General features: G+C 45.1%; 235 protein-coding genes and 2 riboswitches (1 of these 237 running past the window's edge). Of the genes, 60 read left to right on the top strand and 175 right to left on the bottom strand.

Annotation, left to right across the window (positions count from 1 at the left end; translation table 11 throughout):
* Both AC0VXY_RS06195 and AC0VXY_RS06190 read right to left on the bottom strand, forming a co-directional pair.
* A protein-coding gene (locus tag AC0VXY_RS06195) for a hypothetical protein (RefSeq protein ID WP_435992347.1) crosses the window boundary here: on the bottom strand, window positions 1-121 show its beginning. Its footprint begins 308 nt before the window's first position; the window shows 121 of its 429 coding nt (coding positions 1-121); its start codon is at window positions 119-121; the stop codon falls past the left edge of the window.
* Between the two features lie 431 nt (window positions 122-552).
* Entirely contained in the window at window positions 553-2,604 is a 2,052-nt protein-coding gene (locus tag AC0VXY_RS06190; protein WP_475527317.1) for a catalase, read from the bottom strand.
* A gap of 213 nt (window positions 2,605-2,817) precedes the next feature.
* Here AC0VXY_RS06190 and AC0VXY_RS06185 point away from each other — a divergent pair, with 213 nt between their 5' ends.
* The 4 genes from AC0VXY_RS06185 (at window position 2,818) to AC0VXY_RS06170 (ending at window position 7,040) form a co-directional block, all read left to right on the top strand.
* Window positions 2,818-3,453, top strand: coding sequence for a DUF4004 family protein (locus AC0VXY_RS06185; RefSeq protein ID WP_475527316.1), 636 nt, complete (start codon window positions 2,818-2,820; stop codon window positions 3,451-3,453).
* 26 nt (window positions 3,454-3,479) lie between these two features.
* On the top strand, window positions 3,480-4,271 hold the full coding sequence (locus tag AC0VXY_RS06180) for a polymer-forming cytoskeletal protein (protein ID WP_435992353.1): 792 nt from the start codon (window positions 3,480-3,482) through the stop codon (window positions 4,269-4,271).
* Between the two features lie 167 nt (window positions 4,272-4,438).
* Window positions 4,439-5,734 (top strand): alkaline phosphatase family protein, encoded by a 1,296-nt coding sequence (locus AC0VXY_RS06175; protein WP_475527315.1) that lies wholly within the window; start codon window positions 4,439-4,441, stop codon window positions 5,732-5,734.
* A 31-nt stretch (window positions 5,735-5,765) separates the two neighbouring features.
* Entirely contained in the window at window positions 5,766-7,040 is a 1,275-nt protein-coding gene (locus tag AC0VXY_RS06170; RefSeq protein WP_475527314.1) for an MFS transporter, read from the top strand.
* Window positions 7,041-7,090: 50 nt separating this feature from the next.
* Here the strand turns inward: AC0VXY_RS06170 and AC0VXY_RS06165 are convergent, their stop codons facing one another.
* The 5 genes from AC0VXY_RS06165 to AC0VXY_RS06145 form a co-directional block, all read right to left on the bottom strand.
* Window positions 7,091-7,726 carry an FMN-dependent NADH-azoreductase gene (locus AC0VXY_RS06165; protein ID WP_475527313.1) on the bottom strand — a complete coding sequence of 212 codons (636 nt, stop codon included), beginning with the start codon at window positions 7,724-7,726 and terminating at the stop codon, window positions 7,091-7,093.
* A gap of 119 nt (window positions 7,727-7,845) precedes the next feature.
* Window positions 7,846-7,989 carry a hypothetical protein gene (locus AC0VXY_RS06160; RefSeq protein WP_179886594.1) on the bottom strand — a complete coding sequence of 48 codons (144 nt, stop codon included), beginning with the start codon at window positions 7,987-7,989 and terminating at the stop codon, window positions 7,846-7,848.
* Window positions 7,990-8,095: 106 nt separating this feature from the next.
* Complete coding sequence (locus AC0VXY_RS06155) at window positions 8,096-8,632, bottom strand: DUF3189 family protein (RefSeq protein ID WP_475527312.1); 537 nt, start codon at window positions 8,630-8,632, stop codon at window positions 8,096-8,098.
* Between the two features lie 126 nt (window positions 8,633-8,758).
* Complete coding sequence (locus tag AC0VXY_RS06150; RefSeq protein ID WP_475527311.1) at window positions 8,759-9,280, bottom strand: ferritin; 522 nt, start codon at window positions 9,278-9,280, stop codon at window positions 8,759-8,761.
* Window positions 9,281-9,362: 82 nt separating this feature from the next.
* A complete protein-coding gene (locus AC0VXY_RS06145) occupies window positions 9,363-10,301 on the bottom strand; it encodes a DMT family transporter (protein WP_475527310.1) in 939 nt (312 codons plus the stop codon).
* A gap of 187 nt (window positions 10,302-10,488) precedes the next feature.
* Between AC0VXY_RS06145 and AC0VXY_RS06140 the strand changes: the two genes are divergently transcribed.
* A complete protein-coding gene (locus tag AC0VXY_RS06140) occupies window positions 10,489-10,827 on the top strand; it encodes an ASCH domain-containing protein (RefSeq protein ID WP_435992367.1) in 339 nt (112 codons plus the stop codon).
* 19 nt (window positions 10,828-10,846) lie between these two features.
* Window positions 10,847-11,284: a hypothetical protein gene (locus AC0VXY_RS06135; RefSeq protein WP_475527826.1), complete on the top strand. Its 438-nt coding sequence runs from the start codon at window positions 10,847-10,849 to the stop codon at window positions 11,282-11,284.
* 74 nt (window positions 11,285-11,358) lie between these two features.
* On the opposite strand, the gene AC0VXY_RS06130 is transcribed toward AC0VXY_RS06135, so the two are convergent.
* Window positions 11,359-11,766, bottom strand: a complete 408-nt coding sequence (locus AC0VXY_RS06130; protein ID WP_475527309.1) for a potassium channel family protein — start codon at window positions 11,764-11,766, stop codon at window positions 11,359-11,361.
* A gap of 361 nt (window positions 11,767-12,127) precedes the next feature.
* Here AC0VXY_RS06130 and AC0VXY_RS06125 point away from each other — a divergent pair, with 361 nt between their 5' ends.
* Window positions 12,128-12,856: a TerC family protein gene (locus AC0VXY_RS06125; protein WP_435992372.1), complete on the top strand. Its 729-nt coding sequence runs from the start codon at window positions 12,128-12,130 to the stop codon at window positions 12,854-12,856.
* A 116-nt stretch (window positions 12,857-12,972) separates the two neighbouring features.
* Here the strand turns inward: AC0VXY_RS06125 and AC0VXY_RS06120 are convergent, their stop codons facing one another.
* Window positions 12,973-14,019 carry an NAD(P)/FAD-dependent oxidoreductase gene (locus AC0VXY_RS06120; RefSeq protein WP_475527308.1) on the bottom strand — a complete coding sequence of 349 codons (1,047 nt, stop codon included), beginning with the start codon at window positions 14,017-14,019 and terminating at the stop codon, window positions 12,973-12,975.
* Between the two features lie 177 nt (window positions 14,020-14,196).
* On the opposite strand from AC0VXY_RS06120, the gene AC0VXY_RS06115 reads away from it, so the two are divergent.
* The 4 genes from AC0VXY_RS06115 (at window position 14,197) to AC0VXY_RS06100 (ending at window position 18,001) form a co-directional block, all read left to right on the top strand.
* Window positions 14,197-15,042, top strand: coding sequence for an ABC transporter ATP-binding protein (locus AC0VXY_RS06115; RefSeq protein WP_475527307.1), 846 nt, complete (start codon window positions 14,197-14,199; stop codon window positions 15,040-15,042).
* A complete protein-coding gene (locus tag AC0VXY_RS06110; protein WP_475527306.1) occupies window positions 14,993-15,919 on the top strand; it encodes an iron-hydroxamate ABC transporter substrate-binding protein in 927 nt (308 codons plus the stop codon). Before AC0VXY_RS06115 ends, AC0VXY_RS06110 begins: the two co-directional genes overlap by 50 nt.
* A gap of 67 nt (window positions 15,920-15,986) precedes the next feature.
* Window positions 15,987-16,997, top strand: a complete 1,011-nt coding sequence (locus AC0VXY_RS06105; RefSeq protein ID WP_475527305.1) for a FecCD family ABC transporter permease — start codon at window positions 15,987-15,989, stop codon at window positions 16,995-16,997.
* The gene (locus AC0VXY_RS06100; RefSeq protein WP_475527304.1) at window positions 16,994-18,001 is read left to right on the top strand and encodes a FecCD family ABC transporter permease; all 1,008 of its coding nucleotides are present in this window, start codon (window positions 16,994-16,996) and stop codon (window positions 17,999-18,001) included. Before AC0VXY_RS06105 ends, AC0VXY_RS06100 begins: the two co-directional genes overlap by 4 nt.
* Window positions 18,002-18,195: 194 nt before the next feature.
* Here the strand turns inward: AC0VXY_RS06100 and AC0VXY_RS06095 are convergent, their stop codons facing one another.
* From AC0VXY_RS06095 to AC0VXY_RS06010, 18 genes are all read right to left on the bottom strand, one after another.
* Window positions 18,196-19,176 (bottom strand): bile acid:sodium symporter family protein, encoded by a 981-nt coding sequence (locus AC0VXY_RS06095; RefSeq protein WP_475527303.1) that lies wholly within the window; start codon window positions 19,174-19,176, stop codon window positions 18,196-18,198.
* Complete coding sequence (locus tag AC0VXY_RS06090; RefSeq protein WP_475527302.1) at window positions 19,173-20,570, bottom strand: FAD-binding oxidoreductase; 1,398 nt, start codon at window positions 20,568-20,570, stop codon at window positions 19,173-19,175. The genes AC0VXY_RS06095 and AC0VXY_RS06090 overlap by 4 nt, the downstream gene beginning before the upstream one ends.
* A 204-nt stretch (window positions 20,571-20,774) precedes the next feature.
* Window positions 20,775-21,869 carry a threonine aldolase family protein gene (locus AC0VXY_RS06085; protein ID WP_475527301.1) on the bottom strand — a complete coding sequence of 365 codons (1,095 nt, stop codon included), beginning with the start codon at window positions 21,867-21,869 and terminating at the stop codon, window positions 20,775-20,777.
* Window positions 21,870-21,884: 15 nt separating this feature from the next.
* On the bottom strand, window positions 21,885-22,847 hold the full coding sequence (locus AC0VXY_RS06080) for an alpha/beta hydrolase (protein WP_475527300.1): 963 nt from the start codon (window positions 22,845-22,847) through the stop codon (window positions 21,885-21,887).
* Window positions 22,848-22,996: 149 nt separating this feature from the next.
* On the bottom strand, window positions 22,997-24,385 hold the full coding sequence (locus AC0VXY_RS06075) for a bifunctional metallophosphatase/5'-nucleotidase (protein ID WP_435992392.1): 1,389 nt from the start codon (window positions 24,383-24,385) through the stop codon (window positions 22,997-22,999).
* Window positions 24,386-24,512: 127 nt separating this feature from the next.
* On the bottom strand, window positions 24,513-25,133 hold the full coding sequence (locus tag AC0VXY_RS06070) for a class F sortase (protein WP_475527299.1): 621 nt from the start codon (window positions 25,131-25,133) through the stop codon (window positions 24,513-24,515).
* Window positions 25,133-25,924, bottom strand: coding sequence for a DUF4397 domain-containing protein (locus AC0VXY_RS06065; RefSeq protein ID WP_475527298.1), 792 nt, complete (start codon window positions 25,922-25,924; stop codon window positions 25,133-25,135). Before AC0VXY_RS06065 ends, AC0VXY_RS06070 begins: the two co-directional genes overlap by 1 nt.
* Before the next feature lie 135 nt (window positions 25,925-26,059).
* The gene (locus tag AC0VXY_RS06060) at window positions 26,060-26,530 is read right to left on the bottom strand and encodes a DinB family protein (protein WP_475527297.1); all 471 of its coding nucleotides are present in this window, start codon (window positions 26,528-26,530) and stop codon (window positions 26,060-26,062) included.
* Window positions 26,531-26,767: 237 nt separating this feature from the next.
* Window positions 26,768-28,282, bottom strand: a complete 1,515-nt coding sequence (locus AC0VXY_RS06055) for a flotillin family protein (RefSeq protein WP_475527296.1) — start codon at window positions 28,280-28,282, stop codon at window positions 26,768-26,770.
* 302 nt (window positions 28,283-28,584) lie between these two features.
* Complete coding sequence (locus tag AC0VXY_RS06050; protein WP_475527295.1) at window positions 28,585-29,946, bottom strand: SLC13 family permease; 1,362 nt, start codon at window positions 29,944-29,946, stop codon at window positions 28,585-28,587.
* 75 nt (window positions 29,947-30,021) lie between these two features.
* Window positions 30,022-30,156, bottom strand: a complete 135-nt coding sequence (locus tag AC0VXY_RS06045; protein ID WP_475527294.1) for a hypothetical protein — start codon at window positions 30,154-30,156, stop codon at window positions 30,022-30,024.
* Between the two features lie 18 nt (window positions 30,157-30,174).
* Window positions 30,175-31,689, bottom strand: coding sequence for a tripartite tricarboxylate transporter permease (locus AC0VXY_RS06040; protein ID WP_475527293.1), 1,515 nt, complete (start codon window positions 31,687-31,689; stop codon window positions 30,175-30,177).
* Between the two features lie 12 nt (window positions 31,690-31,701).
* Entirely contained in the window at window positions 31,702-32,148 is a 447-nt protein-coding gene (locus AC0VXY_RS06035; protein WP_475527292.1) for a tripartite tricarboxylate transporter TctB family protein, read from the bottom strand.
* Between the two features lie 69 nt (window positions 32,149-32,217).
* Window positions 32,218-33,195 carry a tripartite tricarboxylate transporter substrate binding protein gene (locus AC0VXY_RS06030; protein WP_475527825.1) on the bottom strand — a complete coding sequence of 326 codons (978 nt, stop codon included), beginning with the start codon at window positions 33,193-33,195 and terminating at the stop codon, window positions 32,218-32,220.
* A gap of 255 nt (window positions 33,196-33,450) precedes the next feature.
* The gene (locus AC0VXY_RS06025; protein ID WP_475527291.1) at window positions 33,451-34,146 is read right to left on the bottom strand and encodes a response regulator; all 696 of its coding nucleotides are present in this window, start codon (window positions 34,144-34,146) and stop codon (window positions 33,451-33,453) included.
* 2 nt (window positions 34,147-34,148) lie between these two features.
* Window positions 34,149-35,753 (bottom strand): sensor histidine kinase, encoded by a 1,605-nt coding sequence (locus tag AC0VXY_RS06020; protein ID WP_475527290.1) that lies wholly within the window; start codon window positions 35,751-35,753, stop codon window positions 34,149-34,151.
* A gap of 198 nt (window positions 35,754-35,951) precedes the next feature.
* The gene (locus tag AC0VXY_RS06015; RefSeq protein ID WP_475527289.1) at window positions 35,952-36,956 is read right to left on the bottom strand and encodes a hypothetical protein; all 1,005 of its coding nucleotides are present in this window, start codon (window positions 36,954-36,956) and stop codon (window positions 35,952-35,954) included.
* On the bottom strand, window positions 36,949-37,833 hold the full coding sequence (locus AC0VXY_RS06010) for an ABC transporter permease subunit (protein WP_475527288.1): 885 nt from the start codon (window positions 37,831-37,833) through the stop codon (window positions 36,949-36,951). The genes AC0VXY_RS06015 and AC0VXY_RS06010 overlap by 8 nt, the downstream gene beginning before the upstream one ends.
* 121 nt (window positions 37,834-37,954) lie before the next feature.
* Between AC0VXY_RS06010 and AC0VXY_RS06005 the strand changes: the two genes are divergently transcribed.
* Both AC0VXY_RS06005 and AC0VXY_RS06000 read left to right on the top strand, forming a co-directional pair.
* The gene (locus AC0VXY_RS06005; RefSeq protein ID WP_475527287.1) at window positions 37,955-38,617 is read left to right on the top strand and encodes a VC0807 family protein; all 663 of its coding nucleotides are present in this window, start codon (window positions 37,955-37,957) and stop codon (window positions 38,615-38,617) included.
* Between the two features lie 202 nt (window positions 38,618-38,819).
* Window positions 38,820-39,005, top strand: a complete 186-nt coding sequence (locus AC0VXY_RS06000) for a hypothetical protein (protein WP_219167074.1) — start codon at window positions 38,820-38,822, stop codon at window positions 39,003-39,005.
* 16 nt (window positions 39,006-39,021) lie between these two features.
* Here the strand turns inward: AC0VXY_RS06000 and AC0VXY_RS05995 are convergent, their stop codons facing one another.
* The 10 genes from AC0VXY_RS05995 to mnmH all read right to left on the bottom strand — a co-directional run bounded on the left by AC0VXY_RS05995 (window position 39,022) and on the right by mnmH (window position 54,922).
* A complete protein-coding gene (locus tag AC0VXY_RS05995) occupies window positions 39,022-39,786 on the bottom strand; it encodes an arylamine N-acetyltransferase family protein (RefSeq protein WP_475527824.1) in 765 nt (254 codons plus the stop codon).
* A 171-nt stretch (window positions 39,787-39,957) separates the two neighbouring features.
* Window positions 39,958-40,911 carry a PDR/VanB family oxidoreductase gene (locus AC0VXY_RS05990; RefSeq protein ID WP_475527286.1) on the bottom strand — a complete coding sequence of 318 codons (954 nt, stop codon included), beginning with the start codon at window positions 40,909-40,911 and terminating at the stop codon, window positions 39,958-39,960.
* 6 nt (window positions 40,912-40,917) lie between these two features.
* Window positions 40,918-41,397 carry a hypothetical protein gene (locus tag AC0VXY_RS05985; protein WP_475527285.1) on the bottom strand — a complete coding sequence of 160 codons (480 nt, stop codon included), beginning with the start codon at window positions 41,395-41,397 and terminating at the stop codon, window positions 40,918-40,920.
* A complete protein-coding gene (locus AC0VXY_RS05980) occupies window positions 41,394-42,332 on the bottom strand; it encodes a heme-dependent oxidative N-demethylase family protein (protein WP_475527284.1) in 939 nt (312 codons plus the stop codon). Before AC0VXY_RS05980 ends, AC0VXY_RS05985 begins: the two co-directional genes overlap by 4 nt.
* A 73-nt stretch (window positions 42,333-42,405) precedes the next feature.
* Window positions 42,406-44,277, bottom strand: coding sequence for a squalene--hopene cyclase (shc, locus tag AC0VXY_RS05975; RefSeq protein WP_475527283.1), 1,872 nt, complete (start codon window positions 44,275-44,277; stop codon window positions 42,406-42,408).
* Between the two features lie 108 nt (window positions 44,278-44,385).
* Window positions 44,386-45,102: a DUF2161 domain-containing phosphodiesterase gene (locus AC0VXY_RS05970; RefSeq protein ID WP_475527282.1), complete on the bottom strand. Its 717-nt coding sequence runs from the start codon at window positions 45,100-45,102 to the stop codon at window positions 44,386-44,388.
* Between the two features lie 91 nt (window positions 45,103-45,193).
* On the bottom strand, window positions 45,194-46,642 hold the full coding sequence (gene nagE / locus AC0VXY_RS05965) for an N-acetylglucosamine-specific PTS transporter subunit IIBC (RefSeq protein WP_475527281.1): 1,449 nt from the start codon (window positions 46,640-46,642) through the stop codon (window positions 45,194-45,196).
* A 597-nt stretch (window positions 46,643-47,239) separates the two neighbouring features.
* On the bottom strand, window positions 47,240-48,727 hold the full coding sequence (locus AC0VXY_RS05960; RefSeq protein ID WP_475527823.1) for a glutamate synthase subunit beta: 1,488 nt from the start codon (window positions 48,725-48,727) through the stop codon (window positions 47,240-47,242).
* Window positions 48,728-48,744: 17 nt separating this feature from the next.
* Window positions 48,745-53,343, bottom strand: coding sequence for a glutamate synthase large subunit (gene gltB, locus AC0VXY_RS05955; protein ID WP_475527280.1), 4,599 nt, complete (start codon window positions 53,341-53,343; stop codon window positions 48,745-48,747).
* Window positions 53,344-53,875: 532 nt separating this feature from the next.
* Complete coding sequence (gene mnmH / locus AC0VXY_RS05950; RefSeq protein WP_475527279.1) at window positions 53,876-54,922, bottom strand: tRNA 2-selenouridine(34) synthase MnmH; 1,047 nt, start codon at window positions 54,920-54,922, stop codon at window positions 53,876-53,878.
* Between the two features lie 279 nt (window positions 54,923-55,201).
* Between mnmH and AC0VXY_RS05945 the strand changes: the two genes are divergently transcribed.
* A complete protein-coding gene (locus AC0VXY_RS05945; protein ID WP_475527278.1) occupies window positions 55,202-56,752 on the top strand; it encodes a glycoside hydrolase family 10-like protein in 1,551 nt (516 codons plus the stop codon).
* A 43-nt stretch (window positions 56,753-56,795) separates the two neighbouring features.
* On the opposite strand, the gene AC0VXY_RS05940 is transcribed toward AC0VXY_RS05945, so the two are convergent.
* The 7 genes from AC0VXY_RS05940 to AC0VXY_RS05910 all read right to left on the bottom strand — a co-directional run bounded on the left by AC0VXY_RS05940 (window position 56,796) and on the right by AC0VXY_RS05910 (window position 62,970).
* A complete protein-coding gene (locus tag AC0VXY_RS05940) occupies window positions 56,796-57,347 on the bottom strand; it encodes a cysteine dioxygenase (protein ID WP_435992428.1) in 552 nt (183 codons plus the stop codon).
* Window positions 57,310-58,278, bottom strand: coding sequence for a DMT family transporter (locus AC0VXY_RS05935; RefSeq protein WP_475527277.1), 969 nt, complete (start codon window positions 58,276-58,278; stop codon window positions 57,310-57,312). Before AC0VXY_RS05935 ends, AC0VXY_RS05940 begins: the two co-directional genes overlap by 38 nt.
* Before the next feature lie 340 nt (window positions 58,279-58,618).
* Window positions 58,619-59,950, bottom strand: coding sequence for a 6-phospho-beta-glucosidase (locus AC0VXY_RS05930; protein WP_475527276.1), 1,332 nt, complete (start codon window positions 59,948-59,950; stop codon window positions 58,619-58,621).
* A gap of 15 nt (window positions 59,951-59,965) precedes the next feature.
* Window positions 59,966-60,256 (bottom strand): hypothetical protein, encoded by a 291-nt coding sequence (locus AC0VXY_RS05925; protein ID WP_435992434.1) that lies wholly within the window; start codon window positions 60,254-60,256, stop codon window positions 59,966-59,968.
* 231 nt (window positions 60,257-60,487) lie between these two features.
* Window positions 60,488-61,768: a PTS sugar transporter subunit IIC gene (locus AC0VXY_RS05920; protein WP_475527275.1), complete on the bottom strand. Its 1,281-nt coding sequence runs from the start codon at window positions 61,766-61,768 to the stop codon at window positions 60,488-60,490.
* A 27-nt stretch (window positions 61,769-61,795) separates the two neighbouring features.
* The gene (locus AC0VXY_RS05915; protein WP_060673327.1) at window positions 61,796-62,101 is read right to left on the bottom strand and encodes a PTS sugar transporter subunit IIB; all 306 of its coding nucleotides are present in this window, start codon (window positions 62,099-62,101) and stop codon (window positions 61,796-61,798) included.
* A gap of 2 nt (window positions 62,102-62,103) precedes the next feature.
* Window positions 62,104-62,970, bottom strand: a complete 867-nt coding sequence (locus tag AC0VXY_RS05910) for a MurR/RpiR family transcriptional regulator (protein WP_475527274.1) — start codon at window positions 62,968-62,970, stop codon at window positions 62,104-62,106.
* 160 nt (window positions 62,971-63,130) lie between these two features.
* Here AC0VXY_RS05910 and AC0VXY_RS05905 point away from each other — a divergent pair, with 160 nt between their 5' ends.
* The 6 genes from AC0VXY_RS05905 (at window position 63,131) to AC0VXY_RS05880 (ending at window position 69,482) form a co-directional block, all read left to right on the top strand.
* On the top strand, window positions 63,131-63,469 hold the full coding sequence (locus tag AC0VXY_RS05905; RefSeq protein ID WP_475527273.1) for a PTS lactose/cellobiose transporter subunit IIA: 339 nt from the start codon (window positions 63,131-63,133) through the stop codon (window positions 63,467-63,469).
* A gap of 12 nt (window positions 63,470-63,481) precedes the next feature.
* Window positions 63,482-64,579 carry a DUF871 domain-containing protein gene (locus tag AC0VXY_RS05900; protein ID WP_475527272.1) on the top strand — a complete coding sequence of 366 codons (1,098 nt, stop codon included), beginning with the start codon at window positions 63,482-63,484 and terminating at the stop codon, window positions 64,577-64,579.
* A gap of 3 nt (window positions 64,580-64,582) precedes the next feature.
* Window positions 64,583-65,497: a BadF/BadG/BcrA/BcrD ATPase family protein gene (locus tag AC0VXY_RS05895; RefSeq protein WP_475527271.1), complete on the top strand. Its 915-nt coding sequence runs from the start codon at window positions 64,583-64,585 to the stop codon at window positions 65,495-65,497.
* The gene (gene anmK / locus AC0VXY_RS05890; protein ID WP_475527270.1) at window positions 65,490-66,656 is read left to right on the top strand and encodes an anhydro-N-acetylmuramic acid kinase AnmK; all 1,167 of its coding nucleotides are present in this window, start codon (window positions 65,490-65,492) and stop codon (window positions 66,654-66,656) included. Before AC0VXY_RS05895 ends, anmK begins: the two co-directional genes overlap by 8 nt.
* A gap of 97 nt (window positions 66,657-66,753) precedes the next feature.
* Window positions 66,754-68,166: a glycolate oxidase subunit GlcD gene (glcD, locus tag AC0VXY_RS05885; RefSeq protein ID WP_475527269.1), complete on the top strand. Its 1,413-nt coding sequence runs from the start codon at window positions 66,754-66,756 to the stop codon at window positions 68,164-68,166.
* The gene (locus AC0VXY_RS05880; protein WP_475527268.1) at window positions 68,163-69,482 is read left to right on the top strand and encodes a (Fe-S)-binding protein; all 1,320 of its coding nucleotides are present in this window, start codon (window positions 68,163-68,165) and stop codon (window positions 69,480-69,482) included. The genes glcD and AC0VXY_RS05880 overlap by 4 nt, the downstream gene beginning before the upstream one ends.
* Window positions 69,483-69,684: 202 nt before the next feature.
* Here the strand turns inward: AC0VXY_RS05880 and AC0VXY_RS05875 are convergent, their stop codons facing one another.
* From AC0VXY_RS05875 to AC0VXY_RS05850, 6 genes are all read right to left on the bottom strand, one after another.
* Window positions 69,685-70,602 carry a ketopantoate reductase family protein gene (locus AC0VXY_RS05875; protein ID WP_475527267.1) on the bottom strand — a complete coding sequence of 306 codons (918 nt, stop codon included), beginning with the start codon at window positions 70,600-70,602 and terminating at the stop codon, window positions 69,685-69,687.
* Window positions 70,603-70,677: 75 nt separating this feature from the next.
* A complete protein-coding gene (locus AC0VXY_RS05870) occupies window positions 70,678-71,286 on the bottom strand; it encodes an SAM-dependent methyltransferase (RefSeq protein ID WP_475527266.1) in 609 nt (202 codons plus the stop codon).
* Window positions 71,287-71,402: 116 nt separating this feature from the next.
* Complete coding sequence (locus AC0VXY_RS05865; protein WP_475527822.1) at window positions 71,403-72,794, bottom strand: nucleoside recognition domain-containing protein; 1,392 nt, start codon at window positions 72,792-72,794, stop codon at window positions 71,403-71,405.
* A complete protein-coding gene (locus AC0VXY_RS05860) occupies window positions 72,781-73,506 on the bottom strand; it encodes a FeoB small GTPase domain-containing protein (protein WP_475527265.1) in 726 nt (241 codons plus the stop codon). The genes AC0VXY_RS05865 and AC0VXY_RS05860 overlap by 14 nt, the downstream gene beginning before the upstream one ends.
* Before the next feature lie 2 nt (window positions 73,507-73,508).
* Window positions 73,509-73,760: a FeoA family protein gene (locus AC0VXY_RS05855; RefSeq protein WP_435992457.1), complete on the bottom strand. Its 252-nt coding sequence runs from the start codon at window positions 73,758-73,760 to the stop codon at window positions 73,509-73,511.
* Window positions 73,761-73,982: 222 nt separating this feature from the next.
* Window positions 73,983-74,528 (bottom strand): GNAT family N-acetyltransferase, encoded by a 546-nt coding sequence (locus AC0VXY_RS05850; RefSeq protein WP_475527264.1) that lies wholly within the window; start codon window positions 74,526-74,528, stop codon window positions 73,983-73,985.
* A gap of 202 nt (window positions 74,529-74,730) precedes the next feature.
* On the opposite strand from AC0VXY_RS05850, the gene AC0VXY_RS05845 reads away from it, so the two are divergent.
* A complete protein-coding gene (locus tag AC0VXY_RS05845; RefSeq protein ID WP_475527263.1) occupies window positions 74,731-75,405 on the top strand; it encodes an NAD(P)H-dependent oxidoreductase in 675 nt (224 codons plus the stop codon).
* Between the two features lie 49 nt (window positions 75,406-75,454).
* Here the strand turns inward: AC0VXY_RS05845 and AC0VXY_RS05840 are convergent, their stop codons facing one another.
* The 8 genes from AC0VXY_RS05840 to AC0VXY_RS05805 form a co-directional block, all read right to left on the bottom strand.
* Window positions 75,455-76,702, bottom strand: coding sequence for an ATP-binding protein (locus AC0VXY_RS05840; protein WP_475527262.1), 1,248 nt, complete (start codon window positions 76,700-76,702; stop codon window positions 75,455-75,457).
* 37 nt (window positions 76,703-76,739) lie between these two features.
* Window positions 76,740-77,309, bottom strand: a complete 570-nt coding sequence (locus AC0VXY_RS05835) for a helix-turn-helix domain-containing protein (protein WP_435992465.1) — start codon at window positions 77,307-77,309, stop codon at window positions 76,740-76,742.
* 214 nt (window positions 77,310-77,523) lie between these two features.
* Window positions 77,524-78,582, bottom strand: a complete 1,059-nt coding sequence (locus tag AC0VXY_RS05830) for a C45 family autoproteolytic acyltransferase/hydolase (protein ID WP_475527261.1) — start codon at window positions 78,580-78,582, stop codon at window positions 77,524-77,526.
* A 78-nt stretch (window positions 78,583-78,660) separates the two neighbouring features.
* Window positions 78,661-78,810, bottom strand: a complete 150-nt coding sequence (locus AC0VXY_RS05825; protein WP_475527260.1) for a hypothetical protein — start codon at window positions 78,808-78,810, stop codon at window positions 78,661-78,663.
* A complete protein-coding gene (gene clpP, locus AC0VXY_RS05820; protein WP_034762392.1) occupies window positions 78,785-79,369 on the bottom strand; it encodes an ATP-dependent Clp endopeptidase proteolytic subunit ClpP in 585 nt (194 codons plus the stop codon). The genes AC0VXY_RS05825 and clpP overlap by 26 nt, the downstream gene beginning before the upstream one ends.
* A 21-nt stretch (window positions 79,370-79,390) precedes the next feature.
* On the bottom strand, window positions 79,391-80,065 hold the full coding sequence (locus tag AC0VXY_RS05815) for a sigma factor-like helix-turn-helix DNA-binding protein (protein WP_475527259.1): 675 nt from the start codon (window positions 80,063-80,065) through the stop codon (window positions 79,391-79,393).
* Between the two features lie 202 nt (window positions 80,066-80,267).
* A complete protein-coding gene (locus AC0VXY_RS05810) occupies window positions 80,268-80,564 on the bottom strand; it encodes a hypothetical protein (protein WP_475527258.1) in 297 nt (98 codons plus the stop codon).
* A gap of 48 nt (window positions 80,565-80,612) precedes the next feature.
* Complete coding sequence (locus tag AC0VXY_RS05805) at window positions 80,613-81,479, bottom strand: DMT family transporter (protein ID WP_475527257.1); 867 nt, start codon at window positions 81,477-81,479, stop codon at window positions 80,613-80,615.
* 222 nt (window positions 81,480-81,701) lie between these two features.
* On the opposite strand from AC0VXY_RS05805, the gene AC0VXY_RS05800 reads away from it, so the two are divergent.
* Together AC0VXY_RS05800 and AC0VXY_RS05795 are read left to right on the top strand one after the other, a co-directional pair.
* Window positions 81,702-82,550 (top strand): hypothetical protein, encoded by an 849-nt coding sequence (locus tag AC0VXY_RS05800; protein ID WP_475527256.1) that lies wholly within the window; start codon window positions 81,702-81,704, stop codon window positions 82,548-82,550.
* Window positions 82,538-83,338, top strand: coding sequence for a hypothetical protein (locus tag AC0VXY_RS05795; RefSeq protein WP_475527255.1), 801 nt, complete (start codon window positions 82,538-82,540; stop codon window positions 83,336-83,338). The genes AC0VXY_RS05800 and AC0VXY_RS05795 overlap by 13 nt, the downstream gene beginning before the upstream one ends.
* Window positions 83,339-83,392: 54 nt before the next feature.
* Here the strand turns inward: AC0VXY_RS05795 and AC0VXY_RS05790 are convergent, their stop codons facing one another.
* Window positions 83,393-84,250: an AraC family transcriptional regulator gene (locus AC0VXY_RS05790; protein WP_475527254.1), complete on the bottom strand. Its 858-nt coding sequence runs from the start codon at window positions 84,248-84,250 to the stop codon at window positions 83,393-83,395.
* Window positions 84,251-84,498: 248 nt separating this feature from the next.
* Here AC0VXY_RS05790 and AC0VXY_RS05785 point away from each other — a divergent pair, with 248 nt between their 5' ends.
* Together AC0VXY_RS05785 and AC0VXY_RS05780 are read left to right on the top strand one after the other, a co-directional pair.
* Window positions 84,499-84,933 carry an SRPBCC family protein gene (locus AC0VXY_RS05785; protein WP_475527253.1) on the top strand — a complete coding sequence of 145 codons (435 nt, stop codon included), beginning with the start codon at window positions 84,499-84,501 and terminating at the stop codon, window positions 84,931-84,933.
* Window positions 84,934-85,257, top strand: coding sequence for an ArsR/SmtB family transcription factor (locus AC0VXY_RS05780; RefSeq protein ID WP_475527252.1), 324 nt, complete (start codon window positions 84,934-84,936; stop codon window positions 85,255-85,257).
* 120 nt (window positions 85,258-85,377) lie between these two features.
* On the opposite strand, the gene AC0VXY_RS05775 is transcribed toward AC0VXY_RS05780, so the two are convergent.
* Entirely contained in the window at window positions 85,378-86,313 is a 936-nt protein-coding gene (locus tag AC0VXY_RS05775; protein ID WP_475527251.1) for an NADP-dependent oxidoreductase, read from the bottom strand.
* Between the two features lie 190 nt (window positions 86,314-86,503).
* Between AC0VXY_RS05775 and AC0VXY_RS05770 the strand changes: the two genes are divergently transcribed.
* Window positions 86,504-87,922, top strand: a complete 1,419-nt coding sequence (locus tag AC0VXY_RS05770; protein ID WP_475527250.1) for an NAD-dependent succinate-semialdehyde dehydrogenase — start codon at window positions 86,504-86,506, stop codon at window positions 87,920-87,922.
* A 45-nt stretch (window positions 87,923-87,967) separates the two neighbouring features.
* Here AC0VXY_RS05770 and AC0VXY_RS05765 read toward each other — a convergent pair whose 3' ends face one another.
* Window positions 87,968-88,141, bottom strand: a complete 174-nt coding sequence (locus AC0VXY_RS05765) for a hypothetical protein (protein WP_435992490.1) — start codon at window positions 88,139-88,141, stop codon at window positions 87,968-87,970.
* 328 nt (window positions 88,142-88,469) lie between these two features.
* Here AC0VXY_RS05765 and brnQ point away from each other — a divergent pair, with 328 nt between their 5' ends.
* Window positions 88,470-89,768, top strand: coding sequence for a branched-chain amino acid transport system II carrier protein (gene brnQ, locus AC0VXY_RS05760; RefSeq protein WP_475527249.1), 1,299 nt, complete (start codon window positions 88,470-88,472; stop codon window positions 89,766-89,768).
* Between the two features lie 65 nt (window positions 89,769-89,833).
* Here brnQ and AC0VXY_RS05755 read toward each other — a convergent pair whose 3' ends face one another.
* Window positions 89,834-90,292, bottom strand: a complete 459-nt coding sequence (locus AC0VXY_RS05755; protein ID WP_475527248.1) for a GNAT family N-acetyltransferase — start codon at window positions 90,290-90,292, stop codon at window positions 89,834-89,836.
* A 123-nt stretch (window positions 90,293-90,415) separates the two neighbouring features.
* The gene (locus AC0VXY_RS05750) at window positions 90,416-90,910 is read right to left on the bottom strand and encodes a lactoylglutathione lyase family protein (protein ID WP_034762355.1); all 495 of its coding nucleotides are present in this window, start codon (window positions 90,908-90,910) and stop codon (window positions 90,416-90,418) included.
* Between the two features lie 132 nt (window positions 90,911-91,042).
* Between AC0VXY_RS05750 and AC0VXY_RS05745 the strand changes: the two genes are divergently transcribed.
* Entirely contained in the window at window positions 91,043-91,375 is a 333-nt protein-coding gene (locus AC0VXY_RS05745) for a winged helix-turn-helix transcriptional regulator (protein ID WP_475527247.1), read from the top strand.
* Window positions 91,376-91,471: 96 nt separating this feature from the next.
* Here the strand turns inward: AC0VXY_RS05745 and AC0VXY_RS05740 are convergent, their stop codons facing one another.
* From AC0VXY_RS05740 to AC0VXY_RS05730, 3 genes are all read right to left on the bottom strand, one after another.
* Window positions 91,472-92,089 (bottom strand): LysE family translocator, encoded by a 618-nt coding sequence (locus AC0VXY_RS05740; protein WP_475527246.1) that lies wholly within the window; start codon window positions 92,087-92,089, stop codon window positions 91,472-91,474.
* Between the two features lie 187 nt (window positions 92,090-92,276).
* On the bottom strand, window positions 92,277-96,770 hold the full coding sequence (locus AC0VXY_RS05735) for an FtsX-like permease family protein (RefSeq protein ID WP_475527245.1): 4,494 nt from the start codon (window positions 96,768-96,770) through the stop codon (window positions 92,277-92,279).
* 50 nt (window positions 96,771-96,820) lie between these two features.
* Window positions 96,821-97,513: an ABC transporter ATP-binding protein gene (locus AC0VXY_RS05730; protein ID WP_475527244.1), complete on the bottom strand. Its 693-nt coding sequence runs from the start codon at window positions 97,511-97,513 to the stop codon at window positions 96,821-96,823.
* A gap of 199 nt (window positions 97,514-97,712) precedes the next feature.
* Here AC0VXY_RS05730 and AC0VXY_RS05725 point away from each other — a divergent pair, with 199 nt between their 5' ends.
* Window positions 97,713-98,069 carry a DUF488 domain-containing protein gene (locus AC0VXY_RS05725; RefSeq protein WP_475527243.1) on the top strand — a complete coding sequence of 119 codons (357 nt, stop codon included), beginning with the start codon at window positions 97,713-97,715 and terminating at the stop codon, window positions 98,067-98,069.
* A gap of 50 nt (window positions 98,070-98,119) precedes the next feature.
* Here AC0VXY_RS05725 and AC0VXY_RS05720 read toward each other — a convergent pair whose 3' ends face one another.
* The 4 genes from AC0VXY_RS05720 to AC0VXY_RS05705 form a co-directional block, all read right to left on the bottom strand.
* Window positions 98,120-98,839, bottom strand: coding sequence for a sulfite exporter TauE/SafE family protein (locus AC0VXY_RS05720; protein ID WP_475527242.1), 720 nt, complete (start codon window positions 98,837-98,839; stop codon window positions 98,120-98,122).
* Window positions 98,836-99,873: a TDT family transporter gene (locus AC0VXY_RS05715; protein WP_475527241.1), complete on the bottom strand. Its 1,038-nt coding sequence runs from the start codon at window positions 99,871-99,873 to the stop codon at window positions 98,836-98,838. The genes AC0VXY_RS05720 and AC0VXY_RS05715 overlap by 4 nt, the downstream gene beginning before the upstream one ends.
* Window positions 99,874-100,080: 207 nt before the next feature.
* Entirely contained in the window at window positions 100,081-102,258 is a 2,178-nt protein-coding gene (locus AC0VXY_RS05710) for a sensor domain-containing protein (RefSeq protein WP_475527240.1), read from the bottom strand.
* Window positions 102,259-102,440: 182 nt separating this feature from the next.
* Window positions 102,441-104,099, bottom strand: a complete 1,659-nt coding sequence (locus AC0VXY_RS05705) for a transglutaminase domain-containing protein (protein WP_475527239.1) — start codon at window positions 104,097-104,099, stop codon at window positions 102,441-102,443.
* A 310-nt stretch (window positions 104,100-104,409) separates the two neighbouring features.
* Here AC0VXY_RS05705 and AC0VXY_RS05700 point away from each other — a divergent pair, with 310 nt between their 5' ends.
* The 3 genes from AC0VXY_RS05700 to AC0VXY_RS05690 all read left to right on the top strand — a co-directional run bounded on the left by AC0VXY_RS05700 (window position 104,410) and on the right by AC0VXY_RS05690 (window position 107,593).
* The gene (locus AC0VXY_RS05700) at window positions 104,410-104,793 is read left to right on the top strand and encodes a GntR family transcriptional regulator (RefSeq protein ID WP_475527238.1); all 384 of its coding nucleotides are present in this window, start codon (window positions 104,410-104,412) and stop codon (window positions 104,791-104,793) included.
* Between the two features lie 3 nt (window positions 104,794-104,796).
* Window positions 104,797-105,900: a DUF1648 domain-containing protein gene (locus AC0VXY_RS05695; RefSeq protein WP_475527237.1), complete on the top strand. Its 1,104-nt coding sequence runs from the start codon at window positions 104,797-104,799 to the stop codon at window positions 105,898-105,900.
* 274 nt (window positions 105,901-106,174) lie between these two features.
* Entirely contained in the window at window positions 106,175-107,593 is a 1,419-nt protein-coding gene (locus AC0VXY_RS05690; RefSeq protein WP_475527236.1) for an alanine/glycine:cation symporter family protein, read from the top strand.
* A 44-nt stretch (window positions 107,594-107,637) separates the two neighbouring features.
* Here the strand turns inward: AC0VXY_RS05690 and AC0VXY_RS05685 are convergent, their stop codons facing one another.
* From AC0VXY_RS05685 to AC0VXY_RS05660, 6 genes are all read right to left on the bottom strand, one after another.
* On the bottom strand, window positions 107,638-108,705 hold the full coding sequence (locus tag AC0VXY_RS05685) for a PLL family lectin (RefSeq protein WP_475527235.1): 1,068 nt from the start codon (window positions 108,703-108,705) through the stop codon (window positions 107,638-107,640).
* 152 nt (window positions 108,706-108,857) lie between these two features.
* Window positions 108,858-109,697 (bottom strand): cytochrome c oxidase assembly protein, encoded by an 840-nt coding sequence (locus tag AC0VXY_RS05680; protein WP_475527234.1) that lies wholly within the window; start codon window positions 109,695-109,697, stop codon window positions 108,858-108,860.
* Window positions 109,672-110,148, bottom strand: coding sequence for a DUF2243 domain-containing protein (locus tag AC0VXY_RS05675; protein ID WP_435992520.1), 477 nt, complete (start codon window positions 110,146-110,148; stop codon window positions 109,672-109,674). The genes AC0VXY_RS05680 and AC0VXY_RS05675 overlap by 26 nt, the downstream gene beginning before the upstream one ends.
* Window positions 110,149-110,356: 208 nt before the next feature.
* Complete coding sequence (gene hflX, locus AC0VXY_RS05670; protein ID WP_475527233.1) at window positions 110,357-111,622, bottom strand: GTPase HflX; 1,266 nt, start codon at window positions 111,620-111,622, stop codon at window positions 110,357-110,359.
* Between the two features lie 586 nt (window positions 111,623-112,208).
* Window positions 112,209-113,129 carry a methyl-accepting chemotaxis protein gene (locus tag AC0VXY_RS05665; RefSeq protein ID WP_475527232.1) on the bottom strand — a complete coding sequence of 307 codons (921 nt, stop codon included), beginning with the start codon at window positions 113,127-113,129 and terminating at the stop codon, window positions 112,209-112,211.
* A gap of 346 nt (window positions 113,130-113,475) precedes the next feature.
* Complete coding sequence (locus tag AC0VXY_RS05660) at window positions 113,476-114,300, bottom strand: SDR family oxidoreductase (RefSeq protein WP_475527231.1); 825 nt, start codon at window positions 114,298-114,300, stop codon at window positions 113,476-113,478.
* Window positions 114,301-114,826: 526 nt separating this feature from the next.
* Between AC0VXY_RS05660 and AC0VXY_RS05655 the strand changes: the two genes are divergently transcribed.
* Window positions 114,827-115,402 carry a TetR/AcrR family transcriptional regulator gene (locus AC0VXY_RS05655; RefSeq protein ID WP_475527230.1) on the top strand — a complete coding sequence of 192 codons (576 nt, stop codon included), beginning with the start codon at window positions 114,827-114,829 and terminating at the stop codon, window positions 115,400-115,402.
* Window positions 115,403-115,483: 81 nt separating this feature from the next.
* Complete coding sequence (locus tag AC0VXY_RS05650) at window positions 115,484-118,651, top strand: bifunctional cytochrome P450/NADPH--P450 reductase (RefSeq protein WP_475527229.1); 3,168 nt, start codon at window positions 115,484-115,486, stop codon at window positions 118,649-118,651.
* Between the two features lie 230 nt (window positions 118,652-118,881).
* On the opposite strand, the gene AC0VXY_RS05645 is transcribed toward AC0VXY_RS05650, so the two are convergent.
* From AC0VXY_RS05645 to AC0VXY_RS05635, 3 genes are all read right to left on the bottom strand, one after another.
* Window positions 118,882-119,748: an AraC family transcriptional regulator gene (locus AC0VXY_RS05645; protein WP_435992537.1), complete on the bottom strand. Its 867-nt coding sequence runs from the start codon at window positions 119,746-119,748 to the stop codon at window positions 118,882-118,884.
* A 116-nt stretch (window positions 119,749-119,864) separates the two neighbouring features.
* Complete coding sequence (locus AC0VXY_RS05640; RefSeq protein WP_435992539.1) at window positions 119,865-121,310, bottom strand: DEAD/DEAH box helicase; 1,446 nt, start codon at window positions 121,308-121,310, stop codon at window positions 119,865-119,867.
* 644 nt (window positions 121,311-121,954) lie between these two features.
* Window positions 121,955-122,155: a cold-shock protein gene (locus AC0VXY_RS05635; protein ID WP_060671790.1), complete on the bottom strand. Its 201-nt coding sequence runs from the start codon at window positions 122,153-122,155 to the stop codon at window positions 121,955-121,957.
* Window positions 122,156-122,400: 245 nt separating this feature from the next.
* Here AC0VXY_RS05635 and AC0VXY_RS05630 point away from each other — a divergent pair, with 245 nt between their 5' ends.
* Window positions 122,401-122,613, top strand: a complete 213-nt coding sequence (locus AC0VXY_RS05630; protein ID WP_435992543.1) for a hypothetical protein — start codon at window positions 122,401-122,403, stop codon at window positions 122,611-122,613.
* 80 nt (window positions 122,614-122,693) lie between these two features.
* Here the strand turns inward: AC0VXY_RS05630 and AC0VXY_RS05625 are convergent, their stop codons facing one another.
* The 3 genes from AC0VXY_RS05625 to AC0VXY_RS05615 form a co-directional block, all read right to left on the bottom strand.
* Entirely contained in the window at window positions 122,694-122,894 is a 201-nt protein-coding gene (locus tag AC0VXY_RS05625) for a cold-shock protein (RefSeq protein ID WP_034762311.1), read from the bottom strand.
* A 336-nt stretch (window positions 122,895-123,230) separates the two neighbouring features.
* Window positions 123,231-123,377, bottom strand: a complete 147-nt coding sequence (locus tag AC0VXY_RS05620; RefSeq protein WP_082386265.1) for a DUF3934 family protein — start codon at window positions 123,375-123,377, stop codon at window positions 123,231-123,233.
* An 85-nt stretch (window positions 123,378-123,462) separates the two neighbouring features.
* Complete coding sequence (locus tag AC0VXY_RS05615; RefSeq protein WP_475527228.1) at window positions 123,463-124,236, bottom strand: MerR family transcriptional regulator; 774 nt, start codon at window positions 124,234-124,236, stop codon at window positions 123,463-123,465.
* Between the two features lie 155 nt (window positions 124,237-124,391).
* Here AC0VXY_RS05615 and rluF point away from each other — a divergent pair, with 155 nt between their 5' ends.
* The 3 genes from rluF (at window position 124,392) to AC0VXY_RS05600 (ending at window position 126,900) form a co-directional block, all read left to right on the top strand.
* A complete protein-coding gene (gene rluF / locus AC0VXY_RS05610) occupies window positions 124,392-125,099 on the top strand; it encodes a 23S rRNA pseudouridine(2604) synthase RluF (protein WP_060671787.1) in 708 nt (235 codons plus the stop codon).
* Window positions 125,100-125,269: 170 nt separating this feature from the next.
* Window positions 125,270-125,887 carry a DUF47 domain-containing protein gene (locus AC0VXY_RS05605; protein WP_258264417.1) on the top strand — a complete coding sequence of 206 codons (618 nt, stop codon included), beginning with the start codon at window positions 125,270-125,272 and terminating at the stop codon, window positions 125,885-125,887.
* Between the two features lie 14 nt (window positions 125,888-125,901).
* Window positions 125,902-126,900, top strand: a complete 999-nt coding sequence (locus tag AC0VXY_RS05600; RefSeq protein WP_475527227.1) for an inorganic phosphate transporter — start codon at window positions 125,902-125,904, stop codon at window positions 126,898-126,900.
* A gap of 229 nt (window positions 126,901-127,129) precedes the next feature.
* Here AC0VXY_RS05600 and AC0VXY_RS05595 read toward each other — a convergent pair whose 3' ends face one another.
* From AC0VXY_RS05595 to AC0VXY_RS05575, 5 genes are all read right to left on the bottom strand, one after another.
* Window positions 127,130-127,603, bottom strand: coding sequence for a response regulator (locus AC0VXY_RS05595; RefSeq protein ID WP_475527226.1), 474 nt, complete (start codon window positions 127,601-127,603; stop codon window positions 127,130-127,132).
* Window positions 127,604-127,678: 75 nt separating this feature from the next.
* Window positions 127,679-128,716 (bottom strand): Delta(5) desaturase DesA, encoded by a 1,038-nt coding sequence (gene desA / locus AC0VXY_RS05590; RefSeq protein WP_475527224.1) that lies wholly within the window; start codon window positions 128,714-128,716, stop codon window positions 127,679-127,681.
* 270 nt (window positions 128,717-128,986) lie between these two features.
* Entirely contained in the window at window positions 128,987-129,853 is an 867-nt protein-coding gene (locus tag AC0VXY_RS05585) for a TRM11 family SAM-dependent methyltransferase (RefSeq protein WP_475527223.1), read from the bottom strand.
* 159 nt (window positions 129,854-130,012) lie between these two features.
* On the bottom strand, window positions 130,013-130,798 hold the full coding sequence (locus AC0VXY_RS05580; protein WP_435992559.1) for an SDR family oxidoreductase: 786 nt from the start codon (window positions 130,796-130,798) through the stop codon (window positions 130,013-130,015).
* A gap of 110 nt (window positions 130,799-130,908) precedes the next feature.
* Window positions 130,909-131,772, bottom strand: coding sequence for a 5'-methylthioadenosine/S-adenosylhomocysteine nucleosidase (locus tag AC0VXY_RS05575; protein ID WP_475527222.1), 864 nt, complete (start codon window positions 131,770-131,772; stop codon window positions 130,909-130,911).
* A gap of 135 nt (window positions 131,773-131,907) precedes the next feature.
* A riboswitch (purine riboswitch) is annotated at window positions 131,908-132,011 on the bottom strand.
* 176 nt (window positions 132,012-132,187) lie between these two features.
* On the opposite strand from AC0VXY_RS05575, the gene AC0VXY_RS05570 reads away from it, so the two are divergent.
* Window positions 132,188-133,087 carry a Gfo/Idh/MocA family protein gene (locus tag AC0VXY_RS05570; protein WP_475527221.1) on the top strand — a complete coding sequence of 300 codons (900 nt, stop codon included), beginning with the start codon at window positions 132,188-132,190 and terminating at the stop codon, window positions 133,085-133,087.
* 121 nt (window positions 133,088-133,208) lie between these two features.
* Window positions 133,209-134,036: an endonuclease VIII gene (gene nei / locus AC0VXY_RS05565; RefSeq protein WP_475527821.1), complete on the top strand. Its 828-nt coding sequence runs from the start codon at window positions 133,209-133,211 to the stop codon at window positions 134,034-134,036.
* Between the two features lie 66 nt (window positions 134,037-134,102).
* On the opposite strand, the gene AC0VXY_RS05560 is transcribed toward nei, so the two are convergent.
* From AC0VXY_RS05560 to AC0VXY_RS05545, 4 genes are all read right to left on the bottom strand, one after another.
* On the bottom strand, window positions 134,103-134,675 hold the full coding sequence (locus AC0VXY_RS05560) for a cysteine hydrolase family protein (protein ID WP_475527220.1): 573 nt from the start codon (window positions 134,673-134,675) through the stop codon (window positions 134,103-134,105).
* 182 nt (window positions 134,676-134,857) lie between these two features.
* On the bottom strand, window positions 134,858-135,892 hold the full coding sequence (locus AC0VXY_RS05555; RefSeq protein WP_475527219.1) for a zinc-binding dehydrogenase: 1,035 nt from the start codon (window positions 135,890-135,892) through the stop codon (window positions 134,858-134,860).
* A 73-nt stretch (window positions 135,893-135,965) separates the two neighbouring features.
* Window positions 135,966-137,414 carry a protein adenylyltransferase SelO gene (locus AC0VXY_RS05550; RefSeq protein ID WP_475527218.1) on the bottom strand — a complete coding sequence of 483 codons (1,449 nt, stop codon included), beginning with the start codon at window positions 137,412-137,414 and terminating at the stop codon, window positions 135,966-135,968.
* A gap of 106 nt (window positions 137,415-137,520) precedes the next feature.
* Entirely contained in the window at window positions 137,521-138,915 is a 1,395-nt protein-coding gene (locus tag AC0VXY_RS05545) for an amino acid permease (RefSeq protein ID WP_475527217.1), read from the bottom strand.
* A gap of 208 nt (window positions 138,916-139,123) precedes the next feature.
* Here AC0VXY_RS05545 and AC0VXY_RS05540 point away from each other — a divergent pair, with 208 nt between their 5' ends.
* Genes AC0VXY_RS05540 through AC0VXY_RS05530 form a run of 3 tightly spaced genes read left to right on the top strand, consistent with a single transcriptional unit; the run spans window position 139,124 to window position 141,593 of the window.
* Window positions 139,124-139,981, top strand: coding sequence for an ABC transporter permease subunit (locus AC0VXY_RS05540; protein WP_475527216.1), 858 nt, complete (start codon window positions 139,124-139,126; stop codon window positions 139,979-139,981).
* A complete protein-coding gene (locus AC0VXY_RS05535) occupies window positions 139,978-141,003 on the top strand; it encodes an ABC transporter permease subunit (protein WP_435992590.1) in 1,026 nt (341 codons plus the stop codon). Before AC0VXY_RS05540 ends, AC0VXY_RS05535 begins: the two co-directional genes overlap by 4 nt.
* On the top strand, window positions 141,000-141,593 hold the full coding sequence (locus AC0VXY_RS05530) for a hypothetical protein (protein ID WP_475527215.1): 594 nt from the start codon (window positions 141,000-141,002) through the stop codon (window positions 141,591-141,593). The genes AC0VXY_RS05535 and AC0VXY_RS05530 overlap by 4 nt, the downstream gene beginning before the upstream one ends.
* Window positions 141,594-141,733: 140 nt before the next feature.
* Here the strand turns inward: AC0VXY_RS05530 and rlmD are convergent, their stop codons facing one another.
* The 3 genes from rlmD to htpX form a co-directional block, all read right to left on the bottom strand.
* A complete protein-coding gene (rlmD, locus tag AC0VXY_RS05525; RefSeq protein ID WP_475527820.1) occupies window positions 141,734-143,098 on the bottom strand; it encodes a 23S rRNA (uracil(1939)-C(5))-methyltransferase RlmD in 1,365 nt (454 codons plus the stop codon).
* A 160-nt stretch (window positions 143,099-143,258) separates the two neighbouring features.
* The gene (locus AC0VXY_RS05520; RefSeq protein ID WP_475527214.1) at window positions 143,259-144,425 is read right to left on the bottom strand and encodes an N-acetylmuramoyl-L-alanine amidase family protein; all 1,167 of its coding nucleotides are present in this window, start codon (window positions 144,423-144,425) and stop codon (window positions 143,259-143,261) included.
* A 171-nt stretch (window positions 144,426-144,596) separates the two neighbouring features.
* Window positions 144,597-145,478 carry a protease HtpX gene (htpX, locus tag AC0VXY_RS05515; protein WP_435992596.1) on the bottom strand — a complete coding sequence of 294 codons (882 nt, stop codon included), beginning with the start codon at window positions 145,476-145,478 and terminating at the stop codon, window positions 144,597-144,599.
* Window positions 145,479-145,635: 157 nt separating this feature from the next.
* Between htpX and AC0VXY_RS05510 the strand changes: the two genes are divergently transcribed.
* On the top strand, window positions 145,636-146,343 hold the full coding sequence (locus AC0VXY_RS05510) for a DUF1836 domain-containing protein (RefSeq protein ID WP_475527213.1): 708 nt from the start codon (window positions 145,636-145,638) through the stop codon (window positions 146,341-146,343).
* Between the two features lie 227 nt (window positions 146,344-146,570).
* On the opposite strand, the gene AC0VXY_RS05505 is transcribed toward AC0VXY_RS05510, so the two are convergent.
* The 10 genes from AC0VXY_RS05505 to AC0VXY_RS05460 all read right to left on the bottom strand — a co-directional run bounded on the left by AC0VXY_RS05505 (window position 146,571) and on the right by AC0VXY_RS05460 (window position 160,124).
* Entirely contained in the window at window positions 146,571-147,599 is a 1,029-nt protein-coding gene (locus AC0VXY_RS05505; protein WP_475527212.1) for an ABC transporter permease subunit, read from the bottom strand.
* Window positions 147,596-148,465, bottom strand: coding sequence for an ABC transporter permease subunit (locus AC0VXY_RS05500; RefSeq protein ID WP_475527211.1), 870 nt, complete (start codon window positions 148,463-148,465; stop codon window positions 147,596-147,598). The genes AC0VXY_RS05505 and AC0VXY_RS05500 overlap by 4 nt, the downstream gene beginning before the upstream one ends.
* 110 nt (window positions 148,466-148,575) lie before the next feature.
* Window positions 148,576-149,862, bottom strand: a complete 1,287-nt coding sequence (lysA, locus tag AC0VXY_RS05495; RefSeq protein WP_475527210.1) for a diaminopimelate decarboxylase — start codon at window positions 149,860-149,862, stop codon at window positions 148,576-148,578.
* 114 nt (window positions 149,863-149,976) lie between these two features.
* A riboswitch (Lysine riboswitch) is annotated at window positions 149,977-150,153 on the bottom strand.
* Between the two features lie 118 nt (window positions 150,154-150,271).
* Complete coding sequence (locus tag AC0VXY_RS05490) at window positions 150,272-150,919, bottom strand: 2OG-Fe(II) oxygenase (RefSeq protein WP_258262828.1); 648 nt, start codon at window positions 150,917-150,919, stop codon at window positions 150,272-150,274.
* Window positions 150,920-151,508: 589 nt separating this feature from the next.
* Window positions 151,509-152,648 (bottom strand): mannitol-1-phosphate 5-dehydrogenase, encoded by a 1,140-nt coding sequence (locus tag AC0VXY_RS05485; protein ID WP_475527819.1) that lies wholly within the window; start codon window positions 152,646-152,648, stop codon window positions 151,509-151,511.
* A 5-nt stretch (window positions 152,649-152,653) separates the two neighbouring features.
* Window positions 152,654-154,723, bottom strand: coding sequence for a BglG family transcription antiterminator (locus AC0VXY_RS05480; RefSeq protein ID WP_475527209.1), 2,070 nt, complete (start codon window positions 154,721-154,723; stop codon window positions 152,654-152,656).
* An 86-nt stretch (window positions 154,724-154,809) separates the two neighbouring features.
* Entirely contained in the window at window positions 154,810-156,717 is a 1,908-nt protein-coding gene (locus tag AC0VXY_RS05475; protein WP_475527818.1) for a PTS mannitol transporter subunit IICBA, read from the bottom strand.
* 196 nt (window positions 156,718-156,913) lie between these two features.
* Window positions 156,914-158,953: a DUF4179 domain-containing protein gene (locus tag AC0VXY_RS05470; RefSeq protein ID WP_475527208.1), complete on the bottom strand. Its 2,040-nt coding sequence runs from the start codon at window positions 158,951-158,953 to the stop codon at window positions 156,914-156,916.
* Between the two features lie 159 nt (window positions 158,954-159,112).
* Window positions 159,113-159,445: a hypothetical protein gene (locus AC0VXY_RS05465; RefSeq protein ID WP_435992614.1), complete on the bottom strand. Its 333-nt coding sequence runs from the start codon at window positions 159,443-159,445 to the stop codon at window positions 159,113-159,115.
* A gap of 130 nt (window positions 159,446-159,575) precedes the next feature.
* Window positions 159,576-160,124, bottom strand: a complete 549-nt coding sequence (locus AC0VXY_RS05460; protein ID WP_475527207.1) for a hypothetical protein — start codon at window positions 160,122-160,124, stop codon at window positions 159,576-159,578.
* 404 nt (window positions 160,125-160,528) lie between these two features.
* Here AC0VXY_RS05460 and asnB point away from each other — a divergent pair, with 404 nt between their 5' ends.
* The 4 genes from asnB (at window position 160,529) to AC0VXY_RS05440 (ending at window position 165,493) form a co-directional block, all read left to right on the top strand.
* Window positions 160,529-162,352 (top strand): asparagine synthase (glutamine-hydrolyzing), encoded by a 1,824-nt coding sequence (gene asnB, locus AC0VXY_RS05455; protein WP_475527817.1) that lies wholly within the window; start codon window positions 160,529-160,531, stop codon window positions 162,350-162,352.
* A gap of 355 nt (window positions 162,353-162,707) precedes the next feature.
* Window positions 162,708-164,408, top strand: a complete 1,701-nt coding sequence (locus AC0VXY_RS05450; protein WP_475527206.1) for a S9 family peptidase — start codon at window positions 162,708-162,710, stop codon at window positions 164,406-164,408.
* 14 nt (window positions 164,409-164,422) lie between these two features.
* On the top strand, window positions 164,423-164,755 hold the full coding sequence (locus AC0VXY_RS05445) for an SdpI family protein (RefSeq protein WP_475527205.1): 333 nt from the start codon (window positions 164,423-164,425) through the stop codon (window positions 164,753-164,755).
* 534 nt (window positions 164,756-165,289) lie between these two features.
* A complete protein-coding gene (locus tag AC0VXY_RS05440) occupies window positions 165,290-165,493 on the top strand; it encodes an IDEAL domain-containing protein (protein WP_475527204.1) in 204 nt (67 codons plus the stop codon).
* 117 nt (window positions 165,494-165,610) lie between these two features.
* On the opposite strand, the gene AC0VXY_RS05435 is transcribed toward AC0VXY_RS05440, so the two are convergent.
* The 28 genes from AC0VXY_RS05435 to AC0VXY_RS05300 form a co-directional block, all read right to left on the bottom strand.
* Complete coding sequence (locus AC0VXY_RS05435) at window positions 165,611-167,380, bottom strand: ABC transporter ATP-binding protein (protein WP_475527203.1); 1,770 nt, start codon at window positions 167,378-167,380, stop codon at window positions 165,611-165,613.
* On the bottom strand, window positions 167,377-169,116 hold the full coding sequence (locus tag AC0VXY_RS05430) for an ABC transporter ATP-binding protein (RefSeq protein WP_475527202.1): 1,740 nt from the start codon (window positions 169,114-169,116) through the stop codon (window positions 167,377-167,379). Before AC0VXY_RS05430 ends, AC0VXY_RS05435 begins: the two co-directional genes overlap by 4 nt.
* A gap of 190 nt (window positions 169,117-169,306) precedes the next feature.
* Entirely contained in the window at window positions 169,307-170,320 is a 1,014-nt protein-coding gene (locus tag AC0VXY_RS05425; protein ID WP_475527201.1) for a C45 family autoproteolytic acyltransferase/hydolase, read from the bottom strand.
* A gap of 293 nt (window positions 170,321-170,613) precedes the next feature.
* On the bottom strand, window positions 170,614-170,946 hold the full coding sequence (locus AC0VXY_RS05420) for an IDEAL domain-containing protein (RefSeq protein ID WP_475527200.1): 333 nt from the start codon (window positions 170,944-170,946) through the stop codon (window positions 170,614-170,616).
* Window positions 170,947-171,005: 59 nt separating this feature from the next.
* The gene (locus AC0VXY_RS05415) at window positions 171,006-171,422 is read right to left on the bottom strand and encodes an RrF2 family transcriptional regulator (protein WP_435992631.1); all 417 of its coding nucleotides are present in this window, start codon (window positions 171,420-171,422) and stop codon (window positions 171,006-171,008) included.
* A 74-nt stretch (window positions 171,423-171,496) separates the two neighbouring features.
* Complete coding sequence (gene spxA / locus AC0VXY_RS05410; RefSeq protein WP_435992633.1) at window positions 171,497-171,892, bottom strand: transcriptional regulator SpxA; 396 nt, start codon at window positions 171,890-171,892, stop codon at window positions 171,497-171,499.
* Between the two features lie 165 nt (window positions 171,893-172,057).
* Complete coding sequence (locus tag AC0VXY_RS05405; protein ID WP_435992635.1) at window positions 172,058-172,837, bottom strand: ABC transporter permease; 780 nt, start codon at window positions 172,835-172,837, stop codon at window positions 172,058-172,060.
* A complete protein-coding gene (locus tag AC0VXY_RS05400; protein WP_435992637.1) occupies window positions 172,827-173,795 on the bottom strand; it encodes an ATP-binding cassette domain-containing protein in 969 nt (322 codons plus the stop codon). Before AC0VXY_RS05400 ends, AC0VXY_RS05405 begins: the two co-directional genes overlap by 11 nt.
* Window positions 173,796-173,902: 107 nt before the next feature.
* Complete coding sequence (locus tag AC0VXY_RS05395) at window positions 173,903-174,757, bottom strand: alpha/beta fold hydrolase (RefSeq protein WP_475527816.1); 855 nt, start codon at window positions 174,755-174,757, stop codon at window positions 173,903-173,905.
* A complete protein-coding gene (locus AC0VXY_RS05390) occupies window positions 174,757-175,041 on the bottom strand; it encodes a DUF3784 domain-containing protein (RefSeq protein ID WP_435992639.1) in 285 nt (94 codons plus the stop codon). Before AC0VXY_RS05390 ends, AC0VXY_RS05395 begins: the two co-directional genes overlap by 1 nt.
* A 115-nt stretch (window positions 175,042-175,156) precedes the next feature.
* Window positions 175,157-175,351 carry a hypothetical protein gene (locus tag AC0VXY_RS05385; protein ID WP_475527199.1) on the bottom strand — a complete coding sequence of 65 codons (195 nt, stop codon included), beginning with the start codon at window positions 175,349-175,351 and terminating at the stop codon, window positions 175,157-175,159.
* Window positions 175,352-175,406: 55 nt separating this feature from the next.
* Complete coding sequence (locus AC0VXY_RS05380) at window positions 175,407-176,222, bottom strand: DUF817 domain-containing protein (RefSeq protein ID WP_475527815.1); 816 nt, start codon at window positions 176,220-176,222, stop codon at window positions 175,407-175,409.
* Between the two features lie 2 nt (window positions 176,223-176,224).
* Complete coding sequence (locus AC0VXY_RS05375; protein ID WP_034762209.1) at window positions 176,225-176,446, bottom strand: helix-turn-helix domain-containing protein; 222 nt, start codon at window positions 176,444-176,446, stop codon at window positions 176,225-176,227.
* A gap of 9 nt (window positions 176,447-176,455) precedes the next feature.
* Complete coding sequence (locus AC0VXY_RS05370) at window positions 176,456-176,929, bottom strand: DUF2975 domain-containing protein (protein WP_475527198.1); 474 nt, start codon at window positions 176,927-176,929, stop codon at window positions 176,456-176,458.
* A 231-nt stretch (window positions 176,930-177,160) separates the two neighbouring features.
* Window positions 177,161-178,354, bottom strand: a complete 1,194-nt coding sequence (locus AC0VXY_RS05365) for an MFS transporter (RefSeq protein WP_475527197.1) — start codon at window positions 178,352-178,354, stop codon at window positions 177,161-177,163.
* Window positions 178,355-178,366: 12 nt separating this feature from the next.
* Window positions 178,367-178,786: a MarR family winged helix-turn-helix transcriptional regulator gene (locus AC0VXY_RS05360; protein ID WP_475527196.1), complete on the bottom strand. Its 420-nt coding sequence runs from the start codon at window positions 178,784-178,786 to the stop codon at window positions 178,367-178,369.
* A gap of 301 nt (window positions 178,787-179,087) precedes the next feature.
* Complete coding sequence (locus AC0VXY_RS05355) at window positions 179,088-179,918, bottom strand: glycerophosphodiester phosphodiesterase (protein ID WP_475527195.1); 831 nt, start codon at window positions 179,916-179,918, stop codon at window positions 179,088-179,090.
* Window positions 179,919-180,098: 180 nt separating this feature from the next.
* The gene (locus AC0VXY_RS05350; protein ID WP_475527814.1) at window positions 180,099-181,385 is read right to left on the bottom strand and encodes a histidine--tRNA ligase; all 1,287 of its coding nucleotides are present in this window, start codon (window positions 181,383-181,385) and stop codon (window positions 180,099-180,101) included.
* A gap of 236 nt (window positions 181,386-181,621) precedes the next feature.
* Window positions 181,622-182,182: a class I SAM-dependent methyltransferase gene (locus AC0VXY_RS05345; RefSeq protein WP_475527194.1), complete on the bottom strand. Its 561-nt coding sequence runs from the start codon at window positions 182,180-182,182 to the stop codon at window positions 181,622-181,624.
* A 61-nt stretch (window positions 182,183-182,243) separates the two neighbouring features.
* Window positions 182,244-182,840 (bottom strand): GNAT family N-acetyltransferase, encoded by a 597-nt coding sequence (locus AC0VXY_RS05340; protein WP_475527193.1) that lies wholly within the window; start codon window positions 182,838-182,840, stop codon window positions 182,244-182,246.
* A gap of 39 nt (window positions 182,841-182,879) precedes the next feature.
* The gene (locus AC0VXY_RS05335) at window positions 182,880-183,446 is read right to left on the bottom strand and encodes an AAA family ATPase (protein ID WP_475527192.1); all 567 of its coding nucleotides are present in this window, start codon (window positions 183,444-183,446) and stop codon (window positions 182,880-182,882) included.
* A gap of 123 nt (window positions 183,447-183,569) precedes the next feature.
* Window positions 183,570-184,001: a cytidine deaminase gene (locus AC0VXY_RS05330; RefSeq protein WP_475527191.1), complete on the bottom strand. Its 432-nt coding sequence runs from the start codon at window positions 183,999-184,001 to the stop codon at window positions 183,570-183,572.
* 16 nt (window positions 184,002-184,017) lie between these two features.
* Window positions 184,018-184,509, bottom strand: a complete 492-nt coding sequence (locus tag AC0VXY_RS05325) for a kinase (RefSeq protein ID WP_475527190.1) — start codon at window positions 184,507-184,509, stop codon at window positions 184,018-184,020.
* Window positions 184,510-184,525: 16 nt separating this feature from the next.
* Entirely contained in the window at window positions 184,526-185,593 is a 1,068-nt protein-coding gene (locus tag AC0VXY_RS05320) for a DmpA family aminopeptidase (protein WP_475527189.1), read from the bottom strand.
* Between the two features lie 316 nt (window positions 185,594-185,909).
* Complete coding sequence (locus AC0VXY_RS05315; RefSeq protein ID WP_475527188.1) at window positions 185,910-187,124, bottom strand: ATP-binding protein; 1,215 nt, start codon at window positions 187,122-187,124, stop codon at window positions 185,910-185,912.
* A 130-nt stretch (window positions 187,125-187,254) separates the two neighbouring features.
* Window positions 187,255-187,872: a kinase gene (locus AC0VXY_RS05310; RefSeq protein ID WP_475527187.1), complete on the bottom strand. Its 618-nt coding sequence runs from the start codon at window positions 187,870-187,872 to the stop codon at window positions 187,255-187,257.
* 231 nt (window positions 187,873-188,103) lie between these two features.
* A complete protein-coding gene (locus AC0VXY_RS05305; protein WP_475527813.1) occupies window positions 188,104-190,068 on the bottom strand; it encodes a PhoX family protein in 1,965 nt (654 codons plus the stop codon).
* Window positions 190,069-190,215: 147 nt separating this feature from the next.
* Window positions 190,216-190,884 (bottom strand): RNA polymerase sigma factor, encoded by a 669-nt coding sequence (locus AC0VXY_RS05300; protein ID WP_475527186.1) that lies wholly within the window; start codon window positions 190,882-190,884, stop codon window positions 190,216-190,218.
* An 83-nt stretch (window positions 190,885-190,967) separates the two neighbouring features.
* On the opposite strand from AC0VXY_RS05300, the gene AC0VXY_RS05295 reads away from it, so the two are divergent.
* Entirely contained in the window at window positions 190,968-191,387 is a 420-nt protein-coding gene (locus AC0VXY_RS05295; protein ID WP_475527185.1) for a VOC family protein, read from the top strand.
* A gap of 33 nt (window positions 191,388-191,420) precedes the next feature.
* Here AC0VXY_RS05295 and AC0VXY_RS05290 read toward each other — a convergent pair whose 3' ends face one another.
* The 8 genes from AC0VXY_RS05290 to AC0VXY_RS05255 form a co-directional block, all read right to left on the bottom strand.
* Complete coding sequence (locus AC0VXY_RS05290) at window positions 191,421-192,113, bottom strand: hypothetical protein (RefSeq protein ID WP_475527184.1); 693 nt, start codon at window positions 192,111-192,113, stop codon at window positions 191,421-191,423.
* 156 nt (window positions 192,114-192,269) lie between these two features.
* The gene (locus AC0VXY_RS05285; RefSeq protein ID WP_475527812.1) at window positions 192,270-192,497 is read right to left on the bottom strand and encodes a DUF3953 domain-containing protein; all 228 of its coding nucleotides are present in this window, start codon (window positions 192,495-192,497) and stop codon (window positions 192,270-192,272) included.
* A 121-nt stretch (window positions 192,498-192,618) separates the two neighbouring features.
* The gene (locus AC0VXY_RS05280; protein ID WP_475527183.1) at window positions 192,619-192,843 is read right to left on the bottom strand and encodes a hypothetical protein; all 225 of its coding nucleotides are present in this window, start codon (window positions 192,841-192,843) and stop codon (window positions 192,619-192,621) included.
* Window positions 192,840-193,082, bottom strand: a complete 243-nt coding sequence (locus tag AC0VXY_RS05275) for a hypothetical protein (RefSeq protein ID WP_475527182.1) — start codon at window positions 193,080-193,082, stop codon at window positions 192,840-192,842. The genes AC0VXY_RS05280 and AC0VXY_RS05275 overlap by 4 nt, the downstream gene beginning before the upstream one ends.
* A gap of 16 nt (window positions 193,083-193,098) precedes the next feature.
* Window positions 193,099-193,299 (bottom strand): hypothetical protein, encoded by a 201-nt coding sequence (locus tag AC0VXY_RS05270; protein WP_475527181.1) that lies wholly within the window; start codon window positions 193,297-193,299, stop codon window positions 193,099-193,101.
* A gap of 118 nt (window positions 193,300-193,417) precedes the next feature.
* Window positions 193,418-193,603 carry a hypothetical protein gene (locus AC0VXY_RS05265; RefSeq protein ID WP_475527180.1) on the bottom strand — a complete coding sequence of 62 codons (186 nt, stop codon included), beginning with the start codon at window positions 193,601-193,603 and terminating at the stop codon, window positions 193,418-193,420.
* Window positions 193,604-193,692: 89 nt separating this feature from the next.
* A complete protein-coding gene (locus tag AC0VXY_RS05260) occupies window positions 193,693-193,878 on the bottom strand; it encodes an SE1832 family protein (RefSeq protein ID WP_475527179.1) in 186 nt (61 codons plus the stop codon).
* 20 nt (window positions 193,879-193,898) lie between these two features.
* On the bottom strand, window positions 193,899-194,495 hold the full coding sequence (locus tag AC0VXY_RS05255) for a TetR/AcrR family transcriptional regulator (protein WP_475527178.1): 597 nt from the start codon (window positions 194,493-194,495) through the stop codon (window positions 193,899-193,901).
* A gap of 254 nt (window positions 194,496-194,749) precedes the next feature.
* Between AC0VXY_RS05255 and AC0VXY_RS05250 the strand changes: the two genes are divergently transcribed.
* Complete coding sequence (locus AC0VXY_RS05250; protein ID WP_475527811.1) at window positions 194,750-196,168, top strand: DHA2 family efflux MFS transporter permease subunit; 1,419 nt, start codon at window positions 194,750-194,752, stop codon at window positions 196,166-196,168.
* Between the two features lie 45 nt (window positions 196,169-196,213).
* Here the strand turns inward: AC0VXY_RS05250 and AC0VXY_RS05245 are convergent, their stop codons facing one another.
* Window positions 196,214-196,576 carry a DUF4181 domain-containing protein gene (locus AC0VXY_RS05245; RefSeq protein ID WP_475527177.1) on the bottom strand — a complete coding sequence of 121 codons (363 nt, stop codon included), beginning with the start codon at window positions 196,574-196,576 and terminating at the stop codon, window positions 196,214-196,216.
* A 198-nt stretch (window positions 196,577-196,774) separates the two neighbouring features.
* The gene (locus AC0VXY_RS05240; protein ID WP_475527176.1) at window positions 196,775-197,068 is read right to left on the bottom strand and encodes a hypothetical protein; all 294 of its coding nucleotides are present in this window, start codon (window positions 197,066-197,068) and stop codon (window positions 196,775-196,777) included.
* A 191-nt stretch (window positions 197,069-197,259) separates the two neighbouring features.
* On the opposite strand from AC0VXY_RS05240, the gene AC0VXY_RS05235 reads away from it, so the two are divergent.
* Window positions 197,260-198,612, top strand: a complete 1,353-nt coding sequence (locus tag AC0VXY_RS05235) for a polysaccharide deacetylase family protein (RefSeq protein ID WP_475527175.1) — start codon at window positions 197,260-197,262, stop codon at window positions 198,610-198,612.
* 27 nt (window positions 198,613-198,639) lie between these two features.
* Here AC0VXY_RS05235 and AC0VXY_RS05230 read toward each other — a convergent pair whose 3' ends face one another.
* The 6 genes from AC0VXY_RS05230 to AC0VXY_RS05205 form a co-directional block, all read right to left on the bottom strand.
* On the bottom strand, window positions 198,640-199,233 hold the full coding sequence (locus AC0VXY_RS05230) for a YdeI/OmpD-associated family protein (RefSeq protein WP_475527174.1): 594 nt from the start codon (window positions 199,231-199,233) through the stop codon (window positions 198,640-198,642).
* Window positions 199,234-199,251: 18 nt separating this feature from the next.
* The gene (locus tag AC0VXY_RS05225) at window positions 199,252-199,623 is read right to left on the bottom strand and encodes an iron chaperone (RefSeq protein WP_475527810.1); all 372 of its coding nucleotides are present in this window, start codon (window positions 199,621-199,623) and stop codon (window positions 199,252-199,254) included.
* Window positions 199,624-199,646: 23 nt separating this feature from the next.
* Window positions 199,647-200,189 (bottom strand): GNAT family N-acetyltransferase, encoded by a 543-nt coding sequence (locus tag AC0VXY_RS05220; RefSeq protein WP_475527173.1) that lies wholly within the window; start codon window positions 200,187-200,189, stop codon window positions 199,647-199,649.
* A 103-nt stretch (window positions 200,190-200,292) separates the two neighbouring features.
* The gene (locus AC0VXY_RS05215; RefSeq protein ID WP_475527172.1) at window positions 200,293-201,567 is read right to left on the bottom strand and encodes a neutral/alkaline non-lysosomal ceramidase N-terminal domain-containing protein; all 1,275 of its coding nucleotides are present in this window, start codon (window positions 201,565-201,567) and stop codon (window positions 200,293-200,295) included.
* Window positions 201,568-201,744: 177 nt separating this feature from the next.
* Window positions 201,745-203,223, bottom strand: coding sequence for a SulP family inorganic anion transporter (locus AC0VXY_RS05210; RefSeq protein WP_475527171.1), 1,479 nt, complete (start codon window positions 203,221-203,223; stop codon window positions 201,745-201,747).
* Between the two features lie 259 nt (window positions 203,224-203,482).
* Entirely contained in the window at window positions 203,483-203,629 is a 147-nt protein-coding gene (locus tag AC0VXY_RS05205) for a hypothetical protein (protein ID WP_435992716.1), read from the bottom strand.
* Window positions 203,630-203,972: 343 nt separating this feature from the next.
* On the opposite strand from AC0VXY_RS05205, the gene AC0VXY_RS05200 reads away from it, so the two are divergent.
* From AC0VXY_RS05200 to AC0VXY_RS05190, 3 genes are all read left to right on the top strand, one after another.
* Window positions 203,973-204,296, top strand: a complete 324-nt coding sequence (locus AC0VXY_RS05200; RefSeq protein WP_435992718.1) for an ArsR/SmtB family transcription factor — start codon at window positions 203,973-203,975, stop codon at window positions 204,294-204,296.
* Window positions 204,297-204,365: 69 nt separating this feature from the next.
* The gene (locus AC0VXY_RS05195) at window positions 204,366-204,521 is read left to right on the top strand and encodes a hypothetical protein (RefSeq protein ID WP_435992720.1); all 156 of its coding nucleotides are present in this window, start codon (window positions 204,366-204,368) and stop codon (window positions 204,519-204,521) included.
* Window positions 204,522-204,542: 21 nt separating this feature from the next.
* Window positions 204,543-205,409, top strand: a complete 867-nt coding sequence (locus AC0VXY_RS05190; RefSeq protein ID WP_475527170.1) for a permease — start codon at window positions 204,543-204,545, stop codon at window positions 205,407-205,409.
* Window positions 205,410-205,525: 116 nt separating this feature from the next.
* On the opposite strand, the gene arsC is transcribed toward AC0VXY_RS05190, so the two are convergent.
* From arsC to AC0VXY_RS05110, 16 genes are all read right to left on the bottom strand, one after another.
* A complete protein-coding gene (gene arsC, locus AC0VXY_RS05185; protein WP_475527169.1) occupies window positions 205,526-205,945 on the bottom strand; it encodes an arsenate reductase (thioredoxin) in 420 nt (139 codons plus the stop codon).
* 24 nt (window positions 205,946-205,969) lie between these two features.
* Window positions 205,970-207,259, bottom strand: a complete 1,290-nt coding sequence (locus tag AC0VXY_RS05180) for an arsenic transporter (RefSeq protein ID WP_475527168.1) — start codon at window positions 207,257-207,259, stop codon at window positions 205,970-205,972.
* 19 nt (window positions 207,260-207,278) lie between these two features.
* Window positions 207,279-207,614: an ArsR/SmtB family transcription factor gene (locus tag AC0VXY_RS05175; RefSeq protein WP_435992728.1), complete on the bottom strand. Its 336-nt coding sequence runs from the start codon at window positions 207,612-207,614 to the stop codon at window positions 207,279-207,281.
* A gap of 240 nt (window positions 207,615-207,854) precedes the next feature.
* Window positions 207,855-208,328, bottom strand: a complete 474-nt coding sequence (locus tag AC0VXY_RS05170; protein WP_475527167.1) for a DinB family protein — start codon at window positions 208,326-208,328, stop codon at window positions 207,855-207,857.
* Between the two features lie 65 nt (window positions 208,329-208,393).
* Window positions 208,394-208,858 (bottom strand): NUDIX hydrolase, encoded by a 465-nt coding sequence (locus AC0VXY_RS05165; protein WP_475527166.1) that lies wholly within the window; start codon window positions 208,856-208,858, stop codon window positions 208,394-208,396.
* A complete protein-coding gene (locus AC0VXY_RS05160) occupies window positions 208,855-209,442 on the bottom strand; it encodes a histidine phosphatase family protein (protein ID WP_475527165.1) in 588 nt (195 codons plus the stop codon). Before AC0VXY_RS05160 ends, AC0VXY_RS05165 begins: the two co-directional genes overlap by 4 nt.
* Window positions 209,443-209,698: 256 nt before the next feature.
* Complete coding sequence (locus AC0VXY_RS05155) at window positions 209,699-210,127, bottom strand: YhfM domain-containing protein (RefSeq protein ID WP_475527164.1); 429 nt, start codon at window positions 210,125-210,127, stop codon at window positions 209,699-209,701.
* The gene (locus AC0VXY_RS05150) at window positions 210,121-210,357 is read right to left on the bottom strand and encodes a hypothetical protein (protein WP_475527163.1); all 237 of its coding nucleotides are present in this window, start codon (window positions 210,355-210,357) and stop codon (window positions 210,121-210,123) included. Before AC0VXY_RS05150 ends, AC0VXY_RS05155 begins: the two co-directional genes overlap by 7 nt.
* A gap of 20 nt (window positions 210,358-210,377) precedes the next feature.
* Complete coding sequence (locus AC0VXY_RS05145; RefSeq protein ID WP_475527162.1) at window positions 210,378-210,857, bottom strand: GyrI-like domain-containing protein; 480 nt, start codon at window positions 210,855-210,857, stop codon at window positions 210,378-210,380.
* Between the two features lie 3 nt (window positions 210,858-210,860).
* The gene (locus tag AC0VXY_RS05140) at window positions 210,861-211,652 is read right to left on the bottom strand and encodes a phosphotransferase (RefSeq protein WP_475527161.1); all 792 of its coding nucleotides are present in this window, start codon (window positions 211,650-211,652) and stop codon (window positions 210,861-210,863) included.
* Window positions 211,653-211,767: 115 nt separating this feature from the next.
* Entirely contained in the window at window positions 211,768-213,498 is a 1,731-nt protein-coding gene (locus tag AC0VXY_RS05135; RefSeq protein ID WP_435992744.1) for an ATP-binding protein, read from the bottom strand.
* Window positions 213,499-214,015: 517 nt separating this feature from the next.
* On the bottom strand, window positions 214,016-214,303 hold the full coding sequence (locus AC0VXY_RS05130) for a YesK family protein (RefSeq protein WP_435992746.1): 288 nt from the start codon (window positions 214,301-214,303) through the stop codon (window positions 214,016-214,018).
* A 14-nt stretch (window positions 214,304-214,317) separates the two neighbouring features.
* Complete coding sequence (locus AC0VXY_RS05125; protein WP_435992748.1) at window positions 214,318-214,482, bottom strand: hypothetical protein; 165 nt, start codon at window positions 214,480-214,482, stop codon at window positions 214,318-214,320.
* On the bottom strand, window positions 214,483-214,743 hold the full coding sequence (locus tag AC0VXY_RS05120; RefSeq protein ID WP_475527160.1) for a SunI/YnzG family protein: 261 nt from the start codon (window positions 214,741-214,743) through the stop codon (window positions 214,483-214,485).
* A 64-nt stretch (window positions 214,744-214,807) separates the two neighbouring features.
* The gene (locus AC0VXY_RS05115; RefSeq protein ID WP_475527159.1) at window positions 214,808-215,227 is read right to left on the bottom strand and encodes an HIT family protein; all 420 of its coding nucleotides are present in this window, start codon (window positions 215,225-215,227) and stop codon (window positions 214,808-214,810) included.
* A 28-nt stretch (window positions 215,228-215,255) separates the two neighbouring features.
* Window positions 215,256-215,585 carry an HIT domain-containing protein gene (locus AC0VXY_RS05110; RefSeq protein ID WP_475527158.1) on the bottom strand — a complete coding sequence of 110 codons (330 nt, stop codon included), beginning with the start codon at window positions 215,583-215,585 and terminating at the stop codon, window positions 215,256-215,258.
* Window positions 215,586-215,829: 244 nt separating this feature from the next.
* Here AC0VXY_RS05110 and AC0VXY_RS05105 point away from each other — a divergent pair, with 244 nt between their 5' ends.
* From AC0VXY_RS05105 to AC0VXY_RS05095, 3 genes are read left to right on the top strand one after another with little or no spacing between them, the layout of a single operon-like run.
* Window positions 215,830-217,929: a BglG family transcription antiterminator gene (locus tag AC0VXY_RS05105; protein WP_475527157.1), complete on the top strand. Its 2,100-nt coding sequence runs from the start codon at window positions 215,830-215,832 to the stop codon at window positions 217,927-217,929.
* 19 nt (window positions 217,930-217,948) lie between these two features.
* Window positions 217,949-218,215, top strand: coding sequence for a PTS sugar transporter subunit IIB (locus AC0VXY_RS05100; RefSeq protein ID WP_060671682.1), 267 nt, complete (start codon window positions 217,949-217,951; stop codon window positions 218,213-218,215).
* Window positions 218,216-218,244: 29 nt separating this feature from the next.
* Complete coding sequence (locus tag AC0VXY_RS05095) at window positions 218,245-219,612, top strand: PTS ascorbate transporter subunit IIC (protein WP_475527156.1); 1,368 nt, start codon at window positions 218,245-218,247, stop codon at window positions 219,610-219,612.
* Between the two features lie 113 nt (window positions 219,613-219,725).
* Here AC0VXY_RS05095 and AC0VXY_RS05090 read toward each other — a convergent pair whose 3' ends face one another.
* Window positions 219,726-220,724 carry an ABC transporter permease gene (locus AC0VXY_RS05090; RefSeq protein WP_475527155.1) on the bottom strand — a complete coding sequence of 333 codons (999 nt, stop codon included), beginning with the start codon at window positions 220,722-220,724 and terminating at the stop codon, window positions 219,726-219,728.
* The gene (locus AC0VXY_RS05085) at window positions 220,717-221,643 is read right to left on the bottom strand and encodes an ABC transporter ATP-binding protein (protein ID WP_475527154.1); all 927 of its coding nucleotides are present in this window, start codon (window positions 221,641-221,643) and stop codon (window positions 220,717-220,719) included. Before AC0VXY_RS05085 ends, AC0VXY_RS05090 begins: the two co-directional genes overlap by 8 nt.
* A gap of 106 nt (window positions 221,644-221,749) precedes the next feature.
* Between AC0VXY_RS05085 and AC0VXY_RS05080 the strand changes: the two genes are divergently transcribed.
* Complete coding sequence (locus tag AC0VXY_RS05080) at window positions 221,750-222,520, top strand: SGNH/GDSL hydrolase family protein (protein WP_475527153.1); 771 nt, start codon at window positions 221,750-221,752, stop codon at window positions 222,518-222,520.
* Between the two features lie 113 nt (window positions 222,521-222,633).
* On the opposite strand, the gene AC0VXY_RS05075 is transcribed toward AC0VXY_RS05080, so the two are convergent.
* The 7 genes from AC0VXY_RS05075 to AC0VXY_RS05045 form a co-directional block, all read right to left on the bottom strand.
* The gene (locus AC0VXY_RS05075) at window positions 222,634-223,374 is read right to left on the bottom strand and encodes a phosphotransferase family protein (RefSeq protein ID WP_475527152.1); all 741 of its coding nucleotides are present in this window, start codon (window positions 223,372-223,374) and stop codon (window positions 222,634-222,636) included.
* 91 nt (window positions 223,375-223,465) lie between these two features.
* Window positions 223,466-223,717: a hypothetical protein gene (locus AC0VXY_RS05070; protein ID WP_475527151.1), complete on the bottom strand. Its 252-nt coding sequence runs from the start codon at window positions 223,715-223,717 to the stop codon at window positions 223,466-223,468.
* Window positions 223,718-223,825: 108 nt separating this feature from the next.
* Window positions 223,826-224,080: a hypothetical protein gene (locus AC0VXY_RS05065; protein WP_475527150.1), complete on the bottom strand. Its 255-nt coding sequence runs from the start codon at window positions 224,078-224,080 to the stop codon at window positions 223,826-223,828.
* A 16-nt stretch (window positions 224,081-224,096) separates the two neighbouring features.
* Window positions 224,097-224,888 (bottom strand): AAC(3) family N-acetyltransferase, encoded by a 792-nt coding sequence (locus tag AC0VXY_RS05060; protein WP_475527149.1) that lies wholly within the window; start codon window positions 224,886-224,888, stop codon window positions 224,097-224,099.
* Window positions 224,885-225,070, bottom strand: a complete 186-nt coding sequence (locus tag AC0VXY_RS05055) for a hypothetical protein (protein WP_475527148.1) — start codon at window positions 225,068-225,070, stop codon at window positions 224,885-224,887. The genes AC0VXY_RS05060 and AC0VXY_RS05055 overlap by 4 nt, the downstream gene beginning before the upstream one ends.
* A 90-nt stretch (window positions 225,071-225,160) precedes the next feature.
* A complete protein-coding gene (locus AC0VXY_RS05050; protein ID WP_475527146.1) occupies window positions 225,161-225,595 on the bottom strand; it encodes a GyrI-like domain-containing protein in 435 nt (144 codons plus the stop codon).
* A 108-nt stretch (window positions 225,596-225,703) separates the two neighbouring features.
* The gene (locus AC0VXY_RS05045; RefSeq protein ID WP_475527145.1) at window positions 225,704-226,906 is read right to left on the bottom strand and encodes an MFS transporter; all 1,203 of its coding nucleotides are present in this window, start codon (window positions 226,904-226,906) and stop codon (window positions 225,704-225,706) included.
* 583 nt (window positions 226,907-227,489) lie between these two features.
* On the opposite strand from AC0VXY_RS05045, the gene AC0VXY_RS05040 reads away from it, so the two are divergent.
* Window positions 227,490-227,630, top strand: a complete 141-nt coding sequence (locus tag AC0VXY_RS05040) for a hypothetical protein (protein ID WP_435992792.1) — start codon at window positions 227,490-227,492, stop codon at window positions 227,628-227,630.
* 109 nt (window positions 227,631-227,739) lie between these two features.
* Entirely contained in the window at window positions 227,740-228,189 is a 450-nt protein-coding gene (locus AC0VXY_RS05035; RefSeq protein WP_475527144.1) for a hypothetical protein, read from the top strand.
* Between the two features lie 65 nt (window positions 228,190-228,254).
* Here the strand turns inward: AC0VXY_RS05035 and AC0VXY_RS05030 are convergent, their stop codons facing one another.
* Window positions 228,255-228,467 carry a hypothetical protein gene (locus tag AC0VXY_RS05030; protein ID WP_475527143.1) on the bottom strand — a complete coding sequence of 71 codons (213 nt, stop codon included), beginning with the start codon at window positions 228,465-228,467 and terminating at the stop codon, window positions 228,255-228,257.
* Window positions 228,468-228,712: 245 nt separating this feature from the next.
* Window positions 228,713-230,566: a transthyretin-like family protein gene (locus tag AC0VXY_RS05025; protein ID WP_475527142.1), complete on the bottom strand. Its 1,854-nt coding sequence runs from the start codon at window positions 230,564-230,566 to the stop codon at window positions 228,713-228,715.
* Window positions 230,567-230,686: the final 120 nt, after the last annotated feature.

Genomic DNA, 230,686 nt, shown 5'->3' with positions numbered 1-230,686 from the left:
CATTCAGTAATGAACTTAACTTATCTTTTGCCGTTTCCAGATCCAGTTTACTTGCATCTTCTTTTGTGTATTGGTTGATTAAATCCATAAGTCCTTCTAGTGGATTATTTTTTTCACTCATCTATTTCCCCTCCATCTTTTTGCAAATTTCAATGTAATGGCATTCCTTGAAGACCCGTCTCCAAGGAATGATCAATCTTTAAATCTTAGCTAATTGCACTAACGGCAAGTAGAACCAAAATGGCGATTCCAACAATCAATGCTGCTAGAGGGTTAATTGCAAGTAGTACTAGAAAAGCTACAATTAACAGAACTAATAGCAAGCTGTAAAAATCAAATTCGTCATGAGAATGACCGGCACCCATCCATAATCACCTCACTTATTCAGTACTTGTAAATCACCTTACATGACTATCTTATGTATGTATTGCTAGTTTCGAATGATATAAACGTCTATTTGCTAGTAAAAAGGGCTATTTAATCCATAAAAAAAATGCTAGACCTGGAAGCAGGTCTAGCATTTCCCCGTTAATATTTCTACTATTTTTGCCTTTATACTAATTCACGATCCCAATGGCGATGTTCTGCGATGGCTGCGGTGAACTCCTTGGCAAATGACTTCATGTCTTCCCCGGTTACAACCCCTGAACCCTTCACACCTGCTTCTTCCAGCCAGTGTAAACCTTCATGGGTGGCACCGATCGGTTTAAAGTGAGAATACGCTTCTTTTACAAAGTAGGTGGTATCTTGAGAGAATTTCTTATCTACGTTTTCTCCACCTACCACGTATAGGCTGTCGAATAAGACAGATTCTCCCGTTAAGAATGTATGGTCCACTTCAAGCTCTGTACCGTCATCACCTTTGCGCGTCCCCAGCTTGTCACTTATGATTTCAGGCTGAATTCCTTCTTCTTCAAGAGCAGAGAGAACACGGCTCACTTCTTCTCCTTTGAAGCCATTTCCAACGATGACACCCACTTTACGGGTAGCCGGCTTCTTTTTCGTATTTTCCTGACTTAATGCCGGGGATGATTTCGTTACCTTCGATCCTTCTCCTTCAGGTACTTCTATATTGATCGCTTCTGCAAAACCTTTTGCCAGGTCCATACTGACGTTTGCAAACATATCGACGATCTGCTTCTGAACCGATTTGCTTTTCACTTTCCCCAGTTCAAAACTGAAGGCTTGAATGATATGCTCCTTCTCAGGTTTACTCATGCTGTTCCAGAATAGTGTCGCCTGTGAGAAGTGATCCTTGAAGCTTTCACTTCTTGTACGTACTTTCCTGCCTTCCATCTTTTCCTGATAGTGTGTGTACCCGCCTTCTTCCTTCGAAGCAGGAGCTGGTGTATTATGGGCCAGTGAATTGTTATGATAGCTCACCTGCCCTTTATTAATTGTATGGCGGCCATATCCATCACGTTGGTTATTGTGGAAAGGGCACACAGGTCTATTAATCGGAAGCTCGTGGAAGTTCGGTCCTCCAAGACGAATCAATTGTGTATCTGTATAAGAGAATAAGCGTCCCTGCAACAACGGATCATTGGAGAAATCGATTCCAGGCACCACAGATCCAGGATGGAATGCCGCCTGCTCCGTTTCGGCAAACACATTGTCCACATTGCGGTTCAAGGTCATTTTCCCGACGACCTTCACAGGGATTTCCTCTTCCGGCCATAACTTCGTAGGATCAAGGACATCAAAGTCAAAGTTAAACTCATCTTCTTCTTTTATGAGCTGAACACCCAGCTCATACTCCGGATAGTCCCCTCCCTCGATGGATTCGTATAGATCACGGCGGTGGAAATCAGGGTCTTTCCCGTTAATCTTCTGTGCTTCATCCCAAACCAGTGAGTGTGTTCCGAGTACCGGTTTCCAGTGAAATTTCACAAAATGAGCTTTGCTTTCTTCGTTCACAAGGCGGAATGTATGGACACCGAAGCCTTCCATCATACGGAAGCTGCGGGGAATCGCCCGATCGGACATGGCCCACATCACCATATGAGCGGATTCCTGATTGTTCGCGATAAAGTCCCAGAATGTGTCGTGGGCAGAAGCAGCCTGAGGCATTTCATTATGTGGTTCAGGTTTAAGGGCATGAACTAGATCCGGGAATTTGATTGCATCCTGAATGAAGAATACGGGAATATTGTTCCCTACCAAATCATAATTCCCTTCTTCTGTATAAAATTTAGTGGCAAATCCCCGTGCATCGCGCACAGCCTCCGCAGAGCCCCTGGATCCCGCCACTGTGGAAAAGCGTACGAATACAGGTGTCTTCGTCGACGTGTCCTGAAGAAATTTAGCCCTTGTATATTCTTTCATAGAGTCATAGAGTTCGAACTCTCCATGTGCCGCAAATCCGCGTGCATGGACAATCCGTTCAGGGATGCGTTCATGGTCGAAGTGGGTCATCTTCTCACGGAAGTGGAAATCCTCCATTAAAGTAGGTCCACGCTCTCCGGCTTTCAGTGAAAACTCATCCTCTGATACCTTCAGCCCTTGATTAGTTGTAAGATGCTTTCCTTCGTCATCCACTCTATACTGTTCAAGCTGTTCATCTTTACTTTCACCATTCACCTTCGTACGACGATCGTCTCCCATTCTTTCATCCCTCTCATGTTTATTAATGTTTACTATGTAAAACATTCTGGTAATCTAGTACCCTTGATGAGTTGTTCTAAACATTTATTGGAAAGTTCGCGATCCATGATTTTTAAAATTTTTCCATTTCTCTCTTTACTGCGTAACATTGTTCTGTTAAACTAAATCTACAGTAACGTAACAATGTTTTGTTGCGAAAAGAGGTGAACCCTCATGGAAACAGATCTTATTTCTAAAAAGGAAGTACTGGAACTGACCGGAATATCCTACGGACAGCTTTACCGTTGGAAACGAAAGAATATCATCCCTGAAGGCTGGTTCATCAAGAAATCCAGCTACACCGGTCAGGAAACGTTCTTTCCAAGGGAAAAGATGCTTGCACGGATCGATACAATCAAAGAAATGAAAGATGATTACTCCCTGGATGAGCTCTCGGATTTCTTTTCACCCAATCCCACAAGGATCGAAGTCAGTGAAAAAGAGCTATCGTCCCACAACATCCTTTCAGATCACACCATGGCTTTTTGTACATCGCTATTACCAGTAAAGAACGCTTACGAATTCAAGGATATCTTAAATATGATGATTATCGAAAAGTGCCACAGGTTAGAAATCCCTAAAGAAGCTCAGCAAACCCTTTATCTTTTTCTTCATGAAAAGTTTACACCACTGAAAGAATCTTCCCTTGAACTGATCGGTATCCAAAAAGGTGAGGCGCATATGTGGATGCTCCTGCCCCTCCCTTCAGATTTCCTGGTCGACCATACGACTCAAGTCGTGGCGAGATTCGATTTACAACAAATGACGGAAGAATTGAAAATCACGTTAACGAATACGAAGGGGATCTGACGTCCCTTTAATTGGAGGAGAAATGCATGAATACAGTGGAAAAGAAAAAGCTTCATGACTTGAAGATCAGCGGGTCCGGAACATCCGGCGGCGGCCAATTTGATGAAGTAAAGATCAGTGGAAGCGGAAAAATCGCAGGTGATATTGACTGCCATGAAATGAGAATATCGGGTTCAGGCACCGTTGCAGGTGATGTAAGAGCAGGCTTGATCAAAACAAGCGGCTCTTCCTCCATCGAAGGAGATACGAAAGCCGAAACGATTACAACAAGCGGGAGTTCCAAATATGAAGGGTCCGTTATGGCATCCGAAATGACGATAAGTGGATCCAGTAAGGTGAACCGGGATCTTATCGTCGAAAAATTCAAGGTGAGCGGATCATGCAAGGTAGGCGGAAAAATCCAGGGCGGATTGATCAGAGCGAGCGGATCTTTAACGGTTGGAGAGGATTGTGAAGTCGAAACCTTCTCATCTTCAGGATCTGTGCACATCGATGGATTGCTGAACGCCGACAACGTCCAGATTGAAATCAACCATGAATCTTCCATTAAAGAAATTGGAGGCGAAAAAATTTCAGTGACTCACCACCATTCAAGCAAACTAATCAAACAGGTAGTCAACTTCTTTCTGCAAAAGGAAGATTACTTATCTTCTGAACTAATCGAAGGTGACGAAGTCTATCTTGAAAATACGAAGGCGAAACTCGTTCGCGGAAAACACGTCGTGATCAGGGAGAATTGTGAAATCGATGCGGTTGAATACTCCGGCACCCTCGATGTACACAAGGACAGCTCCATCAGAAACAAAGTGAAAATCTGATATAGCAGTGACAGGGAACGGCGCGGCCCTCCCTGTTTTTCCGATTATCCCCACACTGTTTACATCCCCTTAATCCCCACATAATTGAAATTTCATATTTTTATTCTGAATGTTCTGCTATATTAATAGGTATATAGTACAATCCTGCGAGGATATTGGAGGGCTTTATGGAACGTTTGACGGATCATCTCATCATCATCTCTTTCGATTGTTTATCTGCCTTGGACTTTCCCATCCTAAAAGAACTTCCCCACTTCAAGGAGCTGCTTGCACATGGATCTTACTGCAAAGGGGTTGAAACCATCTATCCTTCTGTCACGTATCCCTGTCACGCAACGATTGTAACCGGAAAGTACCCTAATCGTCATGGTGTGGTGAATAACACACTCCTCCAGCCTGGGAGGGAGTCACCGGACTGGCATTGGCACCGGAATTCCATCAAGAGCACTACCCTCTATGATGAGGCCAGGAAGGCGGGGATGACCACGGCGGCCCTCCTTTGGCCGGTGACAGCTAAAGCGGATATAGATTACAATATGCCGGAAATCTTCGCCAATCGACCTTGGCATAATCAAATCCTCGTTTCACTTTTGAATGGCAGTCCCCTCTTCCAACTGCAGATGAATCGTCTTTTTGGCCATATGCGCAAGGGTCTGAATCAACCTGAGCTGGATGATTTCGTCCTTGAATCGACGATTGAAACAATCAAAAGGAAACCAGACTTATTGCTTGTGCACTTTACGGACCTTGATACCAATCGGCATTACCACGGTTTTTCTTCTGAAGAAGCGCATGCTGCCCTCCGCCGCCATGATGACAGATTAGGAAGAATCATAGGAGCATTAAGGGAAAACGGAATGTATGATAAGTCGACGATTGTGGCCATAGGTGATCATAGTGCCCTCGATGAATCGAAGGCCGTCCAACTCAACATCCTTCTTAAGGAAAATGGATTCATCACTGTAAACCGCCGCGGGAAGGTGACTGACTGGAAAGCCTATTGCAAAGGGTGTGATGGTTCTGCCTATGTATACACAAAGGATCCCGTTTCGACTCAAGAAGTGAAGTCGCTTTTGGAACGGTTACAACCAGACCCTTCAAAAGGAATCGAATCCGTACTCACAGGAGAAGAAGCTGCCGGGAAAGGGGCCGATGAACACTGTGCGTTTATGCTCGAGGCCCGACTCGGCTATTATTTCAAAGATGCACTGGATGGATCCTTTATTCATACGATCACTCCGGAAGATGTGAAGGATAAGCGTTATACGTACGGCTCCCACGGCTATTCTCCGGAAAAGGAGAACTACTCCACGATCTTCATGGCGGCGGGAAAAGGAATTCGTCCTCACCTCGAGATTCCTTCCATGGGTCTCATTGATGAAGGACCGACATTTGCTAGATTGCTCGGACTCACCTTAGAAGATATTGACGGAAAAACGATTGAAGAAGTATTGGATATCTAAAGAAGATTCTGTTTCCTTAGGGGGAAAAACCATGAAACGTTTTTCAAAAGAAGAAAGTAGCTGGATTTTTTATGATTGGGCCAATTCAGCGTATTCCATCATCATATCTACCGCCGTCTTTCCGCTCTTCTATAAAGCGGCCGCTACAAATGCAGGTGTCAGTGCCGCTAATTCAACGGCCTATTTAGGATACACCATTGCCATTGCGACCTTCATCCTGGCCATGATCGGCCCCATACTTGGTACCATCGCCGATTATGAGGGATATAAGAAGAAGTTCTTTACCTTCTTTTTTGCACTGGGTGTGACATTCACCCTCCTCCTCGCTTTCGTCCCAAGTGATCAATGGCTGCTCCTTTTAGTCTTTTATACAGTTGCAGCAGTCGGCTCAGCCGGTTCGAACGTCTTCTATGATGCCTTTCTGACCGATGTTACGACGGAAGAACGAATGAACCGTGTATCGTCCCGGGGATTCGGATTAGGGTATATCGGAAGCACAATCCCGTTCATCTTAAGCATCGCCATTATCATCTTATCCCAGAATGGGACCCTTCCCATCTCCGTCACCGTCGCCAGTAAGATTGCCTTTGTGATTACCGCTTTATGGTGGGGTCTCTTCTCTATACCGCTATTAAAGAATGTACATCAGCGCTACTTCATCCAACGGGAAAAAAGCCCGGTCGCGAACAGCTTCAAACGTCTTGGCAAAACGATGAAAGAAGTCAGGAAATACCGTGCCCTATTTCTATTCCTGCTTGCTTACTTCTTTTATATTGACGGGGTCGGCACCATCATTACGATGTCCACGGCGTACGGATCGGATCTTGGGATCACCTCCACCAACCTTTTGATCATTCTATTTGTGACCCAGGTGGTGGCTGGACCTTTTGCGATCCTATACGGAAGACTCGCCGAACGATTTACGGGGAAAAAGATGCTGTATGTGGGAATCTCCGTGTATATCATCGTTTGTATATACGCCTATTTCTTAGAAACAACCATGGACTTCTGGATCCTCGCCATGCTCGTCGCTTCCTCCCAAGGAGGCATCCAGGCACTGAGCAGGGCTTATTTTGCAAAGCTGATACCGAAGAAAAATGCCAACGAATTCTTTGGATTTTACAATATTTTCGGTAAGTTTGCATCGATTCTCGGTCCCTTATTAGTTGCAGTCACCGCGCAAATGACCGGTGCGTCCAGCAGTGGTGTCTTCAGTCTGGTCATCCTCTTTATCATCGGGATCGTGATACTTGCTTTCGTACCAGAACCGACAGAGGCCGACGTAGAGAAGTCAGCCATCTTATAAAGAAGAAAGAGCCTGAACGCTTAGGTTCAGGCTCTTTCTTAAGCATTTCATTAGAAACTATGTGCTGCATCTTTCGCACGGCCAATCGCATCTTCCTTGATCTCCTGTGCTTTATCCGGCATCGCCGCATGTCCCTCTATAAATACACCCTCAAAGGAAGGTACACCGAAAAATTGCATGATAAGACTTAAATAACGATGCCCCATTTCCATGCCTGCTGCCGGTCCTTCAGAGTAAATACCGCCCCGGGCCTGGATATGTATCGCTTTCTTGTCGGTCAATAATCCAACCGGCCCCTGTTCCGTATACTTGAATGATTTCCCTGCCACTGCCACGGAATCGATATATGCTTTCATCACCGGTGGAAATGAAAAATTCCAGAAAGGAGTAACAAATACGTATTTATCAGCCCCGATAAACTGATCGGATAGTTCATTCAAGCGGTTTACCTTCTTCTGCTCTTCCATGGAAAGCTCCTCAAACCCTTTACCTGATTGGAGCTTTCCCCATCCGCTGAAAACATCCGCATCGATATGAGGAATATGCTCCCGGTATAAATCGAGGTGAATCACCTCATCATCCCCGTTCACTTCCTTATACGTATCCATAAAAGCTTTCGCGACCGCCATGCTATACGATTGGGTATCGTCATGGGGATGCGCGGTGATATATAATACTTTTGCCATACATCATCCATCCTTTCTTCTATTAACTCACAATCGTATTTTGTGAAGATATGGATGGAATTATCCTTTTTTAAACGGTGTAAAAAAGAAATGCTGCCCTTTAGGACAGCACTCGATGCTTACTCTTCTTCACCTGGTACTTCAAACGGGTTTCCACCGATATTTTTTCTCATTTCGTCTGTTAGTTCAAATGGAGTGTTTTCTTGTGTTTCCCCTGCTGCGAAATGGTGACTGCCATCAAAGTGAAATGGTTTACCTTCCAATGCGGACACCTCCGTTTTACTGTAGTATGACCATTATGTACAGGTCCATTCTGTTCTCCAAGAAACAAACCTTTTACCCAGTAGTATTTACTTATTATAATATGCTTTACTTCCAGAATATATCCTTTTTCCCCATTTTATATTGATATTTTTTATTTTCTAATACAACGACCTGTTCAGGGGATGTTGTTGCCACACGCTTTGTTTCCTCCACGAGATGTTGAATGAGGCCATGACATTGCTTCGCCCCTTTCACAAGGAGGGGCACGCCGATCCAATCGATCCCCAGTTCCCTCGAGAAGAACCCTCCCGCTGTCATCGTTGGCGGGACGGTTGGCGAAGTATTGGAAATGATGATCTTTTCCTTTTGTCCATATCGATTCAGCAAAATGCCACTTAAATCTGTTAAGGCAGGTACCACATACTTGGAATTCCTTCGTGCAATCGTATAAACTGGGTTATCTTTTTCGTCCATTCCATGATAAAAAATATGTCCCGTGTCTTTTTTCGTAAGCTGGTTAAAATAAGGAACCGAAAGGATCTCCTTCTTCATTAACTCCCCCGGTTTCAATAATTGCAAGTGATAAGCTGCAGCCAAGGACGTGGTATGAGTACCACCGAAATCGTTGTAAATATAAATCATCTGATCACCTAAAAGAGATTCGTTTTCTTCAGTATGAACGGTTGGGGCGGAGAGTATCCCTTTTCATTTTAATTCAATAAAAAAAACCTGCTCCCAAGAATGGGAAGGCAGGAATTCACTGTTGAATCAACCACCCGCAGGAGCGGGACCGGCTGCAGGTGCTGCTGTACGCTGACCAAGTTCCTGGTCCAGTACCAATAGAGCGGCGGGATTATTTCCGGCGAGTTTTAACCGATCAACAATCGTTAGCGCCTGAGCTTCTTCATCAATCTGTTCTCTCAGAAATTCCTGAATGATGACAGCAGTCTGTTGATCAATTTGTGCGGCATAATTGTATGCTTGTTGATAGGAGTTTGTAACGAATTGCTCATGCTCCAGCACTTTTTGAAACGTTTGAAGAGGGGTGCCATACTCTTTGGGTTGGGCAGGAAGCTGCTGAATATCCACCATTCCCCCCCTGTCTGTCACATAGTCGATAAGCTTCAACATATGTGTTCGCTCCTCATCCGACTGTAGTCTCAGCCAACTTGCCATCCCTGTATAATTCTGATTCGCCATATAGGCAGACATCGCAAGATAAAGGGTAGTCGACACATGCTCGATTCCGATTAAATTATTCACCAGCTTTTGAATTTGCTCATTAAGCATTCCGTTCCTCCTCAAAATGTATTGACCATTTTATTTTATTGAAGGAACCTTAAAATTATGATGGATAAAAAAACAGAACCATCTATACTTGATGTTTCCGTTTTCCATCCAGGAAACGTTTTTGTTTTCTTTTCACCACAAATTCTTCCAGGGTTCCTGAACCACATACGACTCCAAGGACGATGAACACCAGTCCGACCAGGTGAAAGATTGTCACGGTTTCACCAAGAAAAATCGCCGCTCCCAGAAGTGAGAAAAAGGTATTAAGGTTCAGGAAAATCGATGTTTCTGCAGCCCCTATTTTTCCAATCGAATGATTGTAGATCATATGTCCAACTGCTGTCGCCAATATGGCCGAGGCAAAAAACAACACCCAGATTGAGACCGGCGCATCACCTAATTGTTTCAGCCCTCCCGGCTCGGTAATCAGGCTGATGACAAACAGGACGACAGAACCGAACACAAGCATGTATCCCGTCAATAAACGGGGATCCAACGTCTTCGCGGCATGGCTTATGATGATGAAGCTCAATGCCTGAGAAAAAATGGAGATAAAAATGAACAAATCTCCCATCTTCAGTCCACCGATTCCTTCCCCTCCCGACAATACAATGATCGTCACACCGACACTGCCTGAAAGAAACCCGATGATTTTAATCACGGTCGGCCGGTTCCTGAGGATGATCGTCGCCATTAGAGCCGTTAATAATGGCCCTGTTCCAAGGATCAGTCCACCGTTTGTAGACGACGTTCCCGTTAACCCGACGGATAAGAAATAATGGTGACTGACTACATTTACCAGACCACCGGTAATGATGAACAGGAATTCCTTTGCTGTCGGCTTCCTGATTTTTCCCATAAGACCGAGGAGAATAAATACTGTGACACCTGCTGTAAAAATGCGAAGCGATGTGATCGTGACAGGTGTAAATTCGCTTACAAGCGTTTTTAACGCCGGTACATTAAAGCCCCATATGAGCATGATGAACACAAGGATGATATACGTTTGCCATTTTTTCAATGCTTCGGAGCCTTCTTTCTACGTCGGATATTTCATCCAATCATAGCACCTGAAAGCAATTCCGACTAGAGATAGAAATTCTTTTTAGGAAACGAAAAGAACGGTTTAGAAAGCGCCAAAGATAGACCCAGATATTCTCCCCGACCCAAGACTATGCTATAGTATAGGTCGAAAGGGGTTTTTAAATATGACAAATCAGGAAATGCCACCAAAAACATGTACCATCGAGCGTTTAGTCACAAATGCGGAAGACGTTGAAAAAGTGCTTCAAGGAACGAAAACGGCAACCCGCCGAAATGGAAGATACGCAGATGTCGGGGAAATCATGGAGCTTCAAGGAAAGAAATACATAGTGAACAGCGTCTATTCCCAGTCATTAGGCGAACTGACAGACGATCACGCAAAGCAAGAAGGATATCAATCAGTGGAGGATTATAAAAATGCCATCCTCTCCTTTCATCCAGGAATGCCGTGGCACCCCGGCATGAAAGTATGGGTCCACGAATTTAGTTTAGTGACAGAATAGAGCACTTCACATGGAGCAACTGCTATATAAAACATTGATCTATCTTCATGTCATAAGTGTCGTGGCTTCCATCGGGCCATTTTTCTTACTTCTCGTGACGATGAAAAAATTACGGACCGCGTCTCCGGCCATCCTGCCTTCGTACCTGGATACATTCCGCTACACCGTGCAGCTTTCCAAGCATTCAGGACACTTCCTTGTGGGAACGGGGATTCTCCTCGTTCTTCTTGGACCATGGACATGGACGACACCGTGGATCATCATGACCCTCGTCATCATGTTCTGCTCTCTCTTCTTTTTGGCACGGGCATTTTCGCCGACTCTGCGGAAATTCGGAGAGGTAGATGCGGATAGGGAAAAGCTTGTTGGAAAGTTACATCGGACCGTTTGGACTTATCTCATTCTCCTGTTGGCTATGCTGTGGTTTATGGTGGTGAAACCGGGGATGTGGATGTAAAGTACGTGTACCAGGTACAATCGGGATTGATTGTACCTGGTACACGCTTTTTTATATGATTCGGGTTCTCGGGCTTACTCATTCCCTTTATTACCCTTCGAATCCAATACCTTCATAAAGTAGGCCGTCGGAAGTAACAGTCCGATCGCCGCTTCAAGCAGCGCGAAGAATCTGAGATGCCCCGTCGGGATATAATCCCCGTAACCGACAGACAGGATCGTCACCCCGCTATAGTAGAGGTAGTTAAGGAATGTGTGCTCCACCGGCTTCCCACTCGGCGAGCTTACCCTGAGCATCGGATTGCCAAATGACAGGGCATAATAGACTACAGCAAATGCCATCATGATACTGAAAAGTACAAAGAACAGCTTTAAAAAAAGCGCTGTGCTGAAATAGCTGTACTTAAAATGCTTATCCTTAAAGAAATAAATTAAGTTGACCAAAATAAATAGAATGGCTCCTAAGGTAACGATTGTTGCCAAAACGTGTGAATCCTCCTCTAGTAAATGTGGTATGTTTCATTTACCACGTTCGGTTTGTTTAAAACTCATGACTTCAAATTCTTATCCGTATCCTTACCCTTATCCCTATCCACAACCTTACCCCCAATCATAATGAAACCGAAAATCCCCGATTCCATTCAGGAGTCGGGGATTCCTTGGTGATAGCACATTAGCTGAATATGCATTAATGTCACATTCTCTCTATTAACCATGAAATTCCTCCCATGGAATAGAGTTAACGGCCAACGTGAATGCTGGAAGTTTTTCTATTAAAAAAATGTGGTATAATAGATTAGTTAGCAAATTATTCATAGATTCGTATACACAAGGAGGAAGCAATATGGATTTCTTATTTCCACTTGGACTTGCCATCTCTACCGGTGCAATCATTGCCCTTTTAAAAATCATAGCCATCGATATCATTTTATCTGGAGATAATGCGATTGTCATTGCAATGGCAACGAGGAGATTACCCAAAGACCTTCAGAACAAAGCCATTTTCTGGGGCACGGCGGGTGCCGTCATCCTGCGTATTTTCTTTGCTGCCATCATCGTCTATTTACTTCAGATTCCTTATGTGCATCTCATAGGAGGAGTCCTGTTACTATGGATTGCCTACCAGGTGCTCGTTGAAGATGAAGAGGAAGCCAATATCAAATCACACACCGGACTTAGACAGGCCATTATGACCATCATTATCGCAGATGCTGCCATGAGTCTTGATAATGTCGTTGCTGTTGCAGGTGCCGCTCATGGACATATCGGTATGATCGCCCTCGGCGTCTTCATTTCGATCCCGATCATGATATTCGGCTCGAAAGCCATTGTGAAAATCCTTGAAAGATTCCGCTGGATCGCTTACCTTGGGGCTGGGATCCTTGCCTACACAGCAGGGGAAATGATCGTGTCGGATGAGAAGTTCCTGGATCTGATCAACCTTCATCACGGAACCATTACCACCATCATCACAATCGGCTTAATGATTCTGGTCCTGCTCTTAGGCTACCTTGCCAACAAGCGTACCAAATCAAACAGCCAAAGAAAAAACGTCGAACAATACCACGCATAACAAAGAAAGATGCTTACCTCGGTAAGCATCTTTCTTTGTGAGGGACGGACCTCACTTTCAAGCACTGAAACCTTGTTAAATAAGGAATAACCCCTGTGAAAAGAAGGTCCGTCCCTCTATTTCATCATCTGCTTCACCAGCTCTTTATTCCTTTTTTTGAATACTTCGTTATGGGATGATACCATGGCGAATTCATTTGCGTCGGGTTGAATGAATTGCTTGGCTTTGTTGACCGCGTTTGCTGCATCTTGAAATGCACCTGCTATCAGGTTCACTTTTCCTTCATGTTTCAGGATATCTCCTGCTGCATATAGCCCTTCTAGTGATGATTCGCTCGTAGTCGTGCCTGCAATATAATATTGATCGATCATCTCGATTTCGAGTGAACTATTCTTAAGTAAGGATGTATCGATTTCATATCCATGATTGATGATTACTTCATCGATCGACAGATAGGATACTTCATTTGTTTGGTGATTGATTAACTGTACCCTTTCAATTGAATCATGGTCGGATCCCGCAATTAGCTTAGAAATGGACGTGTTCAACAGGCAAGTGGCTGTACTGTTCATGAGCTGTGCACATTGTGCTTCGTGTCCTTTGAGGGCATCCTTGCGATAGGCAATGTAGACCTTCTCAGCCACCGGCTCCAGTTCATTGGCCCAGTCAATTGCGGAATTCCCTCCACCTGAAATGATGACGGTCTTTCCTTTGAATCGTTTCAAGGATTTCACAGTGTAGTTTAAATTGGAAACTTCAAAACGTTCTGCCCCTTCGATGTCAAGCTTTTGCGGATTGATGATCCCACTTCCCACAGCGACGATGACCGTTTTTGAGTAATGTTTTTCACCGGAAGAGCCTTCCAGAATAAAGATTCCCTCTTCGTTACGTGTAATCGTTTCAACTTTTTCATTCAGAACGACAGTCGGATCGAATGTCAATCCCTGTTGAACAAGTTGCTCGATCAGTTTTGCTCCCGGAACTGGTATAAGCCCTCCTACATCCCAGATCATCTTCTCAGGATATACATGTATCTTTCCGCCTAAACTTGGCTGAAATTCAATGATCTTTGTTTTCATTTCTCTAAGACCGCTATAAAAGGCTGAGTAAAGGCCAGCCGGCCCTCCCCCGATGACCGTCACATCGAATAGTTCTTTCTCCATTTCCGCTCACTCCTTGAGTAACCAAACTATAATTGATTATCATTCTCAATTACATCCTATCTCTTTTTCATTCACTTGACAACCAAATTTTCTGTTGACATTGGGAAAAAAGGATTATAGTATTGAAATTGCCCGAGAATGAGAATCATTATCAATTTTATAAATGGAGGTCATAAAATGGTACGCCTCTGCACAGACGAATTAAACATTGGTTACGGGGACCGCCTGATTGTGAAAAATCTCAGCGTCGACATCCCGGATAAAAAGATCACCACCATCATCGGATCCAATGGTTGTGGTAAGTCCACCTTGTTGAAAGCGATTACCCGTATCATCCCCCACCACTCCGGCAATGTCCTGTTGGATGGTGAAAACATTTCAAAAGGAAATACAAAAGAATTGGCAAAAAAAATGGCGATTCTCCCTCAAACACCTGAAAGTGCAAGTGGATTGACGGTTGGTGAATTGGTGTCATACGGACGTTTCCCCCACCAAAAGGGAATGGGACGGCTGACGAAAAAAGATTTTGATGTGATCAATTGGGCCCTTGAAGTGACTGGGACTCTTGAATTTAAGTACAGAGAAGTCGATGCCTTATCAGGCGGTCAGCGACAACGTGTGTGGATCGCCATGTCTCTTGCACAGGAAACGGACATCATTTTCCTCGATGAACCTACTACATATTTAGACATGGCCCACCAGCTCGAAGTACTTGAGCTATTACAAAAGCTCAACCTGGAACAGGAACGCACCATCGTAATGGTCCTGCATGATTTAAACCAGGCAGCCAGGTTTGCCGATTATATCGTAGCTTTAAAAGAAGGTGAAATCGTCAAATCCGGAAGTTGCGAAGAAGTAATCACCCATGACGTATTGAAGAAGGTATTCTACATTGATGCCGAAATTGGAAGAGATCCCCGAACAAATAAGCCAATGTGTGTCACATACAATTTACTCAAAGGAGAAGATCAACATGAAAAAATGGCTCATTCCGTTTACTCTGCTGTTGGTGTTACTGGTTAGTGCCTGCAGCAATGGTTCAACAGAAGAAGAAGGCTCAGAATCAAAGGAAAAGGATGGTAAATCAGATACCATCACCTATCAATCAGAAAATGGTCCCGTTGAAGTACCTGCCGACCCAGAGCGCGTTGTGGTTCTATCTTCATTTGCCGGAAACGTAATGGCCCTCGATGTAAACCTGGTCGGTGTGGACTCATGGTCCAAACTGAATCCACGATGGGATAAAGAGCTTAAAGGCGTAGAAGAAGTAACAGATGAAAGTCTTGAAAAGATCATCGAACTGAATCCGGATTTGATCATTGGCTTATCCAATATCAAGAATGTGGATAAATTAAATGAAATCGCTCCTACGGTTACATACACATATGGAAAAGTTGACTACTTAACACAACATATCGAAATTGGAAAACTGTTAAACAAGGAAGAAGAAGCTCAGAAATGGGTAGACGATTTCAAGAAGCGTGCCAAAGCTGCCGGTGATGATATCAAAGCAAAAATCGGTGAAGATACGACTGTTTCAGTCATTGAAAGTTTCAATAAGCAATTATACGTATACGGGAACAACTGGGGACGCGGTACAGAAATCCTTTATCAGGAAATGGATTTAAAAATGCCTGAAAAAGTAAAAAAAGAAGCACTGGAACCAGGATATTTCGCTCTTTCCACTGAAGTGATGCCCGAATTTGCCGGGGACTATCTGATCTTGAGCAAAGATCCTAAAGCAGATAACTCCTTTATGGAAACCGAAACATACAAGAACATCCCGGCAGTGAAGAAGAATCAGGTATTTGAAGTGAATATGATGGAATTTTACTTTAATGATCCTCTCACATTGGATTACCAATTGGACTTCTTCAAAGATAAATTTCTAGGAAATTAATTCTTAAAGGGGGATTCTTATGATAAGAATTCCCCTTTTCTATACTCTAAAAAAGAAAAGATGATGGATGATGATAAATCAAGATCAACGAATTCCATTTATATTCAAATTGATCGGTGCAGCCCTCCTTTTTATAGCCGCCTTTCTCATATCTGTTATATATGGAGCCGCAGAGACAACGGTGAGGGACGTCTTTCATGCCCTGACCTTTTCCGCTGAAGGCGACAAAATAAACATTCTTCAAGAGATCCGATTCCCCCGGGAAGTTGCCGCCATTGTGGTCGGGGCGGCCCTGGCTGTATCAGGTGCCATCATGCAAGGCATGACCCGGAATCCCCTGGCCGATCCGGGTTTGCTTGGACTGACAGCCGGAGCGAATGCTTCACTGGCAGTCGCCCTCGCATTCATCCCCTCCATCAGTTATTTCGGGATCATGATTGCCTGCTTCATAGGTTCAGCCGCAGGGGCCATTATGGTGTTCGGGATCAGCTCCTTAAAAAGGGGCGGTTTCTCCCCCTTTAGAATCGTACTGGCAGGAGCAGCCGTATCTGCCTTTTTATTTGCCATTGCAGAGGGGATTGGCCTCTTTTTCAAGCTGTCAAAAGATGTCTCCATGTGGACAGCAGGTGGGTTGATTGGCACTACCTGGACTCTGTTGCAGGTAATCGTTCCGTTTATTGTGATTGGGATTCTGGTAGCTTTATTTTTCTCCAGACAACTGACGATCTTGAGTTTGAATGAAGAAGTAGCGGTAGGCTTGGGTCAGCGCACCGCGTTTGTAAAAAGTATCCTGTTCATCGTGATCATCCTGCTCGCAGGTGCCGCCGTTGCACTTGTTGGGAATATGGTGTTCATAGGGTTGATGATTCCCCATATGGTCCGGGCGGTTGTCGGGACAGATTACCGTTTCATCATTCCGATCTCGTCCCTGTTTGGGGCTTCATTCATGCTTCTCGCTGACACACTTGGACGCACGATCAATGCTCCATACGAAACGCCCGTGGCAGCGATCGTCGCGATGATGGGACTTCCTTTCTTCCTATTCATCGTGCATAAAGGAGGGAAAGGCTTCTCATGATACATCCTGATTTGATTAAAAAACAACGATGGCTACTTATAGCTTTCTTCATACTTATTGTCACAACAGCCTTTATCAGCTTCGGCCTGGGCTATTCTTCTGTATCGTATAATAGGCTCCTCCCCACTTTATTAGGTGATGGGTCATTCAAAGAAGAATTCATCCTTTTCTCCATACGTTTACCGAGGATCATCATCACGATTCTCGCAGGGATGGCCCTCGCCTTATCCGGTTCCATTCTGCAGGGGATGACCCGTAATGACCTGGCTGACCCAGGGATCATAGGGATCAATTCGGGGGCAGGTGTTGCGATTGCCATCTTCTTTTTATTCTTCCCCATCGATGCGGGGTCATTTGCTTACCTGCTTCCGGTGGTGGCTTTCGGGGGAGCACTCCTTACAGCCTGCTTGATTTACTTATTATCATATAGTAAGAGAAACGGGATACAGCCCGTCCGGCTCGTCCTAGTGGGAGTTGGATTCTCCATGGCCTTGTCGGGGCTCATGATCATTCTGATTTCGAGTGCTGAACGGGCAAAAGTAGATTTCATTGCCAAATGGCTGGCGGGGAATATATGGGGTGCCGACTGGCCGTTCATATGGGCAATACTCCCTTGGCTGGTGATCCTCATTCCATATGCACTGTATAAATCCCAGATGCTGAACCTGCTTGGTTTAAGCGAACCAGTTTCGGTAGGGGTCGGCGTCTCGATCAACCGTGAACGGTTTATGATGCTGATCGTAGCAGTCGCCCTGGCAGCCTCCGCCGTTTCCGTCACAGGAGGGATCGCCTTTATCGGTCTGATGGCCCCTCATATGGCAAAAGCGATGGTCGGGCCGCGCAATCAACTGTTCATCCCCATCGCCATATTACTCGGAGGCTGGCTCCTGCTCCTTGCAGACACCATCGGCCGGAACATCCTCCAACCCGACGGAATCCCCGCGGGCATCATGATCGCCCTCATCGGCGCACCTTACTTTATGTACCTGCTACTAAGGAAGTAGATTTGAGGGACGGACCTCACTTTTCAAGGTGAAATGTGATAAGGACGGGCTTTGTGCATTAAAAAGGCAGGTCCGTCCCTCTATAAAAAGGCAGATCCCCACTTTCATGTGGGGATCTGCCTTTTTGATTATAAGATATGAGTGAGGGAAGACGCATTTCATCTTTTCAGCATCTCCGAACCTTTCTATTTACTCTACCTCACCGTAGGAGTGACGGATCTTCTACTATATTCCCCCTCCACCTCGACCTCCACAGGCTTCTTACTCCAAAACGTTGCAAGGATCGGTCCTGAAATATTATGCCATACAGCCGCAATGACACTCGGCAGGGCAGCGAGGGGACCAAAGTGGGCAGTGGCAAGGGCCACACCGAGTCCGGAGTTCTGCATTCCCACTTCAATAGAGATCGCACGTCTCGTCCCCTCATCCAGCTTCATCAGGACACCGGTCCCGTATCCCAAGCCCAATCCAAATAGATTATGAAGGATCACAGCCGTGAAAATAATGGCCCCGGAAGAGGCGATATTTTCAACATTTGCAGAGACGACGGCTGAAACGATGATGATGATCGCGAGAACTGAAATAAGCGGGATGACGTTCAGGCTCTTTTCCACGATACCCGGGAATAGCTTTCGTATCACTAACCCAAAAGTGATCGGCAGGATGATTACCTGCACGATTGAAAGAAACATGGCGACGGGATCGACGGGTAGCCACTGACCAGCAAGACCTAGAAGGATCAGGGGCGTTGCAATGGGCGCTAAAAGCGTCGACAGTGAGGTCATGGCGACTGATAACGCCAGATTTCCTTTAGCCAGATAGACCATGACGTTGGATGCCGTCCCACCGGGAACTGAGCCTAATAATACCAAACCGGCAGCCAGTTCAGCCGGCAGGCCAAGTATGTAAGCAATCAAAAAAGCACCCAGCGGCATAATGAGAAATTGTGCCAGGACCCCTGTGATGACAGGAAGAGGTTTTTTTAGTACCAGTTGAAAATCAACAGGCTTCAAAGTGAGCCCCATGCCAAACATCACGACACCCAATAGAATCGTAATATACGCTCCTAAAGGTAGAAATGGCGCAGGAATAAAATAAGCGACAGCCGCTACCAGGATGACCCATACCGCAAAGTACTTCCCTGCCAGATTACTGATGGTTTCAAGTAGTCTCATTTTGAGTCCTCCTTCTTTTTATGTACCAGTTTGTGAGGGTTGAAGATTCCATCGGGATCAAGTGCCAGTTTGATTTTCTCCATGACCTTCAGAGCTCCCCCGTGTTCCCGTTCTTGATATTTCATCTTCCCTACACCTACTCCATGTTCCCCTGTACATGTTCCATTCCGTTCAAGGGCGTATTCCACAATCAGTTCGTTATAGATGCCGGCCCGCTTCACCTCGTCCGGGTCATTCAAATCAATCATGAGTGAGGTATGGTAATTTCCATCTCCCACATGTCCGAGAATTCCACCGATGAGCTCTAGTTCTTCAAGTTTTCCCCTGGCGTGCTGAACGGCTCCCGATAATTCAGAAATAGGCAAACAGACATCCGTCACCATGAGTTTCCTTCCCGGATGCCCATGTACATAAGCATAGGCAAGATTATGCCTCGCTTCCCACAATTTATTCCGTGCTGCCGTATCTTCTTCAAAGACAATATCTTCACACCGATGGTCTGCAACGATTTCTTTCATGAATTCAACGTCTTGGTTCAGACCCGCTTCATTTCCATGAAACTCAAGAAACAGAGTCGGTTTTTCCTTATAGTCCGTATCACTGAACCGGTTCACTTGAATCATGGACGGCTCATCCACAAGCTCACACCTGGCAATCGGGATTCCCGCCTGAAGGATCGAAACAACGGCTTCCACCGCATCATCAACATGTTTAAAAGAAGCACGTGCTGATACGATGTGTTCAGGGATGCCGTATACGCGGAGTGTCAATTCCGTGATACACCCCAGCGTCCCCTCAGACCCTACAAATAAGCTATTCAAGTGATATCCGGAGGAGGATTTCTGAGCCATATTCCCCGTGTGGATCACTTCCCCATCAGGGAGTACCACTTCAAGATCACGTACCTGATCACGCATGACACCATATTTAACAGACGTCGTCCCACTGGCATTCGTAGCCGCCATTCCTCCGAGAGTCGCATCCGCTCCGGGGTCCACTGAGAAGAAGAGGCCATATTTCTTTAATTCTTTATTCAGCTGGGTGCGCGTCACACCGGGTTGAACCTTGACGAGGAAATCCTTCTCCCTTACTTCAAGAATCCCATTCATCTCGGAAAAATCGATCGTGATCCCTTTATCATACGGGATGACGTGCCCTTCAAGACTGGTTCCAAGTCCAAATGGAATGATTGGTATATGGTGAGCAGATGCCAGTTTCACGACAGCACTCACCTCCTCACTGCTACGGGGAAACACCACCACATCCGGCGGGCTTGGGGAATGATAGGACTCATCTTTTCCATGCTGATTCAAAACCGTTTCATTCATCGTCACCTGCCCACTGCCAACAACCTCCCTTAACTCATCAACCAAACGACTATCCTTCACACTCATCTGCCCTCTCCCCTTCCATAAAAAAGTATAATGTAACGAATTATACCTAATAATCAGAATATTTCAATAGTCAATTAGGATTCCTTTTGAGGGACGGACCTCCAAAAGGGGCGCTTTTTCAGACAAATCCTTATCACCACGCGATTTCGGTGAGGTCCGTCCCTCAAAAAAAGTGGCATCGGAATAGTTCCGATACCACTTTTTCTATTTATTTTCTTGTTTTAGTTTTTCATTTAAGAGGGCGAACATTTTTTCCAATTTATCTTTTGGTAGGGTTTTGTATTGATCTCCAATACTCGCTTCGAATGCGCACTCATTTTCACTTACTTCTTTCACGTAACCGGTTAAGCCGATCCCCGTTTCTTCATACACTTCAATCAGAATGGCTTCGATTTGCTGTTGAGGATAGTGGAAGAAGACGTGAAACATATTCGAAACAGGCGTTTCAGGGAGGGTCCTGATTCCCTCGCAACTATTGAAATAAGCAGCCAGCTCCTTCGCGCCTTCATAATACTGATTCATCTTATCGATACGTTGATCGAAATAGTAGTCGGCACTGAGAATGTATGGATAAAGACTGATCAGATCACCGCCATGGCGCCTTTTCCACACTTTGGATTCGTCAGTGAATGCCTCGTCGCCTGCAAGGATCGCACCTGCAATTCCTCCGAACCCCTTATAAAACGAAATATAGACACTATCAAACAACTCACAGATTTCTGCAGCAGTCTTCCCGTAATAAGGGAGCACTTCATATAGTCGCGCCCCGTCCAGATGGACCTTGATCCCCTTATCCCGGCAATATTGAGAAATCGCTTCAAGAGTTTCATATTCAGGCAGCTGCCCCCCTATTTCCCGTTGAGGAAGCTCCAATAATAAGCATGCTATCTCCTCTTCTATACCGACAACGTCCTCGAGACCAATAACCCGGTCCTTATCCGCCAATAAAATGGGCTTGATCCCGTGTAATTTCTTCAAGCCATCCTCTTCATGTATTTCCAGATGGCATAAAGGGTGGTACGCCACTCTATGCACCTCTTTTTGATCACACCAAATACGAAGGGCAATCTGCTGGGCCATTGTCCCACTCGGAAAGAACACGGCCTGTTCTTTTCCAAGACTATCCGCCATCTTCTTTTGGAAGTCTTCTATTATTTTTCCAGACCCATAAATATCACTATCTAAATCACCATCGAACCCCTCAAGTGCCTCCTTCAGGACATGAAAATCCCTCTTCCCATGACCCTGTAAAGGATGTAGAGCATTTTTATACGCTTCAAATAACATTTTTTCCCCCATCACGATTCACCCCTTCTATGATTTCATCGCTTCGGCAATGAACCCCTTGATCCGTTTCTTATATTCTTCTTCTTCGACTGTGAACCCTTCTGTATGTCCCGCCCCCGGTACGATCCATATTTCTTTCAGACCGTGCGCCGCCTCATACAAGCGTTGGGCCATCTCCGTCGGAACCAACTCATCCTTATCGCCATGAATGATGAATAGGGGCAGATGGTTCTTCTTCACCTGCTCCAATGCGGATGCTTCCTTGAATGAATAACCTGCTCTTACCTTTGTCACCACACCCGTGATATCCATAATCGGAAATGCAGGTAAATGATAAAGATATTTCAACTGATGGGCAAGCTCCTCGTCCACTGAAGTATATCCACTGTCTGCAATGATTCCCTTCACCTCTTCCGGAAGGTCTTCACCACTCGTCATCAACACGGTGGCGGCCCCCATTGAAAAGCCATGGAGAAAGATGGTGTTCTGTCCTTTTTCGTTGATCAAAAGATCGATCCACTTTTTCATATCCAGCCGATCGTCCCATCCATATCCGATATAGTCCCCTTCACTCTTACCATGTCCCCGTGCATCGGGCTTCAGGATATTGTATCCCTCTTCATAATAGAATCTGGTGATCTCCGGCATCTGCTCGCTGTTTCCCTTATATCCATGAGTAAGGATCACCGTCTTCCCATTTGGGGATTCGTTCTCGAGGTATTTGGCTCTAAGTGTCAACCCATCTTCCGATTCAATCTCCACCGTTTGAAAATCCCGCTTACTTGTCCAGTTTCTTAATTCTTCCAACCTCTCTTGTTCTTCCTCCAGGGCACTGACTGCTTCAACCGCTTCCTCCGTCCCGCCGTATAACTCCACTGCTTCATTGCTGCGATTGATGGCTACATCATAAAAGTAGTTGCCGGCGACAGTCAGACCAATGAGTAGAAACAACAACAAACTGCTGACAATCCACACGATTTTCTTTTTCATGGCACGTTCTCCTTCATACAAGTAGTTATCTCTATTTTACTGGAAGGCTGCCTAAGTTTCACAGAAAAAAGACCTGCTCACATGTTCAGTCCATACCTCATTCGTTTCAATAAATAACGCCCAGGTTCACTGAGCGTCTCCGTGGAAGTCTAAGCCATGACATTACTGCTTTCCCGCCACCTGTTCATCTGCGCTTTTTCAATGAACCCGGCGCGTTCACCGTACATCCTGATCACATCACGGATCTCCTCAGGTAGGTACTTTTCATTTCGGCCATGACCGAGGGATTCATAGCCGGATCCCCGCAGTAGATAATCTGATGAGGCAACAGAATACCATTTCTCATCCTCTAATGGCGTTCCGCCGATAAGGATTTCAGAGATTCGCTGCCCTTCATGAATAATTTCTGCACCAGACACATGAAGCCTGCCAACAAATTTCCCCCTGAAGCCCGGACCTCTTCCATCAGCCAAGCATACCTGGGCATCCAGGGATTCCTCGATCGCCTTCCGGATATGCTTTCCCTGGATTTCGAATGACGTCGGATTCAATGGAGATGGACAGATTTCGATGAGCTTCTTATGACTGATATTCTGAAAAGCCCCGGCGTTCACGATACCACTATTGATCAATCCGAAATCGCATTTCAGCATATCCTGCAGCCCGTCGGCAATCAAATTCGTCATCGGATTCTCTTCCATGACATCATGCCAAAGGGGGCGGTGGAGTGTGTAAAGCGGTTTGCTTAACACTTCAATCGCGATTGCCTTATTTTTCTTCAGAATATCTGTCACCTCACGATCCACTGAAGAGGACTTAGTCGAAATCGTTTCACCACGTATCAGTTCAACTCCCTCATTTGTTACATCCACTTCGACAAGACCCACGTACTCCCCATAGCAGCCTGCACTGTTCAAGATGGTACCATTCACACTCTTTGCCCGTTCATATAGCTGATGATCATGGGCTGAAAGAATGATATCCACCTCCTCCAGCTCATTCGCAAGTTCCTCGTCGGCTACTGTACCCACATGATTCAGAAGAATACAGACGTCATATGTTCCACGGTGGCGAACGAGTTCCTTCTTGATTGCATTCTTATAATCCATAATATGTACCCCTAGACCGTCATTGAAACCCTGAAGGTCAGGGGAGGCACCCGTAATAAAAATTCTCACCCCGTTCTTTTCCAGAATGACGCTTGATTTCACTCCGCTGATGGACGCCTTGTCTTTTCTGTACAGATTATTGCTGATAAAAGGGATGGGACTATTCCCGGCCATATGTTCAAGGGTATCGAAGCCGTTGAACATTTCATTGTTACCGATGGTCAATGCATCATAGCCGACACTATTAAGCAGTTCAATCGCAGCCATCCCCTTTGTTCCCTGAAGCTCGATGCTCTTGAAATCGGCAAAATCTCCTCCGTCCAGCACAATCGTATTCTCATCTCTACACTCTTTGATCAGTGTAGCCGCTCTCCCAAATGCATCAAAATGACTGTGTACATCATTTGTATGTAATATCTTCAGTTTCATCTTAACCTCCACAAATGTTTGTCAGAAAACTCTCTCTATTAATAGTATAGGAAATCCGGAGGGTGTAAAGGCTTTTTATGGAAAAAAAGAGAGCTTATCTTCCATGAGATGGAGGTAAGCTCTACACTTAAGATTCGTTTATTTGATCATCAACCAGCTCTGTATAGACAACTAGGCGTTCTACGTAGTTATGAATGTCATGATCAAAATAACCTGTGCATGTGATCAGATTCAGCATCCTTTTCTCAGTCGGGCCAAAAATTTTTCGAAGCGGTGCATCATCTTTATCATAGGCGACCTTTTCCCTGACCACGAATGTAAGGGTTTTTCCAGATTCCCCTTCCAGATGGATCTCATCACCAGGCTCAAGCGTCTTCAGTTCAAAAAAAACAGCCGGCTTTTTCTCATCATCTACATGCCCTGCAAGAACGGCATTCCCCTTTTCGCCAGGTTGAAAGCCCGGCTCAAACCATGCTACATCCTTCCCGTTCTTCGGAAGCTCCATATCCCCGTTATTATCAAGCCCGAACTCCTTGATCGGCGCCTCAAGTTCAAGCTTAGGGATCGACAGGACAGATGGTTTGATCTTGTTCTCTTCTTCTACGGATTCTACAATAGGAGTTTTGGCTTTAACAGGTTGTTCAACGGTGGATGATTGAACGCCATTCTCCGGAACGGTTTGAGGCTCTTCGGCAGCACATGCCGCCAGAAGAGCCATAAGAGGAAAAATCAGTAATCGTTTTTTCATTATTTTTGCAGTTGTCTGCGTGTGACAAATAGTAGAGCCGCTCCACCTAATACCACTGATGCAAGTACAATTGGAAGATTCGAAGATTGTTCAGTCGCCGCTCCGCCCATTCCTGTTTCAGGCATGCTTCCAGGCATCATTGTATAATCCTTCAATACAAGCACTTCTAATTGATCAGCCGTGTTAATGGCAAATACGCTGTACACCGTGTTTTCTTCAAGCATCGTACCGGACAGATCCAGCACTTGATCTCCTTCAGGTGTTCTGATCTCTAAATCATATGTTCCCGGATCCAATTCCTTGTAATCTGTGATGGCTTTGAATTCCGCACCACTGAATAATGCATCTCCTCCTAGAGGACCAACATCAACGGTTGGTGCATCCGGAGAAAGGTGTCCAACGCGCACCTTGGTCATCCCTTCTGTCACATCCATCGAGTCTTGTACCACGACTAGCTCCAGGTTTTCCAAAGTGTTGGCTGCCGCTACAGTGTAAGCCATCCCTGCTTCAACTGTTAGATCTTGAGAAATGACCGGATCTTCGCTTCCCATAGTCCCGGCAGCATAAATTTCCACTTTATGGTCTCCGGCAGGAAGATTCATGTAATCTGTCGCTGCTTTAAATTCTGCACCTTCCACCACGGCATTTCCGTCAACATATACATCGACAGCCGGGGCATCCGGTGACGCATGTACGATACGAACCATCGCGTCATTTTCTGCTGCAAATGCACCTCCTGCCAGTGATAGGAAAAGCATAGCAGTTACAAAAATCGCAAAAATCTTTTTCATTTCATCCACTCCTTTTGTTTTGTACAAGTTTTGTAGTTTACTTGTACATTAAATGTATAATTAGATAAAAAAGATTTCAACTTTGAACTGCGCTACTCAGCACATTCACTTTTCCACTTACAAATAAGTGACTCCTCATTCAAACATCGGTATCTGTGGATCCTTACCATAACAATGGACAAGCATAGAATGAAGCTGTCCTCGGTGGTGATAAAGATGAGCTGCAACCTCCACCAGCCACTCGAATCTCGTATACGTCACTCCCCAATAGGACGAGGTCTCTTCCAACAGCATTTCTTCCGTCCGCTCCGCCACCCGCTCTTTCAAATAGTGAAAATTGTGCTGTAGTTCCTTTCTCATTTCAGCGAGGGTATGCATAGATTTACTCCCATAAAAAGAATCCATTTCTTCTTGGCTGGCTCCCCCGGCGATAAGATCATCCGCCCTGCATATGAGAGAAATATGCGAAAGCAGCTCTCCTATGGAATGCTTGGAAGGAGTGGGTCTTTTTATTAGGTCTTCCTCTTTTAGGCTGTCCATGATTTTAATGATGGACTCAACGGCTACTTCGATTTGGTGCAGGGTACTTCGGCAATATATATTCATATTCATTCTCCTCATGACCTTTTACCCTTTATTATACAAGGCGGTATCAATTGACACATTCCATTCGATGGATAAGAATTTTGCCTGTAAATTTCAGCAGATATTTTGACTGTTTAATTTGATTGATCGTTTGACAGTTGAATTCCCCGCTGTTTTCAGCAGCTGAAATCCACTTCCAACATTAAAAGGTGCCAGGCACAGAATCTTCATTCCGTGCCTGGCACCTTTTCTAATTGCTTATTTACTTCTCTGCCCCGCTTCTTCAAACTCTTTTACTTCCACTTCGTTTGAAGCTGCGGCTTCCTTGTCTCCAGACTCTGAAATAGCAGGCTGGTAATGTGTCGGTTGCGTCCTGTTCGCATACGACTTCAGTAATTCACCCACATCGATTCCTGTCATTTCACGTAATGGCTCCTGCATGTCGAGCATCGTTCTGGTGATGCTTTTACCAAAGGAAGGAACCCCTTGGCCATTACCGGAATCGATGATCTTAACCGAATCAATATTGTTAAGAGGCTGAGCGATTTTCTCTGCGAACACCGGCAGCATTTCGATGAGTTTCTCGGTGATGATGACGTCTCCGTGTTTCTCCATGGCTTCTGCAAGGAGTTTACGGGATTCAGCTTCGGCTTTACCGCGTTCACGGATGACATCTGCTTCAGCAGACCCTTCTTCCCTGCGGATCTTCGCTTTTGCTTCCCCGTCGATTTCAGATTTTCGGGCTTCCGCTTCCGCTTTACGGGTCGTTTCGTAATAATCTGCATCGGCTTTCGTTTTACGGACTTTGGATTCTTCCGCTTCGAGTTTAACCGCACGTTCCCGCTCAAGGAATTGAAGGGTCAGCTCTTCTTCTTTTACTTCCTTGGCAAGTTTCGCTTTTTCAAGCTCATAGGACTGTTCGGACTTCGCTCTTGCGCGTTCGGTTTCTTCTTTGAAGGCAGCATCTTTGATGTCTTTTTCCTTTTTCGATTCTGCAATAGTAATTTGGCGTTTATATTCCTCTTCTTTCGCTTCCTGGTCGGTTTGGGCACGGTGAATACGTGTTTCACGTTCTGTGTTCGCCTCAGCGATTTCAGCTTGTTTCCGCACCTCTGCGATACGCGGGCGACCAAGATTTTCTAAGTATCCATTTTGTTCATCAGCATCCCGGATATCCGTCAATCCGAGTGACGTGATTTTAAAGCCCATCAGATCAAGCTGTTTCTGGGCGATTTCCGACACGTCGGCATTGAATTTTTCCCGGTTGCTGTTTATGTCTTCAACGGTCATTTTTGAAAGAATCGCGCGGAGGTTACTACCCAGCACCTCGATGATTTCATCTTCAATTTCTTTTTGATCCTTCCCGAGGAACTGCTCGGCATAGTTGGCGATTCCATTCAAGGTATCGGCAACCTTCACCATGGCCACTGCATCGGCCACGATCGGAACTCCTCCGTTTGTGTACACGCGTGGAGTGGAAAGCTTCAATTGGAACGAGGTAAGGTTTACGGGAGTGGACGTTTGGAAACGTCTTAATCTGTATCCTCCACCACGGATGATTTTCATGGAACGGCCTTCCTGATCGGAGAAAATATTCGATTCCTTCTCCGGATCCCCCAGTTTCGGTCCGGTAATAATCAGTGCCTGGTTGGATTTCGCAGTACGATATCGGAACCTCATCCAGAAGTAATATGCGATCCCCACAATTGCTGCTATAACAAGAACAGGAATCAGGAAAACGAAAAATCCAATTACACTCAATGATCCTAGCATTCTGACAACCCCTTTCAACATTTTGTTTAAACCAGGATGCTGCCTGATTTAATTTTAAATAAAAGTGCTAGCTGCACTACTATATACGAGTCTCAAGTCAAAAAAGTTTCAATAAATTAGGGAATTCTCCTAATTTTATAGGTTGTTTACCTGCCATCTTCCCTCCTTATCATTTTTTTGAGGGTAAGAATGCTCGTACGGGAGATAGAACTCAGCTGTTCTGAGGAAGGAACATCGGAAGAACCGGGCATTGATAAAATAAGTTTTTGGGTATGAACAGCACGCTGTTCATACTCTTTTTCTTACCAATAAAAGAAAACCGAGCAGATGATGACGGCGATCCATGCTGCGGATGACCAAAATCCCGCCCGCATTAAATCCTTGTCGGTAAAGTAACCGTACGAGTAGCTGATCAGGTGAACCGGGGACTGGGTGACGAGAAAAAAGCCCGGGACACATGCCAGAAACACCGGCATGGCAATTTGCATTGGTAATACACCCGGAATGGTATGTCCGATCGTAATGCTGAGGGGGAGCATGATGGTCAAAAACCCCAGGATATTGACGAATACGATCCGAATGATACTGGTACATAAAATGAGGAATAGGATGATCACCCAGGGTTGACGGCCTGTAAGCAAAGCGTTCAACCCTTCAGCCATCCATTCAATCGTGCCTGTTTTGACCAACATCCCAGATACCATCAGAGTTGAGGCAAAAAAGAGCATCAGATCCCAATCGATCGATTTTCTCGCCTCCTCCCATCTCCATACTCCTGCGACAGGGATGACGGTCATACATGCGCCCAGAAGGCCGATCTGAGGAATGGAATATCCATGCAGAGGCTGTGCAATCCACATGATCAATGTTCCCATGATGATACTCATGATTTTTTTTTCGTTCATGCTCACCGGGCCAAGCTCACTGATTCTTTCTTCAATCAATGCTAATAACAGCTTTCGGTCAATCTTCTCAGGGGGAAAGATCATTAAGAATATTCCCCACAGTATGACGATAAAAAGCAGCACCGGTATTCCAAATATCAGGAACCATCTTATATAATTCAAATCACTCGAAACGTCGCTCAGGATCCCGAAAGCGTAAATTGTGGAACTGGCCCCAGTCGCAACAAACGCCCCTGAAATGGCAGCCAGATAGGCAACACCGATAAAGAGCGACTTCCCCAAATAATGGACATCCGCTATTTTACGCAAACTTTTCATCAGGCTGTCGAGTACCGATGATAGCAGGCTGCCTTTCCCTACATTTGACGGTATCAGGACAGACAGGACGATCATGAGCAGAAATGAGATGAAGATCAACGCTTTGCCCGACCCCCCAGACATCTTCAACATATAGAGGGATACCCTGCTTGCAAGGCCGGTTTTGATGAATGCAGTCGAGATAATAAATGTGGAGAACAAGAGCCATACAATACCCGAACTAAAATAGCTCAATGACTGTTCATAACTGAAAAAATGAAACGATATCATCAGTATGAGCAGCAGAGAACTGAACGCAAGGGGAAACACTTTACCGATCCACAGGATTTGGATGATGAGAAGTGCAGCGATCGCCTTCCATGTTTCATCCCACTCAAAAAAAGAGAGAAAAAACAATGCATATAATAGCATCGCGATAACCAGTAATAGTTGTTTTGTCATGACGATTACTCCCATCTTTAATCAAAGGAAAAAGCCACCAGCATCGAGGTGACTTTTCCTTTTCATCAATAACTGTCAGTGAATGATCGTTTGATCCTGCTTATTGCCAAGGGCATACCGGGCAGCTGAAGAGCCGGCTGAAATTGCCACACACAATGCTGCGTTCCCGGCTCCTACGACAACCACGTCATACGTGTTGCTTTTTGACATCGATTTCCCTCCTCTTTCTTACATGTCTTTTGAGATGGGGTCGACAGGATTCTTCTCTTTCTTTTTAAATGCTTTGATCAGCATTGGATAAAACAGTGATAACAGCGTCAATATAGCCAGTGCGATGGCAATCGGTGTATCAAAGAAGATGCCAAGGCTGCCATTTGACGAAAGAACGGCCATCCTGAAGTTCTGCTCCATATCTGCTCCGACGATCAATGCCAGAACAAGCGGGGCAATCGGAAAATCCATTACTTTCAGTAATAAACCGAATACTCCGAAAATTAACAGCAGGAAGAAATCCACTGCGCTGTAACTGAGCGTGTAGGTTCCGATAAATGCTAGAATTACAATGACCGGATACAACACTTTTGCAGGCGTATCCAAAATTTTCACTAACAGACCGACAAGTAAGATATTGATAATAACAAGGGCTATATTCCCGATAAACATACTATTGATCAGTGTCCATACCGTATTGGGATCATTCTCAAACAAAAGCGGTCCAGGTTTCATCCCAAGCATTACAAGTGCTCCAAGCATGACAGCAGTTGTCCCTGAACCAGGGATACCCATCGTCAACAGCGGGATCATGGCCCCGACAGAGGCTGCATTATTAGCAGATTCAGGTGCTGCAAGCCCTTCTACTGCACCCTTCCCGAATTCTTCAGGATTTCTGGAAATTTGCTTCTCTGTCGAATAGCTGATCATGGATGCGATCGATCCCCCTGCTCCCGGAAGGACACCAACCACAAATCCAAGCGGTCCGCTTCTTAGAATTGGCCATAATGAGCGTTTCCACTGCTTTTTCGTAAACCAGATCTTCCCGACTTTCTTTTTTTCTTTTTTCTCCTGATCGATCGTCAAGTAATTGTATAGAACTTCCCCGACTGCATATACACCGATGATCACGATTAGAAAATCAATTCCTTCACTTAAATGTGAGCTTCCAAAGGTGAAACGATAGACTCCACTCTGAGTGTCAATGCCCACCGTACTGAGCATCAGCCCAAGGAACATCGCGATGAAGCCCTTCACCATTTTCCCTACCGATAAAGCAACAATGGCCGAAAGAGTCAGGAGCATTAATAAAAAGTATTCAGCAGGACCGAATTTCAAGGCAAAGCTTGCAAGCGGCTCGGCAAGGAAGATAAATCCGATGACGGCCATCATTCCTCCGATGAAAGAGGCGACTGCCGATATGGCCATGGCCTGTCCTGCCTGACCTTTCTGAGCCATCGGATAGCCGTCGAATGTGGCAGCAATGGCTGAACCGTCACCCGGCGTATTTAATAGAATTGAACTCCTCGACCCACCGTACATCGCCCCGTAATAGATGGCTGCCATCAAAATGATGGCACTGACAGGCTCCATGCCAAATGTAATCGGGATCAAGACGGCCACGGCTGTTGCCGGTCCCAGCCCGGGGAGCATGCCGACAATCGTCCCAAGAAATCCTCCTAAGACAACCCACATTATATTGATTGGTTCCAATGCAGTCGTTAACCCCTGCATAAAGTTGCTAAAATCCATTTAGTGCACCTCCTATGGAAGACTGACTCCTAATAAAATGCTGAATGCATACCATGATAAAAAAGAAAAACTGATCGCCACCAACACGTTAACGACAATTTTTTTTCCGTTGACCGTAAATAATAAAGCGCCCAAAAATAAAATAGTAGAAAATAAGAATCCGATCCGTTCAAATATGAACGCATAAACAGTTCCGTATAAAACAGTCAGGACAATCAATTTCGGTGTTCTTCCTTTAAGCAGGAGCTTTATTTCTTCATTATGGATATGCAGGCTCTTCCACTCCTGAAATAAGTAAGCCGCACTGAATACCAGCATGAATACACTTAATCCGATAGGAAAATAGAGCGGACCGTTTGGGTTCCCGAGATTTGCCTTGGGCAAATTGAAGGATGCTATTAAAAAAAAGAAGCTTAAAAGAATTAAAAATATCGGCATCCCAAGTTTGATTGCTCTCATGCACTTCAACCTCCTTTACGAGAGTAGACCGGCGGGAGACCTTCATTCGTGTCCCACCCGCCACTTACATTATTTTTTCAACCCGGAGTTTTCCACTAGATCGGAATATAGTTTTTCCTGCTCCTTCATGAATTCCTTTGTTTCCTTGCTGTCCTTATAAAAATCATCCCAGTCATTGTTTTCAAGCAACTTCTTCCACTCATCCGTTTTGACCATTTTGCTGATTTTTTCATCCCAATAGGCGATTTCATCTTCCGTCATATCTCCAGGCCCCATGATGCCTCTCCAGTGAGGGAACACTATGTCCAACCCTTCTTCCGTCCAAGTTGGAACGTCCTCCAGACCTTCAAGCCTTTTTTCAGAAGATACCGCAAGGATTTTAAGCTTCCCTGCCAAGTGCTGCTCTTTCACTTCTGAAATAGAAGTCGTAATTGCATCAACATGTCCCCCGAGCAGCGCTGTCACGACGTCGCCGCCGCCTTCATAGACTAGAAAGTCGAGATTAGTAGGATCGATCCCCTTCTCACTTGCGGCCTGTACAATCGACAGGTGGTCATCGTTTCCGAGTCCAGGACCGACCCCTATTTTAATTGATTTAGGGTCTTTCTTCATTTGTTCCAGCAGTTCATTTACCGTTTCATACTTTGAATTCACAGGGACTGTAAGAGCTTGCCATTCTGTTGCCAGTGTCGCAATGGGCGTGAATTGTTCATGTGATAGATCGCTTTGTCCCAATAATTTATTTGTCAGTACCAGACTTGAATTGATTGCAAGATGATGGGCATCCTTTTTCTCAAGATATTTCCAACCCGCTTCTCCGCCTCCGCCCGGTTTGTTGATGACATTGATGTTTTTATCCACAATGTCGTTGTCACGCAAAACCTTCTGGACAGAACGGGCTGTTAAATCCCAGCCTCCCCCTGGAGAAGCAGGTGCGATGATTTCAATATTCTTTGACGGAAATTCCTTGTCTCCCGAAGCAGAGCTTGAACAAGCTGTCATCAATGCCATTACACAAATAATCAGTACGAAGCCAAACCTTTTCATTTTTTTCTGCACCCCTTTTATGTTGTTTGTATTCACCTTGTTCATCCCCAGTCAAAATGGTGAAATACGTTATGATCATCGTAATCGGCAAACACCTTTATGTAAACGTTTCCAAAATATTATGTTTTAAAAAACTTATGGGGATTTTGTTCATTTTGTTCACCGTTTCTTGCAATCTGCAAATAAAGAAGTCTGCCACAACGGTTAAAGAAATCACTTTAACCGTTGTGACAGACAATGTCTTTCAAGCAAACTTTATTTCACTGCCCTTTCGCTTCCGATTCGGTATCTCCTTTCCGGACGTCCGACTATCCCATAGACATGCTCGACTGTGGCATCTTTTATCCCAACCAGATATTCGAGATACCTCCTGGCGGTAGTCCGGGACGCCCCCATTTTTTCGCCGACTCTTTCCGAAGTAATCCCTTCTTTTTCCTCTTGCAAGATCGCTGTCACTTTGTGAAGAGTCAAATAATCGATGCCCGGCGGTAGATCGTATCTTTTATCGGCAGCTTTCTTTTTTTCCTTCCCAAAGAATTGATCCAGCATCTGTTGATTGACCTCTTCGGCAGAATCAAGCGCCGCTTTTTTCTGAAGATAAGAAGTGATTGCTTCTTGGAATTTCTCCAATGTAACCGGTTTGATCAAGTACTGTTCAACACCATAACGAAGTGCCTTTTCTAAAAAGGCTTTATCTTTTGCGGCTGTGATCATAATGATATCTACGCAGGGATATTCGGATCGGATATTATGCAATAATTCAGTACCAAGCTGATCAGGCATATATACATCAAGTAAAAGCAGGTCAACATGATGTTTATCAAGAGTAGTCAATGTATCCTTCGCATTCATCGCTTTGCCGACTAATGTCAGCTGCTCATTTTTAGCCAAAAATTCTTCATGTATCTGTGCAATGCGAAAATCATCTTCGGCAATGACAACTTTAAACATACCTATTCTCCTTTTGTGTGTGGTTTCGGGAGGATGACAGTGAAAACCGTCCCTTTATCCTTTTTGGAATCCCATTCAATCGTACCCCCAAGCAGGGCTAGTTCTTCCTCGACGTTGGCAAGCCCATAACCCCGGTGGTCGCCTTTTGATGAGACTCCTTTCAGCAAGATACGTCCCTCTTCTTCTTCAGATATCCCTTTTCCGTTATCTGCGATTTCAAAGATGATATCGTTGCCAATGTCGGTAACGAAAAAAGAAACGACCTTGATCTTTTGGTTTTTGTCCATTACCGCTTCGAATGCATTATCAATCAAGTTACCCAATATGACGATAAGTGGTGAAAAACCGATGAATCCAGGAAGCGGGGAAAGTGAACTTTCTCCGTCGATTTGGAAATCTATTTTCTTTTCTGATGCTTTTGCAATCTTCCCTAATAGAATGGCTTGAACTTTCTCGTCCAGGATACTTTGAAAAAATATGGTCGAATGATACTCCTGCAGATCCGATTCCTCCGTGAGGAATGCGATGGCTTCTTTATATTTATGCAGCTGAATCAAACCGAGAAGTACATGCAGTTTGTTTTTGAATTCGTGCGTCTGTGCCCGTAAGTCCTGCGAGTATTGCTGAACTTCCGAAAGGGCATCCACCATTTGTTTAATTTCTGTCCGGTCCCTGAAGCTGAACACAGTTCCTGCCTTCTGATTATTTTCGATTATAGGCTGGGCATTTACGATCATCGTCTTTTCTTTATATTGAAGTTCGATGTTGGAAATATGTAAAGAAGAAGCCAGCATTTCGGACATCGTTTGAGAAGAAATGACATCGGTCACGAATTTGCCCTCGACCTTTTCATCAATGTCCAGTAACTCACGGGCAGATTGATTCATCATCGTAATCACACCTTGTGTGTCGATGGCTAAAATCCCTTCCTTTACAGATTGCAGAACCGCATTTCTTTCCCTGAAGAGCGCACTGATCTGATACGGTTCCAGACCGAGTGTATCCCTTCTGATACTCCTGGCCAAAAACAGACTGCCGAACACCCCGAGGATCAGGACTCCCCCGGAAAGAGCAAGCATTGTGCGGATTTCGTAGGCAATCTTACTCCGAATGGTTTTCATATCAAACTCCACCGTTACGGTGCCTTCTACTTTTTTGTAGTTGTCATACCGGATCATGACCGGGACAATCCCCTTTAACACTTCTTCGTCGCCACCCCCGGTATGAATCAGATTATTACTTCCGAATACCAATGCACGATAACGTTCTTTAGGATCCCCATCCCCGATCGCTTGTCCGACAAAACTGAATATTTGTCCGTCCCTGTTTTCAATCAGAACAGCAGAAGCATCCACCTGGTCACGGATCTGTTCCGTGACCGCACTTAAATCTTCTACAGGCTCCTCATTTTTAAAAGAATCTTGAATCACCGGCATATAAGAAAGTGTCTTGGCAGTCTGCATCGCAAGATCTTCTGCCTGCTCAACGTCTTCCTCTGATTCCCGGTAAGCAAACATCCATGTAAGCGATCCGATCACGATCAACAGAAGCGAAATGACCAAGCCCAATATTTTGACCTGAAGCGGCACCTTAAGAAGTCTATTCATCCAATTACCCCTGATTATACTGAATTTTCTATTATATTAATATATCATACTCAATACAGGATAAGGAACCTAAAAAAGAACAGCACCCCTTCTCAATCTGAAGAAGAAAAGAGGCTGTATTTTGTAAAAAAAAGAGCACTCAGAAATCATGGATGATTTGTGAGTGCTTTCTATATCACCTTGATTCTCCTCCATCTCCTATTGTTTCAACGTAAATAGGTCTGATGAGACGGAGACTTTCTCCTCGAAAGCTTGTTCTTTCAACTTAATCTTACCCTTGGCACCTTCCCCTTCAATCAACGATCTCCGAAGAGTGGCACTGATCGAGTTCACACATAGGATCAAGATGGCGAATAACGTCAAAGGAACGACTACAAGCATGGGACGCAGGAATATCTGCTGGATATTGATGGCGATCGTCGCAGCCCATTCGTTCGTTTCAGAGAAATAAACCGGAATGGTTTCCATGATGCCGAAGTTTGCGATTTTCAATCCTCCGAGGCACATATGGAGGATACCGAGCTGGATGAGCAGGGCAAGCGTCTGGGAAACCTGTTCTGAAAACAATACGATCGAGTGCCTTCTGAACTGGGGCAGCAGATGCTGTTTGAACAGGTGGAACCTCCCTGCACCAATCGAGCGTGACACCTGGATGAATTCATTTCCCATAAAAAGCTTCATCTCTTCTCCCAAATAGATTCCGAGAGACGGGACTGTCACAGCCGCAATCGCAATCACTTGAATGAAGAAGTACCGGTTGGAAGGGAGGATCTCTGAATGAAAGGCCCCTTCGAGTGGAACCAGAAGCGCAAATACGATGATGACAAGGGGAATATATTGAAACGACTCCCCCAGCCCTTTAATGAATCTCCCCACAAATGCGGGGAGGAATGTGTATAGTACAGCAAAGAAAAAGCCCAGTACCATTCGCAATAACGCAATGGCCAGCGCAGCAAAGATGGTATATTTCGCTCCGACTAGTAATAGCAGCAGAAAGTTTCTCCCGAGTTTATCACTCCCAAGGGGAGGCATTTCCCCAGGGGTGAACGGCGGGGCCGCTATCACTCTACCATTTTCGTCCGAGAGATAGTCCACCACCTCATCATAACCAGGGTTCATCACTGGAACCAGGAAACTGACGGCAATGAAACCGACCAGTATCAGGATCGGCAGTGCCAATCGTTTAGCCATCCAGCTATTCATGCTGTTCCCCACCTTTCAACCATTTTGATAGAATCGTAGACCCTATTGTGAACACGATGAAGAACGGAACAAAAACGAGAAGCATCCCAAGGAAGAATGCAGCAGGTGAACTGGTCGCCGTACGCAGCAACGTCTGCATGAATCCATTGATGTTAAAGAGAAGTTCAATAATCAATAGGTTTGAAAGCATCAATAAAAAAATCGGCTTCAAATGAAAGAAGAAGTGAACCCATACATTCCTGAAAAGATGATGCCAAACCGTATAAGCCCTTCTGAATCCTTTTGAATAAGAAAATTCGACATACGGTTTAGTTTCTTCTTCCTTGAGTTGAAACAAAAACTGTTTCAGCAAAAACACAACTGGCAGAACCGATAAACAAAGAATCGGCAAAAAGTAAATGCGATCTTCACCGAGGGCATAAATATCGAACGCGAGCAAATTCGTCTTTTTAAATAACCAGATGATGGAAAGCTGAAATAGAACGACTATGAATACATCCGGCAGGGCATCCAGGACATTGACGATTTTAATAGAGAAACGATATGCTTTCCGTGGCAATAACATAAAGGTATAACTTATGAGTACAGCCAGGCAAATCGCTAAGGAGAAAGAACTGAAAAGAATGAGAAAAGAGTAAAAATACGTTTGCGAAAAAACTTCCGTGATACTGTATTGCTTATTCCCATCGCCCCAATAAATATAAATCGACGATGGATGCATGATGTCAATCCAGGTCTGTTGCAGTCTGTCCCCATATGCTGCCAAGTTAATCAAGAGCTCTGTATCATATGCAAGCAGCGAACCGATCCCGCTAAGTAAATACAACCCTAACACGACTACCACAAAATGAAAGGGAATCTCAAACACCCTTTTCATAATATCCCTCCACAAAATTACCAAATTGATACATTTTTTCTATATTTATGTTACAATACTGTAATGTAATTGTAAACACTATTCTGAAAACATGTGGATATAAAAAGGAAGAGTGATAGAAGTGAAGAAAAATATTGTACTATTGGATCTGATGATTTATGTCGCACTCCCTCTTTTTGTGTGGAATATCATGAGGGATTACACCGGAGATTATTACGCCATGCTCCTTTCTTCTGTTCCAGGAATCATTTATTCCATCTATCGATTCATCGAAATGAAGAAAGTGAATACATTCGGCTTGTTCATTTTGGTTACGTTGATAATTGGTACCTTGATTGACGTACTGGCGGGTTCCTCACTTCAGCTTCTGTGGAATAACATCTATTACGGTGCTGCACTCAGCTTCTTTTTCTTTCTGACGATTAGCATCGGGAAACCACTCCCCCTTTATTTTGGGCTGGATTTCGCGGAGCTTCAAGGATATGACCGTACCTTCAGTAAGCGGCTTTTTTATAAAAAGCCTTTATATAGGATCTTTCAGTGGATCACCTTATGCTTTGCCATGAGGAGCGGGCTCCTTGCCATTGTGAAAGCATGGCTCATTCTGGAATATGGGGTGGAGGCATTTGATAAAGGCATCATCCTCCGCCAGGCGTTCAGCTGGATTATAACCGGGATCACCGTTGCCGGATTCTTCTATATCGGAAAGATCATCAATGGATCCCCTCAGTTGATTAAAGAAGTACAGGATGAACTTGAAGAAGAAAAGACGGATGCCGTATAGCGTTCTGGATGTTCCTGCCTTCAAACTTCCGTCTTATAATTGAAGAGACTGGAACATTAGGCTATAGAGGTACGGATCACGTTAATTAAACAAGAGGAATGAGCCCAGACTCATCCCTCTTTCCTTTCATCTCTCCCTAACAATTTTTGGGTTCAACTTCTCATTTCTCCTACATATAATAGCCCGAGAGGAGGAATATCAGATGGATCGTTTTATTCTTTTGTTAGTAGCAGGGATTCTTTCCGGTTTCGCATTGTTGAAAGTTCCTTTAGCAGGTACGTTCTTAGCAAGTGTATCCCCCGTAACGGACATTATCGGCATTCTAGCTATACTCATATTCTCACTTTTCCTAATCTATAAAGGTATCATGGCGATACTCGGGAAGTGAATGGAGAGACCCGGATCTATTTCGGGTCTTTTTTATCTGCTTGAGAAAACCAAAGATTCAAAAGTTCCTGGTACTCCTCTGAATTTATTTCACTTTTCTTTACGTTCCCTTTCTCCCATTGAGTAAAGGAAGTATCTGTCAGGGTCACACTTCCGTCATCCGTTCGCTTTGTCAGTAACAGATGTTTATTAAAGGGTGAATCCGGATGTTCTTCCACTGTGACACGGACGTCGTCAAGGAAACGAACATCCTTAATTGTTCGTTTGGAATCAAATGCATACCCTGTTCTCCAATCGGTGTCTTTATGCTTCAATTTCATTTCTAATCTATAATCCCCATAAGCTGTTTTACCTGCCCGTATTCTAAATTCCCCATTAGCGGAAGAGACCGTTTCCCCCGATAATGGTACGGGTTTCATCGGGATATTCCCTCCGAAGCCCCCATCCAGAATATAGTATTGTTTTTCGTGACACACCTTAACGGCAACATGTGTCCTTCCAATGCGCCCGAACGTTCCTAAAGCATGATCATAGACCGCTCCCTGTATTAAGGAAGCTTCGAATCCGTTTTCTATCAGGAATAAATAAAGGAGTGAATTTAGTTCATAACAAAGACCTCCCTCATTCATGAGGAGCATTTTATTCAACAGATTATCTTTGGTCAGTTTACGGGACCTTTCTTCTACAATGCATACATTTTCAAATGGTATATGATTCGCCATTTTTTCTAATATGATATCCAGATCCTGAAAGGTTACGGGATCTGCACTTGAATACTGAATCCTTTTGCGGAATAGCTTGTCTAGATTGTTGATGGAGGGTACATCCTTTCTTGGAGTTTAGTCTTTAAAGTTTACCTGCTTCTCATTGTCGTATTCAAGGTAAGACTTTATCGCCTGAAATTCTTCTTGGGATTCAGGGAATAAAACGTCTTTATTCCGGTCAAAAAAACACTAAAGTTGAATCCGCAATTTCTCCGATCTTGCCCTGGAAACACACGTTAATATCGAATGGTGTTCCCTCCTCTCACTTTCACTCAAGAAAGAATCAGCGTGATCGACTTCACCCTCCAATACCTTCAACTCACAGGTTCCGCATCGACCGACCCGGCAGGAATATGGCGCATGGACCCCTGCCTTGAGAAGGGCTTCTAATAAAGTCCTGTCCTTTGGCACTTTAATGGTGAGGCCGTTTTCTACTTCCACCAAAAAATCCTGACGTTTCATTGTCTGCCGTGGAGCAAAACGTTCAAAGTGAATGCTTGATCGGGGATATCCTATTGTCAGGGCACTTGCAGTAAATTCATCGATAAAAGAAGTTGGACCGCAGAAATATACATGAGTTCCGATACTGTGCTCCCAGAGGCTTTGATCACTCAATCTCCTTTCGCTTGAAAAATAAAAACGACTCTCACCAGGATACACTTTCTTTATATATGTAAAAAACGGGCAGGCTTCCTCTGACTTTGCAGCATAATGGAGTTCAAAGGAGCGATCCTCTTCTTTCAGTTCTGCCATCATGGAAAGGAAAGGAGTGATGCCAATTCCCGCTGCATAAAAAACATGATGCTTCGCTCTAAAGCTCAATGGAAAATGATTCTGTGGATGGCGGATGCGTAGCGTGTCTCCTACTTTCATTTTCTCATGCCAATATCGGGATCCTCCATTGGACTGTTCATTTAAACGAATGGCTATGTGATAGGCATCCCTTTGTCCTCGTGGGTTCGTAAGGGAATAGGACCGGGCGATTGTCTCACTCCCCGACTCGATATACGTGGTGATGTGGGAACCCCCGCTAAAAGGAGGGAGAAGTTCATTACCGGCTGGAGTTAGTGAAAAACGTTTGACATAAGGCGTTTCCTGATGGATCGATTGGACAGTGACGTTTATGGTTTTAGCATGATTCACTACTGATCACTCCCGGTTTCTGTCGGGTGCTGCATACCCGAGATAGGCTTCATGTAATGGGGAATAATGAACGGAAACGGATAGCTTCATGTGACAATGAGGACAGGTCTTAATTTGATTGCTTGGCTCGCCGCTCAGTTCCATTTTCTGATGGCACTTTGAACAGAATACATGGTAGACCCTTACTCCGTGACCGACGTATTGTGCCTCTGCTTCGGAGAAACCATGACTCTCTGCCAATTTTTCAAAATATGAGAGCTTGTTCCATTTCATTGCTATGTATAGATAACTCCCCATTTTCTGACCTTCCAGCCAATGAGAAATATCCGTTGCTTTCTTTTCATCCCACAACACCGATTCATTGGGGTAATCATCCTTTTTTACTTTTTGGATGACAGAGGACAGTCGCTTCATTCCTTCTTCATCCCCCAGGAATAAATACTTTCGTTTACCAGGTACGTACAAAGGTTGCAAGAGTGACTTCACATTTCCACCTTCTTTTCCTTCAAGTACCCGATGACCTCTTTTTTAAATAAGCTAAGCCCTTTATAATCGGCAATATGGTCGGGAAGCTCATGGAGAATATGATAAAACTCATTCGTCCATTCAGGATTCTTCGCAAATTCTTCAAGTGGAAGTAGATGGGTATGGATTGTAAAGAGCAGCCCATTCGAACCTGGCAAACGGAATAGCTTCTGCACCTCTACACGAAAATGAACGTATTCCCCGACATTTTCCTTTGAAACGTTTCTTCTTCCTTTTCCCCACTCATCAAAGGTTTCCAAGGAAGTATCCAGACGATCTCCCGCCATTAACGACCAGTTCCGTCTAACCCAGGGATCTCCCGCTTCCATCCTCATCAAGAACGTCAGGATCCGCTGATCCAATCCCTCTTCCTTAAACCCTGGAATCGGCCCATGTATCTCCTCAAAGCTCATTCCGATATTAAATGCAAGGGACCAGTTGGCCGGGAAACATAACTGTCCGGCATCCATATATAAATCCCCATCCCGCTGTATCATGAATATCAGATCCTCCTGTACATGACGACCGATGAAATCAAGGGGTTCCAAGGATAAAGTGGTTTCATCCCCAAATGTAAACGTTGTGTGCTCCTTTAAGATGTGATTGTGAAACGTCCATTCCCCTTTATTTCTTTCCAGGGAAAACCGCTGGGGATAATAGGTTGTGAGATGTTGAATGATCATCTCTACTATTTCCCATTGAGCCTTCATGGTATGTGACAGGGACTGAAAACACCTCTCCGGATGTTGGGTAAGCAGTTTTCGTTTCAGCTTGATCTCCTCTGAATACGAAGCGGTAACCTCTACACAACTTGGCTCTTCCAATGGAACCGAATTATTAGAATAACGATACACATCCCCCTTAAAAGGATACGGAAAAGAATCCACCTTCATCATACAATCACCTTTTTTAGAAAATTCTTACTTTTATCTTATCGTATAGAGGGACGGACCTCAAGAGGTCCGTCCCTCACCCGAATTTCTCTTTGTACCGGCTGAGTGTGATCAGGGGCCATATCCATTGGTAACTATGGTAGTGTATATAGAAGTTTCCTGGAAGACCGACTCCTGTTGGGTATGTTTTGGATGCCTCGTTTTCTGCACCGTTCTTTAATTCGAGAAGCGCCGTGATACCCAGATCGATAGAAGGTGTCGGCTTGTCTTCGATACAGATGAGCGCCTCCAGTGCCCATGCCGTTTGTGAAGAGGTACTGAAGGGAAGGGGTACGAATGTCTTTTCCTGATTGCTGTAGCAGGACTCCCCCCAGCCCCCGTCTTTTTTTTGAATGCTTTCAAGCCATGTTTTTGCTTTTTGTATATGTTTATCAGACGAAGATACCCCCACGGCTTTCATTCCCGTGATGGCCGCCCATGTTCCATAGATGTAGCAGACACCCCAGCGACCGTACCAGGAACCATCATCTTGTTGCATGAGTTTCAGCCACTCAACACCCTTTTTTACCTGTGGATGTTCCTTGGTCAACCCTGCCCGGCTGCCCAAAAATTCAAGCGCTCTCCCCGTTAAATCTGGAGTGGAAGGATCGATGGCTGCTGCCTCAGATCCGTCGATTGGAAAAGAATTAAGGATAGGTTTCGTCTTGTTTTTCTCAAAAGACGGCCAGCCTCCGTCCCGGTTTTGCATACCGAGCACCCATTCAATCCCACGATCCCATGACTGCCTGATAGGGGGCTTCCCTGCAGCTGAATACGTAATGGCCCTGAGAGCAGCCGTTGTATCGTCCACATCAGGGTGAATGCTGTTACTCTCTGAAAATCCCCACCCACCTGGCTTCACTCCCGTCTCTATTGCCCAGTCCCCATATTTGAAGTGCTGCTTCTTCAGAAGATAATCCACTGATTTTTGTATGACATCTTCATTTGCATCCAACCCCGCTTCCTGAAGGGCATGACTGATCAAAGCTGTGTCCCATACAGTAGAAGGAGAGTTTTGAATATGGATGCCTTTCTTCGTTTCGCATGCCATTTCCTTTAACCCCTGTAATGCCTTTACTATGATCGGGTCATTTTTCTTATAACCCAGTGCCAACATGGCATAAATCATATAAAACGTTGTGCTGAAATAACTGAGATAGGTCCCGTCACGCTCCACCCGCTGCAGCATGTACTCCAGGGCAAACTGACTTGCCTGCTGATGAAGTTGGGAGGGGAGGCCTGCTAGTGCCTGTATGCCTTCACTAATTTTTGAAAATAATCTCCATTCTCTTTCGCTGTAACTCTCTTCATTTACAGCAAGGGACAAATCCTGTATTTGGGGTATACTGTTTGATTTGATCGTGAATCGCGAATCTTTCAGTAACATCATCGGCGCCAGGTGGCCCCTAGCATAACTGCTCACGTTCCAAAAATTCAGGGGAAATGTCTTCGGAAGCAACAGGAATTCAATGGGGACCGGCAGGAGATGCTTCCAATCATATTGACCATGCACGGCCAGCATGAATTTCGTCATGGAATGGGCCTTGTGAAACCCGCCATTTTTCTCAATGAACCGTTTGATCTTTAGGAGTCTCTTATCCTCTTCCCCTACCATTCCACTGAACCTCAGGGCAAAATATGCTTCAATGGTTGAAGACAGATTCCCTTCTCGCTCATCCTCAAAGAGCTTCCACGTCCCCTCCCTTGACTGGCATTTCCAGAGCCGGTCCACCAGCTGTCCAATTAGTTCATTCTCATCCTCCGCAAGCGTTCGTAGAAGGATGATCATATACGCATCGGTCATCACGCCATTTTCAAAACAAAAGGACCATCGTCCATTTCCCCTTTGCATCTTCTGTAGATCACTTATCATATTCCGGATCGTACTCTCTATCTTCTTTTTCATCATTCGTCCTCCCGGATACCTCACTCTTTTGTTATGTATATGTGAAGGAGGCGGGTACTAGTAGTAGGAAGCAAAGAAGAGCCTGCCACCGGTTCCCCGTGAGGCAGGCTCTTACTGATTTTCTTCTATTTTCCGTGAATAATAGCTTACAAGTTCGGGATATTCCTGAAGCCCTTTTCTGCCGTGGTCCGTAAGTTGATACACACCACGTTTCACCCTCTCGAACCAACGGTAATAATTCTTCTGGAGGATGGACGGCGTTTTGTCCCCCGTCCCTAGCTTGGCCAGGTTCCTAGGGGACATAGGACCGTATGCTTCCAGGCAGCAGGCGATGTGAATGCAACTCTCTTTATAAGCCGTCATTATTTTCGTTTTATTGCTGCCCCCTACATTGTAATCTGCACTGCGGCCTTCGATTTCTTTCACCAGGGATGCTCGCTTCTTTTTACTATTTCTCATAACCTTTTTTCGGTCAAAAGGTTCCGGGTGAATGACAAAATCAAGCTTGGGCGTTTTTGTCGTAAAGGAAACCGTGATCAGACCAAGCTCCAGACGCCTGACCAAATGACGTACATCGTTCCACCGCTTCGACCGAGGGCGCTTCGGTTTCGGAATTGCAATGTACACAAGATCCGTCAGTCGCTGACGCTTCGTTGCCTGGATCAAGAGCTCGACATTCAAGGAAAGCTTCAGCTCCACGATCACAAGCTCTCCTTCTTTCATCGCCGTCAGGTCACAGTCATTCACTTCACCGTTCACCTGATATCCCTGTTTATGAAAATGTTTCTGGATCGGCTGATATAAATCCGATTCTTTCAGTTTCGTCATGGGTAAAAAAACCTTTCGGGAAAAAATTCTATAAGATAAAGTATAGACTATTGGAGAGATATTTGCAGTTAGGGAAGAAAAGAGATTGTGGCTATCCCCTGATCCTCTCAATCTCATCCGCCACAAACTGGACCGACGTCCCCACAATCACTTGAATACTATTATCCCCAACCACATGTATACCTGGAACCCCAGTCGCTTTAATCCGGTCCTGATCCACAGCACCCATGTCCTTCACTTCCACTCTCAATCGGGTAATACAGTTATCCACGGATAATACATTATCATCCCCGCCGAGTCCGGAGTAGATTTCCTCCGCCATCACAGCAAACTTTTCGTCTTGGGTGAGCACTGCTGCATTTTCCCCCACTGCTTCTTCGCTGTCTTCTTCCCGACCAGGTGTCATAAGATTGAATTTCGCAATCATAAAACGGAATAAGAAATAATAAAGGAAAGCAAATACCACACCTTGAATCAGTAGCATATACGGCAGATTGGCCAATGGAAGCCTTGAGCTCAGAACAAAATCAACGAAGCCTGCACTGAATCCGAAGCCTGCCGTCCAGTGAAAGAAAGATGCGATCGCAAGGGATACCCCTGTCAGCACTGCATGTGCTACATAAAGGGCAGGTGCCACGAACATAAAGGCAAATTCAAGAGGCTCTGTCACTCCGGTGAAAAAGGAGGCGAAACCTGCTGCAAGCATCAGTGACGCAACCTGTTTTTTCTTACCTGGTTTCGCTGCATGATAAATGGCGAGACCGGCTGCCGGAAGACCGAACATCATCACCGGAAAGAATCCCGCCTGATACATCCCCGTCACACCTTTTTCCCCAGTGCCTGACCAGAAGTTCCCGATATCATTGATTCCAGCAACATCGAACCAGAACACGGAATTCAGCGCATGATGCAACCCTGTGGGAATCAATAAGCGATTAAAGAATCCATATAAACCTGCACCTGTAAATCCCAGCCCGCTGATTTCCTTACCGAATGACACAAGAGCTGTGTAAATGACCGGCCAGACAAACAGCATCACCCCTGAAACAACCAGCATAGCAATGGCCGACATGATCGGTACCAATCGTTTTCCGCTGAAAAATGCAAGAGCGTCCGGCAGTCTCACATGACTGAAGCGATTGTACATACTTGCCGCAACTATACCCGACAGAATCCCGACAAATTGATTTCCAATCTTATCGAAAGCCGGATTCACTGCCCCTTTTTCAATCCCCTGTAACAACGCAACGGAATCCGTCGACAGTAATGTGGTAATGACGAGATAAGCGACCAATCCGCTCAGTGCCGCCGATCCATCCTTCGCTTTTGCCATCCCGAGTGCGACCCCAACAGCAAACAGAATCGCCATATTATCAATGATTGATGCCCCCGCCTTGATCAGGAAAGCGGCAATCGGACTATCCGCCCCCCATCCGGACGGGTCGATCCAATACCCGATCCCCATCAAAATCGCCGCAGCCGGCAATACGGCAACAGGAAGCATCAACGAACGACCAATGCGTTGCAGATATTTCATCATTTTGTTATCCCCCTATCAGTCTGTTTTTAAAGATTCCTTGTCTCTTTAATGAGGACAAAGCCCTTCTATAAAAAATATTCCGGCATCCAGTTATTTAGAAGTGGATGCCGGTGTGTATTCAGGTAGATTGATAGGATTATTTTAAATGATTGTAGATGAGGGACGGACCTTGAAGGGGGATTATGTAGTATTGCGATTGGTGATTTCCATAAAACAGAAAAATACGCAATTACTACTTAAAACGACGCAATTAAGACAGAAATGACGCAATCACCTGCTGAAATGACGCAATTATCTCTATGACCTCTTTTGAAAGCTTCTCCAGGACCGTCTAAATCAGAAATTATAGACCTTTTTATAAATTTCAATGCACGTTTAAACCAATATAATTGATACTTCAACATATTCCCGTAGAAAATAGCTACCTCCTTCTCTTTTAAACGAATTTCAGAACCACATCCTCGCAAATATTAGATCATCCCACTATAATTTACTTCTATCATTAAAAAGGCATCCAATGCCCGACAGAGGTCCGTCCCTCAAACAACAAAAACCCCCATCAGGCATCCAGCCCGACGGAGGTCCGTCCCTCTAAAATTAAGGTAATTCAGTTGTGCCCATGAGGTAGCGGTCGCATTCGCGGGCTGCTTCTCGGCCTTCGTTGATGGCCCAGACGATGAGGCTCTGTCCACGACGCATGTCTCCTGCAGCGAAGACTCCATCGACATTGGTCATGTAGTTTCCGTACTCCGCTTTCACCGTGGAGTTACTGTTTGTTTCGACTTCAAGCTCGTTTATGAGGTCTTGCTCCGGTCCGCTGAAGCCAATGGCAAGAAGGACAAGATCTGCCGGCCATACTTTTTCCGTTCCCGGAATTTCATCACGAACCTTGTTTCCTTCTTCATCATAGCGGAGTTTTACGTTAACAGTATGAACTTCCTTGATATGGCCATGTTCATCACCGACAAACTTCTTCGTCATGACAGCGTACGCACGGGGATCATCTCCAAGTACTTCGGCCGCTTCTTTTTGACCGTACTCCACCCGGTGGATGACCGGGTATTGGGGCCAAGGATTGCCCACTTCATCACGCATCGCACCTTTTTTATCATAGATATCAAATTGAGTCAGGCTTTTGCAATTATGTCTAACGGAAGTGGCCAGGCAGTCTGTACCCGTGTCACCTCCACCGATGACGATAACGTTTTTTCCTTCGGCAGAAATATAGTTACCATCTTCCAATTTCGAATCCAATAAGCTTTTCGTATTCGAATGAAGGAAGTCCATTGCATAATGAACGCCTTTCAAATCACGTCCATCCACTTGGATGTCACGGTGAACGGCTGCTCCACCGCATAGGATGACGGCGTCAAAGTTTTTTCGAAGATTTTCGACCGTGTAGTCTTTCCCGACCTCCGTGTTCGTGACAAATTCAATGCCTTCTTCCTCTAAAATATCGACACGGCGCTTCACGACCGAGTGTGGAAGTTTCATTTCAGGAATCCCATACGTCAAGAGTCCGCCTACCCGATCATTTTTTTCAAAAACAGTGACAAGGTGGCCGGCTTTATTCAGCTGTGCGGCTGATGCCAATCCTGCAGGGCCTGACCCGACGACGGCCACGCGTTTACCGGTGCGGAACTCAGGCTGCTCAGGGATGACCCAGCCTTCTTCAAAGCCTTTTTCGATGATCGATCGTTCCACTGTCCTGATCGCCACAGGAGGCTCATTGATCCCGAGCACACATGCCCCTTCACATGGTGCAGGACAGGCGAAGCCGGTGAATTCAGGAAAGTTATTCATCTGATGCTCCCGTTTCAAGGCTTCCTTCCACTGTCCCTGATACACAAGGTCATTCCACTCCGGTATCAGGTGATACACGGGACAGCCAGATGTCGACCCGTTGATCTCCATTCCGGACTGACAAGTGGGAACGCCGCAGTCCATGCAGCGTGCCCCTTGTTTCTTGATTTCTTCTTCCGTAAGAGGAGTGGTGTAATCGTTCCAATCTTTCGTTCTTTCAGCTGGATGCCTCTCAGCCGTTGTCTGTCTGGTATATTCCATGAATCCGGTTGGTTTTCCCATCATATCCCCCTCCCTCTTTATTTCGCGGGTTCCAATACTTTTTTCTCTTCTTTCGTACCTTCTTCAAATGCGGTCATTTCCGCATCAAATTTCTCTAATCCACTATTTTCAAGCTCACTGATCCGTTCTCTCATCTTGAGATAGGATTTAGGAATCACGCGCACAAATTTGGACACGTAAGAATCCCAGTTCGCCAATATTTTCTTTCCATTATTGCTGCTTGTATACTGAACGTATCGCTCGATCATATCGTAGACGTCCTGCATCTCTTCCGGATCAAATAATGGTTGAACGAGGACAAGTTCCTGATTACATCTTGAACGGAAGGTTTCATCTTCGTCCAGGACATAAGCGACTCCACCCGACATGCCGGCGGCGAAATTCCGTCCCGTCAAACCAAGGACGACGACCTTTCCTCCCGTCATGTATTCACAACCGTGATCCCCGACGCTCTCAACGACTACCTGGGCTCCACTGTTACGGACACAGAAACGCTCTCCTGCCACGCCGTAAATATACGCTTCTCCACCAGACGCCCCGTAGAAAGAAACGTTTCCGATGATCGTGTTCCGCTCAGGGATGAATGTAGCGGTCGGATCCGGATGGACGATGATTTTCCCACCTGATAATCCTTTTCCGACAAAATCGTTGGAATCCCCGACAAGTCTCAATGTCAATCCTTTAGGAATATAAGCTCCGAAGCTTTGACCTGCAGAACCCTTGAATGTCAGACGGATCGTATCCTCCGGTAAACCTTCCGCACCGTACCGCTTGGTGATTTCACTGCCGAGCATCGTCCCGGTCACACGGTGAATATTCCGGATCGCCGTCGTCCATTCAACCGGCTCCCCTGTTTCAATCGTATTGCGGCAGCGTGGAATCAGCTCTTGGAAGTCCAATGTTTTCTCAAGCTCATGATCCTGCTTACGCGTCGCATATCTGCCGACTTTCTCAGGTACATCCGGTTGATAGAGAAGGGCTGACAAGTCGATCCCTTTACCTTTCCAATGATCGATTGCTTCGTTCGCTTCGAGGATATCGGTTCGTCCAATCATTTCATTGATCGTTCTGAAGCCAAGTTGAGCCATGAGCTCCCTTGTTTCCTGAGCAACGAAACGCATGAAGTTCGCCACATGTTCCGGGTCCCCGGTGTATTTTTTTCGAAGCTCAGGATCTTGTGTCGCAATTCCGACAGGGCATGTATTCATATGACAGACACGCATCATGACACAGCCAAGGACCACAAGTGGCGCAGTTGAAAATCCGTATTCTTCTGCTCCAAGAAGGGATGCGACGACCACATCACGGCCTGTCATCATCTTGCCGTCCGTCTCAACGACAATCCTGTCACGGAGTCGATTTAACAGTAAGGTCTGATGGGCTTCGGCAAGACCGATTTCCCATGGCAGTCCCGTATGTTTCAGACTGGTTCTTGGTGCCGCACCGGTCCCGCCGTCATATCCACTGATCAACACAACGTCGGCTCTGCCTTTTGCCACACCCGCTGCAATCGTTCCAACACCTACGGCGGATACCAGCTTGACGCTGATCCGGGCCTGCGGGTTCGCATTTTTCAAGTTATAAATAAGCTCGGCAAGATCTTCAATCGAGTAGATATCATGATGAGGTGGAGGCGATATCAACTCTACCCCCGGTGTCGATCCCCTTACTTCAGCAACCCAAGGATAGACCTTTTTACCGGGGAGATGTCCTCCTTCACCAGGTTTGGCCCCTTGAGCGACCTTGATTTGAATCTCATCGGCATTCACAAGGTAGTGACTCGTCACGCCGAAGCGGCCTGATGCTACTTGTTTGATCGAACTGCGCCTTGAATCCCCATTCTCATCTGGAATGAAACGGCTAGGGTGTTCCCCACCTTCTCCTGAATTGCTCCGTCCGCCGATTTTATTCATGGCGATCGCCAATGCTTCATGAGCTTCCTGACTGATGGAACCGAATGACATGGCACCGGTCTTGAAGCGCCGGCAGATTTCTTCGACTGATTCCACCTCTTCAATCGGCACCGGCTTCGTTTCTTTAAACGAAAGTAGGCCGCGAAGGGATTGGAGATTCTGTTTTTCATCTGTCAGCATATTTGAATATTTCTTGAACAGCTCATAATTATTCGTGCGGCATGCATGCTGGAGAGTGTGGATCGTACTTGGATTGTAGGCATGATCTTCTCCATTTTTACGATATTGGAATTCGTCACCGGATTCCAAGGTCCTCTGGTTATCTTTCCGGTCATTGAATGCTTTTCGGTGTCGTAAGAGAACTTCTTTTTCAATGATATCCATTCCGATTCCGCCGAGTCTTGAGGCGGTACGGGTGAAATATTTATCGATGACATCCTTATGAATGCCGACTGCTTCAAAGATTTGGGCACCACGATAACTTTGAATCGTTGAAATCCCCATTTTCGATAGGACTTTGATGACCCCATCTGTTCCCGATCTCACAAAACGCTGCACCGCTTTTTCATAAGTCGTATCTTGAAGCTCGCCTTTTTCAATTAAATCACGCAGCGTTTCATAGGCCAGATACGGATTGATGGCTTCTGCACCATATCCAAGCAGGGTTGCAAAGTGATGCACCTCCCGCGGTTCCCCTGATTCCAGGAGGATACTGACGGTTGTACGCGTCCCCTGACGGATTAAATGATGATGCAGCCCGGAAACGGCAAGGAGTGACGGAATGGCCGCCTTTTCCTTCACCACCCCACGGTCGGATAGAATGAGGAGTGTCGCACCGTCTGCAACGGCCTGGTCAGCTTTTTCGTAAATATCATCCAGGGTCCGTTCAAGCTGGTCTTCTTCTTCGGACACATCAAATAAAATCGATAATGTGACTGCCTTAAAGCCTTTTTCTTTCTGATGACGAAGCTTTTCAAGCTCTTCCCCTGTAATGATCGGTGTCTTCAAATGGATATGCCTGCAGCTTTCAGGACCAGGGTTCACCAGGTTTCCTTCCGCTCCGATTGTTGTACCGACAGATGTGATGATCTGTTCCCGGATCGCATCGATCGGTGGGTTTGTCACTTGGGCAAATAATTGTTTGAAATAGTTATATAGAAGCTGAGGCTTCTTCGATAAAACGGCAAGCGGTGAATCATATCCCATGGAACCGACCGGATCTTTACCATCGGTTACCATCGGCTTGATGATTTTATTCAATTCCTCCGTCGTGTAACCGAATGCCTGCTGCTGAAGGAGCACCTCATCTGAATCCAATCGTGCCACTTGCTGGGGCGCTTCTGGAAGATCGTCAAGTTCAAACTTATTATTATCGAGCCAGTGTCTGTACGGATGCTCGGACGCGACACGGAGCTTGATCTCTTCATCCGGGATGATCCGCCCTTTTTCCAGATCGACGAGAAGCATCTTTCCAGGCTGGAGGCGATCTTTGTACACAATGTCATCGGCAAAAATATCAAGGGCCCCCACTTCGGATCCAAGAACGATCATGCCGCCTTTTGTCACATAGTAACGGGCAGGTCGCAGTCCGTTTCGGTCGAGGCACGCTCCGATTTGCTTTCCATCGGTGAACACCAGGGCTGCAGGTCCATCCCACGGCTCCATCAGACAACTGTGATATTCATAAAAATCCTTCTTCTTAGGATGAATCGTATTGTCGTTTTCCCATGGCTCAGGCACCATCATCATAGCCGTATGGGCAAGAGATCTACCTGATAGATGAAGGAATTCAAAGCAGTTATCGAACATGGAAGAGTCACTGCCTGTCTCATCGATGACAGGTAGGATTTTTTTCAGATCCTCTTCTTTAAAAGCACTTGATTGGCACAGTTTCTCACGTGCGCGCATCCAGTTCACGTTTCCTCGCAATGTATTGAATTCTCCATTATGAATCGTATATCGATTTGGGTGAGATCGTTGCCAGCTCGGGAAAGTGTTTGTACTAAAGCGGGAATGTACAAGAGCTAAAGCTGACCGGAACTCAGGATGGTTGAGGTCAATATAAAAGGAATCGAGCTGTTCCGGGATGAGCATCCCTTTGTACACGATGGTCGTGGAAGACAAACTGCAAAGGTATACATCCTCAAGCCCCTCAATAGTTGCAACTTCTTGTTCAATCCTTTTCCTGATCACATACAGCTTCCGCTCGAAATCCATCGGGGACTCTATGTCTTCCGATACGCCAATGAAGACTTGGCGGATGAATGGTTTAGACTTCGATGCTACTTTCCCTACAAAGGAATCATTGAGTGGAACAGGTCTCCAACCAAGTGTCTTCTGGCCCTCTTCATCAATGATGCGTTCGAATATATCTTTACTCTTCATGCGTTTCTCATAATTTTCAGGGAGGAACACCATCCCGATTCCATATTCTCCTTTACGGGGAAGGATGATGTCTTCTTTCTCACACTGTTTCTTGAAGAAATGATGGGGGATTTGAGTGAGGATACCTGCGCCGTCACCAGTACTCGTATCGGCAGATTGTCCTCCGCGATGTTCTAGATTACATAAAATATTAATGGCATTCTGAACGATGTTATGACTTTTCGTCCCATCGATATTTGCAATCATACCAATTCCACATGCTTCATGTTCTTGCGCAGGATCATACATGCCTTGCGCTACAGGAAGATTCGTTTTCATCCAATGTCCTCCTCTACTAAACTTGTATATTTTTTGAATAATTAACCGGTTAATTAAATTTTCTTAATTTTCGTTAGTATATCATGAAATTTAGAAAAAACGAAAAATTAAGTTAATGGAAAACGTGTATATTTTCCAAAAATATATGTAATGAACAGGAAGAACGTTGATTTATCCATAATACTTTTAACTTAATATTCAGAATCTTTAAAAGCTTGATACAACCATAAAGAAATCGCTTACAATAATTCGTGTCCCTAAGCATATTTCAGCAAATTCCCACATGAATTTTCATGCAAAAACATCACTAAAAAATTTTTTTATCAACAAAATTTTTTCAACCTATCGGGTCTTTGCGAGGAGGGACGGACCTCTATGTATTCAAACGGAACAGCCTTTTCTTTCATTTGCTTAAATCCTTCTTCTTTTCCCTCATGGTGACCTTTTCAAACCAAAAGAAAGAGGGACGGACCTTCGAAAATTCGAAGGTCCGTCCCTCTTTCTTCTTAAATAAAACTCATGGGCAAAGGGCTCAGTGATTGGAAACCAAGGGGCTTTTCTCAGGAAGGAGCTTCTTGATTTCTTGGTATGCTTCTTCGATTGAATTCACCTTAACCGTGGTCTTTCGATCCTCGGGATATTGATTCCACATATGCAAGTACCTCGGGTCATAATAGTATTCGATGAGCAGTTCCAATATCCGCTCATAATTTCTCTCTTGCAGCTCAAGCTCAGCCTCGATTTCATTTGCAATCGGACTGTGAATCCGCCTCTTGATGGACCTGAACCCTTTCACAAACTCTTCATGGTGTTCGTGGAGGCGGTACTCTTCTAGGATATGTTTGACCCTCTCTTTCATAGGCATTTGGATGAAAATATGAAATGCCTCTTCCTTCTCCTGAATAAGAAAATCAGGCAGGAGAACCTTTCCAATCCGCTTACTTTCTGCTTCAAATAAAAGAAAAGGAGAGTCCTGCTTCTCCATCAGTTCCCGAAGGAGGAGCGAATCGAAAGTTTTCTGGTTGTTGGCCGTGAGTCCGATCTCTCCAAAGGTGGACCCTCTATGGTTGGCGAGGCCTTCAATATCAAGAACCGGATATCCTTCTTCTTGAAGCTTCTTCAAAATCGCGGTTTTCCCGGTGCCTGTCCCACCATTCAGTACAAAAGAAGCAGGCTTCATTTCAATATTCTCAAGCCCCTTCAGCACCCAGTGGCGATATGCCCTGACGCCACCCAGGATACGGGAGGTCCTGATCCCCATCAGGTCAAGGAAAGTAGCGGCCGCTTTGCTTCGCATACCTCCCCGCCAGCAAAATACGACGATTTCCCCCTCAAGTTTCTTGAACTCATTAATGAATCGGGGAAGCTTACCTGAAAAAATCTCCAGACCCCGGTCCGTTGCCACTTCCTTACTCACTTGCTTATATAATGTCCCTACTTCTGCTCTTTCTTCGTCATCAAATACCGGAATATTCAGGCTGCCCGGAATCGTCATTTCCCTGTATTCAGAAGGAGACCTTACGTCCACGAATGTATACTTATCTAAATCGCATTGATCGATCGGTAGATCTTTGAACATGTCATCCTCTCCCTTTTTACATTTCACTTCTATTTTACACCACTTCCGTATTCATTCTTTCCCTTTTTATTCTTTTTAGAACGATTCACCTGGTTCTTTCCTCCCGTTAACCGGCTGAATATTCAGTTTTTTTCACCTCATTGGTACTATATACCAGAGTAATAGAACCCCTTATAATGAAAATAGAAATAATATTTCATGTTTTTATTAAATTTCATGAAGTATTATTTTAATAAAATGAAAGCGGTTTCTTACCAACCGTAAGAGAGGAGTAGAGAAATGAAAGCAGTAAAGTACATGATTATGGCCGTGATGTTGTTCTCACTGGCACTTCCCTTTTCTACCGGGAAAGCGAAGGCATCCGGCACGTCTGAACCGAAGCATGAGATGCGGGCTGCGTGGATTGCGACAGTGACGAATATCGACATGGAGCCTGGAATGGACAAGCAGGAATTTACGGATTGGGTGGTGAACACCCTGGACGAATTGAAAGAATTGAACTTCAATACGGTGATTTATCAAGTCAAGCCGACTGCCGATGCCTTGTATCCTTCTGAACTCGCTCCATGGTCCCAGTATATTACGGGTGATGAGCAGGGAACCGATCCAGGCTATGACCCACTTGCCATCATGTTAGATGAATCACATAAACGAGGAATCGAAGTACACGCATGGGTGAACCCTTACCGGATCACGATGCCGAATCAAACGATCGAGTCTCTCGCAGATGATAACGTTGCCAAGCTTCACCCCGAGTGGGTACTGAAATATGGAAAACAATACTATCTCAATCCCGGAATTCCCGAAGTACAAGATTACTTGATTGATACAGTTAAAGAACTAGTAAGCAACTACGACATAGAAGCCGTTCATATGGATGATTATTTCTATCCATATAAAATTGCAGGAGAAAGCTTCCCAGATCAAGATACATACGAGAAATATGGCAGCACATTTGCCAATATCGATGATTGGAGACGGAACAACGTCGATGAACTGGTCGCTGATATCAACACTGAAATCAAAGGAATCAAAGACTATGTCCAATTTGGGATTTCCCCATTTGGCGTGTGGAGAAATATCGCCGATGATCCGACTGGAAGCGAAACAGAGGCGGGACAAACGAATTTCGATGACCTGTATGCCGACACCCGCCAATGGATCAAGGATGGAAGCATCGACTACATCACCCCGCAAATCTATTGGTCCAGGAAACTCGCCGTCGCCAACTACTCCGTCCTACTCGATTGGTGGAGCCGGGAAGTGAATGAGTATTCCTATGAACATCCGGTCAATCTGTACATCGGAATGGCCGATTATAAGGTCGGGGACAACTTTGACCAGGAATGGTTCAATCCTTATGAACTGCCGGGGCAAATCATGGACAACCGGGCTAACGGAACGGCCCTCGGCCAAATGCATTTCTCCTTAAGACAAATTTTCGAAAATCCACTTGGGTACGCTGACATCTTACGTAATGAAGTATATACGGAGAAGGCTTTGACGCCTGCCACACCTTGGAACAATGATGACCTTCCGAAGAAACCGAACAACGTGAAGGCTGATAAGCAGAAAGACAGTATCACGTTGACCATCGATGATAAGAAGCATTCCGATGCGAGAAAATATGTCATCTATCGCTTTGACGGCGTGAAAGAAGGAGACTACACGAACTCTGCAAATATTGTGGATGTCGTGTACTCTCAAGAAGGCGTTACGACGTATAAAGACACTTCTGCTGCAGAAGGTGGAATGTACACTTATGGTGTTACCTCCGTATCTCCGACAGGTGTGGAAAGTAAAGACGCGAAAACAGTGAGAGTACGATAATCATAGAAAGAAGCGTTTCCCCGTAATGGAGAAACGCTTCTTCTTATTTTATCTGTATTTCCCTTACCTTTTCCCTCATATGATCCGGCCACCATGCCCCGCATTCATCGGATACCACACAGGCCGCACACTTCTCCAAATCGTACACCATCATCCCTTGAATGGGCGGTGAATAGAGGTGGAGAGTCACAAGATTCCCTGCACTCCCCTTTTTCATTTTATGAACCCCTTTCTTCGGTGCAAAAAAGAAGGAGCCTTCCCTATATTCCCGGTCAAATAACTCCTGAGGAAGCTGGTTATCCTTCACTTCAAAGATCGTGTTGACGGAAGTCCCATTCATCACCTGGATCCATCCCTTCGAATCCCCGTGATCGTGTGGGGCACATTCCATGTCGGACCAATTCATGACGAGGAGCTCCACTGCTTCATTTTGATAAAGGAGCTTTCGATAATAAGGTTTTCCTTCCGGAGACTCCAGATACGGCTGTAAATCCTCAAAACGTATATTCAGAGACTGCAAGACTTCCTTCAGTTCTTTCGTTGAAGGATGAGACAATTCATCCAATCGCTTCTTTATCCGTTCCTTTATGGACACTTCGGATCCCCCCTGATGTTATCGTTTCCTCCATAGAAACCGATGAAGGACAGAAACCATCTGGCCATTGACAATGACAACTCCTGACTCCACCCAGGATGCTTATGAGAAAAATTTTCTCATGCAGAAGAAGAAGCGCCGCAACGAGGGTCGTGACAGGCTCCAAATAGAGAAACATCGATACCTTGGACGCATCCAATACTTCCAATGCCTTCGCCCAGTACCAATACGCGATCCCCGAAACGAATACACCGAGGAACATCAAGTGTGCCCACTCTACATTTGATAGTTGGGAAATGCCTTCCCAGCCGCGGTTGCGAATGAGAAACGGGATGGTCAAACTGAATCCCAGCAGGCTCATATAAAAGGTAATCACGAGGGATGGGAGCTCAATGCGTAGTTTTTTCAGAAGCACAGAGTATACCGCCCAGTTCAATGTACTGAGAATCATCAGGAGATACCCGATATTGGCAGCAAATCCGATCGACTGTCCGCTCCCCGCAGTCGTTACCATCAGCACACCCGTAATCGCAATGATCATCCCCAGCGCTTTAGGGAGAGTCATTTTTTCATGTAGGAACATCACAGAGAGGATGACGGTGAACACCGGAGAAAATGAAATCATCCATCCTGCCGTCGATGCATCAATGTTCAGGAGGGCCGTCGCCTGGATGACTTGGTGAATGAAGACCCCGAGGACCCCAAGGATGATCAAGTGAGGGATATACTTCAGAGGGATGGTGAGTTTGTATCCTTTTAGTAATAGAAGCATGAGCAGAAACAGAGCTCCGATTCCAAAGCGGAGGACGAGGAGCGTATAGGGATCAAGGGTACCCAGCACCGCTTTCGTCGATACGAAGGATATGCCCCAGAAGCTGATTGACATTGTGGCATATAGGGACGCGGCTGCCTTTGTTTTCACTGAGATCATGGACGGTGCATCCTTTCTGGACATGGTTTCTTTTTATCAAGGTATGCTCGTCCCGGGGAAAGATGCGCAGGGGATTGGTGTTGTTTTGAAAATAAGTTGGTTGGTTTTGAAAATATATTCTGGTTCTTGAAAATAAGTTGGTCTGTTTTGAAAATAAGTATGCCAGTTTTGAAAATATAACGGGAGTCGTTCCATCACGGGCCATATAGAGTTGATAATAAAAGCGGAGAAGTCGATAATATTTCTGGAAAGTCGATAATAAGTCCACCAATACCCTTTCCTTCCCTATTCTCTCCACCAAAAAAACGTCCCAAAGCATAATTCGGGACGCTTCCTATCTTTAATTATGAGTCACCCTCTCACCAAACTGAGGCAAATACTCTTTATGAACCTCAAGCATTTCATCCAGCAGCTGCTTCGCTTTCACATCACTCGTCACTAGCGGATTGATAGTCATGGCAAGCAAGGCTTTTTCATAGGAACCGGTTACGGATGCTTCTGCCGCCACCCGCTCAAAGGATTTGATCTGTTGCACAAGTCCACTGACCGACACAGGTAGTTCCCCGACGGCAATCGGCTTCGGTCCTGCTTTCGTCACTACACAGTTCACTTCCACGGCAGACTCCCTTGGCAAATCATTGATTGCCCCGTCATTGCGTACATTCAAAGTCTGGATATCCCCGCGATTGTTATAGATGGAAGATATAAGATTGCATGCAGCATCACTGTAATAAGCCCCTCCCCGCTCTTCAAGCTGAGGAGGCTTAACCGCTAAACTTTCATCCTTATACAAATGAAACAGCTCATTCTCCAACTTCTGGACGACCTCCGCACGAGTTGTACCCGTCTGGAATTCCTCAAGCTGCTTTTCTAAAATATCACCCGTTTTGTAGTAATAACGGTGATATGGACAAGGGATGACTCCCAGACTACTGATGAATTCCGGTTCCCAAGGTAGGGGTGCGATATTCCGCATACTCATCTGCCTCTCGGGATCGCTCATGATGTCGAGTACTTCCCCCAATACAGATTCCCCGTCCACCAGCACGTCCAACCCATAGACCATATGATTGAGTCCGGCAAAATCGATATGCAGGCGTTCCACCTCGACACCGAGGAGCCCTGCCAACGTAATCCTCGTATTGATGGGAAGATTGCAAACGCCCACGACCTTCGGATGAGACCCATAGTGAAGCATTGCTTCTGTCACCATGCCAGCAGGGTTCGTGAAATTGATCAGCCAGGCATCGGGGCACAGTTCCTGCATTTCCTCCGAGATTTCCAAAAGGACAGGGATCGTCCTCATTCCCTTAAAAAGTCCACCCGCCCCATTCGTCTCCTGACCAATCATCCCATATTTGATCGGGAGACGCTCGTCCTGAATCCGGGCTTTCAGATGTCCGATCCGCATTTGGGTCGTGACAAAGTCAGCTCCACTCAACGCCTCTCTCCTGTCCAGTGTAAGATGGACTTCCATCGGGACTCCCGCTTTTTCCACCATTCTCTTCGCTAAGTTCCCGACAATATTCAATTTCTCTTTTCCCTCTTCAATATCCACAAGCCACAGCTCATTCACCGGCAGCTCATCATAACGCTTGATCAATCCTTCAACAAACTCGGGAGTATAGCTCGAGCCCCCGCCGATGGTGACGATCTTGATTCCTTTTTTCATTGCAAAAGCCTCCAGTTACCTGGCCACAAAAGCCAGAATGAAACTTATGACGAAACTGACCACAACGGCTAATACGATCCGCTTCTTTTTAACAGAAGCGTCTTCGACCGGTCCTTCAATTTTCAATAAAATGTATGAAAGCCCGATGGAAGCTGAAATACCCGTAGCCAAAAACATACTCCATTCTTTAGCCAGTCCCGTGCTCATCAATGGTTTAGAAAGAAGTAAAAGTCCAATAGATACAGAGATTAATAATACAAACACACTCTTAAAACCGATTCTCTTTGGCACAACGGTTTCTGTCATTTCCATCACTCCTGACCTAGTAAAGAAGTGGGAATCCTGGGACTCCCACTTCTTTTTTATATAATACTCTTATGCTTGGCGCCTCAGGGCGAGCCCCTTCCGCTTTTCTCTGTCCAGCTCCAGGGGCTTGAGGCTCGAGGTCATAAGCCAATTCATCCAAAAAGGCAAAGGACGCCTTTCCGGATGACTTGTCTTATGCTTGTCGCCTCAGGGCGAGCCCCTTCCGCTTTTCTATGCCGCTTGTTGGTCGCTTTCTTCCATCTTCATCATTTTCCTGTCGTACATTTTCAAGAATGGGAAATAGATAGCAAATGAGATTCCGACATTGATCAGAACCATGACAATCGCTCTCCAGTCACCACCCGTTGCAAGGTACGCTCCGATTGGTGCAGGCAGTGTCCATGGTGGCATGATGTACGTCGGTGATACCAACCCGACAGTGGTTGCCACATATGAAAGAGTGGCTGTAATCAAAGGTACGGTGATGAATGGTATGATCAAAATCGGGTTCAATACGATTGGAGCACCGAATATGACAGGCTCATTGATATTGAAAAGACCCGGTACAAGACATGTTTTCCCTAATGCTTTTAAATATTTTGAACGGGAGAAGAAGACCATCGCAAGAACCAATCCAAGCGTGGCTCCTGATCCACCGATCCAGATGAACCATTGGTAGAACGTTTCCGGAGCGATATGCGGGATCGCTTGCCCGCTTGCAACCGCATCAGCGTTGTTCACAAGGAATACTTCCCACAGTGGACGGGCCACGGTTCCAACGACGGATACGCCGTGTATCCCGAATGACCAGAAGAAATCGATCAGGAATACCGGAACCAATACACCGAATATGCTGTCACCGGCTGTAACCAGTGGAGCAACGGCGACACCGACCAACTTATGCAGGTCTACCCCTGCTAAGACCGTCACGGATGAAATCAATAAAATTACGATTGCTACAGGTATAAGTGCTTCAAAGCTTCGTGAAACGGATGCCGGTACTTGCTCAGGCATTTTGATCGTGATGTTCTTCGTTTTACAGAATCGCAGGATTTCAACCGCCAGAATCGAAACGACCATGGAAACGAATAATCCCTGCCCACCCAGGTTGGTCATTGGAAGGACCCAGCCTTCTCCGTCCATTACTTTCGGTGTGATGGTCAATAGAAGTGCTGCCACTGAGATCTGTGCCCCGGATAAAGGATCCAGTTTATAGCTTTTCGAGAGATTGTATCCGATCCCGAATGCGACATAGAGCGACATGATGAACATCGTCAGACGGTACGGAATCAGAATCTCGACAATATTGTCAGCGGCCCACTGTTTGATGTCACCGAATATCCATGCGTCAGGCAGTGGCGGAAACGCTAAGATCAGAAAGAATGAACCGACGATAATAAATGGCAGTGCTGAAATAACCCCATCCCGGATTGCTTGCAAATGCCTTTGTTCAGAGAGTCTGGCCATTGGACCCGACAAATTATTCTCCAGAAAGTTCACAAACGTTTGCATGTTACTACCCCCTTGTTTCCTATTAAATTAGTTTGTTAATTCTTTTACTGTTTTCAGTAAAGTCGGCCCACCCAGTGGCGTGTAAGCCTGTGGCGGAATCGGCCCGCATGGAACATTGGCCTCATCGGCGGCTTTCTTCACTTGATCAAAACGGTGTCTGATCTGAGGTGCTACCATACATACATCCCATCCCTTAGAGATTTCCTCGGATACTTCCCCTGTTCCGATTGCATGGACTTCCATTTCAATGCCCTCTTTTGTTCCTTCTTTTTTCAGGGCATTGACGACGATTGCACTGGACATCCCACCAGAGCATACGAATAATACTTTCATCCCTATTCCTCCTCCTCTTTCATTCGCTGGACCACTTCATGTGTATGAATAATTTGCTCGTAAACGCCATGTCCCTTTTTCATGCATAATGCCACGAATAAAGCGTCGATCACGACGAGTTGAGCAATTCTTGCCGTCATGGTACCGATTCGGATATTATGTTCCTCCTCGGAAATCGTCAGTACGATATCGGCGAGCTTTCTTGCCGGTGATTTACCGTGCTGTGTCAGGAGTACAATGGTGGCTCCCTTTTCTTCTGCGACATGCATCAGCTTCAGGATTTCCTTCGTCTGACCGGATGTTGAGACGACGAAGAGTACGTCTCTTTCCGTTAAGTTCGCAGCCATCATCATCTGCACATGGATATCACTTGCCTGAAACGCCAGGTAGTTCAACCTCAAGAGCTTTTGCGTGAAATCTTCCGCTACCACTGCGGAACCGCCCACTCCATACAGATAGACTCTTTCGGCTTCATGAAATGCATTAACTGCCCTACCGAGTTCATTAATGGAAAAAAGCTTTTCCGTATTCTTGATGGCTTGATAGGTATTGACCAATACTTTATTGAAGACGGTTTCAAGATTATCTTCAAAGGAGAGAAGTGTATTGATATCATGACTCTTCGTTTCTTCGATGTTTGTACTTTTCGCGAGCTCGATCTTCAGGCCGCTGAAACTGTTGATCCCGATCCGTTTGCAGAACCGGATGATGGCGGCTTCACTGCTGCCGCATGATTGTGATAGTTGCTTTGTGGTCATCTCCATCACTTTCTCCGGAAATTCGAGCACATATTGAGCAACCGCTATTTCAGACGGTGTAAAGCTCTCCATCTGACTTTTGATGTGTTTTAAAACCTGGAATTCTGTCATGGTCACCTCCAAAAAAATGATTGTCTTGAAAAGGCTTTCAGTTTAATATGATTATATGCGATAATGAAATTAAATTTCAATATTATTTTAAAATATTTAAACTTTTATTTTACAAAATTGGTAGAAAAGAGTTCTAAAAAGGTCCAGGGAGGAATACACGATGGCAGAGATCCGCAACGTGGAAATGGAGATATTTGAGATCATATCAAACGGAGGGAATGCGAAGAGTACGGCTTATGAAGCCCTCGCTAAAGCACATGAGGGGAAATTCGATGAGGCGGAAGTGATGATAAAGACTGCCCATGACGAACTGAATAAAGCCCACAAGACCCAAACAAGCCTGATTCAGGCCGAAATCAACGGGGAAGAATTTGAAAAATCCCTTCTTATGATCCATGCACAGGATCACTTGATGACGTCGATCAGTGAAATCTCATTAATTGAACAAATGATACCTATGTTAAAGAGAATCCATGCACTCGAAAGCCAATCTAATTAAGGAGGGAACCCGATGAGTAAAAGACTGGGCGTTTCAATCTATCCGAATCATTCTACAACTGAAAAAGATAAAGACTATTTGACCCTTGCCGCTTCTTACGGATTCCAGCGTGTGTTTACCTGTTTATTATCCGTTGAAGGGGACAAGGAAGGCATCATTGCGAACTTCAAAGAAACGATCAAGTTTGCCCGTGAGAAGAATATGGAAGTCATAGCCGACATCAGCCCACGTATTTTTAAAGAGCTGGATATTTCTTACGATGACCTATCCTTTTTTGCCGACCTGGGTGCTCACGGTATTCGCCTTGACCTCGGATATACCGGTCATGAGGAATCGATGATGTCGTATAACCCTTATGATTTGAAAATCGAATTGAACATGAGCAATGCCACGAAATACATCGATAACATCATGACGTATCAGCCCAATAAGGATCAATTATTAGGGTGCCATAACTTCTATCCGCACCGCTACTCCGGTTTATCTTATCCTTTCTTTATCGAATGCAGCCAGAAATTCAAAGACTTCGGCATGAGAACGGCAGCCTTTGTATCTTCCGCGGATGCCACATTCGGTCCATGGCCGGTCACAGAAGGATTGCCTACCCTGGAAATGCACCGTTCCCTTCCTATTGATGTGCAGGCGAAGCATCTTTTTGCGACTGGACTGATTGACGACGTCATCATCAGCAATGCTTATGCATCAAAACGTGAGTTGCAGCTGCTCAGTGAATTGAATACATCGAAGCTCACTTTCACCGTCGAAACCCATGAACCGACAACCGATCTAGAGAAAACGATCATCTTTGAAGAACCACACTTTTACCGCGGGGATGTATCGGATTATATGATCCGTTCCACTCAAAGCCGCGTCAAATATAGAGGAAGAAAATTTGCGCCACATCACACCGTCGATATTAAGCGTGGAGACATTATCATTGAAAACGACCTGTATGCCCAATATGCGGGAGAACTTCAGATTGCCCTACAGGATATGGAGAACTCCGGAAAGACGAACGTGGTTGGCAGGATCCGTGAAGAAGAAGTCTTCCTTCTTGATTACTTGAAACCCTGGGGCAAATTTGCCTTTCAGCCAAGTAAGAAGGGTTAAGAGATGACTAGAGTAATAGGGATCGATGCAGGTGGAACGAAAATTCAGGGACTCGTCATGGATATGGAGAAGAATATCCTTTTCCAAAGTTTATCCGGACACGGGAACCCGTCAGTGTCGTATGAGGAAGCATTGCAGAACCTCTCCTCCGTCGTTCAACAATGCCTGGACCATACTGCTTCAGATGATGCCACCCACGTTGTAATCGGGATGGCAGGTGGAGGGTCGGGGAACCTTTCCCACCGAATTCAATCAGAATTGAGCAGGATGACTTCCCTTCCCATCATTCTTATAAACGATGCGACACTCGCCTATTTCAGTTTGATCGGTAACCGGAATGGCGTGATGACAATTGCGGGGACGGGATCGATTTGTTACGGAAGGAACGGAACAAGGGAAGAAACGACCGGGGGCTGGGGGCATCTTCTTGGAGATGAAGGCAGTGCGTATCACCTTGCCATCGAAGCGTGTAAAAAGATCGCCGGGGAAATCGATTTCGGCATCCCGCTCTCTCCCCTCTTCTTGAGCCTGATGAAGGAAATCGGCACCTCTGATGCCAAAGGGTTGAAGGGATTTATCTATTCTTCTTCAAAAGGGGAAATCGCCCGGCTTGCGAAAGTGATCCACAAGGAAGCAGAGGCCGGGGATGAAACGGCCCTTACCTTATTGAAAACCGCCGGCACACAGCTTGCCGCACAGGCAATCGCATTGATCGAAGCGTTACAGATTGAAACAAAGCCTGTCATAGCTTTGAAAGGTAGTGTCCTCGAACACAATCCTGTGGTTCAATCCACGTTTAAAGAAACGATTTCATCAGTGTTTATGGATCCGATTTTTGTCGTTGATTCTACGTCCCCCGCTACAGGCGCAGTGGACATAGTTGAAGCCATACGGAAAGGAAGGTTGTCATATGAGTAAACGATTAGCAGTCGGACTGATGTCCGGCACGTCCGTTGACGGGGTGGACGCCGCCCTTGTTTCTATTGAAGGATCCGGGACGAATACAGTTGTGGAGCTTGTGCACTATTCGTCGGCCCCCTTCCCTCCCCCTGTGAAAAAGAAAATCTTTGATGTCATGAGTCCTGATGATTCCTCCACTCCCCTTTTATCCAGCCTGCATTTTGAGCTTGGTAACGTATACGCCGATGCCGTAGAGAAAGTATGTACGGAGGCGGGCATCTCTGTTGATGAGCTTAGCTTTATCGGATCCCATGGACAAACGGTCTATCATCAGCCCTTTCAAACGGAAGATTCGGTTGCTTCCACTCTTCAAATCGGAGAACCGAGCGTGATTGCCTACCTTACCCGCACACAGGTGGTATCCAATTTCCGTTCCATGGATATGGCTGCAGGGGGAGAAGGTGCCCCGCTTGTCCCTTATACAGAGTTCCTTCTCTACCGAAAAAAGGATGGGGGGAGGCTCCTCCAGAACATCGGGGGAATCGGGAATGTAACCGTCTTGCCGAGAAACTGCTCCCTTGAAGAAGTGTTTGCTTTTGACACTGGTCCCGGGAATATGGTGATCGATGGACTATGCGAGAAGTTATTCGGCTTGGCTTTTGACGAGGATGGATCGATTGCCTCCAGGGGAACGGTTCACCATGAAGCAGCACGGAAATGGGTGGAGTGGGAAACGGATTTCTTTCAGAAAGCGCCTCCTAAGTCCACCGGCCGGGAACTGTTTGGCGAGGTGTTCGTGAACCGGATCCTGGCTGAATATAGTAATCTTGCGAAAGAAGATTTGATTGCGACGGCCACCTACTTTACCGCCCTATCCATTTCGGATGCCTATAAGACATTCATCTTCCCTCAGCATCCGATCAACGAGGTCATCATCGGCGGCGGGGGAAGCTATAACAAAACGCTTCTCCAAATGATGAGAGAACTTCTCCCTGAAGTGACAATCCTCATTCAGGAAGATATCGGATACTCATCCGATGCCAAGGAAGCGATTGCCTTTGCCCTATTAGCCAACGAAACCCTGCACGGCAATCCAGGCAATGTCCCAGGGGCAACCGGAGCGAAAAAACCCGTCATCCTCGGGTCGATCACCCCAAGCCCCATCATTACCAAATAATCTATCATGAGGGACGGACCTTGACCCCAGTCGGGTACCGTCTCTCTACTCATTTTATGAACCGTTTTGAAAACTCGCAAAAAAGGTGGAAACCAGTATGATTACTCCTGATATCAAGAATCAGTTCGTCAGCATCGTCGGTGAAGATCATTATCGTGATACCCCTGCTGAAAAACTTGTCTATTCCTATGATGCAACACCTAACTACCAATCCATGCCCGATGCCGTCATCGTTCCCCGGTCAACGGGGGAAGTAGCGGCAATCGTGAAGATCTGCAATGAGCACGGCATCCCCATTGTCCCGCGGGGATCCGGAACGAATCTATGTGCCGGGACGTGCCCAACCGAAGGCGGTCTTGTTCTCCTTTTCACCCATATGAACAACATCCTCGAATTGGATGAAGAAAATTTAACCATCACCGTCCAGCCCGGGGTTGTAACACTTGATTTAATTCACGCCGTTGAAGCCAAGGGACTCTTCTATCCTCCAGACCCCAGTTCCATGAAAATCTCCACCATCGGAGGGAATATCAATGAAAACTCCGGTGGTTTGAGAGGGTTGAAGTATGGAGTCACCCGGGATTATGTACTTGCCCTTGAAGCGGTCCTTCCGAATGGTGATATCATCCGGACCGGCGGGAAACTCGCAAAAGATGTAGCCGGGTATGACTTGACCCGCCTGTTTGTCGGGTCGGAAGGAACGCTTTGTGTAATCACGGAAGCGACATTGAAGCTCGTCCCCATGCCGGAGACGAAACAGACGATGCTATCCCTTTATCAGGACATAGAAGCAGCTGCAAAAAGTGTGTCGAGCATCATCTCGAATCGGATCATCCCGACGACCCTGGAATTTCTGGATCAGCCTACATTGGAAGTGGTGGAGGATTTCGCCAAAATCGGACTGCCTACGGATGTGAAAGCAGTCCTGCTGATTGAACAGGATGGTCCTCCCGAAGTGGTCGCACGTGATATGAAGCGTATCAAAGAAGTGTGTGTTGAAAACGATGCCGTATCCGTTCAACTCGCTAAAACCGAAATCGAAGCAGATGCCCTTCGAACTGCCCGGCGTTCTGCCCTCTCGGCTCTTGCCCGACTTAAACCGACGACAATCTTGGAGGATGCCACGGTACCCCGCTCCGAAATTGCCAAGATGGTGAAAGCGATCAATGATATAGCCGAGCGCTACGAGTTGAAGATTTGCACCTTTGGCCATGCAGGGGATGGAAACCTTCATCCGACCGTTGCCACAGACGCCAGGGACCATGATGAAATGAAGCGGGTCGAAGCGGCCTTTGAAGAGATCTTCGCCCACGCCATCGAATTGGGCGGGACTATCACCGGAGAACACGGCGTTGGGATGATGAAGGCCCCTTATCTGGAATGGAAACTTGGACCTGAAGGAATCGGCGCCATGAAGATGATCAAGCAATCCTTCGACCCCAATAACATCATGAATCCGAATAAAGTATTTGCGAAAGAATCAAGAAAACGTGTGGTGATTTCAAGATGACGACCGTCCAGGAAAAACAAAAGATTCAACAGGCGTTCAAAGACCGAATGGATGAAGATGAATTATTGAATTGTATGAGATGCGGATTCTGTCTTCCCTCCTGTCCCACTTATATCGAATCCGGATTCAAGGAATCACACTCCCCACGGGGTCGCATCGCCCTTATGAAGGCCGTCGTCGATGGTGTGATCGAGCCGGATGAAGAAGTCGAGCGCACACTGGACCTTTGTCTCGGATGCAGGGCCTGTGAACCGGTCTGCCCATCCGGTGTGAACTATGGTCACTTATTAGAAGAGGCACGGGATATCATCAATCAAAATAAAAAGCATTCCCTCCCTGTCCGGGTTGTCAGGAAGACCGTATTCGAAGGTTTATTCCCACATCCGGACAGAATGAGGATGGTCACGAACCTTCTCGGAATCTATCAGCGTTCCGGTTTACAAAAGGCCGTCCACACGACAGGCGTCATGAAGCTATTCCCGGAAAGCATGGCAACGATGGAACGCGTCCTCCCTCAAGTCCCAAAGCTGAAAGCGATGAAGGAACGCCCGACTTCCCTTTCTTCGATTGGTGAGGTTCGGAAAAAAGTTGCATTCTTTTCCGGTTGTTTGATGGATACGATGTTTCTGGAAACAAATAATGCCACAACGAAACTCCTTCAACTGGCAGGCTGTGACATCGTGATTCCGAAGATGCAAACCTGCTGTGGGGCCTTGCATGGACACAGCGGTGAAAAGGATACTGCCAAGGGATTGGCTAAACGGAATATTGAGGCATTTGAAGCTTCCGGGGTCGATTACATCATCACGAATGCCGGTGGCTGCGGAGCTTTTCTTGTGGATTACGATCACTTACTGAAAGATGATCCCGAGTGGAAAGAGCGCGCAGTCCAATTTAAAAACAAGATTAAGGACATTTCCTCGCTTCTGGTAGAATTGGAGTTTCATAAAAAGGCATTGAATGTGGCACCACAACGAATCACCTATCAAGATTCCTGTCACTTACGAAACGTACAGAGAACATTCATGGAACCAAGGGTACTTCTCCAATCCGTGGAAGGTGCCGATTACGTTGAGATGAAACAAGCTGACCACTGCTGCGGATCTGCAGGAATTTACAACATCGTCGAATCCGACATGTCCATGAAAATCCTCGATCACAAAATGGAAAAAGTCGAAGACACCCGGGCCACCACCATTATCACATCCAACCCGGGATGCCTCCTCCAAATGAAACTCGGCATCGAACGGGAAGGCCAATCAGACAAAATGCGAGCCATCCACATCGTCGACTTCCTTTTAGAAGCAGTCGACTGAGAGGGACGGACCTCCAACCATCCTTTTGCTTCCGCAAAAGAGATGATGGGAGGCCCGTCCCTCGATTTTTATCTTTTGATTCAACTGCTGACTTATCACGAATTTTCTGCAGCTGAATACTTCCACTTATTCACCTGCTGAACATAAACATAAACAAAAAAAACACCAGACACCCCCAAAAGGCATCCGATGTCTCCCATACTCATTGGCTCGCAATCTCATAAATCTTCAAATTCCCATAAATCAACCGTAAATCAGGGACCTCTACGTCCTTACTCTCGGCAGCTTCCAGTAAGTAACCGTATAAATGATCGGCCTCCACTGATAGACTTTTCTCCATATCACGCTGCAGGGAAGACTTCATGCTGTAGCCCATGCCGCTGATTTTATCGTAAAGAGCGTCTTCAATATTTTCTGCAAGAGGGGCCTTCAACTTTCTCATGACCATCGCTGCCTGAGAAAGGACCGCCTTGATCCGCCCCTCTCCTTCACCGGTGTCCCTGATCGGACCGATCGGTGCACGATATAGGGAAGTGACGCCTGACAGGGTAGTGATGAAGAGATATTTATGCCACATTTCCTGCTCGATGGTAGCGGATAAACGGAAGCTCGCTTTCGTTCCCGAGAAAGCTTCTTCCAGTCTGGTGATCCGGTCCGTCTGATCTCCATTCCTCTCTCCAAACACCAGATCATGGATAGGGCTTGTCTGAATGACTTTACCTGAACCATCAAGTGTAGACTCGACAAAGCATAAGCCGCCTATCACCTTTTCTTCCCCAAAGGCTTGGATCAGGTCATCGACGTGGGACATGCCGTTTAACAATGGAAGAATCATTGTGTTCTCCCCTACAAACGGGTTTAGACTATCGATGGCCCCTTCTAGGTGATACGCTTTGGTGGATAATATGACAACATCAAAAGGCTCTGCTTTTTCTTCAGCCTTAAGCGTCTTTGGCTGACAGTGATAATCGCCATGAACGCTTTCGATGTGAAGTCCATGTTCTTTCAGCTGATGTTCCCTTTTATCCCGCACGAGAAACGTGACGTCCTCACCTTTCTCTGCCAATCTGCCTCCAAAGTATCCTCCGACGGCCCCTGCTCCTACAACCAATATTCTCATTCCATCCGCCTCCTTTTTCTGTTAGATCTTCTATTTCATTCTCCAATATGAACGCGGATAAATCAAAAGTTCTGATCAGTACATCAACCCATAAACCAGAAACCGCTCATATTCGTTCTTCGCGAACTCCCCTGTTAACGAAACTTCTTTTCGCAGCTGAAATAATGAATGATCCTCCAAGAAATGAACATAATCATCCGAGCTGTAGTACAGAAGGATCTCGATATCACGGGGAAAGGATTCCACTGATAAGAGAATATGATTGATGACTTTTATAAAAATTTGGACCGAAAAGGGATTGAAAAAGTAAAAGCGATTGTCTGCCGGGTTAATCTCATAGTCCTCTGCCAGGCAATGGCAAAAGGATAGCGTACCGTTCCTGAATTTTGCTTTCTCACGATAGTCCGAAAGATTCTTCATGCAATCTCCGTAAAACTCGTCGTTCATTTCCACACCGATGACAGTCGATTGAAAAAGATGATGAATGAAGAAGTTCAAACGCCCTTTCCCACATCCGAAATCCACGACCCGATCACTGCTTCTCAGTTCATAACTCTGAAATAATTCTTGTAATGCCGCGTATGGAGTCGGTTCATAGCGATGATAGTGAAAGGATCTGTGAAAGCCTATTTGACGATCGCCCGTTTTGATATTCAGTAATGTATCATAATCATGTTCGTTCATCTTGATCTCCTTATTGAACCTGCCGTAAGCACTCTTCAATCGTAACACTTTTGGGCGGACCTTTCAGAAATAAAAAAAAGCAAACCCCTCATCAATGGGATTTGCTTTCATATTTCTTATACCCAGCCCAATGCCCTGACAATCGTTGCCACCAGGAATGTGACCCCGATTGCAATCGCTGTCGGAATTGCAAAGGACAGGAACGTCCATTTCTTGCTTTTCGTTTCCTTATAGATATTCACAAGGGTCGTGCCGCAAGGGAAATGGAGCAGGGAAAAGAGCATCATATTCAGTGCCGTTAACCACGTCCATCCATGACTGACGAAGACTGCTTTTAACTCGGTCAGATCATCAAGTTCAAGCATCGCCCCTTGAGAAAGATAGGCCATGATCAGGATCGGCACAACTATTTCGTTGGCCGGCAGTCCGATGATGAAGGCTGCCAGGATGAACCCATCCATTCCAAGTGCCTGCCCGAACGGATCAAGGAACTGTACAAAATGCATGAGGATGCTCGTGTCACCGATATGGATATTCGCGATGATCCACGTGATGATCGAAGCAGGTGCGGCCACGATCACGGCCCTTTTTAACACATACCAGGATTTATCTTTACTCGAGCGCAAGACGGTACTCCAGATTTTCGGACGACGATATGGAGGTAACTCGAGTGTGTAATGCGTCGGAACTCCTTTAAGTGCCGTTTTGGACAGTATCCAGGATACCGAAATCGTGACGACAATTCCGATCAACACCATGATCATGACCATTCCGGCGGTCACAAGGGAAGCTATCCCACCGGCATACCCCGCTGCCATGAATAGGGAGGCAAGCAGGATCAACGTCGGCCAGCGACCATTACAAGGGACAAAGTTATTGGTCAGGATGGCCAGCATCCGTTCTCTCGGTGATTCGATGATCCTGGTCGACATGATGGCTGCAGCATTACATCCAAAGCCCATCGCCATCGTCAAGGATTGCTTTCCGTGCCCTCCTGCTTTCTTAAACAGGCGATCCATATTGAAGGCGACACGGGGTAAATACCCGTAATTCTCAAGAAGAGCAAAAGCCGGGAAGAAAATCGCCATCGGAGGAAGCATGACGCTGATCACCCATCCTGTACCCCTGAAGAAACCGAGAACGAGCACACCGTGAAGCCATGCTGGTGCATTCATGGCGTTAAACAGCAGGGTCAACTTCCCTTCCATCCAGGCAAACCCTTCCGCCAGCATGCTGGATGGGATATTCGCCCCTGCAATCGTCAGATAAAACACCGCTCCAAGCATGGCAAGCATGATAGGGAAACCCCAAATAGGTGAAGTCAGCACTTTATCCAGCTTTTCGGAATGGATCCGTTCTTTGTTTTTGTACTTTACGACTTCCTTGCAAATCCCTCTGCTCGTTGAATAAATGTTTTCTACAATTTCATCCCGCAGGTTGTCACTCGACATCCCTTTCGCATGATTGAATAAATACGCAAGACTCTGATCTCCATTATGTGGTTGCATTGACTGAGACATTGGAAAATCCTCCTTTCTTTCGTTCCCTCCGGAAGTAATCATTCAACGAGTTGAGTATGCTTTCGTCTTCATCCAATAATCGCAGGGAAATCCATCGAATCGGAAACTCATCCCCGATCATTTGCCGTACTTTTGGAGAAAGCTCTTCAATTTTCGCTTCGATATCCACAGAATAGATCATGCGGTATGGAGTGGTCGGTACATTTCCTTGAGCCATTTCATGTACGGTATCCAGTAACTCCTTGATGCCCGTATTATTTCTTGCCGATATTTTCACAACCGGTACGCCCAGTTTTTTGCTTAATGCTTCACTGTTTACTTCGATTCCTTTTTTCTTCGCTTCATCCATCAAATTGAGGGCTACGATCACTCGATCCGTCATTTCCATCACTTGAAGAGCGAGGTTCATATTTCTCTCGAGTGAGGTTGCATCCAGTACTACAAGTGTCACATCCGGTTTATCAAAGATAATATAGTCCCTCGCAACCTCTTCATCCGTTGAATTGGAATAAAGAGAGTATGTCCCGGGCAGATCGACAATGGTGAAATCCGTTCCATTATGCTTAAACTCACCTTCTGCATGAATCACAGTTTTACCCGGCCAGTTTCCTGTGTGTTGTCTTAAACCTGTCAACAGATTGAATAACGTGCTTTTCCCTGTATTCGGATTTCCTGCAAGGGCAATTCTGTATGAACCCATCCTTACGCACCTCCTATTTTCTCAACATGAATCCTTGAACTTTCTTCTTTACGGAGGGCAATCGTCGTATCACTCACCCGAAAGGCCATTGGATCCCCCAGTGGACTTTTTTGAACGACCGTGATCTCGGATCCCTTCACAAATCCTAAATCCAATAATCTTCTTCTCATCGTACCTTCTAATGATAATGATGTTATAAGAACGCGATCTCCCGGCTTACATTCTGAGAGAAGTAACGTTTTGACTTCGGACATGTTTGATTCCTCCGGTAAATTATATTGTCTTTGCGTTAAAAAGTTTCCCTAGTGCAAATTATATGTTCATCTTATTCCCTTCACCCCCGAAATGTCAAACAAAGTTTTATATTTTTATAGAATTTTCCGATTAGATCTCCACAAGTCTTATCCTTTTACAAGAAAAAGAGGCATCTGGCAACCAGATACCTCTTTCTTAATAAATCATATGGAACTCTTCTTCTAACCAAGATATCCTAATAGATCAAGCTCACCCTCTTCCCATTCTTTCTCACCCACCGCTTTCACCATCAGCTCATTGATTACTTCATACCCAATGCCAGCCGTTTTTTGTGTTTCGTCATCTACCTTTAACCATTTGCATCGGTTGTGAACTTTCTTGTAACCATTTCTTTCATATACTTTTGGATGATCCGCAAATAATATGATAAAGTCGATGTCCCGTTTGCCGCAGAATCCATCTGCTTCCTTCAGTAGTTGTGAAGCGATGCCCCGGGAACGGTTGGCTGCAGACACACAAACATCGATGAGACTCAGCACATTGATTCGGCGTCCATTCAGATTCATCACCCGATAATCACATGCAATATGTCCAACCAAACGATCCTCTATGTATGCCAAAAATCTTAAGTGAGGCTTCTGTTTGAAATAGATCCTGTCCAGAGGATAATCCTCTCCGAAGCACTCACATAATAACGGCTGCAAGTGACTTTGAACCCTTCCGTTTATATCGAGTTCCGAAACCTTTCTTATTTCAACATAATTCATAATCTCTTCCCTCCCCATGTATTTTCAACACGCCTATCCCTTTACAGGCTCTCTTATCTTCTTTTCCTTATTTACGGATACGATCAACCATTTGTTTAACCTTACCGAAAAAAAAGTTTCAGCAAACACATCACATGATTAACCTTCGGGACTTGTGGTAAGTTAAACATGTTGGAATTAATGGATAAGGAGTGAATGTTCGATGTCTACAAAAGACCAAATCAAGCAAGACATACTAGATGCTTACCATTTCAGACATGCAACCAAGGAATTTGATCCGAATAAAAAGGTGTCTGATGACGATTTCAGATTCATTATGGAAACGGGTCGACTGTCACCAAGCTCATTTGGATTCGAGCCATGGAGATTTGTGGTCATCCAAAATCCTGAACTGAGAGAAAAGATCAAGAACACCGCGTGGGGAGCGTACGGAAAACTGCCGGAAGCCAGTCATTTCGTCGTGATCCTTGCAAGGACAAAGAAAGATACCAAGTACGATTCAGACTATTTACAGGATCATTTTAAAAATAAAAAGAACATGCCTGAGGATCATTTGGCAAAGTATTTAGAACGAATCGAACAATTCCAGAAGGTTGATTTCGATTTACTTGAAGGCGAGCGTCCTCTATACGACTGGGCCGGAAAGCAGACTTACTTAGCCCTTGGTAATATGATGACCGCTGCTGCCCAGATCGGCGTAGACTCCTGCCCGATTGAAGGCTTTGACATTAAAAAAATGAATAAGCTGCTGGATGAAGAAGGCTTACTTGAAGACGGAAGTTTCAGCATTTCGGTCATGGTTGCATTCGGTTACCGTGTCAACGAACCTGCACCTAAATCACGCCGTCCTTATGAAGATATCGTGAAGTTTGTGTGATGATGTGAAAAGGAATCCCGCTTTCGCCGGGATTCCTTTTTTAATCTATTCACCCTGTATCTGCCTTCAGAGACTTGTCCAATTCTATAAAAACAGTGGTACCTCTATTTAACTCACTTTCCACTTGGATATTGCCCTTCATCGAATGCACAATAATAGTGGCTGCCATCATACCCAGGCCCGTTCCCTCATCCTTTGTCGTAAAAAAGGGTTCTCCAAACCGTTGAATTTGTTCCTTCGTCATCCCCTTCCCAGAATCAGAAATGGAAATCATAAGGTTTTCTTTTTCAACCATGGTGATGGACACCTCCCCACCAAGAGGCATGGACTCTATGGCATTTAATAGTATATTTCCAATACATTTCCGAAAGCTATTACGTTGACCATCCACATACACCTCATCTATAAGCTCATGGTGGAATGAAACCTGTCCAGCCTCAGAGTTTAAAGTTTCGATTAGTTCTAGGATGGACTGCTTTACATCAATTCTTTCTATTTTATCCGCAGCTGAGTTTGTGAACGTCAAATACTCCTCTATGACATGAGTGGCTTCATCAATGCCTTTTAAAGACAGTTCAATAAATTCCCTCTGTGTTTTTTCGTTTCTTTCTTCTTGTACAAGCTGCAGGAATCCTTTGGAGGATGTTAGAGGATTTCGTATCTCATGAGATATACTGGCAGCCAATTGACTTACCACTCTCAGCTTCTCATGTTGGGAGAATGTTTTTCTCAGCATCATTACTTTTCGTATCATTTCCGATATCATCACAGAAATCATGGTGGCAGCTAAAGGAATAATCACAAGATAAAGATACTCATCCACTGAAATCTCAGCTTGATGGATATATCCAAATAAGAGATTAAAGATTGTCATACTAAAACAAATGGCAACCGTAAAGACCATTTTCACTTTTTTCTTAGCCCGCAGAAAACCTTTTGAAAAGGCTGACAAAATGATAAAGGTGATAAAATAGTTGAGGATCACTAAATGAATCAGACTGCTCCCGATGATCAAGTAACGTAACGCGATAATGATGATCATCAAAACAAATGATACGGCCGGTCCAAAATATAAGCTGGCCAGAAAAAAAGGTATCCTTCTTAAATCGACATAAACTCCATTTGTCAGCTTATGACTGAACATCACACATAACAGGATCGTAGCCGTTGAAAGTATGATAACGATTCCTTTTGATGGTTGCTTCTTTGTCACGTCGTAATAAAGGGCGAATAGCAAGAGTGCCACTACAATAAATAAAAAATTCAATAATAAGTTCGTTAAAACAGAATCATGCATGTGTACACCCCTCTCTCACTTCAATCGGACAATCTTATCAGGAGGGAATTTCATAATCCTTGGCCTGTTCCTCTTCTTTAATCAGCTGAGTGGAGGCAGAGCTTCCTCCAATCAGTTTACCTTTATGATTAAATAAGGGGTGGCAGGTAACATCATATTCATATGTTTGATCGGATAACGGAAAAGAGATTTTCCTTCTAATGGATGTACGAACACTAATGACCTCTTGCTTTAATTTCATTAATTCCCTGGTACCATCATTATCTTCTAATTCCACGTCCCGCTTACCAATTACTGAAACAGGATCGAAGTCCGTATGAGGGTTGAAAATCCATGTATATCTTAACTCTAAATCAAAATGGGCAATCACCATTGGGGAATCTTGCAGGGCGAAATAAAAGGGACTTTCCTCCAACTCGAAGACGGAAACATGAAAATTCAACAGCTCTGCCAAATTCTCTGCCAGCCTCCTGCTTGGTACTCTGACGCCACTTTCAATTTTCGAATAGTAGGACCTGTCGATATGAATTAAATAGGCAATTTCTTCTTGGCTATACCCCTTCATCTTTCTTAATCGTTCTAGCCAATTTCTCTTTTGATGACTCATTCGCATCCCTCCTACAAAACCTTTCTAGTTCTATTATACTGATTCAATATCCAAAAACTATGTGACTATTTTGTCACTATTGCAAAATAACGTAAAACCGACTAAAAGCCCTACATTTAAGGAAAAAACAGAAAAATTCTGCTAGTAAAATGGAATTTATGTCACCATCCATTCATAAAAAAAGAACTCCAGGAGTAATCCTGAAGTCCCGCATTTAGTTCCTGAACCAATCCGCCCCCTCATCCATATGAACAAACGGAATGTCAGTATCCACTTTACCCATCACTTTTTCCTGTTCAACATCCTTACCCTTTAGCCATTCGGCAAAATCAAAGATAACAGGCTCCCTATCCCCTCCAAGGGCAAACCATGCTTTCATTTCTTTCGGAAAATAAGCCGATGTATGGATCGTGCCGGCCCAGCTACCATAAAGATCTGAGAATACCCCTTTATCACTGTCATTCATTAATCGGAAGGCATTATGAGCGTCTTGGTCACCCGCTTCCCTCATGACGCTCAATCTTCGCTTGGAATCGACCAGGTGATTTCTGTTCTCATGGGTCATGATTTCAAAATGATTGGTACATGCATTCGCTTGGCGAGTCTCAACCCCACGCGGTGAGGTTTCCACTATAAACGTTTCCCCGCTCCTGTCATACACGACATAGCTGAATGAGTGCCGATGAGGGATCTGCTTCAACATGTCAACGGCTTCGGTAACATCTTTACACGATTCGAGGATCAATCGTCCAATCATGCAGCAGATGAAACCATCACCGGGATTTTTCCGGTGCATGAAGTTGTATCCCATTGCCAAGCCCTTTTCGTTCATGCCATCCATCCTGCCCGTCACGCGCTGACTGGGACCGATGATCGCGTATCCTTTATCCGTAGGCTGATAAAACGTATACCTTCCCTCATACGTTTTCGGATGATAATCATAATTCCTGATTAGATAATCTTCACCCGTTACGATTGAGCAGCCGGACTTCACATAATCCACCCGGTAGCCGCCAAACTCCTTCAACACCCGCTCCATCGGCCACTGGAGTGCTTCCTGTAATCCAAGAAGCTCATCCCAGATCCCTGGGGCAAATCGATTGATCGCATTCTTTGTTTCTTCAACACTGATAGAAAACCGGGGTTTTCGTACCTTCCATTGATTCTCCCGATTTTTAACCGTTATGGAACCTTTTATCCGTTCCCCTTGCATAAACCCGAAGTCATAATGGGACCCTCGAAATTGAATCACATCGCTATGTATTGTTTTCATGTTAAAACCTCGTTTTCATCATAATCTATTCTACAAGGATAATAGAATGGATGAGAAAAAGAAAGAAATCGCTATCTCCTATACATGCTTATCAACGAGTGATTGTACCAGGTACAGAATCACCACTCTGTACCTGGTACATTCCAGTTCGTTCAGCTGCTGAATAAAAAAAGAACGGCCATCAAGACCGTTCCCCCATCCATCATTTCTTCTTCTCGATAATCTCATCAATGATCCCATATTCCTTCGCCTCATAAGCACTCATGAAATAGTCACGGTCCGTATCAAATGCAACTTTTTCAACCGATTGACCCGTCTTCTCCGCAATGATTTCATTGATATGTTCCCTTAATTTCAGGATGCGCTTTGCCGAGATTTCAAGATCTGTCGCCTGACCACGCGCTCCCCCTAAAGGCTGGTGGATCATGATTTCACTGTTCGGAAGGGCAAATCGTTTTCCTTTTGTGCCTGCCAAGAGCAACATCGCGCCGAATGATGCCGCCATGCCCGTGCAGATCGTCCGCACATCGGGACTGATATACTCCATCGTATCAAAGATCGCGAATCCCGCCGAAGTCGAGCCCCCCGGACTGTTGATATACAAGGAAATGTCTTTATCGGGATCATCTGCTGCAAGGAATAATAATTGAGCAACGATGCTATTGGCCATATGATCATTCACTTCGTCACTCACCATGATGATCCGGTCCTTTAATAACCGTGAATAAATATCGTAGGAACGTTCCCCTTTACTTGATTGTTCAATCACATAAGGTATTGCATTCATATCTTCTTCCTCCCTCATTCGTTATGCAGCCATCGAGAGGACGTTCGAAGGCGAAGGAGATGCCGGTGCAATCATGTGGACTGTTGTACCATTGGCAAGCAGCGTCGGGATGTAGGCAATCAGAAGACTGGGATCCTGTGCTTTCAGGCTCCGATATAAAATGGCGTTCAACTCTTTTTGAAGAGTATCGTCTCCATATGGTTCACTTTCGCCCCATTCATCATCGCCGAAGATCTTTTTCAGCTTGGATCTGGAACGGTTCAGCAATGCCTTCACAGCGGTTTCTGTCAATTTTAATAAAACGGCCACTTCAGAAATCTTGTACTGAAAGGCTTCCTTTAAGACAAAGGAAACCAGTTGCTTAGGCGTCAACCTGCTGGAAAGCACGCCGACCATCTCAGGACTGATCCATTCTTTTGGATGGATTTCCACACCAGACTCCGGAACAGATCCGATTGTTTCCCTGCTCTCTTTCCGTCCCTTATCGATCCACAGATGATAGGCCATTTTCTTCAGTAAAGCTGGACTCCAATCCTGACGATCAGGGTAGCGGCTGAGGGCTTTATAAACCGATTCCTGGGCAAGATCCTCCCCGTCCCATTTGTCCTTCGTCAGAAAATAGCAATACCGGAACAGTTTTGGGACCATTTCTTCGATCCCTTCTTCGTCCAGGTTGAATACCGATCTCATTTGCATTGTCTTCACTCCTTTGCATCCTCTCATGCTTATAACGGATAAGGTTGTGAAAAAGATATGGGTAAAAGGATGATTTTATTATTATTATATCCAACAGGTGGGAGTTGGGTAATAAATTGGTTTCATCTCATGATGAGTCGATGATCGGGGGAATGTGAATGGTTTATCGCATGGGGTTGGAAAGGATCGTACCTGATAAGAATCAGGCACGATTTTTATGTTGCTCTAATAATCGCTTTAACTTCTCAGGATCATCCACTCTCAAAGCCACTTTAGATATCTCTTCTCTTCTACCCATGAAGAGTGTTGCTTCGACGGGCTCCTTCAAGATCAGGATCACTTGAGGATGAATCTCTTCAAAGTCTTTCTGCATAAAGACCATGGTGCATTTACTTGGTTTCTTCTCACCCCATTCCATCTCCTCGATGTTTGATAGGGGCAGAATCAGTCGCTGCCTTAATCCCTGCACGACACGGTTGGAAAATGGTAAATGTTTCATTTTTTTAACCGTAAAAAACCTATCCACCATGTGATGGATAGGCTTCATTCATGCTGCTTGTTTTTTACCCGCTTCATTATTTTTCAGGAACATATACAATGATGCCCCGAAGATTACAATGTATCCGATAATACTGAAGACATCCGGCACCTGCCCGAACAGGAAGATGCTGATAAGTGCGGAATACACGACAGTGGAATAGAAAAAGATCGATATCTCCCTCGCCGGCGCAAACTTGTACGCGATCGTGATCCCGAACTGACCGACTGTCGCAAAGACACCTGCGGATAACAGGTATATCCACTGTTTCGCACTCATCGGTTCATAAAATCCGATGACGAACGGAAGCAGCACGACCGTCGTGAAAAAGGAAAAGTAAAAGACGACTGTATAAAACTTCTCCCTGCTCCCGAGCACCCGGAGGACCGTGTAGGCACCTGCTGCAAAAATAGCGGAACACACCCCTGCAACGTATGGGATGACATCAAATGAGAACGCCGGTTTGATGATGAACAGCGTCCCGATGAACGCAATGATGATCGCCACCACCTGAAAGACGCGGGTCCGCTCTTTCAACAATAGCGCCGAAAAGATGATGGTCAGAAACGGACTAAGTTTGTTCAGCATATCGGCATCGGACAGCACAAGATGATCGATGGCATAAAAAAAGAGCACGATCCCGACAGCCCCTAAACCGGAACGCAGTAGAAGTAGTTTTTGATTTTCTTTTTTTCCGAATAGGCGTTCCTTGTGGTATCGGACAAAACCGAATGCAATGAACGCAGAGACGATATTCCGGAAGAAGGTTTTCTGGATCGTAGGCACATCCCCCGATAACTTGACAAATGCCGCCATCAAGGAGAAACCAAACGCTGATAATAATAATAGTAATATGCCTTTATTTCGATTTGACATTATATCCTCCAATGATAAACAATTTAGCAGCTAAATTAGTGTATCAAAAAAAAGAGGCAAAGAAAAAAATCCGAACCGTTACCTATTTTTTCCTGAAAAAGGAATGTCTTTTGAACTAGACGGGTATAGGAACAAATAGTATTCACACTCTCTGTATAGGAAAATCTTCCTCACTTATACGGTTATTGAAACATACAGGGTCTTCATCCGTAGATACATACCATGAAAAAATCAGAGGTGACCAGTTTGACGTTAATCGACGTACTACAAGAAAGAATTTCTATATATGAAGTGGAAGATCATCAGGATGTTTCAGAGAACATTGTCCATCATTTAGATGATCGCATCATACAGCTTCTCAAGAAGGACAACGAGTCCAATGCCCGGATTATCATTCACACTTCCAGGGAAATGACCGTTACGACGGACAAGGAGGAATTCGAGGCATTTGAAAAAAGAGAACAGCAATATAAGAGATTGGATACCATCTGTTCGGTCTTCTTCAGGAAAAAGACGAAAGACAAAGACCTACAGGCATTCCTTGATTTTCTTGAACTCTTTGCCGTCCCCAGCCGTTCACAGAACGACTTGCTTTCCTGCTATAATGTTTTGAACGAACTGAAAACGTATGACGAGGAAACGACCCAATACAATAAAGTCCTTTACAGGAACTTTATGACTGCGGATGTGGATAAAGCAACTATTCGTGGAGTCATGAAGCAACTGCATGAATGTTTCACGGTATTCCGTCAACTGTCCAAAATGCCTTCAGCCCAGATCAAAAAACTGATCTCGCCTGCAAAAGTCATCTATTTCGCTGTCCTTACCTGGAAGATGACGAAATGGAAGGTGTATAACTTTTGGCACGACCATTATTTTTACCTGTTCAGCAAATGGGAATCCAATCCTGACAGATTTGAAGAAATGTATGAAACCTTGTGTCCGACTTCCGGGGTGACATATACAGGTGATGAAAGTGCTCGCCTACAGAGTAAAACAATCTCGATTACAAATAGAGACCTTTATATTGAAAATGCAGAAGAAAGGAATGAAGCACCATGGCATTCCTGATCATCCCTCTTGCCACCATACCGTTTCTCATTTATATGTTTGCCTTGATGGACCATCACCGGCATTACAGGGTCCTCCTGAGATACGCTTTAATCAGTGCAGGGATTTGGGCTGTAATCTTTTCTGTCACCCTCATCGTAAACCTCCATTACTTGGAGGAATATGGTTTCCCACTCCTTCCAACCGGATCAGAAATCAAGATCATGTTGATGGTTTGCGGATTATTATTGGGAATGATCATGTTGATCGTCATCCTGATGGGAATCTTTTCACGAACGCCATTTATGCAATCAATCATGCAAAGTTCTCCCATTTTCATTGTCATAAGCCTATTATGCCTGACCATGATGATGATTTTCATTTTCGTCCTGCCCGTCGCAGAGAAATCCACCTACGCTGCGGCCATGAAGCGAGCAGATAAATCTTTAAGCGATATGGATACACAAACCGATCAGCCGATTGGGATGACGCTTTCGATGTCACAGCAGATATGCTACTCAAACTCCTCATCCTGCAGGGGATCGGATTATTCCAACCTCGTATTCATGAGGAACTTTGAGGATCGTGACCTGCTGGTCCAAGTTCAGATTGCGTTTTATGATTCTTCGGGGAATGTTATGGACACCATTGAAACGGATACTATGTCCATTGGTGCGAATGAAACGATCCCCTTCCTCCCGAAAAGTGAAACCACTAGGGACACTAGCCTGTGGAATCGGTTTACCATTGATACAGATGAACGTACAGCAAACATTCAATATCGCTACCGGTATAAAGAGGCCAATTAAAAGAAGAAGCACCTGCTCAAAATTCAGGTGCTTCTTCTTTTTTAAAACATGACCTTATTTCTTCATAACGGGAACCCAGACCTCGCACCTGTAATCCTCGTCATTCGGATTCCCCGGCGGATATAGTTCAAATTCAGGCGCATCTCCATGCTCATACCCTGTAGACGGGAACCATTCAGAGAAAATCCTTTTCCACACACTTTGAATCGCGTCAGGCATCGGACCGACCGATTCAAATACTGCCCATGTGGAAGCAGGTATCTCCTTTACCTCCAGCGGGGGATGAGTGTCAGACTTCTTTTCTGATCCGATAAAATAGGTGAACTCTTCATTCGGATAATCAAACTCCATGCAGATTCCGAGCATTTCATCATTACCCGCAGCCTCGCAAATCTCACTGTCCAAGCCGGAAGTATTCACCTCATCCCAAAATGTCGGAATCTCCTTCAAGTTTTGGCCATTATTGGTTGAGACTCTTTTCCCTTTTCCAATCACCCGAAAGGCTTCTTTTTCAACGATTTTATAATTCATTTCAACTTCCCCTTTTAATTGGATTTGGAAGGAGATACGCGGGAATGCTTTCAAAGGAGTTCCCGATTCTCTCACCTGGGATGGTGAAACACCGTGAGCTTTTCGAAACGCCTTCGAGAAGGATTCGGGTGTTTCGTAACCATACCTGAAAGCGACATCAATGACCTTCACATTCGGATGATTCAGTTCCTGAGCCGCAAGAGTCAGCCTTCTTCTCCGGATGTACTCAGCTACAGTGCAGCCTGTGACTAAAGAAAACAGCCGTTGAAAGTGAAACTTCGAGTTCAGCGAGAGCCTGGCAAGCTCCTCCATCTTGATCTCCCCTTCAAGATTTTCCTCTATATACTGAATGCAGTCATTCATCCTATGAAGCATTTCCATGGTTTATCTTCTCCTGTCTCAACTAATGTACCATGCAGATTGTATATACTCCGGTCATTCTGTGCGATGTGGTGACCGGTGTTTCTTTATAAATTGTACAAAGTATGCAGATACTAGTATTCACCAAGACACTACTTCTACACTCTTTCAACTATCTCCTCTTTTCATTGACGCGAAACCATATGGTGTTATATTATTAAAATGAAACCAATTGGTGTTATTTTAATCACAGAAAGCAGGCGAGAAATATGAAATCAAGTCAAAACAATCAGCTTCAAGATATTAACCAAACTGTCCTCTTCAATACCCCCATCCAGAAGGTTTGGGACACCGTTTCCACTTCAGAAGGAATATCTTCATGGTTCATGCCCAATGATTTTCAACCGGAAGTCGGGTGCGAATTTCATATTCAGTCCCCTTTCGGTCCGTCTCCATGTAAGGTATTGGAAGTTGAGGAGCCTCATAAGCTGTCCTTCTCCTGGGATACGGATGGCTGGGTCGTCACTTTCCTTTTAAAAGAGGTTGGGACACAAACCGAATTCACGTTGATTCATGGTGGCTGGAAGCATGATGATGCCGTAGTTTCAAAACCGAACGAAAAAAGCTCTGTTATCCGGGAACGAATGGCGAACGGTTGGGTCGGCATTGTGGACCAGCGCCTTCGGAAGGTTGTGGAGGAATAATTGTCCGCCGTTAAACATGACGTATTTCAGGCGATTGCAGACCCGACCCGCCGGGAAGTGCTTCGCCTTCTTTCGGAAAAAGAGATGCCTATTTCCGCTCTGACTTCCCATTTTCCGATGAGCCGGACCGCCATTGCAAAGCATCTTGCCATCCTGACAGAAGCCGAGTTGGTTTCAGGTGAAAAAATCGGCAGGGAAAAGATCTATCGCCTTCAGCCTGAGCCCCTCGCAGAACTAAAGGACTGGTTAGAATATTATGAACAGTTCTGGAGCAATAAACTGACCAAGCTGAAATATGTTCTGGAAGAGAATAATGAAGATTGAATTATGGGAGGGACCGTCAAGTGTCCTTTACATTATTCGAATGACGTTCTTCACAGATGGCTATATCGGTGATAAAAAAGAGGGACGGACCTTTTTTCCAAAGGTCCGTCCCTCTTATCATTATTTCACTTTGATCACGATTTTCCCTTTTGCGTGGTGCGTTTCGCTGAGTGCGTGAGCATCTTTTACTCCTTGTTCACTCAATTCGAATGTTTCTCCGATCACTGGCTTTAATTGACCGGATTCGTACAGGTCGGCAAGCTTTGAGAGTTGCTCGCCTTTGGGATCAAGCCAAAGGAATTCGGCTTTCACTCCGTACTTAGCTGCTTCCTCCTCTTTCGGGGGCTCTGCAATCGATACGAGCTTCCCATTTTCCTTGAGGACTTTATAGCTGTTCGACTGAACCTCTCCGCCCATGGTATCCACCACCAGGTCAAAGCCCTGTAACACGTCACTGAAGTCTTCTTCTTTATAATTGATGAATTGATCAGCTCCCAATGATTGGACGAACTCCTCATTCTTTCCGCTTGCGGTTGTGGCGACATGTGCTCCGAAGCTTTTGGCTATCTGAATCGCGAAATTCCCTACCCCGCCGGATCCTGCGTGGATCAGTACCTTATCGCCTTCTTTGATTTCACCAAAGTCGACTAAGCACTGCCAGGCTGTCAATCCTGCCAGCGGAATCGCAGCCGCTTCTTCAAAGCTCATGTTTTCAGGCATTTTAGCGAGCAACTCTTTATCCACTGCCACATACTCAGCGTAGGTACCTTCCCTTGTCGTAGCCGGCCTGGCAAATACACGGTCACCCACTTCGAACCCTTTTACATTTTTACCTTTTTCAGCGATCACTCCCGCTGCATCCCATCCAAGGATGATTGGGAATTCAAAGTCCAGCATCTCTTTTAAATAGCCTGCCCTCACCTTCCAATCAATCGGGTTGATGGATGTAGCATGATTTTCGAGCAAGATTTGATTGTCCCCGATCACCGGCTGATCGATTTCTTTTTCTTGTAAAACGTCTTTGTCTCCATACTGGTTGATGATGATGGCTTTCATATTGTTTCGCCCTCCTTGTATTTATTCATACGGTTTATCTTCCCTCTTACTTAGGGTATTTAAACAATGGAGAGCCCATCGTCATTTATTAAAATGTATTACTGGATTCTTCCCTCACACTATTGTAAATTTAAGACAACCTACATAGTCATAAGCATATGGGAATCTATCTTACTAAAGGAGGAACACTATGCAACACTATAATCTCATCATCAATGGAGAACAAACCGGATCAGATCTTGAAAAGAAAGAGGTAACCAATCCTGCTACATCAGAAGTGATCTCAACCATTCCAAATGGAGGCAAGAAAGAGGCGTCAAAGGCGGTGGATGCCGCTCATGAGGCATTCAAGGAATGGTCCCAATTCTCGGCATACGAACGAAGTGAACTCATCCGAAATTGGTATGATCTTGTTAATGAAAACAAAGAGGATCTTGCACGCACGATGACCATCGAGCAAGGAAAACCGTTAAAAGAGGCACTCGGCGAAATTCAATATGCCAACGGATTCATCTCTTGGTATGCAGAAGAAGGAAAGCGTGTTTACGGGGAACAGATCCCTGCCACTCAGCGGAACAAGCGATTATTCGTCCATAAGCAGCCGGTCGGGGTTGTAGCAGTCATTACTCCGTGGAACTTCCCTGCGGCAATGATCACACGAAAGGTTGCACCGGCACTTGCCACCGGCTGTACGGTCGTGATCAAACCGGCAAATCAAACCCCTTTGACTGCGTTAAAGATGGCTGCTCTTGCTGATGAAGCCGGCATCCCGAAAGGCGTCATTAACGTCGTGACAGGTGATTCGAAATCCATCGGGGAAGCGTGGATGGAAGATACACGCGTCCGGAAACTGACCTTCACCGGTTCAACGGAAGTCGGAAAGGTCCTGATGAAGGGATCAGCGGACACTGTTAAGAAAATATCCCTGGAACTTGGAGGCCACGCCCCTGTTATTGTAATGGATGACTCTGATTTGGAAAAAGCCGTTGACGGTGTCATCGCCTCTAAATTCAGGAATGCCGGCCAAACCTGCGTCTGTTCCAATCGGATCTATGTCCATGAATCTATCGCAGATACTTTTTCTGAAAAACTCGTTGAAAAAGTGAAGGGGCTGAAAGTCGGAAACGGGCTCGAAGAAGGCGTCGATATCGGTCCACTAATCGATGAGGATGCCATCGAGAAAGTCCGCAAGCATGTGGAAGATGCCGTAGACAAAGGAGCTTCCGTTGCCTACGGAGGAAAAAGAATAGAAGGGCTATATTTTGAACCTACCGTCTTGACGAACGTCAACGATGACATGCTGTGCATGAATGACGAAACATTCGGACCGGTCGCGCCGATCACCACCTTCAAAACCGAAGAGGAAGCCATCGAACGGGCCAATGACTCCATTTACGGCCTCGCTGCCTATGTATTCACCGAGAATATCACCAAGGGGATCCGGATCAGTGAGCAACTTGAATACGGAATCGTCGGACTGAACGATGGGATGCCATCGACTCCACAAGCTCCATTCGGAGGATTCAAGCAAAGCGGCCTCGGCCGCGAAGGCGGTCATCAGGGCATAGAAGAATTTTTGGAAGTCAAGTATATTTCCCTAGGATTGTAAGCACAATGCACAGACAAAGGCACGCATCCCCACGCGTGCCTTTGTCTATTTTTTTCGAAAATGCACCCTGATTTCCCGGTACAGATACAATGCCCCGGTCATTAGGAATAAGAAAATAATAAAATTCATATTTTCCGGTCCAATAAACCCTTCAAACCCTTGCAAAAATAAGAATAGCATCCCGAAAGAAAGATAGATTGCCGCAGCAACATGCTTCATGGAACCAACTCCCCCACTTTTTCTATATACATATTCCAGACCCATTCTTTCCATTACCTGAAGACAGAGAAGAAATTAACATTATAGTAGGAAAATTCATTGACGACCCAAATAGCCTGTGCTAGATTGTGAGTATTAATGAAATTTTAAAAAAGAAGAAAAGTATGAATATAGCAAATCTGTTTTTCCTTACGAAAGTTTGGAACATAGGGAATATGGTTAGTTATGCGAGTTCAGACTCGTCCCTGATCAGGGGCGGGTTTTTTCATGTGTTATGTAAAATGTGACTGAAGGCCTATCAGTCGGTCATTCATTTGGAGGCGTGTGTATGAGAAAAAGAGATGTCCTGATTTCGGGATTCATGCTTTTTTCGTTATTTTTTGGTGCTGGGAATTTAATATTTCCGCCCTATCTCGGGATGGAATCCGGAACCCACTTTCTAGCAGCGATTGCCGGATTTATTTTAACGGCAGTGTTCCTGCCTTTTTTAACGATCATTTCCGTATCCCTTTCAAAAAATGGATTATTATCGATTGGTGAACGAGTCCACCCCTTGTTCGGGATTGTTTTTGCCGTTGTGATTTATTTGTCCATCGGTGCTCTTTACGGAATCCCGAGGGCTTCCAATGTGGCGTACGAATTGGGATTTCTGCAAATGGTCAGTGTGGAAGGGCCGCTTCCATTATTATTATTCTCGATCGCTTTCTTTGGGTTGACCTACTTGCTCAGCATCAATCCTAAAAAAGTGATTGATCTCGTCGGACAATTTTTAACACCCATATTACTTATAGTATTAGCGGTACTATGCGTACGGGCTTTTTTCACCTTTGATTATATTGACGTGAAAGCGACAGAAAAGTTCCAGTCAGCACCGTTCCTGAAAGGCTTCCTTGAAGGGTATTTCACGATGGACGCCGTGGCTGCCCTGGCTTTCGGCATTGTCATCATCAATGGCCTAAAGGATAAAGGAGCTTCCGGAAATAAAGAGCTGATCCGTGGAACCATCAGTGCCGGAATGATTGCCGCCTTCGGATTGGTGATGGTATACCTTTCCCTCGGGTGGATCGGACGGGTGGTTCCCCATGAAGCACCGATCAGCAATGGTGCTGAAATACTCGTATTAGCATCCCAGCAACTATTTGGCTACAGTGGCAATCTCCTTTTTGGTTTGATTGTGATGATTGCTTGTTTGACGACATGCATCGGACTGATCAATGCGTGCGGCCGCTTTTTCCATGAGATTTATCCAAGATACTCATATAAAGCATATGTACTGATTTTTATCCTGATCGGGATGGCCGTGACCAACCTGGGGCTGAATATGATATTAAAGGTCGCCACCCCCCTGCTTGTTCTCATTTATCCCGTGGCGATTGTGCTCGTAGCCCTTTCCCTCTTTCAGCACTTCTTCGGGGAAAGCAGAAGGATGTATGTGTATGGTGTCAGCATAGCAGCGGTCTTTTCCTTATACGAAATGCTCGCAAGCCTCAACCTGAAAATGGAAGGAATACAGGGAGCCATCAGCCATCTTCCCTTAAGTGCAAATGGACTTGCCTGGACCACCCCCGCCCTAGTGGCCGCCATCATCGGATACGGTCTGGACCTCTTTCAGAAGAAAATCATTTGAGGGACGGACCTCTCAAAAAAAAAGCAGCAAGAGGATGTGACCCATCACATTCCCCTTGCTGCTTTTTATATACTGGTCTGTTTTTGATAAACTTTCATAGAACCTCCACTGAGACCAATGGCTTCGGTTGCATGAGTCCACCCGTATTTTTCATAATATCCTTCCAGGTCAGTCGTCAGGTAAAGCCAGTTGTACCCTTTTTTATGAGCCTCCTTGAGAGCATGGTCGAGGAGGATCGAACCAAGTCCGTCCCCTCTCTGGTCAGGGTGAACATACAGGCAGGCAAACCACGGATACAGGTCCTGACGGCTGTTGAGATCGTTTCTTAATAATGCGTACGTGCCGATGATTTCACCCCCTTGCACAGCGATATAAAAACGGGGAAGGTCCGCTTCAGTATGACAGGAATGAAACATGCAATCGTGGTAGAACCTGTAATTATCCTCATTTCCCCATTGTCCCCAGAACACCTTCACTGCTTGTTCAAACATGTTTGAATCCTTTTGTAATTCTATTATTTTCATTGCGGTTTTCCTCTCTCACTTATGGAATGTATCACTCATACATTCTTCATCCGTGACAGAAAACCTCTTTCAAAAAAGAAAAAAGGCACGCCCAAACATAGAACATGCCTTTTTTTTCATCAATTAGTAAGCCCCATCGGAGTAAGTTAATTCATAGCTGTGGGAATAAATCTCGAAAATATTTCCGAATGGATCCTCCACATACACCATGCGGTACGGTTTTTCACCGGGATAATACTCACGGACCGGCATACGCTGCTTTCCTCCGTGCTGCTTGATCTTTTCGACCATGCCTTCTACATCGGGGTCCTGGATACAGAAATGGAATAATCCAGTCTTCCAATACTCGAAGTTATTCTCCGGTTTTTCATTATGAGGGAATTCAAATAGCTCGATCCCGATTTTATCACCTGTTGCCATGTGGGCGATTCTGAACTTCTCCCAGTCGTTTCCGAACACGTCGCGGCACATCTGACCGATCGCCGTGTCGTCATTTTCGACATCGGAAGGTTCCATGATGACGTACCAGCCGAATACCTCCTGGTAAAATTTTATCGCTTCTTCAAGGCTTGGGACGGATAGTCCTATATGAGAAAATGATCTTGGATATGGTAACATTGAATGGTTCCTCCTTTGTTTTGATTAGTTTCATCTAACACGACTTCATTATACGAAGAGAAGCGTATCTATGTAAGAATGCACTTTTTTGTGAGAAACTAACCTTTAGGTAAGAAAGGACTGGTTAAAGATATGGATATCCCCATCGATCAAGACGGAAAACTGAAGTGTTCAATTGAGTACACATTGAGGAAAATCGGAGGTAAATGGAAGACCGTCATCCTCTGGCACCTCGGGACGGAGGGCACTCACCGGTACAATGAACTCCGCCGTCTTCTTCCAGGTGTCGCCCACAAAGTACTGAGCCAGCAGCTGAAAGAACTCGAAGAAGAAGGATTCATCAACCGCACCCAATACGACACCATCCCCCCTAAAGTCGAATACTCCATGACCGACCTCGGCATGACCCTCATGCCCATCCTCCACCACATGCACCAGTGGGGAAATGAGCATGGGGATTTCTAAGAAGAGAGAGGGAGGGACGGACCTCCAAGCGGGTACCTTATGTAAAGTAGAAATCCCATTTGGAGGTCCGTCCCTCAATTAAACCCGTGCCGCAGATTATATCAGGTCAATCAAAAAGAGTACACTGAATATTGTTAGGACGATGCCCGCTGCTCGATTAATTATTTTTAGTGAGTCTGGTCCGAGCCTGCTGCTTATCCAGCCACCCACGAAGGCAAGTATCCCCCACCATAGAGCAGAACCGGAAAATACTCCCGATATCACTGTCAAAGAGGTCAGGAAATCCTCAGGACCTGCCACCCGAAACACCCCGAAGATCGCGATAAAGGCAAGAATGGTCATCGGATTCGTGAGCGTTAATAAGAAAATGGACAAAAATCCTTTCACCGACGAAGGAGTATCCAGCCCCCCTGCGTATAATGCAGCCGGTTGTGAGGTGAAAGTCTTCCAACCCAACAGCAAAAGGAATACCCCTCCCCATACTTGAATCCAGAACTGATGAGCCATAAGGAAGCCGGAAACGACCGTGAGCCCCATAACGGCAATCAACCCATATAAGGCATCTGCCGTGGCAGCTCCCAACCCTGATAAGAAACCTGCCCGTCTCCCATATGCCAGTGTCCTTTGTATGCATAGGATCCCGACAGGTCCAACAGGTGCAGCAATGGCCACTCCTATAATAACGCTCTTTAAAAACAGTAATGCAGCAGTCATTGTTCCCTCTCCTTATTCTGAAGAAAACATATCTGATTGTAACAACAAGAAGAACCTTCATTAGGAAGATCCATCATCAGTGTCGTCTTTGTCCAGATGAAATGATTATCACAAGGAGGGACGGACCTCCAACAAATCCCTCAATGAATTCCAAGAGAACCGTTTGGAGGTCCGTCCCTCTCACTTTCTATTCAAGCCATCCTGTCAGGAATTCTTTTTGGCTGCCTTCATAGTATTCTTCGAAGAACTGTGCAAAGGTGTTCGAATCTACATGTTTGAATTGATACTCTTTGTAATAAGCCGACAGGAAGTTCAAAGCTTCCGTTCGTCCCCCATTATTCTCGAAGAAATCATTCAACAGGTTCGGCCCTTTTCCGTACACAGTTGAAACATAATTCTGCTGAAATTCATTGAGGGGTGTATTCAAGAACTTTTCCGGCTTCACCGTGTTCAACACTTGATTCGAAAAGGCAAAGGCTTTTCCCTCGTCCTTATATGCATATGCGAGATAGTAGGAGGATAGTAACTCTGCGAGACTTTCATCAAGCCATGCATCCCGATAAGGATTGTTCGCCACTCCCTGGTAGAACCATTGATGGGCGATTTCATGGACCAGTGGATGTTCATAGCCATCGGGATCACCCGATATTTCCACGATATTGGAGTATTCCATGTCCCCATTATTTGCAATGAGATCCAGTTCACCGGTCGGATTCTCACCGATGTTATCATGGTAAAAAAGAAATGAATCTGCTGCTTTTTTGAGCAGATCAACCATAATGGATTCCTGTTCCTTTTTCATAAAAGCACGGATGGCCACGTTTCGATACATCCCAACTTTCACTTTTTCTGTTTTTTGTTCCCATTCATCCGGGTTCAGGAATGCGAGATAGAAATCCCGGATGCTGCCTCCTTCGATTTCCCCTTTATTCACCGGTTCTTCCGATCCATCTTCCCCAGAGCTTGCCACCAAATATTCCTCTGGAGTTTCAAATGACACATGATAATTTCCATAGGTTGTATCATATGATTCGCCTTTGGGATCGAAAGGTTCAATATCCCAACCATCTTGATACGTCGCAAGCATCGGATACCACTGTGCCAGAAAGAAGTCTTCCCCTTTCTGCGATAACCGCAATCCATCTTCCGGAAGTTTCAAGCGGTAGTCTATACTGATCGATTTCGTTTCACCAGGCTGGAGCTTTTCATCAAGATCGACAAGGAGCTGATTCCCATTTAAGGAGTACTGGAGATCCTCACCGGTACTATTGATCGAGTGAATACTCGTTTCCGCATGATCTTTAAGGAAATCCGGTTTATTTTTTTCCGTAAATGCATTCGGAATAAAATAAAATCCAATATCCTCAAATGCTTCTTCCGAATGATTGGTCACTCTGATGTCAGTCTCCACACTCCATTTTTTCTCCTTATCCATTTTTATCTTCATCGTATAATCCCCTGTTGCACCAGGGGAAACACCGGTTTCCTTCAATGAAAATGGCTCTCTGCTTTTTCTCAGGTCTTCTCTCGTAAGTTCCGCCACTACATCTTTGGGATGATCAGGAATCCTTCCGCTTATCAGAAAGCGCTGATACTTCTCGGGCACTTCAAACGTCAATAAAGCCGTCACTCTACCTGGGAACTTCAATCTCCCCCCACGATAATTGAGTGCATCCACAATGTCCGTTTTCAATGGATAATACTTCTTCTCCTTTTCATCCAATAGGAAATAGGCACCTGGTTTGAATGAGAGGCTGGTTGTATTGGGATCACTATATTTAACGTCCCAGCTGACAGGAATCGTGATGAGCTGATGACTTTTTTTTGCCTTTAATTCGGGTGGTGTTTTACTCGGTGACTCAATAAGGATCGTTTGCTGATCAAGCTCCAGTTTTTCACCCAGCTCTGCCTGTTTTCCTGCAAGTTCTTTTGCTTTTAAAAATGCGAGGGGAGCATCCTTTTGTAGTTTAGCCTCCTCTTTCTTTTTCGGAGCAAAGACCGCTGTTGTTTTTCCTTTCGTTCCTTGTTCTTTCACGGGAGATACCACTTTGGCGGTTTCAACTTTCTGCACTTCGGGAACCCCCTTCCCCACTAAAGTCATTACACCGAGGAGGAGGATGACAGCAGCCCCTGAGAGAATGTATTTGAATTGCTTTTCCACTTTCTTATCATTGCTGTATCCTCCATTCAGCCCTTGATAAGGAGGAGTATTGGCTGCCTTCCCAGCAGGCAGGACGGCTGCGATGATTCCGGTGATGACCGGGATTGATAGGGCGGCCCCATAAATCCACCAAAGGGTGAAAGGGAAGCTTCCGTAAATCTTCCAGACTAACGTAAAGGCAAAAATCAGGCCAACGAAACCGGCAAGTACTCCTGAAAACATCCCTTCCAGAATGACAAGCATCCGGACGGTCCCATTTTTCCAGCCAAGGGCTTTAAACACCGATATTTCGGGCTGTCTCTCAGCTACATTCTGCCAGATGATTTCAGCCGTAGTCAGGATGGCGATCGAGAGGGCGATCCCCATCGCCACATAATGCATGGTACTTACTTCCATGGCCACGTACTCCCCTAACCAGGTCGTATACATGACTCCTTTCAATCGAAAGGTGATGAATAAGTAAAAGACAAGAAGACCCGTCGGCAGACCCATGGACACGACGGATAGAACGGTCCGTTTCCACCTGGACACCATTGAATTGATGGCCATTCCGACCACTGATTCAGACCTTGCCACCCGTTTGTGTTTAAGGGAGATTTCCCCTGATCGCATCGCTTCATATGGTCTGATTTTTTTCACAAGATAGGCGGGAATGACTGCACCCGCGATATAAATGGTCAGTCCGATCAATCCGATGAGGGCGACTCGAATATAGGATGTTTCCAGTTCACCTGCCACTGTAAACCATGCCAGGATGAGCCAGCTGATAAAAGATACGACGATACCCAGCAATAACGCTTCAAGGAGCAGGAGCTTGGAAAGCTGATTCGGACGCCATCCCAGGGAAAGTAAAACGGCAAACTCCTTCTTCCGTGCATACATCATGATGAGATTCGATGAAAACACATACACGATCGCCACCAGGATGACGCTCCCCACCACTCCTGACACCCCAAGCTTTGCTTCTTTAAAAATCGTGATGGAAGAACCGATCTTAATCCACGGCTGTTCGATCCAGCCAAAGCCCTTTTCCCCCTGTATGCCAGGGATATGAGTCAAAGCAGGCTGCGGGGAGGAACCTAACGTGACATCCACGATCAAACCCGTATTTTCTTCGATTTCTTTTGCCACTTTTTGAAGGGCGGCTTCACTTTCTTCATTGAAGCTGTCAACCCCCTTCACGTTGACACGTATGGCTGAGATGGGTTTATCCCCCAGGACATGAGCTGCCGCATCCAGTGTCGTCAACATCAAAGGAGGCTTGGTCAGGAAACCATAAGGATTGTTTGCAGGCTTCATCGTGACAGGAGGATTGATGGGATCCCCTTTCTCATCTAATACCCAGCTGGCTTTCGAAGGAAAGTACGTTTCGACGGGAAGCTCCGTCAAGGGATCTTTCGAAATGGTCAGCTTCTGGGCATCAAAGATTCCGATGTAATCGAGCCGAAGCCGCGGCCAGCTTGAGCTATCCTCTCCGAACGTCTCAACCGGCCTGTACGCCTGATCGACAGCCAGGAGAGAATCCTTCGGTAAGCTGTATGGTTCCACTTCGTAACTGAAAGCCCACCTTTCCTGAAACGGGCTCGACACCGGTTTGTATTCGACCGGAGACGGCTTGAGGGCCATCCAGCTCATACCTCCCAAACCTGATTCGAAACTTGGGTTCATGACGGTATTGACAATTTTTTCGTGCGCTTCCTCTGTCGTAAAACTCCTTTCTTCCACGACACTCCCTGCTTGCTCCTCTAAATATTTCTCCCCGCCATTTTTCTTCACTTTTTCCATCGTTGCATCCTGATTGTCGGGATCAAATGGCATATCGAGCTTTTCCACTGTATAGTGTATTTCCCCATCAACGAATTCACGGTTGCTTAGAATGACCGGTATCGACGTATCAGTCAAACTATCTCCCAGAGGTATATCCATGACCTCGTCATTCTCTGAAAAATATCGGCTCCCTTTTCCAGCCACCATAGCATTGTCCAGTCCGACAAGCTTCGCTTCCTGTTCGGGATCTATCCCTGCAACGAGGACCTGTGTACCGTAGGATAATTCACCTAATGACTCACCAACCCCATATGCCGGGTCCATCGAATACTGTCCGCCCCCGACTGTAAAATAATAATTCCCATCGTTGACTTCCGCTTTCGCCCCGGTCTGAACCGTTTCTTTTTGATTCAACCTGTAAATACCCGGCTCTGTTATATTTAACTGTCCCATCTGGACGTCATTGAATACATAGCCCACCATAGAGATGGGTGCCGCGATCTTGACATCGTCCATTCCTTTGATCATTTCATATTGTTCCAGCGTGATGCCTCCGTCGAGTCCACTCAGATAGTTCGGTTCCAATAGATTCATCTCTTCCGTGACACTTCTTGAATCAGGCGGCCTTACAACCATGTGATAGGAAGATTTCCATCTTTTTTGCAGTTCATTCACAATTGTTCCATTGTTGGTTTGCGTCATCCCGACGAGATAACTCAGTCCGACACTTAAAAGGAGGACTCCGATGATCAAGAGGATGAACCGTTGCTTGTTCCGTCACCACGTATTCCATATAAATCGGATCATATGGGTTCCACCACCCGATCAGACACGATCCTGCCATCCTTCATTTCTATGATTCGATCCGCTTTCAGAGCAAGTTCGGAGTCATGAGTGACAAAGATGACCCCACAGCCTTTTTCCTTATTGAGTGACTTAATGATTTGAAAGATAAGGTCCCCCGTTTCCGTATCCAGGTTGCCTGTCGGTTCATCGGCCAGCAACCACTTAGGCTCGTGTACCAATGCACGTGCAATCGCGACCCTCTGCTGCTGCCCGCCTGACAATTGAGAAGGAAGGGAACCTAACTTATCCCCAAGACCTATCGATTCCAACAATTCTTTCGCCCGCTGTTTTTTATCATATGGAACTTTCCTTGAGAAAAGAGGTGCCATCACATTCTCCAATGCCGTCATCGTAGGGATCAAATGAAATTGTTGAAAGATAAAACCGATGTTCTCAAACCTGAAATCCGCCATCTCCCTCTGACTGAATTCAGTTACATCCTTTGACTCGAATAAGATACTTCCACCTGTCGGACGGTCCAACGTCCCGATCACACTCAATAGCGTTGACTTTCCCGAGCCGGATGAGCCTACCACAGAGACAAATTCCCCTTGTGGAAATTCAACCGTTACATTCAATAAAGCATGCGTCTCTACACCTTCACCTTTATATATCTTAGATACCCCATCAACCTTGACCCCATTAACCATCCAAAAGCCCCCTTGTTTTTTGAATTTTTAACAATTATAACAGAAATACTACAAACTCATGACAAATATTTAAAAACCCATTAGGGACGGACATTGTTGTTGGGACGATGGGTTTTTAGGAGGATAAGTATTCTCGGATTTCTAAACGTTGCTTCTTACTCCATTCCCATTTATCCTGATAATAGAAGGAGTGTTTACGATGTCTATCATTTTGAAACGAATCTATGAGGAACCTCCCCGATTAGGAGGTCACCGAATCTTGATTGACCGTGTCTGGCCCCGTGGAATATCGAAAGAAGATGCAAGCCTTGAAGAGTGGATGAAAGAAATTACACCCAGTCCCTCTTTACGGAAGTGGTTTAACCATGATCCCGACAAGTTCGAGAAATTCAAACAAGCCTATAAGGAAGAACTCCATCAAGAAGAAGAAAAACAAAAAAAATTGCGGGAACTGAAGGAAATGGCAGAAAACGAACGCGTAGTCCTTCTCTACGGAGCAAAAGATGAGAAACACAACCATGCCGTCGTGCTAAAAGAAGTTCTCGAGGATATGTAAGAGGGACGGACCTCTGCATCAGCAAAATTCGCTGATTGAAGGTCCGTCCCTCAAAAAATGCTTTCTATCAAAAGATAGATGCCGGTAAATAAGAGGAGTACGTAAGTAACGATTTGAAAGAGCTTTTGATTGATTTTGCTGAATAATGCTTGTCCTGCGATTAAGCCAATCGCTACTACTGGTAATGCTTGCAGGCTTGATTTCCAAACGGTCAGAGTGGTTCCGGCAACTTCCACCTGGATCCATAGACTGACGAGATAGATGAACAAATAAAAGGCAAGGGTGGTGCCCCGAAGTGTCTCTTTCTTTGTTCCGGTGCCTGAAAAATACAGAAGCAGGGGCGGCCCTGGCATACCGATACTCGTGGTCAGCACACCTGACAATCCTCCTGCCAGAAAGTCCCGTGTAGTCGACTGCCTAATGCGGAATTTCATGATAAGTAAAATCGTGAGCAAGATGATGACCAGGCTGATCACTACTTTTAGGAGACTCATATCAATAAGAGTAAAAACCAATATTCCAAGGAATAAGCCGGGCATGCTCCCCACCACAAACCTTTTTACAAGTGAAAAGTCTATATCCCGCCTGATTTTCACAATCAGTGCCAGTGAGATCACCAGGGATAAGATCAAATTAATCTGAATCGCTTCTTTAGGTGGATATAAGAGCAATAGAAAAGGTGTAGCCATGATGGAAAATCCGAACCCGGTACTGGTTTGCAGGATAGATGCACATAAAATGATCGCCAGAAACAAGATAAATGTACTCACGACACACGCTCCTTACTCACACTTTCATGCAAATATCGATTTGACCTCACCCATAAACCAATCTCGACTATGAGAAATAGACACACAATCCACGCCCAAACATGTAAGAACTCCTCATGAAACGGATAGAAGCTATTCAAATAATAAGGATTAGCATGCATGGTCATCGTAAAAGCATAGAACATTCCAAAGGTGAAATTCCGCGACCACTGACTAATATGATAGGTGAAAATCCCCTTTTTCCACCCCAGTTTCTGAATCCGCTTGACCGCTCTCACCATTTCCAACCATTCCACTCCAATCAGAAGGACAAATACAAGCAGCCAGAAAAACATTATCATTCTTCCGGACAACATCCCAGAAGACACGATGGCAAGGCCCGTAATGGATAAAGCACCGTGAATGATACAGTTTGTACTCGGCCAATCATCAATGAGTGTCCAGCGGTTTCCTCTGACATAACGAACGATCATCAGTGTAAACCCAATCAAATAAAAAATGGTTCCCAGTGATATCGCCCCAATCAGCAATCCCTCTGGAAGAGAAGGATAAACCTTCACCCAAAAAACCACAACTGACTGGGTGGCAACGGTAGACAATAACACAACACCATGAGTGGAGTATGCGGTCGGCCGTTTCACCATCTCTTTAAACTGGTAGACGCAGCTTGCCATAAAACCGAGCCACATCATGGTATTAAATAGCATGACAACCTGAACCGCCACGCTCATATCAGGAAAATATTTGACGACCACATTACTCAATACCGAAATACCTGCAATCCATGATCCAATGATGAATGAAGGTACAGGTTTCGATAGTAAAAGAATTCTATCTGATTTATTTAACAACTGCTTAATAAGAGATTTATATATAATGGCAGTCAGCACAATTAAGGAAACACTTAGTATTTTTACGGGGATGTGATTCACCCATGTAAACGCATCAATGGCAGCATAAAGAAAGATTCCAAGAGCCATAATGATGGCACCTGATGCTGGATGGATGCTGTTTTTATTTTCTTCAGTCCTCATCTTTCTACTTTAGAGACCTCCTTTCTGCTTGTTGTAACGCGGAGCCAAATGAAGCTCCCGGCACTCTTCTTCTTATTCACAATCCTTCCTCCTAAACTCAAAATATCAACTATATAAGTTTAACATTTCTCAATCGAAAAGAGGGACGGACCTTCAATTAGCAATAAAACCCATGGGTTCATTGCTTATTGGAGGTCCGTCCCTCACTTAAGTCATATTAACGTGGGTCGTTCTCGCGCCGATTAAAGATAATCGCAACTCAGAAGCAGGCAATGGCCTGCTGAAATGATACCCTTGTCCAACCTGACATCCATTCCGTTTCAGGAACTGCATTTGATTTTCCGTTTCGATGCCTTCTGCAATGGTTGTAAAATTCATATTTTGACTCATATCAATGATGGCTTTGACAATGGAAACCTGATTGGAATCTTCCATAATATCATCCACGAATGATTTATCGATTTTAATACTATCAATCGGTAAGTGTCTTAAATTACTCAATGATGAGTAACCCGTTCCAAAGTCATCCATGGAGATCATGACGCCAACCTTTTTCAACTGATTGAGGACATTCGTTGATATTTCAAAGTCCTGCATAATGCTCTCTGTTATTTCCAGCTCAAGTCGGTTCGGTTCAAACTCGTATTCTGATAAAATTTCTTTTACCATTTCAACAAACCCGCCATCCTTAATCTGTCTGACGGATATATTGACAGCAACAGGAATGCTGCCCATTCCGGTCTCTTCCCACTCTTTACTTTGTTTACAAGCCTCTCTCAAAACCCACTCCCCGATGGGAATGATCAACCCGGTCTCTTCTGCCAGTGGAATAAATTCAGCCGGGGAAACCATCCCCAGTGTAGGATGCTCCCAGCGTATCAACGCTTCTACCCCAATTATATTACGGGTATCGAGGTCCACTTTCGGCTGATAATGGAGGCATAATTGGTCGAATTCCAATACCTTTCGCAACCCATTTTCAATCTCCATATTCCTTGACGAAGCCTTTTCGAGTTCCGGATAATAGAATTGATAGTTGTTCTTCCCTTGCTCCTTAGCTAAATACATAGCTGTGTCAGCATGTTTAATTAAACTCTCCTGCTCTTTCCCATCCTTTGGATACATACTGATACCGATACTCGGGGTCACAAAGAATTCCTGTTCTTGGATGAATATCGGACTAATGAAACTTTGTAAAATTTCTTTCGTCGTTGCTGCAACCTCTTCTTCACTCATGTTGGAGAGAATGATAATAAATTCATCTCCCCCTTGTCTAAAAACAATCCCTTGATCGTTTACCACCTTTGTCAATCGAAAGGCGACCTTCCCTAATATAGCATCTCCAGTCGAATGCCCTTTTGTATCATTAATGACTTTAAATCGGTCCAGATCCAAAAATAATATCGCCATCGATTGATCCGGATTGTCACGTAAAGACCCGCTTAAATGTTGTTTGAATTTATTTCGATTTGGAAGTCCGGTCAGTGAGTCATAATAGGCCATGGCATGAATCGTTTTCTCAGCTTTCTTTCGATTCGTGATATCCCTGCCAACCAATTGTATGGCCATCCTTCCACCATATAAAATGGGCATAGCGGAAATCTCCAACTCTATCTCATCACCGTTAAGGCGGTAAACGGTCAGTTCAAAACGTTCACCTGAAGTAGAGCCATGGGTTTCTTCCCTTATCCTCCTGATATTTTCAGCATTTGTAAATTGGGAGACATTCTTGTTTATGATGTCTGCCGGGCTATCTGCGCCTATCAGCCTGCTTCCCGCTTCATTGATATAATCAAAGGTTTGGTCACTGATCACTGCAATGATATCCGGTGACAAGTCTACTAAACTGCGATATTGATCTTCACTTTCCTTTCGGTTGGTGATATCAAACAACACACTCGTAAAAGAAGTCATTTCCCCGTGTTGATCCAATGTCGGAATGCCCCTGTCCTGTATCCAGCGAACCTGGTCATCAGGCCTTACGATCCGGTAAATACTTACACATGCCTGACCGGAACCAAGATTCTTCGCCCTCTCTTCCAATACCGGCATATCTTCAGGATAAATAACTTTTTTCCACAGCAGTGTATCCTGATAGAAATCATTCAATGGATACCCATACAGCTTTTCAATGCCCGGAGTGATCAATAGAACATCTGATTTCAAATCATGAGACCAGATGGCTACATCCAGCGTCTCGAAAATACTGTTTAAATTCTTATTGCTGTTGGATAGTTCCCTGGAAGCATTCCAATTCCCCCTAAAGAGGATAAACAATAGAGCAAGCATACAGAACACTAAACCTGTGTGAAGAAATAGCGACCCTTCACCATTAGGTTGATCGATTGCCTTCCATGAAAAATCGAGGATTTCTAAGAAGATCATGGTGATAAAAAGTATGAGGACTGTTTTTTTATTTTGTGTAAAAAACATCATTACGCTCCTGAATATAGAATTTCTACTTATTCAAGTGTACTATTTATGACTTTCATTCACAATACAGCTAAAAATTTCCTGTATCACCTTTTCAAAAAACCAACTCCTGCTAGTAAGAGTTGGTTCTTCATTCAATACGACACACCCGTCCGTGTATGCGTCTTCTTAAATTCATTCATATCCGGATCGAAATAATCTTCATTGAATGCAGGGACGAACTTACCGTCCTTCAAGTAACCGGATCCCCATGTCGGATCCAGAGTCACCCATTCCCCATCAAGATTCGCTTCCACCCACGCATGCCTTCCCGGGAAAATACCGCCTGCCCTGCCTTCCACGAATCTCGCCTCAATATCGCTGGCACGAAGCATGGCAATCGCCAGATACGCATAATCCTGGCACACGCCGGTTTTGGATTCCAATGTTTTCAATGCACTGTCATCCCAGTTAAAATCATCGTTTTCATACTTTTTAACATCATAAGAGACATTCTTTGCGACATAATCATAGATGGCTTTTGCCTTGTCCCTGTCACTTGATTTTCCTGAAGTGACGGTTTCTGCCTGCTTCTTAATTTCAGGGGAGTCCGACTGAACACCGCGTGAAGGCAGGAGATCCCGCTTGTCTTCCCCTGTGGATTCGACTTCGAACTTCGCAAAGCCGAAAAACCTGAAGTAATCACTGTTCTCTTCCTTGATTTCAGGTACACTGAGGGTCACTTCATACGTTCCCGGCCCAAAGCGCAGGTAAAACGAATCATCAAAGTTGAAATCTTCAACCGGGATGACATCCAACGCTTCGTCCTCCCCTTTTTTCGTGGTGATATAAATATGCGTCGTTTCCGGTCCGAATTCTGCTTCCGGATCGATGCTTCCTTTAATCCTGTATTGGCCCTCCGACTCCTCTCCCCCAAATTGAGGAGATTCAAGGATCACTCCCCGCTCACGATACGTATCCGCATACTCAATCGGGCTCATCACCCGGTCGGACTCGTTATCTATAAGAAGAGTGGTCGCCGTCTGGTAGTAATTTTCACGGTCTCCATCCGGAACCAGCACTTCAAGCTCGTGAACCCCTTTTCCGTAAAACAAGGGAACATCATAGTTAAATTCCCCATCCTTCACGGGGATGACTTGCTTCCAGTGATCTGAATCCTTCTTTAGTCTGAGCATGATCGTGTCTTCATCCGAGAGACTCGCAGCCCCCCCTTTTAAAGAAAAGACTTCGTTGCCTTTGACATAGCTGGATTTCGTTTTTAATGACAGTTCGGCATCCTGGCCAAACGGTGTCAGGGTCACATCCCTATTGATCTCAGGATTTACATTATGGACGGTAAAAGACGCCGTATCATAGTAGTAATTTTCACGGTCCTTGCTTGGGAGTTGCACGGAGACGCTATACTCCCCTTCCCCGTTAAAAAAATGGATATCCTGTTTGAACTTGCCGTCTTCGATCGGTGTGTAATATTCGAGTTGCCTTCCTCCAGGTCCTTCTTCATTCGCCCTGACCTTTATCCAGGCAAAGTCCGATTTCAGATCTTGATACTTTTCAATTTCCCCCTTCACGCTTACCTTTCCATTTGCAGCGAATTCTTTATATGCCGGCTCTTCGATTGTGACGCCGATTTCCTCGCTGTAGGATGTAAGTTTCAGAGGCTCTTCTTCCCCGATTTCTTCATTCATTTTCTTTACTTCTTTTTCATACGGATCTTCTTCTCTTTTATCGGCTTTCGTTTCCCCACCGCTGGCATTCGAGTCACTGCATGCCGTCACAAACAAAAAACTACTCAATAAACACAGAACTATAATCAAAAACGAACGTTTCTCCCCCATGTCTTCCTCCTCAAAACTTCTTTTCTACCTACACATACGAACCAGACAGATATTAGTTTCTGATTCTATTTTACTATTAATAGAGGGACGGACCTCTTATTTGATGACAACTGTTAAATTCGAGACTGATTTGAGGTCCGTCCCTCTTAATCATAACCACTAAACAACCAATATTCTAACTTTTTCTGGAAGTTTTTTTATTTTTGTTCTACACACACTAGAACAATTCTGTTATACTCAACATATAACAAAACTAGGAGGTGACACTTTGTTTATCCAAATTGAACCTCAATCGAATACTCCGATTTATGCTCAGGTAACAAACGGGATCATGGAAGGGATTGTCAGGAGCGAATTGCTTCCAGGGGATATTCTTCCTTCTGTACGGGGTCTTGCCGGTGACCTTGGTGTGAACATGCATACCGTGAATAAAAGCTATCATGAATTGGAAAGCAAAGGAGTGATCCGGATTGTTCCGAAATCGGGTGCCGTCATCTGTTCACCTTCCGAGGGAACGATTCCCCAGCAAAGGTTGAATCAGATTTCAGAAGGATTACGGCCGATTTTAGTCGAATCACTGGTCGCCGGCATGAGCGAAAAAGAGATTGCCGAATTAGTCGCGTCCATCATTTCAAACGTTAAGGGGGATTAAAAAATGGAAATGACACTTATTTTCGTCACGGTAGGATTTCTGGCAGCACTTCAAATGGCGGTTCCTTTCATTGTGAAACGAACGGTGGTATTCGGTGTAACCATTCCTGTTGAGGAGGTAAAGAATGCCCAACTTCGTCATTATAAAAAACTTTATGCCATCCTGACATTGTTCGTCTCAATCATCGTGTTGGTCACCTATTTCATTTGGGCAACCATGAACACTCTCACCGAAAATCACCTCATATTTGCGGGATTGTTTATGCCCTTCGTCATCTTATTCATTTCAATGGCTCTCTATTTTTATTTTCATATGAAAGTGACGCAAATGAAAAAGCAAGAGCAGTGGTTCAAGGACCGAAAACAGGTTCGCATTTCTGAGTTGAACCTCAGGACGAAAGATGAAATGCTCCCATGGATCGTATATGTCGTCCCCATGGTCATCACAGTCGGGTTAGTGGTGTTTACTTTATTAAATTACGCCAGCCTTCCTGAACAGATTCCTACCCACTGGGGACCGGATGGTAAGCCTGATGCTTTCACCAGTAAAACATATCTTTCTGCTTTAACCCTTCCTCTCGTGCTACTGGTGATGAATGCCATGTTCCTCGGGATCAATGAACTCACAAGAAATTCCGGCATCAAGCTGAGCGCAGGGAATGTCAAGTCTTCCCGCGTCCGTCAGCTGCGCCTTCGAAAGTACACGAGCTGGCTATTGTTCTTCATCTCCATCCTGGTTTCCATGCTGTTTACGTTCCTGCAGTTCACCACTCTGTACGAAAACAGCGTCAGTGACCTGCTCATCATCACGATGCCCCTTGCTTTCTCTGCACTTGTCCTGATAGGGTCAGTCGCACTCGCCATTAAAGTGGGGAAAAAGGACTCAGACCTGGATGTTGAAATCATCGATGAAAGCTCTGGAGATGTGATCAACGCTGACGACGATCAATACTGGAAAGGTGGCCTCTTCTACTTCAATCCCGAAGACCCTTCCATCTTCGTCGAAAAACGTTTCGGAGTAGGCTGGACCCTGAACTTCGCCAGACCACTGGGATACATCGTCCTCATCGGACCACTCCTGGTCATACTAATCGTCACACTATTATGATATAGAGGGACGGACCTCAAAAATCAAGCAAAGACGTGAGGCAAACGTCCTGCTGATTTGAGCCCCGTCCCTTTCGTTATACTATTTCCACGTTTTGTCTTCCTCCTGAACTCTTCCATTATTCACCTGAAACCGAGGTCCGTCCCTACTGAAAAAGGCTCAATCTCTGGAAATTCGGCTTTTATTATGGACAGATTGTTTGGAATACTATATAAATAATAGATGGAAACTCACAAAGAAAACGTTTACAACATGAGATGACAAGGAGGATTCTATGTTAGATGTGCTAGACAAGATTAATTCATTCTTATGGGGGACACCAAGTTTAGTACTATTATTCGGTACGGGTCTATTCTTAACATTTATGCTGAAAGGACTTCAGTTCCGTAAACTGATGTATGCTTTTAAACTTGCTTTCACGAAAGAGAAGCCTTCCGCATCCTCTGATCAATCAGAGGGGGATATCAGTAACTTCAAAACGCTGATGACGGCTTTATCTGCAACGATTGGAAATGGGAATATTGCCGGAGTGGCAACGGCTCTGACCATCGGGGGACCCGGGGCGATCTTCTGGATGTGGATCGTCGGTCTGCTTGGGATGGCCACGAAATACGCAGAAGCCCTGCTTGCCATGAAATACCGTGTAAAGAATAAAAACGGGGAATACTCCGGTGGTCCTATGTATTATGTAGAAAAGGGGCTCGGAAGTAAGTGGAAGTGGCTGGCCGTGGCATTCGCATTGTTCGGTGCATTCGCCGCTCTCGGCATCGGGAACAGCGTGCAGTCCAATACGATTGCCGACGTCATGGACACCAGCTTTCACATTAACAATCTGACAACGGGTATCATTCTCGCCGTCCTGACAGGATTGATTATCTTCGGAGGGATTCAGCGGATCAGTACCGTCGCTTCCTTCTTTGTCCCGGTCATGGCGTTCCTGTACATCGGTGGTTCACTTCTGATTATCGTCTTAAATTACGATATGATCATTCCAGCGTTTAAAATGATTTTCTTCTACGCATTCAATCCTGTGGCAGCTGCAGGTGGGTTTACAGGGATCATTATTTCAGAAGCGATCAGAAGCGGGGTATCAAGAGGAATCTTCTCAAACGAAGCAGGTCTTGGTACAGCAGCCCTGATTGCCGGTAATGCGAAAACCGACCACCCGGTCAAACAGGCACTTGTCGCCATGACAGGAACATTCATCGTCACGATCATCGTGTGTACGATGACCGGTCTCGTTCTTTTAATCACAGGTTTCTGGGATCCGACAGGTGGAGCGATATCCGGTGTCGAGCATGCTCCGAGCCTTGATGGCGGGGCATTGACGAGCGCCGCGTTTGGACATGCTCTCGGTGTAGTCGGAGAATATATCGTATCCTTCTCAGTCATCTTCTTCGGATTCTCGACGATCGTCGGATGGTACATGTACGGAGAGAAATGCTTCGAATATTTGACAAACTATCGATTTGCCAACTGCTACAGGCTTATTTATATTATTGCGACTGGACTTGGGGCAGTGGCGAATCTAAACCTGGTATGGGCCTTTGCAGACATGTCCAATGCCTTGATGATGATTCCGAACCTGATTGCATTACTATTACTCTATAAAGTCATCGTTTCGGAGACAAATCATTATTTCAACGAATACATGCCGATGATGGAAGCTCGTAGGAAAAGAAAAGCAAGTTAAAGAAAACCGGTGTGACCCCTGTCACACCGGTTTTTTGAATTTGATCAGGCATACCACTTATGCCACATATGGTCATTTCTTCCTCTGGTAAAGGCATCCACCCGGTTCGGTCCCCAGGAAACGACTCCCGGTGATGAACGCACGCCTCCCCGTGGTGCACCAAGATCCTCCCAGTTGCTCCAAAGGGAACCGTTCCACCATTTGTGCCACATATTGTTGTTGTCTCCACGGACGAAGGTGTCGATTCGATTGGTTGCCCATGAAGAAGCTGCCGGAGCCCCTTCAAAACCACGAGGCGGCGATCCGAGATCTTCCCAATTACTCCACCTTGAACCGTTCCACCACTTATGCCACATCCGGTCATTGTTTCCACGTACAAAGCAATCGATCCGATTTGGTCCCCATGATACGGCACCAGGTGAGTCCCTCAAGCCGCCTCTTGGAGCGCCAAGATTCTCCCACTGACTCCAGTTACTGCCGTCCCACCATTTATGCCAAAGATTATTGTCGTATCCCTGGACGAACACATCCAGTCGATTGGCGGACCAGGATGATACCGCCGGATCTCCCTTGAAGCCCCGGGGCGGTCCACCAAGGTCTTCCCATTCACTCCATCTTCTGCCGTCCCACCATTTATGAAAGAGAGTATCCCGATTCCCCCTTACAAAGGTGTCAATCCTGTTTCTGCCCCAGGATACGGCAGCCGGCGAACTCTTTAATCCCCGCCTTGGAGCTCCGAGGTCCTCCCAATTACTCCAGCGGGAACCGTCCCACCACTTATGATACATTCTATCGTTTTCACTTCTGACAAACGTATCCAGCCGGTTTGCCTGCCAGGATGCAACGGCAGGTGAACCCTTCATTCCCCGTGGCGGTGCACCAAGATCCTCCCATTCCCTCCAGTTGGCCCGGGAGTCGAATGGATCCGTATAAACAGACTCTGGGGCATATCCCTGAAAAGAATAGTTCTGCGGATAGTAATCCTGGTGTGGAACGTATTGCTGATAAGTATGAGGTAAATACATATCTTCATAATCATTTCTTACTTCTGCTCCAAATGGGCAGCACTCATACGCTGTTGGATAAACCGGATGGCGTCGTTGAAAAAACATACTGCATCCCTCCTCAAGCCTACTGTATGCAGAAGCCCAGATGGGTGAGCATGTACAATGATTGACGATTTTTTTGTAAAGGTTAAAAGTATACTTTTCAATAAAGAAAAAAAGCACCCTAAACCTAGGTGCTTTTACCCTTATGAACGGAATTAGCCTTTAAACGGCTGTGGCACCTCGAAATTTTTATTGTCTTTGCTCTTAGGGCGAACCGCCTTATACCACTGATAACAAAAGATTACGATCAGAATCAAATCAATCATATCACCGCCATAATACATAAGCATCCCTCCACTCTGTGCCTGCTCGCGGGGTATTCCAATCGGAGGGTGAGCATAAATGTATTTAGACAAAATGCCATGGCCGCTCAAGGCAAGAATCAATACAATCCCTCTGTAAATATATCCTGTTCTATGCGGGGCCGGATCAATATAGATCATGGAAATTGTAAAGAGATATCCAGCCAGGAAGACGTGGATGTGTATGAATAAATATAGGAGTATATCGTGATGCATGGCCTCGTACAAACGGGTGGTATAAAGAACCCACAGACCTCCAATATTGAGGATGGCAGCGACAATGGGGTCACTTACCAATCCCATAATGCGGCTTTTAAGTATGTAGGACAGTCTCCTGGCAAGGGTGACTGGCAACGTCCGCAGTGTAAGTGTGACCGGAGCAGCGAGTACCAAGAGAAGAGGGGCCAGCATTCCTAAAAGCAGATGACCAAGCATATGAAAAGAAAACTCCATATGCGCCCGCTGAGCCACCGGTCCTGATACAGCAACCAAAGCACAGCCGACACCGATGATCCATAAGATGGTACGGGAAACCGGCCATTGTTTATGCTTACGATTGGAAACTACCACAGCAAGGAGGTACAGTGCTAATACAACTATAAAAGGCACGGCTAGAAGAATATGAGAATTCGAGCCCACGCCTTGAGATACGTTTAAGATAGAATGATCAGTTTGCATTTGCGGTATTCTCATATTTTTTATATCTCGTATTTACAACCATTACGACCCCGACAAGAATCATAGCAGCCGCACTTGCATTCCAGACTACATCATACATTAGGAGATTCTCCACATAACGGATCTGATGAAGGCCCATCAGCTTATGCTGCACTGTCCCGTCATACAATTGAAACCCTCCTGCTCCAAGCAGAATGCCTCCCCACCATCTTTTCTTCCACAGCCCTTTTTTACGGCGTAAGTCAGCAAACATAAACAAACCTCCGATAGTAGCAAACCAGCTAAATGCATGAAAAAAACCATCAGATACGAGCCCGATCGATGTGGTGGACTTGTCATAAAAATGATGCCAATGAAGCAACTGATGAAATACAGCTTCATCGATAAATGCCACGATCCCCATGCCAAATAAGATACCGGACCATAGATTCCGAGTTGAAGACGTCTTTGTGTAGTTTGCTATCATCGTTACAGCATCCTCCTTTGTAAATTATTAGCCACTCTACCCTTTCCTGTATGTAGGTAAACTTTTCATATACGGGTGCAAAGTGTCCAGTTGATGTATTAAAATGCCGGTCTGAACCTATTCTTGATAGGTTTACCGTGAAGTACCCGGCAATAGTAAAAGTAAAAAACAGGACCTTTCGATTAGAAAAAGGCCCTGTCTTTCAATGTTAATCCTGAATGATATACTGTTGATACTTCTCAAAGTCACTTACCTTGCACTCAAGTGTCAATTTCGTCCCTGATTCTTCATATTCTGTTTCCACTACATTTGCTTGTTCATTGAAATAAGATATCAAATGACCTTGATCAAATGGTATAAGCATCTGACACTTTTTATAGTCTTTAAAAATATAGCTTTTCACAACTTGGAGCAATTCGTCCACCCCGATTCTCTTCTTGGCCGATAAATAAATTCGATCCTTTTCGATTCTGGGAACTTCTCCTTCCACTAACTCTGCTTTATTAAAGGCATAGATGACCGGAATATCTCCTACTCCAATGCCTTCAAGCGTTTTGTCAGTCACGTTCATCAATTTCTCATGATGTGGATCAGAATAGTCTACCACATGTATGATGAGATCCGCTTCCAGCACTTCTTCAAGAGTGGAGCGGAACGCCTTGACCAGTTGATGGGGCAGTTTGTTCACGAACCCGACCGTATCTGTCAGGAGAAATTCTTTTTTGTCCGGCAGGGTGATGTTTCTTACGGATGTCTCCAAGGTCGCAAATAACATATCCTTCTCAAAGACCTGCTTGTTCTCGTTCGGATGGAAGGTTTCCACAAATGCATTCATGGTCGTCGATTTACCCGCATTCGTGTATCCGACAAGAGAGACGACGGGGATTTCTCTCTTTTTCCGCTGCTTTCGCTGTGTGGTTCGCAGATCGACTAATGAATCCAGTTCTTTATTCAAGGCTGTAATTTTTTCTTCAATACGACGGCGGTCAAGCTCAAGCTTCGTTTCACCGGCTCCTCGGTTGGCCAGTCCCGACCCGCCACCTTGACGACCCAGTGATTCCCGGCGTCCAACCAGGCGGGGCAGCATGTATTGCAGCTGTGCCACCTCAACTTGCAGCTGTGCTTCACGGGTTTTCGCCCGCTCTGCAAAAATATCAAGAATCAGCATCGTTCTGTCCATCACCCGGACATCAAGCTTTTCCTCGAGGACCCGGATCTGAGAAGGTGCAAGTTCATCATTTGTAATCAAGACATCCGCTTCCCATTCTTCAATAAGCGGCAACAGTTCGTCAATCTTCCCTTTTCCAATATAATGCACGTGATTCGGCCGAGGCAGGTTTTGAGTGAGTTCGCCCACGACATCGATTTGCCTGGCATCTGCCAACCCTTTCAGCTCTAAGATAGAATACTCAAAGTCATTGTTCTTATCCTTCGTATTAACGCCTATGGCGATGGCTTTTAATCTTTCTTCCATTACATAGTCACTCCTGTTTGTTTATTTTGGTCATGATGGTGCAGAAAAAAGCACAGGCCTCCGCCTGTGCTTTTTGTAAATGGATTTGAATCTACCAATGGCATAAGAAGAAGACCGCATTTTCCCCTGGCGTGTTTTTTATTAAAAACACACAATAGCGCCTCTCGGTAAGTATTCAATTCTATTTTTAAGAGAGTGTTATACGCACTCCCTTCCTTCATTTCACGTCGAATGAAGAATTCCTTTAAAAATAGTCAGACCAATCCCATTTACCCTGCACACAGGCAGAGCCTTTGAACTTATTCAATTAAGCGTTCAAATTGCGGATGCGTAGTCTGATCAAAATCAAAAGGAAAACCTCCATTTCTCATAAGTTACACCCATTCTACCACACCCTGTGAAGGATGGGAAGATATGGTTTGAGGGACGGACCTCCAATTCTATTGATCAAGAGGTCCTGCAAAGGTTATTTCGAGGTCCGTCCCTCACCACATTACCTCATTAAAGAAAAGAACCTCCCATTCTTCACCTTTTCCGATTGATTCACAAACGGATCGGGGAAAAATTGGAGGTCCGTCCCTCAAGCTTACAGGAGATCTTTGAAGTCTCGTGCTTGGAGATCGAGTCTTCGGGCTGCACTGCCGATTTCTTTGAATGCAAGGACGGCCTGTTGGTTGCGGTCCTGGTTATTTGAAATGCCTGATTGTGACCGGACCGTTCCTTCATTGATTTTTTTGATCTCTCCTGTGATTCCTTCCACATGGGAGTTCACTTCCTGAATTGAATCCTGGACCCTTGTGGCAAGCTTTCTGACTTCTCCGGCTACGACATTGAATCCTCTCCCATGTTCTCCGGCCCGTGCCGCTTCAATGGCAGCATTCAGCGCAAGAAGATTGGTTTGAGTCGCAATGTCCCTAATCGTTTTGACAATATTACCGATTGAATTTGCCTGCAGAGTAAGAGACTTTAGCGTTTCCATATTTTCATTCGAGTCCTGCACCAGCTTCCCGGTGGCCATAGCCGCTTCTTCACTTCTTGTAATACCCTGCTCCGCTTTTACGCTTAACTCTTCAGACATCTTCTGTAATTCAGAAGCGACCTTTTCAATTGTGGTTTCCCGTTCCGTAATATCCGTCGCGATCTTCACAACACCTTCTAGCTTTCCTTCTTCGTTATAAACTGGTGTATATGTAGCCTCCAGCCAAAGGAGTTTCCCAGTCTTCGTGACCCGCTGAATTTTCTCCTGAAAGCTTCTCCCACTCCTTAAGTCCCGCCACAATTTCTTATACTCCAGACTTTCGGCAAACTCCGTTGTACAAAATGCCTGATGGTGCAACCCAATCATTTCTTCTGCATCATATTCCATCGTATTTGCGAAATTCCCGTTCACCCATAGCACATTTCCGTTAACATCGAATTCAATCATGGCAAGCGATTCTTCGATGGCTGCAAGTAAAGCAGACTCCCCAAACACTTGAGTACTATTTCTTGATCTTGCTTTCAGCACTTCGCAACACTTCCTCTTTTTTCAAAAAAATTTGTAGAGACAAAACAAATATGTACCAAAGAGATAGTAGTCGTTTTTATGAAGGCTCTCAGTTTGGCGTGTGCTGGCCGGTTGCGCCACTCGCTCCTATTCACAAACAGCGCCCATTTCATCAGTGAATGATCCTTGCTTCCAACTCATATATTCGTAAGACTATCCTACTAGTTAGACCTATATTTAACAACTATTACCCTCTGAATTTAATAAATTTTCTTCCATTTATATATTTAAACGAAAAAAGACCCCCATCCCACCTGCAACCCTGTGATGTAAAGGCTGCCGTAAGATTGGAGGTCCGTCCCTCATATTATTCAGTTCCCTTTTTCCACTCTTCTTCCTCGATCAGCATTTTACCCGGCCATGTGTAAGCCATGATGCCTCCGTCTGCTGTGATGTCTTCACCTGTCACGTAAGAGCTGTCATCCGATGCCAGGAACAGGGCAACCGTCGCCATTTCTTCAGGTCTTCCCAAACGGCCCAACGGTGTGATCCACTTATTAGCCTCCCTGAATTTCTCGCCCATCTTATCCTGTTTGCTCCCGACAAGATCGTCAATCAGAGGCGTCTCGATTGTTCCTGGTGAAAGGGAATTCACGCGGATGCCATGTCTCGCATAATCAATTGCCATAGCCTTTGTAAAGTTGATAATGCCACCCTTTGCCGCATTGTAGCCGGACCGGTCCAAATCTGCCGCTTGCCCGGACATGGATGCTGTATTTATAATGGATCCACCATTTTCAAGCATAAGGGGAATGAAATATTTGCTGCATAAAAAGGTCCCTCGCAAATCCACTGCGATGATTCGATCAAATAATTCCACAGGATATTCATGCACTTTTCCACCTTGTTCATCTACCCCAGCGTTGTTAAAGAGGACATCGATCACACCAAATTTCTCTCTTACCTTTTCAGCAATCGACGCGACGCTTTCCTCACTGGAAACATCGAGTTGAAATGCCATTGCATTTCCGCCCTCGCTTTTGATCTCATCCACAGTTTTATTCATTTCCTCTTCCTTCACATCTCCACACACCACAGTCGCTCCTTCATGCGCAAACACTTTGGCAGTCGCTGCCCCGATTCCTGTTGCAGCTCCTGTAATCACCGCAACCTTACCATCCAATCTTCCCATAAGAGAAACCCTCCTTGAAATATCTAATGGAGAGTATTTTCCCTTTATGTGAAATAGTAAACATAGAGAGGGACGGACCTCCACGTAGCCTGTTTCATCCACGGATGAAAGGCATTTGGAGGTCCGTCCCTTTTAAAAGAAGCTAGATTAGCATCCCAAAGTACTGCAAACAGCGTTTTTCAACACAGATACCAGGTTGGTGTTTGGAGCCAAAATCGATACCAACAACCAAGCGACCAACAATAAAACGGCAATTAGAAAGGTAACAAGTCCTAACGACATATAGAATCCCTCCTTTCTATTCATAAATCTAGTAAGTGAGCTCTCTTACAAAGTTATCCTATGAAAAAATGATAGAGTTGGACCGGCAAATATAATAGAAAAGAAAAAAAGGGCCTTTCCCCGTCTTAACAAAACCTTCACAAACAATGGGTATTTCGTGTGATTGAGATAACCATTACATGGGTATACACTATACTGGAATGAACATTCATTCCGCATTACCGTTATGAAAGGCTGAGTTGGTATGTCAATGGCATTAAATAAGCGGGACAGCATTGTAGCGAGTTCACTGGCTCTATTTGCAGAACGGGGTTATGACGCTACAACAATTCCCATGATTGCCTCGTCTGCAGGCGTGGGAGCAGGAACGATCTATCGCTATTTTGAAAATAAAGAAGTCCTTGGAAATACGATTTTTCAAGAATATGTGAAGATTTTTACTGAAACAGTGGAATATGCTTTCCCTTATGAGCAGTCGATACGGAATCAATTTCATCATATTTTCCAATCAATGATTCAGTTTACAAAAGAACAGAGCCAGGCGCTCTACTTCATCAGAACACATAGCAGCGCCCATTTCCTGAATGAAGAAAGTCACGCATGCTTCGAGGAATTGTTGAATCTATTTAAATGCTTCTTCGATTCTGGTAAAGAGAAGAAGGTCATCAAGAGTCTGCCTTCGACGGCTTTGATCGCCATCCTTTATGGTGCCTTTCTCGAGCTTCAGCGACTTGTACGGATCGGGGAATTAGAGCCTGATACCTCCATGCTTACAGATGTAGAGGAAAGTATGTGGGATGCTGTTCGATTACATGTGTGAGAAACGATTCGTTTCTCATGCCCCAACCGGAATGAACGTTCATTCCGTAATAACCAATCCATTATACGAGGTGAAGGAACCATGACACAACAATCTCAATATCCACAACCGAAAACATATGGACCACTCGGGAGTTTGCCCGTTATTGATAAAGAAAAACCACTACAATCATTTATGAAGCTTGCCAGAGAACTGGGACCAATCTATCAGTTCCAGTTTCCAGGCAGAATGAGCACCTTTGTGTCCAGCGCTTCCCTTGCAAAAGAAATATGCGATGAAACCCGTTTTGATAAGAAAGTCGGACCTGCCCTGCAAAAAGTGAGAGCATTCGGTGGTGACGGCCTTTTTACCAGTGAAACGACAGAGATGAACTGGAAGAAGGCTCATAACATCCTACTGCCAAGTTTCAGCCAGCAGGCCATGAAAGGATACCACTCAAAGATGGTGGATCTCGCCACCCAGCTCATTCAAAAATGGGCACGCTTGAATCCTGCAGATGAAATCGATGTCCCTGAGGATATGACCCGTCTGACCCTGGATACCATCGGACTCTGTGGTTTCAATTACCGTTTTAACAGCTTCTACCGGGAAACCTCCCACCCCTTTGTCGACAGTATGGTCCGGGCTCTGGATGAAGCGATGAACCAATCACAGCGCCTCGGTCTTCAAGATAAACTGATGATCAAATCGAAAAAACAATTCAGGGAAGATATCGAGTACATGTTCTCCCTTGTCGACGAATTGATTGCCGACCGCAAGGCGAATGGGGATCTGGGGGAAGATGACCTCCTCTCGTATATGGTGAAAGGAACAGATCCTGAAACAGGAGAGGCACTCAGTGACGAAAACATCCGCTTTCAAATCATTACCTTCTTGATTGCAGGTCACGAAACGACGAGTGGACTCCTCTCCTTCGCCCTTTACTACCTGATGAATCATCCCGAAAAACTGAAAAAGGCTCAGGAGGAAGTCGACCGCGTCGTTGGCGATAACATTCCGGAATATAAACAAGTGAAACAGTTGAAGTATGTCCGCATGGTCCTGAATGAAACGCTGAGACTGTGGCCGACCGCCCCTGCATTTTCTGTTTATGCGAAAAACGACACCACTCTTGATGGCAAATATGATGTCAAAAAAGATGATGTGTTCACACTCGTCATTCCTGAATTACACCGGGATTCATCCGTCTGGGGGGATGACGTGGAAGCATTCATACCTGAACGTTTTGAGGACCCGTCTTCCATTCCCTATCACGCGTACAAACCGTTTGGAAATGGACAGCGTGCCTGCATTGGTCAGCAGTTTGCCCTTCATGAAGCGACACTGGTGCTCGGCATGGTCCTGCAGCACTTTGACCTGATCGATCATCAAAACTATCAACTGGATGTCAAAGAGACGCTGACTCTGAAGCCCGATGGATTAACGATGCGGGTCACACCCCGTAAGCCTGCCATGGCATTCTCTGTCGCTTCCTCCGAAGAAACAAAACCGGAAAAAGCGGCCGCACCTGTCCCGGCAGAATCATCTCACGGCACGCCTTTACTCGTCCTTTATGGTTCAAATATGGGAACGGCGGAAGGAATTGCCCGGGATCTAGGGGAAACAGGTCGTCAACAAGGATTCCGGACAGAGGTAGCTCCATTAGATGAGTACAGTGATGGACTCCCAACAGAAGGAGCGGTCATCGTGGTCTCTGCTTCCTACAACGGAAACCCACCTGACAATGCTGGTCAATTCATTTCCATGCTGAAAGAAAGTGAGTCTGATGACTTTGAAGGTGTCCATTACGCAGTGTTCGGATGTGGTGACCATAACTGGGCTACTACGTATCAGAGGATCCCTAACTTCATAGATGACCAGTTGTTTGAAAAAGGCGGGCACCGCATCGCAGAAATCGGGCACGGTGATGCAAGCGGTGACTTTGAAGGGGATTATGAAAAATGGGCGGAGACTCTTTGGCCGAATCTGGCTGATGACTTAAACATCGAACTCCATCAGAATGATCAATCAAACAGCTCGATTACAATGAACTACGTCAGTGATGTGAGTGATACACCGCTTGCTCACACTCACCATGCCTTTACAGCGATGGTGAATGAGAATACAGAGTTACAACACGCAGAAAGTGGCAGGAACACGAGACATATCGCCCTCTCTCTTCCAGAAGGTGTTACCTATAAGGAAGGCGATCATATCGGGGTCCTTCCGCAAAATCCATCGTCTCTTGTCGAGCGAGTGCTCAGTCGATTCAACCTGAACGGACAGGACTTCGTGACATTAACGGGCGATTCCGGTAAAGCGGCACACCTCCCTACAGAAAAGCCTGTAAAACTTTATGAACTACTGGCCAATTATGTAGAGTTCCAAGAACCCGCTACACGTTCTCAAATCAGGACTCTTGCAGCTCACACCGTCTGCCCTCCTCACGTCGTTGAGCTCGATGAACTCCTGAAAGATGAAACGTATAAAGAGGCAGTATTAAGTAAACGAATAACGATGCTCGATCTTGTGGAAAAGTACATGGCATGTGAAATACCGTTTGAAAGCTTCCTTGCACTTCTCCCTTCATTAAAGGCACGCTATTATTCAATCTCAAGCTCACCTTTATATAAAAACGGAGAAGCAACCATCACCGTCAGCGTCGTCCGTGGAGATGCCTGGAGCGGACATGGTGAATACAAAGGAATCGCATCCAACTACCTGGCAGAGCGATCCCTTGGAGACAAAATCGCCTGCTTTATCTCTACACCACAATCGAACTTCCAGCTGCCTGAAGACACGGAAACTCCGATTGTCATGATTGGACCGGGAACGGGAATCGCACCATTCAGAGGATTCATCCAGGCACGTAGCATTCTGAAGGAGCAAGGAAAATTACTCGGCGAAGCACATCTCTACTTTGGTTGCCGAAATCCTGAGCACGATTACCTGTACCAGGATGAATTGGAGAAAGCAGCACAAGAAGGAATCGTCACACTTCACACGGCATTCTCAAGATGCCCGGGTCAAGAAAAAGCATATGTCCAGCATCGACTGGCAGAAAATGCAGAAGAAATCCTGCCGCTAATAAAAAATGGCGGACGCCTATACATTTGTGGTGACGGCAGTAAAATGGCTCCGGATGTCGAACAGACATTAGGAGAAAGCTACATGCGTTTCTATCAAACATCGAAAGAAGAAGCCGACCGCTGGATAAGATCATTGGAAGAGGATGGTCGATACGCGAAGGATGTTTGGGCAGGGGCATGAGGTAAGAGAAGCGAATCCTTATAGGGTTCGCTTTTTTTAGTGATCATAATGGATTCGGACGTGTGAAACGTACTATGTGAGTGTTTCGCCGTTAAAATTGAAATTTCGCCGATAAAACGGTTCTACTTCCAACTGGCCCCCCCCCCCTCACTCGTTCATCGTATTTCTCCCAAATATAAATCCCGACCAATAAAAAAACAGCGAATCCAAATGAATTCGCTGCCTCTTCCTCACTTTTTCCTGACTGGTATCCATATTTCACTTCTAAATGCATCAGACTTAACGTCTTTATTTTCATTCCACAATATCTCCGGTCCCTTAGCTTGTTCGTAGCTTGAAGTTGGAAACCACTCAGAATAGATTCTCCCCCATACCTGCTGTAAAGTGTCCGGAAATGGGCCGACCGCTTCAAATACTGCCCAAGTTAGATTGGGGACATCAAGTTTCGATAAGTCGTGGGGACATTCCTCTGTTGTGGCTGCGCCAATATAATGATCAAGCTCCCCTTTCTCTTCCATTCTGCCCTCGGAAAAGTTGATGGATGCACTAATCAATCCTTGTGGTTCCACATTTGATAGGCTCTTTAACCTCTTGATCATTTTCTCATCCAGGCTCTGCCACATTTCTGCAATGTCAGGGTTCACACCATTAAACATGATCGGCACCCGCTTCATGATTCCTACAATGGAAAACGGTTCTTTCTCTGTGATTCGATAATTCATTTCATTGCCTCCTTTGATGGATAACTGAAAGGTCATAGGTGGAAATGATTTGAGTGAATGGCCTTTCGCTTGTGACGGAGTAATCCCATGCATTTTTTGAAAGACTCTCGTAAAGGAATCGGGTGATGAGTAGCCATATTTTAAGGCTATATCAATAACCCTTACATCTCCGTTCTGCAGTTCAAGTGCCGCCATCGTCAAACGTCGGCGCCGGATGTATTCAGACAGTGAAATTCCTGCAAGGAACGAAAACATCCGTTTAAAGTGATATTCCGAGCAATAGGCACGCTTTGCCGCTTTTTCATAATTTATTTCTTCCGTCAGGTTTTCTTCAATATATCGTAAAGCGTCATTCATCGTCTTCAATGTATCCATTCCATGACCTCCTTCTTCATAAGAATAGCAAGAATAAAAGGAATCAACCCGACATATCGTGCCCCATGTTGCAGGATGTAAAAAAAAGACCTCCTCACTGGAGAAGGCCACTACATTTATTTCCTTGCTTCATGTACCTTAAGCATCTTCCCTTTTACCGTCGTTTTCTTCATGGCTTGCAAAACCAAGGGCCCTTTTCCATTGAGAATCTCCACATACGACAGATTTTCCTGGATTGTGATGATTCCAATGTCTTCAGCCGTCACTCCATTGATTTTCGCAATCGTTCCGACAAAATCGACTGCCCTGATTTTCTTTTTCTTCCCGCCATTGAAATAGAGCTTCATGATGTCTCTGTTCAGCTGCTGACTTTTGTCCATTTTAAAATCGGGTTCCTCATCCAGCTTCCGTTCAAAATCTTGTTTTGCCATATCCACGGCTTCCCGTGTAGGTGCTGTATACTTAGGGATCACAAATCCGATATACTCCTCAATCTCACTTAGGAATTTCTCTTCATATGGCGTGCAGAACGTAATCGCTTTACCTGTCTGACCTGCTCTCCCCGTTCTCCCGGTACGGTGTACATAACTTTCTTTCTCCATGGGAATATCATAATTAATCACGTGGGTGATGTTCTCGATATCGATCCCCCGTGCAGCCACATCCGTTGCCACAAGGTACCGGAAATCCCCCCGCTTGAAATCGTCCATCACTTCAAATCTGGCTTCCTGAATCATGCCGCCATGGATCTTATCCACAGGGTAACCTGAACGGTCCAGCTCTTCACATAACGTATCCACATTTTCCTTCGTTCGGCAAAAGATGATGCAGCTATCGGGATTTTCTACGGTCGTCACGTTTTTCAGAATGGAGATCTTTTCCTCTTCTCTCACTTCAAGAAGAGAATGCTCGATTTTATCCGTCGTGATTCCCGTTGCCTTGATTTCAATATGAACAGGTTGCTTCATATATTTATGACAGAGTGATTCTACATCCTCTGGTAATGTCGCAGAGAATGTCAGCGTCACACGATGAGATGGGAGTTCCTGAATAATCGCTTCGACTTGATCGATAAAGCCCATGTTAAGCATTTCATCAGCTTCATCAATAACAAGGTACGCTAATCTATCCAGTGGAAAGGTCCCTTTTTCAATATGATCGAGGACACGGCCGGGTGTACCGACGACGATATGATTTTTCTGCTTCAACTCGAGCTTCTGGCGATGAAAAGGGGATTTCCCGTATACTGCTGCCGCTTTGATCCGCTTATATCTCCCAATATTGGTGATATCTTCTTGGACTTGAACCGCAAGCTCTCGTGTCGGGGTCAAAATCAACGCCTGGGGTTTATTTTCTTCCCACTCTACCATCTCGCATAGGGGAATTCCAAAAGAAGCCGTCTTTCCGCTCCCCGTTTGAGAACGGACAACAAGATCTTTTTTCTCTAAAGCAAGTGGGAGTACTTTGGATTGTACTTCTGTAGGAGCTTCATATCCTAAACCGGACAATGCCCTTACAATCTCTCCACTGAGCTTATAATCCTTAAAATGTTTAATTGACATATCATAACCTCATTTATTTTCACTTATTTTCATAGAAAAGCACAAATTCTATTCGCAAAAGCACGCCCTAATAAATTCTTTTCAAATTTATTTAGGTAATCCCCCAATAGTGTGTTATGCTTTACCTAACCATTTTTAACTTGTAACATGTTGTCTCCGGGACCGACGAACGCTGTCGGTCCCTTTTTATATCTAAAGCGCAGGCGGCTCGTTTAGAGGCGACAAGCATAAGACGAACCGGCTGGAAAGGCGTTCTTTGCCTTTTTGGCCGGTTTGACTTATGACCTCGAGCCTCTAGCCGCCGGAGCTGGAAGATATCTAAAGCGCAGGCGGCTTGCCCAGAGGCGACAAGCATAAGATGAATGGGCCGAGAAGGCGCTCTTTGCCTTCTTGGACCATTTAGCTTATGACCTCGAGCCTCTAGCCGCCGGAGCTAGCAGTCTCTAAAGCGCAGGCGGCTCGCCCAGAGGCGACAAGCATAAGATGAATGGGCCGAGAAGGCGCTCTTTGCCTTCTTGGACCATTTAGCTTATGACCTCGAGCCTCTAGCCGCCGGAGCTAGAAGATACCCTAAAGCGCAGGCGGCTCGTTCAGCCCCGACAAAAAAAAGGACTCTCCTGAGAGAGTCCCTTCATCAAAAGCTATTACGCTTTGTTTACGTTAGTCGCTTGAAGTCCACGTTGACCTTGCTCAGTGTCAAATGTAACTTTTTGACCTTCGTCTAAAGATTTGAATCCTTCGCCTTGAATAGCTGAGAAATGTACGAATACGTCTTCTCCGCCTTCGATTTCGATGAAACCGAATCCTTTTTCTGCGTTAAACCATTTTACTGTACCTTCTTGCATGTGTGTATCCTCCTGTGTGGATGTTGCATCCACGATTTATTACTATAGTTGCTCAATTAGATGTTAAAGGTGAAAAGTTTATAACTTATTCTTTCCTTACATACCGAACAAAAATAATTCTTTCTTAGAATAACAGATAATCTCATAAAAAGCAAATCGATTTGAATTTTCTTTTCAAACTTTCTCTTCATAAAGGAGAATGCTGTTCCTTTGTCGAAAGTAAGAGGTATAAAGGGGATGACCCAATGAATAAAAACACACTATTCAAAAACCTTAGTCAAGCAAGTCGCGGAAATTTCTTTACTATCGAACTCCCTGTCTCTTCCAAAGAAGAAGCAGCAGCTCTTGAAAAGGCAGCAACTGAATTAGAAAGGGAAGGCAAAATCAAGATCAGGGAATGTACATTGAAGGAAACTTCCTTCTACATCCAGGGAATCATGAAATACGCTTTAACGTAAAGACGTGGTGCCTAATAACAGGCACCTGTTTTTCAAACGAAAAAAGGACCCTCAGAGAGGGTCCTTTTTTCTTAAAGCAATTAGATTTTGTTAACGTTAGTCGCTTGAAGTCCGCGTTGACCTTGCTCAGTTTCAAATGAAACTTTTTGACCTTCGTCTAAAGATTTAAATCCTTCGCCTTGGATAGCTGAGAAATGTACGAATACATCTTCTCCACCTTCGATTTCGATGAAACCGAAACCTTTTTCTGCGTTAAACCATTTTACTGTACCTTCTTGCATATGTGTATCCTCCTGTGTGGACTTAATATCCACGGTTTATTACTATTATTGCTCAATTAGATATCAAAGGCGAAAAGTTTAAATACTTTCATTCCTTACAGACCGAACAAAAATAATTCTTTCTTAGAATAACAGGAAATCGTAAAAAAAGCAAATTCTTTTTTATTTCTTTTTAAAAATAGGCTTTAAAGATCGTTGTTCTCCCCAACCAATGCATTCATGTAGGTTTCTGACATTATACAATAGAAAGAACATACCATTTCTCTTCTTTTACTCCAGCAAGATGAAAAAAAGCAGAAAAAAAGCCCACTCCCAAAAGGAAATGGACGTGTATTCTTAATCTTCCTGCTTGTTTCCGTGTTTAACACCTTTACTCGTATAAGGCTTGTTGCTCTTTTTCTTATTGGCGCCTGCCTGCCACCGGTTCCAGCCTTTCTTGCCGGTGCCCTGGCCTGTTCCGCTCTTTTTCTTAGGTTTACTCATTTTTTCACTCCGTTATGATCAGGTTCATTCTTTCAAGTTCATCTCCATATCATAACACGGATTAGTGTAGCAGGGTACTTCTTGTTTATTCCACTTCTTTTTTCTGTCCAGTATAAATGTGGATCGCATCCCTCAGGAATTCAGCCACTCCCTCTTGTTCTGCATCATAATAGCCCTTGAATCGCTCATCATCCACGTACATCTGAGAGAGTCCTGCATGAGCTTCCTTGCTGTAGTGACCCCAATAGAAGGAGATCCACTGTCTGTGAAGATCAGCCGCTTTCTGTGCCATATCACTTCCAGGATCACCCTGTTGAAATGCTTCCCTCAGCCTTTTTTTGATTTCCTGCTCTAATCCTGTGACCTTTTTATACTCTTCCTGTGACATGTTCATGACTTTCGCGTTGGATTCGTCCACTCTCTTGTCACCATATTTCTCCCGCACTTCTTTCCCATACTTTTTCTCATTCTCTTCCACCATGCTTTCTTTGAATCCTTCAAATTTTTCTTTATCCGCCATGGTAATTCTCCCTTCCTTTACACAGAGTGTTTTATCCACATTCGCAATCAGTTGATCAAGCTGAGCGCGTCTGTTCAGTAACATTTCCCGGTGTTTCCGTAGTGCAAGTGTTGCGTCAAAGGCAGGATCATCCAGAATATCCTTGATTTCATCCAGTCCAACACCTAATTCTTTGTAAAAGAGGATCTGCTGCAGGCGGTCGACTTCTTCCTGTCCGTAAATCCTGTATCCTGATGAATTGGTCCTGGCCGGCTTCAGAAGCTCAATTTCATCATAATATCGGATAGTCCTAGTGCTCACCCCAGCGATCTCTCCCAATTTTTTAACGGTATATTCCATGATGTCACCTCCTGACAATTCTTACTTTACAGGTTGACGCAGCGTTAATGTAAAGGGTTTTTCCTCAAAAAACCCCGAATGTGGATTTCCTTGAAAATAAAGTGCCAGTCCGATATTCTTAGTATAGTCATTATGAGTATAAGGTTGTGTTGAATATGCGAATTAATAAATATATCAGTGAAGCCGGAAAGGCGTCGAGACGCGGTGCCGATAAGCTGATCACAGAAGGCAGGGTCACGATCAACGGACGGGTCGCGAAGATCGGTGACCAAGTGAACCCCGGTGACGATGTGTTGGTGAGCGGAGCACCTGTAAGAGTCGCCAGGAATAATGTGTACATCGCTCTGAATAAACCTGTCGGAATAACGAGTACGACAGAAAAAGGGGTCAAGGGGAATATCGTGGATCTCGTTAATCATCCCTTAAGAATATTCAATATCGGACGCCTGGACAAGGACTCCGATGGACTGATTCTCCTGACGAACGACGGGGATATCGTCAATGAAATCCTCCGTGCGGAGAATCAGCATGAGAAGGAATACATTGTCACGGTTGACCGGCCGATTTCAGAAGACTTTCTCAAGCAGATGTCAGAGGGTGTCAAGATTCTTGGAACGAAAACACTGCCTTGTAAAGTAGAGCAGATTTCGAAGTATGTATTTCAAATCACGCTCACCCAAGGATTGAACCGACAGATCCGCCGCATGTGTGAAGCTCTTGGATACGAGGTATACAGACTGCAGCGTACACGCATCATGAATATTCAATTAGGAAATCTTCCAGTGGGACAATGGCGCGATCTTTCCAAAAAAGAAAAGACGCGATTGTTTCAGGATTTAGATTACGAACCAAAGGAATGGTAATAATAGACGGGTCCGGTGCCTTGACTGCCTAACAGTCGGGGCACCGGCCTTTTTTTATCCTGTCACGCTTTTAAGAAACAAACGGATTTGCTCTTCTTATTTTCAATAATATACGCTATTATTAAATAGTTTAGAAATTCTAACTAGATTTTGTGGAGGTTTGAGAACACATGGTTTTCAAGAAAAAGGATAAATTCGCCATTCTTCTTAGTCAAATAGCTGGTAATTTGAAAGTGAGTGCGCATTATTTTGCTGATTATAAACTGAATAATGTGAGTGATTTAAAAGAATTTTCAGGTACGATGAAGGATTATGAAACAAAAGGGGATTCTTTTGTGCATGAAGTCATTTTGGACTTGAATAAAGTCTTCATCACACCGATTGAGCGGGAAGATATCCTGGCGCTGGCTATGAGTATGGATGATGTACTGGATGGGCTCGAGCATACATCCGCTATGTTTGAAATGTATTCGATCACCCAGGCAGACGAATATATGCTGAAGTTTGTAGAAGCGATCCGCCAATGTTCTGATGAGATTGAATCGGCTGTCGAACTTCTCTCTACAAAAAAATGGCTCCAGATCAGAGAGCATGCCATCAAGATCAAAGATTTAGAATCAAAATGTGATGGCATCCTTCGTCAATCCATCAAGCATCTCTTCCATACGGAAAAGGATCCGATTCGTATCATTCAATACAAGGAGATCTATGAAGAGCTTGAGGAAATCGCGGACTATTGTCAGAACGTGGCCAACACGTTTGAAACCATTATTATGAAGAATGCATAAGGAGTCTTACAGGAATGGATACAATTTTAATTTTAACCATACTTATCGTTGTTGGGGCCCTTGCATTTGATTTCATTAACGGGTTCCATGATACAGCCAATGCCATCGCGACAGCTGTATCGACAAAGGCACTAAAGCCAAGGCATGCCATCATCCTGGCAGCCGTCATGAATTTTGCGGGCGCTCTCGCTTTCACAGGAGTCGCCAAAACGATCACCAAGGACATCGTCGACCCCTTTTCCCTGGAAAACGGGACCATCGTCATCCTGGCAGCGCTTCTTGCAGCGATCACATGGAATTTAGTGACGTGGTATTACGGGATACCGAGCAGTTCCTCCCATGCATTGATCGGGGCGATCGCAGGGGCGGCCATCGCGGCGGCAGGTGTCTCGGCACTCAATTATAACGGGTTCATTAAAATCATCCAGGCGTTGATTTTTTCACCCCTTTTGGCTTTTGTGATTGGATTCATCATCTATAGCATATTCAAGGTCGTGTTCAAGAATCGGAATTTGGCGAAAACGAACCGGAATTTCCGGTCGATCCAGATTGCGACAGCGGCACTTCAATCCTTTACCCATGGAACAAATGATGCGCAAAAAGCGATGGGGATCATCACCATGGCCCTGATCGTGAACAATTATCAAACCTCCGCTGATATACAGACGTGGGTTCAGGTTTCCTGTGCAACAGCCATGGGGCTCGGAACCTCGATCGGTGGATGGAAAATCATCAAAACCGTTGGGGGAAAGATCATGAAGATCCGACCGGTAAATGGAGTGGCAGCAGACTTGACAGGAGCAGCCGTCATTTTTGGTGCAACGGTGATTCATTTACCTGTCAGTACGACCCACGTCATCTCCTCTTCGATCCTTGGGGTGGGTTCTGCTCACAGATTGAGGGGTGTGAAATGGGGAACAGCTAAAAGGATGTTGATCACATGGGTCATCACATTGCCCATTTCGGCAAGTCTTGCCGCCATCTTCTTTTATATCTTGAATGTATTTTTCTAATAAAAAGGAAGTCAGAAGGGAGAATCCTCCCCTTTGACTTCCTTTTATTGTTGAGCTTTTAGATGCCTACGCTCGAACCCCAGGTAACGCTTGCCTTGGAAGGTCAATTCCTCCTCGTCCCCTTCGACAAAGCATCCCATAATCTGTATCGTGATGGATTCTAATGATGACAAATAAAAAAAGCCCAGCCCCACCTGTGATTCTGTGAGGGGCTGACGACAAAACGAATTCACCCTGTTGGATGCTTCATCTTATCCATGATCATCGTAAAATAATTCTTCTTCACCGGTCCCGGTGCATGGGGGATTTCGTATAATACTGGTTCTTTTTTCTCCATGAGTTTTGAAGAATATACTTGCGTTCCTTCCATCATACGGCGAATGGAAGAGGTCAATTCTTCACTCGGACTATCCTTCAATAAGTAACCGTCTGCACCGGTGTCCTGTACCCTTTCCAGATATCCCTCTTTAGGGAATGTTGCAAGAACCAGCAGTCGACATTCCAACACTTCCAGAGGTCCGTCCCTCAGTAAATGTTCGATGTCAAGGATAAGGAGGTCTGGTTGCATGTAGTGGATGAGTTCCAGTGCATGATCTCTGTCTCTCGCCTTTCCGACTATTTCCATATCGTCTTCAAGGTTCAGTAGTGAACCGATTGTTCCTAACACCCATTCTTCATCCTCTGCTATCACAATGCGAATCATATGCGTCCTCTCCTTTTTACACCGTATCAAGTAAAGACTCTCCTTATATGAATATCATAAGGAGAGTCGGCATGTTTATAATTCAGGTTTGGCTTCTCTAGAAATGTGCGCGTTCGATTTCGCTTTCGCTGAGGATTTGATGCCTCTAAAGCTTACAAACGTCTTATTTTCTTCATCCCATAGCTTGAAGCGAAGCGATTTCAAGCTCGTTAAGAGTGAGATCGTCGGTACATTCTGTAATGGCTCCGTATTTTGATGTGCTTGCTCCAGCTTATAATTCGGTACCCTTGGGCTCAGGTGGTGGACATGATGATAGCCGATATTTCCAGTCAGGAACTGCATGACTTTCGGAAGCTTATAGAATGAGCTTCCCTCCACGGCTGCCAGCACATACTGCCACTCTTTGTCTTCTTCAAAATAGGAATCTTCAAACGTATGCTGTACATAGAACAACCAGATGCCGATCGAGCCTGAAACCATGAAGATCGACCCTTGCACAAGAAGGAATTCCTGCCATCCAAGCGTGACAGAAAGCAATGCAATGAGAGCCACGATGATGACATTCACTAAATACGTGTTCTGACGCTCTTTCTTACGTGCATTTTTACGGTTGAATCGATTTTTTAAAAGAAATACAAAAATCGGTCCCAGAACGAACATGACGAGCGGATTACGGTAAAAACGATAAGCTAAACGTGTTTTCAAAGGTGCCGCTACATATTCGTCGATGGTAAGGGTCCAGATATCACCAGTTCCCCGTTTATCCAAGTTGCCGCTTGTCGCATGGTGGACGGCATGTTCATGACCCCACTGATCGAACGGGAACAGTGTCAGTACACCCATGGCCGTTCCGACTGCCCGGTTGGCTTTACGGCTTTTAAAGAAAGAAAAATGGGTGCAATCATGAAAGATAATGAAGATCCTCGTCAAGAATCCTGCGGCAATCACGATTGGAATAAGGGCGAGCCAGTATGATACCGACAGACTTTGATACGCAAGGAACCATAATAGAAAGAATGGTCCAAGCGTGTTGATCATCTGCCAGACACTTTCCTTCGTTGTAGACTTTTCATAAGGAGCAACTTCTTTTTTCAACGTTTTTATATTTGTCATGTCATTATTCCCTTCGTTTAAGGCGTTGAATTCATTATAGGATAAGGGGGATCATCGTGTTAGTAGTAGGTGTCATATGCTGGGCATGACAAATGTCATAAGGGAGAAAATGTCATGCGTTTACATTGTCCGGAACCCTTGATAATCCTGAATTTTCCTCACTCAGCCAACCATTCAATTATCTTTATTATTATTGGGAAAAAGAAATATATTCTTGATTTGGTGAAAAAATATCATAAAAAAGAGCGTGGAAACAATCTCCCACACTCATTACGCACATACTAGTATCTGTCTGACAAATCTTCCTTTACTTACTTTACACCGGTCGATAATATCGAAGCCCGCTTTTTTAACGGTTCTATCCACATCTTCCAATGTCACGATTACGACCCTTTCAGCGAATCGTCTCGCACTCTTTAGCATTTCCAGTTGTTCATCATCCGTTATGACGGAGCAAAGATTATAAGGAAGGTCAATGACCGCGACATCGTATCTGCCGGTTACATTATTGATGTCCCTTAACGACACTTCCCCTTCCAATCCAAAATGAGCGATATTCTCCCTTACTCCGTCCAGGATCAACGGATTGCGGTCACTGCCTACAATATCGATACCCATGGACAGGGCTTCTACCAGAACCGTCCCGATTCCACAGCAGGGATCGATCATCTTGATCCCTTCCGTTTCGGGAGCCGCAATATTCACGACGGCTCTTGCCACACGGGTACTCAGTGCAGTGGAATAGCTGTGAGGCTTTTTCACGTGGTGAAGCCAAACAGCTTCATTTTTCTTATATGTCCCAAACACCCAGCGGTCACCTGTATTAATGACCCCATACCAAATATAGGGATCGACAAGTTCCGCTTCGCCTCTCAGATGCAGGCCGATTTCCTTCTCTATCCTCCGCCGTTTCTTAAAGCCGACTCTGTCACCATCAGGGTTTTGTATAAACACGACCTTGAATCCATCAACTGCATCTAATCCCTCTATAGTATGAAGTAATTCTTCCAATTCCGTGCCTTCGCATATGATCTCCAGTCTCTCCCGGATGAAAGGGCTTCTGCTTGGATCGACCTTCACCGTACTTTCGAGAATACCAGATTCAGAAGCCTCTCCGAACAGGATGCGCCTTTCCAACGCACATAGGGACTCTTCGTTCGGCTCCCGAGAAAACGTATATAAATAGTTTTTCGTTTCTATTGTAATCAACTCCGTGTGATGTTTTGCATTTCACCATTGTATCACAAAAAAGGGAGGGGCCCCTTTACAGGGTCTCCTCCCTCCTTATTGACGGAATCAGATTTCCATTTCCCAACGCTCTTCTTGTGTCTGTTTCAACTGTTTCTCCGTTTCTTCCGGATAAACCGTACGGAATTTGTGATTTTCAGCAGGGATGATTTCAATCATCTTTTGAATCATGTCTTCAGGATCGAACTGATCTTCCAGTCCTTTCTGTTGTTCCAGAATATCTTCTTTGCGGGTGAAGTTCTTCTCGTCGTCGAACCACTTCCAAATCTCTTCCCCGCTCCGCTTATTGAATCCGGTTTCGAAGGCACCTGGATTGATGGTGGCGACTTTCACTCCAAACTCTTCAAGTTCGGACTTCAAGGTTTGGGCAATCCCTTCAATTGCGTGTTTGGTTGCCGTATAAGGACCGACATAAGGTGTTGCTGAAATTCCGGCCATGGAACTCATAAACACGATTTTTCCGCTGCCTTTCTTCACAAGCTTTTGAGCGGCCAACTGAACCGTTTCCAGGGTGGCGAACACATTCACTTCAAAGAGGGCACGAAAACGATCCATCGGCACTTCACCGAGTGGCCCCCCCTCATTGATAGCCGCATTGGCCACAAAAATATCAAAATCATACTTCGAGATTTGTTCGCGATCCCTTGCATTCGTTATATCAAGCTTGAATACCTCCATATTCAATCCTTGCTCATCCGCTGCTCTCATCAGGTCGGTTTTTTGCGAGGTAAGCTCGGTCGTCGCAATGACTCGATGCCCCTTCTTTGCAAGACCAAGAGACGCGCCCTTGGCGAGACCGCTTCCCGCGCCAGTAATGAAAATTGTTTTACCCATTCTGTATCCTCCTCGGCAATCTAATATAATATGTTCTTCCCTTTAACAGAATCAGTAAAACTTTTTCAAATTAAAAGGGACCGACTACGGATCGGTCCCTATATGATGAATTACTCCATCTCTTTAATATACTCTTTCACTACTTCATACACATATTCCTGGTTCGCAGCTGCTGTGTCGGGATTGTACGCTCCGCCGTTCGTTTTGTTATTTGACAAAACACGGATTCCAAGAAAAGGTACATCGTATGCCCCTGCGATTTGTGCCGCCGCTGCCCCTTCCATTTCCTCTACGGATGTACCGTATTTCTCATGGAACCATTGGATACGGTCCACTTCGTTATTCCACACGTCAGCAGAACCGATTGTCCCTTCAACGACCTTGCCCTTTTTATATGTGTCCTTTACGGCGTTAGCAGCCGCAAGCAGTGCCTCGTCCCCATCGTAATATCGGATTTTTTCTGCATTCGGGTCTTCCCCGGCGCTTCCTTCAGACGCCATCAGGTCCATCGGCTTCCATGCTGTAGGTTCGATTCCTTCTTCATCAGCCATGCTCCCTGTTTTTAATGAACCCAGATTGACAGTTCTTTCACCGAGAACGATATCAAACACGTGCAATGCCGGATCATGACCACCTGATGTCCCTTGGTTGATGATGGCAACAGGATCATACTTTTCAATGGCCACAGCCGTAGCCGCTGCCGTATTTTCCATTCCTTTACCCGTCTTGGCAACGATGACCGGGTAGCCATCCACCATTCCTTTATAAAAGACAAATGATCCGGATTTTTCTTCTTTCACATTTTTCAGTTTCCCTGCAAACTTTTCAGCTTCAATGGGCATCGGCCCCTGAATCAGGATCGGCTGCTCTTCTTTTTTTCCTTTCGCTTCCGTTTGGTTGGATGAACTGCAGCCTGTAAAAACAGATAATGCAAGTACAGATACTGCTGCGAGTGATGCGATTTTCTTTTTCATGTGAATCTCTCCCTTTTCTTGATGATTCGATCCCGCTGATTTTGGTCAAAAGAAAAAGACCTGTCATGGTAGAGTGCATCTACGTTCCAGATCTCAGAAGTCAAAGTAAAAGCAAAAACGGCAAAAAAACCGTAAAAACCGAATACTTCAACCCGTAGTCCGGTTCTTGTAATGGGAACCGGGTAGAAACGCTCAGACCATATTACTGAGGATATACGAGTAACGATATATAATGGTGGTACGGTGTTACTATAACAAACCCTTTACTTATTATCAATGAAAATACGAATTTTATTATAATTAATTTTATTATTGTTCGTGTTTAAGGGGTATCTCTTTTTTCAATTTGAAAGCGTTACATTTGAAATCTTATTGTAGAATACTATAATAAAAGAAAAATGATGAGGTGAAGACGATGAAAATCGGTCTTATCGGATTAGGGGATATTGCGAAGAAAGCCTATCTTCCTGTCCTATCTGAAAAAGAAGGCATTGAACTGGTCCTTTGCACCAGAAATGCCGAGACGCTGCATACGCTTGGAGACAAATATCGAGTGGAGGAGAGGGTTCAGACGGTAGAAGAATTGATAGCTGCAGACATTGATGCAGCCTTCGTCAGTACGGCCACTGAAGCCCATTACGAAATATCAGAAAAACTCTTGGAGAACGGCATTCATGTATACATAGACAAACCGATTTCTTTGAGCTTCGGAGAAACCGAGCGAATCGTGCAACTTGCGAAAGACAGCGGAAAAATCGCCATGGTCGGATTCAACCGGCGTTTCATTCCCATGGTAAAGGAACTGAAAGATCACGGGAAACCGAGCTTCCTCCTGATGCAAAAAAACCGATTCGCCGCTCCGGATGAACCAAGGAGATTCGTTGTGGAAGATTTCATCCATGTCGTTGATACCCTTCGTTTCCTGATGGATTCAGACGTGCTGGATGTGAAGGTTCAATCCTTTAAAAGAGGAAACCTCCTACATCACCTTGTCATACAGCTCATCAGTGAGAATTGTACCGCCGTAGGTATCATGAATCGGGACGGCGGCGTAACAGAAGAAATCATCGAATACTCTGCCGGACATCATAAATACGTCGTCGACAGCCTTGTTGAAACGACTCATTATCACAAAAAAGAAAAGAGCGTCTCCTCCTTTGGCGATTGGGAACCGACACTGTATAAACGGGGATTCTATGATTTGGTGGATCACTTTATCGACTGTGTGGAAAAAGGGCAACACCCGGACCCTTCCATCGAGGATTCTTTGATCACCCATGAGATTTGTGAAAGAATTGTGGGATTGATCGATTAGCTTTAAAAAGAAGAGGGACGGACCTTGCAAGGTCCGTCCCTCTTCTTTTCCCTTCTAACCCACCCAAATGTTACAACTTGCTGAAAAGGGGAACAACTATAGTAAAAAAGGAGAAACCATCATGCCGGAAGGTCCCGAAATCAGAAGAGCTGCCGATAAAGTGGAGCTCGCCCTTAAAGATAAAACGGTAGAGGATGTTTATTTTGCCTTTCCCCATTTGGAAGACTATGAAGACCTCTTGAAAGGGGCGATCGTCTCAAGGGTGGATACAAAGGGTAAAGCCATGCTCATACGTTTTGATAATGGTTACACGATATACTCCCATAATCAACTCTATGGAAAATGGTATATCCGGAACCTGTACAATTATCCAAAGACCAAACGACAGCTCCGCCTCGCCATCCATAACGAGGAGAAATCGGCCCTCCTCTACAGTGCATCGGATATTGAAGTGCTCCGTGATGAAGAAGTCTCCGGCCATCCATTCATCGCAAAGGTAGGACCGGACCTTTTAAGTGAAGAAGTAACAACCGATGAACTTGTAGAGAGAATGAAGGACAAACGATTCCGAAACCGCAAATGGTCGATTCTATTATTGAATCAGGGCTTTGTGGCAGGAATCGGGAATTATTTAAGATCAGAGATCATGTTTGTCGCCGGCATTCATCCTTCTCTTCGCCCGGCTGATTGTACGGAAGACCAATTAAATAAAGCTGCACACGCCATCATTGATTTGGTGAAGCAATCGTACGAGACAGGCGGTATCACGAATGATCCCGAACTTGCCAAAAAGCTTAAATCAGAAGGAGTGAAGCGTTCAAGTTATCGACACTTGGTGTTTAATCGAGAAGGAGCATCCTGCTTTGTTTGTGGAAACGAAATTGAGAAAATCGTGGCGGCTTCGAGAAGATTGTATTACTGTAGGGATTGTCAGGAGATAACGAATTAATTAATAATAAAGCATAAAAAAGCCCATTTTATCAGCTCAATCACTGATAAAATGGGCTTAAAGCTCTTACATTCCATATTCCTTCCGATACTCATCATGCTTCGGCTGGAACAGTTCCTCATTGGATGATCTCACATCCGAAAAATGATCCACATTGTAATGTCCCCTCAAAGCAGCATTATGATGGGCAATGATTTGCTCCGCCTTCAAGGCTTGAGAGTCCTTGGTGGAGTGCCCGTCAGCCACCAGGGTGACATCGAATCCGCTCACCGTCGCATAGCGGACAGCCGTGTCGATGCAGTGCTCGGTCTGACAACCCGCAATCACGAGATGCCCTACTTCTTTTTCTTTTAAAAATGAGAGTAACGGCGTCCTGTAAAACGAGTTGGTAGCGAGCTTATCAAATACCTCTGCATGATCCGGAATCTCAAGGTCCCGATGTACCTGGAACCCTTCGCCGTTACCACCTGCGACGTCTTTGTCCCTTATGAAGACAATATGTGCGTCCGCTTCCTTTGCCTTGGCGACCACTGTGTTGATGGTTTCGATCAGTTTTTCTTTTTGAAAGACCGCCTGTTCCTTTTCGTTTCCTTCCACTAATTCCTGTTGTACATCAATGACAAGTAATGCCTGCTTCACATATAAAACCCCTTTTCGATTTTAATCCTCTTTTAAATGGATGTCGTTCGGTAATCTTTTTCATTATGAACCGCCCCCTTTAAAGTCTATATGTGTATAGTTCGGCGTATCACCCGCCCAATCCTTTTACACAGCAAAAAAGCCCGGAATCACATATGACTCCGAGCTTTATCGCATGTATGTCATGCAAGCAGGACGATCTTGCCAAGCTTTCCTGAATGTTTAAAATAGGTTTGTGCTTCACCCGCTTGTTCCAGTGGGAACGTCCGGTCAATGACCGGCTTGATTTTCCCTTCAGAGATTGCATCAAGCATACGTTTGAACTCTACTCTGGTTCCCAACACCGACCCATAAAACGTGATATGTTTTAAATAAAGGGTCCTGAAGTCGAGTTGTGTTTTCTGACCACCGGCGGATCCGGATATGCAGAACTTGCCGCCTTTTTTCAAGACTTCAAGGGATGTTTCGAACAGTGCATCCCCTACTACATCCAACACTGAATCGACCGGGCCACCATTTACCTCAACGATTTCCTCGGCAAGGTTTGCCGACCTATAGGACAAGACGTGAGTAGCCCCGAGTTCTTTCATCTTCTCTTTTAAAGCCAAATCACCCACTATGGCAATGACCTTTGATCCGAAAACCTTGGAAGCAATTTGAACATTCAATGATCCCACACCGCCATTGGCACCAGTGACGACAATCGTTTCCGAAGGCTTAGCCTGGATCTGTTCCACCATATGCCATGCCGTCAAACCGCTGACGGAAAATACGGCACTTTCTTCATACGTGGTCATAGGCATGTCATAACAGAGTTCTGCTGGCCACACGACGTATTCTGCATATCCGCCGTCATATTCGGAACCGATGAATGACATATCGTCTGATATATGTTCGCTTCCTTCCGTACCACTTGATGTGAATGGAAAAAGGACAACTGGTTTCCCCAACAGGGCTTCAGAAACATCGGCCCCCACTTCTACTATTTCACCGGTGATATCGGAACCGGGAATCCGTGGGAACTGGACGCCTTCAGGACGCCAGCCTGATTTTTCTTCCGTTCCATAGGCGCCTTCTCTCATCCAGATTTCAGTATTGTTGATGGCACACGCCTTTACTTTGACTAGGATTTCACCCTTTTGAGGGGTGGGGACCGGAATCTCAGCAACTTCGAGCTTGTCGACATCTCCATATCCTGTAACTTGAACGGCCTTCATGAGCGTTCCACCTTTCCATTATTCTGGTTATAGTGTTGCCGAAAACCAAAACTCTAACCTCAACCCACTATCTTTAAGTTCCACAATAGGTACGGTACGGACGTTTCGTCGGACTTGGAAGCGTACAATACTCTTCCTGACCGGGAGAGTAAGCGTACGGATCTTCCAGAGCCGAAAGCAAGTCGTTCATCACACTGAAATCATTTTCTTCCACTGCCGCCTGAAGTGCTTCTTCCACCCTATGGTTACGCGGGATGACCGATGGATTGCTCGTGCGCATCAGAAGCTTGGACGCTTCCATCGTCTCCTCCTGTCTGCTCAGCCTTTCTTTCCAACGTTCCTTCCAAGACGTAAATTCAGGTGTGTTGAATACATCTGACTCTTCACGACCCAGTGTCAGGCTCCGGAACGTATTCGTAAAGTCTGACTGATGCTTATGCATGAGATCCAGCAGTTCTTCTGCAAGTGCACGATCCCCTTCTTCTTCATTGAATATCCCAAGCTTGGCCCTCATGCCGTCAAGCCAGTGTCCTTCATACAACTTCGGAAATTTGAGAACCGCCTCCTGGGCAAGCTTGAGGGATTCTTCCTGTTCAGGATGGAGGATCGGGAGCAAGCTTTCGGCAAAGCGGGCGAGGTTCCATCCTGCAATCGGCGGCTGATTTCCGTATGCATACCTTCCTTGCGCATCAATGGAACTGAAGACCGTATTCGGGTCATACGTATCCATAAAGGCACAAGGTCCGTAATCAATCGTTTCCCCGCTGATCGTCATATTGTCCGTGTTCATGACACCGTGGATGAAGCCCACCATCTGCCACTTGGCTATCAGGGCTGCCTGTCGTTTGATGACTTCCTTCAGTAGGAAAAGGTAGCGGTTTGGAACATCCATGCCATCTGGATAGTGGCGCTCCAGTGCATAATCTGCAAGGGCCCGGAGATCATCTACCTCCCCGAATCTTGAAGCAAACTGGAACGTCCCGACGCGGAGATGACTGGCGGCCACCCTGGTCAAGATCGCACCCCGTTGTTCCATTTCCCGGTAAATCGGCTCACCCGTTGTCCCCACTGCCAAGCTCCTGGTAGTCGGAATCCCAAGTCCGTGCATGGCTTCACTGATGATGTGCTCCCGGAGCATGGGACCGAGTCCTGCGCGCCCGTCCCCTCCACGGGAATAAGGGGTTCTTCCTCCCCCTTTAAGCTGAATATCGAATCGTTTTCCCTCGGGCGTGATCTGCTCGCCAATCAGCACAGCCCGTCCGTCACCCAGCATATTGAAATGTCCGAACTGATGGCCGGCATAGGCTTGGGCAAGGGGCTCGGCTCCTTCAGGGATTTCATTGCCCGACAAGACACCCGCTTCCAGTTTTTCGGCATCAAGCCCCAGGGACTCAGCAACCTGCTCATTGAGAACCATCAGCTTTGGTTCACGCACCGGTTCCGGATCCTGGCTGGTGAAAAAGGTTCCCGGAAGACTTCTATAACTGGTTTCGAGATTCCAACCTGCATTCTTTTCCATCATCGTCCTCTCCTCCTTTTTAATAAATAAACAAAAAACCATAGATGTGTTCTATGATTTTTTGGTGAAGCTCCCTTTTATCTCCTCTTTATTATACCGTTCTTTTCCTCTAGTGTCCTTTATGGCCCCTCTGTAAAATACCCCAATAAGAAAGATAGATCACTAGGATCAACCCTAATGAGATGAACAAGCCAATCCGTTGATTCCCGTGGACCATCGCACCTGAAATTGCCAGGAGTATCAGCGCGATCCCAAGGTAGGAGGTAAAGGGATATCCAAACATCTTAAACTTTCCATTCGCTGCATCGTAGGAAGGATGGAGTTTAATATGGGATACAAGGATGATGCCCCAGTTCAGGATCAACATGACTCCGGCTGCAGTGGTGATATATTCATACACTTCATTAGGAAGAAGAAAGGAAAACAGAATCGATATCCCGAGCCCGACCGCTGTGATCATCAAGGATTTCACTGCCACACCCTGATCATTTTTTTCAGCGAATCCTCTGGGTGCATCTCCATCGACAGCCAGGGAAATCATCACATTCGTAATGGAGAATAAGGCCCCGACCATCGTCGAGAAGGCCGCACTGATAATAATGATGTTGAAAATCGAATCAATGAACGGGATATGATAAGCGGAGAGTGCCGTTACAAATGGACTTTCCGTTTCGTTGATCTTCCTCCAGGACACCATACTCATGACAAAGAACAAGGAAAGAACATACACCATCACCAGGGAAAACAGCGTGCCCTTCCCCGCTTTCGGGACATCTTTCTTGTCACGCAGTTCATTCGAGGCGATACCGAGAACGGCAATGCCACCGAATGAAAAAAACACAAAGATCAAAGCCGCCCATGTACCCTTTATACCCATTGGCATAAAAGGGGAAATACCGGCATTTTTAGCAGATTGAAGCTCGGATGGCTTGATGATATGAAATAATAGCAGGGCCCCGAAAATGATGAATATAAGCAAGGTCGACAATTTGATCACGGCAAATATCGATTCGATCTTCCCGAAATTACTCGCCCCCAGTAGATTGATGCCAAAACCCAGGACCGCATAAAGAATGGAGAAAATCCATAACGGGACGTGGGGAAACCAAAACTGGGTGAACGTCGATAACGCCACGATTTCACTGGACATAATCAGGATGCCCGATAGCCAGTACATCCACCCTGAGACAAACCCGAATGAATGTCCGAATGCCTTCTTCGCGTAAATTCGGAACGTACCCTTTTGTGGATCATTCGTGATCATTTCCGCCAGGGCACTGAATACGAAATACGCCGTCACTCCAGCGATGATGTAATCGATGAGAATGGACGGGCCGGCCGTCTTGATGGATAACCCCGTTCCGAGAAAGAATCCTGCTCCGATGACGGATCCGATCCCAATCAGGGAAAGCTGCCACCAGCTGAGCTTGGTTCCTTCCCTTTTCTCCTGCTTCTTCTGTTGGTGGTGGGCTACCGTCTGGGTCAATAAATGCTCGTCTTTCATTCAACCATCCTTTCGTATGTATGTATATCTATAGGTTTTTCATCAGATGGGATTACTATACAAGCGGCTAACACCCGTTGGATTAACATAATTGTAAAAATTTAAATTATTTTGAAATTATTGTCACAAACCGTTATAATTGGCCTAAAAGATCATGGGGGTGTTTCTACTGAAAAGATTCCATGTCGTCGGTCTACCCATTCAGTTCTTGCTTACATGTATCGGTCTATTCCTTTTCAGCGGTGCAGGTTCCTTGCTTGCATACGATACTGAATTAGTCATCATGCTGGGGAAATATCTTCAAACCCTTCAGGAGATTGGACGTGAAATGCTCCATCCCACTTCTCTCATTTTCAGAGTCGGGGATCCGATGGACTATAAAAGCTATCCGCTTTACCCGCTATTCTTTCAATTGTTCGGTTACTCATTCTCACTATTAGTCATGGCTTTTTTCCTTGCTGCCATCACGTCTTCCCTTGTGAGCTATTTGTTTATGTTTCTGCCAAAGAAGGTGTATCGTATCTGCTTCCGTTTACTCGACTCACTGGACTCCCTTCCCGACGTCATGATCATCGTGATCATCCAGCTGTTTATCGTCTGGTTTTTCAAGAAAACGGATATTTTGCTTTTTGACATCTATACCTTAGGCGATGAAAAGATTTATCTGCTTCCGATTATTTGTCTTGCCATCATGCCGATTGCGTTTTTAACAAAGCATTTCTTATTCCAGCTTCGGGAAGAAGAAGAGAAACCTTACGTAGAGTACTCATATTCTAAGGGGTTCTCAAAAGCGTATACGATATGGGTTCATTTATTTCGAAATGTGTGGCTTCACTTTTATTTTCATATTAAGCCGATTTTTCTTTTGATGCTTTCAAATCTGTTGATCATCGAAATCCTTTTTAATATTAACGGATTTATGAATGTACTTCTCGATGTTTCAAGGAATACGCCAAGTGCGTTTTTCGTCGGTATGCTGATGATTTACATACCGTTTTTTCTTATTTTCACTATGGGAGCCGTTTTTCTAAAGAAATGGTTATCGGGAGAGGAGGTCAGTTCATGAGAGTGTTAAAATCACCACGATTCTGGCTGCCGTTAGGCTTTCTTCTGATTCTGATTTCAGCAAGTTTCATCGTGCCAACCGTCTATCCGGAGCTATTGGAACCCGGCCCCCCTTATTTGAAGGATGAAGCAGGGAAGATCATTGCAGATCCACCATATACGATGAAGGAAATGAAGCCGCTGGGAAGTGATAAACTCGGCCGGAATCTATTTTATTTGCTATTGTCCGGTGCAAAGTATACCTTGCTGTCGGCCATGATCATCGCCCTTCTCCGCATGGCCGGTGGGTTTGCGTTCGGTCTTGTATATGCTTTCCTTCCTGATTGGGCCAGGCAGATGCTTAAGGGAATCGGGGATACATTCAACTTCATCCCGCTTGCGATCATTGCTTTCGTTCTCCTCACTCCCCTGCAGCTTGCCTTTGAAGCAGAGGCAATGTTTTCGTTTAGGTTTCTGGTCATTGAAGTTTTCGTGATCGCCATCATCGTGATCCCTTCTCTCGGCTTGTATATTGGGGAAGAAATGAAGGAGTACTTGAAGAATGATTTCGTTAGTGTATCGAGACAAATCGGGGCATCGAAATTCCATATCATCAAGCGGCACCTGCGCCCACAGTTCAGCCGTCATGCCCTTGTCATGTTTTCAGAGCAAATATCACAGACCTTATACCTTCTCATTCAACTTGGGGTTCTGCATATCTGTTTGGGAGGGCTGAAGATAGCGGAGTTCGGGATCATGGAGCACATACCTGAATACTTCTCTTATACAAATGAATGGGCAGCGACGATGAGCATCAATATCCAAATGGTTTTTCTTCATACGTGGTTGGTGCTGACTCCACTAGTATTTTTTGCGACAGCCATCTTTTGCATCAATGAAGTGACCAGATTCTTAAAAGAGGTTCTGCTTGAAGATAACCTCCCCATCGGAGAAGCAAAGCCCCATTCAATACAGACGCCGCCTTCGTCCATGTTTGATGACCCATTCACGTTTACAAACCGCTCAAGGGAGGAATTCCATTGAGAAATCAACTACTATTGATCCTATTTGCCATTCTAACCGTACTGACCGGATGCAGGGTTGAAATGGCAACGGAACTTCCTCATAAACCAGAAGCGCCGTCCGGGGTGAGGATTGAAATGAGCGGCACCGTCTCCCTTCAAGGAAAAGAACTAATCGTTGAAGGCAAATCCAATCTTCCAGAGGACAGCATCATATTTGCTGGCCTCAAAGATTATGGAGAAATGGAATCCTACGCCAGGGTCATCAACTGGCAGGGGGAAGAAACGGATGAATATGTGACGGAAAGTACCGGGGTAGTGGACGATAAAGGGAACTTCCAAATCAAAGTGGACCGGGTCAATCCGCAATCCCGCTACAAGCTGGAGGTCCTCTTTAACCCCGCCATCCAAAAATCCAGGATTCAGGAAATCTACGGCTTCTGGGGAGAGAACATCGCCCGGAACATCGGTTACCTCGATTTCGAGTATAATGGCAACACACTATCCGGGATGATCAAAGTCGCCCCAATCGTCAGTATCACAGACCCAAAAGGGGACGGTGCCAAATGGAACCTCACCAACATCCCGAACAAATCCAGGGCACTAAAGTGAGGAATGAGGGACGGACCTCTTACTGACTGACATTCTTGGTTGAAGCCTCAATGGGAGATCAGTCCCTCTTAGCATTGAAAAATCCCTGACGCTGAGTTTGGCGTCAGGGATTTCTCCGAAGGGAACCGGTTTGGTTCTTTTTATGAATTCAATGTCAGTGTCGCAACACATTCCACATGCACCGTATGAGGGAACAGGTCCACAGGTTGAACGGCATCAAGGGTGTAGCCGAATGGCTCAAGCTCCTTGATATCCGTCGCGAACGTATCCGGGTTGCATGAAACGTACACGATCCGCTCCGGCTTCGCGCGACCGATTCGTCTCATCACTTTCCCGCCGGCTCCGGAACGCGGCGGATCAAGCATCAACAGCTGTGGATGACCGAACGTTTCGAGCATCTGGTCGATTCCTTTCCGTGCATCCTTTGCGAGGAATGTGGTGTTCGAGATCCCATTATCATCTGCATTCCGTTTCGCCGATTCGATGGAGCTTTCCACGATCTCGATCCCGGCAAGCTCCCCTACTTTGCTTGCAAATGGAAGGGAGAACGTTCCTACTCCGCAGAAAAGATCGATCATCTTCTCCTTTTTCTTCGGCTGGCTCATTTCAACCGCCAGGTCCACAAGCTTCTGGGCCTGTGTCGGATTCGTTTGGAAGAACGTATCGAACCATAGACGGAAACGATACCCGTCCATTTCGTCATAGATGAAATCCCGTCCGTCCAACAGATGGATCTCCTCCGCCTGCGTACGATCTGCCCATGCCGTGTTTTCTAGCCATAATAAGCTTTTCACATGAGGGAATTTCTCGCCGACACGTTTCTTTAAATCGGCAACGGCTTCTGAATAGGCTTCAGGTGCCTCGGTTGCGAACAGGGCAAGCATCAATTCACCTGTCGCAAACGATTGGCGGACCATTAAATGACGTAATAACCCTTCATGCTTGTCCTTGTCGTAACCTTGCAAGGCATGATCTTTTACCCAATCAGAAACTTCCATCGTCGCTTCTACCATCTCCTCACTCGCGATTAGGCAAGTTTCAAGAGAAATGATCTTCCGGAAATTCCCCTGCTCATGTAAACCAAGTGCCCCTTCAGGTGAAAAAGTAAATTCCATCTTATTGCGGTAGCGCCACGGGTTGTCCATCCCTATGGTCTCACGGACGAGAGCGGGGTCGTAGCCCTGTCCTATTAAAGCTTCCTTTACATGATCCGTCTTGTGCTTCAGCTGACCTTCATAGTCCCAATGCTGCCACACACAACCTCCGCAGCGTTCAAAATGAGGACAAGGCGGGGCGATACGTTCCGGGTTCGTCTCCAGAATTTCATCCGCCATTGCCTTACGTCTTCTACGGTCCGGCTGATCGACCGTCACCTTCACCTTTTCCCCGATCAGGGTCTGAGGGATCGTAAGTCGCAGCTTCTTCGGATTCCCAAGCTCATTCTCACGCCAGATCACAGCCTGTCCGGACCCTTTTTGATCTAACTCTTCTATAGTGGCAACCATCGTTTCTGGTTTGATATTCGACAATTTCTACGTCCTCCTTCAACTTGCTCTCTAACTCTATACTTTATTAAAAATGGAGGCGGAATGCAACAAGGATATAGGGGCAAATAGCACAAAAAAGAAGCCTTAAGTGTAAGGCCCCTTCTTTGATGTGAACAGACTAATAGGCTTTGTAACGTCCGAATTCACCGGTAATATAAGCTCTTCTTCCGTTGTAGACGACTTCCCAATAGCCTGAGCTGCTGTTTTTCCCCCTGACGGATCCCGTAACGGGAAGGGTACGGCCTTTTCTGATGGTACCCAGATCTTTTGAGGTCAAGCGATCCGGACGATCTTGTATGATGGCGGCATTCGCGACGCCAATAATGGTGATTTCCCCAATGGCAATCGGTGCTCCTGGTACAGGTGGCGGTGAGGCTGGTCCCCCCTGCTGTCCACTTCCTTCCACCTTCACATATTTCGGTGATGCCGTCACATAAAACACATAGCCCCTGGAGTTCATGACTTCATACATATCGGCACCTTCCACCTTCAGCTTCCGGACAATCGTCGGAAATCCATACCCGTACTTCAATATTCCAGCACGGTAGGTATCATCGAAGGTCGGCCGGCTGTAGAAGTCAAGACCTTCTGCTCCTTTATAAATACTCTCAACGCGCATGCCGACAAAATTCCCACTGCTTGTCCCACCGGAAGCGGGAGGTGACCCAACGTTCCCACCATTACCTGCAGCCACATAAGACACCCCGAAGAAATCACACACTCCCAGTGCCTGCTCCCTTGCCGTCTCACGCTGAAAATCCTCGTTGATCATGAGCAACGCTTCCCTCTCATTATCCATGAAGCCATTCTCTACAAGCACCGCCGGACCATTGAAATCCCTTGTCATATGAAGATTTTGCTCAATAATCCCCCGGTACACCTGCTTCGTCCCCTGTTTCAAGTACTTCGCAATATTCACAGCAAGTTTTCTATCCTTTGCATCGTTATAATATACATGAAGCGAATGCCCTTCTGCATCCTTCCCCGGGCCATCAAACTTCCCATCAAAGGCATTATAGTGGTTGGAAACCAGTGCATCTGACCCCATGGAATTAGCGGCATCGGTTCTCGCCTGAAGCGGAGTATCTGCATCCGTCGGAGCTGTTAACAGCGTCCGGAATCCGCATCTCTCCAATTCCAATTTTAAAAATAAGGTCACTTTCTCATTGAACTCGTTTTCCCGGATCTGCCTTCCGATAGACGGAATATAAGGCGTCCGTTTACCAGCTGTCCCGAGACCGTGACCATCATCCAATGCTATTAAATAATCACTAGCTTTTGCCATATTTTGTATCCTCCTTTACTAGTAAAATATTCACAGCTTGTACAAATGGTCACGGCGAGGGGAAAAAGTATAAAAGAATATAAATGCATCCGTTCATGACTTTGTCATGAGATAACATAAAAAAGGTGCCCGACTCCCATTATCGGAGTCAGACACCTTTTTACTCTTCTATTATTTCGCCTGCAAGCGACTGATCCGCTCATCCAAATCCGGGTGAGTCGAGAACATCGCTGATTTACGTCGTCCATTGATTTTCAACGTAGAAATCGCAGTGTCGTCTTCCCCCTTCATCCGGCTTGAGTAAGCTTTCAGCATCTGCAGGGCATGGACCATTTTATCCTTACCGGCAAGATCCGCTCCGCCTCTATCTGCATGATACTCACGATGACGTGAATAAGCGAAGACAACGAGACTTCCCAGGATCGAGAAGACGATCTGGAAGACAATTACGGCAATGAAATGAACAATCGGTGCCATTTCTTCCCTTGCAAATCGGGACGCAATCCATGCGGCGATCCGCGCCAGGAAGACAACGAATGTATTGACCACACCTTGGAGCAGGGTCATCGTTACCATATCACCGTTCGCAACGTGGGCCACTTCATGGGCAATGACGCCTTCCACCGCATCATCATCCATTTCACGAAGCAATCCAGTCGAAACGGCAACAAGTGAGCGTTTCTTCGAAGGACCTGTGGCAAATGCATTCACTTCAGGAGAGTGATAGATTCCCACTTCCGGCATATGCGTGAGTCCTGCCGCTCTTGATAGACGGTGGACTTTCTCGATCACGGCACGTTCCTCAGAAGATAAAGCGCCATCCGGATTCAACACCTGGACACCCATCATCCTCTTCGCCATCCAGCGTGACATCGCCAAAGAGATGAAAGCTCCGGAAAAACCGATGATCGCACTGAATACAAGCAATGCACCTAAATCTAATCCGCCTGAAGCAGTGATATAATTCCCCGCTCCTGTGACGGAAAAAATGATACTAATCGTCAGTAGTACTAAAACGTTCGTTAACAGGAAGTAAAATATACGTTTCCCCATCTTGATTCTCACTCCTATTTCAAGTTCAAAAGAACCTGTATCTGATTCTATTATAAATCTTTCATGTGTAAAATACAAGCAAAAGGTGAAATTGACGAGTCACCACCTAACCAGTAGTATAGAAGAAGATATTTGCAAAAGAGACGGGGGAATCACGATGGAAACGTTTAAACTGACACGCAAAAATATGGCCGACCTGCTGCTGTCTCTGAACGGCACTGCGAGCAGGATTCCACTTGAGGTGATTGGGGGAGTTTGGTCGGATCTGGTCCAGGAAAGCGAGCGTCCACCCATCATTCAAAAAATCCTTAAACCCACCAAAGGTGAAATCGGTTTTTCCCTCAATGAAATCGTGTCCCTTGGAAATTTGATCGAATTCACCAATTTCCCCCAAAGCACCGTCCAGAACTGGGTGAAGCGGGATGTAAAAGGGTTGATTGGTTCCCCACAACTTGGTAAAAAATACACTACGGAACAGGCTGCCATGCTGTTCATCGTCGAAGATCTCAAAGCGACATTGGATTTTGAATCCATCCGTAAGATCCTGACCCTTGTATTCAATAATATCGAAGACCGCACCGATGACATCATTAACCCTACGGATCTTTATCTTGCCTATGCATCTGTCTTCGATCAGATCCACCACCAATCCCTCCCGTCCATCAAAACGGCGGATGGCTCAGTCAACGAACATATTGACGGGTTCATAAAGGAAGAGTGCCGAACGATGCTAGGGACGCTTGACGGGATTGCAGAAGAAAACCTCACCAAAGTCCTTAATGTCATGATTGTATCCGTCTTGACGGTCCAGGCCGGATTTTATCAGGCTGCCACGAAGAAATATGTAATGGATGCCTTATCTTAACGGAAAATGCGAGGAAGGCACAGAGGGACGGACCTTCATTTTTGCAAATGAAGGCCCGTCCCCCTTGGGTTTCTCATGAAAATCATAGGTCCGTCCCTCTCTAAAAGTGATAACCCAAATAGTTTGATTGAAATTGAAGAAGATGCCTTGATTAAGGCATCTTCTTCCCTACAATCTGTCTCAATTCATAAGCCTTAATAATTTCACGGAGCAATAGATATAGCCTCTCACTTCGCCTCTTTCACAAGTTGGAACATTTCTTTGTCTTTTAGGCATCGGGTTTGGGTTTCCTCAGCCGAACCTTTATCTGTTGAAGATTCCACCAGGGTTTCCACCACTTGTGTCGCCCCGATCAGCATCAGCTTTGCCGACAGGATCGTCAAGGTAAAGAAAACGACGGGGATGAAAGAAATCCACGGATAGGTCGTCCACAGGAATTGCCACCAGCCGCCGAGGAGACCTGACCATTCATGAGAAATGGAAGCCAGGAACGGATTGTCAAAAAGGTCTACCTTAAGTGACGATCCCCCGATATAAATGTTCAAAACCCCAAGATGTGCAATCAACAGCATGATGATCATAAATTCCCGGATCGACACGAGAAGAATCTGCGGAAGAATAAAGGGGCGAATATGATTTCTGATGTAATGACGCTTCGTTGCCCCCAGCACTTTCGCACTATCTATAAACTCTTGACTCATGATCCGGTCATATTCATTCGTAAATAGCAGTGTCAGACTCGGAAGTGAAATCACGATAAGAATGATCAGGTAAAAAATCGTTTTATCCGTAAAATCATAAGGGAATCCCTCAGGATGATGTAACGGCCCATCCAGCAACATCCAATTCAATAATAAAAAAGATAATAACGTCGGCGGAAAATAGTTTGCGGCATCCACAATGTTATCAATGATTCTCCTGATTGGTTTCAAGTAGAAATGTAGCACCAACCCCATCAAAACGGAAGGCAATACCCTGCATAGCGTGATCAAGAGCGCTGCCCCTATTGTATATTTCGCCCCAACAATGATAAGAGAGAAGATATTCCGGTTAAAATTGTCGGTGCCAAGTGGTGGAGACTCTATCGGGGAGTATGGAGGGCTGAGAAAATCCCCCTCTTCATTTTTCACAAGATCCAGCTTCGGCACCTCATCCCCCCAGCCAACATAGTAAACAAGACTTGCGGCAAACATACCGAACAGAAAAACAAACCCCATTATAAATGACCGATTCTTCATCAGTTTTTTCAACATCATATCACCACCTTCTGCCCGGTTTTCCGATCAACGATGAGCCTGATGAGGATGAGCAGGACAAAAACAGGCAGATAAAACATGATCAGACTGAAACAGATCACATCCATTTGAGAGAATGACAGGATGAAGTGTGTGATGCCATAAATATTAAATAATCTTTCAAACACGATTAAGGAAGATAAGAGAAAAAGAATGATAGATTTGGAATGATTCAATAAGCTGAACGCGATATTCCGCAGGACATGGATGAAGAAAATCGAGTGCTTGGACATCCCCCTGCTTCTGATCAGATCAACATACGTCTTCCCGTATTCATCATTGACCAGTAGATAGATGATCCGGAACAGCATAATTGTCGGCAAGATGGACAGGGTCACAACCGGAACGAGATACACCTTTTCCTGAGAGCCGACAATAGGGAACAGCAGCACACCCGTCTCTTTCAAAATGAGGATGACGCTGTATTGAATGACAATCAAGATGAAGATATCAGGTGTGGACTCGAGAAGATTTGTCACTCTAAGGATGAACTTTGACCAACGGGAGGGCAGCAAATGTGTGAAGTACGCAAGGAAGATGCCCATAAGGACGGATAAAAGAAAGGCAGACAAAAAGATTGAAACAGAATAGAAATACGGCTCCCAGAATGCCGGGAACATCGGATACGAGTTGTTCGATTCATTCGTGATGGTCATCGACTCAGAATGGACGAGGGATGTTAAAATCTCCACGATGTTGAGCATATATTGTTTCAGGCTGAGGTCCACGCCTTCATTGAACAAACCGATGAGTCCTGTCAGGAGGACGATCCCGAACAGAACGAAGACAAATTTCATCACCATGGAACCGATCGATTTGAGATTCATAGATTGATCCTCCGAATTAATTGGATAAAGTTTCCTTTATATTACCATAGCCACCCAAAAAATCCCATAAAAAAAGGTGGAAACCCTTTTGGACTCCACCTCTCTCTTCCCTACCGATCTTTCCTTACAAGATCCGCATACGTCTCCCGTTCGATCACGACCCGGGATACCCCGTTATCCACAAACACAACAGCAGGTCTCGGTATCCGGTTATAGTTACTCGCCATAGAATACCCGTATGCCCCCGTACTGAAGACAGCCAGGATATCACCGTAATTCGTCGGCGGCAGCATCAGGTCCCAGATGAGCATGTCACCAGATTCGCAACATTTCCCCGCAATGCTCACACGTTCCGTACATTCCTCATTTGGACGGTTGGCAAGTACTGCATGATACTTCGCCTGATACAGAGCCGGTCTTATATTATCCGTCATCCCTCCGTCAATCGCCACATACGTACGCACTTCCGGGATGATTTTCTTCGAACCCACTTTGTATAACGTCGTACCCGCTTCTGCCACCATGCTTCGACCAGGCTCCACCCATACTTCCGGGAGTGGGTATTCATTTTTGGCAAAATAGTTCTTCACACTATCCGTTATTCCTTTGACATAGGTCGGAATCGGCAAAGGCTGGTCTTCTTCCGTGTACCGGACACCAAAACCTCCACCGATATTCAACACCGGCATCGTGACGTCCAAATCAATCCGTATCCGCTGCATGAAATCAGACAGTACCAGGATCGCCTGATCGAAGCCTTCCTGTTCAAAGATCTGGGATCCGATATGGGAATGGAGACCGAGCAATGAGAAGTATGGCTTTCTAATCGCAAGCTGAATCGCCGTGGCCGCCTGTCCGTTTGAAATGCTGAATCCGAATTTCGAATCTTCCTGGCCCGTCGTGATGTATTCATGGGTATGGGCTTCCACGCCCGGTGTGACCCTGATGAGGATCTGCACCTCCTGCTCCCGCTCTTTTGCCAGGTCATGCAGCAGTTCAAGTTCAAGGAAACTATCGACGACAAAGCAGCCGATTTCAGCTTCAAGAGCCATTAAAAGCTCCTCTTCGGACTTGTTGTTCCCGTGAAAATGAATGCGTGCCGCCGGGAATCCAGCTTCAAGTGCCGTATACAATTCCCCGCCAGAGACGACATCCAACGATAGGTTTTCCTGTTCCGCCAAGCGCACCATTTCTTTACAAAGAAATGCCTTACTCGCATATGCCACCTGATATTTCAGACCACTTTCATTGAATGCATCCCGGAACAATTTCGCATTCCCACGGATCTTCCCTTCATCATAAACCATCAGGGGAGTGCCATATCTTTCCACCAATTCACCTGTACCCATCCCACCGATCATTAAATCTCCTTGAACATTCACATCCACTGTACTCATATCCTAAACTCCTTTAGACTCTCTAAAAAAACACAAAAAAACCGTATGAAGCAGATGCTCATACGGTTTTTCATCAAAGTTTACGGAAACAAGATGAAGACTATGTATTAACATCTCTTCAATAGTGCTCCACAACTTTTGCATTGTGACAGTCCAGCATTTCTTCAATGCTGGCCCAACAAAAAATAGAATTGGCTATTTTCTGCTTCGGCGATCTGCCTTTCCCAACTTATCCCGGAATCCATTATTCTCAAAGAAGGTACTCATCATTCTCGCGCCTCTATTATCAGAGAGTGACTGTATATTTTTATTGGAATAACTATATCATTCTCTTGAAATGGATGTCAATTGGTTTTTGATTGTTCTAAAAAGGAGGAGCATCCCACCCTTGGGTTACTCCTCCTTTCCATTACTTAAAAGCTTGCCTTCTCATCCACTGGGTCGCAGCCCATTTGTCCCCGATGACAACCGGTGCACCGCCATGGAGCGTCAAGTCATTCAATTCTTGATTATCATAAAAATATTCGAAGTAAACCGCCATTCCCTTTTGAGGAGAAACTGAGAGATTCAGCTTCGGGAAGTAGGTTTCCCCGCCTTCCTCTACGTCGTTTAAATACATGACAAGGGTACTGATCCTCGGGTTCTTCACCGGCCTTGCCGATGCCGAAAAGAAATCGAAGTGGGCCTTGTATTCCTGACCCGGTTTATAGTTCAGGATTTGAAGACCCTCCCCGTGCTCAACGGGTATATTCATAATCTGAGAGACTCGCTTTTCAACTCGTGTCACGACGTCATGACTTTCTTCTAAAAATACAGAACTGCTTGTTCTCAGTCCATCGACTGTCCTTGTATTCCCGATTTTTGAGCGTTCGACACGGTCTTTTGACAATTGGATGAGTTCATCACATTCTTCATGACTCAGTACATTGCCAAGCACGACGATCAGTGGCTCCTCCATTTTCGCGATGATCTGGATATCCCGGTCTTCCGTCTTGATCTTATTCCCGGTGTGGTGAAAAATCGTTTGTTCCTTTACAGCTATTTCAGTCGTATTCATTGCCAACTTTCATCAACCTCTTATCGTATTTTTAACATTCTGAATTCTTACATTATTGGAAGTATTCTTTAAATCTTCCTGACTCGAAAAAATGATAGCAATAATAGGCATAACTGTATATTTTATTCGGTTGTTTCCTCCTGGATGTCAAAGTATGAGAGTATATTTTACTATATTTTACACCCGGGATGAGGGGAATTCTATCTTTATTTTTTCTTTTTCCCCTGAAAAATAATGAGGGTGACTCAGGTGTAGGATTGGCGTGGGTTGGAGGGTGTCACAGAAAGGAGACGTATGGAAACCTTTATAATAAAACGAGTAGTGGTTGATTTCCACTCCAGGTGCTCGCTTTCCGCGGGGCGTGAGTTGAGCCTCCTCGGGCGCTGCCCTGCGGGGTCTCAACTTTCCCGCGTTTCCCGCAGGGAGTCGAGCACCTTCCGCTCCAATCAACTTTAAGGTTTAGTTTTTTACTATCATTGTCGTAAACGTCTTCCTCATCATTTTTTATTCACCAAATACATGGTCTGAAAAAATAACCTTCTAAAAAGAGCAAAAAAGACTGCCGGATCCCATCCGACAGTCTACAAATTTATTTCTTCAATGCTTCATACTGAACCAATACTTCCTTCACGATTTCACTATCCGCATCCAGTCCGCTCACTTCTTTCAAGACATGAGCAGGGCCATGCTCGTTGATCATGCTCTGGATTTCCTTGGCTTGTTCGTCTTCAGGATTGTCGAACAGTAACGCTGCTGCAATCGCTTTGGCGAGATACGAATAAGACAATCCCGCTTTTTGGGCTTCGGTGGTCGGACGGATCAAGCGGTCATCGGGACCAAGCTTCCTGATCGGCGCGCGTCCCACACGGGTGACGTCATCATTCAGGTAGGCATTTTTGAAGCGTTCGATGTTTTTATCAATATAAGCAAGGTGGTCGTTTTCATCGAGACCATATTGCTTCACAAGATAGGCGCCTGTTTCTTTCAACGTCTCCTTCACTTGTGCAGCGATTTCGTCATCGGCTAATGTCTGATCAATGGTAGATTTCCCTTTCAGATATCCAAGGTAAGCAATGACAGCATGTCCCGTGTTCACCGTAAACAGCTTCCGCTCGATGAATGGTGCAAGATCTTCGACAATCGTCATTCCTTCAACAGGCGGGATTTCTTCCGTCGTTTCAACCACCCACTCATAGTATGGTTCAACGAGGACGTCCAAAGAACCTTGATCCTGCATCGGTACAATGCGGTCCACCGCTGAATTGAAGAAGTAGACTTTGCCTTCAAGCTTTGCGACCGTTTCATCATCAAGATTTTCTAAAATATGCTTTTTCAAAATATCCGTTGCACCGATCTGGTTTTCACATGCGATCACGTATAACGGTTCTTCTGAAGAAGCCACTCGCTTAGCAATCCCTTTTGCGATCAGTGGAGCGATCCGTGGCAGGATGTTCGGTCCGATTGCGGTCGTCAAGTAAGTGGAGAGGCCAATCGTGTCGATCACATCCTCTTCCTGATGAAGATTGTTCAGGCCGGACACATTCTCGATCGTTTCCGTTTCCATCGACTCGGTTGCGAGTTTCACCTCATAGCGTCCTTCTTCATTCAGTTTATTGATTACTTGCTCCGCAATATCGACAAAGGTCACATGGTAACCTGATTGGGAAAACAATGCTCCGATAAACCCTCTGCCTATGTTTCCTGCTCCAAAATGTACGGCTTGTTTCAACATCATCATTCCTTTATCAAATTAGTTTGTAAGTAGTCCAGAAAGATTTCTTCCAGTTTCTTCAGGATGATCGCTTCATTCGTGGACGAATAAATCATCATCGATCTATGATCTTCGATTAAGCTTGTAGAGATCAGGCTGAGGATTTCCTGTTCCCGCCTGCTCAATACTTCCGGGGCAAGCATCAGGAGGAGGCTCTTCATCTCCATCTCCGCACCATCCATCCCCTTGATCTTGCAAGGTTCATCCAGATGGGCCACCTGGAAGATCAGTTTATTTACGTTGTCATCCCGGCAATGGAAAAGCCCCATATTCGTGTTCGGGATGCCCAGTCCGCCTTTCTTCTCCCTTTCCATCAGTTGGTCCAGGACCGCTCGAGGCTGTTGAAGAAGTCCGTCCCGGTTCACCTGGTCGACCATTTCACTAAGGATCCTCACATGATTTCCCGTCGACTGCTTTCGGTACACGCGAAAATTGGTAAGAATGGCTTCCATGCTGGAATGGACGTCTTTAATCTCCTGAAGGAGCATTCTCACTTCGGCTTTCCCATCAGACTTCGGTGATGGTTTCAAATATTTTTTCCTCGTCAGCTTCTCGACATTATTCTGCAGATAGCTTTGGATGAATCCGATGTCCTTCTCACTCAATAAGGGACTCACCAGAATGTACTCCACTTCAGTAAAGGGAAGCCTGACTGTAGAAATGACAATGTCGTACTCCTCAAGATTCGCTGTCTGGAAATCTTTTATCGAAAGAATTTCAACTTTGTTGATCATGCTCAGTTCCCGCTGGATGCGGCTGGCGAGCATCTTGGACGTCCCGATTCCTGTCGGACATACGACTACGGCTTGAATATTGACCTTTTCTTCATTCATCAGCATGGCGGAACCGAAATGAAGGACGATGAACGCCACCTCATCATCAGGAAACGAGATATCCTTAAACTCCATTTCCAGACTCTTTTTCACCGCTAAAAATAAGACCGGATACTTCTTCCTGATTTCATCCGTCAGGGGATTGAAAAGGTCAAGCTCCTGCTGCAACCGGAAGATGGACGGTCCCATATGGGCAAGGAGTCCTTGAAACAGGGAGAAATCATCGGACAGATCCACGTGGAGGTCTTCAGACACATCCTTGATGACATTTTTGATGAGATGTCCAAGGAGGATGCTGTCATAGTAAACGACTTCTGGATCCTGCACCTTTGATCCTTTCAAAATGACCGTCAAGAATTGGACGTCCAGATGGTTGATTGAAACGGAAAGCCGCTGTTTCAGTTCACCGCATATCATGTCCATCAACTGAAACTCACCCGATGCCTCTTCTTCAGATGGTTCCCTTTGCTGTAATCCGAAGTCTTCTTCGGTTCGCTGGACTGTCAGGCAGATATGCACGACAAGACCGATGTAATCGCTGTCCGTTAACGTGATCTGTTCGTCTGCTAAATGATGATTCACTACTTTATCGACGGCAAGTAAATAGTCCGGTTTGAAATAGCCGAGAACAGGTTCATCAAGGTGAAGACCCTGTTGCATCCCATAAAGAGCCTCGATAATGTCTTCATAAAAATGGACGAGGAAAAAACTTGCCAGGGCATGACGCTTGTCGGCTTCTTCTGCCACAAGCTCCACCCCAACCCCTCGTTTCCTCGTCAGGGTGATCCCATATTTTTGTAGCCAATCGGCAAGCTCATCCAGATAAGAGGACAAGGTCGTCACGCTGATTCCGAGCTGACGTGCCAGGACCTGTTTTTTAAAAGAAGGGCCTTCGTGCAGAAGGATGATCAGGAGATTAAGCTTTCGTTCCTCAGGGGTTTCGTCGGTCGGATGCACATCCGCAAGATTTTGTATTAAACGATAGATATGCTCATTCTTCCCATCGATGAACAGACCTTCATTAGCCGTCCTCTTTAATTCCAAATGAAACTGTTTTAAAATGCTTTCGATTGATTTCAAATTTCGCTGTACGGTTCTCCCGCTCACATTCAAAAACGCAGAAAGAGAGTAAACGGTATGTTTCCCCGATGTTTTTACAATCAATTCTATAATGGATTTTTCCCTTGATGTAATAAACATCCTTCCCCCTCTTTCCCTATCATGAGCTTTTTTCCAAAAGAAATGAGAACAGAAAGGCAGGGATCCCGCCTTTCTGAATGATTACTCTAGTTGCTGTTGATGATATCTTTCAGTTCTTTGGCTGACTTCGCCTGAACCATCTGGTCGACGTTTTCCTGCTCTGAGCAGACAACGGCGATGCCAGACAGGATTTCAAGATGTGTACCGTCTTTACCGGCGATACCGAAGATCATCTTCGCCTTCTCTCCGTTGAAGTCGACGCCGTCCGGAACTTGAACGACGGTGAATCCTGATTTGATGACGGCTTTCTTCGCGTCTTCCGTACCATGTGGAATCGATACATTATTACCCATATACGTAGATGTGATTCCTTCTCTATCAATCATAGCATCTACATAGCTTTCTTCCACATATCCTGCTTTAACAAGAGCTTCTCCAGCGAAACGGATCGCTTCTTCTTTTGTGGAAAATGACTGATTCATGAAGATGTTCTCTTCAAGCAGTAGATCATCATCGTGATCTGCATTCGGTTCGGCGTTCACCGCTTCTTCCTCTGCCTCTTCAACAACCTCTGCCTGTTCATTCGTGATCCCGTCCTGAAGACTCGCGATCAGCTTGTCATACTCAGGGCTGGATAAGAAGTTATCCACTGAGATATGATACGCATTCGGAAGTTTATTTTTCGCACGAGGCGTCAATTCTTCCTGTGTGATGACCACTTGTGCATCTGATGGAAGATTACTGATGGATGTGTTCGTGACGCTGACATCCAGATTTGCTGCCTTCACTTTCTTACGAAGGAGGGAAGCACCCATGGCACTTGATCCCATCCCTGCATCGCAGGCAAAGACGATTTTGTTCACTTCTTCAGGCATAGTCCCATTGCTCACATGTCCGGCAACGGAACTCTTCTTGCCTTTCATTTCCTGCATTTTCTTTGTAGCGCCTTCAATATCCTCGTCTGTCGCTTTGCTTGATTTCAAGACGATGGCAGACACGATGAAGGACACAACTGTTGCAACAAGGACCGCTGCAAAGTTAGCCAGATACGCCATTCCTTCAGGAGGTGTAACCGCGGTAATCGCGATGATACTACCAGGTGACGCTGGTGATACCAGTCCCCCACCTAATAAAACAAGAGTAAATACTCCGCTCATTCCACCAAGGATGACGGATATGAACAGCATCGGCTTCATTAATACGTATGGGAAGTAGATTTCATGAATCCCACCAAAGAAGTGAATGATTCCTGCTCCTGGCGCCGATTGCTTCGCTGTTCCTTTTCCAAAGAACATAAAGGCTAAAAGAACACCAAGACCTGGTCCCGGGTTTGCTTCCAATAGGAATAGAATCGATTTTCCACCCTGTTGAACCTGCTCCAAACCAATTGGTGACAGGACACCGTGGTTAATGGCATTATTTAAAAATAAAATCTTCGCCGGTTCGATCAGGATACTTGTTAACGGAAGCAGTCCAGCTGCTACGAGCCAATCCACACCTTCAACAAGTAGACTTGTGAAGGCATCTACGGCAGGTCCGACACCTAAGAATGCCAGAATCGCCAGGATTCCTCCCAGGATACCCGCTGAGAAGTTATTCACGAGCATTTCAAACCCTGCTCTGATCTTTCCTTCGATCAATCCGTCAAACTTCTTGATTACATATGCTCCCAAAGGACCCATAACCATGGCACCTAAGAACATCGGTGTATCCGGTGCACCGACAATGACACCCATTGTCGCGATCGCACCCACGACACCACCACGCTGGTCGTGTACGAGCTTACCTCCTGTATACCCGATCAATAACGGCAACAGATACGTAACCATCGGCCCGACCAGTTTGGCAAGGCTTTCATTTGGAAAGAACCCAGTTGGTATGAACAACGCTGTAATTAAACCCCAAGCGATAAAGGCGCCTATATTCGGCAGAACCATAGAACTGAGGAAGTTACCAAACTTTTGTACCGCAACTTTCATATTGGATTGCGCCACTTCTCTCATCCTTTCATGTATAGATAATGATTTCTTATTTTAATGATAGGCCTTACAGCATGGAGGTTTCAAGAATGATGAAAACTAACTTTGTCACCCTGGTGACGACAAACCTATTGTTTCTCTGATTGGGGAAGATATTCCCTTGGAGGACCAAGAAAAAAGGGAACAGCATTGTACTGTTCCCTTCACCCGGTTAATCCAGCTTCACCTTCACCCAATCGTCCAGGTATTGGGTGGTGCTGTAGCCGTCGATCACAAGCTCGGTCGGTATGACGTCATCATTTGTGCCATCGTTGTAAAAATCAATGGTTTGTTTCGTTTCAAAGTAACGTGGCTCCTCTAATTTCTCGTACTCATATGACCCCGGCTCGAACATCTTGCCATCTTTGTCCATCAATATGCCATCACCGCCACTTACACCGATTGAGTAGTAATCTTCCTCTTCTTCAGCAGTCCGATAATAGATATAGTTCACATTTTCATATTCACGGTCTTTCGGCAAATCGTGTGTGAGGGTCACTTGTGTCGGGCTACCGATTTTGATGTCGTCGATGGTGATCGTGTTTCCGAGATACTCAGTAGTATCTGGCAACTCTTTATTTACATCGAGTTCAATGACTTTTTGATCCTTTACAAATAGATGAGCCGATCCAAATCGGATGGTCACTATCTTAGGATCATCAAAATAGAGTGTGTCAAAGGCTGTTTTAAAGGAATTCCATCCCTCATTGTCTGAATATCCGCCGTACATCATGCCTCCGAATTGATCCGCCTTCCATTTTTTATCTTTCGATTCAATCGACTCAAAGGTCATCATGTCGATCCGCCCTTCCTTTTCTTGCTCCTGAAAGCTATATTCAAGAACCGTTGCGGTCGGGGCAATCATCATTTGATCCAATCGGACGGGAATGCCTGCCACTTCCATTTTCTTATCCAGCTTATGGACACGGGATGGCTTCTTTTCGAATGGAATCTCAAAACTCCAGCCCCCTTCGGCAAATCTCATTTCCCCGCCGCCGATTAATTCACCGGTTGAAGGGTCTTCGTTTAATTGCATGAGTCGTACAATCTGTAATTTTATCGTCCCCTCGTCCACTGAGACCGGCTGGAGACTGATGGTTCCTCTATAGACATTTTTCTTATCATTATGCAGGTTTTCTTGATCCCGGGGAGGAGAGTAGAAACTGGATTGCTCGTCCCTCTTCATGACATCGTATTCGTTCTCGATGATGACTCCTTCATAAGGGTTCATCAGATAACGATTTTCTCCCTTGAGATCTTCTACTTCATAAAAGACGAGCGTCTGCACGTCATCCGCGACAACACTCTTAATCGTGACCTTCACTCCGTCACTCTCTGCTTCAAGGTTCAGACGTTCACCGAGATTATGCTGAAGAATCGCTCGCAGTTGTTCATCTTCTTCCGTGTAAGAATAGTAGAGGCTTGCAAACCCACCTGTGACAAATCCTGCAACGATCAGGAGTACAAACACTCCCGCGAAGGAAAGCAGAATCGATTTCCGTTTCTTTCTCCGCTTCTGTCTCTCTGCTTCCCTTTGATCCAGCCTTTTTCTGACTTTCTCCATGACATCTGGCGGGAGATGAGTCTCTTCTGCCAATTTGGCAAGTGCGAGGGTCACTTCCTGAAACGAAGCGAGGTCTTCCTGACAATCCGTGCAATGATATATATGTATTTCAAAATCCACCTTTTCCGGTCGATCCATGGTTCTTCCCAAGTAAGCCAGATAATGCTTCTGATATTCATGGCAGCCTTCAAGCTCAGGGGCGTTCCCCATCGTTTCCCGAAGCTTCCGTATGCCTCTGAATAAGCGGGATTGCATTTCATCAATCGGAATATCAAGTATCCGGGCGGCCACATCCTGGTCGCACCCTTTCATATAGACTAATGCCACCGCTTCTTTTTCAGCTGATTCCAGGTGATGAAATGGGTGAAAGGGGTCATCATCTGAACCCAAAGAATGTACGGATTCCTCTTGACACTCCTCCAGAAAAATCCTTGTACCCGAATGAGCATTCTTCCTTTTACGTGCCTCATCCTCCAGGCGGATAATCGAGCGAAAAAAAAGATCCTCCATTTCTTGATGACGCTTGGAGTAAACCCGGCCCAGTGCATAGAACGAATGCTTCTCCTCTTCGAACCGGGCAATGATCGATTCCAATTCCCTTTCATATGTCCTGCTGACCGGTACGGTACCGGTTTCCAATTTCGCCATAGCTGTCTTCCCTCCTTCCATTTTCCTACTAGTAATTATTTCAAAATTCCCAATACTTCACAATCCTTTTCTTGAAAATTGATTGAGTCATCTGATATTTTACATCGATTATACCAAAAGAAGGTCCGGATCACGTTGGATCCAGACCTTCTTCTTATATTATAATCGATCGATTTCACCCAACTGGGATTGCATATCCAACTTCACCATCTCTTGTGCTTTAGAAAAGGTAAACACTTCATTCGATACCCAGTGATTATACAATTTAGCCAGAGCGTTCCGGTGATAGACGGTGCCTTTCACCTCTGTAAAGAAATAGATGATCAACAGGTTGGTCACGTCGGCTGGAAGGTTCTTCTTACGATCTATCCCCTTCAACGAAAGGATATCTAATCCTCTTAATGGACTGCCGATCACGGTTTCTGCCATGTGAAAATGATCAGCTGTCTGACATAGTGCCACAAGATCCGGACTCAATTCTTCAAATTTCAAGTGAATTCCCCTTTTATATATTACATAGATAGTGAACGAAAGATCGTTACACTTTTAGGTCCTCTTAGATTGTAAGATTAACTACTATGTAGTATAACAAAAAAATGGTACAGGCAGACACTCCAATATGTTAATTTTTACTCAACCAAAACTCCATGACCTTTTCATTTGTGGAAGGATAGATCAACCTATTCACCTGGAGCTCCGTCAGATAGCACTCGGTGACCCAATCAGGCAGGTTTATACTCTTCTCCTTCCAAAGACGGGTTCGCTCCAATGCATCCTCCACACTCATCTTCACCCATGTGTCGGTAGTCATATTCTCTCTCTCGCCGGATTCCTCTTCCGCCAACGGATGAAGGGAACGATTGTAGTATGGGATGCCCTCACCGACGTGGCTTATGTTCCTCACCCATATGGTGCTTTCCTTGGGAAGAAAACCTATCGTCCTCATACCTGACGCTTGCATGGGATTCTCCTCCAAATAGCAGAAACAACCGTACCAGTCACGGTCTACCTCTTTCGGGAAGATTATTTCTGTCGTGTAAATGGATTGGCCGGTATGAAACAAATTATGGACTACTCGGTTGATAAAAACCGGATCCTTTTCCTTATGTTTGGTAGGTGATCCACATGTGAAACCATTGTGATGGAAACGGATCATCTTGACGAATTGCATGGCGCCCCTCCTTCTACGGTGAATTTTATTCAAGGGCATACCTCACCAAATTCACTCTATAATAGAGGTAATTCCCTTTATAGATTGACTTCAAACAAAGGATGATGGAATTATAAAAAAAGAGCGTTCATGTAAACGCACCTTCTAGAGTCGACGTACCTTGTTTCAGAACACATTGCCTTTTATAAGGCAAAGGACATGAATTTTTAGGAATCAACTGACAGGAACCGATGACCTTTTACATTTTTTCTCAGAAGTCAGCCGCAATCCTTTGACGTCCGCTGAAGAAGAGATTTACCATTTAACCTGACCCCGTAAAAGGGATCGATATAGCCAATAGATAATATCCATTTCATGGTGAGCACTCACCATGAATGAACTCTAAGAAAGAAGGCGTATGGAATATGTGTGGAATTGCAGGCTGGATTGATTGGTCAAGAGACCTTACCAATGAGGGACGGACACTGAAAAACATGACCGATGCCATTGAGCACCGGGGACCGGATGCAGAAGGAAGCTGGCTGCAAGGTCATGCCGCCCTCGGGCACCGCAGATTAATCGTCATCGACCCGGATGGCGGTAAACAGCCGATGCTCTATCAAAACGGTAAGAACACGATTGCTTTAACGTACAATGGAGAGCTTTATAATTATCTGGAGCTGCGTAATGAGCTTACGGAGAAGAATCATCAATTTACAACGAACTCCGATACAGAAGTGCTACTGCATGCTTACCTTGAATGGGGCGAAGATTGCGTCCATCATTTTAACGGCATCTTCGCTTTTGGAATCTGGGATGAGGAGCAAGAAAGGCTCATGCTCGGTCGTGACCATTTGGGGGTGAAACCCTTATTTTATACGTTAAAAGAAGACAGAATACTGTTCGGCTCGGAAATCAAAGCTTTACTTGCCCACCCGGACGTTCAGGCAGAAATTGATACAGAAGGCTTATCTGAAGTATTTGGACTTGGTCCGATGAAGACACCTGGAAAAGCCATTTTCAAAAATATACAAGAAGTCCGGGCTGGCCATTATTTGACTATCACCAAAAATGATCGAAACACCGTACAATACTGGAAGCTTGAAAGCAAAGAACATACCGATGATATAGAGACAACGGTCCGTACGATACGGGAACTGCTCGAGGATACAGTCAAACGGCAGTTAATCGCAGATAAACCACTCGTGTCCATGCTCTCAGGCGGCCTGGACTCAAGTGGACTGACGGCCATCGCCGGGAAAGAATTTAAAAAGGACAACAAGTCACTTCCGACGTATTCCATTGACTTCGTGAACAATGAAGAAAGCTTCAAGGAAGACTTCCTGAGACGCGACCTTGATGAACCATGGGTGAAGAGGGTCTCAGAGCATGTCGGGACGGATCATACTTCGATTGTATTTGATGCGGAGAAACTAGTAGATAACCTCCTCGCCCCTATGCGTGCAAGGGACATGCCGGGAGTCGGCGAAATCGAGACCTCCCTTTACCTTTTATTTAAGGAAATGAAAAAAGATGCCACCGTCGCATTGTCTGGGGAATCCGCCGATGAAGTGTTCTCCGGGTATCCGTGGTTCCATCAAGAGGAGTTCCTCGATGCCGATGTGTTCCCGTGGCTCCTGAATATCGGAGGGATCGCCGGTGTCCTGAAGAAAGACCTGCAAGATAAGCTGAACATCAAGAAATATCAAAAGCAGCGCTATCAGGAAGCACTTGCAGAGCTACCGTTATTAGAAGGGGAAAGCGATGTTGAAGCGAAGCAAAGAAGGATGTCATATATGTTCATCACCCGCTTCCTTCCCTTTATGCTCGACCGGAAAGACCGGGCAAGCATGATGACGGGCTTTGAAGTCCGGGTACCCTTCTGTGACTACCGCCTTGTGGAATACCTGTGGAATATCCCGTTCGAGATGAAGAATATCGATGACATCGAAAAGGGTATCTTACGCCGTGCGTTTGAAGGATATCTACCCGATGATGTGCGGAATAGAAGGAAGAGCGCCTACCCTAGTACGAAGGATGATGCGTATCTTGCAGGAGTCCAGAAGTGGATGACTTCCATATTGGATGATCCTTCTTCCCCGATTCTTGAGTTGATCGACGTAGAGGCTGTCAGAAAGATTGGTGCAGGAGAAAGCAGCCTTCCTGATTCCAGTGTAAAAGGTTTATTGGATTATTTAATCCAAGTGAATGGATGGTTGAAAGAGTACAATATTAAAGTGGCCATATAATCTGAAGGAGCCGTGGGGACAGGCCCCCCTGGCTCCTTTTCCTGTTCATGGGGGATGGTGCTGCGTCGAATTGTATAAGTATTTATCAATTTCCGGGGAAATAGTTGTAGAAGTATGTAAGATTATTGCCTATCGGATGTCTAACCAGGCTAATGGTAGCAGGATTGATTCATTTCCTGAAGTTTATCCTCATTTATTTTATCTTGCCTATCCCCCTAGCAAATGGAATAATATACCTATAAATGAGTGTAATTCCAAGGAGGAATGACCTATCCGCACTGCAACTGAAGTCGAACATTATTTCCACACTACTGAAATCAGCACCTTCACCATTAATGAAAATGAAAACAAACTCGTGTTCAGCACGAACCTTAACGGGACCTTTAATCTATGGGCCATGGATCTACCTCATCTGTTTCCTTATCGGTTAACGACCATTAACCAGAATAGCAGCCTCATCCATATTCATCAAAATCAAATCGTTGCAACCTTCGAGAAGGATGGCGATGAAAATCAGCAATTGCATCACATGCCCTTATCAGGGGGTACCCCTATCCCCTTCCATGAAGAGGAATCCGGTTCCACTTGCTATCACGCCTGCTTTACAGATCAGGAAATGTACTACTCTACCAACCACGAAAACCCATTGTTGAACATTTATAAAACCGATTTACAAACGGGCCATACCACTCTTATCCAACAAGGTGATCATGGTCCGATCGTTGTGGCAGCCGCCTCTTCCGACGGGTCTTATGTCTATACAGAAACGTACTCCAACACCCATTCCACTGCCTTTTACCAGACTGGTGATACGAAAGTGCCCCTGGTACCGGATGTTAACACCGCTCATACGATCAAGGATATTTACTTGACCAGGGAGTTTATTTATTTCACAACGAACTATGGAAAAGAATTTTCATATCTTGCTTCTTTTAACCTTTTAACCTATGAATTCCACCCTCTGTTTGCATTAGATAAAGAAGAAATCACTTCGATCCAGTTCCACCCACAATCGAATACGATCTTCATGACGGCGGAAAAAGGTGTAAGGGATCATCTATATGTCTATGAAATGTCGACGGGTGAGGGAGAGAGAATCGATATCCCCTGCGATGTCGTCAAAAAAATAAAAGTCACCAAGAATGGAAGCCTCTTTGTGCTTGGAATTTCTGCTGACAAAACGGATACCATTTTCAAAAGGGAAACGAACGGCTGCTGGACACTGGTGACGAATACCAAAGTACTTGGAATGCCTGATGGAAACATGATTAAACCGGACGTCGTCCACTACGAAAGCTATGATGGCCTGGAAATTGAAGCCCTGCTGTACAGACCAAAGAAAACAAATGGAGTCACCATCCTCTGGCCGCATGGGGGACCCCAGAAAGCAGAGCGTATGATCTACAGACCTCTGATTCAGTATCTCGTCCAAAGCGGCTATACCCTCTTCGCCCCCAACTTCCGAGGCAGTAAATGCTACGGGGCAACATTCGAGAAGATGGTGGAACAGAACTGGGGGGACGGACCTCGCCACGACTGTGTGGCTGGATTGGATTGGCTTATACAGGAAGGGATTGCAGAAAAGGGCAAAATCGTGTCGATGGGCGGAAGCTATGGCGGCTATATGAGTCTGCTTCTCGCTGGACGACATCCTGAGTATTTCTGTGGGATTGTCGATATATTTGGCATATCGAATCTATTAACCTTCCTGAAAAATGTTCCGGCAAGTTGGAGAACCCTTATGGATCAAATGGTGGGAAATCCCGAAACAGACTATGAAAAGCTTGTAAGAGACTCACCTATTACCTATATCGACCATATGAATTCTCCGATGTTCATCATACACGGGGAGAACGATCCGAGGGTGAAGACTGAGGAGTCGGAGCGGATTGTAGATGAATTAAAACACAAAGGGGTCTCTGTTGAGTATCTCTTGTTTCATGACGAAGGTCATGGTTTTTCTAAAAAGAAGAATGAAATGCGGGCTAACAAAGAAATTCGCAGATTTCTGGATGGACTGGTGGAAGCAGATCATGAATGCCGTCTCCAAAGATAGAGAGGCTTTTTAAAATGAATAATATTGGCGTTTCTCTCACACATATAAGTGCTTCCCTCATTTTCATCGGTATCAGCATTCCGTTACTTTTAGGGAAAATCAAGATGAATACGTATTATGGGATCAGGATTTCAAAATCATTCGAATCTGATGAAGCCTGGTTTAAGATCAATCGATATGGGGCCTTGCAGATAATTCTATGGTCTGTCCCTTTATTCCTGGCTGGAATGGTCTTTTTGTTTTTGCCTCCCTTTACGGAGACAGCTGAGGTTGTTCTGGTTTTTTTACCGTGTGTGTGGCTCGTTCCACCTGTTGTACGAACTTTCTTTTATGCTAAAGAACTGTAATCATTGCATGTCTCAAAGGAAATCCGGCCTCATAAATGCCAAATCTCCTTTTATTGAAGACATTTTTTGATTTCCCTCTTGCTCTGAAACCCGTTTCATACTTTATATTGAAATAGAAGGTGAGAAATCACATTCAAATGATTGGCGTAACGCATGTAATGCGGCGTGACAATCTCCTCCTGAAGTGTTCATATTATATGGACACTTTTTTTCATGTCCACTTATGTGTAATTCTTGCTGATATGAATTAAGGATGACGATTTGGATGAACTATTCATCCCGGAGCTGGAGGATGAAATGTGATAGCCATTAAAAAATATCAGACACTACTATTATTAGCCTTCCTGGCGATCTGGGATAACGAAACCCCCGATTCTGAAAAGAGTCGGGGGTTCTCAGTTTACCTTAATAATGCTCCTATATGCAGAATACACCCTGAACCAAGGTCGAGGGCAAGAATATTTTTTTAATAAAATGTTTGAATATTCTATAAATGGTTAGTATAATAGAAAAAAGGTCAAGGAGCTGATTTTCATGAAGAAGTATTTGCTGAACTCACCACAGTCTGATGTAAATCATATGGATTCCCTATTTGCAGAAATGATATTGGACGAGGCACTGCTGACATTTCGGAAAAAGCAAATCGCACAAGATATTGACCAGGCATTATATAACCGGAATAAAAAAGAATTCCTGCGGTTGACGGAGGAATTGAAGGAAATCCAGAGTGTGGAATAATTAAATATGACAATAAATAAAAAGAGGACCATTCCCTACTGATTTGTAGGTGGAAATGGATCCTCTTTTATGGTTTAAGAATCGTTTTCTTTTATACTAAATCCAACCTACATGACCTCACGACACATAATCAATCGTCGCCCCGCCAATTTCCACTTCCCTGCCAAAGAGTCTCGAATAGACACCGGATTGATTCTGAAGAAGTTCAGCGTGTTTTCCTTGCTCTGCAATCCGTCCATCCTCCAGGACGACGATTTGATCCGCAGACAGGACCGTCGATAGCCGGTGGGATACGATGATGATCGTTTGATTCTTCCCGGCTCTCAGTACGGCTTCGTTGATCTTCGTTTCCGTTATCGGATCAAGTGCGGAGCTTGCTTCATCCAGGATCAAGATAGGCGCGTCCTTCAATAATGCCCTGGCAAGTGACAGACGCTGTTTCTGTCCACCCGATAAGAGGCTTCCCCTTTCACCGATCGATGTATGAAGCCCTTCCGGCAGCGTCTCGATCAGATCACCGAGCCCGCTGTCTTCGAGTGCTTTCAAAAGTTCCCTGTCCGTCGCATCCCGCTTTCCGATCCGCAGATTATCAGCCAATGTTCCACTCCTCAGCATGACATCCTGGGTGACAATGGCCATCTGCGACCGCAGCCACGCTGTATCCCACTCCCTAATATCCCTGCCATCCACTTCAATCAGGCCGACTCCCGTATCATAGAGCTTGAATAAGAGATCGACAATCGTGGATTTGCCTGATCCGCTCGGGCCGACCAGTGCCCATTTTTCCCCGGCACCAATGGAAAAAGAAACACCCTTTAATACATTTTCATCTTTACCAGGATAAGAAAATGCGACGTCCTGAAGACGGATGCTGCCGATAGCCCGTTCACCGGCGATGCCTTCTGACACCTCAGCTTCCGACACTTCCTCGGCAAGCAAAATTTCTGAACGATCCAACGCAGGACCTGTTCTTCTGACAGAAAGCCAGTTTCTGAGAAGCCTTTGCATCTCATTTGCCGCAATGGTCACGAGTCCACCGGCTGTCAGCATCTGGCCACTTGTCAGTCCTTGATTCCAGATTAAGAGCGTACTGATCAAATAAACCAGTCCCAGGGCAAATCCGTTATAACTCGCAATGACGACAACGGATTGCATCCTCGCTTTCAGTTCTTTCACCGAGTGCTGCACGAAGCTGTCACGGATGGAGATCACGCTGTCCACTTCACTCTCCGACACGCCCATGACCCGGGAGAGATGGATGCCCGTCACTGACTCTCTCAATCTTTCAAGATATCTCGACGCTTCTTTCCTGGCATCCGCTGACGCCATTCGGGTTCTTGCTCCTACGACATTAGAAGTCCAGTAGAAAATCACGCCAAGGACGACGCTTGTAATCATCAGGTAAGGATGAATCCATAGGAGCACCAGGCTGTAAATAAAGACCCCCTGCACGCTTGCCATGAAAGTGGAGCCTTCCCACGCCAGAAAATTGTGAAGTGTGTCCGGATCATCCGATACCCTTGCAAGCATCTCCCCTGTGGAATTATGATGGTAAAACGAATACGGGACAATCTGCAGATGGCGGAACAGACGAAGCTTCTGCCAATTCGTCACGGTCTTTGCGGTCTGATGACAGAAATACTCGTCGATGACCATCATGACCAGATCCAGTACTGCAGATAAAATCAGTAGCCACATCAATCCCCATAGCCAGTTATAGTGTTCGTTGGGAATGATCGTATCCACGAGCCAGCTTAAGGCAAGAGTCGGGATCAATGCCGAGAATACCTGGCTGATGGCGATGACGATGGAGTCCGCGATGACCCATTTTTTATACGGTCGGAGAAAGCTCAGTACTCTTCTGCCGTCGCGATTCTTGGCGCTCATCCGATCATCTCCCTTTCAAGTTCGCTGTATTGAGCCTTGTATAATTCATAATACTTCCCTTGCATTAAAAGCAGTTCTTCATGAGTGCCTTTTTCCGCCACGACTCCTCCATCGAGAAGAATGATGACATCGGCATTCCTTACGGTGACAAGACGGTGGGCGATGGTGATCGTTGTCCGTCCCGGAATCAGTTTTTCCAAGGAAGCCTGCACCCGCTCTTCCGTTTCACCGTCAAGGGAAGAAGTCGCTTCATCGAAGATCAGAACAGGCGGCTGTCTAAGGATGGCACGAGCCATGGCCACCCTTTGCCTCTGTCCGCCTGAAAGTTTCAATCCCCTCTCCCCGACGATCGTTTCATATCCTTCCTCCAGTGAAAGGATCAACTCCTTCAACCCTGCCGCTTCTACAGCCTGATCGAGTTCTTCTGTCGTCGCATCGGGTTTTCCGTACAACAGATTTTGCCGGAGTGTACTATTTAAGAGGAAAGTTTCCTGGGATACGACCCCTACCTGCTTGCGGAAGCTGTTCCGGTTATAGTCGAATAGATTCTTGTCATCGATCATCACCGAGCCCTGCTGTGGTTCATACAATCCAAGTAACAGCTGGACAAGCGTACTCTTCCCTCCGCCACTCGTTCCGACGATCCCGATATGGTTCCCCTGTTCGAGAGACAAAGAAACGCCTTTTAAGACCTGCTTATCCGTCCCGGGATACGAAAACCATAGATTCTGTAAGTCTATTTTTCCTTTTACAAGACCAAAAGCAGGAAGCTTCTCTTCATGTTCTTCCGGCAGATCGAAATATTCGTAAATCCGCTGCAGGGCCGGAATCGCCTGCTGAATGGTCAAGGCATGTTCTGCCATGGATCTCACGGGTAAAAACATGATGGGAATGAAGCTCAGGCAGGCAACGAGCGTACCGATCGTGATCGTTCCGTCCCAGATCGCCCAGCCTCCGATCAGCATGACCACACCAGGTGCTGCGATATTAAAGAGATTCCCGAGGCGCCAATTCACCTTTCCGATCAGTGCTGCCCGGATCGAGAATTGTTTCCAATCACTCAGCTTCTTCTCCTGCGTGCCAACTTCCATATCCTGCGTCTGATAAGTCCTCACCAGTCGGACACTTTCAATGCTTTCCTGCAGGTGCTGATACATATCCGCACTCATCTCCCGCTGGACCGCGCTCATCTTCCGCATTTTTTTCCCCAATGTAAAGGAAGGAATGATATAAATGGCAAAAACCGCGAACATGACGATCGCCGCAGGCCAGAATAAAACAAACACCGTTGAAAAGGCAGCGACCGCTCCCACCACCTGCTGCAGAATGCGGGGTACGACCGTATTATTAAGGTTCTGAATCGATTCCACATCGTGTGTTAGACGGAAGAGCATATCCCCCCTCGGCGTCTTCGAGAAAAACGACATCGGGGTCCGGTGCAACTTCCTGAACGCCCGGATCTGCATATCTGTGATCACATCAAGCCCGATCTTGACCTGCACATATTCCTGCATTGTTTCAAACAGGGACTTTCCGAGATAAGCTCCGAGAATCCCGCCTACTACCCAGACAAGAAAGTTCAGATCCCCTCCGACAATGACGTCATCTACCAACCTCTTCACGAGAATCGACGGAACGATGGTAAAGAGACCTCCGATGACGGAAAAAACGAGTGCCACTAAAAGCTTCCTCCAATAAGGCTTAAAATGATTTAAAGTTATTTTTAATAAGTTCATGTTGAACCCCCTCACAAAATTCTATTTTATACCAACGGATGAAAATATTCACTATAATTTGAATACTGTATAAATTAAGTATATTCATCCTTTCATTTTTCATCTTCGGTCGTTGGGGCATATGGGTTCTACGACTTTTGGATGAAGAAAAAGCTGATCCCGTCTTGGCGTGGGATCAGCTTTTCTATGTTCACTCTATGTAGCCACTCAGGTTCTTTCTGAGAATGTCGCCTCCTGTTACCCAATTCTGAAAGTTCACGTCCAGGACCTCTTTGCTCCCGGCAATGGTTGTAAGGATTCTTGAATCATGATAGGAATACGAAAAGGTGTGAAGGGTGCCGAATAAATTCTCGTAATCCGTGAAGAAAACCGGTGAATCGATGTCTTTAAAATGGTGAAACAGTTGTTGATGGGAAAGCTGTTTTTCGTTTAAACTGAGTAGATGTTTATTTCGTTCGAGGGAGCCTTCAATGGATGGGCGGTTTTTCCTTTTCATTTGTTCATACTGAAAATGATTCACACATGATAGAAAAGATTCTCCATACCTGACCGTCACCTTCTCAGGGCTCGCTTCCACTTCTGCCATCTTTCCATTTCGGTCTCCGAGGGAAAAGTTATAACAGGCGGAGTGCGGGATTTCCTTTAGTAAGGTAACTGCTTCTTCAAGGGAAGAACACGTATCCAGAACCATCCGTATGCCAGCCCACGGAGAGACCCCTTTTCTGTAGCCGTCATGACTGACAAAGTGCAAGCCTGCAACCAGGCCATGTTCGTTCACGCCGTCATGCCTCCCCAGGAGCTGAAGATTATACCCTGCGGACGCAAAGGCCTGTTCCGGTTTCACCAGGCTAAAAACCCCATCATATAAATCCGGGGAAAAATCATAATTCCTCACATAATAATCCTTAGTAAGAAGGCTGGAACATCCCATTGCTTCAGTCTTTGGGACGTCATAGCCACTAAACAAAGCCGCTGCTTTATGAGAAGAAATACCAAATCCTTCTGCAAGGCCTTCCAGCTCATCCAGAAGGTGTGGAGCGAACGAGGAATAAATCGATTTCATTTCAGGAAGATCAATCTCTTGTTTGGTGATCGAACCCAGCATATGTAAGATTGACGTTGCTCTCATCTCTTCACCCGTATCTACCCCGATATGATATGAGCTGCCCCTCAATTGAAAGATTTGTACTGTGAAATCCGACATGTAAAATCCCTCCTTGCTTCCATCTTATTCTTCCTGATTGCTACTCACCTGTCTTTTTATGCTTATTTTGGACTGATGGAGTAACTCGCATTTACGGGGAAGACGGGATTCATGCGGATTTTTAGTCCTTTCATGCGAGATTTCATTTAATCATGCCGGATTTCTTAGAAATCAAGCGGTATATGAAACAATCGAGCGGGATTTCAGATAATCATGCCAGCTTGTCGAATTTTCTTTCTCTCTCACAAATAAAAAGCTGAAGAGCCAACCCCTTCAGCTTTTCTTCACTCTATTCACTTCACACCCTCAACCAGTTCCCACATGGAGTTCAACTTAGCTGTCAGCTCAAGGAACCACTCTTCGTCTCCCGTTTCGAGGGCCAGGTCGATCAGATACTGGATCTGTTCTTTATTTTTGACATGTGTATCGGGAATTTTGTTTATTTGTCTGTTTAGCAGGGGAAGTATCTTCCCTTCGATCGTTTTATTATCGCTGGTCACGATTTTCGCTTTGACAGCTTCTCCTTTGGTGTCCAGGTTCTCAATATAGCCGATGACCAGTTCTCCGGTAAGTAATTTCCCTTTGACCCAATCTCCAATTTTTAAAAGTGTTTGCTCGTTTGACATTCCTTTTCACCTTCCAAACTGTAATGTTATTTGTTACAATTAGTCAAAAAGAAAGCCTTTTATGCTTTCTCCTGATGAATCATCTCGACGATGTCTTTAATCGTATAATCCTTTAAGTAATCTCCCAGTTTTTCTTCTGCACCGAGGAAAATCTGGAACAGGACACTTTTCATATTGGCGCCCACTAGACACTTATCATTGGTAGCAGTGCATTTTGGCTGCAGGGCGCCTTCTGATGTGATTTTATAAATATCCCACAAGTTAATATCGCTGAGGTCCATGGCAAAGATGAATCCGCCGCCTGTCCCTTCTTTCGACGCAATGAATCCCTGCTTTTTCAGAAGACTGAGGACTTTGCGGATCCGGACCGGATGGACCCCTGCACTTTCTGAAATCGCATCGCTTGTCGACATGCGGTCCGTCTGCAGTGCCAAGTACGTTAAACTGTGGATGGCTAAGGTAAAGTCACTATTCATGGCCTGCCTCCTTCACGGATGTTACTGTAATGTTAACTTTTACAGTTTACACTGTCAAGAATCCGGTTTTACGGTTAATTGGCCAGCTTTTGCAACTCATTGTATTCGAAGTTACGCACTTTCCTTGGGAGAAAGCTACGGATTTCTTCATCGTTATATCCGATCTGCAATCTTTTCTCATCCAGCATGATCGGTCGTTTCAGTATAAGGGGGTTTTCCCTGATTAGTTTATATAAATCCTGGAGTGGTAATGAATCAATGTCTACTTTCAACTCCTGGTACGCCTTTGATTGTTTAGAGATGATATCCTCTGTGCCATTTTCCGTCAGGCGGAGGATCGACTTGATTTCATCAGGCGTCAATGGTTCTGTCAGCATATTGCGTTCCACATAGGGTATTGAATGTTCATCTAGCCACGCTCTCGCTTTGCGGCAGGACGTACAGCTCGGTGTCAGAAATAAATTGACCATGTGTTTACACACTCCTTTTTAAATGTAATAAAAAAAGTAACAGTTATGATGAAAATAAATGCACTCCTGATTCCGGGTACACTGTAATAATAATATTTACAGTTAGAATTGTCAACCGCTTTTTTAAAATAGAATCCTCCCCCATCCAGAGAAGGATTCTGCTTTTTATTTCCGTGATACCGCACCTTTCGCAGACACGGCGGCGAATGTAATCGTGATGGCACAAACGATCACAATGGCGATCACACCCTGCATCAGATCCCAAAACACCCAGCCGTCGATGAGAGCGGTCCGCATGCTTTCAAACACATAGGTCGTCGGGTTGATCGTGGCCGCAATCTTTAACCACTGAGCCTCGATCAATTCAAGTGGAACAAAGGTCGTGCTTAAGAAAATGAGCGGGAAAAAGATAAATGTCCCCGCCTGGGCGGCCTGGGCATTTCTCGTCCGCAGGGCAATCCCGACGGAATACCCGGCAAAAGCAAGTCCCCAGCCAATCGCGATCAGCAGGACAAACAAAACCCCGGCAAATCCTGTTTTGACGTTCAGACCGAGTAAAAAGGCCATTCCTATGATAAGGAGCGTCTGAACAAGCAGCTGCAGCATTCCGGCAATGATCGGACCGAGGACGATGGCAAGTCGCGATGCCGGTGTTAAAAGCAGTCTTGAGAAAAAGCCGGTTTCAATATCCTTTACGATGCTCTGCCCCGCTCCCCCAGCTCCACCGATGGCAGCAGATACAATCGAAACGGGAAGGATGAAGGCAAGGTAATCGGCACCTTCAAAGGTCGGCAACTGGGATATACCGCTCAGTCCTCCCTCGTACACCAGAAGGAAGAAAGCTGAAATAATCAGATTAGGAATGAATGAAAACGGGTTACGGATGGTGGTTTTGATGTTCCGGATCGTCATGAGCCACGTGTCCTTGAACACATTATTCCCCATGGCTCTTCACCCCTTCCTTCGTCTCGCTCGTCAATTTAAGGAAGATATCGTCCAGTGTAGGAGAAGACAATTGAATATCGATGATTCCGATATCCTCTGTGTCAAGGATACGGACGACCTCAAGAAGCTGCTTCGTTCCCTCTTCTACATAAACGAGGATCTTTTCTTGTTGGGCGAGGACATCGACCCCTTCCATTTGGGTGCGAATCAGGTTCACACTATGTTCGATCACATCCCGGTCTTTCAAGGTGAGGGTAATGAGATCCTGCCCGATCTCTGCCTTCAAGTCCTTCGGTGATCCCATGGCGACGATTTCGCCTTTATTGATGATGCCGATCCGGTCTGCGAGGGAGTCGGCTTCTTCCAGATACTGCGTTGTGAGAAAGATCGTCGTTCCCTTCTCCTTGTTCAGACGGCGCAGCTCTTTCCAGATCGCTGCACGGCTCGACGGATCCAGTCCTGTCGTCGGTTCGTCCAGAAAAAGGATATTCGGTTCGTTGACCAGGGTGAGGGCAAGGTCCAGTCTCCTTCTCATCCCCCCGGAATAACCACCGATCCTTCGCTCAGATGCTTCTGATAAATCCACAATTTCCAGAAGCTCCTGTGCCCTTCGTTTCCCTTCTTCCTTCCCGAAGCCGAAAATAAAAGCCTGAAGCTCCACCATCTCACGGCCGGTCAGATCCGGGTCGACCCCCGTCTCCTGAAGGGCCACGCCGATATGCCGGCGGACGTGTTCCGCCTCCCCGATGACATCATATCCGGCCACTTCCACTTTTCCAGAAGAAGCATTGATCAATGTCGTCAAAATCTGCACCGTCGTCGATTTCCCGGCCCCATTGGGACCTAAAAAAGCGAAAAACTCCCCCTCCTCGACTCGGAAAGATATACCTTTCACTGCCTGCACGTTTCCTTTTTTAAATGTTTTGGTTAGATTCTCCACTACAATCCTGCCATTCATGAGCTTCCCTCCGTTCTACCTATTTCTATTCGAGGAGGGGATTGGTTTATCCTTTATTAGGTGTGTGCCGATGTGTTGGCATGCCAAGGGGACAGGAATCTTGGCTCTTAAGAGTGAACCGGGGAGGCTGTCCCTGTGGAACTCATGAATTCACGTGTTAATGCAATCATTTTTTCCGGTTGCTCAAGTATGGTCCAGTGCCCGCTTTCTTCTACTTCTTTAAGGATGACATTATTCAAATGTACCAAAACGTTTTCCTTCATATAGGCAGGCGGTAATATATCGTGTGATCCTTGAGCAATCATGATGGGGAGAGATCTAAAAACAGGCAAGGACGGGACCAGATTGTAATGGTGGTCAAGTTCTTTGCCAATATGCTTAAGGGCATCCTGGTTGTATGAGATCATTGCTTTCTTTTTTAATGTGTCGACTGAATACACGTAATGAGGGTCGAAAAGTTGTTCAAGCTTTCGAGAAGAATCGACACCCAATAGAGAAGAAAGGGAATAATAACCGAGCAGCATTTTCTTGTGGAATCCGAGTTTTCGAAAAAGGCGTTCTTTGAAGGCCCGATAGTCTTGAGAAGATAAACCGATTGCGGCAGTAAGGACAAGTTTATGGATGCGGTCCGGATGTTTCGCCGCATACGATAGGCCCAGAATGCTCCCCCAAGACTCGCCGAAAAGCGTCATTTTCTCCAGGTTGAGGGATTTTCTGACTTCTTCAAGATGGTTGACTTCATCATCTATGGAATATGAATGGCCTTCCCCTACTTCTGATCTTCCGCACCCCGTTTGATCATAAAAAATGATCTGAAAGCTTTCCCCTAAAGGCTCCATGTGAGGGAGGAAATAGTCAGAACTCCCGCCTGGACCGCCGTGGAGGAAAACAATCGGCTCCCCTGCTCCTTTTTTAGTGATAAAAACGTTCTTTCCGTTGATCATGACATACTCTTCTTCCATCAATCCATAAGCCTCCTATTAATGAATACATACACGCCCGTTAACAGAACCAACATGACCACCACCAGAATGGTTCCCTCATAGGCATAATCGATAAAGCTGTTGATGATCACCATCAACCCTAATGGAAGAAAGAAGAAAAGCCCCGTAATAGTACCCAATAAAGACTTATTTTTGATCATCTTTTCATTGAAGCCTGCTAACAGCCATGTTTGTTTTTTGACACCGACTAAATATGAAACCAGGACAAGAGCAAGACCGATCATCAGCAAACCGTAGTCCATAGTGATTCCTCCATTTTTTCATGTTAGTACATGTACGTTTCAGCTCCACAAAGGTTCCATATTTTTACTAAAAAAAGCCCCAATGGCGTACCAAGGGACCTGTTCCTACTATATATTAAGGCATCGAACTGACAGCAAAATAGATAAACACGGTTGCCACCATCAAAAACACCATCCAGCCATTTGAGATGGCGAGTATTCTTCTATTTATGCTCACTTTATCCAGCTTGATTTGAATGATAAATCCGATCGCTACAATGGAAACCCAAACCGAAACTCCATAGGGTGAAAATAAGTAACCGGAATTCATAATCCAAAAAAAAAGATGCTGAAGTGGACCAAAATGAATACAAAAGTCATTTTCTTCATACTCTTCCCTCCTGTCCTTGCAGGGAATGTTCGGTTGGAAATTGGGTTGCCCCACCCTTTCCCTTTACACGTTTCAATGTTGCTACAATCAAAAAGCTGACAATGACGAGGAGAAGCCATGAGCTGACCTTCCCGAGATGAACGAGGCTCCAGGCATCGGTCTGATTCGGGTATTCCCAGGCACCGAAGAAGGTTGCAATGTTTTCAGCGATCCAGATGAAGAAGCCGATGAGGACAAAGGACAAGGCAAGCGGCATGCAATAGCGTGTTCCACCTACCTCATATTCAACCCACGTTTTCCAAAAGACGACCATGACAAGGCCCGAAAGCCACCAGCGGACGTCGATCCAATAATGGTGGGTAAAAAAGTTCAAATATATCGCTGCGGCAAGGGCAACGACTGCCCAAAACGGCGGCCACTTAATCAGTTCCACCTTGAGCCTCCTCCACGCCTGGCACAGGTAACTTGCTACACTTGCATACATGAATCCGCTGTATAAAGGGACACCGAGCAGTTTGGAATAGCCTTCCCCGGGATAAGACCACGAGCCCATATGTACTTTAAACAGTTCAAGGGTAAGGCCGATCAGATGGAACAGGGTGATGACCTTCAGTTCATCCCGGGTTTCGAGACCCGATTTCACCATTCCCCATTGCATCAGAAGGCAGATCAGGAGCAGCCAGTCATACCTTGGCAGGAAGGGGACCGGAATGATTTGAGTCAAAGCCAAAGACGCAAAGATGACCACAGGAAACAAGCAGGACAGAGCCTGCTCCCAGCCGAAACGAAGGAGTTGTTTGCCCGCTCTCATGATCATGACTCTGCTTCTTCATCACGCTGATACTCAAGCAAATCTCCCGGCTGACAATCAAGGGCCTTGCATATCGCGTCCAAGGTGGAGAGACGAACTGCCTTTGCCTTCCCATTTTTCAGGATCGACAGGTTTGCCATCGTGATTCCCACCTTTTCTGAAAGCTCCGTTACACTCATTTTCCGTTTCGCAAGCATCACATCAATATTGATTATAATTGCCATAATTTCACCTCAGACCGTTAAATCATTTTCAGATTTGATTTCGATGGCATTGTTTAATAGCTTCTGGAGAACCGCCGCAAATACCGCAATGACAGCTGATCCGAAGATGAAGATCATCCCGATCACGATAATGCCCGGTGCGTCATCCACCTGCGCCAGCATATAAAAGAGCGGCAATCCTGCTACATAGAAGAGACTGATCACGATGGCACACTTCTTGATTATTTTCAACGCCTTCACGGATGCCCCTGAGAATGCGTTGTTCCGGTCAATCAACCTTAACAATTTAAACGCTTGAAACAACGCTGTGTAAAAAGGAATCGCCGATGCATACATGACGGCCAGCATCCCATAAACGACATAGGCTACCTTCGAACCCGCAGCCTCCATTGCGATCAGTGGTAATCCGATCAAGCACAAAGCGGCAATGGGAGCCCCGATTAGAAAAAGAGCAATCTTCAAAAAAAGTGTTTCCCGTTTCATTCATAGCACCTCACTTGATAATATAGTATGAATTTATCATGTTATTTATTGTTTTACAATAAATAATTATTAATTTTTAATATAAAATTATTGTTTATGTTGGCGATTAATGAGGGACGGACCTCAAACCACAGTAAAAAATTCGGGTGAATCGGACTATTGAAGGTCCGTCCCTCAAAAAAAAGAGTCCGACCACTTGGCCGGACTCCTTAAAGGAATGACGTTTAAAGATTATTCATGCGCGAGTACTGTGCGCGATTGTTTTCTTTCCTGGAAGTAGTAGAGTACGAGTGTTGCAGCAACCAGGATTCCCATGATCATGTATAGTGACCGGTAGCCAGTCAAGGGAATCAGGAAGCCAAGTACATAAGGTCCGAATCCAAGGCCTGCATCCAGGGAAATGTAATACGTTGACGTTGCGAGCCCCACGCGCTCAGGTGGAACGGCCTTCACGGCAATCGCCTGTGTGACGGATTGCATATTACCGAATCCAAGTCCGATCAGAACACCTGAAAGAAGCAGGATCATCGTGTTACCGGCCGCGCTTAACAGGAACAAGCCCGCCGCGAACAGGACAAACGCCGGCAGCATGACAGCCTTGGCACCTTTTGCATCCATCAGTCTACCGGTGAATGGGCGCGAAACGAGGATCGCTACGGCATAGACGACAAAGAACACGCTCGCTGCTTCTACAAGGTCGATGTCGATGGCATAGAAATTAATAAACGACAGGACACTTGAGTAAGCAAGGGAAACGAACAGCACGACAAGCGCGATCGGTAGTGCCTTTGGCTCGATGAAGCTTGACAGGCTCAGGCGCTCTTTCTCTGCTTTTTCCCCTGCCGGTTTCTTGACAACCGGGATTTTCACAAACAGAGAAATAATGTAGCTAATGACCCCAAGCGCAAGACAGAAGGCAAAGATCGTTCTGAAGCTTGCATGCTGACTTAAGAAAAGACCAAAGAATGGACCAACGGCAGTTGCGAGTGTGATGCTCATGCTGTAGTAACCGATTCCTTCCCCTTTTCGGCTCGCAGGGATGATTTCTGCTACGATGGTACCGGTTGCCGTACTGACCATCCCAAGTGCCACCCCGTGAAGAAAACGGGTTAGCAGTAAGAAACTGATGCCGCCCTCCACGAAATACAGGCATGAGGTGGCAATGAATGCGACCATGCCGACAAACAGCATTTTCTTATTTCCGATGGTCGTGATCAACCGGCCAAGGAATAATCGTCCGATCAAGGTCCCGATGATGAAGATCCCGGTCACAAGACCCGCCTGACTTTCCGATGCACCGAATTCATCCACGGCATAGACCGCCATGGTGACAAGCAATAAATAAAAGATTAAATAAATGAAAAAGTTGGCGATGGACATGAGTGTGAAGTCCTTGGTCCATAGCTTTGACTGTGTCTGACTCATCTGTAAAACTCCTTAACTGTTCAAATTCTCTTTGATTTTTTTCATCATTTCCATCATTTCAAGCTGCTTCTCTTCGCTGATTCCTTCCATGATGGTCTGTTCAAAACGATCAATGGTTTTGCGGGCATTCTCATACACTACAATGCCCGCCTCCGTCAGCTGCATCCGCTTTTCCCGACGATCCTTCCCGGGAATACGCTCGATATAGCCCGCTTCCTCCAACTGATGAACCGTCCTCGTAATCGTCGGCTTCTCAACACTTTGATAGTTTGAGATCTCCACATTGGAAGCTGGTCCATTATGGTAAAGATTATATAAAATCGTCCACTGAGCCCTATGCAGACCGTGTTCATTCAGCTGAACATTCAATTGATTTTCAAATGGCCTGTAGAGCATGATCAGCTCCTGAAAAAACTGTTGTTCCGATTTCATTTGGTGGATCCTCCTTTTTATATAGTTATCATAGGTAATGGTTATCTTGGGTAACTATTATATAGTAACAGATGATGGTAGGGTTGTCGAGAATGAAGAATATGGAGAATTAACTGGGGTAACACTCTTCATTAAGAAACAAAAAAAGAAACCCTTTTTCGTAAGGCGTAGGTTAACTTGGACGAGCCAAGTCAGAGCTATAATACGAAAAGGGCTATTGGGTTAGTATGGCCAGAAGTAGAATGAATTATACACATGCATTAGAAAAAGCAGCATCCACTACTTCTTTTCTATTAACCTATTAATTTCTAGGATCCACATAATCCGGATAATCCGTTATGATTGCATCCACATTCATATCGAATAAGAAATCTGCCGCTTCATGACTGCGCACGGTCCATGACCCGATTTGCATATCTAGGGAATGAACATCTTCCACTACTTGTTCTGTGACGATTCCATAGCTCGGATTGAACCATTCTGCGTACGTAGAGATTTCTTTTAATGCTTCAGGTGTCGCTTGCGACTGACTCCAGGCTAAAACTCCGACTGGAACTTTTGGAAGCAGTTGATCCATCTTTTTCATAGAGTCAAAATTAAAGGATTGAAGGATGATTTTTTCGTTTTGCGGTGTATCGAGGTGACGTTCCTTTAAAGCATCAGCTACTTGTTCCTCAATACCAGGATAAAGCTCCGGAGACTTCATTTCGATTAAGATCCCCACTTTTCCATGATAGCGATCGAGCACTTCTTCAAATGTTGGGATCTCTTCTCCTGCAAATTGTTCGCCTTTCCAGCTTCCTGCATCAAGACTCTTCATTTCCTCGAGTGTCAGATCCCCTACTTTTCCCGATCCATCGGTTGTGCGATCCACTGATGTGTCATGGATGACCACCAATTCACCATCTTTGCTTCGTTGAACATCGATTTCAATATAATCCGCCTTCATATCGACTGCCAAATCATAGCTTGCAATCGTATTTTCAGGTGCATAGGCTGCCGCCCCGCGGTGTGCAATATTCTCTACCTGCTTTTTCTCACCTGCTGATGGCTCTTCTGCAAACGCCTGGCTGAACGGACTCAATAACAATGAAACCGCAATTCCTGTACCGACTAACAACTTTTTGTTCATGTTCTTCATCTCCTATCCCTAATATGTATTCGACTACATTTTAGGAGAGGGATGTTGAGTGGGTATGTAGTTTGGTACCCATCTTGATAAAGGTTGTGTGAAGGAAAATCGATCTTTTTTCTTAGGGATTTTTACAAAGGTAACGTACTGGCAGGTAGTATTACCTGCTTACCATACAGTCTATTTCAGATCATTCATCTTCCATACTTGCTCCTCTCCGGTTTCCATATTCTTCACCTTATACTGATTCTTCCTGACCTCCTCTTCTCCTATAACAATCACATACCCCACCCCCTCTTTGTTTGCTTTTTCCAACAGCTTACCTAATTTCCGTCTGCTCATCTCAAGTTCGACGATATAGCCTTTTTGCCTTAAATCATTTGCCACCCGTAAAGCTTCCTTCCCGGTACCAAGTGGAATGACGTAATAGTCAACGTTGAAAGCTTTCTTCGCGTTTCGCTGAGTCGCCATGATGGCTGCATAGATGACGTCCAATCCAAACGAAATGCCGACGGTCGAGATATTTTCATCTGTTCCCAGTAGCCCACCTATAGCATTATCATACCGTCCGCCACTACCAATGCTTGATGTGATGGACCCGTCCGTTAAGAATATTTCATAAATGGTCCCCGTGTAGATTTCCAGGCCTCTTGCTAAAAAGGGATTGAAGACGCATTGTTCGTTGATTTCCAGGAAATCAAGGTAGGAAGTCAGGTCCCTTAATTCTTCCAACCCCTCCCTGATTTGGCCGTTTTGATCGGCGTATGATTCGAAATAGCCCAATCGGTTATTGTCCTTGTCTGTTAAAAATTGCTGGATCAATCGGTTAGTGTTGTCCGAAATGGACAGGTCCGCGAGTTCTGAGATGACCGCATCAACACCAATCTTTCCGAGTTTGTCGAGGATCAAGACTGCTTGGTTGATTCGATCCGCTTCCACTCCGAACACTTCAAGCATCCCCGTCAGCAGTTTCCGGTTATTGTATTGAATGGTCACCTTCATATCGAGCTTTCCGAATGCATCCAGTGCCATCATCATCAGCTCAGCTTCTGCCACTTGTGAATCGATGCCAACTATGTCAACATCGCATTGTGTGAATTCCCGAAACCTTCCCGCTTTGATAGGTCCGTCCCTGAACACTTTTCCGATTTCATAGCGCTTGAACGGCATGGGGATGGTCGGGTTCATGGCTGCCACCTTGGCAAAGGGAATCGTCAAATCATAGCGCAGGGCGAGGTCCCTTTCTCCCCTGTCCGTCAAGGTGTACATCTCTTCCAGGATCTCAGCACCACCTGCATATTTCGAGGCAAGCAGCTCAGTGTAATTCAGGATTGGGGTTTCAAGTGGCTTGCAGCCGTATTGGATGAAAACGTCCTCCAGCGTCCTTCTGACTTCCCTTCTGATCACTTCCGCCTCTGGTAAATAATCCTGTGTCCCTTTAACATTTTGATAATCCATCTTCTTCATTTTCATCTTTCTTCTCCTCCTTTTTTGTATAAAAAAAGAACCGCATTTGATAAGCGAATAACTTAATCAAATGCAGTTCTATGAGAAATAACCTTCCTATGTACGATTGTTAAAAATCGGATAGCAAGGTTACTCGATATGATGACGGAATTGTGTGAATGAGCGTTGCTTGTTGATGAAAGTCATATTTATCCACCTCTTATTTTCATATACGTTATCACATAAGAAAGGTGATTTCAATACTTAATGGCGTCAAGGATGAGAGAAGGAAAAGCTACACGTTCCCCCTGATTTCTTGGATCGAATTTCTTAGAACGGAAAATGACACCGTCAGATCCATCCCAATCATGTTGATGAAAATGGCCTTTTTCGTCAAAGGATTCAAGAAGTCTCACTTCGAATCCGGCCGTTTCAAATAATTCTGATAACAATTTATAGTCATAAACAATCTTATGACTGGCAGCAGGATGATCTTCCGGGCCGGGACCTCCTATCTGTACGCCCTTTTGATAGTCTTCATCTGGAAAATACCCATCAGGTACAGCACAACGAATGTATCCAGACGGCTTAAGATACTTCATACAAATCTTTGCTGCCTGTACCCCTTCTTCATATGTAAGGTGTTCCCAAACATGCTCCGCCAATATAGCGGATATCGAGCTTTCTTCAAACATGTCTTGCCACGTCGTTTCGTCCAGTAAGTTCAGGTCTTCTTCCTGTGTATGCAACCAGCCGGGATTATTATGATATTCTCCTGCGCCGATTACGACTTTGAGTTCTGTTTGGGTATTGTTCATTTGGGTTACCTCACTTTATTTCAATATCTAATACAAAATACCTTTGAAAAGCCGATTCAGTTCAATACTTCGAATCCCTCAAAGCAAACCCTGCCTTTACCGATGGCCACTCCTCATCAATGATCGAATACAGAACGGCATTTCTGACATAGCCACCTGACAGGATCCTTTCTTTTCTCAGGACTCCTTCTTTCACGGCACCCAACCGTTCAATCGCCTTTTGGGAACGGTTGTTTCGTTCATCTGTCTTAAGCTGAACCCGCAACATCCCTAAACTTTCAAAACAATAGCGAAGGATCAAATATTTACAATTGGAGTTTACGAAGGACCTTTGATGATCTTTGCTGTACCACGTAGAACCGAGTTCACACGATTTTTGTGAAAGGTTGATTTCGAACAATCTGGTAGACCCTATGATTCTATTTTGTTCTTTTAACACGACCGCAAAAGGTAAGGCCGTTTGTTGATCCCGTAGCCGGATGGCGGCTGTTACCCATTGTTCCATTTGCTCGAGGGTTGTAATTTCGTTAAACATAAAACGCCAAATCTCCGGATCATTTGCTTCGAGGATAGCAGCGGAATGATGGACCTCCAAGGGAATCAGTTTGATTTTCTCGTTTTCTAACGTTGGTGGGGAATGAAAGATATTGGTTTTCATACATCCTCCTATTTTTCCATTCAATTTGAGGTCCGTCCCTCACTTTCGCTCGAGCTGAAACTCTTCTATTATCTTCTCGGCAACTTGTTCGGGACTCATATCTGTGTTGTTGATCTTGATATACTTCTCTCTTTCTATTTCCCCTTCGACTGAATTCAGACGATGGGTATCGAGGGAAGCAAGCAACCGCTTCTCGGAGTCTTCGATATTTCGCTTCGACGGTTTATTCTGCAGTCGGTTCGGTGTGATGTTCCGTTTCAATCGTACTTCCAGATCGCTTTCCAGCTCGACGAAATAGACTTCTGCACCGTTGGATTCGAAAATATCTGTGACTTTCTCGACCCATTTCCAGTCTTCTTCCTCGTTGAACGCCCACATAAAGGTGAAAACCATCCCGTACTGATCCGTTTTCGAGAAAGCTTCGAAGATTTCCACTCTCATCATGTGACATATTCTCCACATTTCCTCCGTGAATCCGAAGAAAGGCTGAAGCAATTCGATGGTCATATGGTTATGAAAGAGTTTCAGTTCTGTTCTTTTTTCCAGTTCTTGTCCCACCGTCATTTTACCGACTGCCTGGGGTCCGAATAGTAAGATGAGTTTCATTGGAGTGTCCCCTTTTTGATTATTTGCTAGTAAATTGCTAGATTTTACTTTTCATGAAGCGCCAGTTCTCTTTTGAAACACTTTATGAGTTGTTTGTCGAAACCCGTGAATTTCTTTATAGAATTATTCCACATCACTCGAATACTTCTCCGGCAACAATTCCATTACATTACACTTCACCAATTCTCCCCCATATGAAAGGATGACATCGGTATGTTTTCCATAATCGCTTATTAACTCCCGACACATCCCACAAGGTGCGACGACCCAGCATTTCTCGATGTCTTCGTGTGGATGGGGGTGTGCTACTGCGACAATTGTTTCAAATTCGTGGTCCCCTTCAGAGATGGATTTCCCGAGAGCCATCGCTTCGCCGCATACGGTGATCCTGCCGACGTTTGCTTCGACGTGGACAGCTGCATAGACCTTGCCAGAAGTTGCTCTGACGGCTGAACCGATGTGATGCCGACCGTACCGATAATTCGTTTCTATGACTCTTTCTGCTTCTTTGATTAATTCATAGTCTCTGTCTTCTAATGGTTTAACGTTTAACATGTTGCACTTCCTTTTTTCATATTTGTTTTAAAATCATTTCCACTATCTCATCCTGCGTCATTTCATCCGTCAATTGAACTTCTCTATCCACACGGAGATAGTCCTCCGCATTCCACCAGTCACGTAAAGAATCCTCCCCGAATTCTGTCCTTTTTGAACGCGAGTTATGCCGGCGGATGGTTTCTTGAAACGATAAATCGTAGTAGTATGTATGGGCTTTTTCGTTATAAAATTGGATTAACTGCCTGAGCATAGCCCCGTAGCGTTGTTCAGAAAAGATTCCTTCTACAATGACGTACTCACATTTCCCTCTGCCGTATTCTGTGATTTGCCTGATCAGGTCCATGGACAGGTTGCCGTCCCGGTCCTGCACCATCAACATGTCTCGGCGGACGACATCTTGGGAAACGAGAAGCGTCCCCCGTCCAAGATGTTGTTGAAGACGTTTGGCGGTCGTTGTTTTTCCGCTGCCGGAATTTCCTCGTATGATGACCAATGTTGATTCCATAATTCCTCCCAGGTGGTTATAGCTGTATAGTGTATTTCTCCAGTAAATCTTTTAATGCCGGTCTTTCATTCCCATCCCTGCCCACTACGTGCGTTGCCGTGATCAATGAATTCAATACCGCCTCTTCTGTCGCTTCCCCGATCGCCCGGAATGCAAGATCGATCTCTTCTTCATGTATCATGGGGACGGACATGCATTGGGTCGTTTGGTCATGGGGTATTTTCGTTGCCGTCGAGAAGCCGATTACCACTTCGCCGCTCCCGGTTGTGATGATGGACCCTGTACGGGATAATCCTGTGATTGTCCGCTTGATGATCCGGTTGAGCTGCCTTTCGGATACGGGGAGGTCCGTCCCTGCAATGATGATGATTGAGCCTTTGTCCTCTTCCTCGCGGGATTGGAGGATTTTTTCCTTTAGTTCTTCTCCGACGGCCCTTCCGTTTATGGTCAGGTCGCTTAGTATCCCGAAGTTCGTCAAGACGAGGACACCCATTGTGTAGGTCCCGTGCTCCATCTTCATGATCCGTGAAGCCGTTCCGATTCCGCCTTTCAAGGAGTAACAGAGCATGCCGGTACCGGCTCCGACCGTCCCCTCTTCAACGAATGAAGAGGTGTTTTCCAGCGCCTGCCGGACATGGTCCTTTGTGATGAACCGGGCCCTGATATCGTTTAAAAACATGTCATTGCATTCACACACAACAGGATTGACGGTCCCTGTCGTTCTGCCGATTTCCGGATTCTGTTCAAGCATGTAATCGATCAGGGCATCGGCGGTTGTACCGATGCCGAATGTGTTCGTTAATAGAATGGGGGTTTCCAAGGTTCCTAGTTCATTGATTTGAATCGTGCCCATCGTTTTGCCAAACCCGTTGATGACATGGGTGGAGGCGATGAGTTTCTCTTTGAATAGGTTTCCCTGGTGAGGTAGGATCGCCGTTACGCCCGTTTGACTATCATTTTCACTAAGGGTGACATGACCGACCGTTACGCCTTCAACATCAGTAATTGAATTGTTGGGACCGGTTTCTAACTTACCGATTTTCACTCCGAAGTCCCGGATTCTTTTTTGTGCAGGATTGTTCATGTTGCGCGCCCTCCATTAGGTGAATATTCCGAAAAATTCGGTTGTGAAGAACATTAGTCAGTTACATACCAATTATTCCAAAATATTCATATAAACTCAATCCTTTCTTCGGTAAAGACATTCCTTGCCTGCTAATCATGCGGGATTTTAAAAAATCGTGCGGGTTCTGGATTTTTCATGCGAGACTGAGGATATTCGTGCGGGGTTGGATATAATCATGCCGGTTTTGCATGGAATCGAGCGGCCGTGTCAAATTTTCTTTATGTGGGAGCAGTAGAAAAAACGGCTTTGACCGATAAGGGTCTAAGCCGTTTTTTTACGTTTCAACACGCGGAAATTCAATGACAAACTCGGTACCGACCCCTTCTTCGCTTTCCACACTGATGCTCCCTTTGAAGGAACGGATGATTTGATAGCTGACCATCATCCCAAGCCCGGTACCCTTTTCTTTGAGAGAATAATAGGGTGAGCCGAGGCGGTCGACTTGTTTCGGGTTCATGCCGATTCCCTGGTCTTTGATGGTGATTCTGATGTGTCCGTCATCGGTTGAGTGACAGGCGATCCAGACGGTTCCACCATCGGGCATGGATTCAACGGCATTTTTCAGAATATTGATCAGTGACTGGTTCAGCTTTTGAGGATTTGCTTTAATCCAGCAGTCATCCGCTATATCAGATTTGAACTCCACCTGCTGGTTTATGCTGAATGTTTGAATGAGCGTGGTGACTCGCTTTAACTGTTCACCGACATTGATGGTCCCGTATGTATTCATGGAGGGCTTGCCGAACGCCAGGAAGTCGTTGATGATTTCATTGGCCCGGTCCAATTCTTCAATGGACACCTTGATATATTCCTTCTTATGATGAGCCAAGTCCGGCTCATCAAGGAGCTGAAGAAAACCCCGGGTCACCTGCATGGGATTGCGGATTTCATGGGCAAACACACTGGTCAGCTCACTGATCATCCTGAATTTCTCCGCATCCTGGACCTCAAGTCTCAGCTGATGGGTCTCACGGATCTTCTCAATTAATACCGTGCAGAAACAGGTAACGGAGACGGTAAGAAGAAGATGGATACCTTGGGCTTTCAAAACGGGGAGTGAGATCCCATTCATAAGACTGAACACCGTCATGCCACAGAGGCAATACAGGCAGGATAATCCAGTTGCAATCATCACTCTTCGATCCTTTTTCACCCGGATAAACATTCGTTGAACGTACAAAATGACAGGCAGGGTGATGACCAGAACAAGGATTGTCGTATAAAGGCCCATGGTGATTCCTGAAGTCATGCGATACAAGATAATCAGGACCGACAGAAATAACCCCGGCCATATCCCGAGATATAATGTCCCGAAAAGGAGCGGAATAAATCGCAAATCGAGGCGATTTCCTCCCCCATACTCTACGGGGAAAGACATACATAACAGGATGGACGCTCCCCATAACAGGGTCACGAACATCTTGATTGCGCGGTCATTCTTTACTTTTTCAAGAATAAAAGTGAAATAACTGAATATAGGTATGATCATTAGGGTGAGCTGCAGCAGAAAATCTTTCACTATACTCATCTGGGCACCATTCGCCTTCTGTTTATATATAGTTCTATTTTAACAAAAAAACAGATGAAGATAGAGAATATTTCAACAATTTATGACATTTTCAGAATCTTTCAATATAGTCTGCTTGTCCGGCCGGATTTTCGTGAAGAAGATAATAATCCTCTGCCAGCCAGTATCTTCTCTTATACTTTTCGACCCTTGCCTGCTCATCACCGAGGTAGGTGTCCCGCCCGATGACTCTTTTGGTTCTGAGTTCCTGGGGACAGTCCAAAAAAATCACATAGTCAAAGAAATTGCGCCACTCTTTCCGCTGCAGGAAGACGCCTTCAATCAGGACCACCTTCACCCCTTCAAGCTGGATGGGTTTCGATACGACTGAGTCCGCACTGGATTCATAGAATGGTAATGTGATAGAGTCACTGCCTCTATATAACCTTTGAAAAAGCTCTTTACGAAGCTGTTCTATATTCCACTGAAGCGAGTAATATTCATACCATTCCTCGTTCCCTGTTCCATACCGCTTACTCTTTTCCACAATGTAGTCGTCCATATGCAGAATAACCGCGTCATACTTTGCGAGCATAAATTCCTGTTTCACATTTAGGGCAAGGGTCGTCTTCCCCGATCCACCCAATCCATCTATCCCGACAATGAAGGGACGGTGTTTTAGTTGGTGTTGTTGATAGTGAGAAAATAATGATGTGGTTACATTCTTCATAAACCTTCCCCTCGTGGATACGTCTGATCATTTAATGCTTTTTCGGCTTCTTCAAGCGCCCACTCCAAAAAAAATCGATCGGTGCGCATTTTCCCCCTCCTTATAAATCACTCATATACCAATTATTTCAAATTAAGACAAATAACTCAATGATACTTTCATAAAAAAGAGGTCTGCCCCCTTCACGCTCATGCTTTAACGTGTCGGTGACTGACCTGTATTCATCTTAGTTTATTTTTCTGAATTGTGATCTTTACGGTCTTTCTCTTTATGATCGTGATGCCCTTTATGGTGATGTTCACTTTTCGTATCCATACCAGGGATTCCGGAAATGTAGCCGACTCCGCCCGTTTCCATGATGCCTAGCGTATCTTTCATCGCTTGTTCCAATTCGTTTTTATCGACTGCTGTGATTTCTTTTTCATCAAGGTCTGCGCCTGGATGCTGATAATTGCTTAAGACATAGTGTGAATCTTTCATTGAATCCACTGCCCTTAACCCCGTAGCTTCTGCTCCGACCGGTACGGAAAGGATCCTGGAAAGCTTCTTCGTTTTTACATCATAGGCCCACACAAAGTTGTTCGTGTGCATGTCGCTGTCTTCTCCGATGTAGAGGGTATTCAGATCTTCAGAGAAGCTCAGGTTGTCAGGGTTTGCTACTAAATCCGGGTTTGCCGTGTTTCCTAGTTCATCCGGAGAAGAGAGGTCCTCTCCTAAAACAAATCCGTTCATGCTTGCTGGAACATAGTCACTGTCAATCTCCTCATCGTCATGATCTGTTTGACCTTCTTGAAGATTCAATTCATATGTGACACCCGATTCAATCTTCTGAAGTTGAATGTCGTCCTGAACGACTCCATCCTGCTTTTCCATGCTTCCTTCTTGATAAGAGATGGCCATATACGCTTTATGATCTTCCGCGTTGACGGCAAGTCCCTCCATTTTGTTGAATTCAGAAGTCGCTCCAAGGATGGCTCCGTAACGTCGTGGTTCTAAGAATGCTGCCGCTTTTTCCATGCCTGGTTTCACTTTTAGATATTCGACGGAATCATGGGAGTTCGTCTTAACAGCTGTAAATCCTTCTGTTGGCTCTTCCGTTGTTTCAAAAATATCGCTGAATGTCACTCCACCGTCGATCATATCTTTGATTTCTTTGTCCGTCCCGTGTCCAAGCTTGATCCAATTTAAATCTCCAGATCCGCCTTTTTCTGTACCGGTTTGGTTGAACTTAGCCGCATATAGAGTTCCTGCTGAGAAATCTTTTGCTTTATCCGCTACATACATGAACATCATCGTGTTGCCACCGTCGTCACCGAAAATCGCCGTTTTGTTATCCGGAAGGACTTGCATCATTTCATGAGAGAATCGCCCAGTGCTGTAATGCTTGACGACAGAAGACTTTCCGTCATGTGAAACGGAGATTTCCGGGATCCATCCGTAATTGTAAGGATTTGCTTTGGATTCATCATGGAAGTAATAGTTGGCAAAGTTGCTGACTTCTTTATACGCATCGGAATCTTTGTTTTCAAATTCTCTGGCATCCGGCTCATATTCCTCAGAACCAAGGTGTGTGCCCCAATCCGTTGTGGATCCGTTACATGGGTTCCATAATCCATCTACACTTGAGAAATCAATCTTATGGGCTTCTTTCACTGAAAGCTCGCCCGTCTTTTTATCATGGTCAAGTTCAGATAAGGTCATGGACGCTGGCAGACCTGAAATCTCGTCACCGGCATTATTTTGGGAATCGTATTCAAAGTGGGAAACCATGAATGACTTGTTCCCCTTCGTCAGAAGGCTGTTCGAATCCGGTGCATCTGAAATAAAGTAGGAAGGATTCGCTGGAACACTTTTGTCCATGATCGGATCACCGTTCACATCGATTGGCGTTCCTGCAGGAATCATTTCACCCTTATTGGAGACGATTTTATCCTTTGATAGGTAGAGTTGATCATAGTTAAGGGGTAATTCTTTTACTGTTCCATCTTTATACGTCACTTTGATTGTTGCTGTTGTATACGTTTTTACCATGTTTTTAATATTGTCAGGAGCTTTCATAGAAGAGAATTCAACACTCTCAATTTTCTTGTGTGAATCTTTCTTTTTACCGTGACCCTCATGGTCGAAAGCCATTGCTGTTAAGGATGAAGATGCGAGTAACGCCATCGATAATCCGATTGATAGTCTTTTTTTCATCATTAAAACCTCCCGATGTATTTGCTACTACTCTAGTAAAACATGGAATGGTTAAGTCAGTATGAATACAATCAGGGTAATTTTAAGCCTATGTAAATATTCATTTACGTTACGATATCAAGTCACACGTATAAGGTCATGGATCCATTAGAGGGTTGATGAAGCAGTGGTAAGAGTGGAGGCAACCTCCAGAATATTCCCCTCAGGGTCGATGATATGAAAGACTGAACCTCCTTGAGATCTTTTCGCCTTAAAATGGTGCGTTTCCAACAGGCGATAGTATTGAAAAATCCGGGAAGGGTCCGACTGCTTGATGGCGATTGAGAGTCCCTGGATCAATTGGGGATTGGAGAATGCAGGAACAGGCAGATCTTCCGGAGCGTCATTCAGTTTTTTTCTGGAACGATGAAGAGCTGTCTTGATGGACTCGTCACTGACCTTGAGCATGGCCGCGATTTCTTTTGTCTTATAGTTAAATACATCTTTCAGGGTGATGAGCATTGCCTGTTGCAGGGGGAGTGCTGCAAGAAGGATCTCAATCAAAGCGTCGAATTCGGTAGGATCGCTTACTTTCCGAATGTCTTCATGATGAGAAAGAAACTCCTTCTTTTTTCTTTTTTCATCGATGAAAAGGTTTTTGGCCACTTTGTATAGAAAAGAGAAAGTGAACTCCCGACCCGGATCCTGCTTTTTTAACTGATAGATTTTCAGCATCGTTTCCTGTGTAAGATCTTCCGCCTGCCAAGATGAACCTGATAGTTTCAAGCAATAACGATACAGCTTGTTGACCGTTTGTTCCAGGTCATCAATAATCATTTCAGCCACCTCACATTTTTTTGTAACTTTTTCTTCATTATATTCGTTATACATAGGAATTTCATTTATAAGGAGAGGATACTATGTTTAAAATTGGAAGTGTATTTGTCCCTGTGACGAATATCAAGAAATCATCTGCCTGGTATGAGGAGCATTTAGGAGTGAAGAAAATCGACTCGTGGGAGGGCGGAGCCGGCTTTTTCTTACCAAGTGGATCGACACAATTTGGATTGATCGAAGTGGAAACCCCTCAGCCAACGGAGTTTGTCATTAAAGGAAAGCAGAAGAATAGCTATTTCAATTTTGTCGTTCAGGATGTCGATGCGATTCATAAGGAATTGAACGGCAAAGGTGTGGTGACAACTGAAATCGATGACTTCGGCGGGATGCGTTTTTTTGACTTCTTTGATCCGGACGGGAATCCATTCAGCGTGGTGAGCGAGGTGGAAGGATCTCCTTTTCACTCGGATAATGTGAAAAAGCTTCAGGAAATGAATCGCTGAACAAGAAAGGTGCCCGGGATCCCGGGCACCTTTTCATGATGATTCTACGGCCGTTTCGAGGGCGTCGAATGGTTCTTTCTCTTTCGAAGTAATCGTATAAACGGTCTTTCCTTTTTGCCACTTCACGACGGTTTCCGGATGTTCCTTGAATCCGTTGATAGTGATGACGCCCTTTTCGTCTGGTGCGGGCAAGTAGTTCTTTTCGAGATAATCTACGACTTTCTTTGCCATGTCCTCAGCTCCGTCATATCCATCAATTTTATATTGAGGATCCGTCGGAAAGTCGACTTTGATCAGCCAGTCGCCTTCATTCCAGTAAAGATACTCATGACCGGCTGCGCCTTCTTGGAGCCCTTTGATCCCATGACCCAGATCGATGTTCGTCTGATCGACCTTCTCATACCCATTGATGGCCGCAGCCGCGTCCTCGGCTGATTCATACTGCTGCTTTTGGATATCTTCATTTTCACTGCTCGTATCACTATTTGTTTCACCACTACTGTCCCCAGCATCTTCATTATTCCCACTAGTATCGGAGTTCACATCTTCACCGGTATTGTCATTTGCATTGCTTTCTTCATTCATATCCGTTGAAGTTTCCGCTTGATTTTCGTCCTGCATCTGATTGCTTTCGTCCTGATCGGATGCAGTCCCGTCTCCGCTACAGGCTGATAAAAATAACGCACTGCCAAGAAGTAGGGCTGCAGTATTCTTTTTAATCGACATTCCCGCACCACCTTTTAACGTATGTATACCACATTGGAAAGGAATTATTCAATAAATGATGGTAATTGAGTTATCAATTGGGTGAAGAAGGGTATGGTCAAGGGAATGTAAAATGAGGTGATAAAGTATGAGAATGACGAAGGTGGGTCCGTCCTATTAATGAAAAAATAAAAACCCTTGAATCGAAGAGTACAGGCAAAGTAAACCGGTTAAGAGTAATAACCATCCCATCCCCTTATGATTCCTCTGAATTTCTTCAATCCCCATGATTCCAATGGATAGACCACCCATCAACATCAAAAGTTCAATCCATTGATATTCCTGCATCACCAGTAAATAGGTCGCTAGGACGAAACTCGCCAAAGAGCAAACAGTACCTACCATCCTTAACAAGACATCACTTCTCCTTTTCCGTGTTCAAAAAGTCAATCTCCTTCCTTTGAAGAAAGGCTTCTTCCTTGATTTCGCTGATGAGAAGAGATTTAAAGACTTTCATTACAACCTTTTATTTTTGTCCTATTTCTTCCTCATTCCTCTTTGCCCTTTTATATCCTTGTACGGACCGTGCTAACATAACGGCCATGCCCCCGATCAGATAGAGCGGCTGACTATCGAAATGATCTTCGATGACTATATCTTGGAACAGGATAAAGCAACCATATAAAATCCAAAAGCCTGTGAAGTATATGGCAAACAGCCAGAATCTTGGATACATTTTTTCTTTTTTCATGTATTCTCTCCTGTGTTTATATGAATATCGACATCTTTACCGGCCCTTCCCTGTTTATAAAGCTCCACTGCTATCGGCAATCGGTACTTCACTGCCTTGCTGCTTCCTGCAACAAAGATACAATCACCGTTCATTTGATCGTCTTGAATTGAAGAGAATAATAGACGTGTCATTTGCTCATTTGTAAGATGTTCATGATTTATTTTAGAAATGTACATTCCGTCCCTCGCTGTCTTCAATAATTGGCATCTAATTTTATTCCATTAGACTCTTTTCTTTTTTAATCGTATGAATGGTAAAGATCAACCCCGTAAATCCCGCAAAAAATGACGGCGGAAGACTCCACATGAGATATCGCCAATCCCCCGTATACAAAGAGACGAAGAGAAACAAAATCGGAAACCCGACCAATACGATGACGGATATGAGTAATGCCAATCGATTCCTTTTTTTCATAGTGAACCTCCATTTTGATGTACTGAGCACCCCCTATATTTTAACATAATTTTCCTATAATTGATTTTCTAAAACAAAAAAGAGGCACTTTTCCATTCAAAGAAAAGTGCCCGTTGCTTCATCTTTTAAGGAGCAGGAATAGTATCAGAAAAATGATCATTCCCAGAAATAAAAGATATCCCATCCCCATGCTGTATACGAAATAGACTCTAACATGGAGGAGGATGCGGATGATATGAAAGATCAGGATGCATAAGAGCACCATAATGACGATATTGACCTGTCTGTCCCGGTTTCGATACATAGAAATCAGCTCCAATCAAAGAGCTAGTACAAGATGAGACTTGTACCCTTTGTCTTTCTATATACTTATTTTCCTTTGTACCTCATTATTCATCCAACATCGATTGCTTCCAACTGTTTACGTAAATCTGAAAGCTCAGTCTCGAGTTCGTCTAGTTTCCTTTGCTGGATATCCGTGTTTCTGCCGAAGGACTCGAGCTTTTCAAGGTCCCCCTGAATACGGATATAGTCCAATTTCACTTCGTTTACTTTGTATTCCAGTTCTTCTTTCGTCATGTGGTTCATTCCTTTCATCTTTATTGGTGATCGAATCCTCTAGTATGGATCAAGTAAAATTGCCTTGCCAAAAAAGCGGGGGTATAGGGCATATCATTTCGCAGCCATGATTCTATTATCCCGATGATCGCCGCTGCATCGTACCATATGAAGATTTCCTGCTGGATGCCGGCTTTTTGCACGAAGGACGCCTCTCCCCGGCTTTCGATCCTGGTTACAAGCCAGTTGGTGAAAAAGGTCAGGATTCTCTCTTTAAAAATGGGGATTCTTCTCGTCGCAAGAACCGTTTTATAAAACTTCCCATTCAGGGAGATATGTTCAAGGAACCTCTTCAGCATTCTGATATTTTCTTCATGATCCAGTTTCTGGTCCGTTTCCGGTTCTCCCAACACGCTCGAGATTTCAAGGATCATCTCATCGGCCATCTTATCCAGCATATCCGAAATATCCTGATAATGCAGGTAAAACGTTACCCGATTGATGGTGGCCGCTTCTGTGAGCCGATTGACGGTTAATTTCTCAAGATCCATTTCCTGTAGCAATTGAACAAAGGCGTCCTTCAGCAACTGGCGTGTTCGCAGGATCCTCGGATCGGTCTGTTTCTTCTTGTTACTCATATCATCTCTCCTTTCCTCGATACTAATTGACGATTTAGGCGATTCTGTTGAGTTTCCCACGATTAATCAACAAAGAATTTCAGAGTGTAAACTAATCAACACAACGAACCGTACTGTTCATTGAAAGCTTCCCGGATAGCTTCTATAATTTAATTTATGTTTTGTTTAGTATACTACACAATGTAAATTAAGCCCATGAAAGGAAGTGGAAAGGATTGAGCACCGTTACTAGCTCTATAAAAAAAGGACCCGTCATGACCATCATGATTCTGGGCGCCTTCTTTACGATATTTAATCAAACGACCATGACCGTCGCCCTTCCCACCATCATGGACGTGTTCAGCATTGATGCGGCCACCGGGCAATGGCTGACGACGGGATATATGCTCGTGAACGGGGTCCTGATTCCCGTCACCGGCTTTTTAATGCAACGCTATACGACGAGGCAGTTATTCCTGAGTGCCATGCTGATCTTTCTGGTGGGTACGGTTGTCTCGGCCCTCGCACCCAATTTCCCTATTTTGCTGACGGGACGGCTGATCCAGGCTGCGTCCACCGGTATTATAATGCCGCTCTTGATGAATGTGGTGCTGAAACTCTATCCTCCGGAAAAAAGGGGAACCGCCATGGGAACCGTCGGCCTGGCGATCATTTTCGCTCCGGCGATCGGACCTACACTGACAGGCTATGTCCTTGATGTGTTCCCTTGGCAGACGTTATTTTATGGAATGATTCCGTTCATACTGATCATCATCTTGTGCGGATTCATTTTTCTCAAAAATGTGTCGGAAACGATTGAAAGCAAGATGGATATGATCAGCTTGATCCTTTCCACGATTGGATTCGGAGCCTTACTTTATGGGTTCAGTGAAGCAGGCAGTGAAGGCTGGGGCAGTATCGAGGTCATTGCCACACTGTTTGTCGGGATTGTAGCCGTCGGGCTATTTTCATGGAGACAGCTGGTCACGGAACGACCATTTCTTGACCTTAGAGCGTTCCGGTACAATATGTTCACGTTGACTACTCTCATCAATTGCGTGATTACGATGGTCATGTATGCAGATATGATCCTGCTTCCGTTGTATCTCCAAAATGCCAGGGGATTCACGGCGTTAGAAGCAGGATTCCTGATGCTCCCAGGTGCATTACTGATGGGGCTGTTGAGTCCTGCCGTTGGAAGATTATTCGACCGTTTCGGGGCAAAATGGCTTTCAGTGATTGGAATCACCATCATACTTGTCACGACGTACACATTCACGGATTTAACGGATTCAACAAGTTACATGCATCTGATCCTGATGTATGCCGGCCGCCGAATCGGGATGGCCCTCTTCCTGATGCCGCTGCAGACGGCTGGGTTGAACCAATTGCCATCAAGTCTCCATTCACACGGGACCGCCATTTCCAATACGGCAAGGCAGGTAGCCGGTGCCATCGGGACGTCCCTCCTCGTCACAATCATGACGAGCAGGACGAAAGACCATCTCCAGGACATCATGACGGGAGGCACCGATCAATCACAAGCCCATATGGTTATGGAAGCATCGATACAGGGCATCAGCGATACCTACTTTGCCATCATGATCATCGGCGCCGTGAGTTTAGTCCTGTCCTTCTTCATCAAGAAGATAGAACAGGCACCCGAGGAGACACTCACATCCCGTTCTAGCTAGCATGAAAGGGAGGGATCATCTGTGACAGATGATCCCTCCCTCTTGTTATTCAGAAAGAATATGGAACGAATACCCAAACGTAATAAATACAATGAATATAACCAGTCCGAGTAAGGTAATGATGTATTCTTTCTCCCCCGATTTCCACTGCATATAGGCGTCAAATAACCCAATGACCATAATGATCAGAAGACTTTTTAGCCATGAAGAGAAAAATACCCAGATGACAAAGAAAATGATCCACAGAATTCGGTTCCCCCATTTGTGAAAGGAATTGATCTCCTGCGCTTCACGCCGCCTCACAATCTTCCATTTCTTCCTGGCTGTTTTTTCACTCACATAAAAGATTAATATGAATACGACAATATACAAAATAAATTGATAGATATCATTCAGGATGATGTTCATCTTCTCAGGCACTCACTTTCTATTGATCTCATTTCTATAGCTTTATGTGGAACCAATAATAGTAGCTTAGTAACACCACACTGACCGCCATGATGAAAGTGTAGTGACTACGACAAACCCTTTTTCAGAGGCCCGAAAACCTCTCTTCAGCAGATTCCCTACAATTCTGAAATGTACCATCCACGTTGCCAATTTTGTTCAGTTCCCTTTGCTCCTTATTTTCCGAACGATTAAAAATACAATAAACCCAACAAAATAAAATCCGCTCAATAACCAAAGATACGTAACCTCATTGGTCTTAAGGGAAATGAGGAATATATCTATCGGATAGATATCACTGCAATAGTCAACATCCTGAGGGGTAAAAATGAACTTCTGTTTACATTCCGATTGTGACATATAGGCGATCTTGCTTGTAAGGAAGATCGAGTTGACATATGAGAGAAGAAAAATGGGTATCGAGAGTGCCCATAGTATCCACCATTTTTTCATCGAATCCCTCCTTAAAACCGCTCTTCTTCTTTAATAGACGATTGTGATATCCGTTAAGTTTCACAAAAACCACCATTTCCCATTTATTCTAAAAAATAAAAAATAAGCATTGAATTGTCCCGATTAATTTGAAATAATTGGAATTGTCATTTTTATTCCAAATACCTTTTTACCAGAAAAGAGGATGACATATGCTGAAAAAGATACCATTCAGTCGGATACGCTGGCCGGGGTGGGTTGTGCTGATCATACTAGGATTTTCTTTCGTTTATGGGATGGCTCAGCTCGTCGATGCGATCCGGTTCGACCCTGAATCGGAAGGATCATCTCCACTGGGCATTGACTTCAAGACGGAATCGACGAATACAGATATGTACACGATGTCCATCAAAACTCCGGTTATAGAGGATCCACAAATCAATAAGCCTCTCAAAGGCTGGATCAAGAAAGAAAAGGAAGACTTCTTAACAAGGGTCCAGGAGAACAAGAAAGAGCTTGGAGAAGGGTACCGTGCCCACCTCATCATCCAGGCCGACAGCAGGAAATCGACACATGATACATATAGCATCATGTTTCACTCGTATCAGCTCGTCAATGATGTACGGGGAAAAGAGCATGTAAAGACCTTTACCCTCGATGTGTCAGAAAAGAAGTTCGTCAAGCTGCCGGACATCATGACGACGAATGATGAAATGATCCAAACGATCCGGACTCGTCTTCAAGCTCATCCCAATGTGAAACTGCAGGAAGCTTTAAAGGATCCCGCATCGTGGAATTGGATTTTAAATGAGAAAGCACTTACCCTCTATTTCAATGATATCGAGGAAGCCGGTCCCACCAGGGTGGAAGTCCCCATCCATGCCATCCTTCCCTATCTGGATGATAAGACAGCCGACAGCCTGGAAGTGGTAGAGGCGTCGTTCGGAGTGGGAGAGAAATATGTAGCCCTCACCTTTGATGACGGTCCCGATCCTCACGTGACACCACGGATTTTAAACGTATTGAAAGAACATCACGTCCAGGCAACCTTTTTCATGTTAGGCAGTCAAGCGGAGAAATACCCGGCCGTTGCGAAGAGCGTGGCAGAAGCCGGACATGAAATCGGCAATCATACGGATCATCATACGGATTTAACGAAAATCGGCAGAGAGCAAATGGTTCAGGAAGTCTTGGCATCCCGTCAGAAAATCATTGGTGCGACGAAGGAAATCCCCGTCATTCTACGGCCTCCTTATGGTGCGATCAATCGAGACGTAGAAACGGTCGCCGATGATAATGGGACTTCACTCGTCCTCTGGTCCGTCGACTCACTTGATTGGAAAAACAAGAATGCAGCCGCCATCAATCGTGTCGTGGAGAAGGAAATCGCTCCCGGGGCCATCATCCTCCTCCATGATGTTCATTCCACTACGGCCGATGCGTTACCGACCTTGCTTACGACTCTTGAAAAAGAGGGCTATCGTTTCCTCACCGTCTCTCAACTTCAGTCGAAGCTGGCAGCGGAAACCGCGAGCCCCTTTTACGGAAATATGAAAAAGGGATGAAGCTTTTATATGCTTCATCCCTCTCCTTTATTCATCATTCATGCCCTTACCGTCCAGAATATGCTGTACGTACTTCTCCACCCTCGACTCCCGGGTTTTCGCTTGTTTCGCTTTTGAAATAAAAAGGATATAGGCTCTTTGACGACCCGGAGTCAGCTTTTCGAATGCTATTTTCAGCTCCGGCATGTCTTCGAATTTCTGTTGAAGTTCATCTGGCACGGAATATTCTTCCGTCTTTTTCAATTCCACTTGTAATCCTGCTTTTTCAACTTCTATCGCTTCCTGTATATACGCTTCCAGGATCGACTTCATTTCAATGATTTCTTCTGCACTAGTGAACCGGATCTGCCGGGCTGCCTGCACATTTTCCGTCTGTTGGATCAGAATCCCTTGAGGATCCTTGAAGAGCGCCCCTTTATGAAACAGGAGGGCACAGTAGTCTTTAAATCCATGCATGAGCACGATGTTCTTCCCATCTAATGTGTAACATGGATGCATCCACTTGATTTCTTCCTCCAACTCCTCAAAGGAAAGGAGGATACTTCTCAGGCGCTCATATTCTTCCTGCCACTGCTTCGCTTTTTTTATAAAACCATCGACCTTGCGATTAGGCTTGATCACATGCACCACTCCTTTCTTCTATTTTCGCCAAAAGCCCGTAAATTCAGCTTTTCCCTGAATATTATAGCCGATGATATCCTCAAGCAGTCTGTAATCGACAGGATCTTTCCACGGAATGCGAAACAACCCTTTCGTCGAACTGTAACCGGCTTCTTTTATGCGATCGGCAAAGTGAGTCATCGTGACCTCTTCAGGAGCAATGCTCACATGATGCTTTGCAGTCGAGATCCCGATGATAAAGGTACCATGATCCGTAAACATCGGGGTATTCCACTTGATGGCGGGTTCCAGTTGTGGGAATGTTTCCTGCACCCAGGTCAGGATTTCTTCCATCCGCGTACGATGCTCGGGATGATCGATCGCGGCTAAATAAGTTGAAAAGACGTCCATTTCCATTTCCATTTCCTCCTTCACTACTTCCTTTTGCTTCGTAAAACCGTGATAAACCCGTCCAATATATCATGAGAAACCGAAAACCCTTTTCGCTTGTAGAATGCCAGTGCCTCATGGTTTCCATTTGAAGTAAAGACAAAATAGTCCTCGATGTCCTCAAACGTTTTCAACCATTCCATCGACATGGTGAATAGTTTCGATCCCATGCCGAATTGCCGATACCCCTCTTTAATATAAAATTGCGATAGGCAGCCAACGTTTTCTTTTTGTACAGATGATAGGTCGAAAAGCGTGGCAAAATCATTCGAATACGCTTCCTTCGACGATATGTTCGTATACACATAGGCGATGATTTCGTCCTGTTGATCGTGATCCTTCACGATCACAAGATAATTGTGCAAGGCACTCCTGATCGAGTGCAGCATCCGTGTGTCAAAATTCATGCTGTCAAACCGTTCCGGTGCAATGGATGCTTTCGACTTCTGAAAGAGCATCAGTTCATTGCAAAGCTCCCGGCAGCATTCAGCCTTTTCTTCAGGAATTACTTCGTATTGTAGATTCATCTTTATCATTCCCTTGTTATAAGCTTGGGTAATCTCTTATGTAGGTATTTCTCGATTGGTTGGTGGTTTTCCTTTATGATCAAGTAGGTTTGTCTCCGAACGTCTACCTTTTTTCACATTCTCTGTGCATTTCGAGTACTCTATGAACTACTTTTTGGGATGTGTCTTCTGCCGGTGGCATCCAAAGATTTGTAATCGGGCCGTACACCACTGGATTCAGTTCCACTTCGTATCCCCCATATGGATATGCTTCCTTTGTAGGTAAATAACCCAAATAGCCATTGGTATAGCCTCCAAAGAAGGCAAGGGGATCATTCAATTTCTCATGGACCTCAAGGGCAGACTCTGAAAAAGGCTCCATGGGGATACCCGAAAAAGAACCTTCGTTAACCCGGAATGATTGGATTTCCAAGTCAATCGAGATGTGTCTGTCATCCTGTTTGTATTTCCCTAACATATGGGTAAGCCATTTGCTTGTATTGACTCCCCATTGTTCCTCGGCGTTGGTGGCCATTCTTTCGATCCCCTCTGGTTTCGGGATTTCGATTAATGTCATCGGCATGATAGTCGACTGTGTGTTTAATTTAGAAATCTTCTTATACTCAATGGAAGGAATCATCGTCAAAACACTGCCACTCAAAGCATATGCCATCTTTTCCAACGCTTCCCGTGAGCCACGGTATCTGGCATTCACATTCCCTGCGACACCTTGAACGATGATGACGGGGCAGCCCAGTGTCTGTTCAAGGATCTTTCTCGACTCTCCAGGATAGTCCCCGGACAGGCTATCACTATCCGATTTCAGGACATTGGGATGGGCCGTACAGAATACGATGGCCCCTGAAAGTGTGCGATCCTGTTGATGTCGAATAGCCATAATCCCGATTCGCTTATCCACCACCCCATTCTCATTGGTCCCCATCTTCACTCTTCCGCCCGCTGTTTCTTCTCTTCGATTCACTCCGATATCTGCAAGAGTGACATTCCAGCCCACTTCAGAAGGTTGCAGACGTTCATGTGCCATTACAGCGGCCTTCACCGTATTTTCAATCAGAATGGTTTTATAGGCTTTCACTAATTCCCTGCTACTGACCGTCGCGGGTCCCGAATGGGTATGAGTGTAGACGACCGTTATTTTCTCATAGGACACGTTCAATTCAGCGGCAATCCGTTCACGAATCACTGACGTATCCTCAATCAGCAGTCCAATGTTATCTACGCTGATAAAAACTGATGTATCATGGTTGTTTTCAAACACGAATGCTGTGGAAAAAATACGTTCATCTATATTCCTAATTCCTTCAGGTCTGTGGTACCCGATAAAATCGATGCCTAAAGGAGGCGTTATATCAATCTTGTACACTCCTACTCTGCTCAATTTTCCCTCTCCTTGTTCGAAACTTTTTTTAATTGGTAAAGATTTTCATTTCTAATCTCTCCTCCAATTATTCCAAAACCAGGCAACCTACTCAAGGAAATATTTTAGAGACATTTATGGAGAAACAAAGGCACACAAAAAAAGCTCTTTGTCTGCCACAGACAAAGAGCTTTCCTATTAATGTCCGACGGCTTTATCAAGACCGCCAGGCTGATTGTGAACAGCCAGCCTGTTCACAAGTTTATTGCTTTCTTCGTTCAATCCGATCAAGGTGACCTTCACACCGTTCTGGTGATATTTGATGACCACTTTATCGATGGCCCCTACAGCAGAGTCATCCCAAAGATGGGCATCCTTAAGGTCTAGCGCCACTTCTTTCACCGGTTCAGTGAAATCAAACGATTCAACGAACTCCGTTACGGAAGCAAAGAATAACTGACCTGATACCCGATAAACCTTTTTATGCGGTTGATCGGTGGATAGCGTCGTAATCTTCACTTTCGAAATCTTGGAGGCAAAGAATATGGCACTCAAGATGATTCCAACCAGTACCCCTTTTGATAAATCATGGGTGAGGAGCACGGTAATGACCGTCGCCAACATCACGACCGTATCTGATAATGGCGTCTTATGAAGATTCTTAATAGATGCCCAATCGAATGTCCCGATGGAAACCATGAACATCACTCCGACTAGTGCCGCCATGGGAATGGTGACAAGGAAGTCGTTCAACAACAGGATCAGGATCATCAAGAATACACCTGCTACCAATGTAGACAAACGCCCTCTCCCGCCTGACTTCACGTTGATGACCGACTGACCGATCATGGCACAGCCTGCCATCCCGCCAAAGAAAGCAGAAATGATATTCGCCATCCCCTGCCCTTTTGCTTCCTGGTTCTTATCACTTGTTGTATCCGTCATATCATCCACGATGGATGCGGTCAAAAAGGATTCAACCAATCCGACAATCGCAATGGAAAGCGAATAGGGAAAGATAATCTGTAGTGTTTCAAAGGTAAACGGAATATCAGGGATCAAGAAGATCGGTAACGACTGAGTCAGTTGCCCCATGTCACCCACGGTCCGCACATCACTATTGATCAAAACAGCGACCACTGTGATGGCAATGATGGCAACCAAAGGAGATGGAACCGCTTTGGTGAAGCGTGGGAGAATATAAATGATCGCCAACGCTCCGGCTACCATCGCATACATCACCCATGATTCATCGACAAAATGCGGTAATTGTGCCGTAAAGATAAGAATAGCCAAGGCATTCACAAACCCGATCATGACGGAACGCGGAACAAACTTCATTAATCGACCTAACTTACATACACCCATAATGATCTGAATGACACCCGTCAGAATGGTGGCGGCCAGTAGATACTGCAGCCCGTGATCGGCCACAAGGTTTACCATTACCAGAGCCGTTGCACCGGTCGCAGCGGATATCATCCCGGGGCGCCCCCCTACAAAGGCAATGACCACGGCAATACAGAAGGAAGCGTACAATCCGACCATCGGATCGACACCCGCTATAATTGAGAACGCAATGGCCTCCGGAATCAAAGCCATGGCTACAACCGTACCTGCCAGGACATCCCCACGGATGTTTCCAAACCACTGAGATTTAATTGTTGATAAATTCATTATGCACCTCTTTTTTTAAAATTTTTATTGACTTTCAACTCTCATGAAAGTCGGGTCCGTTAAACACAAGGGCCATTATATAACGAATTCCATCAATTGTGAAGTGTCCATTAAAACGATGACTAACCTATTTTACTTTTATTTACTTTGATATACGCTTGTTTTCGATACAATTCAACTTCTATTAAAATCACATTGAAGGATAATAGATGATTATAGTAGAATTCCTTAAAACCCTGAAACAACATAGAAGGGAGATTCATTCATGTTTAATAAAATAACAGAACCCCTTCAGCTCACTGGCCGAAGGGGTTCCATTCATCGCAAAGCTCTCTTCTATTTTATCGGTACAAAGATTAACAGCACTTGCTTTCTTCGTTTCCTTCAGAAGAACAACAACACTCATTTTCTACTTCTTTTATCTCTATCTGACAACAATCTTGAGAATCGCTTTTCTTATCCCCTAGTAAAATCTTAATGAAATTCATTTCAATCCATCCCCTTCCATTTTTTAAATCAAATAAAATTGATCAATATCATACATCAACTTTATTTGATTTATACTCATAGTATATGTTCCACTTTTTAAAATAGCAACTAATAAATCAAAAAAAGTTGATTTTAAGAACCGACACACAGTCCGCTGCATAGGATATATCAAAACTATTTGATTTAACACTTGACACATGAAAATTATGGATATAAGATGATTACATCAAGAAAATTTGATGAGAAACGGGGATTAAGTTATGACAAACGACATTCCATTACAAGACGTATCGGACACAAAGATTTTTGAAACTTACGAACAGAAGTTCAAAGCCATTGCCGATCAAAAAAGGCTTCAGATCATGAACATATTGACGATGAAAGGCGAAATGTGTGTATGTGACCTGGCTCCACTTATGGATATGAAGCAGTCCAAATTATCGTATCATTTAAAAATTCTCTTAGATGCAAACATTGTTAAGAAAGAAACTAAGGGAACTTGGAGTTATTACAGCTTGAACCAGGAAGAGATCAACCAACTGCTTTCAGCCGAATTATGCTGCCTGTTCAGGCCATCCTGTTAAATTTTTAAAGTTTATATCAATTTTTTTGATTTATAAATCAACTTATTTTGATTAATGGAGGAGATACAAATGTTTAACTTCTATAAAGAAGAAATGATCTTAAAGGAAAAAAGAAGCGACATGCAGGAAAGGGTAGCCATGTATCACGCTAAACCGGCATCATCCCTCTTCACTAAGAAAATCGAAGAGCAAATATGCTGCAGCCCTTGCTGCCCGGCAGTTTAATCAGGAAAGGGGATCATCAATATGTGGGGGGAAACTGTTAAAAGCTTTCTGGAAATTGCACTGGAATTAACGGTTTTGTTTGTGGTCATTTCATTTGCCATCAGTTTACTGCAAGGATTCATCCCTTATGAAAAAATCGAGAAAATGATTTCAGGGAAAAACAAGGTTTGGGGTGCCGCCGCTGCAATCGTTTTTGCATTTGTCACTCCATTTTGCTCGTGTTCAACGATACCCGTTGTGGTGAACATGTTGAAAAAGAAACTGCCGTTTGGAATCGTGATGATCTTCTTATTCGCTTCACCCGTTTTAGATCCCACGATCCTCACGATTATGGGGGTCGTACTCGGGTGGAAAGTAGCCTTTATTTATACAGTGATTACGACCATCTTCTCTATTAGCATCGGCTTCCTGCTCGAGGCATTCGGATTTGAAAAGTATGTCAAGAACGTCATGATGACCGGGTTCAATGAAGAAGAGAAGAAGTTCTCCATGAAGGGAGCTTGGAAGGAAACCGTTGACTTGATGAGAAGTGTCTATCCCTATCTCATCATCGGTGCAGCCATCGGTGCCGTCATTCATGGGCTCGTCCCGACGGAATGGATCTCCGGTTTCTTCGGGAGGGACCATTGGTGGCTCATACCGATCGCTGCCATTGTCGGGGTTCCTTTATATATACGTCTTTCAAGTATGATCCCCATTTCACAGATTCTGATCATGAAAGGAATGGCACTCGGACCTGTTATGGCGATGATGATCAGTTCAGCGGGAGCCAGTCTTCCTGAAGTGGTCCTGCTAAAATCCATATTCAAAAAACAACTGGTCATGACCTTTGTTTTATCAGTGATCACTATGTCTACCGTATCAGGATTCACCTTCTACTTTGTCTGATGGATTGAAAAAGGCAGCTGCACTTATGCAGCTGCCTTTCCTACTAACAACGATTACTCTCTCCCCCATCAGGAGCTGTTTCTTCATTATAGTTTCATTTGTCCTATCAAACCTAGTTATTTACCGGTCTCCGCAAAACGATGGATTCTCTCCCCAACCTCGTCACGTACGCGTTGGAAGAATGCCCATTTCTCTTCTTCGGTACCTTCCGCCTTCGCAGGGTCGTCGAATCCCCAATGAACACGTTTCACTTGAGGAGGGGTCATCGGACATTTATCCGCTGCATCCCCGCATAATGTGACGACCAGGTCAGCGTTATTCAGGATCTCAGGATCGATGATATCGGATGTTTGATTTGTAATGTCGATATCAACCTCTTTCATAGCTTTTACCGCATTAGGATTTAAACCGTGCGCTTCGATTCCTGCGCTGTATACGTTCCACTCGTCACCTAAGTGCTTTTTCGCCCAGCCTTCAGCCATTTGGCTACGGCATGAATTACCTGTACATAGGAAGTAGATGGTTTTCTTTGACATGTTGAATCTCTCCTTTATTGTTTGTTAGATGATTAATAACCATATATAGAGCCCCACCAGTGTGATGAAAAGGGTTGGGATGGTCAGGATGATGCCTGTTTTAAAGTACGTGCCCCAGGAGATTTTCACTCCTTTTAATGAAAGGACGTGGAGCCATAATAATGTGGCCAATGACCCGATCGGGGTGATCTTCGGTCCTAGATCGGAACCGATGACGTTGGCATAAATCAATGCTTCACGGGTGACACCCGTTGTATCCGTTCCGGCAATCGCCAGGGCATCGATCATCACCGTCGGCATATTGTTCATGATGGACGATAGGATGGCCGCGATGAAGCCCATTCCGATCGTGGCCGCAAATAATCCTTGATCAGCCGTCATCTGGATGACATCCGCTAATACATTAGTCAGTCCTACGTTACGGAGACCGTATACGACCACGTACATGCCAATCGAGAAGAACACGATCGCCCACGGAGCGCCTTTGATGACGGTTTTCGTATTGACGGCTGCACTCCTTCTGGCCATGAACAAGAAGAAGATGGCTACGATCCCTGCAATGATGGAAACCGGCACGCCAATGAATTCACTGGCGAAGTAGCCGATAAGGAGAATCGAGAGCACCACCCAGGAAAGACGGAACATCTTGATATCCTGTATGGCATCCACCGGTTTCTTAAGCTGAGAAACATCATAATTCTTCGGGATGCTCTTTCGGAAAAAGAGATAAAGGACCAGTATACTTGCTCCGAGTGAAAACAGATTCGGAACAATCATCCGGGAAGCAAACTCCACAAATCCGATTCCGAAGAAGTCAGCGGACACGATGTTCACCAGGTTACTTACCACTAAAGGAAGAGATGTCGTATCAGCGATGAATCCGCTGGCTATGATGAACGGGAACACAAGCTTCTCACTGAAATTCAGATTCCGTACCATCGCAAGGACAATCGGTGTCAGAATCAGTGCCGCTCCATCGTTGGCGAAAAGAGCCGCCACCACTGCACCGAGGAGTGATACGTAGATGAACATCATTACGCCGTTTCCTTTTGCCGCCCTTGCCATATGCAAGGCAGCCCATTCAAAAAATCCGATCTCATCAAGAATGAGAGAAATAATAATAATCGCAATAAATGCTAATGTCGCATTCCAGACAATGCCGGTCACATCGACCACGTCGCCAAAATCGACAACCCCCACTATCAGCGCCAAGATGGCTCCGCCGATTGCGGACCATCCGATGGAAAGCCCTTTCGGTTGCCAAATGACGAACACAAGGGTGATGAGAAAAATCACAGATGCCAATATTGTCATAATTCTTTTTTACCTCCTATTAATCACAAGAAATGCGTAAGCCCTGCTCCTCCAACTCCATCAATTTGAAGTCCTGGTTCGGCAGGTGGTCAAGGAGGCTTTGGATCATCGGAAAGTATTCACTGTCGCGGTTAAGCGAATAAATAATCCATTGACCCCGGCGTTTCTCCCTCACGATCCCCACATCCCTTAATTTGCGGACATGTTGACTGATCGCAGGCTGACTCGCTTTGAAGATCTCCACAAACTCACAAACACAGCAATCATTCGTATCTAATATTTTGACCATCGTCAATCGGGTCTTATCCCCTAATAACTTTAAAATTGTGGCAGATTTGTCTAGTTCAACCGTCAACTCGCCACCTCCTTATATAATTGTATGCTTATATAATAGTTCACTTATATATAGAATGCAAGACGTTCTTGCACTCTACTTAGAAGCAACTTTAAATTTGTTGGACACTATATACTGGTTTTGTGAAGAGCTGGAGAAAAGGAATTGGACTACAGAAAAAAACCGGAGATTGTTCCCCGGTGAAAGAGTTTAATATATTATTAAGTATATAGTAAAACAGGCAGCAACCAACTGAAACGATTAAGGCTCGATGAGATCCGTATCAGGAGGAATATATCCCAGCTGTCTGCCTATTTTCACGATTTGTCCTTTATGGTGGAATTCGTGTGTGACGGTATGAGTATACAGCCATAATGCAGAGATTTCTGCACTTTCACCTTCCCCGAAGGATATGTGCATGGTGTGATCCCAATTCCCTTTGAACTCCTCTAGAAATTCTTGAAGCAAGTCATCTGTCTTCTTGAAAACTTCACGCATTTCCTCTACAGTGTTTGCTGAATCTGGAGTGATTTTAGGAAAAGACCGACCTAGAGCACGACTTCCCGGCCATACACGATAACAATCCGCTACGTGAACGTGCAGATTCCGAATGGAGTCACCACCGAATGAATCAAGTTCTTTTACATAATCGGATGGGGACATGGTTTCACAATAACGAAATAATAACTCTCTGGTACGGCGGATCCAGTCATATTGGCCTTCGAAAACATCCATTTTTTGCACTCTCCTTTTATGGTTCCTCACTTTATTTTCGTGCTTTTAAAATCCAGTAAACTCTCTTAACGTTTAACCTGCAGATAATCAGGAGCCTCTTTCTTCACGAAATGCCTCTCGATGAACGATAGTACTTCCTCATTTCCAGGTAAAGACACAATGCCCATTGCGTCTTCAAAGGACAGCCATCTATAATCACTATGCTCTTCGTTTAACACCACCTCCTGATCATCCCGTACGAATCCCACGAACACAGGCGCGATGTATATGTAATTCCTTTCAACGGAATAGATCCGATTGAATGTGTTGGCAGAATATAAGGAAAGGTTTGTGATGCCTGTCTCTTCTTCCACCTCTCTGTATGCGGCTTCCCAGGCTTTCTCGCCTTCCTCGATGCCTCCGCCGATATAGCACCATTCATCTTTTAAAACAGATTCAGCTCTTTTCACGAGTAATACTTTGTGTTGATCATCCACTTTTTTCAGTAATACGACGGCTACTCCTGTACATCTGATTGGTACTTCGCTCATGTCATCACCCTCTTCGATTCTGTCCACAACCGCTGTATCCCTACTAGTTCAAGGTCATTGAATTCCATCCGATAAATATCCGGTTTGGAGGTACTGTGCAGGAAACTCAAATCAAAGCGGCTCTCATAATGGCCCATCATCAGCGTCATGATGGCTCCATGTGTTCCGACCGCAATTTTCTTTCCTTTGTATGTATGTAAGAGTGTCTCCAATACGGCAATGGCCCGACTTTGACATTCGGCATTGGATTCGGCCCCCTCTAAGGCAAAATCCGGGTCGCGGAACGACGCCTCCAGCAATGGTCCGAGTTCCTGGTCGGAAATCCGGTTGTTATTGGTGGAAAAAATCCGTTCCTTCAGGTCTTCTTCCACAATCACAGATTGTCCGATATGCCGACTTAACCCTTCCACCGTCAGAATTGAGCGCTGGTAGGGACTTGATACCACGACGTCCATGTCTTCCTTTTTCAGCAGCTCGGTAACTCTTTGGGCATCGGCTATCCCTTTTTCGGTTAATTCCCGTGTTCGTTCAGGACCTTCTCTCGGTGAGTCGCCGTGTCTTATCATATAGATGTAAGTACTCAAATCAAGATTTTCTCCTTTCATTTTAAAAATTTATCCTCTTTTGGAAAAACTTATTGGAAACCTACCAATCTCTTATCCTGGTAGCACTAAGAATCGGCCCCGGAAACAGGAATCATGCCGGTTTCAATCACTTTCATGCGGGACCTGCCACAATCATGCGGATTACACGATTATCGTGCGGGAATAGAAAAATTCGTGCCGGATATGAGATAATCGTGCAGGTTTGTCGAATTTTCTTTACACTTAGATCCCCCGCTCAGTCCCCTAAACTCTCCCCTGTCAAAATTTCAAACAAACGGGCAGATTCAGCCTTTGGTAACTGCGCATACTCTCGAATCCCCTGCATCACTTCCAGCTCATCCTTCTTCGGACTGATCCAGACCTGGTGCAGCACGGGCTTGGCATCGATATTCGGATTTTTAAATTTGTAAATAAACCGATAGTCAGGAGGACGGACGAAGTCTACTTGTGCTTCCTTCCAATGGGTATCATGAAGGATTGCCCTTACCTCTTCCACCTGTTTTGTATCGGTGATCGTGTTAAACTCCTCATACTCATCCTCATCTCCGACCTGTTTCTCGACGACGATGTTTTGCTTTTCATTTCCTACAATATCAGTTGTACAGGCTCCTAACACAAGGATTAAAATAATCGTAATAATTATTATACATCCACGCCTCAACATATAGAGGTCTCCCCTTTTTCAATTTCACCTTTAGAATTCACCGTGTCTTTTCCCCATTCACAATTTTCTTCATTCTCCCAAGAAACAATATACTTGTTCCACTCCTTCGTGACGGAGATGATTTCAACAGTGTTGCCATGGTGCTTCATGACGATGGCTTTTGCCTGTTCTTCCGTCAGGTCCGAATTGATGCCTTGGCAGCCGCCGACCAGTAATAAACCAGCGATCATAATGGACGTCCTTTTCAACTCTACTTCTCCCTTTGAGGCAGGATAGCATCATACAACTCCACCCGAACATCAGAAGGGTCCCCTGGCTGGTTTTCTTTTTGATAGATTTCAAGATTCCAACTCTTGGTGGAACGGGTATGCCCATTGTCACGGATCCACTGGTGCAGCTGCTCGTAGCTCTGCCGGATGTCATGATTCGGTCCGTGATGAAGAATCGTGCCATAGGTGTGGGGCGGGATGGTCAAGGTGGTCATGTCTGTTGGAATGTCTCCATAGTCACTTACCTGCAATCCGATCCAGTAACCGTCTTCCTCCGGGGATGATTCTTCTACGATAAAGGCGCCGATCTGCTGGTCCGGTTGCAACACGTTTTGGATTTCACCCTTTCTCTCTTGTAACCTCACCGCCGCTTTCGGGATTTCCTGCACGTACTCTTCCCCGGGGCAAACGACCCTGAACCCCACTAATTTCACTTCTCCAACGTTTTTCAATTCTGCCATGAGTTACGCCTCCTCTATCCAATCACTAAGATTTTCCCGAACAAACGCGATGTCCTTCTGATAATGTTCCACATGCCCCTCTTCTATCATCTTTTGAAAAGCAGGATCGCCTTCCCGTGCTTTCCGGTGGATGGTCTGACATACTGCTTCCAATCGGCGAAGGACCATCTGAAGATCTTCCATACCGAAATCAATCCCGTATGACTCAAAGAATCGCCCCACTCTCTCTCTGATTCTCGCAGCATCCTGTTCCCGGTCGTAGGGCATAGCGTCACCCGTTTCTGAATAACGGACACGGCTCAAAGGTACACAGGTGTACAGGGTATAGGCGATGTCCCATCGTCTTGGACCGGGACCGGCCACATCAAAATCAATGATTCCTACCGGTTGCTGTTTGTTAAAAATAATATTGTATATGGCAAAGTCATTGTGGCATAGCACTTCAAATGGCTCTGGTGTGAGATCGATTGGTTCCCAGCCGTCGTCGATGGGGAAATCGCTCACGTCGTCATGAAAGTTCCTGAGCATCTTCGCAATACCCCTAAGTACCTCATCTGACCACATGTATTCCTTTAACGGATAATTCCCGGCTTCCCCTTCAATAAAGGATAAGATTTCCCTGTCTTTCTCATCGATGCCGAGAAACGCCGGTGAGTGCAGGAATCCTTTCTTTTCGAGATGGTTCAGAAGCTTGTGAATCCTGGCACTCTCAGGCTTCAGTTCCCGACGAACAGTATCTCCGGATCGGTAGACGGTCGAGACATTCCCGCCGGTTAGTTTTTTTTCGTGTGACATAAGCTACCTCCATGAAACCAGTTTAATCCTACAATCCCAATTATTTCAAAACTCAGACCATTTCACAATCCCCTACTCACTTCAACGAAAAAAACCTCTCGTTTTCACAAGAGGGTCAGGTTTTCTGCGGTAAGAGGAGCGTCACGGTCGTTCCCCAGCCTACTTTACTTTTCACGGACATTTCTCCGTTGTAGTCATTCATGAGCTTGAAGCAGATGGTGAGGCCGATGCCGGTCCCTTTGTCTTTATTGGTAAAGTAAGGTTCCCCGATCCGGGCCAGGCGTTTTTTGGAAATGCCTTTGCCGTTATCGATGATGCGGACACGGATGCACTGGTTCGACTGATCTAGCTTGATTTTAATCTTGCCTTTTTCCTCGACGGCTTCGAGGCTATTCTTGATCGTATTGAGGAGCACTTGTTTAAAATGAGATTCATGAAAGGCAACTTGCGTGTCAGACGGGAGCGAACTCGACAAGTAGATCCTCTTGTTCTGCTCCGCGGCAACGGCGTCGAACAGGATCCTGACATGGTTGACTTCATGATGGATATTAAGCTGCATGTCTTCTTCGCGGAGGTGGGCATTGTCATTCGCTTCGGGCCTTGAGAGCAGCAATAGCTCCTTCAACACTTCATTTACCCGATCGATTTCTTCGAGCATGATCCCTTCATACTGACTTTCCACGTTTTTTTCTTTCATAAGTTGGATGAATCCCCTCACCGTTGTCAGCGGATTTCGGATTTCATGTGCAATGCTTGCGGCGAGTTCCCCGATGACCTTACTTTTTTCAGTCGAGAGGAGAAGCTGTTCATTCTGCTTCTGATTGGTGAAGTCGATTCCATAAAAGAGGGTGTACAGTTCCTTGTCATGATAGTGCAAGGTCGTGGTGCCCCATTGGATATAATGGACTTCCCCGTTGATGCGGGTCAGCTTCTGCAATTCACCGCGAGTGATTTTCAACTGGTACGTTTTGAGGAAGGTGGAAAATGTCATGCCCATCATCTGTTCTCCGGATATCAACAATAAGGCACAAATGGAATGATTGATCTTTACGATCCGATTCTCTTTATCCAAAACAACCAGATAGTTCGGGTTGATATTCATGATCTCTTCCAACAGATTGCTTTGTTTCACGAGATTGTCATTCGCCACATTCAGCTGTTCCGATTGCATTCGGAAGAAGCCGAGAAACAGGAGGATAGCGACAAGGATGGAATTGAAGCTTGAGAAATATAAAGGCAGCACACCAAAACCGCTGATGACCCCGTTTAAGAAAACAAAGAAGGAGCCAAACACAAGCTTCGAATAAAAAAGACGGAAAAAAGAGTCATGCAACTTTAATGTAAGCCCAAGAAGGAAAAACGTGTGAACAAACACCAATAGCACATTAATGATAAAAGTAGAGTTAAGCATCCCATACACGGGAATGAAATGAGAAGGGGCGAACGCCGTTTCTGGAACAAGCGCATACGAGGTGACTCCGATCTTGGTGAAATTTATCCCGTATACAATGAGACTGAATCCAACAAGGAACAGGAGCGCCGCTTTATTAAAGAACAGGTGATATTTCCTTAATTCATCATGCCTTTCTACAAGATAGTATGCAAAATAGTACATGACCGGCATGATCAGAATCGGGCCGATCCGGAAGATCCTGAATGCATGATCGATCAATTCTGGAGAAAAATAGTCATTGGCATATAAAAAAGCAATATCAATCTGCCATAAACATAATAGGAATAAAAATAAGGATAGAGCTTTGCTTAAGGTGGATTTTGAATAGAACAATAGCGACCCTGATATGATGACAGGAATGAATGAAATAGCGACTAACAGAACAAACTCCATTAACCTCTCCCCTTTTGCTATGATCATGCAGCTGTTGATGCCCTTGTGAGGTGATCTCGTTATGCTTCTCGAGACGGATTTTTGCCCCGGGAGAAGCCAAGGGATGCTTTCTTATCTATATCGGATTCCGTGCGATCTTGTTGAACGATTTTATGAAGCCTTCCCTGAAATTTTTTTGGCCCATATGACGTTTTGAAGAAGTCGCTTCCATTATTCAGGTGGGTGCATTGAATCCACAACTTCTATTTTACTGAGAAACGAAAGAAAACTATATATATTTTCCTAGTATCCCGAACGTTACTTTATGGTAAATTAGGATTACTTTTGGAAAAATTATATAAAAATCCCGCTTCCATAGAGAGAAGCGGGATAGTTTGAAGAGGATGGCTGGATGTGGATGAGATTTTTTCGATAAACGGCTTATATAGTAGAATTGTGGATCATTTCTTCCTTTCTTTTAAAAGCGAGCCGGCAACTGCCGCGATAACATCACCAATCGCCATCAATATCGCAATCATCAACCCACCCTTTCATCAGTTCTTGTCTTTTTCTTAACAAAAGGGCTGATAGCCGTTCCGATCGAAAGTCCAAGAAACGCAGCGATGGCATAGAAACCGATTGCCATCCCATCCCAGCCGCCGACCATGAATATACTGTAAAGAATGGTTCCGAGACAGACAAATCCCAATAGTGCAGACACACTCAATACGATATGATTACGGGTATACCTGGCCATCACCACAATCAGGCAAGCTGAAATGAAAAAAAGCACAATGATTGGAAGCCACCCCTCTAACATTAACATGTTGCCACCCCCTATTAAGTCCCTCTGTTAAACCACCAAAAGAAAAAGAGAATCACGGCCATAATAAACCCAAGTAGGGCAATCACATGTTTTCTTTCCGTTTTTTTCTTACCGGAATTTGCGGCAACGATACCGCCGATCAATGGTAAGGAAATGGCGACCCACATCCACAAACTCATCTAACTTGCTTCCATGAATGAAAGGATCTTGTCTTTCAAGCCATCATTGCTTGTATACAGAATATACGTTTCAGAACGGGTCTTGATGACGACTCGGTCTGTATGCCCATATGGGAATCCGATTCGGATGGCCTTCTTATCCTCACCACCATATGTATCATCCAGCGTTACGTCTTTGATTTCTGAAAGAGGGATATCTATTTGGCTTAACTGCCATTTGATTCGCAAGTTCTCATTGTTCCTCGATACCATTACTTCCATTCTGATCACTCCTATCTATATCAATATCTACGAGATAAGAATACAGAAAGTTTCAAATTTCTTCCTATTTTGAACTTGACGTCTCTTTCTTCCTTTTGTTTTCAGGTTGCTTTAACCAGTAGCGAACCCCTTTTCCAGCCAGCGGTTCGTCATTGTATCTCGGGATCACGTGCAGGTGGCAGTGGAAGATGAACTGATTGGATACCTCCCCGACATTCCATCCAAGGGTATAGCCATCTGGTGAATATGTTTCATCTAAGTATGACTTTGCCTTTTGCAACAGTTCGTATGTATCTTTCCATTCTTTCTCCGTTAACTCGAATGCATTTGCGTGATGACTTTTCGGTACAATCACGCCGGACCCTTCCAGTACATCCTGGTGCTTGTTATGCTGCAGGAAATAGCAGGATTCGTTTTCGAATAGGATGTTTTGGTCTTTGTCCTTTTCCGGTTGGCAGAATGGACAGGTTTTTTGATAGGTCATGAGTATTCTCCTTTCTTACTATCAGTTCTTATCGCAACGCCTTACCAGAGACAATATGCCAGTGCAGATGCTTGGAATCCTGATAGTCTCCCATATTTGTGATGACTTTACACGCACCATGCTCATTTGTAACCATTCGTGCAACCTTTTTAATGACGCTTAATAGTTCAATCAATAATTCGTCATCTTCTTCTTCAAGTGTAAGGAGGGAAGGAATATGTTTTTTTGGAATCGCTACAATATGGACAGGATAAAAGGGCCTTGTGTGATGGTAGGCGAGTACATTTTCTGTTTCAAGCACCTTATTCACTTCGGTTCTGCCGCTTAACACTTCATCACAATAAAAATCATTCGACATGGTTTGACCTCCCGGATACGGTTTCTCTTCCAATTATTTCAAACCTCCCTCCCTTTGACAATCCCAAATTCCCATAAGGATGCCGTTTTGGTTCACTGTTCATTTTTGCAAAAACAGCTCATACAAACTCTACACAGTGAAACCCCTTTCATTACTGGTTAAATGCCTATATACTAGACTCATAAGATGATCATCTACTAAACAAGAATATAAATATGCAAAAATTAATCAGAGGAGGATCCTCATGGTATTGGATAAAAGACGTGCACACTTATTATCCATCATTCAACATTCGCCCGACCCGGTCCCGACGAAGGAACTTGTCGCGAAGATGAACTTGTCTCAGCGGACCATTTATTACGATCTTGATCAGATCAACAACTGGTTGAGGACAGAAGGGTTGGAACCGATTGAAAGTCAGCATGGGAAGGGGTTGTATTTGCCCCCTGATTCGAAATCGAAGTTGATGATTTCGAAGGATCAGAGTTTTGAAGATTGGCAGTATCAGTTATCGAAAGAAGAGCGCGAAGTCCTCATTAAAGCATCCATCCTGTTGGAAGAACAAGATGCCTCGATGCAGCGGTTCATGGATTTGACGAGCATGAGCCGGGGGACGATCGCGAAGGTGATTAAAGACATCAAGCAGGAATTTCACGAAGCAGGTTTGCACTTGTACTATAAAAAAGGATCTGGCTACCGGTTGAAAGGTCCCGAGGAGGCAAAGCGAACGATGCTTTCCACAATCCTCGCCACCATCTTTTCGCACCACGATTGGCAGAATGTCCGGAATGAGGTTCATAGGATGATCCAGCCGGAAGCCGATACGTGGTCACAGGAAACGGAGCAAAGACGCCTCGTGAGGGAAATTCTTTATGAAGCGGAGAAGGAATTGGGATTGACGCTGACAGATGAAATGGTCGAGATTCTGTCCCTGCAGATCCTGATGATCATGAAGCGGATCGAATTACACAAGTACATTTCGGTCCCGGAAGAAGAAAAAGAAGTCCTGAAGCAGACAGAAGCCTACAGGGCAGCCCTTCATATCACCAATAAGCTAGATGTTGCTTTCCCGGATGATGAGGTTTGCTTCATTACGATGAACCTGCTCGGATCCAAGGTCCAACAGGATAACTTCAACCGCTATACGGAACAGGAACTATCCGGGCTCAAGGAAGTCGTTCAACGGATGATCCACGATTTCCAGCTTTACTCCTGTGTTGTATTCGATGACAAACAGGGACTTGAGGAAAACCTTATCTCCCATATTAAGCCGACGTTTTACCGGCTCAAGTACGGGCTCTCGATCGCGAATGACCTGTCCGGCAGTATTCAAACGACGTACCCCGATATCTTTCACCTGACGAAGCGGGTCATGAAACACCTGGAACTGTATGTCGGAAAATCCGTACCGGATGAAGAAGCAGCCTATATCACTCTTCATTTCGGAGGGTGGTTGACGAAAGAGCAGAAGAAGGTCGAAACGAAGTTCAAGGCACTCATCGTGTGTGAAAACGGGATTGGGACTTCGAACATGCTCAGGACACAGCTCGAGAACCTGATCGCCGGGTTGAATGTCATCACGACGCTCTCCATGAGGGACTATCGAACGAACGAGTACGAGGCGGATATTATTTTTTCCACCAATTATATAAAAGAAAAAGACATTCCCGTCATCCATGTGCCCGCCATACTGACGAACTCGGAAAAGGAACGGGTCATGCAGCGGATGAACGAGCTTTTCGACTCGAAGCCGACCGAAAAGAACCGGACCGACCTTCTGATGGACGTGATCAAACGGCACGCAACCATCCATCAGGAAAACGCATTAAAAAGAGAACTGGTCCAGCTTTTAGAACAAACTACTCCCACGATAAAGGAGCTCAGAAAGCCTATGCTTAATGAATTACTGACAGAACAGACGATCCAGCTGAAAGAACGTGTCTCAAGTTGGGAGGAAGCCATCAAGGTGGCGAGTGAGCCCCTTGTCGAACAGCAATCGATCCGACCGGATTATGTGGAAGCGATGATCACGAACGTGAAGGAATTGGGTCCTTATATCGTCATCGCACCAAATATCGCGATCCCCCACGCACGTCCTGAAACAGGTGTCGAACAGCTGGGGATGAGCTTCCTGCGACTCGAGGAACCGGTTTATTTTTCCGAAAAAGAAAAGCATCGTGCCCAGCTCATCATCGTGCTTGCGGCAATCGATAATCAAACACACTTAAAGGCACTCGCACAGCTAACAGAACTATTATCAAATGAAGGCAACGTAGAAAAGTTAATCGCGGCAACCGATCAAGAAACTGTCATCGAATTAATCAATCAAACAGTAGAAGTATAAATTAGAGGAGGAAATGAAAATGAAAAAAGTATTAGTCGTATGTGGAAATGGATTAGGAAGCAGCATGATCGTAGAAATGAACGTAAAGGCAGCACTGAAGGATATGGGGAAAGAAGCAGAAGTTTCCCACACGGATCTGACAACAGCCAAGACGGAACAGGCGGACCTTTTCCTGGGCTCTGAAGATATCGTTGAAAGCCTGGAAGACGGCCGTAAGAATGTCGTAAAGTTAAGAAACCTTATGGATAAGAACGAATTGCGTGCAGCATTGGAACAAAATATCTAGACCACTTTTAAAAAGAAGGAGCGATATAAATGATAGATATCATAATGAAGGATATACTCGGTACACCTGCGATCCTTGTCGGTCTATTCGCCTTAATCGGGCTCCTCATCCAGCGCAAGAATTCAGGGGATGTCGTGTCCGGAACACTGAAAACGGTCATGGGCTTCGTCATCCTCGGGGCGGGTGCGAATGTACTCGTCCAGTCCCTTGGGCAATTCAGCAGCATGTTCAATCACGCTTTCGAAGTCGACGGCGTGATCCCGAACAACGAAGCGATCGTAGCTCTTGCACAGGAAAGCTTTGGAACAGAAACAGCGATGATTATGCTGTTCGGTATGGTTGTCAATATTCTTATTGCACGATTCAGTCCTTTTAAATACATCTTCTTAACCGGACATCATACCATGTTCATGGCCTGCATGATCGCGGTCATCCTGACGACCGGAGGATTTACGGGAGTACCACTGATCGTTCTTGGTTCGATCATCCTTGGAGCGCTGATGGTCTTGTCTCCTGCGATGCTTCAGCCATTCACAAGGAAAGTCACCGGTTCAGACGACTTTGCCGTTGGTCACTTTGGATCAATCGGTTACCTTGTTTCCGCAATGGTCGGAAAAGCAGTCGGGAAAGGAAGCAAATCAACCGAGGAAATCAAAGTTCCGAAATCACTCGGTTTCCTTCGCGACACATCCGTTTCCGTTTCTCTGACAATGGTCATCCTGTTTTTCGTCGTAGCTGGCGCAGCAGGTCCAGCTTTCGTCGAAGGAGAATTAAGCGGCGGACAGAACTTCCTGGTATTCGCCTTTATGCAAGGGATCACTTTCGCCGTTGGTGTGTACATCATTTTAGCAGGGGTGCGCATGCTCCTTGGTGAAATCGTTCCGGCCTTCAAAGGGATCGCGGACAAAGTCGTCCCGAATGCGAAACCCGCCCTTGATTGCCCGGCCATCTTCCCATTCGCAGGGAACGCCGTCATCATCGGATTTCTATTCAGCTTCATCGCCGGACTCGTGAGCATGCTCTTCCTTCCACTACTGGGATTGAAGGTCATCGTTCCGGGACTTGTCCCTCACTTCTTCACAGGGGCAGCAGCCGGAGTATTCGGAAATGCCACCGGCGGACGCCGCGGTGCCGTCATCGGTTCCATGGCGAACGGGGTCATGATCAGCTTCCTGCCGGCCCTACTATTACCGGTATTAAGCTCACTCGGATTTCAGGGAACCACGTTTGGAGATGCAGACTTCGGTTTAGTCGGTATCGTGCTTGGTAACCTTGTGAAATTGATCGAATCCAATATGATGGTATTTGTTTCAATCATTATCCTTCTGGCCGTCCTGTTCTTTATCAGCTATAAGGCTAAAGGGACTGGGGAGAAGGAAGAAACAGAAGTAGCATAAAATGAAAGTAGCCACCCTCTAAGTTTGTGGAGTGTGGCTACTTTTTTGTTTCATCTTCCATTACGATGCAGATGCGGACAGGATTCAGTAATAAACATTATTAAAGGATGCACTTAATACATATCCTTCTGAGTAAAATTCCAAAACGCAACGGCAAGGCAAGCGGCAGTCCATACCGCAAGTACAGTTAATGAAAACGGCAGTGACATCCCTTCGATTGGTGGAGCTTGACCTTCTAAGTAATTGATCAGATCAAAATTCAAGTTTACCAAATACTTTGAGCTCGTCCAGCTTGAACCGATAGAAGATAAGAGAGTCCCTGCAATCAACACAGCCATCATTGCCCCGATACCAGTTGCTGTATTTTTCACAAGTACTGAAATCATCAGGCTTATGGTTGCAACAGTCGCTGTAACGACCCATGCAAGACCCGCTGACATCAGTAAATATTCCCACATCGGAAGGGTATGGATAGATGTCGTCGAAAATTCACCTGATGGAGACACTTGAAAGCCCGTCAGAATAGGTGCCGTCCAGCCATCATATCCGAGGACAATCCCTGAAATCCCATAGCAGACAACGACAGTAGCTGCGATCAGCATCGATGTATAGAGCAAAACGGTCAGCCATTTGGCCATCAGGATCTTCCATCGTTTGATCGGTCGGGATAATAATGTCTTGATGGTCCCATCATTGTATTCCCCACTCACAATATCAGCCATAATGATAATGATGAGTAAAGGCAGGACCAGTGTGAGTCCCTGTGAGAAAAAAATGCGGATAAATGTAGGTGCTCCAGGGTAGTTCGGATTAATATTGTTGTCCAAGTAGTATTGCTTTTGCTTCAAATCCAATTCAAGGAATTGTCTGGCCTCATCCTGGATCCCACTGGATGCAAGCCGGTTTTGCCGATCGACTATCTCCTGCTGAAGATCCACTCGCCAGTCCAGAGTACCCTGCTTTTCAATCTTCTCTTGTATCTCCCGGTATTGTGCATATGTAAACATAGAGACGAGAATGATTAATATGGCAATGACAACCGCAAAGCGTTTTTTGGAAGCCATTTTCATGACTTCATTATGGATCAGACCAATCATATTTGGATTAGACAATATGATCGCCCCCTGTCAAACGAATAAATAAGTCCTCCAATGTCTGGACCTTCCTTTCAATTGTCCATACCTCAATTCCCGCCTTTAGTAAAGATTCATTCAGGATCGACGTTTTGCTTTCATCCATAAGAGTATGGATCGTATGATCATCGTACAGTTCTGCAGCCTGGACATAGGGAGATGCTTTAAAGATATCAAGTGCACGAAAAGCATCATTGACTCTCCAGTCCACACCTGATGACAATGCATCCACTAAATCACTTACCTTGCCTACCTTCACGATTCTCCCACGGCTCATAATCGCCACTCGATTGGCAAGCATCTCAATTTCACTTAATATATGACTGGATACAAGAACGGAAAGACCCGTTTCGTCGACCAGTTTCCTGATAAATGTACGAAGATCCTTTATTCCCATTGGATCCAATCCATTCGTAGGTTCATCCAAAATAAGCACATCGGGCCTGCCTAACAATGCTTGTGCAATTCCGAGCCTCTGACGCATCCCCAGTGAATAGGTCTGTACCTTGTCATCAATTCGTGCAGTCAAATCAACCAGATCAATGACCTCTTGTATTCGTTCACTATCCACCTTAGGCAGCATCCGTGCAAATAGTTGCAGATTTTCCCGACCGCTCAAATACTTATATAACTCTGGATTTTCTACGATAGAACCTAGGCGCTGCATCGCCTGTACAAATTGCTTTCTCACATCAAAGTCACAGATTTTGATGACTCCCGATGTCGGCTTGATCAGACCGACGAGCATCCGAATCGTAGTCGTTTTCCCAGCACCATTGGGACCAAGGAATCCAAATACTTCTCCTGGATATATGTCAAATGATATATTATCAATAATCGTCTTTTTCCCTATTACTTTCGTTACATTTTTCAATTCAACGGTTGGCTTTATGCTCATATCATCACCCTACATCTATTCTAACCAACCTTTTTCCCAATTGCTCTTTTAAACACTCAGCATGACTAAAAGTTGGTACAATCATAATAGAAGGAGAGAATAAAAGATGAAAAAATGGATGTGGCAACTATTTATCACCCTTTCCCTTGCACTGACCGTTCTATTTGGATATGGATTTGCAAGAGCCTATTCGGATATCGCCAACCCTCCCCAAGAGAAGATAGTAGCAGAATCAGAAGAAGCTCCTGCTACTCCTGGAGAAACGTATATTGCACTTGGTGACTCATTGACAAGGGGGGTCGGATCTTCAAAAGGAGAAGGTTTTGTCCCGCTGGTTGGAGCTTCACTTAAAGAAACCAATACGGTGGAGCGCTACCAAAACTTAGGGATACGGGGTGCCAGGATTGAAGATTTACTGGCCCAGTTAGAACAAAAGGATGTCAAGCGATCTCTTAAGGACGCAAAAATCATTTCGATCACGATTGGGGGAAATAACCTTTTTAATTCTGGTGGGATTTTAAACAATTATTCAGAAGCTACCGCCCTTGGCATTCTGAAAACCGAAATTCCTAACCTGGAAAAAACGTTTGAAACCATTCGTAATATAAATAAGGATGCCATTATTCTCTATATGGGACTATATAATCCCTTTAAAGAATTACCTGACGGGGATTCCTTTGATTCTGTCATCCAAAAATGGAATGATTCTGCCCGCACATTAGGCTTGAAATACGACGTTCAAGTGGTGGATACCTTCAATTTGGTAACCGATGCCAAACGCGATCTTTCAAGCGACAACTTCCATCCAAATGATGCTACTTATCAGCAAATAGCTGATAGCCTTTCCCTTGTCATTGAAAAAAACATTATAAAATAATTCCAAAAAAGGTGAATCCATCGTCCATTTGAAGTAAGGACTCAGGATTCACCTTTTCTTTTTGAAAAGCCATGGGGACAGGTACCGTGGCTCTTTCCTGCCTAAGCTCTTTATCAAATCTGATGCACAATTTCCAATAATCGCTTCGGATCTTCGGAAGAGACCCACTCTGACAATCTGGCCGCAGCAATGAGGGGCGCCCATCGAAATATCTCTTCTTTAAACAAACCACTTTTCTCACAATACAGCCGCATATACATATCCGCCAGTTCCTTTGATGCCTGGGAATACAGGAGATAGGTGCGATACACGTCAGCCCGTCTATCCCCTGCACTGGAATCCACCCAGTCGATGATGGTGATGTTATTCTCTGACAGGATTAAATTGAATAAATGAAAATCACCGTGACAGAGCTTTTTTTCAAAGGTCATGGAATCTAGTTTTTTCAGTAAGATGGACTTCATGTGATGATCCAATTCGGGTGCAGATTCTATTTGGCGACGCAGCTTTTCGGACATCGGTTCAATGGAATGAGCTTTGATCTGATGAATGCCTAGTTGAATGTCCACTGACATCGCCATGTAATACTCCGCTCGTTTCATGTTGTCAGTCAGAAGATCCCCTATAGGCCTCCCTTCTATGTGTTCCATGATGATGACCTGTTTTCCATCTATGTGTGTGACATCATAGATTTCAGGTACAGGCAGTCCGCATGAGTGGGCATACTGTTGCTTTTTTGCTTCTTTCATGGACTCACCGACTGGTAAGGAGTCGTTAAAGACTTTATATATTTTATTTTCATAGAGATAGACTTTGGCTGTGTTTCCGATTGCAGTTGGGGTGTCCAGGTTCATTGTTTGTTCTCCTTTTTTCTGAATTTCTTTATTTCTATAAAACAAAAGAACTTCTTTGCCCAAGAAGTTCTTGACGTTAAGAATGTATTCCCTAAGGCTTATTCCAAAAAAACGTCGTCACCACGAACGGCAAAAGCAGACCGACTACTAATATGAGGCCATTTCCAAACAGTCCAATCTTTCTTTGGATTGTTTTTTCCCCGAATAAGCCTGCCACAAAACCTACGACTGCCATAATGACCGCAGGCAGTAAGAATGTGTCTTTACCTAACAGGGCTAAAAAATAGAATACTAGACCGATGAGAAAGATAATGAATGACCCCGTACTGAATACTTTTTTCAATTGTAACCCTCCTCTTCACTAACCTACATATGATAAATGGTATAAAAACATTCTTCATCGAGCCAAGTCATTATATATTTTCTGATTATTGGGTCCTCAACACGATATTTAATAAAAAATGAATGAACAAACCAACCCCGACACCGCTGCCACCAGTCCGTTCAATCCAATTGCAGTCAAGCTCATGCCACCCCATCCGCCAACGGCAAGACTCATGAACCAGCATGCGGCTGATAAAATAGCCAGTGCGAAGAAAAGCTTCACATTAAAATAAGACGGAATCCCACCATACTTCTGCAAAGCCTGTAAAACACATGCAACCACTGCCCCTATGACGATCAACGATAACACGTCAATTGACATGATGTCTGCCTCCCCGTCATTTTCTGTTCTTATCCATCCAGCTTACAGCGTAGTCCACCATTTCTCTCATCGGCATGAAGTAGCTCCTCGCTTCCCCGACCAAACCCTCTTTCACATACCCTGTTTCTCTATAAAAATCATCAAACAGCTTGTCAAAATCATCGGATTCATTGTTGATATCGCAATACGTCGTCCAGACTTCATTGTCCCCTTTTTTCACTTTCACATCCCATATCTTTTCTTTCACAAAGGTGTTGTCTTGCCTATATTCTGCGAGATGTAAAGAAGTATTTGAATTCGTCGGGGCACCAAGGAGAAGAATAGTGCCACCCAGCTCATACATCCTTCCTAATGGGGATTGTTCATTCATGGAAAAGTCGAGACCATGTTCCTGCGTGATGCGGGCAGCGTCTTTCCCCCAGGCAGCGAATGATGTGTGGGGGTGTGGACTCCGTTTCACCCCATCCTGCTTTCTGAATGTCTCCGAAATGAAGCCCATATAAGAGGTCGGGGTTAAATCGGGATGAAAGGCCGGCATGTTTTCCCGGATGAGTTCCAGCTCTTCATCGGTATATCCGCTTCCATATTCCGTCGGATCGCACAGATGCTCGGTTTGGGTGGGCATAACGATGTTTCCTTCTATACCGACAGCTTCTTCCAGTGCCAGGATGACGGAAACCGGACCACCTATGACTCTGCCGATTGACCTTAAGGATGAGTGGACGATGACGGTCATTCCTTTTGTAACTCCTATTCTTTTTAAATCTTTTACAATATGTTCTTTGGTGACGAGTCTTCCTTTTTTCATGGCATTTTCACCCTTTTTCTTGGTTTCACCTGATTCGTCCCCATGAAATAACTGCCGACGCCAAGCATCATCCCACCACCGACACTTAATAACACACCTAGGCTTGCGATATAAGTAGATAAATAGACACCCGACATAAAGAGTAGTAACCCTGTTATGAATAAAAATGTACCAGTTTTCATGTTTGGTTCCTCCGATCGTTTTTCTTGGTGGTTTGAAGATGGGGTTTCACCATACTCTTTAAAGTTCAGCTATCTGGAAAACACATTAGATCAAGCACCTTGAATCGGCAGATAAACCACCACTTCCTCCCCGCCATCCTCCATTGGATGATATGTCTCCACAATATATGCTTCCGTTTTCCGTTGATATCCTTGATCATTCATCCACTTCACTAAATCTTTATGTAGATTCCCGATATCGTGTCCTTTTCCTATCGCATATTCTTCGTCCAATTCGATATACATCATCCCTTCAGGAACGCTGTTGAGGGGTTCGTTCACTATCACCCCAACATAATAAATTCCTTCAACATGATCACTATCCTTTTTCGGCTCATAAACGGCGACTTCGGGACCCGTTACAACTTGGAGTTCATCTATCCTTTCCATGAATTGCTTTGCAAGCCTTGGCACTTCCGTACTAAAATCGGCAAAATCGCCTTTTCCTTTTAACCCTACGACTCGAATTTTTTTTCCTTTTTTCAACAGTCACTTCCATCTCCCCTTGTGTTCTACTAGTCAAATTTTAACACATTTTTCCTTTTTTATGATATGAAAAAAGCTCCCCACTTAAAAAAGTGAGAAGCGTTTCTCTTACATCCGTCCCTTCATTTTCACCCTCTGACCAACCAGATACCCACCCGTCAGCACAAAGAAAATCACCAGCAGCCAGGCGAATCCGTCAGTGAATCCTGTCCGTTCAATGGCATAGCCGAACAGCGGGAAGCTGATCATGATGACAAAGCTCTCCATCAACCCGATCAGGGAAAGGAAAGTCGACCGTATATTGCTTTTCAAAAAGCTCTGCACGAAAGAGCTGAAAATCGGTTCGAACAAACTCAACAGCTGGGCAAGGATCAGAAACGATAGCAGGATCGCCCAGTCCGTTGCAAAGATAAACAGGACGAAGAACACAAGAAAAAGTCCCAATCCATAATAGAGGATGTTAAAGAACTTGAACCTCTCCTCCACCTTGTAGGCAATCTTCGCCATGACAACTCCGAGAAGTCCTTCGATGGTAAACACCGCTCCCACGACGATGGACGAATAGCCCAGTTCCACGAAGTATTCCTGCCCGTAAAATACCATGATCACCATGACCGCACTCGCCAGGATAAAAAGCACAACCGGTGCGTGAATGACCCGATTATTTCTCCAAACATTGACCCCCAGCCGGAATTGATGGACCCACTGATTGTACCAGCGTCCGCTGATCTCTTCGGTCTTCTCCCTCTCCGGTTCTTTCATGAACAACAAGGGAATGACCGCCAAGACGTGGGTGACGATGGTGGACCCGTACACCCACTCCCAGCTCACTTCCGCCATGAAACCACCTAGGAATTTCGCCAGGCTAAGGGATAACAGGGAAATCGCCGTCATGCTTCCGATCACCCGGGTATAATCCTTTTCCCGTTTGTCATTCTTCAATGTATCGAAGGCAAATGCCTGCTCCGCTCCGGAATGAAGGGTGACCATGAGCCCCATGGACAGAAACGCCAGGGTGAACATGGAGAAGTTACCGCCGAGGAGCATGAACAATCCGTACAGGAGACTGAACAGATTCCCAATCACTAAGCTGACCTTCCTCCCGTACAAATCGGCAATCATCCCTGTCGGAACCTCGAATAACACGATTGCCAAATGGAGCAGCGCCTCAAGGACCCCGATTTCGCCCAATGTCATCCCTTTGTCACCAAGATAGATGACCCATAACGCCCGGTCGAAAAACAGCTGCGCAAAAAAGAGATAAAAGTATAGTAAATAGATATTGTTTTTTGTTTTTAATATTTTCATCATTTTATTTCGTCCTCTCATAAAAGCGCAGGCGGCTCGCCCAAAGGCGACAAGCATAAGATGAACAGGGCGGAAAGGCGTTTTTTTCCTTTTTGACCTGTTTAGCTTATGACCTCGAGCCTTTAGCCGCCGGAGCTGGATAAAAAAAGCGCAGGCGGGTTTCAGCTGCTGATATTCCTATGATATTCTGCTGCTAAAAATCCCCTGAAATTCAGCAGCTGAATGGTACGTCGCAAACCTCAAGCCACTAGCCGCCGCGGCTGAATAAAATCAAAAAAAGCCACAGGAAATCATTCCCCATGGCTCTCGCTATTCCAGGAAATCATACACTCGTTCACACTATAAAAAATCAGCTAAAAAAGGACAGACGTGTCCCGAGGACGGCTGAAATTCCAATAATAGACATCATTAATAGTCGGTATTTTTTGATGTCTACAGTGAACGTATGCATGATATTCCCCCCTTTAGTATGTAAGATTCTTTTTTATTATATCTCTCTTCCTTTTTTTGGACAAGAGGAGAATTTATATCCCCTGGGACCAAGGCCCATACTAAGAGCCTAAACAAATTTGGAGGTGATTCGTATATGAAAAAGCCTGATCAGAATGAGATGAAATCAATGACAACAGGGACGGACCCACAGCAGGTGAAAAAGCAAATTCAAAAAGATGTCGCCGCAGGGCAAGGGGCCATGACTTCAAGGGAAGCAGGATCCATGCGTGATTAGTGATGAAAAGGGGCGAGCTCACCGTCCCCTTTTTCTTCCAAAAAGGAAATGATTCAAGGTAGAATGTCCGATTCAGATGTTTTATAATTATGGGAAGGAGGTGAGAAAAATGGAGAAGCAGATACTTGAAATACTGTTGGATTTACGTGGCGAGATGAAAGAAGTGCGCAGTGATATGAAGGAATTTCGAAGTGAGCTGAAGACGACTCAAGCTGATGTTCGCAGCATCCAGTCCGATCTGAAAGAGACCCAAGCGGATGTGAGCGGTATTCGTTCCGATCTGAATCAGACCCAAGCGGACGTGAGCGGCATCCGTTCTGATCTTAAATCTACCCAAGCGGACGTGAGCGGTATCCGTTCTGATCTTAAATCTACCCAAGCGGACGTGAAAAACATCAAAGCAACCGTCGACCGGATTGAAGCTGCACAAACCGATGATGTACTTGCTTTATTAAAAGTGACGAAGCAATCCATAGATTCCGAATTTCGCTTTGTGAATGCGAAAACGACAGACATCGATAAACGGGTATTCAACCTTGAGAATCGGGTGGAACGGTAACATATTAGAGCATGAATTCCCTCTCATTCACCCAGCCCCACACATTTTTTCTTCGTCTTCCGTTTCTACTTGGCTTTCCCCTGAACGTTATCCGATCCATGATGATCTTTTTTCCACTTATAAGGTTTATCTGCCCAATGAAACAACAACATAAATAAAAAAATGCAGAAGCAGACACTGATATTTTCTATCCACCTGATTTCTTCGTTTTTGATGAATTGGTAGAGGATCTTAATAACGAAATAGATTAGGGGGAATCGGATGCTTTTTTTAAACATGAAGAGACTCCTTTTAGCGTGATACATTATGGAATTTGTTTCCATTTTATCGCTTATAGAAAATCGTGAACACTAGTAAAAACAAAGCCACAGAGAATCCATCCTCTGTGGCTTTGACTATCTGTCTTTTACACTTGAAACTTCCGGACCATACCATTTAATTCCTGAGCAAAAGTTTTGCCAATTGTTCCGAGCTTCCTGCCACTTCTTCCATCGAGAATCATCCCGCTGCTTATAATCGAATTTTAACAACCTGTTATAAATGACTGAGGACTTCCAGGTGCCGTAAACGGAACGAGTGTCTGGAAAGTGGTCGTCGTATTATCAGTCGCAAAGATTTCAAAGGTGATGTCACCCGTGACATTGTTGAGGTTGGCTCTGATTTGCGCATCGAATGTTCGGGAAGGACCGTTGTTAACCCGCCCATTGATCAACCCTTCTACAATGGCAACGGTAAAATTATCTTCACAGGCAATCATTGTTCTTCGACCTTGGGTGAATTGGAAGTTATCCCCGTTATTTGCATTGAAGAGGAAATTGAAGTTATCCACTGCAGGATTACAAGGACCCACCCTAGAAGCCCCACATTCGTTTATGGTGACATTCAATGTACCCGTATAATCCATGACGATTCCGAATCGGGTCACTCTTATTTGGGCACCAGGCTGCGCTCCACCTTGAGTATCCAGCTTGAATTTACAAGAACATTCCGGTGGCACAGGACAGTTCACATTTACACTGAATGGCCCTGCACTGATGGGGATCCCCCCGACGGTTGCTCGTGCTCTTACCGTAATGGTTTCAACCGTCCCATCAACGGCCATGATCGTTGCAGTGTATCGTCCATCCGCTCCGGTAATCGCAGGATTTGGATCAATGAATACGTTGGTATGGGATTGAACGATGTCGAAGAATACCGGCACATTCGGAATCGGTGTCATCACGTCACAGACCACTCTTCCCAAGAGGGTACCGGAACATCCGATAGTTGGAGGTACGATTAGATTCATGGCTGGATTTGGACAGTCGACACATCCTGCACGCAGAAAGTTGGTATTAGATACAAAGATGCCATTCACCGTTGCGCTGGCAGTATATGAAACACCTTCGGTTATGGGCGTCGGGAACGGCACGGTGGCCACACTTGAATATTCACCGTTGAAATTAGTCGTGACGACAGATGGCTGGAACATAAGAAGTGGACTGCTTAAGGTCACTTGTACGCCTGGAACCGGTGCACCATCACATAGTACACGTCCCGTAATAACGGCTCTACAACTTATTGGACCAGGGTTATCTAATTGAATGATCGGGTTTTGACACGGTGGACAGCTGACTTCAACCGTATTGGTATCGGAAACTGAAATTCCATTTACCTCAGCTCTTGCAGTATAAGATGTCACCTGATCGGATGTACCTGGTGGGACACTGACGGGGCTTGAGAATTCACCATTGGCATTCGTGATGACCGTCGGCGATCCAAAGACGAGTAGCGGACTGCTCAACCTTACCTGAACCCCCGCCACCGGTCTTCCATCACACAGAAGACGTCCTGTAACGAGTCCATCACAAATGATCGGCTCAAGGTCATCCAGTGAAATGACAGGGTTTTGACACGGCAGACACTCTACTGTAACAGGCTGGGTCTCAGACGTCACCGGATTTCCACCGACAGTCGTTGATGCCGTCACCGTTATCGTTGCGTCAATCCCAAGGAACGGTACCAAAGTGGCCGTATAGGTTCCGTCTGCCTTCGTAATAGCCGGGTTCGGAGTGATCACCACCTTCGTGGAATCGTTCCCGATCGTAAACAACACGGCTGCATTCGGTACTGGTTGCCCATCACATATCAGTCGTCCTGAAATTTGCGTCCCCGGACACCCGATCGTCCCTTCTACAGGGTTAAGCGTTAGAACAGGATTTGTACATTCGACACACCCCACCCTTACAAAAATCGAATCACTGACCGTTTCCTCTGAGACAGTGGCTGTCGCAGTAATCCGGACATCAGGAGTAATTGGTGTTCCTCGGGGGACTGTCACCGTGGTGGTAAACACCCCCTGCCTGTCCGTCACCGGAGTCGGATCACTAAAGACCAATTCAGGAAAGGTAGACGTTAAAGTAACTTGTACCCCTCCCACAGGCACGTGATCACATAATACTCTTCCACTAATGGTTGCCTCACAACTGATGAGAACCAGTTCTTCCAATTGGATGAC

Source organism: Rossellomorea sp. QJM3NY_18, assembly GCF_056173145.1.
The sequence above is the reverse complement of the archived record's forward strand: the minus strand, read 5'-3'. Positions and strand labels throughout refer to the sequence as shown.

What these genes read in the sequence shown, in the direction of transcription:
- AC0VXY_RS06190 (WP_475527317.1), bottom strand. Translation starts at nt 2,604, where the DNA reads ATGGGAGACGATCGTCGTACGAAGGTGAATGGTGAAAGTAAAGATGAA.
- AC0VXY_RS06185 (WP_475527316.1), top strand. Translation starts at nt 2,818, where the DNA reads ATGGAAACAGATCTTATTTCTAAAAAGGAAGTACTGGAACTGACCGGA.
- AC0VXY_RS06180 (WP_435992353.1), top strand. Translation starts at nt 3,480, where the DNA reads ATGAATACAGTGGAAAAGAAAAAGCTTCATGACTTGAAGATCAGCGGG.
- AC0VXY_RS06175 (WP_475527315.1), top strand. Translation starts at nt 4,439, where the DNA reads ATGGAACGTTTGACGGATCATCTCATCATCATCTCTTTCGATTGTTTA.
- AC0VXY_RS06170 (WP_475527314.1), top strand. Translation starts at nt 5,766, where the DNA reads ATGAAACGTTTTTCAAAAGAAGAAAGTAGCTGGATTTTTTATGATTGG.
- AC0VXY_RS06165 (WP_475527313.1), bottom strand. Translation starts at nt 7,726, where the DNA reads ATGGCAAAAGTATTATATATCACCGCGCATCCCCATGACGATACCCAA.
- AC0VXY_RS06155 (WP_475527312.1), bottom strand. Translation starts at nt 8,632, where the DNA reads ATGATTTATATTTACAACGATTTCGGTGGTACTCATACCACGTCCTTG.
- AC0VXY_RS06150 (WP_475527311.1), bottom strand. Translation starts at nt 9,280, where the DNA reads ATGCTTAATGAGCAAATTCAAAAGCTGGTGAATAATTTAATCGGAATC.
- AC0VXY_RS06140 (WP_435992367.1), top strand. Translation starts at nt 10,489, where the DNA reads ATGACAAATCAGGAAATGCCACCAAAAACATGTACCATCGAGCGTTTA.
- AC0VXY_RS06125 (WP_435992372.1), top strand. Translation starts at nt 12,128, where the DNA reads ATGGATTTCTTATTTCCACTTGGACTTGCCATCTCTACCGGTGCAATC.
- AC0VXY_RS06120 (WP_475527308.1), bottom strand. Translation starts at nt 14,019, where the DNA reads ATGGAGAAAGAACTATTCGATGTGACGGTCATCGGGGGAGGGCCGGCT.
- AC0VXY_RS06115 (WP_475527307.1), top strand. Translation starts at nt 14,197, where the DNA reads ATGGTACGCCTCTGCACAGACGAATTAAACATTGGTTACGGGGACCGC.
- AC0VXY_RS06110 (WP_475527306.1), top strand. Translation starts at nt 14,993, where the DNA reads ATGAAAAAATGGCTCATTCCGTTTACTCTGCTGTTGGTGTTACTGGTT.
- AC0VXY_RS06105 (WP_475527305.1), top strand. Translation starts at nt 15,987, where the DNA reads ATGATGATAAATCAAGATCAACGAATTCCATTTATATTCAAATTGATC.
- AC0VXY_RS06100 (WP_475527304.1), top strand. Translation starts at nt 16,994, where the DNA reads ATGATACATCCTGATTTGATTAAAAAACAACGATGGCTACTTATAGCT.
- AC0VXY_RS06095 (WP_475527303.1), bottom strand. Translation starts at nt 19,176, where the DNA reads ATGAGACTACTTGAAACCATCAGTAATCTGGCAGGGAAGTACTTTGCG.
- AC0VXY_RS06090 (WP_475527302.1), bottom strand. Translation starts at nt 20,570, where the DNA reads ATGAGTGTGAAGGATAGTCGTTTGGTTGATGAGTTAAGGGAGGTTGTT.
- AC0VXY_RS06085 (WP_475527301.1), bottom strand. Translation starts at nt 21,869, where the DNA reads ATGGGGGAAAAAATGTTATTTGAAGCGTATAAAAATGCTCTACATCCT.
- AC0VXY_RS06080 (WP_475527300.1), bottom strand. Translation starts at nt 22,847, where the DNA reads ATGAAAAAGAAAATCGTGTGGATTGTCAGCAGTTTGTTGTTGTTTCTA.
- AC0VXY_RS06075 (WP_435992392.1), bottom strand. Translation starts at nt 24,385, where the DNA reads ATGAAACTGAAGATATTACATACAAATGATGTACACAGTCATTTTGAT.
- AC0VXY_RS06070 (WP_475527299.1), bottom strand. Translation starts at nt 25,133, where the DNA reads ATGAAAAAACGATTACTGATTTTTCCTCTTATGGCTCTTCTGGCGGCA.
- AC0VXY_RS06065 (WP_475527298.1), bottom strand. Translation starts at nt 25,924, where the DNA reads ATGAAAAAGATTTTTGCGATTTTTGTAACTGCTATGCTTTTCCTATCA.
- AC0VXY_RS06060 (WP_475527297.1), bottom strand. Translation starts at nt 26,530, where the DNA reads ATGAATATATATTGCCGAAGTACCCTGCACCAAATCGAAGTAGCCGTT.
- AC0VXY_RS06055 (WP_475527296.1), bottom strand. Translation starts at nt 28,282, where the DNA reads ATGCTAGGATCATTGAGTGTAATTGGATTTTTCGTTTTCCTGATTCCT.
- AC0VXY_RS06050 (WP_475527295.1), bottom strand. Translation starts at nt 29,946, where the DNA reads ATGACAAAACAACTATTACTGGTTATCGCGATGCTATTATATGCATTG.
- AC0VXY_RS06045 (WP_475527294.1), bottom strand. Translation starts at nt 30,156, where the DNA reads ATGTCAAAAAGCAACACGTATGACGTGGTTGTCGTAGGAGCCGGGAAC.
- AC0VXY_RS06040 (WP_475527293.1), bottom strand. Translation starts at nt 31,689, where the DNA reads ATGGATTTTAGCAACTTTATGCAGGGGTTAACGACTGCATTGGAACCA.
- AC0VXY_RS06035 (WP_475527292.1), bottom strand. Translation starts at nt 32,148, where the DNA reads ATGAGAGCAATCAAACTTGGGATGCCGATATTTTTAATTCTTTTAAGC.
- AC0VXY_RS06030 (WP_475527825.1), bottom strand. Translation starts at nt 33,195, where the DNA reads ATGAAAAGGTTTGGCTTCGTACTGATTATTTGTGTAATGGCATTGATG.
- AC0VXY_RS06025 (WP_475527291.1), bottom strand. Translation starts at nt 34,146, where the DNA reads ATGTTTAAAGTTGTCATTGCCGAAGATGATTTTCGCATTGCACAGATA.
- AC0VXY_RS06020 (WP_475527290.1), bottom strand. Translation starts at nt 35,753, where the DNA reads ATGAATAGACTTCTTAAGGTGCCGCTTCAGGTCAAAATATTGGGCTTG.
- AC0VXY_RS06015 (WP_475527289.1), bottom strand. Translation starts at nt 36,956, where the DNA reads ATGAATAGCTGGATGGCTAAACGATTGGCACTGCCGATCCTGATACTG.
- AC0VXY_RS06010 (WP_475527288.1), bottom strand. Translation starts at nt 37,833, where the DNA reads ATGAAAAGGGTGTTTGAGATTCCCTTTCATTTTGTGGTAGTCGTGTTA.
- AC0VXY_RS06000 (WP_219167074.1), top strand. Translation starts at nt 38,820, where the DNA reads ATGGATCGTTTTATTCTTTTGTTAGTAGCAGGGATTCTTTCCGGTTTC.
- AC0VXY_RS05980 (WP_475527284.1), bottom strand. Translation starts at nt 42,332, where the DNA reads ATGATGAAGGTGGATTCTTTTCCGTATCCTTTTAAGGGGGATGTGTAT.
- shc (WP_475527283.1), bottom strand. Translation starts at nt 44,277, where the DNA reads ATGATGAAAAAGAAGATAGAGAGTACGATCCGGAATATGATAAGTGAT.
- AC0VXY_RS05970 (WP_475527282.1), bottom strand. Translation starts at nt 45,102, where the DNA reads ATGACGAAACTGAAAGAATCGGATTTATATCAGCCGATCCAGAAACAT.
- nagE (WP_475527281.1), bottom strand. Translation starts at nt 46,642, where the DNA reads ATGATGAAATATCTGCAACGCATTGGTCGTTCGTTGATGCTTCCTGTT.
- AC0VXY_RS05960 (WP_475527823.1), bottom strand. Translation starts at nt 48,727, where the DNA reads ATGGGAAAACCAACCGGATTCATGGAATATACCAGACAGACAACGGCT.
- gltB (WP_475527280.1), bottom strand. Translation starts at nt 53,343, where the DNA reads ATGAAAACGAATCTTCCTGTAGCGCAAGGCATGTATGATCCTGCGCAA.
- mnmH (WP_475527279.1), bottom strand. Translation starts at nt 54,922, where the DNA reads ATGTTCAAAGATCTACCGATCGATCAATGCGATTTAGATAAGTATACA.
- AC0VXY_RS05945 (WP_475527278.1), top strand. Translation starts at nt 55,202, where the DNA reads ATGAAAGCAGTAAAGTACATGATTATGGCCGTGATGTTGTTCTCACTG.
- AC0VXY_RS05935 (WP_475527277.1), bottom strand. Translation starts at nt 58,278, where the DNA reads ATGATCTCAGTGAAAACAAAGGCAGCCGCGTCCCTATATGCCACAATG.
- AC0VXY_RS05930 (WP_475527276.1), bottom strand. Translation starts at nt 59,950, where the DNA reads ATGAAAAAAGGAATCAAGATCGTCACCATCGGCGGGGGCTCGAGCTAT.
- AC0VXY_RS05925 (WP_435992434.1), bottom strand. Translation starts at nt 60,256, where the DNA reads ATGACAGAAACCGTTGTGCCAAAGAGAATCGGTTTTAAGAGTGTGTTT.
- AC0VXY_RS05920 (WP_475527275.1), bottom strand. Translation starts at nt 61,768, where the DNA reads ATGCAAACGTTTGTGAACTTTCTGGAGAATAATTTGTCGGGTCCAATG.
- AC0VXY_RS05915 (WP_060673327.1), bottom strand. Translation starts at nt 62,101, where the DNA reads ATGAAAGTATTATTCGTATGCTCTGGTGGGATGTCCAGTGCAATCGTC.
- AC0VXY_RS05910 (WP_475527274.1), bottom strand. Translation starts at nt 62,970, where the DNA reads ATGACAGAATTCCAGGTTTTAAAACACATCAAAAGTCAGATGGAGAGC.
- AC0VXY_RS05905 (WP_475527273.1), top strand. Translation starts at nt 63,131, where the DNA reads ATGGCAGAGATCCGCAACGTGGAAATGGAGATATTTGAGATCATATCA.
- AC0VXY_RS05900 (WP_475527272.1), top strand. Translation starts at nt 63,482, where the DNA reads ATGAGTAAAAGACTGGGCGTTTCAATCTATCCGAATCATTCTACAACT.
- AC0VXY_RS05895 (WP_475527271.1), top strand. Translation starts at nt 64,583, where the DNA reads ATGACTAGAGTAATAGGGATCGATGCAGGTGGAACGAAAATTCAGGGA.
- anmK (WP_475527270.1), top strand. Translation starts at nt 65,490, where the DNA reads ATGAGTAAACGATTAGCAGTCGGACTGATGTCCGGCACGTCCGTTGAC.
- glcD (WP_475527269.1), top strand. Translation starts at nt 66,754, where the DNA reads ATGATTACTCCTGATATCAAGAATCAGTTCGTCAGCATCGTCGGTGAA.
- AC0VXY_RS05880 (WP_475527268.1), top strand. Translation starts at nt 68,163, where the DNA reads ATGACGACCGTCCAGGAAAAACAAAAGATTCAACAGGCGTTCAAAGAC.
- AC0VXY_RS05875 (WP_475527267.1), bottom strand. Translation starts at nt 70,602, where the DNA reads ATGAGAATATTGGTTGTAGGAGCAGGGGCCGTCGGAGGATACTTTGGA.
- AC0VXY_RS05870 (WP_475527266.1), bottom strand. Translation starts at nt 71,286, where the DNA reads ATGAACGAACATGATTATGATACATTACTGAATATCAAAACGGGCGAT.
- AC0VXY_RS05865 (WP_475527822.1), bottom strand. Translation starts at nt 72,794, where the DNA reads ATGCAACCACATAATGGAGATCAGAGTCTTGCGTATTTATTCAATCAT.
- AC0VXY_RS05860 (WP_475527265.1), bottom strand. Translation starts at nt 73,506, where the DNA reads ATGGGTTCATACAGAATTGCCCTTGCAGGAAATCCGAATACAGGGAAA.
- AC0VXY_RS05855 (WP_435992457.1), bottom strand. Translation starts at nt 73,760, where the DNA reads ATGTCCGAAGTCAAAACGTTACTTCTCTCAGAATGTAAGCCGGGAGAT.
- AC0VXY_RS05850 (WP_475527264.1), bottom strand. Translation starts at nt 74,528, where the DNA reads ATGAATTATGTTGAAATAAGAAAGGTTTCGGAACTCGATATAAACGGA.
- AC0VXY_RS05845 (WP_475527263.1), top strand. Translation starts at nt 74,731, where the DNA reads ATGTCTACAAAAGACCAAATCAAGCAAGACATACTAGATGCTTACCAT.
- AC0VXY_RS05840 (WP_475527262.1), bottom strand. Translation starts at nt 76,702, where the DNA reads ATGCATGATTCTGTTTTAACGAACTTATTATTGAATTTTTTATTTATT.
- AC0VXY_RS05835 (WP_435992465.1), bottom strand. Translation starts at nt 77,309, where the DNA reads ATGAGTCATCAAAAGAGAAATTGGCTAGAACGATTAAGAAAGATGAAG.
- AC0VXY_RS05830 (WP_475527261.1), bottom strand. Translation starts at nt 78,582, where the DNA reads ATGAAAACAATACATAGCGATGTGATTCAATTTCGAGGGTCCCATTAT.
- AC0VXY_RS05825 (WP_475527260.1), bottom strand. Translation starts at nt 78,810, where the DNA reads ATGAGATTATCGAGAAGAAGAAATGATGGATGGGGGAACGGTCTTGAT.
- clpP (WP_034762392.1), bottom strand. Translation starts at nt 79,369, where the DNA reads ATGAATGCAATACCTTATGTGATTGAACAATCAAGTAAAGGGGAACGT.
- AC0VXY_RS05815 (WP_475527259.1), bottom strand. Translation starts at nt 80,065, where the DNA reads ATGCAAATGAGATCGGTATTCAACCTGGACGAAGAAGGGATCGAAGAA.
- AC0VXY_RS05810 (WP_475527258.1), bottom strand. Translation starts at nt 80,564, where the DNA reads ATGAAACATTTACCATTTTCCAACCGTGTCGTGCAGGGATTAAGGCAG.
- AC0VXY_RS05805 (WP_475527257.1), bottom strand. Translation starts at nt 81,479, where the DNA reads ATGTCAAATCGAAATAAAGGCATATTACTATTATTATTATCAGCGTTT.
- AC0VXY_RS05800 (WP_475527256.1), top strand. Translation starts at nt 81,702, where the DNA reads ATGAAAAAATCAGAGGTGACCAGTTTGACGTTAATCGACGTACTACAA.
- AC0VXY_RS05795 (WP_475527255.1), top strand. Translation starts at nt 82,538, where the DNA reads ATGGCATTCCTGATCATCCCTCTTGCCACCATACCGTTTCTCATTTAT.
- AC0VXY_RS05790 (WP_475527254.1), bottom strand. Translation starts at nt 84,250, where the DNA reads ATGGAAATGCTTCATAGGATGAATGACTGCATTCAGTATATAGAGGAA.
- AC0VXY_RS05785 (WP_475527253.1), top strand. Translation starts at nt 84,499, where the DNA reads ATGAAATCAAGTCAAAACAATCAGCTTCAAGATATTAACCAAACTGTC.
- AC0VXY_RS05775 (WP_475527251.1), bottom strand. Translation starts at nt 86,313, where the DNA reads ATGAAAGCCATCATCATCAACCAGTATGGAGACAAAGACGTTTTACAA.
- AC0VXY_RS05770 (WP_475527250.1), top strand. Translation starts at nt 86,504, where the DNA reads ATGCAACACTATAATCTCATCATCAATGGAGAACAAACCGGATCAGAT.
- AC0VXY_RS05765 (WP_435992490.1), bottom strand. Translation starts at nt 88,141, where the DNA reads ATGAAGCATGTTGCTGCGGCAATCTATCTTTCTTTCGGGATGCTATTC.
- brnQ (WP_475527249.1), top strand. Translation starts at nt 88,470, where the DNA reads ATGAGAAAAAGAGATGTCCTGATTTCGGGATTCATGCTTTTTTCGTTA.
- AC0VXY_RS05755 (WP_475527248.1), bottom strand. Translation starts at nt 90,292, where the DNA reads ATGAAAATAATAGAATTACAAAAGGATTCAAACATGTTTGAACAAGCA.
- AC0VXY_RS05750 (WP_034762355.1), bottom strand. Translation starts at nt 90,910, where the DNA reads ATGTTACCATATCCAAGATCATTTTCTCATATAGGACTATCCGTCCCA.
- AC0VXY_RS05745 (WP_475527247.1), top strand. Translation starts at nt 91,043, where the DNA reads ATGGATATCCCCATCGATCAAGACGGAAAACTGAAGTGTTCAATTGAG.
- AC0VXY_RS05740 (WP_475527246.1), bottom strand. Translation starts at nt 92,089, where the DNA reads ATGACTGCTGCATTACTGTTTTTAAAGAGCGTTATTATAGGAGTGGCC.
- AC0VXY_RS05730 (WP_475527244.1), bottom strand. Translation starts at nt 97,513, where the DNA reads ATGGTTAATGGGGTCAAGGTTGATGGGGTATCTAAGATATATAAAGGT.
- AC0VXY_RS05725 (WP_475527243.1), top strand. Translation starts at nt 97,713, where the DNA reads ATGTCTATCATTTTGAAACGAATCTATGAGGAACCTCCCCGATTAGGA.
- AC0VXY_RS05715 (WP_475527241.1), bottom strand. Translation starts at nt 99,873, where the DNA reads ATGAGGACTGAAGAAAATAAAAACAGCATCCATCCAGCATCAGGTGCC.
- AC0VXY_RS05710 (WP_475527240.1), bottom strand. Translation starts at nt 102,258, where the DNA reads ATGATCTTCTTAGAAATCCTCGATTTTTCATGGAAGGCAATCGATCAA.
- AC0VXY_RS05695 (WP_475527237.1), top strand. Translation starts at nt 104,797, where the DNA reads ATGGAAATGACACTTATTTTCGTCACGGTAGGATTTCTGGCAGCACTT.
- AC0VXY_RS05690 (WP_475527236.1), top strand. Translation starts at nt 106,175, where the DNA reads ATGTTAGATGTGCTAGACAAGATTAATTCATTCTTATGGGGGACACCA.
- AC0VXY_RS05685 (WP_475527235.1), bottom strand. Translation starts at nt 108,705, where the DNA reads ATGTTTTTTCAACGACGCCATCCGGTTTATCCAACAGCGTATGAGTGC.
- AC0VXY_RS05680 (WP_475527234.1), bottom strand. Translation starts at nt 109,697, where the DNA reads ATGAGAATACCGCAAATGCAAACTGATCATTCTATCTTAAACGTATCT.
- AC0VXY_RS05675 (WP_435992520.1), bottom strand. Translation starts at nt 110,148, where the DNA reads ATGATAGCAAACTACACAAAGACGTCTTCAACTCGGAATCTATGGTCC.
- hflX (WP_475527233.1), bottom strand. Translation starts at nt 111,622, where the DNA reads ATGGAAGAAAGATTAAAAGCCATCGCCATAGGCGTTAATACGAAGGAT.
- AC0VXY_RS05660 (WP_475527231.1), bottom strand. Translation starts at nt 114,300, where the DNA reads ATGGGAAGATTGGATGGTAAGGTTGCGGTGATTACAGGAGCTGCAACA.
- AC0VXY_RS05655 (WP_475527230.1), top strand. Translation starts at nt 114,827, where the DNA reads ATGTCAATGGCATTAAATAAGCGGGACAGCATTGTAGCGAGTTCACTG.
- AC0VXY_RS05650 (WP_475527229.1), top strand. Translation starts at nt 115,484, where the DNA reads ATGACACAACAATCTCAATATCCACAACCGAAAACATATGGACCACTC.
- AC0VXY_RS05645 (WP_435992537.1), bottom strand. Translation starts at nt 119,748, where the DNA reads ATGGATACATTGAAGACGATGAATGACGCTTTACGATATATTGAAGAA.
- AC0VXY_RS05640 (WP_435992539.1), bottom strand. Translation starts at nt 121,310, where the DNA reads ATGTCAATTAAACATTTTAAGGATTATAAGCTCAGTGGAGAGATTGTA.
- AC0VXY_RS05635 (WP_060671790.1), bottom strand. Translation starts at nt 122,155, where the DNA reads ATGCAAGAAGGTACAGTAAAATGGTTTAACGCAGAAAAAGGATTCGGT.
- AC0VXY_RS05630 (WP_435992543.1), top strand. Translation starts at nt 122,401, where the DNA reads ATGAATAAAAACACACTATTCAAAAACCTTAGTCAAGCAAGTCGCGGA.
- AC0VXY_RS05625 (WP_034762311.1), bottom strand. Translation starts at nt 122,894, where the DNA reads ATGCAAGAAGGTACAGTAAAATGGTTTAACGCAGAAAAAGGTTTCGGT.
- AC0VXY_RS05620 (WP_082386265.1), bottom strand. Translation starts at nt 123,377, where the DNA reads ATGAGTAAACCTAAGAAAAAGAGCGGAACAGGCCAGGGCACCGGCAAG.
- AC0VXY_RS05615 (WP_475527228.1), bottom strand. Translation starts at nt 124,236, where the DNA reads ATGGAATATACCGTTAAAAAATTGGGAGAGATCGCTGGGGTGAGCACT.
- rluF (WP_060671787.1), top strand. Translation starts at nt 124,392, where the DNA reads ATGCGAATTAATAAATATATCAGTGAAGCCGGAAAGGCGTCGAGACGC.
- AC0VXY_RS05605 (WP_258264417.1), top strand. Translation starts at nt 125,270, where the DNA reads ATGGTTTTCAAGAAAAAGGATAAATTCGCCATTCTTCTTAGTCAAATA.
- AC0VXY_RS05600 (WP_475527227.1), top strand. Translation starts at nt 125,902, where the DNA reads ATGGATACAATTTTAATTTTAACCATACTTATCGTTGTTGGGGCCCTT.
- AC0VXY_RS05595 (WP_475527226.1), bottom strand. Translation starts at nt 127,603, where the DNA reads ATGATTCGCATTGTGATAGCAGAGGATGAAGAATGGGTGTTAGGAACA.
- desA (WP_475527224.1), bottom strand. Translation starts at nt 128,716, where the DNA reads ATGACAAATATAAAAACGTTGAAAAAAGAAGTTGCTCCTTATGAAAAG.
- AC0VXY_RS05580 (WP_435992559.1), bottom strand. Translation starts at nt 130,798, where the DNA reads ATGGGTAAAACAATTTTCATTACTGGCGCGGGAAGCGGTCTCGCCAAG.
- AC0VXY_RS05575 (WP_475527222.1), bottom strand. Translation starts at nt 131,772, where the DNA reads ATGAAAAAGAAAATCGCATCACTCGCAGCAGTATCTGTACTTGCATTA.
- AC0VXY_RS05570 (WP_475527221.1), top strand. Translation starts at nt 132,188, where the DNA reads ATGAAAATCGGTCTTATCGGATTAGGGGATATTGCGAAGAAAGCCTAT.
- nei (WP_475527821.1), top strand. Translation starts at nt 133,209, where the DNA reads ATGCCGGAAGGTCCCGAAATCAGAAGAGCTGCCGATAAAGTGGAGCTC.
- AC0VXY_RS05555 (WP_475527219.1), bottom strand. Translation starts at nt 135,892, where the DNA reads ATGAAGGCCGTTCAAGTTACAGGATATGGAGATGTCGACAAGCTCGAA.
- AC0VXY_RS05550 (WP_475527218.1), bottom strand. Translation starts at nt 137,414, where the DNA reads ATGATGGAAAAGAATGCAGGTTGGAATCTCGAAACCAGTTATAGAAGT.
- AC0VXY_RS05545 (WP_475527217.1), bottom strand. Translation starts at nt 138,915, where the DNA reads ATGAAAGACGAGCATTTATTGACCCAGACGGTAGCCCACCACCAACAG.
- AC0VXY_RS05535 (WP_435992590.1), top strand. Translation starts at nt 139,978, where the DNA reads ATGAGAGTGTTAAAATCACCACGATTCTGGCTGCCGTTAGGCTTTCTT.
- rlmD (WP_475527820.1), bottom strand. Translation starts at nt 143,098, where the DNA reads ATGGTTGCCACTATAGAAGAGTTAGATCAAAAAGGGTCCGGACAGGCT.
- AC0VXY_RS05520 (WP_475527214.1), bottom strand. Translation starts at nt 144,425, where the DNA reads ATGGCAAAAGCTAGTGATTATTTAATAGCATTGGATGATGGTCACGGT.
- htpX (WP_435992596.1), bottom strand. Translation starts at nt 145,478, where the DNA reads ATGGGGAAACGTATATTTTACTTCCTGTTAACGAACGTTTTAGTACTA.
- AC0VXY_RS05510 (WP_475527213.1), top strand. Translation starts at nt 145,636, where the DNA reads ATGGAAACGTTTAAACTGACACGCAAAAATATGGCCGACCTGCTGCTG.
- AC0VXY_RS05505 (WP_475527212.1), bottom strand. Translation starts at nt 147,599, where the DNA reads ATGATGTTGAAAAAACTGATGAAGAATCGGTCATTTATAATGGGGTTT.
- AC0VXY_RS05500 (WP_475527211.1), bottom strand. Translation starts at nt 148,465, where the DNA reads ATGAATCTCAAATCGATCGGTTCCATGGTGATGAAATTTGTCTTCGTT.
- lysA (WP_475527210.1), bottom strand. Translation starts at nt 149,862, where the DNA reads ATGAGTACAGTGGATGTGAATGTTCAAGGAGATTTAATGATCGGTGGG.
- AC0VXY_RS05490 (WP_258262828.1), bottom strand. Translation starts at nt 150,919, where the DNA reads ATGAATACGACTGAAATAGCTGTAAAGGAACAAACGATTTTTCACCAC.
- AC0VXY_RS05480 (WP_475527209.1), bottom strand. Translation starts at nt 154,723, where the DNA reads ATGTTTATTACATCAAGGGAAAAATCCATTATAGAATTGATTGTAAAA.
- AC0VXY_RS05470 (WP_475527208.1), bottom strand. Translation starts at nt 158,953, where the DNA reads ATGGCGAAATTGGAAACCGGTACCGTACCGGTCAGCAGGACATATGAA.
- AC0VXY_RS05460 (WP_475527207.1), bottom strand. Translation starts at nt 160,124, where the DNA reads ATGCAATTCGTCAAGATGATCCGTTTCCATCACAATGGTTTCACATGT.
- asnB (WP_475527817.1), top strand. Translation starts at nt 160,529, where the DNA reads ATGTGTGGAATTGCAGGCTGGATTGATTGGTCAAGAGACCTTACCAAT.
- AC0VXY_RS05445 (WP_475527205.1), top strand. Translation starts at nt 164,423, where the DNA reads ATGAATAATATTGGCGTTTCTCTCACACATATAAGTGCTTCCCTCATT.
- AC0VXY_RS05440 (WP_475527204.1), top strand. Translation starts at nt 165,290, where the DNA reads ATGAAGAAGTATTTGCTGAACTCACCACAGTCTGATGTAAATCATATG.
- AC0VXY_RS05435 (WP_475527203.1), bottom strand. Translation starts at nt 167,380, where the DNA reads ATGAGCGCCAAGAATCGCGACGGCAGAAGAGTACTGAGCTTTCTCCGA.
- AC0VXY_RS05430 (WP_475527202.1), bottom strand. Translation starts at nt 169,116, where the DNA reads ATGAACTTATTAAAAATAACTTTAAATCATTTTAAGCCTTATTGGAGG.
- AC0VXY_RS05425 (WP_475527201.1), bottom strand. Translation starts at nt 170,320, where the DNA reads ATGTCGGATTTCACAGTACAAATCTTTCAATTGAGGGGCAGCTCATAT.
- AC0VXY_RS05420 (WP_475527200.1), bottom strand. Translation starts at nt 170,946, where the DNA reads ATGTCAAACGAGCAAACACTTTTAAAAATTGGAGATTGGGTCAAAGGG.
- AC0VXY_RS05415 (WP_435992631.1), bottom strand. Translation starts at nt 171,422, where the DNA reads ATGAATAGTGACTTTACCTTAGCCATCCACAGTTTAACGTACTTGGCA.
- spxA (WP_435992633.1), bottom strand. Translation starts at nt 171,892, where the DNA reads ATGGTCAATTTATTTCTGACACCGAGCTGTACGTCCTGCCGCAAAGCG.
- AC0VXY_RS05405 (WP_435992635.1), bottom strand. Translation starts at nt 172,837, where the DNA reads ATGGGGAATAATGTGTTCAAGGACACGTGGCTCATGACGATCCGGAAC.
- AC0VXY_RS05400 (WP_435992637.1), bottom strand. Translation starts at nt 173,795, where the DNA reads ATGAATGGCAGGATTGTAGTGGAGAATCTAACCAAAACATTTAAAAAA.
- AC0VXY_RS05395 (WP_475527816.1), bottom strand. Translation starts at nt 174,757, where the DNA reads ATGGAAGAAGAGTATGTCATGATCAACGGAAAGAACGTTTTTATCACT.
- AC0VXY_RS05390 (WP_435992639.1), bottom strand. Translation starts at nt 175,041, where the DNA reads ATGGACTACGGTTTGCTGATGATCGGTCTTGCTCTTGTCCTGGTTTCA.
- AC0VXY_RS05385 (WP_475527199.1), bottom strand. Translation starts at nt 175,351, where the DNA reads ATGAATTCCGGTTACTTATTTTCACCCTATGGAGTTTCGGTTTGGGTT.
- AC0VXY_RS05380 (WP_475527815.1), bottom strand. Translation starts at nt 176,222, where the DNA reads ATGAGAGCGGGCAAACAACTCCTTCGTTTCGGCTGGGAGCAGGCTCTG.
- AC0VXY_RS05375 (WP_034762209.1), bottom strand. Translation starts at nt 176,446, where the DNA reads ATGGCAATTATAATCAATATTGATGTGATGCTTGCGAAACGGAAAATG.
- AC0VXY_RS05370 (WP_475527198.1), bottom strand. Translation starts at nt 176,929, where the DNA reads ATGAAACGGGAAACACTTTTTTTGAAGATTGCTCTTTTTCTAATCGGG.
- AC0VXY_RS05365 (WP_475527197.1), bottom strand. Translation starts at nt 178,354, where the DNA reads ATGAGTCAGACACAGTCAAAGCTATGGACCAAGGACTTCACACTCATG.
- AC0VXY_RS05360 (WP_475527196.1), bottom strand. Translation starts at nt 178,786, where the DNA reads ATGAAATCGGAACAACAGTTTTTTCAGGAGCTGATCATGCTCTACAGG.
- AC0VXY_RS05355 (WP_475527195.1), bottom strand. Translation starts at nt 179,918, where the DNA reads ATGAACAAAAAGTTGTTAGTCGGTACAGGAATTGCGGTTTCATTGTTA.
- AC0VXY_RS05350 (WP_475527814.1), bottom strand. Translation starts at nt 181,385, where the DNA reads ATGAAGAAGATGGATTATCAAAATGTTAAAGGGACACAGGATTATTTA.
- AC0VXY_RS05345 (WP_475527194.1), bottom strand. Translation starts at nt 182,182, where the DNA reads ATGAACAATACCCAAACAGAACTCAAAGTCGTAATCGGCGCAGGAGAA.
- AC0VXY_RS05340 (WP_475527193.1), bottom strand. Translation starts at nt 182,840, where the DNA reads ATGAAAACCAATATCTTTCATTCCCCACCAACGTTAGAAAACGAGAAA.
- AC0VXY_RS05335 (WP_475527192.1), bottom strand. Translation starts at nt 183,446, where the DNA reads ATGAAACTCATCTTACTATTCGGACCCCAGGCAGTCGGTAAAATGACG.
- AC0VXY_RS05330 (WP_475527191.1), bottom strand. Translation starts at nt 184,001, where the DNA reads ATGTTAAACGTTAAACCATTAGAAGACAGAGACTATGAATTAATCAAA.
- AC0VXY_RS05325 (WP_475527190.1), bottom strand. Translation starts at nt 184,509, where the DNA reads ATGGAATCAACATTGGTCATCATACGAGGAAATTCCGGCAGCGGAAAA.
- AC0VXY_RS05320 (WP_475527189.1), bottom strand. Translation starts at nt 185,593, where the DNA reads ATGAACAATCCTGCACAAAAAAGAATCCGGGACTTCGGAGTGAAAATC.
- AC0VXY_RS05315 (WP_475527188.1), bottom strand. Translation starts at nt 187,124, where the DNA reads ATGATCATACCTATATTCAGTTATTTCACTTTTATTCTTGAAAAAGTA.
- AC0VXY_RS05310 (WP_475527187.1), bottom strand. Translation starts at nt 187,872, where the DNA reads ATGAAGAATGTAACCACATCATTATTTTCTCACTATCAACAACACCAA.
- AC0VXY_RS05305 (WP_475527813.1), bottom strand. Translation starts at nt 190,068, where the DNA reads ATGAAAAAAAGACTATCAATCGGATTATCGATGGCGTTACTCGCATCT.
- AC0VXY_RS05300 (WP_475527186.1), bottom strand. Translation starts at nt 190,884, where the DNA reads ATGATTATTGATGACCTGGAACAAACGGTCAACAAGCTGTATCGTTAT.
- AC0VXY_RS05295 (WP_475527185.1), top strand. Translation starts at nt 190,968, where the DNA reads ATGTTTAAAATTGGAAGTGTATTTGTCCCTGTGACGAATATCAAGAAA.
- AC0VXY_RS05290 (WP_475527184.1), bottom strand. Translation starts at nt 192,113, where the DNA reads ATGTCGATTAAAAAGAATACTGCAGCCCTACTTCTTGGCAGTGCGTTA.
- AC0VXY_RS05285 (WP_475527812.1), bottom strand. Translation starts at nt 192,497, where the DNA reads ATGGTAGGTACTGTTTGCTCTTTGGCGAGTTTCGTCCTAGCGACCTAT.
- AC0VXY_RS05280 (WP_475527183.1), bottom strand. Translation starts at nt 192,843, where the DNA reads ATGAAAAAAGAAAAAATGTATCCAAGATTCTGGCTGTTTGCCATATAC.
- AC0VXY_RS05270 (WP_475527181.1), bottom strand. Translation starts at nt 193,299, where the DNA reads ATGAAAAAAAGGAATCGATTGGCATTACTCATATCCGTCATCGTATTG.
- AC0VXY_RS05265 (WP_475527180.1), bottom strand. Translation starts at nt 193,603, where the DNA reads ATGTATCGAAACCGGGACAGACAGGTCAATATCGTCATTATGGTGCTC.
- AC0VXY_RS05260 (WP_475527179.1), bottom strand. Translation starts at nt 193,878, where the DNA reads ATGACGAAAGAAGAACTGGAATACAAAGTAAACGAAGTGAAATTGGAC.
- AC0VXY_RS05255 (WP_475527178.1), bottom strand. Translation starts at nt 194,495, where the DNA reads ATGAGTAACAAGAAGAAACAGACCGATCCGAGGATCCTGCGAACACGC.
- AC0VXY_RS05250 (WP_475527811.1), top strand. Translation starts at nt 194,750, where the DNA reads ATGACCATCATGATTCTGGGCGCCTTCTTTACGATATTTAATCAAACG.
- AC0VXY_RS05245 (WP_475527177.1), bottom strand. Translation starts at nt 196,576, where the DNA reads ATGAACATCATCCTGAATGATATCTATCAATTTATTTTGTATATTGTC.
- AC0VXY_RS05240 (WP_475527176.1), bottom strand. Translation starts at nt 197,068, where the DNA reads ATGAAAAAATGGTGGATACTATGGGCACTCTCGATACCCATTTTTCTT.
- AC0VXY_RS05235 (WP_475527175.1), top strand. Translation starts at nt 197,260, where the DNA reads ATGCTGAAAAAGATACCATTCAGTCGGATACGCTGGCCGGGGTGGGTT.
- AC0VXY_RS05225 (WP_475527810.1), bottom strand. Translation starts at nt 199,623, where the DNA reads ATGGACGTCTTTTCAACTTATTTAGCCGCGATCGATCATCCCGAGCAT.
- AC0VXY_RS05220 (WP_475527173.1), bottom strand. Translation starts at nt 200,189, where the DNA reads ATGAATCTACAATACGAAGTAATTCCTGAAGAAAAGGCTGAATGCTGC.
- AC0VXY_RS05210 (WP_475527171.1), bottom strand. Translation starts at nt 203,223, where the DNA reads ATGAATTTATCAACAATTAAATCTCAGTGGTTTGGAAACATCCGTGGG.
- AC0VXY_RS05205 (WP_435992716.1), bottom strand. Translation starts at nt 203,629, where the DNA reads ATGAGTGTTGTTGTTCTTCTGAAGGAAACGAAGAAAGCAAGTGCTGTT.
- AC0VXY_RS05200 (WP_435992718.1), top strand. Translation starts at nt 203,973, where the DNA reads ATGACAAACGACATTCCATTACAAGACGTATCGGACACAAAGATTTTT.
- AC0VXY_RS05195 (WP_435992720.1), top strand. Translation starts at nt 204,366, where the DNA reads ATGTTTAACTTCTATAAAGAAGAAATGATCTTAAAGGAAAAAAGAAGC.
- AC0VXY_RS05190 (WP_475527170.1), top strand. Translation starts at nt 204,543, where the DNA reads ATGTGGGGGGAAACTGTTAAAAGCTTTCTGGAAATTGCACTGGAATTA.
- arsC (WP_475527169.1), bottom strand. Translation starts at nt 205,945, where the DNA reads ATGTCAAAGAAAACCATCTACTTCCTATGTACAGGTAATTCATGCCGT.
- AC0VXY_RS05180 (WP_475527168.1), bottom strand. Translation starts at nt 207,259, where the DNA reads ATGACAATATTGGCATCTGTGATTTTTCTCATCACCCTTGTGTTCGTC.
- AC0VXY_RS05170 (WP_475527167.1), bottom strand. Translation starts at nt 208,328, where the DNA reads ATGGATGTTTTCGAAGGCCAATATGACTGGATCCGCCGTACCAGAGAG.
- AC0VXY_RS05165 (WP_475527166.1), bottom strand. Translation starts at nt 208,858, where the DNA reads ATGAGCGAAGTACCAATCAGATGTACAGGAGTAGCCGTCGTATTACTG.
- AC0VXY_RS05155 (WP_475527164.1), bottom strand. Translation starts at nt 210,127, where the DNA reads ATGTTGAGGCGTGGATGTATAATAATTATTACGATTATTTTAATCCTT.
- AC0VXY_RS05150 (WP_475527163.1), bottom strand. Translation starts at nt 210,357, where the DNA reads ATGATCGCTGGTTTATTACTGGTCGGCGGCTGCCAAGGCATCAATTCG.
- AC0VXY_RS05145 (WP_475527162.1), bottom strand. Translation starts at nt 210,857, where the DNA reads ATGGCAGAATTGAAAAACGTTGGAGAAGTGAAATTAGTGGGGTTCAGG.
- AC0VXY_RS05140 (WP_475527161.1), bottom strand. Translation starts at nt 211,652, where the DNA reads ATGTCACACGAAAAAAAACTAACCGGCGGGAATGTCTCGACCGTCTAC.
- AC0VXY_RS05135 (WP_435992744.1), bottom strand. Translation starts at nt 213,498, where the DNA reads ATGGAGTTTGTTCTGTTAGTCGCTATTTCATTCATTCCTGTCATCATA.
- AC0VXY_RS05130 (WP_435992746.1), bottom strand. Translation starts at nt 214,303, where the DNA reads ATGTTAATGTTAGAGGGGTGGCTTCCAATCATTGTGCTTTTTTTCATT.
- AC0VXY_RS05125 (WP_435992748.1), bottom strand. Translation starts at nt 214,482, where the DNA reads ATGAGTTTGTGGATGTGGGTCGCCATTTCCTTACCATTGATCGGCGGT.
- AC0VXY_RS05120 (WP_475527160.1), bottom strand. Translation starts at nt 214,743, where the DNA reads ATGGAAGTAATGGTATCGAGGAACAATGAGAACTTGCGAATCAAATGG.
- AC0VXY_RS05115 (WP_475527159.1), bottom strand. Translation starts at nt 215,227, where the DNA reads ATGACCTATCAAAAAACCTGTCCATTCTGCCAACCGGAAAAGGACAAA.
- AC0VXY_RS05110 (WP_475527158.1), bottom strand. Translation starts at nt 215,585, where the DNA reads ATGTCGAATGATTTTTATTGTGATGAAGTGTTAAGCGGCAGAACCGAA.
- AC0VXY_RS05105 (WP_475527157.1), top strand. Translation starts at nt 215,830, where the DNA reads ATGGTATTGGATAAAAGACGTGCACACTTATTATCCATCATTCAACAT.
- AC0VXY_RS05100 (WP_060671682.1), top strand. Translation starts at nt 217,949, where the DNA reads ATGAAAAAAGTATTAGTCGTATGTGGAAATGGATTAGGAAGCAGCATG.
- AC0VXY_RS05095 (WP_475527156.1), top strand. Translation starts at nt 218,245, where the DNA reads ATGATAGATATCATAATGAAGGATATACTCGGTACACCTGCGATCCTT.
- AC0VXY_RS05085 (WP_475527154.1), bottom strand. Translation starts at nt 221,643, where the DNA reads ATGAGCATAAAGCCAACCGTTGAATTGAAAAATGTAACGAAAGTAATA.
- AC0VXY_RS05080 (WP_475527153.1), top strand. Translation starts at nt 221,750, where the DNA reads ATGAAAAAATGGATGTGGCAACTATTTATCACCCTTTCCCTTGCACTG.
- AC0VXY_RS05075 (WP_475527152.1), bottom strand. Translation starts at nt 223,374, where the DNA reads ATGAACCTGGACACCCCAACTGCAATCGGAAACACAGCCAAAGTCTAT.
- AC0VXY_RS05065 (WP_475527150.1), bottom strand. Translation starts at nt 224,080, where the DNA reads ATGTCAATTGACGTGTTATCGTTGATCGTCATAGGGGCAGTGGTTGCA.
- AC0VXY_RS05060 (WP_475527149.1), bottom strand. Translation starts at nt 224,888, where the DNA reads ATGAAAAAAGGAAGACTCGTCACCAAAGAACATATTGTAAAAGATTTA.
- AC0VXY_RS05055 (WP_475527148.1), bottom strand. Translation starts at nt 225,070, where the DNA reads ATGAAAACTGGTACATTTTTATTCATAACAGGGTTACTACTCTTTATG.
- AC0VXY_RS05045 (WP_475527145.1), bottom strand. Translation starts at nt 226,906, where the DNA reads ATGATGAAAATATTAAAAACAAAAAACAATATCTATTTACTATACTTT.
- AC0VXY_RS05040 (WP_435992792.1), top strand. Translation starts at nt 227,490, where the DNA reads ATGAAAAAGCCTGATCAGAATGAGATGAAATCAATGACAACAGGGACG.
- AC0VXY_RS05035 (WP_475527144.1), top strand. Translation starts at nt 227,740, where the DNA reads ATGGAGAAGCAGATACTTGAAATACTGTTGGATTTACGTGGCGAGATG.
- AC0VXY_RS05030 (WP_475527143.1), bottom strand. Translation starts at nt 228,467, where the DNA reads ATGTTTAAAAAAAGCATCCGATTCCCCCTAATCTATTTCGTTATTAAG.